The following is a 189,883-nucleotide window of genomic DNA, read 5'->3' on the forward strand; positions in this document are numbered from 1 at the left end:
CTCTGGCATGGCGGACAGGTGGTCGGCGAAACGACCTCCGGCAACTGGGGTTACCGGGTCGGCAAGTCCATTGCGCTCGGCATGTTGCGCGCCGATCTCGGCGAACCCGGCACCACGATAGAAGTCGAGATTTTCGGCGACCGGTTCAAGGCGGTCGTACAGCCGGATCAGGCGATCTGGGATGCATCGAACGAGAGGCTGAAGGCATGAGCAATACCACTTCCCTGAAGCCTGTTCCGTCCAAGGCGAGGGCCGTCATCATCGGCGGCGGCGTATCCGGCTGTTCGGTTGCCTATCACCTCGCCAAGCTCGGCTGGACCGATGTGGTGCTGCTGGAGCGCAAGCAGCTGACTTCCGGCACCACCTGGCATGCTGCCGGCCTGATCGGCCAGCTTCGTGCCAGCCAGAACATGACGCGGCTCGCGAAATATTCGCGCGATCTTTACGTGCGGCTCGAGGCGGAAACCGGCATCGGCACGGGCATGAAGCAGAACGGCTCGATCACCGTTGCGTTGACGGACGAGCGGCGCGAGGAGATCTATCGGCAGGCTTCGCTGGCGCGAGCTTTCAATGTCGATGTGCAGGAAATCGATCCGGCGCGGGTGACGGAGCTTTATCCATATCTGAACGTCTCGGATGTGAAGGCGGCGGTGCATCTGCCGCTCGACGGCCAGTGCGATCCGGCCAATATCGCGATGGCGCTGGCAAAGGGCGCCCGGCAGCATGGCGCGACGGTGATCGAAGGCGTCAAGGTCATAGATGTTCTGACCAAGGACGGCCGCGTGACGGGTGTCGTCTGCGAGCAGGCCGGCGAGCGCCATGTGATCGAGACAGAGAACGTGGTGAACGCCGCCGGCATGTGGGGGCGCAATCTCGCCGCGCAGTCCGGTGTGACAGTGCCGCTGCATGCGGCTGAGCATTTCTACATCGTCACCGAGCCGGTGCCGGGACTTGGCCAGCTTCCGGTGCTCAGGGTGCCGGACGAGCAGGCCTATTACAAGGAAGATGCCGGCAAGATGCTGCTTGGCGCCTTCGAGCTGAAGGCCAAGCCCTGGGGCATGGATGGTATTTCCGAGGATTTCTGCTTCGACCAGCTTCCCGACGATTTCGATCACTTCCAGCCGATCCTCGAAATGGCGGTGAGGCGCATGCCGATGTTGGAGACGGCCGGCATCCATACCTTCTTCTGCGGGCCGGAAAGCTTCACGCCTGACGATCGCTATTATCTCGGTGAGGCGCCGGAGCTGAAGGGATACTGGGTGGCAGCCGGCTACAACTCCATCGGCATCGTCTCGTCCGGCGGGGCCGGCATGGCGTTGGCCCAGTGGATGAACGATGGCGAGCCGCCCTTCGATCTATGGGAGGTTGATATCCGCCGTGCACAGCCTTTCCAGAAGAATCGCCTCTATCTGCAGGAGCGCGTGACCGAAACGCTCGGCCTGCTTTATGCGGACCATTTTCCCTACCGGCAGATGGCAACGGCGCGGGGCGTGCGCCGCTCGCCGATCCATGAGCACCTGAAGAAGCGCGGCGCCGTGTTCGGCGAGGTAGCCGGCTGGGAGAGGGCGAACTGGTTTGCCGGAGTGGGGCAGGAAAAGGAATATCGCTACAGCTGGAAGCGGCAGAACTGGTTCGACAACCAGCGTACCGAACACATGGCGGTGCGCGAAGGCGTCGGCCTGTTCGACATGACATCCTTTGGCAAGATCCGCGTGGAGGGCCGCGATGCGCTCGCCTTCCTGCAGCGGCTCTGCGCCAACCAGATGAACGTCGAGGCGGGCCGGATCGTCTATACGCAGATGCTCAACAGCCGGGGCGGCATCGAAAGCGACCTGACGGTGACGCGGCTTTCCGAGACTAGCTTTTTCCTCGTCGTTCCGGGCGCAACGCTCCAGCGCGACCTTGCCTGGCTGCGGAAGAACCTTCTGCCCGGCGAGTTCGTGGTGGTGACCGATGTGACTGCTGCGGAAAGCGTTCTCTGCGTCATGGGGCCGAGATCGCGTGAACTGCTCAACAAGGTGAGCCCGAGCGATTTCTCCAATGCGGCCCATCCGTTCGGTTCGGCCCGCGAGATCGAGATCGGTTATGGCCTCGCCCGCGCCCATCGCGTTACCTATGTCGGGGAACTGGGCTGGGAGCTTTACGTCTCGTCGGATCAGGCGGCGCATGTCTTCGAGACATTGGAACATGCCGGCGAAGGTCTGGGGCTGAAGCTGTGCGGTCTGCACGCGCTCGACAGTTGCCGCATCGAAAAGGCGTTCCGCCATTTCGGGCATGACATCACCGACGAAGACCATGTGCTGGAGGCGGGGCTCGGCTTTGCGGTGAAAACCGGCAAAGGCGATTTCATCGGCCGGGATGCGGTGCTGAAAAAGCAGGAAGAGGGGCTGAAGCGCCGGCTTATGCAGTTGCGCCTCATCGATCCGGAACCGCTGGTCTTTCACAACGAGGCGCTGGTCCGCGACGGACAGATCGTCGGCACCATCACGTCAGGCAATTACGGCCATTTTCTTAAAGGTGCGATCGGCCTTGGCTATGTGCCCTGCGAGGGCGAGAGCGCAGCCGACGTTCTGGCATCGAAATACGAGATCGAAATCGCCGGGGAACGGTTTGCGGCCGAGGCTTCGCTCGCACCGATGTACGATCCGAAGGCGGAACGGGTGAAGATGTGAGCGGCATATGATGCGGTCTGCCGAGTGAGAAGGAATTGCCCCTCACCCTAACCTTCTCCCCGTTTACGGGGAGAAGGTGGCGGCAGCCGGATGAGGGGCAGAGCCTGCCCCAGAACGTGAACAAATTCGAAATACGTGCGCCGGAACGCGGTCTTCCGGTCTGTTTAATGGAGATCCATTCATGCTCGCATCAGAGATCAGCAGAGTGACGGAGCCTGACCCCATCGACAGGCTCGTTTCCGCATACCGGCCGGACTATGCGCTGGAGCGGCCGTTCTATCTCGATCCCGCGATCTTCGAGCGGGATATGGAGCGGGTGTTCTTTCGCCACTGGCACTGTCTGGCGCATGAGAGCGTCATTCCCAATCCCGGCGATTTCGAGGTTTTCAAGCTTGGGTCAGAAGCGGTGATCCTGACGCGCGGGGCGGATGGCAGCGTGCATGCGCTGCTTAATCTCTGCCGTCATCGCGGAGCCGAGGTCTGCACCAAGGAGAAGGGTAACGCCAAGGCCTTCGTCTGTCCCTATCACGCCTGGACCTACGGCAATGACGGTGCGCTCAAGGCCGCGCGGCTGATGCCGAAGGACTTCGACCGGCAGGCGCATGGGCTGAAGAAGGCGCATGTGCGGGTGGTAGAGGGGCTGGTGTTCATTTCCTTTGCGAAGGAACCACTCGATTTCAGCGAGGTCGAAGCGCTGTTGCACGCGACCTGCGGTCAATATGGCTGGGCCAATGCCAGGGTCGCCCATCGGCAGAGCTATGTGATCGACGCGAACTGGAAGCTTGCGGTCGAAAACTACGTCGAGTGCTATCACTGCGGTCCGGCCCATCCGGAGTATTCCGAAACACACGCGCTGGAACAGCCGCTGCATATGATCGAGGAGCTGAACGCCGCCATGGAGGCGCGGACCTGCGCGCTCGGCATCGAGATCGGATCGGGCAACCACTGGCAGTCCTCGGCCTGCGGCAAGGAGACGATCCATGCCTTCCGCTATGCCCTCTATGACGGCGTGAAGACCGGCAGCAAGGACGGTCAGCCGCTCAGTACCCTGATGGGGCGTTTCACCGATTTCGACGGGGGCGTTACCTCGATCCATCTCGGCGGCACGAGCTTCCTCGTCTGCTACGCCGACCACGGCATGATCTACCGCTTCATCCCGAAGACGGTCGATACCTGCGAGATGGAGCTGATCTGGCTGGTCGACGGCAAGGCGGAGGCGGGCATCGACTACGACTTCGAAAAGCTCACCTGGCTCTGGCGCGTGACGACCGACGAGGACAAGGCGATCATCGAACACACCGCGCGCGGCGTGCGCTCGCATTTCTACGAACCGGGGCCGATTGCGCCGATGGAGCAGAACGAACTGCGCTACATCAACTGGTATCTAGAGGAGATCAGCCGTCCGTGACGGCGGCTGATCGCTGGCTGTTGCGCGATTTCCAGACGGTGTGCAGGAAGGCGGCGACGAACATGGCTGACATCAGGAGGACGATGGTCGGGGCAGGGGCGCTGTCGATCAGGAAGCTCAGGTAGATGCCGGCGACAGAAGCGGTGACGGCAACGGCCACGGCCGTCACCAACATCGCCTGAAACCGTCGGGTAATCAGGAAGGCGATTGCGCCCGGAGCCACCAGCATGGCGACGGAAAGGATGATGCCGACGGCCTTCAGCGCGCCGACCACCGTGAGCGATAGCACCGCCAGCAATCCGTAATGCAGCAGCCGGACGGGCAGGCCGATGGCACGGGCATGCTGCGGATCGAAGGCCTGCACCAGAAGATCCTTGCGCAGGATCACCAGGAAGATCGTCGCGGCAAGCGCGATCAGGCCGGTTTCCAGAAGATCGGACGGCAGGATGCCGAGCATGTCGCCGAATAGAATATGGTCGAGATGCACGTCGCTTTCGATCTTCACGTAAAGCACCAGGCCGAGGCCGAACATGCCGGAAAAGACGATGCCGAGGACGGTATCTTCCTTGATGCGGCTGTTTTCCTTGAGATAGCCGGTCAATAGCGCGCAGGTAAGGCCGGCGATAAAGGCGCCGATGGCAAGCGGGATTCCTGCGATATAGGCGATCACGATGCCCGGCAGCACGGCGTGGGAGACCGCATCCCCCATCAGCGACCATCCCTTCAGCACCAGCAGACAGGAGAGCAGCGCCATAGGTATGGCGATCATCAGCGTGATGACGAAGGCCGACTGCATGAAGGGAAGCTGGAAGGGCAGGATGAGAAGTTCGAGCGTGTCGTTCACCGTGTCGCCTCCATGGGGCTGGCGAGTGCTGCGCGGGCGCGGCGGCGGGCGGCCAGAAGGCCATGCTTCGGCGCGAAGACGAAGGCGGTCAGGAAGATTGCGGTTTGCAGCACGACGATGACGCCGCCGGTCGCTCCGTCGAGGAAATAGCTGATGTATGCGCCGATAAAGCTCGTAGCCGCACCAATTACGAAGGCCATGAGGATGAGGCGCTGGAAGCGGTCGGTGAGCAGGTAGGCGGTTGCGCCCGGGGTCACCACCATGGCGATCACGAGAAAGGCACCGACGGTCTGGAGGGCGGCGACAGTCGAACCGGCGAGCAGCGTGAAGAAGATCACCTTCAGCAGATCCGGCCTGAGGCCGATTGAGCGGGCGTGGTTCTCGTCGAAGAAGGCGACCATGAAGTCCTTCCACTTGGCCGTCAGGACGACGAGGCTGACGCCGCCGATGATGACCAGTTGCAGCGTATCGGCCGGCGTGATGGCGAGGATGTTGCCGAGCACGATAGTCTGGATGTTCACCGAAACGGGGGAGAGCGAGACCATGAAAAGGCCAAGGCCGAAGAAGGAGGTGAAGATCAGGCCGATAATGGCGTCTTCCTTGAGGCGGGTGCGCTGGTTGAGGAAGAGCATGGCGGCTGCCGCAAGACCACCGGAGATAAAGGCGCCGAAGGCGAAGGGCAGGCCCAGCATATAGGCGCCGGCGACACCCGGCACGATGGCATGGGAGAGCGCATCGCCGATCAGCGACCAGCCTTTCAGCATCAGGTAGGAGGAGAGAAAGCCACAGACGCCACCGACGAGCGCGCTGACGAAAATGGCGTTGCGCATATAGTCGTAGCCGAAAGGCTCGAGGAGGACCTCAATCATCGACCCTCTCCGCTTCCGGTCGTTCCGTCCGGTTTTCCGTTTCAGGGGAGCCATAGATGACGAAGGGGCGTTCGTCGTCGGTGATGACCTTGACCTGCCGGCTGTCTGCGTCGTCGTGCAGTTCGGTGCCGCCGAGCACGAAGTGGCGAAGCGCGCCGCCGAAGGCGATCTTGAGGTTCTCTTCGTTGAAAGTTTCCTCCGTCCGGCCGGATGCGATGACGGTTCCCTTGACGAAAATCGTCCGGTCGCAGAATTCCGGAACGCTGCCGAGATTGTGAGTGGAAACCAGCATGACACGGCCCTCGGCCCTCAGATCCCGCATCAGTGCGATAATCTGTTCCTCGGTGGTGACGTCGACGCCGGTGAAGGGTTCGTCGAGCAGAATCACCTGTCCTTCCTGGGCGAGCGCGCGCGCGAGGAAGACGCGCTTGCGCTGACCGCCGGAGAGTTCGCCGATCTGGCGTTTGCGGAAATCGCTCATGCCGACGCGGGCAAGCGCCTCGTCCACCATCTGATGATCGCGGCGGCCGGGAATGCGCAGGAAATTCATGTGGCCGTAGCGGCCCATCATCACCACATCTTCGACCAGTACCGGAAAGTTCCAGTCGACCTCTTCGGCCTGCGGCACATAGGCGACAAGGTTCTGGCGCAGGGCTTCGCGGACGGGCATTCCGAGCACCGAAATCTTGCCGGCTGCCAATGGTACGAAGCCCATGATGGCCTTGAAGATGGTGGACTTGCCGGCGCCATTGACGCCGACGAGTGCCGTGATTGTGCCCTTGGGAACGGCAAAGCTTGCATGGCGAAGGGCTGTGTGGCCGTTGCGGTAGGTGACGGTGATGTCTTCGGCGCGGATGCCTTCGCGATTGGCAGCCATGCCGGTACTTCCCATGATCATTGTGTGAGGCCTTTTGCTACAGTGGCGACGGTCACGCGTAGAAGGTCGATATAAGTGGGGACGGGGCCATCGGCTTCGCTGAGGGAGTCGACATAAAGCACGCCGCCATAGGCCGCGCCGGTTTCGGCGGCGACCTGACGGGCGGGCTTGTCGGACACCGTGCTCTCGCTGAAGACGACATGGATATTGTTTTCCCTGACAGCATCGACGACGGCACGCACCTGCTGGGGGGAGCCCTGGCTGTCGGCATTGATCGGCCAGAGGTAAAGTTCCTTCAGGCCGAGATCGCGGGCGAGATAGGAGAATGCGCCTTCGCTGGTGACCAGCCACCGCCTGTCGGCCGGCAGCGTGTCGATCTCGGCCTTCAGCGGGCCGATCTCCGCCTTAATCTTCTCGGAATAGGCGGCGGCATTGGCGGCGTAGGTTGCGGCATTGTCCGGGTCGGCGGCGCTCAGAGCCTTGCGGATGTTTTCGACATAGATCACCGCATTTTCCGGCGACATCCAGGCATGAGGGTTCGGCTTGCCGTCATAGGCGCCACCGGAAATGCTCATCGGCTGAATGCCATCGCTGACGACAGCGGAGGGAACGTCACCGAGATTGGCGAGGAATTTCTCGAACCAGCGTTCGAGGTTGAGCCCGTTCCACAGGACGAGGTTCGCGTCGCGGGCCTTCAGGATATCGCGGGGCGTCGGCTGGTAGTTGTGGATCTCGGCTCCCGGCTTGGTGATGCTTTCGACATCCGCCGCATCGCCTGCAACATTCTTCGCCATGTCGGCGATGACAGTGAAGGTCGTGATGACTTTGAGCCGTTCGGCCGCAGCCGCCCCTTGAGGCAGAAGGAGCAGGGCGAGCGCCGCCAGCGCGGGGAGGAAGCGTATCAACATTCAGGACTCCGAAAAGTTTTTGCGAATAATTCGCAATTAAAGGTAACGCGGAATTCCGGCTTGTCAACGCTATTGCGAATTATTTGCAATTAAGAGCGGCAGGCGCCTCGGGAATGGGAACGATAGGTGTCAATTGACGAGGATTGTTTCGCCGAGATTAAACCTTCTTCAACAACGTTGTGACAAGTATCGCCTCAGTATTGCGTAAAAGAGCGGGGCAACGCGATGTTGGGGTATTCGGCGTGAAGGGTATCGGCAAGATCCATATCTCACGCAAGCTGGTCCTCGCATTCGGCGGTGTGCTGGTGCTGTGCGGCACGACCGGAGCCACGGCCGTCTATATCGGTGCGGACAAGATCCTCGGCCCCTCCTACGCTCAATTGAACGGCCTTGCCTGCACCGAGGTGAAGACCGTCACCGTTAAGAAGAAAGACCGATTCTGGATCCGCAAGTACATTACCACCGCTGAAACCGAAGACGGCCTTGCGCGGGTCAGAACCGCGCTGCGCGTGGCGAGCGTTATTCACGACGAGATGAAGCCGGACCTGATTCAGGTGGTGGTGCTCGACACCAAGGGGCCAAAGACGGTGCCCGATATGCGCGGTCGTGCCGTGGGGGCCGATGTGCTCTTTATTTCCGATCCCTCGCGCGTGCCGGAACATGCCGGCGGTCAGATGTTTACTGCGCGCTACATCGACAAGCCGGCCAATGAAATCGGTCAGTTCTATGGCGAAAAGATCAACCTGACGGAAGACGATATCGGTCAGCTCGTTTCATTGCTCGACGACCGTACGGACTGTGTGAAGCCCGAGGTCGCGACGCCGGATGGACACGGTGCCGCTTCCGACGGGCATGGCGAGGCCAAGCCCGCCGAAGGTCATGGGGAAGCCAAGGAGGAAGGCGCGTCGTCGGGTCACGGCGAGGCGTCCGGCCATGGCGAAGCGGCCCCCGCCGAAGGTCACGGTGCGGAGGCTTCGGCCGAAGGACATGGCGAGGCTGCACCCAAAGGAACCGAAGCCACGAACAAGGGCTGGTTCGCCTCGATCAAAGGCATGATCCTCGGAGGCGACAAGGAAGAAGCTGCCGCTCCCGGTTCTGAAGACCATGCAGCCGCACCTGCCGCCGAAGGCGAGGCGGGCCATGGTGAACCCGTTACCGAACAGGCTGCAACCGAAGAAGATGCCGGGCACGGCGAAGCGAAGCCGGTGGCTGCGGAAATGCCGCACGACACGACGGCGGGCAAGCAGGCCAGCGCCCATGGAGCCGAGGTGTCTGCTCCGGGACATGAAGTTGCCGCCGCTCCGGTCGCTGCCGAAGCGACTAAGGGCTGGCTCGGCTCGGTCACTGGCATGATTTTCGGGGAGAAGGAAGTCAAGCCGCTGCCGTTCGGAGGCGCTGGCCAGAAGATCGTACCTGCCGAGCAGGCGAGCGTTCCGGCAGCGCCGGCGGAAGAAGACGGTTCGCATGGCGAGCAGGCCGGTGAGCAGGCCCATGCGCCGGCAGCGAAGTCCGAAGAAGCGAAGAAGGCCGAAGCCCCCGTGACGGATCACGGGGGTGGCGAGATGAGCACCGAGGCCGATGCGGCGGGCGCTGCGTGGCTCGCGAAGATGCGTGCCCCGGTCAAGGCTGCGACGGCTCCGGCGGAGCATGAGCCCTCCGCCGATGCGGCAAAGGCGCATGACGAACAGCCGGCTGCCGTTATCCCGGCCGAGGACAGCCTCGTGCTGCCGCCCAAGGCAAGCGACAGCAAGGATGCCGAGCAGCAGGCTGAAGCCAGTCACTGACTGATGTCGCGGAATGCCGCCCGGGTGGCATTCCTGCCATGCCATGGGCCGTGTCCGTCGCTATACGCAGTAGCCGGCTGGATCGCATAAGTCTTTGCGCTCCCTCATAACTTTTTCCCGATCTTGCGACATTGCGTCAAAATGGCCGCCCGGTATGACTTGTCCTTCGTTTGGACGAAGGGGGAGTTTTCGTGCGCTTTGCCGTTGTTTCTGCGGGCCTGTTTTTATTGTCCGCCAATCTTGCCGCCGCGAATGATCCGTTCGAGGGCAATTCGAGAGGGCGGTTGACAGTGAGGCTGGAGCTTGCCGGATCGCAGCGGGCCGATATGCCGAATGGCGTCGAATGGGCGGCAATCGATGCGAAGAGAGAAATGGCTGTCGAGTTCGGGATGGTCGACGTCGGCAATGACGGATTGCCCATCGTCTCGGGGAAGCCTGCCGGTTCTGAACTCTCGCCGGAAATGCGGGGATTGAAAGGCAGGATCGATGCCTGTGGTGGCGATCAGGCTTGCCTTGCCCATGTGATGATGGAGTTTGCTGCAGCCGGTAATGGCGGCAATGTCTTCCAGCAGATGACGGGGCAGCAGCCGGGACGATTCCAGAATTTTGCCGGCGACCGTACCGGCACCTGTGCAAGGGGAATCCTGACGGTCGTGGATACGCTGAGCGGTGTCTATATTCCGCCGCCGGAAGCGGCGCGACCCTACAGGTTTTCCCGTAATGGCAGCCGGAACCTTCCGGTCGCCGACGAGCGCCTGACCGACACGCTTTGCAGGGTCGAGATGACCATCGACAAGGCGGCGAATACGATGAGCCTTCGTCTTCCGGTTTCCCTGCCGGTTGGGGTCACGCTCGGGGTCGAGGCGTTTACCGATGAGAAGGCGGTGTCGCTTGTCGAGGGAGAGCAGTTTCTGACTGTCTACGACCAGCCGTCAGGTCGCCCTGGCGCTTGGAGTGGATCTGCCGAGATCAAGGGTCTAGGCTCGGCTTCCCACAATTCGGAGCAGGTCAGTGCACCGTTGCACGGCCGTATCGTATGGAGCTTTGCCGCCGATTAGAATGCCTGTTCCTGCAACGCTATCGGAACAAAGCCGAGACGCAGGAAGAAAAGAGGCGGCCTTCAGCCGCCTCTCTGGAACCCGGTCCGGTCCTGTCTCAGTCCTTGTTGCGGCGGGCAGGGAAGAGGATGACGTCGCGGATCGACGGCGCGTTGGTCAGCACCATGATCAGGCGGTCGACGCCGATACCGAGACCGCCGGCGGGCGGCATGCCCTGGTCCATGGCGTCGAGGAACTCGTCATCGAGCGCCTTTTCCCTCTCGCCGCGGGCGTGGGCCTGGGCAAGCTGCTCGACCATGCGGGAGCGCTGTTCTTCCGGATCGTTGAGTTCGGAGAAGGCGTTGCCGAGTTCCCAGCCGTTGACATAGGTCTCGAAGCGCTCGACGAGGCGCGGTTCGCCCGGGACTTCCTTGGCGAAGGGCGAGATGTCCTTCGGGAAGTCGATGACGTGGGCCGGCTGGATGAGATCGCCTTCGACGGTTTCCTCGAAGATGAAGGCAAGGCATTCGCCCCAGGTCGCGTCCTTCTCGATTTCGAAGCCGGCGTGACGGGCAGCGGCGCGCGCTTCCTCATCCGTCTTGATGGCGAGGAAGTCGATGCCGGTCTTTTCCTTGACGGAGCCGGGCATGGAGATGCGGCGGAACGGCCCCTTGAAGGACAGGACTTTGTCGCCATAGGGCACTTCGGTGGTGCCGTGGATGGCAGTCGCGAGGCTGGCGAACAGACGCTCTACGAGGTCCATCACGTCCTCGTAGTCGGCATAGGCCCAGTAGCACTCCATCATGGTGAATTCGGGATTGTGCCGGGTCGAGACGCCTTCGTTTCGGAAGTTGCGGTTGATCTCGAAAATCTTGTCGGCAAGGCCGGAGACCAGCGTGCGCTTGAGGAACAGTTCCGGCGCGATGCGCAGGTACATGTCCATCTTCAGCGTGTTGTGGTGGGTCTTGAAGGGTTCTGCCGTCGCGCCGCCATAGATGGTCTGCAGCATCGGGGTCTCGACTTCCATGAAGCCGTCCGTTTCCATGAAACGGCGAACGCCGGAGATGATCTTCGAGCGCTGCAGGAAGCGAAGCTTCGATTCCTCGTTGGTCAGAAGATCGAGATGACGCTTGCGGTAGCGGATTTCGATGTCGGAGACGCCGTGCCACTTTTCGGGCATCGGCAGCAGCGTCTTCGTCAGCATGGTGATTTCGCGGGCGTTGATCGACAGTTCGCCGCGCTTGGTGCGGCGCACGGTGCCGGTGACGCCGATGATGTCGCCGAGGTCGATCAGCGCCAGCATGTTGCGGGCTGCTTCCGGGGTGACGTCCTTGTGGCTGAAGATCTGGATCTTGCCCGAGGCGTCATGGATGTCCATGAACATGCCGGAATTGCGCGAGGAATAGACGCGACCGGCGACAGTCACGACGTCCTGCGTCTCGGTGTCCGGCTCCAGGGCTTCGTATTTCGCCGAAAGCTCCGCGTTGGTCATGGTGCGGTGGAAATGCGCCGGATAGACGTCGCCGATCGTTTCGCGCAGTTTCGCAAGCTTCTGGGCGCGCACTTCGGTGGCGTCGGAGGAAAGGGCGGTTTCGTTCTTCGTTTCAGACATTCATTCGTTCCTGTAACGGCCGTTCGCCGATCGAGACTTTTTTACTGCGCGCCGACCATCGAGGTCAGCACCTGCGATGCGACCTTGAGGCGCTGGCGCACGACCGAGCGGCCGAGAAGCGCCATGGAGTCGAACAGCGGAAGCGAACGCGAGCTGCCGGACACCGCGACGAAGAGCGGTGGGGTGACGACACGCAGCTTCTTGCCGAGGCGGTCGGAAATGTCGCGCAGTTCCTGCTCGATCGTCTCGACGTTCCATTCGAGGATCTTTTCGAGATCGAAGGCCACCGTGTTGACGATCTCCAGCGTTTCGGCCGGGGAGGTCTTGAGGCCGGCGAAGGAGGCAGGCGTCAGGCCTACATCGTTCGCCAGCAGGAAGCCGGCGAGCTGCGGCAATTCGCCGAGCTTGGAGATACGGCTCTGGGCAAGCTTCAGGCCTTCCGTCAGGCGATCGTTTTCCGAGGCCCATTCGAAGACGCGTGCGAGGAACTCCTCGGGCGTCAGCTTTTCGCGCATCCAGCGGCCGTTCAGCCAGTCGAGCTTCTGCACGTCGAAGATCGCGCCGGCCTTGGAAAGGTTGTCCGGGTCGAACTTTTCGGCAAGCTCGTCCATGGTCAGCATCTCTTCGCCTTCGGCAATCTGGATGAAGAACAGCCCGAGGAAGTTCATCAGGGCTTCCGGCAAGTAGCCGAGCGCCGAGTAATAGGAGATCGAGGTCGGGTTCTTGCGCTTCGACAGCTTGGACTTGTCGGCATTGCGCATCAGCGACAGGTGCATGAACTTCGGCGGCTCGAGACCGAGATACTTGTAGATCAGGATGTGCTTCGGCACCGAAGCCAGCCACTCCTCGCCGCGAGCGACGTGGGTGATCTTCATCAGGTGGTCGTCGACGACGTTCGCCATGTGATAGGTCGGCATGCCGTCGGCCTTGAGCAGGACCTGCATGTCGACGGCTTCCCACGGGATCGATACGTCGCCATAGACGCCGTCGTTGAAGTCGCAGGAACCTTCGGTCGGGATCTTCATGCGCACGACGGAGGGCTCACCGGCTTCCATGCGCTCGGTGACTTCCTCGGCCTTGAGGTTCAGGCAGTGACCGTCATACTTCGGCGGCAGGCCCTTGGCGCGCTGGGCTTCGCGCATTATTTCCAGGCGCTCTGGCGAGCAGAAGCAGCGGAAGGCATGGCCGTCGCGAACCATCTGCTCGACGAAGGGGCGGTAGATATCCTTGCGCTCGGACTGGCGGTAGGGGCCGTAGGGGCCGCCGACATCGGGGCCTTCGCTCCATTTCAGTCCCGTCCATTTGAGCGCGTCCAGCACCTTCTGCTCGAATTCCGGCGTCGAGCGGGTGGCATCGGTGTCCTCGATGCGCAGGATGAACTCGCCGCCCATCTTCTTTGCGAAGAGGTAGTTGAAGAGAGCGATATAGACGGTGCCGACATGCGGCTCGCCGGTCGGGGAAGGTGCGATGCGGACGCGAACGCCGGAAGTGCTCATGGTATCTTGCTCGTGGTGACGTGCGGATAATCGAGCGCAATGCGCAGGATCAGCGAATAAGGGAAAATTTCGGGCGGAATCCGTTAAAAGGCGTCGCCAAGCGCACCAATTGCCGTATTTTCCGCAGGCAGGCTTAGGCCATATTCAGCCGCAGGCGTCAAGGGAAACTGCGTGCGTGGCGGATCATGGCAGCCCTGCCGGCAGGGCAGGGCGACGCCGCTTCACATTTTTTTCGGTTCTTTCGGAACGAACGGCGTTTTGTCTCGTTTCATATTGCGAACGCGGGTTGCGCCAACCGGACGCGACGGTGATGGGGAACATGGAGATTTTTCCGGTTTCTCTCCGTGGCCAACGAATTGGCAGACGAGCCCCTTAATCGTCCGGCCCGCGTTCTCCCCGATCCCCTACCTGCGAGGCCTGCACCCATGGTGCGGGCCTCTTTTCTGATCTGTTTTGCCAAGAGTCTTGCCGGCGAAAACGGCGGCGCTTTCAATGCTCCATCTCTTGGTCTCCTCGCAATCCCCGACGCAAAACCGGTGCACGCCTTGGCTGGAGTTGCTCTAAGTCACAGGCCAAACGAGAAGCAGAACGGGGATGCTGACCACGACGATGAGAATGGAGAGTGGCAGGCCGAGACGAGCATAGTCGCCGAACCGGTAACCGCCGGGACCCATGACAAGCGTGTTGCATTGATGGCCGATGGGCGTGAGGAAATCGCAGCCGGCGCCGATGGCGACCGCCATCAAAAAGGCGTCCGGCCTATAGCCGAGGCCGGTCGCGAAGCTTGCGGCGATCGGCGCCATGACCAGAACGGTGGCTGCATTGTTGAGAAAAGGCGTCACGGCCATCGCCGTCACCAGAATGAGGGTCAGCGCGCCATAGGCGGGCATGCCTTCTGCCGTGCGCTCGAGCCAGCCGGCGATCACGTCGCTCGCTCCCGTCGTTTTCAGCGTCTCCGAAACCGGGATCAGGGCGCCGAGCATGACGAGGATCGGTCCATCAATGGCGCGGTAAATCTCGCTGAGAGGAATGACCTTCAGGATCACCATGGCAACCGCAGCAGCGAAGAAGGCGACCGCGACCGGCGCGAGACCGAGCGCTGTCGCCACCATGGCGACGGCAAGGATGGCAAGCGGCAGAAATGCGTTGCGCGGGGTGCCGAGCAGGATCTCGCGCTCGGCAAGCGGCAGGCAGCCGAGTTCGAGCAAAAGTCCCGGAAGCGCCTGTCTCTGGCCCTGGAGAAGGACGACGTCTCCGGAGCGCAACGTGAGCTGGCCCAGCCGCTCGCGGATGCGCTTGCCCTGCCGGCTGACCGCCAGCAGGTTGACGCCATAGGTGTTGAACAGCGAGAGGTCGCGAGCAGAAAGGCCGATGAGCGCGGAGTCACGACTGACGACTGCCTCGATCGAGGTGATTTCGCCGCTCCTGTCGCCACTGTTGATCGGTCCGCCAGAGAGGGAAAGGTTTGCCCGCGATACGATGCCGTCCAGCGCCTCGGACGGGCCTTCCAGCAGCAGCGCGTCGTTTTCCTTGAGCTTCACGTCGGGAAAGGGCGAGATGCGGGTGTGTCCGCGCAGGATCGCGGCGACGATCACCTCTCCCGCACCGAGGGAAAGAAGTTCGTTCAGGGTTTTGCCGACGAAAGGCGACTGTTTGCCGAGCGTGGCCTCTGTCGAGAAAGTTGAACTTTCGAGTGCTTCCTGCAGCGAGGGTGTCTGGTTCTCCCGTCTGGGCACAAGCCAATAGAAGAAGATCAGGAAGACGATGCCGGCCAGGGCCAGAGTGGCGCCGACCGGGGTGAAGTCGAACATGGTAAAGGGAGCGCCAGAGATTTCGGCGCGCAGCCGCGAGACGACGATGTTCGGCGAGGTGCCGATCTGGGTCATCAGGCCGCCGAGCAATGCGCCGAACGCCATCGGCATCAGGAAGATCGAAGCCTGTATGCCGGAACGGCGGGCGAACTGGAAGGCGACCGGCATCATGATCGCCAGCGCGCCGATGTTCTTGATGAAGGCGGAAAGCACCGTCACGGTCACGAGCAGGAGCAGCATCTGCCCGCGGACCGAGTTCAGTGTTGGGAAGAAGCGCTTGATGGCGGCGTCGACGATGCCGGAACGGGCGACCCCGGCGCTGACCACGAGCGCGCTGCCGACGATGACGACTATATCGTCGGAAAAACCGGAAAACGCATCCGCTGCCGGCACCAGCCCCAGGGCGACGGTGATCAGCAAGGTCGCGCAGGCAACAATGTCATATCGAAAGCGACCCCAGAGAAAAGTCGCCATCATGATGGCGATGACGGCGAATGCGAGGATCTGTTCGGTTGTCATCGGGCTCCGGAGAGGTTGCAGCGAGCAGCAGGTGGGCGTCGGGGAGGAAATGTCGCGCCCGGCCCGTTTGTTCCCAAGTCCGCTCCCTGGCCGGTCGCAAAAGAAAACGGCCCGCGACGAGGCGGGCCATTCAACGAGGGACTTGCACGGCTCAATGCAGCTTCTTTGCCGCTCGTTCCGCCTGACGCTTACGCCGGGCAAGCATGTTGAGCCCCTCGACCAGTCCGGAGAAGGCCATGGCGGCGTAGACGTAGCCCTTCGGCACATGGAAGCCCATGCCGTCGGCGATCAGGGTCGTGCCGATCATCAGCAGGAAGCCGAGCGCCAGCATGACGATCGTCGGGTTCTTTTCGATGAAGTTGGCAAGGGGCGTGGCAGCGACCAGCATGACGGTCACCGCGATGATGACGGCTGCGACCATGATCGGCAGGTGTTCCGTCATGCCCACGGCGGTGATGATGCTGTCGACGGAGAAAACGAGGTCGAGAAGCAGGATCTGGCCGATGGCGGCGGCGAAGGTGCCGTTCCTGGAAGAAGCGATGAAGTCCTCGCCCTCTTCCTGCGGATCGACATTGTGGTGAATTTCCTTGGTTGCCTTCCAGACGAGGAACAGGCCGCCGGCGATCAGAATGATGTCCTTCCATGAAAAGCCATGACCGAAAGCCTCGAAAACGGGTGCGGTCAGCTTGACGATCCAGGCGACCGTGCCAAGCAGGGCGAGACGCATGATGAGCGCAAGGCCGATACCGATGCGGCGTGCGCTTTCACGCTGCTCCGGCGGTAGCTTGTTGGTCAGGATGGAAATGAAGACGAGGTTGTCGATACCGAGGACGACCTCCATGACAACAAGGGTGATCAGGGCGATCCAGGCGGCGGGATCCTGTAGCAGAGCAGTGATTTCCTGCATGAGCTCTTTCCGGTTAGCAGTTTCGGGCCGAGGTCAACAAATGGAGTATTACCCCACAGAGAACAAGGGCGCCAAAGGCTTGCGCGGAAAAAACTTGCCGTGATGCGACGTCAGCACTTCCGATCGGGGCCGTAAGCCGACATGAAGACGTAAATCGCGCTGTCCACGACGTGCTCGACTTCCGCCTTGTCCGGGGGGGTCTGCAGTTCGTTGAACAGCTTGAGCTTGAAGTAGGTTCCGGTCGCTAGATCGATGAACTGCCGGGCGGCGAGTTCCTCATCGACGGACTTGAGAGCGCCCTCGGCCACTTTGCGACGGAGAAATTCCTCCAGAACCGTGCGGGCGTTGGCCGGAGCAGCGGACAGGAAGCGGCGACACACGCCGGGCATGCGGTCGACCACGCCGAGAACGGTACGCATGGCCGGGATCATGTCTCCGGTCAGGATCTGGCGTGCAAAAGCGAGGCCGAAGCGACGCAGGCCGTCCTCGACGTCCTGGCTGTCGGCGAGCATGTCGCGCAGGGTTTCGGTGAAACGGCCCTTTTCGCGCTCGATCAGCGCGGCGAACAGGTCTTCCTTGCTGTCGAAGTAGACGTAGATCGTGCCCTTGGAGACCCCGGCCTCGCGGGTGACGTCGTTCATGCTGGCGGCGTCGAAGCCCATTTTCATAAATACACGCTTGGCGCCATCAAGGATCTGGCCGCGCTTCACCGGGTCCTCTCCAGCGGCAAAGCGGCTGGAAGAGGGAGTGGCGGAAGCGATGTCCGTTACGGCTAGATCTGAGACCTTTTTGGGTTGGCGAGCCATGGGTGTCCGAAAATTAAGGAAATTGAACCAGAGGCGGTGCGTCGGGCTCTGTTACCACTTGATATGTGCTAAAAAAGCCTCTATGTCAATCGAACCGAACGGTTCAGTTCGATTAAGTTTATGCGAGCGAGCAATATCCATGACAGGGTCTCAGAGGACCGGCGCGGTTCGCGCCGTCGAAAGCGTTGAAGAACAGGCGCCGGTTGCCGAAGCGCCGAGGGAAGTGACGGCGGCTGTGGCTGAAGCCCCGTCCGCGGCTGCGCCCGCGAAAGAAAAGAAGCGCCGCAGTCTGGTCCTGCCGGTGGTCGTGCTTGCGCTTCTGGGTGGCGCCGGCTGGTACGGTTACCACTGGTGGACCGATGGCCGCTTCATGGTTTCGACTGAAGACGCCTATATCGAGGGCGACATCGCGATCATCGCGCCGAAGGTTTCCGGCTATATCGCTTCCGTTCCCGTCAAGGACAACCAGATCGTCAAGGCCGGCGATCCGCTGGTGGTTCTCGACGATGGTGACTATCGCATCGCCGTCAATCAGGCGGAGGCGACGCTGAAGAGCCAACACCTGACACTCGACCGCATCGACGCCCAGATCAAGGGTGGCGAGGCGGCTCTGGAGCAGGCAAAGGCGCAGAAGCAGTCATCGGTGGCAAGCCTCGATCTCGCACAGCTTTCATTCACACGCGTCAGTGGCCTGCAGGCCCAGAAGGTGGTTTCGACCGCCGATCTCGACAGCGCCAAGACCTCGCTGGAACAGGCGCAGGCCAATGTCGCGGCGTCCGATGCGAACATTGCATCGGCCGATGCCCAGATCGCCGTGCTCAAGGCGCAGCGCGCCGAGGCTGAGGCCGAGATCCGCTCGGCTGAGCTGACGCTGGAAAAGGCCCAGCGCGATCTCGACTTCACGGTCCTCAAGGCGCCCTATGACGGTGTCGTCGGCAATCTTGCCGTTCAGGTCGGTGATCTCGTTTCGACGGGCAAGCGTCTGGCGGCTCTGGTGCCGGTGCAGGACCTTTATATCGAGGCAAACTTCAAGGAGACCCAGATCGCCCATCTGGTTCCGGGTTCGAAGGTGAAAATTCACGTCGATGCCTATGGCGACAAGCCGCTCGTAGGCACCGTCAGTTCGATCGCGCCTGCATCCGGTTCGGTCTTTTCGCTGCTTCCGGCGGAAAATGCGACAGGCAACTTCACCAAGGTCGTCCAGCGCGTTCCTGTCCGTATTGCGCTTCCGGAAGATGCGCTGAAGGAAGGGCACCTGCGTGCCGGCCTGAGTGTCATCGTCGATGTCGATACGCGCACGGCCCCGGCCGGAGCGGCTGTAGCGTCAAACTGACGGCAGAAAAGGAAGCCCGGCATGGCGACTGCAGGCACGGTGACGGCGGGCGGCGGGATTGCCGCGCCTGCTGCGGATCGCATGGACCCGAAGCGTATCGTCGCATTCTTCGCGATGGTGTTCGGCATGTTCATGTCGATCCTCGACATTCAGATCGTTTCAGCCTCGCTTGCCGAGATCCAGGCCGGTCTTGGTGCCGGCTCGGACGAGGTTGCCTGGGTGCAGACTTCCTATCTGATCGCGGAAGTCATCATGATTCCGCTGTCGGGCGCACTTGCGCGCATTCTCTCGACACGCGTCCTGTTTGCCTTTTCTGCGGCCGGCTTCACCATGGCGAGCGCGCTGGCCGCGACCGCTACCAATATCGAGCAGATGATCGTCTATCGCGCGATCCAGGGTTTCATCGGCGGCGGCATGATCCCATCGGTTTTCGCTGCTGCCTTTACGATCTTCCCGCCGTCGAAGCGGGCCATCGTGTCGCCGATCATCGGTCTTGTCGCGACACTCGCGCCGACCATTGGCCCGACTATCGGCGGCTATATCAGCCATGCCATGTCGTGGCACTGGCTGTTCCTGATCAACGTCGTACCCGGCATCATCGTAACGGCCCTGACCTGGAGCCTGATCGATTTCGACAAGCCCGACCACAGCCTGTTGAAGAAGTTCGACTGGTGGGGACTGCTGACCATGGCCGTGTTCCTCGGCTCGATGGAATACGTTCTCGAAGAGGGCAACAACAAGGACTGGTTCGGTGACGAGCGTATCGTCATGGGAACCGTCGCCATGGTGATCGGTGGGGTGATCTTCTTCTACCGCGTCTTCAAGGTGGATTTCCCGGTCGTCGACCTCAGGGCGTTCGGTAACCGCAACTTCGCCTTCGGCTCGCTGTTTTCCTTCATCATGGGTGTCGGCCTCTACGGGCTGACCTATCTCTATCCGCTCTATCTCGGGCGTATCCGCGGCTATGATTCGATGATGATCGGCGAGACGATGTTTGTCTCGGGTGCGGCGATGTTCTTCACCGCTCCCGTTGCCGGTGCTCTTTCGACGAAACTCGACCCGCGCGTGATGATGATGATCGGCTTTGCGGGGTTCGCCCTTGGTACCTATCTGATGACTGGTGTCACGGCTGACTGGGATTTTTATGAACTGCTGATACCGCAGATCCTGCGCGGTTGCTCTCTCATGCTGTGCATGGTGCCGATCAACAATATCGCGCTCGGAACGCTGCCGCCGGACCGCATGAAGAACGCTTCGGGCCTGTTCAACCTGACCCGTAACCTTGGCGGTGCGGTCGGTCTGGCGATCATCAACACCATGCTGACACAACGTTCCGACGAGCATTACGCCCGGCTCTCCGAACACGTCACCTGGAGCAATCCGGAAGCGCTCGACTGGCTGTCCAGCGTTGGCGCCAACTACGACAGCTACGGTCTCGACGGCTCGCTGACGGCAATCAAGAAGCTTTCCGGCGTCGTCACCCAGCAGTCGTGGCTTCTGTCCTTCATGGACGTGTTTATGGGGCTGACGCTGCTGTTCTCCTGCCTGATTTTCCTGACGCTTCTCATCAAGAAGCCGAGTGCGGCAGCCCCCGCCGGAAGCGGCCACTAACGGGCTTTCTTTCCGATTTCATCCTATCCACCGCCGCCGGGACCGTCGCCTTCGGGCGGCGGTCCTCGTGTTTTTGGAGGAAATCTGAGGTACGTACATCAGATTTTGATTTACGTACCTCAAATGATCGGCTAGAAGTCGCGTCCGGAGGAAATGATGAAGCCGACAGTTCACGACATCGCGACCACTGCGGGCGTCAGCCTCGCCACCGTCGATCGGGTGCTGAACCGTCGGCCGGGGGTCAGCGCGCGTACTCGCGAGAAGGTCGATGCGGCGATTGCCTCGCTCGGTTTCGTGCGCGACATGGCTGCCGCCAATCTGGCGAAGGGTCGGACCTATCCGCTCGTCTTCATCCTGCCGTCCAACGACAATTCCTTCATGCGCCTGATGGAGGCCGAGGTGCGTAGCGCCATGCTGCGCTCGGCGCTCGAACGGACCGATATCCGCATTCTCGCAGTGCCCGCCTTCGATACCGCTCCCCTTGTTGCAGCGCTCGACAGGGCGGCCGGGGAGAAGCCGGCGGGCGTCGCGCTGGTCGCCGTCGATGCGCCCGAAGTCATCGCCGCCGTCGACCGGCTGGCGGATGCGGGCATCCCCGTGGTGACGCTCGTCTCCGATCTGCCGGCGTCGCGGCGCGTTCACTATGCAGGCATCGACAACATTGCCGCGGGTCGGACGGCGGCGAGCCTGCTCGGCCGTTTTGCCGGAGAAAGGGCAGGGCCGATAGCGGTTCTCGCCGGTTCGATGCTGGTGCGCGACCACCGGGAGCGTCTGGACGGTTTTCGGCAGGTGATGGCGGAGAGCTATCCGCATCTCAGGCTTCTCGATGTCGTCGAAGGACGCGACGATCCGGCGACCGTCGAACGGCTGCTTCTCGAGCTTTTCCGTGAGCATGGCGATGTGCGTGGCATCTACAGCCTCGGCGCCGGCAATCGCGGCCTCATCAAGGCGTTGCGGCAGACGGCATTCGAGCGCCTGCCGTCCGTCATCGCGCATGAATTGACGGAGACGACGCGGCTCGGGCTGACCGAAGGACTGGTCGATGCCGTTCTCAATCAGGATGCCGGCCATGAAGTGCGCAGCGCCATCCGGGTGCTGAAGGCAGAGGCCGACGGTTCCCATGTGCTGGCGGCGCAGGAACGCATCCGCATCGACATTTTCTTGAAAGATAACCTGCCGTAACGGCGGGAGATAAGGGAGGATCGCAATGTATCTGGGACTGGATCTCGGCACGTCTGGCGTCAAGGCGCTGCTGATCGACGCGGATCAGAAGATCGTCGGCTCCGCCAACGGGGCGCTCGATGTTTCGCGGCCGCATTCCGGCTGGTCGGAGCAGGAGCCTGCCGACTGGATCCGGGCGACGGAGGAGGCCATTGCCGGCCTCAAGGCCAAGCATCCGAAGGAACTGGCGGCGGTGAAAGGCATCGGGCTTTCCGGCCAGATGCATGGCGCGACGCTGGTCGACGCTTCGGACAAGGTGCTGCGTCCCTGCATTCTATGGAACGACACCCGCTCCTTCGAGGAAGCCGCTGCGCTCGACGCCGATCCGCGCTTCCGCAGCATAACCGGCAATATCGTCTTCCCCGGCTTTACCGCGCCGAAGCTCGTCTGGGTGGCGAAGCATGAACCGGACATCTTCGCCAAGGTGGCGAAGGTGCTGCTGCCCAAGGACTATCTGCGGCTCTGGCTGACCGGCGAATACATCTCTGAAATGTCGGATTCTGCCGGAACCTCCTGGCTCGATACGGGGGCGCGCAAATGGTCTTCGGAACTGCTGGAGGCGACCGGCCTCGGCGAAAACCAGATGCCGTCGCTGGTGGAAGGAACGGAGGCTGGCGGAACCCTGCGCGCCGGGCTTGCATCCGCCTGGGGCATGGGGTCGGGCGTGGTGGTGGCCGGCGGTGCGGGGGATAACGCCGCTTCCGCCTGCGGCATGGGTACGGTTTCCGAGGGGCAGGCGTTCGTCTCGCTCGGCACTTCGGGCGTGCTTTTCGCTGCCAACGGTTCCTACCTGCCGAAGCCGGAAAGCGCGGTGCATGCCTTCTGCCACGCGCTGCCCGCTACCTGGCACCAGATGGGCGTCATTCTCTCGGCCACCGATGCGCTGAACTGGCATGCAGGGGTGACGGGCAAGGGGGCGGGCGAGTTGACCGCCGAACTCGGCGAGACGCTGAAGGCACCCTCGGGCGTGACCTTCCTTCCCTATCTCTCGGGCGAACGCACGCCGCACAACGACGCGAAAATTCGCGGCGCCTTCATCGGCCTCGGCCATGAGAGCGGCCGGGCGGTGCTAACCCAGGCCGTGCTCGAAGGCGTTTCCTTTGCGATCCGCGACAATCTGGAAGCGCTGAAATCGGCAGGTACTCGGATCGGCCGGGTGACGGCGATCGGCGGCGGCTCGCGCTCTCGCTACTGGCTGGCCTCGATTGCGACGGCACTTGGTGTTCCGGTCGATATTCCGGCGGACGGCGATTTCGGCGCTGCCTTTGGCGCCGCCCGTCTCGGCTTGATTGCTGCAACCGGCGCGGACCCGCTTTCCGTCTGCACCGCACCGGAAACGGCCGAGACCATCGAGCCGGTCACGGCGCTCGGCGGGGCTTACGAGGAGGCCTACGCGCGCTACCGGGCGCTTTATCCGGCGATCAGGCCCTTGGCTCAATAATTATCCTATCGGGAGGGAAGAAACCCCTCCCCAACCCCTCCCCACAAGGGGGAGGGGCTCTGTCGCCTTCTAGGCCGCCGTTGTGGATGACGATGACGGTTCCGCCCGTTTTCTCCCCCCTTGTGGGGGAGATGCCGGCAGGCAGAGGGGGACTTGGCTTTTACATTCAACAGGAGGAAATACTCATGAGCACAGGCTTTTTCGGTGATATCCAGAAAGTGAAATACGAGGGACCGGACAGCACCAATCCGCTGGCCTATCGTTACTACAATCCCGACGAGGTGGTTCTCGGCAAGCGGCTGGAAAACCATCTGCGCTTTGCCATCGCCTATTGGCACACCTTCACTTGGCCGGGCGGCGATCCGTTCGGCGGGCAGACCTTCCAGCGCCCGTGGTTTTCCGACACCATGGAAGCGGCGAAGGTGAAGGCGGATGTCGCCTTCGAATTCTTCCAGCTGCTCGGCGTTCCGTTCTATTGCTTCCACGATGCCGACGTGCGTCCGGAAGGCCGGAATTTTGCCGAGAACACGAAGAACCTCAACGAGATCGTCGATTACTTCGCCAAGAAGCAGGCCGAGACCGGCGTCAAGCTGCTCTGGGGCACGGCAAACCTCTTCTCCAACCGTCGCTTCATGAGCGGTGCTGCGACCAATCCCGATCCGGATGTCTTCGCCTTCTCTGCCGCAACCGTGAAGACCTGCCTCGATGCCACCATGCGGCTCGGTGGCGAAAACTACGTTCTGTGGGGCGGTCGCGAGGGCTATGAGACGCTGCTCAACACCGACCTCAAGCGCGAGTTGGACCAACTCGGCCGTTTCCTCAACCTCGTCGTCGAGTACAAGCACAAGATCGGTTTCAAGGGCACCATCCTGATCGAGCCGAAGCCGCAGGAACCGACCAAGCACCAGTACGACTACGACGTCGCGACCGTTTATGCCTTCCTGCAGAAGAACGGGCTGGAGAAGGAAGTTAAGGTCAATATCGAGCAGGGCCATGCCATCCTCGCCGGCCATTCCTTCGAGCATGAACTCGCCATGGCGAACGCCTTCGGCATCTTCGGCTCGATCGACATGAACCGCAATGACTACCAGTCCGGCTGGGATACCGACCAGTTCCCGAACAACGTGCCGGAAATGGCGCTGGCCTATTACCACGTTCTCGCTGGCGGCGGTTTCACCACCGGCGGCACCAATTTCGACGCCAAGCTCCGTCGCCAGTCGCTCGATCCGGCCGATCTGCTGTACGGGCATATCGGCGGCATGGATTGCTGCGCCCGCGGCCTGAAGGCGGCGGCGAAGATGATCGAGGAGCGTGCGCTGTCGAAGCCGCTCGAGGAGCGTTATGCCGGCTGGGAAAGCCCCGAGGCCCAGAAGATGCTGCGCGGCGAATATTCGCTCGATGAGATCGCCGCCAATGTCGAAAAGGCCGATATCAATCCCGAACCGCGCTCCGGCCGCCAGGAATATCTGGAAAACGTGGTCAATCGCTACGTTTGATCGGCGTTTCTGATTTAATGCCAGGGTCGGGGCGCGAAAGTGTCCCGACCTTTTCCGTCGATAGGGCCTGCCGCATCAGCCGGGGCGATGAGTCTTGATATAGTCCACGAATGCGCGCAGCGGTGTCGGCATCAGGCGGCGTTCTGGATAGTAAAGGAAGGGGCCGGGGAAGCTGAGCCACCACGGCTCGAGCACCGGCAACAATTCGCCGCTGTCGAAATGCGGTTTCAGCCAGTCTTCGAACAGAGAAAAGATGCCCGCGCCAGATATGGCGGCGCGGATGCCGAGTTCGCTTGCGTCTCCTGCCTGCACGATCAGTTGCCCATTGGGCTCGACGACAAGCGTCTCGACATCCTTCTCAAATTCCCAAGGCATAACGGGGCGTCCGGCGAAGCGGCTGCGGATGCAGTTGTGCGCGAGCAGGTCGTGGGGATGCTGTGGATGACCGTGGGCTTCCAGATAGGCAGGAGAGGCGCCGAGGGCGTAGCGCTGCAGGCGGGGGCCGATCGGGACGGCGATCATATCCCGCGCCAGGCGTTCGTCATAACGAACGCCGGCATCGTAACCGGCTGCGATCACATCAATCAGGCTTTCCTCGGTATCGATTTCCAGCCGGATGTCGGGATAGGCTGCCAGGAAGCCGGGAACGATCGCTGGCAGCACCAATCTGGCGGCACTGGCAGGCACATTCAGCCTTAGCGTACCGGCGGCCCGGCCATCGAAACTCCTGACATGTTCCAATGCCGCACCGATTTCACCGAAGGCAGGGGCGATGCGCTCCATCAGCCCGCGCCCGGCATCGGTAGGCACGACGGCGCGTGTGGTGCGGTTGAGCAGGCGTACCCCGAGCCGGGCTTCCAAACGGCGCACTGCGTCGCTCAATGCCGAGGCGCTGGTGCTGCCCAGACGGGCGGCCTCGCGAAATCCGCCGGCGCGGGCGACCGCGAGAAAAGCGCTGACATCGCTCATTTCGGGTTCGTCGACCATCGTGCCTCCTGATGATTGTCCTGTTTTCCGGACGGCTTGTCCGGATTGCATCCCATTATCATGAAAGTGCGGGTGCCGTACATATTCGCCACCACACAAAAGGAGAAATCGACATGGCCACTCTGACAAAAGCCGGCAGCTTCGAACTGGGCAATCTCACCGTCAAACGTCTCGGTTACGGGGCCATGCAATTGGCTGGCCCCGGCGTCTTCGGTCCTCCGAAGGATCGGGCAGAGGCCATTGCCGTCCTGCGCGAGGCGGTCGAAAGCGGAGTCGACCACATCGACACCAGCGATTTCTACGGCCCGCATGTCACCAACCAGATCATTCGCGAGGCTCTGCACCCTTATGCTGACGACCTTGTCATCGTCACCAAGGTCGGCGCGGTGCGCGGTGACGATGGCTCGTGGAACCCGGCCTTTTCGAAGGAGGCTCTTATCAGGGCCGTGCACGACAATTTGACGAATCTGGGACTCGACGCGCTCGACGTCGTAAACCTGCGGGCGATGTTCGACGTGCATGGACCGGTCGAGGGCGATCTCGAAGAACCCTTGACCGTGCTTGCCGAGTTGCAGCAGCAGGGATTGGTCAAGCATATCGGCCTTTCCAACGTCACGGCCAGGCAGGTGGCGGACGGCCGCAAGATCACCGAGATCGTCTGCGTGCAGAACCAGTACAATCTTGCCCATCGCAGCGACGACGCCCTCATCGAGGAGCTGGCGACCGAAGGGACGGCCTATGTGCCGTTCTTCCCGCTTGGCGGCTTCTCGCCGTTGCAGTCCTCGACCTTGTCCGACGTGGCGGGAAGGCTGGACCTCACGCCGATGCAGGTGGCGCTCGCCTGGCTGCTGAAGCGGTCGCCGAACATCCTGTTGATCCCCGGCACCTCGTCCCGCATCCATCTGCGGCAGAATCTCGCCGTCGCCGATGTCGATCTGCCCGCGGATGCGATGGCGGAACTGGACGGGATCGGTTCGGCGGGTTGAGGTCCGCCGGGGACGGAGGCGACGGTCCTTTCTCGCGCAGGTCGAGGCTGACGGAAACGAGGGGCATCCTCCCGACCGCCGCCGTCACCCGATCGCGATGATTTCGAGCTCCTGGCCGTTCATACTCACGACATCGCCGACGGCCTTGCCGATCAAGAGCCTGGCCACCGGGGAGACATAGGAGATGGAGCCGGCCTTGGGGTCGGCTTCGTCCTCTCCGACGATGCGATAGGTCTGCACTCGGCCATCGTCGCGCTCGAAGGTGACCGTGCCGCCGAAGGCGACGATATCAGTGGAGGCAGGCGGCGGCACGAGCTGTGCGGAACGGACACGCTCCGCCAGATAGCGCAGGTCGCGCAAGGGGCCGGCGGTCTGCCTGCGCTTCTCGTTGACGTCCTCGATGCCGCTTGCCGCCTCAAAGGCTTCTCTGGCCTGCCGGAGTTGAAGTTCCAGAGCCTTCAGGCCGGCCTCCGTCACGAGGTTCGGATGAGGCGAGATCGGCCGATCCGGCAAAAGGGTTTCTGCCGCCGTTTCGGCACTCTCTTCCTTGACGAAGGCTACACTCAATCTCGAACTCCGTTCTGTGCGGCAATCTTAAACGCGCGTGGGCTTTCAGCCCGAATATCTGCGGGAGCGCACTATATGGCAAACACGGCCGGGCTGACAAATCGGTCCGCAGTGGGTGGCCGTTGGCGATCAGGTTTTCGACAGGAGCAGACGGATACCGGCGAAGCCGAAGACCATGGCAAGCGTGCCTTCGATCCATCTGCGGGATTTCCTGTAGGCGCGTCCCATGACCGCCGTTGAGAACATCAGGGCATAGCCGATAAAGACCGAAAATCCGATGACGGCACAGCCGCCGACGATGGCGGCGAGGGTGTGGGCCGGGGCATCGGGACGCAGGCCGAGGGACATGATCGCGATCCATCCGAGAATGGATTTCGGGTTGGTGAGGTGCAGCAGGAGGCCCTTGCGATAAAGTGTCGTCCATTTCGTTGCGGTATCGGTCGTCATGCGAGGGTCGCCCGATGACAGGGCGGATTTTGCCGATTTGTAGGCCAGATAGAGCAGGTAGAGGCCGCCTGCGATCTTGATGACGAAGAGGGCTTCGGCGTAGCGCGCCAGGATGGTGGAAATACCGGTGGCCGTCAGCGCCGCCCAGAACATGCTGCCGGTCAGGATACCAAGCGCCAGGGCGACGGCTGACGCCCGACCCCGATTCATGGCAACGCCCATGATGGCCATGTTGCTCGGGCCAGGACTGGCGACCGCAATCAGATATGTGAGGTAGACGAGCAGGAGATGGTGAAGATGCTCCAGATACAAGAGGCTCACTCCGATTGCGGTTTTCGCGGAAATGCGCGTGTTTTCGGAACTGTAGCGACGGACATTGATCCGCAAACAAGGCCGATCTTCGTTTATCGGATAAAAAGGCAAGTGTACCCGGGACAGGGGTTTCCGTCGATCACCTCACCTTTTGCCAGGTGCGGTCACCGATCCGCGGACGATGAGGTCCGGCATGATAAGGATTTCGCGTTTTTCGGTGAGAGGTTTGGCGAGCGTTTCGAGCAGCAGTTCCATGGCCTGTTTGCCGATTGCCGTGCGGGGCTGGCAAATGGTGGTGAGAGGCGGATTGAGAAAGGTCGCCTGCGGCACGTCGTCGAAGCCGATCACCGAGAAGTCGCGGGGCAGGTCGTAGCCGCGGGCGGAAAGTCCGTTGATGACACCGACGGCGGTGGCGTCGTTCACGCACATGAAGGCCGTGGGCAGGGTGTCGCGCATGAAAAGCTGCTCCACGGCGAGCCTGCCGCTTTCGATGGAGCCTTCGCCATCGAGCACCATGCGCTGTGCCTGCGGAATTCGGGCAGCATCAAGGGCGAGGTCGTAGCCCTTGCGCCGGCGCACATGGCCGAGCCTGGTCTTGCTGTCGCCGACGAAGGCGATGGAGCGATGGCCTGAGGCCAGCAGATATTCGGCCGCCTTGCGGGCGCCCGCCGTGTCATCGACGCCGACATAGGGAATGGAGCTGCCGAAGACAGGCTCGAAGACTGCGACGGAGGGCGGCAGGCGGGTGGTCAGTACCTGATGGCCGAAGGGCTCGTGTCCGGTGAACAGCAGCAGGCCGGCGGCCTGGCCGGAATTCAGGAATTTCAAATATTCCAGGCCGCGTTCGGGGTCGTTCTGGGTGTGGCCGATCAACACGCCGAAACCATGGGCGCGCGCCTCATTTTCAAGCCCTATCAGGATGCTGGAAAAGTTCGGGTCGCCGATGTCGGGCGCCAGAACGAGGATCATGTTGGAGCGGCCCATGCGCAGGCTGCGGGCCATGGCATTGGTCGTGTAACCGGTGATCGCAATCGCCTGATTGACCCGTTGGCGGGTGGATTTCGCCACCTTTTCCGGCGTGTGGATGGCCCGGCTGACCGTCGCGATGGAGACTTCCGCCAGACGGGCGACATCCTCGATCGTTGCGGGCTGGGAATTCGACACGGCCATGGTCCCGTTTGCGTGGGTTTTTAACGGCTTGCGGCCTTCGGCGGCATCTTGCAACCGCGAAAGCGGCGGGCAATCAAACAATCCCCAATTGAGGCATGATGTAAACCTTTACATGAATGATGTAAAGGTTTACATAGATCGTCATAAGCGGTTGAGGAGCCGTCGGGAGGATTGCATGACACTGGTTGGGGAGCAGCCGCGCACGCCCGTGCTTGCGGCCGAGCGTATCTCTAAGTCTTTTGGCGAAGTCCAGGTGCTTTTCAGCGTCGATTTCGACGTGCTGCCGGGCGAAGTTCATGCACTGGTCGGGGAAAACGGCGCGGGCAAGTCGACGCTCATCAAGATCCTCTCCGGTTTCGAAAGTCCCACATCGGGCCGCATCCTGCTCGACAGTCAGCCGGTGTCGCTGCCGGCCAACGGCGCGGCGGAAGCGCTGGGCATCGTGCTGATCCATCAGGAATTCAATCTCGCAGATCATCTGACTGTCGCCGAGAGCCTGTTTCTCGGGCGGGAAGTCACCCGCTTCGGCGTGCTCGACCGCAAGTTCATGCGCCGCGAGACGCGACGGGTGCTGGATCTGCTGGGTTCCCATATCGATGAAGACGCGCTGATCAGCTCGCTTGCCGTTGCCGACAAGCAGATGGTGGAAATCGCCAAGGCGATCAGCCGCGAGGCTCGCGTGGTGTTCATGGACGAGCCGACCGCGGTATTGTCGCGGGAAGAGACGGATATCCTCTTCGACCAGGTGCGCAAGTTGCGCGACAAGGGTACCAGCTTCGTCTTCGTGTCGCACAAGCTCGACGAGGTGATGGAGCTCACCGACCGGGTGACAGTGCTGCGCGACGGGCAGTGGATCAAGACCGCGCCGACGGCGCTGCTCGACGGCGAGTCCATCGCGCAGCTCATGGTGGGGCGTGAACTGTCGAGCCTTTATCCCTCGAAGGAAGAGCCGGATGTGGACGAGCAGATCGTTCTGTCCGTGCGGGGGCTGACGACGGGTTACGTCAAGGATGCCGGTTTCGAGTTGCGCAAGGGCGAGGTGCTTGGCTTTTCCGGTCTGATCGGTTCCGGCCGCTCGGAGCTGATGGAGGCGATTGCCGGTCTGCGCCCGCGGCTTTCCGGCGAGGTCACGCTGAAGGGCGCGTCATTGCCGCCGCATGATTTTGAAGAGGCGACCCGCCGAGGGCTCGCCTACATGACCAAGGATCGCAAGGGCAAGGGTCTGCTGCTCGGGGAAGGCATGACGCCGAACCTGACGCTGCAATCGATCGACCGGCATGTGAGGCATGGTTATCTCGATCCCGCCAGCGAGGCGAAGGCAATGGCGCGGGCGAAGCGTCGCTTCGATATTCGCGTCCGTGACGACCGGGTGAAGGTCGGGCGGATGTCGGGCGGCAACCAGCAGAAGCTCCTGCTCGCCAAGATCATGGAGACGGAGCCCGACGTCATCATCATCGACGAGCCGACCCGCGGTATCGATGTCGGCACCAAGCAGCAGATCTATCATTTCATTGCAGCGCTTGCCCGGGAAGGGCGCTCGATCATCGTCGTTTCGTCCGAGATGCCGGAGGTGATCGGGCTCTGTACTCGGGTTGCCGTGATGCGGGAAGGACGGCTGGTCGGCATGCTGGAGGGCGAGGAGATCTCCGAGCAGATGATTATGCGCTACGCCGCGGGGTTGAGGAAACAGCAGGCCGTCGGCTGAGCCTGGGTTTGAGCCGGCGGGCGGGGAAGGAAACAGGGCAGGACCGTATCGGCCGGCCGGGAGGTTGAATTGGACATGAGCATGAATACCGAAACCGATCCGCGTGCGTCCCGAGGCCGGGGCTGGCGCGATGTCGACCTCCGGGCAATCGCGCCGTTTGCGGCGCTCGCCCTGCTGCTGGTGATCGGGGCGCTGGTCAATCCGAACTTCATCGGCCTCACCAATCTCGCCAATGTCGCCACCCGTAGCGCGTTCATTGCCATCATCGCGGTCGGCGCGACCTTCGTCATTTCGTCCGGCGACCTCGATCTTTCGGTCGGTTCCATGGTCGCCTTCGTGGCGAGCCTGATGATCCTGTTCATGAATTCCGGCGCCATCGCCGATCCCGCGCTGATGCTGGCCGCAGCCGTTGCGCTCGCCGTCGTGATCGGCGGCCTCTGCGGTCTTGCCAACGGCCTCATCACCACCGTCGGACGGATCGAACCCTTCATCGCCACGCTCGGCACCATGGGCATCTATCGAGGACTGACCACCTGGCTGTCGCAGGGCGGAGCGATTACGCTCAGTTCGCCGCAGCAGCAGGCGCTCTATCGTCCGGTCTATTTCGGTTCGATCCTCGGCATTCCCGTGCCGATCCTGGTGATCCTGCTGGTGACTGCAATCGCCGCCTTCATCCTCTATCGCACGCGCTACGGCCGGCATGTGGTGGCGGTCGGCTCCAACCGCGATGTCGCCCGTTATTCCGGCATAGGCGTCGACCGGGTGCGCACCATCGCCTTCGTCATCCAGGGGCTCTGCGTCGCCATCGCTGTGCTGCTCTATGTGCCGCGCCTCGGCTCGACATCCGCGACGACGGGCATTCTCTGGGAACTGCAGGCGATCACCGCCGTCGTCGTTGGCGGTACGGCGCTCAAGGGCGGGGCGGGGCGTGTCTGGGGCACGATCTGCGGCGCCTTCATTCTCGAACTGGTCGGCAACATCATGCTGCTGTCCAATTTCATCAGCGAATACCTGATCGGCGCCATCCAGGGCTCGATCATCATCATCGCGATGCTCGTTCAGCGCTCGCTGACGCGCAAATCGTGAGGCCGCCGGGCTTTAGGGGTCGCCCGGCGCACGTCTCAAGACCCTGAACTTCGGGAGGAGAAAACATGTACAAGAAACTGATGGGTGTCGCCCTTGCCATGACAGCGATGGTCAGTCTTGCCCAGGCGCAGGAAACCAAGACAATCGGCGTTTCCATTCCGGCCGCCGACCATGGCTGGACCGCCGGCGTCGTCTACCACGCCAACCGCGTCGCCGACCTCCTGATGAAGGAGCATCCAGGACTGAAGGTGGTGGTCAAGACCTCGCCGGATCCGGCAACGCAGGCCAATGCGGTACAGGACCTCGAGGTTCAGGGCATCGACGCGCTGGTCATCCTGCCGACCGATCCGGATCCGCTGGTCAACGCCATCAAGGAAGTGAAGAGCAAGGGCACCTTCGTTTCGATCGTCGACCGCGCGCCTTCGGTCAACGACAATTCCGTGCGCGACCTCTATGTCGCCGGTAACAATCCGGCGCTCGGCGAAGTCGCCGGCCAGTACATCAAGGACAACACGCCGGATGCGGAAGTCGTGGTGATCCGTGGCCTGCCAATCCCGATCGACCAGCAGCGCCAGGACGGCTTCGACAAGGCCATTGCCGGTTCGAACGTCAAGGTTCTCGACCGCCAATTCGGCAACTGGAACCGCGACGACGCCTTCAAGGTCATGCAGGACTACCTGACGAAGTATCCGAAGATCGATGTGGTCTGGTGCCAGGACGACGACATGGCCGTCGGCGTGCTGCAGGCGATCGAGCAGGCCAAGCGCACTGACATCAAGTATGTCGTCGGCGGCGCCGGTTCGAAGGACATGATCAAGAAGGTCATGGACGGCGACAAGATGATCCCGGTCGATGTTCTCTATCCGCCGTCGATGGTGGGCACCGCCATGGAACTGACGGCTGCTGCGATCTACGACCAGGTTCCGGTTCATGGCACCTATACGCTCGATGCGACGCTGGTGACGGCAGACAACGCGAAGAACTACTACTTCCCCGATTCTCCGTTCTGAGCTTCCGGCATTTCCTATGAAAACGCTCTGCCCGAAAGATTGTCGGGCAGAGTTCGCGAGCGCCGTTGACAGGCGCGTCAGGTCCGATACTCGTTACGGTAACGTTGCAGTAGGTGTTTCAGGGGGGATAATGATGAAAACGATTAAGGGTCCGGGTATTTTTCTTGGTCAGTTTGCCGGCGATGCCGCGCCGTTCAATTCCTGGGATGCGATCACCAAATGGGCCGCCGACAAGGGCTATCTCGGCGTGCAGGTGCCGACATGGGCGGGCCAGCTGATCGATCTGAAGAAGGCAGCGGAATCGAAGGATTATTGCGACGAACTGGCCGGTATCGCCCGGCAGAACGGCGTCGAGATCACCGAACTTTCAACCCATCTTCAGGGCCAGCTCGTCGCCGTTCACCCGGCCTATGACGAGGCCTTCGACGGCTTTGCCGTGCCGGAGGTGCGGGGTAATCCCAAGGCGCGTCAGGCCTGGGCTGTGGAACAGGTGAAGTTTGCGCTCAAGGCTTCGCGCCATCTCGGTATCAAGGCGCATGCGACGTTTTCGGGCGCGCTGGCCTGGCCCTATTTCTATCCCTGGCCGCAGCGTCCAGCCGGTCTGGTGGAAACCGCTTTCGACGAACTGGCGAAGCGCTGGACGCCGATCCTCGACTATGCCGACGAACAGGGCGTGGATATCGCCTATGAAATCCATCCGGGCGAAGACCTGCATGACGGCGTGACCTTCGAGATGTTCCTCGATCGGGTGAAGAACCATCCGCGCGCCAACATGCTCTACGATCCGTCGCATTACGTGCTGCAATGCCTCGACTATCTCGACAACATCGACATCTACAAGGAACGGATCAAGATGTTCCACGTCAAGGACGCGGAATTCAACCCGACCGGCCGGCAGGGCGTTTATGGCGGCTATCAGGGCTGGGTGAACCGGGCCGGGCGCTTCCGCTCGCCGGGCGACGGTCAGGTCGATTTCGGCGCGATCTTCTCCAAGATGGCGGCGAATGATTTCGAGGGCTGGGCCGTGGTCGAATGGGAATGCGCGCTGAAACATCCGGAAGACGGCGCCCGCGAAGGGGCCGAGTTCGTCAAGGCGCACATCATCCGGGTAACGGAGCGGGCGTTCGATGATTTTGCCGCCGGCGGCACGGACGACGCCGCGAACCGCCGGATGCTGGGCTTGTGATACCGTCAGGCCGTCCGAAGGGCTGCGAGATCGCAGCCTTCGAGGGCGGCGAGGTTGCGCTCGATCCGGTCCGCCGGCCAGTTCCACCAGGCGATGTCGAGAAGGTCGGCAATCGTCTCTTCATCGAAGCGCATTCGGATCATCGAGGCTGGGTTGCCGCCGACGATAGCAAAGGGCGGGACGTCCCGCGTTACGACGGATGCCGCGGCGACGATGGCGCCGTGGCCGATGGTGACACCGGGCATGATGGTGGCATTGTGGCCGATCCAGACGTCATGGCCGACCACCGTGTCCTTGACCGGCAGGTCTTCGTATCCGTTGATCGTCTCCTGCCGGAAGATGCGGAATGGATAGGTCGTGAAGCCGGCCATGGGGTGATTGGCCGAGGATGTGATGAAGAACGCGCCGCGGGCGATCTGGACGTACCTGCCAATGACGAGCTTCTCCTTGCTGACCGGATAAAGATAAGGGGCAAGCAGGCCGGCCGTTTCTTCCGCCGGGGCGGAGTGACTGAAATAGCTGAAGTCGCCGACGTCGATCCGCGGGTGATCAATGACGTTCTTAAGGTACATGGTCTGCCGGTAGGGCGTTCCGTCGGCAAGCGTGATGGGATAGGCGAGATCGGGATTGAGAAGGGGCATGGTGTGAAGACCTGTTCGAGCATTGTCGCAAGCCGCAGGCCCCCGTCGAGGCAGGCGGCGATGGTGCTTTCGCCTCTGGCGAGGCGGATCTTCAAAAGGTCACTGTCAGGGCATCCTTCTCTTGCGCAACAATAATCTAGCGTCGGGAATACCGCAAAGCCAGCCCGTCGCCCGTAAGAATGGAAACAAAACCAAGGGAGAAACTTCATGACGATCGAAGCAGGCAAGTCGGACCCGGCAGGCGGGAAGCGCATCCGGCTCGGCATGGTGGGCGGCGGACAGGGCGCATTCATCGGCGGCGTACACCGCATGGCGGCCCGGCTGGACGATCACTTCGAACTCGTTGCGGGTGCGCTTTCCTCGACGGCGGAAAAGTCGATCGCTTCGGGGCGTGATCTCGGGCTCGATCCGGAGCGCTGCTACGGTTCGTTCGAGGAGATGGCGGAGAAGGAAGCGAAGCGGCCGGACGGGATCGAGGCTGTTTCCATCGTGACGCCGAACCACATGCATTATCCGGCGGCGAAGGCTTTTCTGGAGCGGGGTATCCATGTCATCTGCGACAAGCCGCTGACATCGAACCTCGACGACGCAAAGAAACTGAAGGCGGTGGCCGAGGCATCGAAGGCGCTGTTCATACTCACCCACAATTACACCGGTTATCCGATGGTGCGGCAGGCGCGCGCGATGGTGGCTTCCGGCGCGCTGGGCGACCTTCGCGTCGTGCAGGTCGAATATGCGCAGGACTGGCTGACGGAGGCGGTGGAGCAGACCGGCGCCAAGCAGGCCGTGTGGCGCACCGATCCCAAGCAGTCGGGCGTTGGCGGTGCGACCGGCGACATCGGCACGCATGCCTTCAACCTCGCGTCCTTCGTCACCGGTCTCACGTTGAAGAGCCTTGCTGCGGACCTCGACAGTTTCGTGGAGGGTCGCCGGGTCGACGACAACGGCCATGTGCTCCTGCGCTTCGAGGGTGGTGCCAAGGGCATGCTGTGGTGCAGCCAGGTCGCTCCGGGCAACGAAAATGCGCTGAAGCTTCGCGTCTACGGCACGAAGGGCGGCCTCGAATGGCAGCAGGAAAATCCGAACTATCTCTGGTTCACGCCGTTCGGCGAACAGAAGCGTCTGGTGACCCGTAACGGTGCGGGAGCCGGTGCGGCGGCGACCCGCGTCAGCCGCATTCCGGGCGGTCATCCGGAGGGTTATCTCGAAGCCTTCGCTACGATCTATTCGGAAGCAGCCCTTGCGATTGCCGCTTTCAAGGCAGGCAAGCCGGTCGATCCGGCCGTGGTCTATCCGACCATTGATGATGGCGTGAAGGGTGTCGCTTTCGTCGAGGCCTGCGTGGCTTCGTCGAGGACGGATGGCGCCTGGGTTTCGCTCTGACGGGCAAGGCAGCGGCGGAATGTATCCGCCGCCACGCTTTTTTGGGTTTTTATCGATCGTAACTTCTGAAACGTTGCAGAAAACGAGCCTTGCCGCTTGTACCCTGAGGCTACTTTGGTCTAAACCGCCCGCGGCCAAATTCAACGTTCCGGCGGAATTCCCGTCCATACCGTCCGGCACATCAGAAAAAAACGAGTGACCAGATGATCGATCCGAAAAGCCTTGCCGATCGCTTTCCCGGCGATTTCGTATTCGGTGTCGCCACCGCTTCCTTCCAGATCGAAGGCGCGTCGAAGGAGGATGGCCGCAAGCCGTCCATCTGGGATGCCTTCTGCAACATGCCGGGCCGCGTTTACGGCCGTCACAACGGCGATGTCGCCTGCGACCACTATCACCTGTGGGAACAGGATCTCGACATGATGAAGGAGATGGGCGTTTCGGCCTATCGCTTCTCCATCGCATGGCCGCGGATCATTCCCGAGGGTACCGGTCGCATCAATGAAGCCGGTCTCGATTTCTACGACAAGCTGGTCGACGGCCTGAAGGCACGCGGCATCAAGGCATTCGCGACGCTTTACCACTGGGACCTGCCGCTGGCGCTGATGGGCGAGGGCGGCTGGACGGCGCGCAGCACGGCTTACGCCTTCCAGCGCTATGCCAAGATCGTCATGGCGCGCCTCGGCGACCGGCTGGATTCTGTTGCGACCTTCAACGAACCCTGGTGTTCGGTCTGGCTTTCGCATCTCTACGGTATTCATGCCCCCGGCGAGAAGAATATGGATGCGGCGCTTCATGCGTTGCATTACACCAATCTCGCACACGGCCTCGGTATCGACGCCATCCGGCAGGTCGCGCCGCAGGTGCCGGCCGGTATCGTTCTCAACGCCCATGAGGTGATTGCGGCCTCCGATAGCGCGGCGGACAAGGCTGCGGCGGAACGGGCCTTCCAGTTCAACAACGGCGTGTTCTTCGATCCTATCATCAACGGCCAGTATCCGGCCGAGTTCATGTCGGCGCTTGGCGACCGCATGCCGCCGATCGAAGACGGCGACATGGCGATCATCAACCAGAAGCTCGACTGGTGGGGCCTCAACTATTACACGCCGATGCGGGTTGCCGACGATCCGACGCCGGACGCGGAGTTCCCGGCAACCATCGGTGCTCCCCCGGTTTCCAAGGTCAGGACGGATATCGGCTGGGAAGTCTATGCGCCGGCGCTGAAGTCGCTGGTTGCAGGCCTCTACAACCGCTACGAACTGCCGGTCTGTTACATCACCGAGAACGGCGCCTGCTACAACATGGGAGTCGAGAACGGTGAGGTGAATGACCAGCCACGCCTCGACTACTATGTCGAGCATATCGGTATCATCGCCGATCTCATCAAGGACGGCTTCCCGATGTCGGGTTACTTCGCCTGGAGCCTGATGGACAACTTCGAATGGGCGGAAGGCTATCGCATGCGCTTCGGCATCGTGCATGTCGACTATGATACGCAGGTACGCACCATCAAGAAGAGCGGCAAGTGGTATAGCGAACTGGCCGCGCAGTTCCCCAAGGGCAATCATCAGGCGGATTGACCAGCTGGCGCCTATCTCGTCCATTTCTTTCCAGCCGGATTGCATCGCAGTCCGGCTGGTTTTCTTTTGAGCCACCAGCTTCTTCGCTTCGGCCGGAGCTTCAGCATTTCCGTTTCTGCGTCGGCTTCATTCAAGGCGGTCCGGTTCCAGTATGGAAAGCCGGGTGTCATTTTTGACCGGACGGAATTTTCTCCTGTTGGACAAATTTTCCGGAAATGTGGGGTGCTTTGGGCAAAATATCTCTCGGCAGGTCGGAGGTGCGGAGTCATAAGCAGATCCGCTTTCCACGGTGCATGGCAGATTTGCTGCCGATTCGCTCTGGGCGGGTTTGAAAAGGTGAAGTCAAAGATGCTAGATCGGCGCCATATCGTCCGAATGTGTATGTCGCGATAGAACTATCCGGCCTGCGATCATCTTTGCCGTCGAATGACGCCTTTCACCGAAGAGACTTTCATGAAGAACCGACCCATTTCGCGCAATGCCTCAAGAGGAGGCGGCCGATGAGTGCGCTTGCCGTATCAGCCGGGCGTCCGATGGTGGCGTTCGAAGGCGTGACCAAGCATTTTGGCGGCACCAACGGACAGCCTGGTTTCACCGCGCTTGGCGGCATCGACTATGTGGTTCCGAGGGGGGCGATCACCGGCATCATCGGCCGTTCCGGCGCCGGCAAGTCGACGCTGATCCGGCTGGTCAATGGTCTGGAACTGCCGACTTTGGGCAAGGTGCTGGTCGATGGCGTCGATGTCGGCGCACTGGACGAAGCGGGCCTTCGGACCCTTCGCCGTTCGGTGGGCATGATCTTCCAGCATTTCAACCTGCTGTCGTCGCGCACCGTATACGACAACATCGCTTTGCCGCTGGAGATTGCCGGCATCGACCGAAAGGCGATCGAAGCGCGGGTGAGGCCGCTGATCGATCTCGTCGGCCTTTCGGACAAGGCGGGACGTTATCCGGCAGAGCTTTCCGGCGGGCAGAAGCAGCGCGTCGGCATTGCCCGCGCGCTTGCGACCGAGCCGAAGCTTCTGCTCTCCGACGAGGCGACCTCGGCGCTCGATCCCGAGACCACGCAATCGATCCTCGAACTGCTGAAGACCATCAATCGAGATCTCGACCTGACGGTGCTGCTCATCACCCACGAGATGGAAGTGGTGAAGACCATCGCCTCGGAAGTTGCGGTGATCGACAAGGGGCTGATCGTCGAAAGCGGCCGTACCTTCGACGTTTTCACACGGCCGCGTCATGAGACGACGCAGGCGCTGCTTTCCGCTTCGATCGGGGCCAAGTTACCCGAGTGGATCCGCTCGGACCTGAAGGCCGAACCTGCTGCGGGCGACCGTGCGCTCGTCCGGCTGATCTTCTTCGGCGAGACGGCGTTCCAGCCTCTGACCGCCCGTCTCGTTGCGGAGATCGGTCCTGACGTCAACATTCTTGCGGGCGCGATCGATGAGATCGCCGGCGAACCCTTTGGTTCGCTGGTGGTTTCCTATCCGGCCGATCCGGCGACGCTGGAGCGTGCTAACCGTTTCTACCAGCAGACCGGTCTTGCCACGGAGGTGCTCGGCTATGGCGCCTGAGATGCTCGTAAACCTGCTTCTGAAAGCCCTCTGGCAGACCCTGCAGATGGTGAGCGCCGCCGGACTGATCGGCACCGTGATCGGACTGCCCATGGGTGTCTTCCTCGCCACCAGCGGGAAGGGCGAATTGTTCGCCGCGCCGACGGTCAACCGCATCATGGGGCTGATCGTCAACGCGCTGCGTTCGACGCCGTTCATCATCCTCGTGGTGGCCATCATTCCGCTGACCCGGTTCATCACCGGCACATCGATCGGCACGATTGCCGCAATCGTGCCGCTGACGATCTCGACCATTCCGTTTATCGCCCGCCTGATCGAAGCGGCGATCCGGGAGGTGGACAAGGGGCTGATCGAGGCCGCGCGCGCCATGGGCGCCACGCCGTTCCAGATTGTCACTAAAGTGCTGCTGGCCGAGGCGCTGCCCGGCATCACGCTGGCATTGACGCTGACGCTCGTCAGCCTGATCGGCTACTCGGCCATGGTCGGCGCGGTCGGCGGCGGCGGGCTCGGCGATCTGGGCATCCGTTATGGCTACCAGCGCTTCATGCCGGAAGTGATGCTGGCGGTTGTCGTCGTGCTGATCGTGCTGGTGCAAGCTGTGCAGAGCGCCGGCGACACGCTGGCCCGGCGCTTCGACAAGCGCAGCCGAAAGAACTGAAACCTCCCTTCAGTAAACCCAAGGAGAAAACACAATGAGGAAACTGATCGTCGCCGCTGCCATCGCAGCTCTCTTTTCCGCCGGCGCTGCCCTGGCTGAAGACATCAAGGTCGGCGTGACCGCCGGCGAACACGCCCAGATCATGGAAAAGGTGAAGGAAATCGCCGCCAAGAAGGGCCTCAACATCGAGATTGTCGAGTTCTCCGACTACGTCGTTCCGAACCAGGCGCTGGCCGATGGCGACCTCAACGCCAACTCCTTCCAGCATCAGCCCTATCTCGACAACCAGATCGCTGACCGCGGTTTCGATATCGTCAGCGTCGGCACCACCATCACCACCCCGATGGGCGTCTATTCCAAGAAGGTGAAGAGCCTCGACGAACTGAAGGACGGCGCGACCGTCGGCATCCCGAACGACCCGACCAATGGCGGCCGCGCGCTGCTCGTTCTGGCTTCCAAGGGCCTGATCAAGGTTGACGAAACCAAGGGCCTGAAGGTTGGTCCTGCCGACGTGACCGAAAACCCGAAGAACATCCAGTTCGCCGAACTCGATGCCGCCCAGCTGCCGCGTTCGCTCGATGACGTCGATGCCGCCGTCATCAACACCAACTACGCCATGGAAGCCGGCCTGCACCCGAAGACCGACGCCATCGCCATCGAAGGCGAAAAGTCGCCCTACGCCAATGTTATCGCCGTCCGCACGGCCGACAAGGACGCTCCGTGGGTGAAGACGCTGGTCGAATCCTACCACGACGACAGCATCAAGGCCTTCATCAACGAAGAGTTCAAGGGCGCCCTGATCCCGGCGTTCTGATCCTCGTCAGCAATCGACAATCCGAAGAGCCCTCTCCGCAAGGAGGGGGCTTTTTCGTTTCCGCGGATGGCGATTGCATTTTGCGCTGCAACAACGGAGACTGCTTCCATTGGTTGCAATGGAGGTGACGATGGCCCGGCTTCAGCTTCCCGTATTCAATGCGCCTTTCTCAGGCGATGTTTCGCAGACGATCAATCCCTGGACATGGATCTTCAGTCCCGGCGCCGGCAGTCAGGTGGGGTTGTTCAACCTCAGCATCGATCTCGGCCCCTCGACCGACCCCGAAGTCGAAAAGGATATCCTGAGCGGGGTCGCAAGCTATGGCAAGCAGCTTGGCAGGGTGGAGGATGCGCTGCGTCTGGTGATCGAGACGCTGGAGCCGATGGTCGGTGAGCGCAAGCTGAGTGACGACAAGGCGATCATCGCCTTCAAGGCGCTGATGTATGAAATCGATAACGTCAAGGAACATCACAGCCGGGGCGGGAAGGGCAAATAGCCCTTTCCCGAGGGATCGGCGGCGTCAGCTTCCCATGTGCCGTTCGCCGCGCTTCTTGGCCAATGCGATCTGCTGCTGGCGCTGGCGATAACGGTCGCGGTCGGCTTCTGTGCGGTCGTTATAGCAGTGCGGGCAGGTGACGCCCTCCTCGAACAGCGGTGACTTCACCTCTTCCGCCGTCAGCGGATAGCGGCAGGCGTGGCAGAGCGTGTGCTCGCCTTCCTGGAGGCCGTGAGTGATCGAGACGCGCTCGTCGAAGACGAAGCAGGCGCCATCCCAGAGGCTTTCCTCCGGCGGCACTTCCTCGAGATATTTCAGGATGCCGCCCTTGAGGTGATAGACCTCGTCGAAGCCGATTTCCTTGGCGAAGGCCGTCGACTTTTCGCAGCGGATGCCGCCGGTGCAGTACATGGCGATCTTCGGCTTGTTGTGCAGGCCGGGATTGTTGCGCATCCAGTCCGGAAATTCGCGGAAGGTCTTTATGTTTGGATCGATCGCGCCTTTGAAGATGCCGATCGCCGTCTCGTAATCGTTGCGGGTGTCGATCACGATGGTCTCGGGATCCGAGATCAGGGCGTTCCAGTCCTTCGGATCGACATAGGTGCCGACGATCTTGTTGGGGTCGATGCCCTCGACGCCCATGGTGACGATCTCTTTCTTCAGCCGCACCTTCATGCGCAGGAAGGGCATCTTCGATGCACGGCTTTCCTTGTGTACGAGTTCGGCGAATTCCGGCTGGGCGTGCAGGAAGGCAAGCAGCTTCGCGATGCCCTCGTCGGTGCCGGCGACGGTGCCGTTGATACCCTCGGCCGCCAGAAGCAGCGTGCCCTTGATGCCGTTTTCGCGGCAAAGCGCAGTGAGCGGCTCGCGGAAACTTTCGTAACGCGGGAAGCGGGCGAAATGATAGAGCGCGGCGACGCAGAAGGCGCCGCCCTCTTCATGGCGAGGGGTCTGGAGATCGTCGGTCATGGCCCGGGAAATACTGCCTCAGCCGCTGCGAAGCAACGGTTTTCGCGCATTCGGCCGCACTTTGAATTTTGTCAAATTCCGAACAGTGGCAACTGGAGCGTTTCCTTTGGCTCGGAAGAGAGCGGCGTCGTGCCCGCATTCATAGCCGAAGCGATGGTTACCGCATCCTCCTCGGTTATGCGCAGGATGCCGAAGCGGAAGGCATAGCCCCAGTTTTGTTTGCCCCTGGTCAGTTCCAGCCGGTCGAGCAGGGGCCGGATCGGGGCGGGCTGCGATGCATGCCATTCGACATCACGGCGGGAGGGATGAAAACCTTCCATCACCTCCACGCGATAAGGCGGCTTTTCAAGAAGGGTGCCGATGGCGGTGAAGGCCTTGAGTGGCACTGCCTGACCGAAGATCGCGGAGGACGAATAGGTGATGACCGTCTCGCCGGGCCGGATGCGCCTGAGCGGCGCATCCTTTCCATGGCAGGCCTGCACGAAGCCGCCGGCAACGCCGCCCGCGACATGATCGGCGGAAGCTACGATGATCCAGGCCATGGCGATCAAACCGGAGGGTTGTAGAAGCGGATGCGGTGTCCATCCGGGTCGGCAAGCAGGAAGGTGCGGCCGAATTCCATATCCACGGGGGATTGCAGGACGGTATGTCCGGCGTGGCCTATTTTTGCCCAGGCTTCATCGACCGCAGCGGGGCTTGCAAGCGGAACAGCGATTTCGATCGTGCCCGCTGCGCCCGTTGGCGCAGGCTCGACGGTGTGACGCGACCACAGGCCGAGTTTGATGCCGCCGGGAAAGACGAAGATGGCGAAGGTTGGGGAGTGTTCGACCGGCTTTACGCCGAAAATGCCGGCGTAGAAGGCAACGCTCTTTTCCGGGCTGTCGACATAGAGGATGGTGAGGTTCGGTGTCATGGGGTTCTCCTTTTCGAGAGCCCGAGACTATACCGGCATGCTGTCAGAAAATGGCAGTAGGATGCTTTGTCAGTAGAGACGGTCGGCAATACCGGTCTTCTGTCGCCACTCCTTCAAGAGCTGGGTGCGGCGACGGGGATAGCGGTCTCGTCCCTGTTCCAGGATCTCCATCCTATCCGTGCGGAAGTGACGGAAGTCGTTACGCAGCGTGCACCATGCGAGAAGCACGCGGGCGCCATCGAAGAAGGCAAGAGCGAAGGGCCATATGACGCGTTCGCTGGCGCTGCCCTTGTCGTCGCGATAGGCGATCCGCAATGTCCGCTCGTCCTGCATCGCCTTGCGCAAAAGGCCGAGGTCCACCTGATCCTCAGGCGAACGAGGCTTTCCTCCTGCCAGCAGCGGGCTTGCTGCCATCTTTGCCCTCAAGTCCGCGGGAAGAACGGCATCGATCTTGGACAGCGCATCGCGGGCGGCAAGGGCGAGCTGCGGATCGGTTCGGTTGGCCACCAGTCGCATGCCGAGCACCAGCGCCTCGATCTCGTCAGCGGAAAACATCAGGGGCGGCAGCATGTAGCCCGGACGCAGAACGTAGCCAAAGCCGGGTTCGCCCTCGATTTCGGCACCTTCGGCCTGAAGTGCGGCGATATCGCGGTAGAGCGTGCGGAGAGAAATGCCGAGTTCTTCCGCCAGGGTCCGGCCGGCGACCGGGCGACGATGGCTGCGCAGGATTTGCAGAAGCGAGAGAAGGCGCGTGGAACGGGTCATCGACCGATACTAGCAGGCCTGCTGACATTTTCTGTCAGTATTTTCAGCCGGTCGCGGCTTCGATCCACAGGGCCTCGATTGCGCTCGCTTCCCGTTCCGGCCGGTCGGCGAAAACCCTTTCGGCAAGTTCCAGCGCATCGTGACGCAATTCCTGCTGCTGGCGGATGATGGCGCCGATAAGCTGGGAGACTTCCTCGCCGTCGCCGAGCATTGCCGGTTCCCGGTCGAGAAGGTCGACGAGGAGAGCAAGGTCGTGTTCGTGGCCGAGCAGTTCGACAAGACTCCTGGCCTCGGCGCGCTTTGCCCGCATGGCCGATGGCCAGATGTCCCTGAGCAGAGCAAGGTTCATCCAGTAGGCCTGTCCCGCCTTGCGCAATTCGTGGAACAGTTCGGCATGGGCTCCGCCGCGGCAGGCCTGAAGCGCCTTCTTTCCGCGCGTCAGGCTTTTCTTCCAGCCCTTGGCGATAAGACGTGCCGTCTTCCGCGGGCTTTGCGGAAAATCGATGTCCTCAATGGCCGCGATGGTCGTGTGACAGCTTTCCACGGCAGCGCGCGCCTTTTGCGGCAGGTCCGTTTCCGTCGATGCCAGCGCGTCCCGACGTTCAGTGAGCTTTTCGCGCGCATGAACAAGGGCGCGACGCTCGTCGTCGTTCAGGGCGTGGGTTTCGAGATAGCTGACAGTCTCGATGAGGGCGGTGGCATCGCGCACCAGCGACAATGTCCGTGCTGTTTGCTGCAGGCGGGCGTTTTCGGTGGCGCGGAAATCCGGTTTGTCGAGCGCAATAAGGCGGTAGAGCGACCTCACCCGCTTGAATTTCTTTCTCGCCTCGTGGACCGCCTCATGCAGCCCTTTCGGCTGTTCCTCGAAGGCGGCAATGGCCAGTTGAAGCTGTTCGACGGCGATGGAACGAACTTCCTCGCCGAAGGCACGTCCCGGCCTAATTCGATACGGCATGAACGAGCTCTGGCTTCAGACGTTCGGTCGCCAGCGCCTGGTTGGAATACCGGCGATCGCCGGTCACTTCACGTCCCACCCAATCGGGGATAACCGGGCGGTCCTCCTCCGATTTCAGTTCGACCTCGGCTATCACCAGCCCTCGATAGGCGCCTTCGAACACGTCCACTTCCCAGGTGAAACCGGCAACTTCGACGGTGTAGCGCACTTTCTCGATGACGTTGCCGACCGCGAATTCGATCATCTCGGCGGCTTCTTCCAACGGGATCGTGTATTCGAATTCATCACGCACAAGCGCGCTCGAGCCGAACTTGATGGTCAGCTTGGCCGTTTCCTCATTGCTGGTGCGAACACGGATCGAACGGTCATGATTGACCGAGAGATAGGCCTGCCGCATCGGTGTGGCGGATGTGGTCTGCGATCTCCACCCGTCATTTGCCACAAGGAACTTTCGCTCGATTTCCTTTGCCATGGACTTCTCCCGGGCTGACAACCGACGTTAAGCTAGCTTAACTTTGTCACGAGACCAAACGAATACGACGGGCGTGCGCAATTGTCTCGACAATGACATGCTGTCGGGATAATCCTCAGGCGATTTCAATCGTTTTAAGAGGTGGCATTGCCATGGGCGCGAAAACCGAAAAGCTTCTTTCCACTTTGAAACTGCAGCCGGTCGTGCCGGTTCTGATCATCGAGGATGCGGAAAGCGCGGTGCCGCTTGCCAGGGCGCTCGTTGCCGGCGGATTGAAGGCCATCGAGATCACCATGCGCACCGATGCGGCGCTCGAAGCCGTACGCCGGGTGGCCGATGAGGTCGAGGGTGCGGTGGTCGGCGCGGGCACGATCCTGAACGCCGCCCATTTCGAGGCGGCCGTTGCTGCCGGTTCGCAGTTCATCGTCAGCCCGGGCACGACGCAGGAATTGCTGGATGCCGCTCGCGGTTCCGATATCCCGCTGCTGCCGGGCGCTGCGACCGCGAGCGAAGTGATGGCCCTTCGCGAGGAAGGCTATCAGGTGCTGAAGTTCTTCCCGGCCGAGCAGGCCGGTGGCGCAGCCTATCTGAAAGCCCTGTCCTCGCCGCTGGCGGGCACGCTTTTCTGCCCGACCGGCGGCATTTCGCTCAAGAATGCCAAGGACTATCTCAGCCTTCCGAACGTCGTGTGCGTCGGTGGCTCGTGGGTCGCGCCGAAGGAACTGGTTGCTGCCGGCGACTGGGCAGGCATTACCAAGCTTGCTGCGGAAGCTGCGGCTCTCGCCGGCTGACCGGCTAGGACTCCGGAAGAAAGGTCTGGCGGCGTCTTTGTAATTTCATCATTGCCTCCCTATTTAGCTTTCGACAACGAAAGTCAGGGAGAGACCGATGTTCGATGCGAAGAAGCTGCTTGACCAATTCCTCGGTTCGCAGGTGCCGGGTGCCAACGGCAGTGTGAAGCAGAAGGCTGGAGACATCGTCCAGCTCGCCAAGGATAATCCCCTTGCGACCGGCGCGATTGCCGCCGTTCTGCTCGGCACCAAGACCGGTCGTTCCCTGGGCGGCAATGCATTGAAGCTTGGCGGCCTCGCCGCCATCGCCGGCCTCGGCTATCAGGCCTACAAGAACTATCAGGCCGGCAAGGCTCCGCAGGAGGCGGCTTCCTCCGAGCCGGAACTTCTGCCGCCGCCGGCGGATTCTCCCTTCAGTCCTGATGCGCCGGCAGCAGGCGAGGATTTCGTTCTCGCTCTCGTCCGGGCCATGATCGCCGCCGCCAAGGCGGACGGTCATATCGATACCGAAGAGCGACGCCGCATCATGGACAAGGTCCATCTGTCCGGCCTCGGCGCGGAAGCCGAAACCTTCATCGAGGCCGAGCTTTCAGCCCCGACGGATCTGGATTCGCTGGTGGCCGCTGCGAAGACCGAAGAGCAGAAGGTCGAGCTTTACACGGCATCGCGGTTGGCGATCGAGCCCGACAGCCGTGCCGAAAGGGGCTATCTCGATCTGCTGGCGGGTCGTCTCGGTCTCGCCGACGCGCTGGTTGACCACATCGAGGCAACGGTTTCGGCCGCCAAGGTCTGATCACAGGCGGTCATGCCGCATCTGGGCCGGTTGCCTTTGACGGGCGGCTGGCCTACTGCTTTGCCCTACAATGTAAAGAGGCAAGCATGCGCGATCTTTCCACATTCAAGGGCTGCCCGGCGCCGACTCCGGTGACGCTGAAGGGCCGTTTCGTCACCGTCGAGCCTTATGACAGGGAAAAACACCTGCAGGCTCTGTGGGACGGGCTGGGCGATGAGGACATCAATCCGTTGCTCACCTATTTCACCCAGCCGGAGTTTGCCGGCGTCGGGGACTTCGACGCATGGCTTTCCGGTGTGCAGTCCAAGGGCGGCTGGGTCACGCATGTCTTCCGCGACAACAAGACGGGCAATGTGGTCGGCATGGCGAGCTATATGCGGGCCGATCCGGCAAACGGCGTGGTCGAAGTGGGCGGTGTCGCCCACGGTCCGGCAATGAGCCGAACGCCGCTTGCCACGGAAGCGCATTACCTGATGGCACGCAATATCTTCGACGATCTCGGCTACCGTCGCTACGAGTGGAAGTGCCATAACGAGAACGAGCCCAGCAAGACGACGGCGAAGCGCTACGGCTTCTCCTTCGAGGGCGTTTTCCGCCAGCACATGTTGTCCAAGGGGAAGAACCGCGACACCGCATGGTTCTCGATCATCGACGGCGAGTGGCCGGTGGTGAAGGCGGCCTTCGAGGCTTGGCTTTCTCCGGAAAACTTCGATGCCGAGGGCAAGCAGATCCGCAAGCTGGAAGACATTCGCGCCGGTTTGACGGCTGGCGGTGCGGCATGAGCGGCGAAGAGCAGAGCCGTTCACCGGCGCTGGCGGCGGCAGCCGTCGTTATCGGTTTCGCACTGGTTCTTCTGGCGCTGCCGTCGGTGGTGCTGTGGATCGGTGATTACTCGCCCGTTCTCGCGACTATCGTCGGGACGATCGGCATCATGTCCTTTTTCATCGTGCTCTGGCTTCGTGCCCGCTATCAGCGAAGGCATGCTGGCGGTTCCGACAAACCTCAGCCGTGAAGCGCTGCGGCAAGCAGCACGGCTCCCAGCAGAATGACGAAAAGCGCGCCGGCGATCTCGATGGTCGTCGCGACCGTTTTTGCCGTTGCCGAGCCGGGGCCGGAGATCCGTACCGCCAGCGATTTCGCCGAGACGGCGATGATGGCCAGTGCTGACACGGTGATCGCCGTGCCGAGCGCCATGGCGAAGACGGAAAGAGCGCCGCCGAGATAAAGTCCGTTCAGAAGCGCGAAGGTCATGACCAGCAGCGCGCCGGAGCAGGGGCGAAGGCCGACCGCGACGATGGCGGACCAGGCCTCGCGCAGACGGAAATCCTGCTGCGACAGCATCTTCGGATCGGGCAGGTGGGTCATGCCGCAATCGGCGCAGACCGCGCCCGGCGAGAGCGTGGCGTGGTCGTGATCCAAGGCATCGACACGGAAGCTCAAACCGGTGGTCGTGGCCGGACCTGTCGACATGGCAGCATCGAACAGGCCGGCGCTCACGGGAGACTGTCGGGTTACCCAGATGCTCTTCAGCTTGCGCAGCAGCAGCCAGACGCCGAAGGCGATGACCATGCCGAAGCTTGCGATTTCCATGGCGTTGGTGGCAGCCGTCATGGTGATGCCGGTGCCGCGCAGGACGAAATAGGCCGCGGCCACGATTGCAATTGCCACTACGCCCTGCAGGAAGGCGGAAACGAAGGAAATCGCGATACCACGCTTCAATTCGGTTTCGTTGGCGATCATGTAGGAGGAGATCACGGCCTTGCCATGACCCGGGCCGGCCGCATGGAAAATGCCATAGGCGAAGGATAGGCCGAGCAGGGGCGTCAGGGTGGAGGGATCTTCCCGCATCGCCTTCAGCGCGCCGGTGAGTGAGCGATAGAAGGCCTGCTGGTGCTGGTTTATCCAGCCGAGCCAGCCGCCGAAGAGGCCTGTCGCCTGAAAGGATGGTTCCGCCGTGCCAATCCCGAGGGGCGAGGCCGCATGGGCGACGGACGCTACTGCCCCTATCATGGTGGCGAGCGCCAGCGATCGCAGGACAAGGCGGCGCATCAGCATGTCACCTCGAGCCGGGTCGCGAAGAGCTTGCCCATGTCGGTGCCGGCGGGATCGTTGAAGAATGCTTCCGTCAGCGACGACTGGTTCTGGGCGATCACCTCGTCCGGGTCCGGGCGGATGACCTTGTGCTTGCACTTCTGGAAACCGGTGCCTTCGACCACGATGTCGTCATCCTTGGCGAAGTCGATGGCGGTGTAGAGCGTCGGGTCATGAACGCCGAAGGACAGATTGCCCTTGATCGGCACCTTCTTCTCGGGCTTCACGACGAAGAAGACGAGGAGCTGGTGATCCTTGAAGTCGACGTGGAAGTTGTCGGGCTTGGCGACGGAGACAGGTGCCCCATCGCTGGTGATGAAGGTGAAATAGCCGTAGTCGGCGAGAGAGGTGCGGATGGTTTCCGCGATCTCATGCAATTCGCTGTGGTCCAGCTTCAGATCGGAATTCGTATCGAAGTCCATCAGCACGCTCGAGGAGAAGACATCATCGAAGCGCCAGACATTGCGCAGCTCCGAAACATTGCCGTCATCCCCGGCGATCACCTCTAGGCGAGCCTCGGCGAAGATGTGCGGGTGGGCGAAAGCCGGAAGAGGCGCCAGCGACAAAATCGCAGCCCACATCGCCAGTCTTTTTCCCATGCCTTCTTCCTCTTTCACGCGGCTCGCGACTGATTCTCTCTTGCTCGCGGATTGGGACGGAAATTAGGACTCGCCTACGCGGGTCCCATTTCATCACGCATATTTGCGGAACCAGCCGTGCAGATAGTCGACGAAGACGCGAACCTTGGCGGGCAGGTAGCGGCGGTGGGGATAGACGGCATAGATGCCGCGATCCTTAGTCAGGTATTCGTCGAACAGGGAAACGAGTTCGCCAGATGCGATATAGGGCTTGGCGATGAAGTCCGGGACCATCGCGATGCCGAGGCTGGCGCGGGCGGCGCGTAGCGTCGCCTGTGGGCTGTTGACCTCAATCGGCCCGCTGACGGCTACCGATATTTGCGAACCATCCGGCTCGACGAATTTCACGCTGTTGTGGGAGCGGGAATTGGTGTCGATGATAACGGGCACCCGAGAGAGTTCCTGCGGGTGGGTGAGGGGGCCGTACTTCGCCACGAAATCGGGCGTGGCGCAGGCATAGACGCGGAAGTCCGAGAGCTTCTTGGCGATCAGGCCCGAATCATCGAGGCGGGTGATGCGAATCGCGAGGTCGAAGCCTTCCTCGATCATATCGACGAAACGGTCGTCGGCGACGATCTCAAGCGAAAGGTCCGGGTGCTCAGTCGCAAAATCGATGAGGGACTGGCCGACATCCGCGTCGATGAAGGTTCTGGGAACCGTGACCTTCAGCTTGCCCTTCAGGTCGGTGTTGTTCTCGCGCACGAGGTCGGCAAGGTTGTCGATCTCCTTTAGGATATCGGCGGCGGTGCGGTAGTAGGTATGGCCGGCCTCGGTCAGCGAAAATTGCCGGGTTGTGCGGTTGAGCAACAGGGCGCCGAGTTCGTCTTCCAGCTCCCGTACATATTTGGAGAGAAGGGCCTTGGAGCGCCCGGTCTTGCGCGCGGCGGCCGAAAAACCCTCTGCTTCGACCACGTCGATGAAGGCGCGAATGCGGGTGAGCGTGTCCATGAAGCGGTCTTTCTCCTGATTTGTTCCGAATAGTGAACAAAACGAGAGATTGTTCAATCAATTTTCTTATGGCGGTTGCAAAAACCTCTTGATTATGACGACGAATATTCATATCTCACGGCTGCCCAAAGTCGCACGTGCCTGTGGGTGTCCGCCGACCCTCGAACTGGGATTTGTCCCTAAGGTGAGGTCATCGGTAAGGTACCTGGAACTAACCCCTCCAGTCGCTATTCCGGCCAACCGGGAAATGCGAGGACATCTTGAAGCAACGACGGTGCGGGCCTTTCTGGTTCTCTCCCGGCTTTCCATCAGCCGGGGTCACTGAAGAGGCACACCATCATTGCCGGAAGTGCGGTAGGGTTACCCCTCCAATCCATGGCAGACAAAGCGGATTCATGCTCTCGACCGAGAGGGCGTTTATCCATTGTTTCGCGCGTTGAGCGTTCGTACGGCACCAGTGTCTCCACCAACTGGATTCGTGCGATGTCTCTTCGTCCTTTGTCCTCTCGCGCCCGGCAACGGGTTCGGGATCCTTGGAACTTGTGAGGGATACACCCATGGCCACCGCTCGTATTCTCGACTTCATCAACACCCGACGTCCCGAAGGTCCCTGCCTCGTGGTTGATCTCGACGTCGTGCGCGACAATTACAGCGCCTTCCGTCACGCCCTGCCGGACAGCTCGATCTACTACGCCGTGAAGGCCAATCCGGCTCCGGAAATCCTGTCGCTGCTCGCCTCCATGGGCTCGAGCTTCGATTGCGCTTCGGTTGCCGAGATCCAGATGGCACTCGACGCCGGTGCTTCCGCCGACCGCATCTCCTTCGGCAACACGATCAAGAAGGAACGCGACATCGCGCGCGCAAACGCTCTCGGCGTCGATCTCTTTGCAGTCGACAGCCATGAGGAAGTCGAAAAGATCTCGCGCGCCGCTCCCGGCGCCCGCGTGTTCTGCCGCGTGCTGACTGATGGCGAAGGCGCCGAATGGCCGCTTTCCCGCAAGTTCGGCTGCGTTCCGCAGATGGCGGTCGACGTGCTGGTCTATGCACACCAGCTCGGCCTCGAGTCCTACGGCGTGTCCTTCCATGTCGGTTCGCAGATGACCAAGGTCGATGCCTGGGATGCCGCTCTCGGCGATGCCAAGCGCGTCTTCACCTCGCTGGCCAAGCAGGGCATTCACCTGCAGATGGTCAACATGGGCGGCGGCTTCCCGACCAAGTACCTGCGCGACATCCCGTCGGCGGAGGCCTATGGCCGCGCGATCAACGGCGCGCTGAAGAAGCACTTCGGCAACCACATCCCACGCACGATCATCGAGCCGGGCCGTGGCATGGTTGGCAATGCCGGTGTCATCAAGGCCGAGGTCGTCCTCGTCTCGAAAAAGTCGGACAACGATGCACATCGCTGGGTCTTCCTCGACATCGGCAAGTTCGGCGGTCTTGCCGAAACCATGGATGAGGCGATCCGCTACCCGATCCGCACCGCTCGCGATGCTGACGAGATGGAGCCCTGCGTGCTCGCCGGCCCGACCTGCGATTCCGCTGACGTGCTGTACGAAAAGAACATGTACCCGCTGCCGGTGTCGCTGACGATCGGCGACGAGGTCCTGATCGAAGGCACCGGCGCCTACACGACCACCTACTCGGCGGTCGCCTTCAACGGCTTCGAGCCGCTCAAGGCCTACGTTATCTGATGTCGACCGTGCCGGCGTGACCGGCACGGCAACAAAAACAACATCATCGGAAACTCTCTTGGTTCGGGAGGCCACAATGGCCGCTGTTCTTGATAGCGTGCGCGCATTCTTTGCGCCTGCACCTGCCTTTGTCATCGATGTCGAAACGCCGGCGGATGTCGTCGCGCGCGAAGCCCTGCTTGACCGCGCCATGGGCGCGGAGCGCCGCAAGAAGTCGTCGGAGAAGATCCGTCGCGGCCGTCTGCCGGCGGAAGGACTGGCCTTCGTTGCTCGTGACCGGGACGGCCATGTCGTCGGCACCGTGCGACTGTGGAATGTCGAGGCCGGTGTCGGTCGTGATGGCACCGTCATCGACGCGCTGCTGCTGGGCCCGCTCGCCGTCGATGCGGCCCATGAAGGCAAGGGCATCGGTTCGGCGTTGATGCGGGCAGCCATTCTCGAAGCCAGGAACCGCGACCATGGCGCTATCCTGCTGGTTGGCGATGCGCCTTACTATGAGCGGTTCGGCTTTTTCGCCGGCAAGACCCAGCATCTGGTCATGCCCGGCCCGTTCGCCCGTGAGCGTTTCCTGGCGCTGGAGCTCAAGGCAGACTGGCTCGATGGTGCTGCAGGCATGATCGTCGCCTCCGGCCGCAAGCTGTCGGCCCCGGCCTATCGCCGCGCGGCCTGAAATCTGAGAGACAGGCTCGCGCCACCGGCAGAGTTCGATGTGTCCGGAGGGGGCTGCTCCGGCATCTGAGCCGTTGGTCGAGTGCGAGCCTTTCATCCCGTCGCGGCGGCGGGAGCAGCGCCCCCTCCCTATCCACAGGGAGGGGGCGTTTTTCGTTGTGGCAGCCCGCTGATGTCGAGATCGGGTAACGGCCTCGTGTCTTGCTTTTAAAGCTTCGCCTAAAAATTGCCCCGTATGGGGAACAAAGTGGTACCTCGTGCTCGTTATAGCACCATGACATGTACGTCATGACCAACCGTATGATCCTGCCCGGCGCGGGACTGCGAGATAGGAGTGTACCTCTATGTTGAAGAAACTTTTGCTTGGTTCGGTTGCCGCTGCGGCGATCTCCTCAACGGCTCTTGCAGCAGATGCCGTCGTTGAGGCTCCGGCACCGCCTCCGCAAGCCGTCGAGGCCGCGCCGGTGTTCTCCTGGGCAGGTGGCTATGTCGGTGCCTTCGGCGGTTATGGCTGGGGGAACGGTGATTTCTACGATGGAGTCGGCTCTGCTTCCGACGACTTCGATGGCGGCCGGTTCGGCGGCTTCGCCGGCTGGAACTTCGATGTCGGCAGCAACATTATCGTCGGCGTCGAAGGCGACCTCAATTATGACTGGAACGAAAACAGCTACGGCGACGTGGATGTCAAGACGGGTCTGAATGGTTCGGTCCGCGGTCGTGTCGGCTACGCCATGGATCGTGCGCTGCTTTACGCAGCCGGCGGCTGGACGGCGACGAACTTCTCCGTCGATGGTCCCGGTTTCGGCGAAGACAAGATGCTGAACGGCTGGACGCTCGGCGCTGGTTTCGACTACGCCGTGACCGACCAGCTCTTCACGCGCGTCGAGTATCGCTACAACGACTATGCCGAGAAGAACATTCTCGGGGTGGACACCGACTTCAATCAGCATGTGGTGAATGTCGGTCTCGGCCTGAAGTTCTGACGGGAACATCCGTTCCGGCAAACAAAACGCCCGGCCTTCCCATCAGGAGGCCGGGCTTTTCGTTTGAGGCGGTTCAGGCCTGCGGAGGGCACGGGTTCGCCTCAGAACCGCTTCTCGTTTTCGTCTTCCAAGATCTTGATATCCTGCGAATCCGGTTCGTAAGTCTTCGTCGCGCCGTTCCAGTGATAAACCACGGAGACAGTACGGGCTTCGGAAGGCTTTTCCTGCGTATCGCAGCTTTCCTCGACCTTCTCGTCGCGCAGCGTTACCTCGACGCGAATGGCGGCCCGTCCGCCTGTCTTTTCCGGCTCCACCGAAATCACAGGTTCCTGCAGGCGGTTCAGACCGCAGTAGCGCTCCGAGAGGGTCAGGATGTCATCGACACTCTGCAGGTGGTTTGCGTCCGCCAGTACGATGCTGGTCGTCCGGTAAGTCTGGTTCGAATTCCAGTGGCTGCTTTCGCTGATGATTGCCTGCGAGCCGTCACCGAGATCGAGTACGCCCGGCTCGACCAGTCCCGTCTCGCGATCGAGGCCGACATCAACGGCGTCGAGCAATTGCGGCTCGCCGGCGGTCGTGTAGAGTGCAAGGATCGCGGGCGCCAGCGGTTCCTCGGACAACGGGCCGAAGTCGAACAGCACGGCAAGGCGCCGGTTCTCGCCGCTGCCAAACGTTACGGTTTCCACACCGTCAATCGCAAGCCCTTCGGGCCAGTCCGTTTCCAGATCAAGCCTTTTCGAAAGCTTGGCGTCGAGAGCATGTCCGGTCCAGCCCATTCCATCAGGCTGAAGATCGGTCACGAAGCTGCGCGCGAGATCGAAGAAGGTCGCCGAGGATGCGCCGGGTACGCCATCGCCAAGCCCTGCGAGTTCGGGTTCTGCCGCTTTCGTGGATGTGGGTGACATCGCCAGCAGCAACATGAAGGTAGCGGAATAGAGTGAAGCGCGCATCGGGATCGATCGTCCGGTTCAGGAGCTTGCGAGATTCTATCCGAGAATCACTCCGCCTGAAATGAGTCTTGTTGGCGGCGGACCTGGTGCCGGAAAGGCAAAAAAATACGGCGCATGCTACATTTTTATCATCCGTCAATTCTGGCTGTGGCGAAATTGTGACAGGTGCGACTTTTGCCTTTGCCGTGGGGCCGTCGACGCCCACCGCATTGATTTAGCTCAACCCGCACGATCCGAATGGGTCCATATTCGTCCGCGGCAAAAGCCTTTTATTCATAAGGAGAGATCTATGACCATGATGTGGACGAGGCGGATCAGCGCCCTTGCTGCAACCACTGCATTCCTGCTGATCGGCCAGGCGGCCAGCGCGGCGGACGTATCGCCGGTTGCCGAGCCGACGCCGGAAGCGCCCGCCGTTTCTGCGCTCAGCCCGTGGCAGATCCGCGTTCGTGGTCTCGGCGTCATCACCAACGACGAAGGCAAGGTCAATGGCGTCGCCAATTCCGACCTGTCCTACAGCGACTCGGTCATCCCGGAACTCGACATCACCTACTACTTCACCGACAATATCGCTGCTGAACTCATCCTCGGCACGACCCGCGCCAATGTTTACGGCGAAGACTCGATCAAGAGCCTCGGCAAGATCGGCAGCACCTGGCTTCTGCCCCCGACGCTGACCCTGCAGTATCACTTCACCGACTTCGGCGCCTTCAAGCCCTATGTCGGCGCAGGTATCAATTACACGATGTTCTACAGCCAGGATGCCAAGTCCGCTGACGACCTCGACATCAAGAACACCTTCGGTGCAGCCGTACAGGTCGGTTTCGACTACATGGTCAACGACCACTGGGGCTTGAACTTCGACGTGAAGAAGATCTTCCTGAAGCCCGACTTTGACGTCACCGTTGGCGGCACGGACCTCAAGGGCAGCGCCAAGCTCGATCCGTGGCTGATCGGCGCCGGTGTAACCTACCGCTTCTGATCTCCGGATCAGGAATTGCCTGAATGCGGAAAGGCCGGGGGCTTCGCCTCCGGCCTTTTCTTATTGCTATCTTGATTTTGAACTCTCCGCCCTCTTTCGAACGCGTGTCTTGACATGTGACCAATGAGTCACATATTTTCCGGTCCATGGATGATGATGTCTTCTTTGCTCTCAGCCATCCGCTGCGGCGTGAGCTGCTGGATCTCCTGAAGGAGAAGGGCGGACGGACGCTCGGCGACCTCGAAAGCCACCTCCCCGTCAGCCGGTTCGGGGTGATGAAGCATTTGAAGGTGCTCGAGGCGGCGCATCTCGTGGTGTCGCGGAAGGCCGGGCGGGAGAAGCTTCACTTCCTCAATGCCGTACCTATTCAGGAGGTCAGCGATCGCTGGATTGCCCGTTATGCGGTGCCGTTTGTCCGGACGATGGCCGACATCAAGTCGATTGCCGAGACAATGGAAAAGGAAAAAGAGATGACGAGCGAAATTCAGCCGAAGCATGTCTACGAACTCTATATCCGTGCATCCGCGGAGACCGTTTGGGAAATCATAACCACCGATGAGCAGACGCCGCTTTGGCAGCACTTCAACATGACGTCGCGGACGGACTGGCGTGCCGAGGGCGATTACGCCTGGATGATGGGCGAGCGGGTAGCGATTTGCGGAAAGATCGTCGAGATCGAACCACCGCGCCGGCTGGTTCTGACCTTCAGCGCCCAGTGGGCGCCGGATGTCGCTGCCGACAAGCCGTCGAGGGTGGTTTTTGAAATCGAACCGCTGCCAGGCAAGGCATGCAAGCTGACGCTGGTGCATGACGATTTCGGCGGCGAAACCGCGACCAGCAAGGCCGTGGTTGGCGGTTGGCCGGAGTCCCTGTCGCGGCTCAAGACGCTTGCCGAGACCGGAGTGCCCTTCATGCTCGAACGGGCTGTCTGATATTGTTCCGGCGGCGGTCGGTCATTCGGGCCGCCGCCGGGACATCAGGCTGTGATGTCGATGACGCCGCAATCGCCGGCGTCGGATGCGAAGGCAACGAGCTTGCCGTTGGCGCTCCAGCCCAGCGAGGTGATCGCTCCCTTGCCTGGGCGACGCAGCAGCGCTTCCTTGCCGTCGGCGATGCGGACGGCGAGGATCATGCCGTCGATGAAGCCGATGGCGAGCACTTCTTCCGCCGGATGGAAAGCGACCTGGCTCACCATGATGTTGGCGCGGGTGCCGAGTTCCAGCGGCGCCTTGCCCATCGGGCCGTCCTTGCCGGAGAAGGGCCAGACGATGGCCGCGGGCGCTCCTGATGAGGCTAGCCACTTGCCCTTCACCGACCACGAGAGAGACTTCACCTTCGAGGGATAGCCGGTCATGCGCATGTGACGGGCGTCGGAGGCCTTGCTGTCGAGCTTCCAGCCATGCAACGCATTTTCCTGCATGGTGGTAACGACAAAGCGGCCATCAGGCGAGAAGGTGACGCCGGTATGGGCGCCCTTCCATTCCAGATCGACCGGCGCGCCGCTGGTGCCGACCCAATGAAGGGTCACGCCGTTGTAGCGGGCGACGGCAATACGCATGCCCTTGGGGGCGAAGTCGATGCCCTCCACGGTGCGCTCTTCGGTGAAGTCCTTCGTCGTGCCATCGGCGAGGCGGACATGGGCAACCTTGCCGTAGGCATAGCCGACCGCGCCCTGCGGGCCAGCAGCGACAACGGAAATCCACTTGCGCGGGACATGGGCAAGCTCGGTGACCGAACCGTCATGGGCGATGCGCAGCACCTTGCCGTCTTCCCCGCCGGTGACGAGGGTCTGGTTGGACAAGTCCTTGACGCAGGCGAGCAGGCCCTGATGGGCTTCCGTCACCTTTTCGCCGCCGTCGAGACGATGGATCGTGCCGGCGGCGGTGGCAAAGACGGGGATGTCTCCGAGGAATACGCAGGTGACGACGTGACCTTCGAGGTCGAGAGGGGCAACCGTCGGCATCAGCCAGTCTTTCCTTCAGTCATGGTTATTGCAGAACGTGTCGCATGCTTCGGCGTCATGCCGTAGCCTCGCAGGCGTGGAAGCTCTTTTCGAGCTTTTCGCGGTCGAGATTGCGGCCGATGAAGACGAGACGGGTCTCGCGCTTCTCGCCATCCTTCCACGCACGCTGGTGATCGCCTTCGATGATCATGTGCACGCCCTGCACGACATAGCGTTCCTCGTCGCCCTTGAAGGCGATGATGCCCTTGAGGCGGAGGATGTTCGGGCCGTCGGTCTGGGTGACCTTCTGTATCCAGGGGAAGAAACGGTCAGGGTTCATTTCGCCGCCGCGCAGCGAGATGGAGGTGACCGTCACGTCATGGATCGGCGAAGGGGCGTGGTCGTGGTGATGGTGGCCATGGTCGTGATCGTGATGATGGTGGTCATGATCATGGTCGTGGTGATGATGGTGGTCGTGACCGCATTCGGGGCCGCAGACATGGTCCGGGTCGTCATGATCGAGGAAATGCGGGTCGTTTTCGAGGGCGCGCTCGAGGTTGAAGGCGCCCTGGTTCAGTACGCGGGCAAGATCGACGCCGGAACGGGTGGTTGCATAGATACGGGCCGACGGGTTGATGGCGCGGACAATGTCCTCGATGCGGTGCAGTTCGTCATGGCTGACGAGGTCCGTCTTGTTGATGACGACGACATCGGCAAACGCAATCTGGTCTTCCGCCTCGCGGCTGTCCTTCAGGCGTAGCGGCAAATGCTTGGCGTCCACCAGAGCGACGACGGCGTCGAGTTCGGTCTTGGAGCGAACATCGTCATCCATGAAAAAGGTCTGGGCGACCGGCACCGGATCGGCAAGGCCGGTGGTCTCGACGATGATGCCGTCGAAACGGCCCGGACGGCGCATCAGTCCTTCGACGACACGGATCAGGTCGCCGCGTACGGTGCAGCAGACACAACCGTTGTTCATTTCGTAGATTTCCTCGTCGGATTCCACGATGAGGTCGTTGTCGATGCCGATTTCGCCGAACTCGTTGACGATGACCGCATATTTCTTGCCGTGGTTCTCGGAAAGGATGCGGTTGAGAAGCGTCGTCTTGCCGGCGCCAAGGTAGCCGGTCAACACGGTGACGGGAATGGGTTTTGCGGCAGCTTCGGTCATGGGGTCCTCGATGAGGTGGATGGCGCGGGGTGCGCCGTAATGGTGTTACCCCATATAGGGGCTGGCTCGGACGAGTTCAAAGGCTTTGTTCAGGGGAGCGGTTTTCAACCGCGCAGACAAAAGTATCGATGTCGAAGCGGTGAACGTCCCTCAGCAGTTCGGTCAGGCCCCTCACGGCATTGGCGATCAGCTTTTCTCCCGTCTCGGCAGTGGCCGCGGCCGCATTGCCGGCAACACCTTGCCCGTTGAGATCGGACATCTTCCAGCCGAAGGCGTGCGGACCGTAGGCGCGCAGATGGCTGAACGTTTCGGCAAATCGGGTTTGCCGGGAGGGGAAGTCGCGGGCCTTCGACATGTCGACCCGTTCGGGATGGAGCGCAAGCATCACCGACGTCTCGATCAGGCCGCCATGGATATCGATCGCCTTGGCCTCCGGCGAAATGATGCCTTCCGGCACGCCGAAGCGTGTCCAGCTCGTGGCGACCGCCAGCATATCGAAGCGCACCCGTGCTTCCGTGATGACGATGGTCATCAGCGGCGAATTGCCGCCATGGGCATTCAGGAGGACGAGCTTGCGGATGCCCTTGCGGGAGAGGTCTTCGGCTGTCGCCAGCCAGCGGTTGACCGCCTCGTCGAAGGCGAGGCTTTTCGTGCCCTCGACGTCCATGTGCTCGGGCGAATAGCCGACAGGTTCTACGGGCAGGAATGTGACGGGCAGGTCCTGCGGGAGTTCGGCAATCAGCCGTTCTGCAATGCCTGCCGCGATCAGGGTGTCAGTTTCGAAAGGCAGGTGGGGGCCGTGCTGCTCGTGGGCACCGAGCGGTAGGACGGCGATCCAGTCGCGGCGTTCTTCCACAGGCGCAGTCAAGTCGTTGTCATGGAAGTGCGGTCGGGGCTTCGCCATCTGGTTTCTGTCTTCTATTTTCGTTATGGATTTCAACGCCAGAGTTTCAGCCGGCGCTAAGCAGCAAGGCCGCCATCGGGCGGTGCGGGAGGCAGAATGTCCAAAAAAGACAAGAGCGACAAGGACAAAGGCGAGAAGAAGAACAAGGGCGGCAAGAAGAAGGACGCCGGCACCGCCGGTGTGCCGCTGACCGTTCTGGTTACCCAGCTTGCCCGTACCCTGCGCACAAGGCTTTCCCACAATCTCGCCGATAGCGGCCTTTATGCCGGGCAGGACGGCGTGATGCAGCTTCTCGGGGAAGAGGACGGCATTACGCCCGGCGCGCTTGCTCAGCGGCTCGGCGTCAAGGCGCCGACCATGACGCGCACCATTGGCCGCATGGAGGCGCAGGGCTTCGTGATGCGCCGCGCCGACGACAAGGATGCACGCCTGACCAAGGTCTATCTGACGGAAGAGGGGCGCAACAGCATCGAGCGTATCGCGAGTGCGGCCGACGATTGCGAGCGCGTGGCGACGAAGGGCTTGTCCGGCAAGGAGGTGAAGGCACTGGCCCGCTTGCTGGTAACCGTGGAGGAAAATCTGCGGGGCGATCCGGAGAAACGCTGAGGGGCGGCTAAAGAATGAATTGAAATACGCGCTTAAAATCTTTAATTAAAAAATTTAAGCGTTCCGCCGGATAGCCGGCGAGGAAATTGCCAGTCACGGGGGAGGAACAGTGGCTCAGAAGGTCAAGCTTTCAACGATTGCCGAATCGCTCGGTTTGTCGACCGCAACCATATCGCTCGCCTTGCGCGACAGTCCGCTGGTTGCGGCCGATACGCGGGAAAAGATCAAGGAGCAGGCACGCACCCTCGGCTATATCTATAACCGCCGCGCAGCCAGCCTGCGAACCTCGCGCTCGGGCATCATCGGTGTCGTGGTGCATGACATCATGAACCCGTTCTACGGTGAAATCCTGAAGGCGATCGAGAGCGAGCTGGACCGTAGCCGCCATACCTTCATCCTTTCGAACCACTACGATTCCGTCGACAAGCAGCGCATGTTCATCGAAACGCTGCTGCAGCTCGGAGGCGACGGCGTCATCATGTCGCCGGCGATCGGAACGCCGCCCGAGGACGTGCGTCTCGCCGAGGACAACGGCATGCCGGCGATTTTCGTTGCCCGTTCGATGGATGGCGTCGATGTGCCGATCTATCGCGGTGACGACAGCTACGGTATTTCGCTGGCCACCAACCACCTGATCGGTCTCGGCCACCGAACCATCGCGATGATCGGCGGCACTGACCAGACCTCAACGGGCCGCGACCGCTATCAGGGCTATGTCAGCGCGCTGCGCAAGGCGGGGATCGAGGTGGATCCGAACCTGCGTATTCCCGGCCCGCGCACCAAGCAGGGCGGCTTCGAGGCGGCGGTCAACTTCCTTTCCCTGCCGCAGAAACCCACGGCGGCAGTATGCTGGAACGATCTCGTCGCCATCGGTTTGATGAACGGCATTGCCCGCGCCGGGCTGGTTCCGGGCAAGGATATCTCGGTCACCGGCTATGACGATCTGGAGGAAGCCTCCATTGCCACGCCGGCGCTGACCACAGTCTGGAATGGTCAGGCAGAAGTCGGACGGCTTGCAGCGCGCGCGCTTCTGGATAAGCTGGCGGGCAGTCATGAGCCGGACGGCATTCATCTCATCAAACCGGAAATGCGTATCCGTCAGTCGACCGGCCCCATCAAACGCTGAGACAGACAGGACAGTTCGAGCATGACCAAAGACCGTGTCGCAATCCTCGTGCCCGGCTACATCAATCCTCGCGTCATCGCCCGGCTGAACGAGTTGTTCGATATCATTGCCGTGCCCCATGGGCCGACGCTCGACATTTCCGACGAGGAAGCTGCACAGGTGCGTGGGGTTGCCGTTTCAGGGGCCCTTCCAGCGTCGTGGATTGCGCGGCTGCCGAAGCTGGAGATCATTTCCAACTTCGGCGTGGGTTATGACGGGGTGGATGTCAGTGCCGCCACGGCACGCGATATCATGGTGACGAATTCGCCGGATGTCCTCAATGACGAGGTTGCCGATACGACCGTTGCCCTGCTCATCAATACCGTGCGGCAATTGCCGCAGGCCGAAGCCTGGCTTCGTCAGGGACGGTGGGCGTCGGAAGGACATTATCCGCTGACGCCGCTTTCGCTGAAGGGAAGGCGTGTCGGGTTGCAGGGCCTTGGCCGGATCGGGATCGAGATCGCGCGTCGCCTCGAACCGTTCAAGGTGAAGATCAGCTATCATACCCGGCGGCCCCGTGCGGACGTGCCCTACACCTATCACTCCAGCCTCCTCAGCCTTGCGGAGACGGTGGATACGCTGATCTCCATCGTGCCGAAGACGCCTGAGACCACGGGCTCGATCAATGCCGAGGTTCTGAAGGCGCTCGGGCCTAATGGCGTGCTGATCAATGTGGGCCGCGGCACGACGGTCGATCAGGCAGCGCTGATTGCGGCGTTGAGGGACGGGACGATTGCGGCCGCGGGGCTGGACGTTTTCGCAAACGAGCCCAATGTGCCGCAGGAACTGATCGGCCTACCGAATGTCTCTCTCCTGCCGCACGTCGCTTCGGCTTCAATCCCGACGCGCAATGCGATGGCCGACCTCGTGGCTGATAACCTGATTTCCTGGTTCACGACGGGGAAGGCACTGACGCCGGTGCCGGAGATGCGGCAGGAATCGGCTTGATACGCTGTTGCCTCCAGCTTTCCGCAAGCTTGCGTGGGCATGATCGCAGATGAATATGCGATTTTCGGCTGGGGGCGGCGGGTGAAGGCCTATATAATCGTATTGACTGGCGGATTTTTCATTGCCGGTGTCGCGGCGGCGGCCGTCTATGGCTGGCGGCAGGATGGCGCCCGTGCGTCCGGTGCGGCTTTCGACCCGGTCGTCTCCGGCTCCATTCGCGCCAATACGAACGGCTCCATCATCGCGCCGCCGGCCGAGTTTTCGATCTCCAATACCGTGACGAAGACGACCTGCATTGCTGAGCGGGGCGGTACCCTCCAGAGCCGCAATCGCAGCTTTTCCGCGCCCCGGGAGTGCGATGACGTCTGGCCGAAACTGTCGAGCGTTCGGAGCTGGTCGCAGGACGAGGGTGGCAGTGTGACACTTGCCAATGGCTCGGGGCAGCCTGTCCTGACGCTGGCACGGAAGAAGGGGCTGGCCTACGAGGCGGTGAAGCCGGCTGGAGCCGGCGTTGCCCTGCAAATGCTGCCTGAATGATCTTTCAGAGCGTGCCTGAAAGCACGATGGCTTAGCCGCGAGCCTTCACGTAATCGCGTACGGCGTCGCCGAAGGCTTCGAAAATGGCACGGGACGGCTTGTCGCTTTCTGCCCAGTATTCCGGATGCCACTGTACGCCGATCGCGAAGCCCTTGGCGCCGATCACGGACACGGCTTCGATCGTACCGTCATCGGCGATGGCTTCGACCTGAAGGCTCGGAGCGGTCTTCGAGATCGCCTGACGATGCAGCGAATTGACCGGAATACGACCGGTGCCGAGATAACGGGCAATGCAGGAGCCTTCGGCGACGACGACATCCTGACGGATGCTGTACATCACGTCGCGGTCCGCGTGCTGGGGCTTGCGGTGGTCCCACACACCTTCCTGCTCCTGGATCTCCGTCGCCAGCGTGCCGCCGAGCGCGACGTTCAGTTCCTGAATGCCACGGCAGATCGCGAGCAGGGGAATGCCACGTTCGATGGCGCGGCGGATCATCGGCAGGGTGGTGGCGTCGCGGGCGGGATCGAAGGGGCCGTCGCTTTCCCTGAATTCGCCGCCATAGAGCGAGGGATGAACGTTGGTGGCCGAACCGGACACGAGCAGGCCGTCGACGCGATCCAGAAGGGCATCCGTATCGTTGCCGGCCTCGAAGGCGGGAATGATGAAGGACATGACATCCGCGACCTTGAGGGCTGCACGGACGTATTGATTCTGGGCCGCATGCCAAGTGGTTCCGTCGAATTCGCGAATATCGGCGGGAACGGCAATGATCGGCTTGGGCATGATGGTCTCCGGAAGGGCAGTCGGGAATTGTTGAAAGGCAGGTTGGCGGGGAAGTCAATGTCAGATTACGGCAAAATTCCGACGAAGCACTTTTCCCGACGCTGCACGAAGTCTTTCGGGGCGAAATACTTGTTGTTTTCGCAATGCAGCTTGCGACATGGATATGCGCCGAAAGGCTATTGTACTGCAGCTTGAAACGCTTTGGAAAAAATGATCATCTCGCCATTATTGCTGCCTGGAGGAGGCGCAAGAAACCAGCCGGTGGCGCAAACCATGATTGGGAGGTCATTACATGGATCGTCGTTCATTTATAAAAAAAGCAGGCGTGACGGGCGCGGGCGTTGCCGCATCAACAGTCCTTGCCGCACCTGCCATTGCACAGGAAAATCCCAAGATCACGTGGCGGCTGACGTCGTCGTTCCCGAAGTCGCTGGATACGATCTATGGCGGCGCGGTGGATATTTCCGAGCGGGTGGCGGCAGCCACTGACGGAAACTTCAACATTCAGGTCTTTGCCGCCGGCGAAATCGTGCCGGGCCTTCAGGCCGTGGACGCGGTCGCAGCCGGCACGGTCGAAGCTGCTCATACCACGTCCTATTATTTCTGGGGCAAGGAGCCTACCTTCGCCATCGGCACGGCCATCCCCTTCGGCCTCAATGCCCGTATGCAGAACGCCTGGTACTATCAGGGCAACGGCAATACGCTGATGAATGAGTTCTTTGCGACGCAGGGCCTCTACGGTCTGCCGGCCGGCAATACCGGTGTGCAGATGGGGGGCTGGTTCCGCAAGGAGATCAACACCGTCGATGACCTCAAGGGCCTGAAGATGCGTATCGCCGGTCTGGCCGGCAAGGTTCTGGAAAAGGTGGGCGTCGTGCCGCAGCAGCTTGCCGGCGGCGACATCTACCCGGCACTCGAAAAGGGCACGATCGATGCGGCCGAATTCGTCGGTCCCTATGATGACGCCAAGCTCGGCTTCCACAAGGTGGCCAAGTACTACTACTATCCGGGTTTCTGGGAAGGCGGTCCGGTCGTCCACGGCTTCTTCAATCTGGAGAAGTATAACGGCTTGCCGAAGCACTATCAGGCGATCCTCGCGGACGCGTGCGCCTATGCCAACACCAACATGACGGCAAAGTACGACACGAAGAACCCGCATGCGCTCAAGCAGCTCGTCGCCGAAGGCACGGTGCTTCGTCCCTTCAGCCAGGAGATCATGGAAGCCTGCTACCAGTCGGCGCTCGGCATCTATGCGGAACTCTCGGCACAGAGCCCGACCTTCAAGAAGGTCTACGAAGACCAGCTTGCCTTCAAGAAGGACGCCTATCTGTGGGCGCAGCTCGGTGAATACACCTTCGATACCTTCATGATGATCCAGCAGCGCGCGGGCAAGCTTTAAAGCCTGCAGTTCCGGTTAAGAAAAAGGAAGGCCCCGGACACGGCATCCGGGGCCTTTTTGTTTACCTGCTGAAAAGAAGAACAGCGCCCGCAGAGGCGCTGTTTCGTTTTTTCGTCCAGCTTACTTTATGACTGGCGGCTGGCTGAGGTCCATGGATGGCGTGCCGGTTGCCGGCGCCTGTCCGGGCAGGCCGCCATCGGAGCCGAGCGGCGGCAGACCGAAGCCGCCGGGCGCGCCGTTTCCGCCGTCGGTGCCAAGCGGCGGCAGAGACATGCCGCCGCCGGCACCGAAGCCCGGGACCTCGATCTTGACGTTGTTCAGATCCACCTGCGGTCCCTTGTCGAGCCACATGGTGACCGATTCCGGCCAGAAGATGAGGATGGCGACCAGCAGGAGCTGCATACCGACCCAGGGCAGGGCACCCATGTAGATGTCCGAGGTCTTCACGTCCCGTGAGGCTATACTTCGCAGGTAGAAGAGGGCGAAGCCGAATGGCGGGTGCATGAAGCTGGTCTGCATGTTGACGCAGAGCAGGACGCCGAACCAGATCAGGTCGATGCCGAGCGCCGAGGCGACCGGCGCCAGCATCGGCACGACGATGAAGGCGATTTCGAAGAAGTCCAGGAAGAACGCCAGAATGAAGATGAAGATGTTGACGAAGATCAGGAAGCCGACCGGGCCGCCGGGAATACCGGAAAGCATATGCTCGATCCAAAGCGAGCCGTCCATGCCCTGGAAGACCAGACTGAAGCACGTGGAGCCGATCAGGATCATCACCACCATGGAGGTGATGCCCATGGTGGAGCGCATGGCCTCCTGAATGAGGGGCCATGTCAGGCGGCGGTGCAGGGCGGCAAGCGCCATCGCGCCGACGACACCGAGCGCGCCGGCTTCCGTCGGAGTGGCGAGGCCCATGAAGATCGTGCCGAGCACGAGGAAGATGAGCACGATGGACGGCAGCATGCCGGCCAGCACTTTGCCGACCAACGCCCAGTTCAGCTCGCCGCGAACCTCTTTGGGAAGCGGAGGCATGGACTTCGGATTGAGGATCGACAGCACCAGAATGTAGAGCGTGAAGATCGTGACCTGCAGGATGGAGGGGCCGATGGCGCCGAGATACATGTCGCCAACGGATCTGCCCAGCTGGTCTGCGAGCACGACGAGAACCAGCGATGGCGGGATGACCTGTGTGATCGTACCCGAGGCGGCAATGACGCCCGTCGCCAGCCGCGGGTTGTAGCCGTAGCGCAGCATGATCGGCAGAGAAATGACGCCCATGGTGATGACGGAGGCCGCAACCGTACCCGTGATCGCGCCAAGAACCGCGCCCACCAGAATGACGGCGTAGGCCAGACCGCCAGGAATGGCGCCGAACAGCTTGCCGGTTCCCTCCAACAGGTCTTCCGCGAGGCCGCAGCGCTCGAGAATGGCTCCCATGAAGGTGAAGAAGGGAATGGCCAGCAGCAGGTCGTTGGAGATGATGCCGAAGAAGCGTAACGGCAGCGCCTGCAGGAACAGATCGCTGAAATGGCCGGTGAGGATGCCGATCACGCCGAAGAAGAGGCCGACCGCTGCAAGCGAGAAGGCGACGGGGAAACCGTAGAGCATGAAAATGACCATGCCCAAGAACATTGCCGGCGGAATGATACCGTAATCAAACAAGGCTTCTCTCCCAGACCGTTACTGCAGCGGTTTTTCGTATTTGGTGTCGATCTGGATATGGCCGGTAAGGGCCGATATGCGCTTGATCAGTTCGGAGATGCCCTGAAGGGTCAGGAGGCCGAAGCCCGAGACGATCATGAGCTTTACGGGCCAACGGATGAGGCCGCCCGCATTCGAGGAGATTTCCCCCTCGTGAAAGGACAGTGCGAAGAATGGCCAGCACAGCCAAGTCAGGTAGATGCAGGCCGGCAGCAGCAGAAAGGTGAGGCCGAAGATGTCGATCCACAGCTTGCCGCGCTCGGAGGCCGATCCATAGATCAGGTCGACGCGGACATGCTCGTTGTTGCGCAGGGTATGCGAGGCTCCGAGGATGACCACGAAGGCGAAGAGATACCACTGGATCTCCAGCCAGCCGTTGGAGCTGTAGTTGATTGCATAGCGGACGATCGCATTGCCGGCGCTGATCAGACAGCACAACAATACGAGATACTCCGCAATTTTCCCGACGAATGCACTGACGGCGTCGATAGCCCGACTGAACGATAGCAGGATGCTCATTGTCTCCCCCTCTTGCAACTCTGTCATTAGATCAAGGCCGGTTTGCGCGCAACCGGTGAACCCCAACGTTTTCAGGGCTTTTCGTCTTATGTCTATATCGAAAACGGACAGTGCCGCTGCGGGAACGAGGCCTGTCGGGAGTGTCCCGAAAGATCGCCATTCCACGATGACATTTCCTCCCTGATCCGAAGTCGCCCCAAGCCAGTGCAGCCGGTCGGTTTGCGTTGGTCGGATCTTAAGGAATTGTCCGTTGATAAATTGCGATTTGTCAATTTATCGGGCAGGTTGTGTCGTGACGAGATTGTCGATTTTGTCGCGTAAGACGACGGCTGTGATCAATAATTGGAATAGGTTGCCTTTTTCATATGTCGGAAAGCGAATTTTAAACCGTCTTGCCTAACGTCGCCCACACCAAGGAGGCCATGGATGAAGGTTCGAAGCAGGAAGGTTGTGCCGACGGACGTTTATCTGTCCTTCGTCAGCTCGCTTTTCGAAAATCGCAATACGCTGTTTACGGGGATGGTCGTCCATATCCTGACGTTCCTTGCCATCTATTCGAAAAGCGGCGATGCCTTCTATCTCGCGCTCTGCGCCGGCTTCGTCATCGTCTTCGCCAACCGCATCTACTGGTTTTCGCGTTTCGAGCAGACGGACAAGTTGCAACTGACGCGGAGCGAAATACGCCTGTGGGAGCGGCGTTATGTGCTGGGGGCCGCTTCGACGGCTGCCATTCTCGGTACCGGCAGCGGCTACGCCATCTTCGTGCTGCAGGACAGTTTCGCCGAACTGGCAGCTATTGCCGTCACAATGGCCTCGATGGTCTCTGTCGTCGGGCGTAACTACGGTTCCCGCCTCGCCGTCGATCTTCAGACGCTCGCCTGTTGCCTGCCCATGGTCATCGGCAGTCTTCTCGCCCAGGATTTCTACAAGGCGCTCCTGTCCCTTATGCTCATTCCGTTCGGTCTGACGACGAGGGCCATGGCCAATGGGGTGCGGGAATTCCTCTACGCGAACGTCATCGCATCGCAGGAAATGGAGAAGATCGCAGGGCGCTTCGACACGGCTCTTACGAACATGACCCATGGGCTTGTCATGCTCGATCCGCACAATCGCATTGAGGTCATCAACCGCAAAGCCTGCGAACTCCTGCATCTCGGCGATCGCAAGCGGCTGACGAACTGCGATCTCGACGTGGTGCTGCGCTATGGCGTTCGCCACACCTTTGTCGACGGTTCTATGCCCAGCCTGATCCAGAAACAGCTGGCCCAGTTGATCGACGGTAGTACCTCCCGCGCGGTGATGCAGTTTTCCGAAGATCTCATCCTCGAGTTCTCGGCAAGCCGGCGTCCCGAGGGGGGCGTGGTGCTTATTTTCGAGGATGTGACGGCGCGTATCCGGGCCGACCGCAAGATCCTGCACATGGTGCGTTACGATTCGCTGACCGGTCTGCCGCAGCGCGCCTATTTCTGTGATCTGGTAAAAGACAAGGTCGCGCAGCAGGAGGACTTGGGGCAGGTCGGCTTCATGGTACTCGACGTGGACGAGTTCAAACATGTCAACGACATGAAGGGCCATATAACGGGCGACCGTCTGCTGGTCGCCATCGCAAACCGGCTTCTCGAGCTTGCCGCCGGCGAGGCGATCGTCGGGCACTTCGTCGGAGACCAGTTCGTGCTGTTCTTTCCCGGCCGCGAGGGGGAGCTTGATCTCGATACGCGGATGCGTTCGATTCATGAGCGCATTGCCGGCAGCTATGAAGTCGAGGGGCTGCATATCGCGGTAACCTTCTCCGCCGGTTGCGTGATTCTCGACAGTGCCGAATTCCGGATGGAGGAGTGGCAGATCAAGGCGGATCTGGCCCTCTACGAGGCCAAATCCCGCAGCAGGGGTCGTCTTGTCTTCTTCGCGGAGGAGATGGATGCCCGCTATGTGGAGCGGCAGAGGTTGAAGACGGACCTGCGCGTGGCCGTCGATGCCGGCGACATCAGCGTCGCCTATCAGCCGATGTTCAAGCCCGATGGCTCCGCACTGGAATGCTGCGAAGCGCTTGCCCGCTGGACGCATCCCGAGAAGGGGGCGATCCCCCCGAATGTCTTCATTCAGGTGGCCGAGGAGATGGGCATCGTTTCGGAAATCACCCGTCAGGTGATCATGAAGGCCTGCCGCGACTGCATGGCATGGCCGGAGCATATTTCCGTCTCCGTCAACCTCTCGATGCAGGACCTTCGCAACGAACTCATCATCGACACCGTGACCTCTGTGCTGGCCGAAACCGGCCTTGCACCGGGGCGGCTGCATCTTGAAGTCACCGAAAGCAGTCTGATCGAGGAATTGTCGACGGTGCGGCTGATCCTCGAGCAGTTGAGGGGCTACGGCATCACCATCGCCATCGACGATTTCGGTACGGGCTTCTCCAGCCTCAGCTATCTCGACACGCTGCCGGTCGACGTGGTCAAGATCGATCGCTCCTTCGTGCGCAACATCTGCGAGGATGTGCGTCGCCTCAACCTTCTGCGCGGCATCGTCACGCTTTCACGAGGTCTCAACCTGCAGATTGTGGTCGAGGGTGTGGAGACGCGGGAGCAACTGGCGCTGCTCATCAAGTATAATTGCGCCGATCTGATACAGGGCTATGTCTATTCGACGCCCATACCTTCCAGCGAGATCGAAGAACTCAGTCGGCTTGCCGAGAGCAAGCAGTTTGAGGCCCGCACCTACGTCGCCTGACCGCTCCAATCTTCGCGCGTTCCAATTTCTGACAGTTCATGCCCGCTTGTTGGCTCGTTCGTCGCCGAAGGTCTTCGCGCGAGCATCGGCGTTTACCAATTGTTAACCTTAACAAGGAATTAACGCGGGAACCCACTAATCCTAGCAGGTGTCTGAGGGGCATTCCCCGTGATAGCTATGCTTAACAATTCGTTAATCATCAGCGAGACGGCAAGAGCATGGCGCCTTCGGAAGGGGACGGATTCGCCCAGAGATTGATGCGAATACTCGATGACATCGAGTATCGTCGCATCGAGACCGGCGAAGACATGGAAGACATTGAGCGCCTGCGCTACAAGGCCTACAAGGCAGCCGAAGTGCTGCCGGTCTCGGCCTCCAGCCTCATTGACGAGGCCGACTTCGACGATCATGCTTATGTGTTCGGGGTGTATTATTTCGAGCAGCTTGTCAGCACCATCCGCCTGCATCATGTGACGCCGGACCATCGCGTCTCGCAATCGGCAGGCGTGTTTCCCGACGCCATGGAAAACTTCCTGAACGCCGGTCTTACGCTGATCGATCCGGCGCGGTTTGCTGCCGACCCCGCCGTTGCTGCGGAGCTGCCTGTCATTCCCTATATTACGCTGCGTCCGAGCATCGTTGCCGCCGCTTACTTCAAGGCCGATCGTGTGCTGCAGCATGTGCGCCCGGCGCATGCGGCCTTCTACAAGCGCGTGTTCTATGCCGATACCGTGGTCGAGCGCCGCATGGCCGATATCTATGGTTTCGAGCTTACGCTGCTCGCCACCAACACTCACACGACCGGCGACCGGCTCCTGCAACGCTATCCGTTTTTCGATTCCGGCGTCCATGAGCGACGGTTGATGTTCGAGCGTGGCGGCGAGCCGGCGCTCGCTCCGCTGACTGTGTTGCCATCGGCCCGGTTGGTTGCGAAGGGCTTCATCGCCGGTGCGGTCGCCGGGCTGGATTATTGACGCGTGCTATCTACCGTTCGTTAGGCCCGGGGGAGGGGCCGGATTGCGCTTGCCTGCGGCATTGTGTATCTCCTTACGTGGAGGCGACGCTTAGGGAGTCTCTGTCAGGCAGATAAGCGTCGCGGGTTTTGAGAGCGCCTGGAAAGCGCTTGCACGAGGGGAGATGAAGCATGAGTGAACATCACGCGGGTCCGGTCGAAACGGGAGCGCAGATGAACTACGCCGAGCATGAGAAGACCTATGATCTTTTCATTGCCGGCACGAAGTACGGAACGGCACTTCTGGTCGCCCTGATGATCGCCATGGCAGCGGGCTTCATTGGTGGCGCCGGCTTCTTCGGTGGCCTCCTTATCTTCATCGTCCTGAGCGCTGCCGGCATCTTCCTGCTGCGCTGAACATATCCCGGTACCGAGCGCCTCGATGCTTTCAGAAGCTTCCGATCCGTTTCTCTTTCGGCTGGCGGTGTTCGCACTGGCCGTCGTTGCCGGTCTCGCGCTCGGGGCTGGGACAAAGCGCGACTTTCGCAACACGCTCGTTCTGGCTGCGGGACTTCTCGCGGCGGCGTTGGCGGCGGCCTCCGTCTATGCCACGGGCAGACTGCCGAGTGGCATGGGCCGTACGATTGCCTTTATAGCTCTTGCTCTTTCATCGGCCGGGCTTGTGTCCGGCCTTATTCTTGCCTGGCGCACCGGCCCGGGATTTTCAGCTGAAGACAAGGGTGGGCGCAATGGGTAGTGGCCTGGCCGCGGTGGCGGAGCTTGCGGCGATTGCGTTCCTCATTTTTTCCATCGGCCGTGCCAACAGGTCGCATGCGCCGGGTAAGGCCGATTTCTGGCTCGTCGGCTTTGCGCTGACACTTTGCATCATGATTGGTCTTATGGCGGCGGAGCCGACGTTCGGCGGATGGCTGATCGGGTTTCTTGCTCTTGCCGTGGGCGGTAGCCTCGGTGGTTGGCTTGCGCTGGCAACGCCTTCGAAGAAAATAGCGCAATTGCTTGCCGGCCTGCTGGCCCTGCATGGATTGGTTGCCGTTCTGCTGTCGTTTTCCGTGGTGAATACCGGGCCGCTGTTCTGGGGCGACCGTATGATCGCAACCGAGTTCGAGCGCTCGCTAGGGACTGCTGTCGCAACCCTTTTTGGTGCTGCCGCATTTGGCGGAGGCATGTCGCTGGTGTTTCGTCGGCTGAGGTTCGGCCTGTCGAGGCGGCTTCATTCGCTTGAGCCGTTCCGGCTGGTTTTGGTCGGTCTGGCCGCGATTGCGCTCGTGTTGTTTGCAGTCTGGCTGGTGCCCGGCTTCTTCCTGCTGACGGCCATGCTTTCAACCGCAACGGGGATTGTCGTGGTGCTTTCCGCCGACGACCGCAAGCTGCCTCTTGCGGCTGTCGTGCTCACAGCCTTTGGTGGGCTCGCGACGGCGGCCATAGGCTTTGCCTTTGCCAGCATTGCGCTGATTGTTGCGGGTGGCTTGGCCGGGGCGATCATGATCGCCCGTTACCGGACGATGTGCCGCGAACACTCGCTTGGCCCCTTCTGCCTTATCGTCGAATAGGACGCGGGATAGCATTCCCTCCGATGAGCGCAGGCCGCGATAAGGCCCGTACACGAATACGAAAAAAGCGCTGCGGTCGGGTTCCGCAACGCTTGTTTTTGTTTGTCATTTTCTAAACGGTCGAAGCCAGTTTCTTGATCTGTCGGGGGAGATCAGACGCCGCCGCGGGTGCGGGCGAGGCCCTGCTTGGCGGGTGCGTATTTCGGGTCAAGCTGGAGTGCGTGCGAATAGGACTTGGCAGCGCGCGCCTTGTCGCCGCGGCGCTCGTAGATCAGCGCCTGGTTGGCCCAGGATTCTGCAATCCGGTCGTTCAGCTCGATCGCGTGGTTGAAGTCGGCGAATGCGTTTTCGTCGTCGTTCAGGGCGACATAGGAGACGCCGCGACCGTTATACGGCTCAGGCGAGCTCGGCGAGAGCGAGATTGCCTTCGAGAAATCGTCGATCGCCTTGTCGTGCTGGCCGCGCACCTGATAGATCAGGCCGCGATTGTGGTAGGCGCGGCCATCCGTGGTGTCGAGCTGGATGGCGCGGTTGAAATCGCTGAAGGCCTCATCGATGCGGCCAGCCTGGCGGTAGATGTTGCCGCGGCCGATATAGGCGACGTCGTAGTTCGCATTGATCTTGAGAGCGGCGTTATAGTCCGCTGCCGCTTCGACCGGCTTGCCCATATTGCGATAGACCAGCGCGCGGTTGGCGTAAGCCTGATAGAAATTGGGGTTCAGTTGCAATGCGACATTGAAGTCGGCCAGCGCCTTGCTGAACTGGCCGGCACGGCCGTAAGCCGATCCGCGGACGTTGTAGCCTTCCGGATCGTTCGGGTTGGTGCTGATGACCTGCGAGAGCGAGGCGATATTTTCCTGCGAGCCCTGATCGCGGTCGATCTTGATCATGTCCGACGTTTCGGTCGTCTGGCACCCTGCAAGGCCAAGAGCCGTGATCATTGCAACGGCAAGGCCACCGCGCCGAAGGCTGCGGGCGGAAAGGGTTTCGAGAGACTGAGAAAGAAGCTGTGCGGTCATGACTGCCATCGTTCGGACGCACCGTCCGCATCAGATTCTTGGCGGGGCAGCACGTGGAGCTGAATATCAAAAGAGCGGCGGCGAACCCTTCGCCTCCGCCCTTAGATCATCGGAAAACGTCCAAAAAACGACCGATCAACGGCCGGGACGTGCCGCAATGAGGCCTTCGCGCTGGGCGCGCTTGCGGGCCAGCTTGCGAACGCGGCGAACGGCTTCAGCCTTTTCGCGGGCGCGCTTTTCCGAGGGCTTCTCGTAGTAATCGCGCATCTTCATTTCGCGGAAAACGCCTTCGCGCTGGAGCTTTTTCTTGAGAGCGCGGAGCGCCTGATCAACGTTGTTGTCGCGGACAAGTACCTGCACGTCTATCCCGTTCCTTAGGTTTTGAGTTGGCAATCCGCCGATATCCGAGTCGACGGAAATAGTATAGCTTCGCTCAGCCAGAAGGCCGTCGATTGGGGACGCCAATTATCAGATCACGTCATGGAAGTCCATACGGAGACTGCTAGCCCTGCGGATAAAAAAGTTTGCAGCGCTTGAGGATAAGTCGGGCGTGTCGAAAGCCGGTCGTCAATGCGTCGCAAAATGACCGTCATGACGCATATTGATTTGCGACTTGTTTGGTCCTACCCAATTGCCTGAACCTACAGGAGTTTGAGGCGAATGCGCAAATATTCGGTCTTTGCCGTAGCACGCGAGGCGCTCCGTGCCCATAAGGGCTGGGAGGCCCAGTGGGTCTCTCCCGAGCCGCGCCAGTCCTACGACGTCATCATCATCGGTGGCGGCGGCCACGGTCTCGGAGCAGCCTACTACCTTGCCAAGGAGCACGGCATCACCAATGTCGCGGTGATTGAGAAGGGTTGGCTCGGCGGCGGCAATACCGGCCGAAACACCACGATCATCCGGTCCAACTATCTCTATGAAGAAAGCATGGACATTTTCGAGCACTCGCTGAAGCTCTGGGAAGGGCTGAGCCAGGAGCTCAACTATAACGTCATGTACTCGCCGCGCGGCGTTCTGATGCTGTCGCACAATGTCCATGACATGCAGTCCTTCAAGCGCCACATCAATGCCAACAACCTCTACGGTATCGACAATGAGTGGCTGACGCCGGAGCAGGCGAGGGATTTTTGCCCGCCGCTCGACATTTCCAAGACGGCGCGCTTCCCGATCAATGGCGCGGCACTCCAGCGCCGCGGCGGCACGGCTCGTCACGATGCGGTGGCATGGGGTTATGCCCGCGCGGCTTCCGACCGTGGCGTTCACATCATTCAGAACACCGAGGTCACCGGCATCCGCCGCGGGCCGAATGGAGAGGTGACGGGCGTCGATACGACGCGCGGTTTCATCGGCGCGAAGAAGATCGGTGTTTCGGCCTCGGGTCACAACACGGTCGTCATGGGAATGGCCGGCGTGCGCGTGCCGCTGATGAGCCAACCGCTGCAGGCTCTGGTGTCCGAGCCGATGAAGCCGATCTTCCCCTGCGTGGTCATGTCCAACACGGTGCATGCCTATATCTCCCAGTCGGACAAGGGCGAGTTCGTCATCGGCGCGGGTACCGACCAGTACAATTCCTATTCGCAGACCGGCGGCCTGCAGATCATCACGCACACGCTGGATGCCATCTGCGAGCTTTTCCCGATGTTCCGTCGCGTCAAGATGATGCGCCAGTGGGGTGGCATCACCGACAACACCTCCGACCGTTCGCCGATCCAGAGCGTGACGCCGGTTCCGGGCCTCTTCGTCAATTGCGGCTGGGGTACCGGCGGCTTCAAGGCGACGCCGGGCTCGGCGAACCTCTTCGCCCATCTGATCGCCCGGGGCGAACCCCATCGCCTTGCCGCTGGCCTGACGCTCGACCGTTTCCGCACCGGCCGTCTGATCGACGAGGCGGCAGCGGCCGCCGTGGCGCACTGATTTCGAAGGATCGCCCATCATGCTGATCATCAAATGCCCATATTGCGAAGAAGAGCGCTCCGAGCTCGAGTTTCGCTCCGCCGGCGAGGCGCATATCGTCCGCCCGGCCAACATCGCCGACATCTCCGATGAGGAATTCGCCGAATTCTTCTTCTTCCGCGACAACCCGAAGGGCCTCATCTTCGAACGCTGGCGCCACATGAGCGGCTGCGGTCGCTTCTTCAACGCGGTTCGCGACACCGTCAGCGACAAGATCCACCTGACCTACAAGGCCGGTGAGCCGAAGCCGGATGTTTCCGCCTTCCTCCCGTCCGCCGACCAGAAGGGAGCGTCGAAATGAGCGGCGCCAATCGTATCGCCGGCAAGGGTCGCCTGACGCCCGCCCGCACCGCACGCTTCACCATCGACGGTCGCAGCCTGACCGCATTCGAGGGCGATACCGTCGCCTCCGCCATGCTGGCCAATGGCATGCACCTCGCCGGACGCTCGTTCAAGTATCACCGTCCGCGCGGCATTCTGACCGCCGGTCCGGAAGAGCCGAACGCGTTGCTCGACATTTCCCGTGACGCTGCCCGTCGGCAGCCGAACGTCCGCGCCACCGTGCAGGAAGTGTTCGACGGCATGAAGGTCGAGACGCAGAACCGCTGGCCGTCGCTATCGCTCGACATTGGCGAGATCAACGACTTCTTCTCGCCTTTCTTCGCAGCCGGCTTTTACTACAAGACCTTCATGTGGCCGAAGAGCTTCTGGCATTCGGTCTATGAGCCCTTTATCCGTCGCGCTGCCGGTCTCGGCGTCGCGCCGAAGGAAGAAGATCCCGATCACTATTCCACCCGTTACGTGCATTGCGACGTCCTTGTCGTCGGTGGCGGAGCGGCAGGCCTTTCTGCTGCGGTTGCCGCCGCGGAAACCGGCGCGAAGGTCATTCTCTGCGACGAGCAGCCGGAAGTCGGCGGCGCCTTCCATTACGACATCGGTGCAACCGTCGACGGCCAGAACGGCTATGACTGGGCTCAGGCGACGGCGGCGCGGCTGAAGGCCATGCCGAACGTTCAGGTCCTGACCCGTACGACCGCCTTCGGATACTACAACCACAATTTCGTCGGGCTGGTCGAGCGCGTGACCGATCATATCGCCAAGCCCTCGAAGACCGCGCCGCGAGAGCGGCTCTGGCAGGTGCGGGCGAAGAAGGTGGTTCTTGCCACCGGCTCCATCGAACGGCACATGGTCTTCGCGAACAATGACCGCCCCGGCATCATGCTGGCTTCGGCCGCCCGCACCTATCTCAACCACTACGGCGTCGCCGTCGGTGCCAAGGTCGGTGTCTATGCCGCGCACGATTCGGCCTATGAAGCTGCGATCGACCTGCGCAAGGCGGGCGTCACCATCGCTGCAATCGTCGATTGCCGCGAAAAGCCCGGCGAGAAGGTGCTGACGGAAGCCCGTTCGCTCGGCATCGAGGTGCTGACCGGTCATTATGTCGCCGACACCTCAGGTCGACTGCGCGTCCGCTCCATGTCGGTCAAGCGCAATGGCGGCGGTTCTGCCCGCAAGATCGAGGTCGATGCACTGATCGTTTCGGCCGGCTGGACGCCTTCGGTCCACCTGTTCTCGCAGTCACGCGGCAAGCTGAAGTTCGATGCGATCAACGATCGCTTCCTGCCGGACATCTACGTTCAGGACAGCATCTGCATCGGCACCTGCAACGGTGTCGACGATCTGCAGGCGATCCTCGATGAAGGCTCGGCCGCAGGCGCTGCCATGGCCAAGGCCGCAGGTGCGGCCGGTTCGGCTCCGCAGGCGCCCACCGGCGTCAATGCTTTCGGCTGGACCGGCGGTATGATCGGCGCGGCGGAAGGTGCGGGACGCGACAGCAACGTCAAGGCGTTCATCGACTTCCAGCATGACGTCTGCGCCAAGGACATCCGCCTTGCCGTTCGCGAGGGCATGCACTCGATCGAGCACATCAAGCGCTTCACCACCAACGGCATGGCGTCGGATCAGGGCAAGCTTTCCAACATGCACGGCCTTGCTATTGCTGCGGAAATGCTCGGCAAGGAAATCCCGAAGGTCGGTCTCACCACCTTCCGCGCGCCCTATACGCCGGTGACCTTCGGTACGCTGATCAACCATTCGCGTGGCGACCTGTTCGACCCCACCCGCAAGACGCCGATGCACGATCTTGAAACGTCGCTCGGCGCCGAGTTCGAGGATGTCGGCAACTGGAAGCGCGCCTGGTACTATCCGCGTCCGGGTGAAGACATGCATGCCGCGGTCAACCGCGAGTGTAAGACGGTTCGCGAGACTGCCGGCGTGTTCAACGCGACCACGCTCGGCAAGATCGAGGTCGTTGGCCCGGATGCAGCCGAGTTCCTGAACCTGATGTACACCAATGCCTGGGACACGCTGAAGCCCGGCAAATGCCGCTACGGCATCATGACCCGCGACGACGGCTTCATCTACGACGACGGCGTCGTCGGTCGCCTCGCTGAAGACCGCTTCCATGTGACGACCACGACGGGCGGTGCGCCGCGCGTGCTGAACCACATGGAAGACTATCTGCAGACCGAGTTCCCGCATCTCAAGGTGTGGCTGACGTCTGCGACCGAGCAGTGGGCGGTCATCGCCGTTCAGGGTCCGAAGGCACGCGACATCATCGCGCCCTTTGTCGAAGGCATCGACATCTCGAACGAGGCCTTCCCGCACATGAGCATTGCCGAGGGCAAGTTCTGCGGCGTGCCGACCCGTCTCTTCCGCGTGTCGTTTACCGGCGAAGTCGGTTTCGAAATCAACGTTCCGGCCGATTACGGTTCGGCCGTGTTCGAGGCGATCTGGAAGCGTGCGGAAAGCCTCGGCGCCTGCCTCTACGGTACCGAGACCATGCACGTCCTGCGTGCCGAGAAGGGCTACCTGATTGTCGGCCAGGATACCGATGGTACGGTCACGCCTGACGATGCCGGTTATGGCTGGGCTGTCTCCAAAAAGAAGAAGGATTTCGTCGGTATTCGCGGTCTGAAGCGCCCCGACCTCGTCCGGACGGGCCGCAAACAGCTCGTCGGCCTTCTGACCAAGGATCCGAAGGAAGTGCTGGAGGAGGGCGGCCAGATCGTCGCCAATCCGAACCAGCCGAAGCCGATGACCATGCTGGGTCACGTTACTTCTTCCTACTGGTCGGAAAATCTCGGCCGTTCGATTGCGCTTGCCGTCGTCGTCGACGGGCGCGCCAGGAAGGGCGAAACGCTTTACGTGCCGATGAAGGATAAGACCATCGCGGTCGAAGTGACCGACACGGTATTCTTTGACAAGGAAGGGGGACGCATCAATGGCTGATGCTACCGTCGCTGAACGCAAGACCGTTCTTTCCGGCTTCCATGGCGGTTCGCCCCTGGTCAAGCTGACGCCTGCCGAGCCTGCCGCCCGTGTCGCACTTCGTGCTGGCGCGGACGAAGTGGCGGCTCTTTCCAAGAGCCTCGGCGTCAAGCTGCCGGTCAAGCCCAAGACATCCGCCTCGGGCAAGGGGCGGCTCGCCTTCTGGCTCGGCCCGGACGAATGGCTGCTGATCGACGAGAAGGGTAACGACCTGATGGCCGATTGCGCGGCGTCGGGCGTTGCTCACTCGGCAACCGATGTCTCCCATCGCAACACGGCGATCATCGTCTCCGGCAAGGGCGCGGTGAATGCACTCAATGCCGGCTGCCCGCAGGATCTGTCGCTCGCCATCTTCCCGGTCGGTGCCGTCAGCCGCACGGTGTTCGGCAAGATCGAGATCGTGCTCTACCGGATCGACGAGGAGACCTTCCGCGTCGAGTGCTGGCGCTCGTTTGCGGAATATGCATTCGGCCTGCTGGCTGAAGCTGCCGAAGACGCGGCCTGATAAAACTGACAAACTTTCGGGCTGGCCGGGGATCTACAGGAGACCCGGCCAGCCTTTCCATTTGATCCAGCGGCCATGAAAATCGGCACGGCCGATCTCGTGTCTTTCGCCGCCCGGCCAGACCTGCAATGTGATGGCCGCGCCGTCCGGTCTGCCATCGGCTTCCAGCTGCAATCGCGCGACAGGTGCATCATCCGTGGCGCGGGAACCGGCCTCCGTGATCAGGGCTTCTCCCCGACGTTTCAGCTCTTCCGGCAGGTATTGCCAGGCAATCGTGTGATAGACGACATGAACCGCGCCGGGGCGGGAGGTCGCGAGCCGCTTTTCCAGCCATTCGATCGCATCGGTCTTTTCGACGGTGAGGCGATTTTCCACGGCGATCCCGAGCGCATGGCGGGTGCGCTCCAGACGATCGTTCTGGTCGGCCCAGATGTAGGACATCAGGCGAAGCCGGTCTTCGGGCGAGGCCGGGTCAAGCGGATTGAGATCGCATCCGGATCGTTCCGCGACATGGATTTCTGCCGGTGGAGGGGGAGGTCCCAGCCATTCCGGCTTCAGCGATACGGATGATTCCGGTCCCCAGGTGAAATCACCAAGGCGATAGGAATAACGATCCCATTGCAGGTTGAGGCCGGCGCTTGCTCCGACTTCGGACAGGACGAGCGGCTTGCCGAACAGTCGTGCAATCGTCAGGAACCCGGGCAGAAGGGCAGCCGAGCGGCGTACCTCGTTGGTTTGCGGGGCGGAACGCAGGCGTTCCAGGATGAATGCCTCGTCGCGCTTGAAGGCTGCCTTGCAGGCTTGCCACAGGGTTTCGTCGTCAACGATGTTGGGCGGATAGGTCGCGGCGATAGAGGCGTCCAAACCGGAGAGCACCAGCGCGTGAAGGGACCCCGCGAGACGCAGCGCGAGAGCATCGCCGGTGCCGGTCGGGTCGCCCTGCCAGTTCAGGATGCGTCTTCCGACCTCCGTATCGTCATCCAGCCTTTCAGCCACCAGAGTGCAGAGCCGCGCGGTGAAGGGAGAGCCGAGATCGTTGCATGCGCTTGCCTGTCGCAGGAAGGACTGAAGAACGATATCGGTCTCTGCCATTGTCAAACTCCTTCGGGACGATCCTTCGGGTCGAACTGCACGATGGTGATCCATGTGGCGGTCAGCGCCGGCTTCTTCTCTCCCTCGATCTCGATGCTGACGTCATAGGTGGTCATCACCATGCCGGCGCCACGGAAGCGGGCGTCGGATAGCACGAAGTGGCCGCGGATGCGCTTGCCGCAGCGGACCGGCGACATGAAGCGGATCTTGTCGAAGCCGTAGTTGATGCCCATCGTCTGCTCGCGGATCTTCGGCAGGCAGTCGTAGTTCATCGCTGAGAGAAGCGAAAGGGTCAGAAAACCGTGGGCGATGGTGCCGCCGAACGAGGTCTCTGCGGCCGCGCGCGCGGGATCGACATGGATGAACTGATGGTCGTTGGTCGCGCCGGCAAAGGCGTCGATCATCGTCTGGTCTACTGTGATCCAGCTCGAAAGCCCGATCTCCTCTCCGACCAGGCCGGGGATCTGCGACAGTGAAATCTCAACGGGCACGAGAACCTCATCGAATTGGCAAATCAGAATGCTTACAGCGGCTTGGCAGGCGCACTACCATGGCCTTGGAGTACATGGACAGAATAATCAGGGCTCGAGGTAAAACTCCACCGATCGCGGTTTCAAGTGGATCAAGGGGGTGCTACGGCCTGATGACAGCTTACGCCATTTCCGGCCGGCGGCGGGCTGCAGGACGAAATCCTGTGTCAAATGCGAACGATTGAAGAGGATCGCAAGGCGAACTTCCGCGTTGAGCTTCCGGTCCCAGCTGGTGAGGATCATGCCGAACGCGGCGCCATCAGGCTCCTCCCAGTCTTCAACGGTCATCGGGACGCCCCTTGCCGAGATCCAGGCGACGTCGCCGCCGCCGTTGAAGAACTCGGTCTGCGAGAATATCGAGAAGCGCTTGCGCATGGCAGACAGCGCGACCGTCGCCTCCAGCAGTTCCTCGTCCAGCCCTTCCCAGTTCAGCCAGGTCATTTCATTGTCCTGACAATAGGCGTTGTTGTTGCCGTGCTGGGTGCGGCCGAACTCGTCGCCTGCCGTCAGCATGATCGCGCCGCGGCTGGCAAAGAGGGTGGACAGAAGAGCGATAACGTCCTGCCGGCGCTGGCGGCGAACGGTGCGGTTATGGGTTTCGCCTTCCACACCATTGTTCCACGAGTAGTTCTCGTCATGGCCGTCGCGGTTGTTCTCGCCGTTCTTACCGTTGCGCTTGTGGCTGTGAGAGACGAGGTCGAACAGGGTGAAGCCGTCATGGGCGGCAATGAAGTTGACGCTGCGGGTGGTCGTTGCTCCATCCCGGGCGAATACGTCGGAAGAGCCGGCAAGTGCTGTCGCGAGCGTGCCGGTCATATGCGCATCGCCGCGCCAGTAACGCCGGATATTGTCTCGCGCGCGGTCGTTCCATTCGAGATAGGGCGGCGGGAAATTGCCGAGCTGATAACCGCCGGGACCGATGTCCCAGGGTTCGGCGATCATCACCCGATCCTCCAGAATGTCGTCCTGCAGGATCGCCTGCAGCGTTCTCGAGTTCGAATGAAAACCGCTCAGCGAGCGTCCGAGGATAGGCGCGAGATCGAAGCGGAAGCCGTCGATGCCGGCGTGAAGCACGAAATGACGCAAGGTACTGACGATCAGCTGGCGGACGTGCGGATGATCGCAGGCCAGAGTGTTGCCGGTGCCGGTGTCGTTCACCAGAACGCCTGGATTGTCGGAGAGATGGCGGTAGAAGGAGAGGTTGTCGAGTCCGCGCAGCGAAAGCGTGGTGCCGAGCCGGTCGCTCTCGCCGGTATGGTTGAAGACCAGATCGAGAATGACGCCGATCCCTGCGGCATGCAGGGCGGCGACGGTGTCGCGCAGTTCGGCGACGCCACCGGGCACGATGCGGGGATCGAGCGCCATGAAGGCGACCGGATTGTAGCCCCAGCCATTGCTCAGGCCGAGCGGCGGCAGATGCCTTTCATCGATCCAGGCGACGATCGGCATCAGTTCGATGGCATCGACACCGAGCCGTTTCAGGTGGTCGATCACCGCGGGATGGGCGAGCGCCGCGACGGTACCACGCAGGTTCTTCGGCACATCCGGATGGCGGATCGTGAAGGGCTTGACCGCGACCTCGTAGATGAAACCGCCCTTGGGCATGAGCGGCATCATCGGCCGGGCCAGCCGGTCGCGGGTGACGACCGATTTCGGAACGAGGGGAGCGGTATCGACGCCGAAGGTCGAGAGCCTGATATCGTGGATGAAGGGTCGGTCCAGCTCCTTGGCGTAAGGGTCGACGAGCAGCTTGGACGGATCGAACCACCAGCCATGGTCCGGGGCGTAATGCCCATGGGTGCGATAGCCGTAATGAGCGCCTTCCGTCACACCCTCGACATGCAGGCGATGCACGTCGGCTTCACCGCGCGTCATGGGAAGACGGCAGATTTCTCCGCCGCCATTGACGTCATAAAGGCAGAGATCGATCTGCTCGGCATGGCGGGACCAGACGGCGAAATCCGCGCCTGTGTCGGTGAGGACCACTCCGCCATGCCGGCTTTCGATCGGGTTCATGGAGCCGCCGCGATCAGGTGATGACGGTCGGCGCATCGCGACCGGTACGGCTGCTGATCTCGGCAATGCTTTCGGCTGCGGCGATCAGGTCGGCCAGGGCGGACTGCGTCTCGAGATCGTGACGGTTTGCGTCCGGCTCGTAGCGTTCGATGTAGACGCGCAGAGTCGCGCCCGAGGTGCCGGTGCCGGAGAGGCGGAAGACGATGCGGGAGCCGCCTTCGAAAAAGATGCGGATACCCTGGTTCTTGCTGACCGACTGGTCGATCGGATCGTGATAGGCGAAATCGTCGGCGGCGCTGACCACGAGGTCGCCGAACTTCGCGCCGGGCAGGGTGGCGAGCTTGGCTCGCAGGGTGTCGACCAGACCGTTGGCGGCGTCGGTGTCGACGGCTTCGTAGTCGTGGCGCGAATAGTAGTTGCGGCCATAGGTCGCCCAGTGCTGGGAAACGATGTCCTGCATGCTTTCACCGCGCACGGCGAGAATGTTGAGCCAGAGCAGAACCGCCCAGAGGCCGTCCTTCTCGCGCACATGGTTCGATCCTGTGCCGGCGCTTTCCTCGCCGCAGATCGTGACCTTGCCCGCGTCGAGCAGGTTGCCGAAGAATTTCCAGCCGGTGGGGGTCTCGTAGATGCCGATGCCGAGCTTTTCGGCCACCTTGTCGGCGGCGGCGCTGGTTGGCATCGAGCGGGCGATGCCGGCGATCCCACCGTTATAGCCGGGCGCCAGGTGGGCATTGGCCGCCAGAATGGCGAGGCTGTCCGAAGGTGTGACGAAGATGCCCTTGCCGATGATCAGGTTGCGGTCGCCGTCGCCGTCGGAGGCGGCGCCGAAATCCGGCGCGTCCTTGCCGCTCATCATCTCGTCATAGAGTTCCTTGGCATGGACAAGGTTCGGGTCCGGATGATGGCCGCCGAAATCCGGCAGGGGCGTGAAGTTGCGGACCGTGCCTTCGGGCGCGCGCAGGCGTCTCTCGATGATTTCCTTGGCATAGGGACCGGTCACGGCGCTCATGGCGTCGAACACCATGCGGAAGCCGAGGCCGAACAGGTTGCGGATGGCGGAGAAGTCGAAAAGCTCTTCCATCAGTTCGGCATAGTCGGAGACGGGATCGATCACCTGGACCTGCATGCCGCCGACTTCGAAGGCGCCGATATTGTCGAGGTCGAGATCGTCGGCAGCGACAATGCGGTAGCTGGTGATGACCTTCGAGCGGGCGAAGATCGCATCGGTGATCTTTTCCGGCGCCGGGCCGCCATTGCCGATATTGTACTTGATGCCGAAGTCTTCGGTCGGGCCACCGGGATTGTGGCTGGCGGACAGGATGATGCCTCCGAAGGCCTTGTACTTGCGGATGACGTGGGAGGCGGCGGGCGTCGAGAGAATGCCGCCCTTGCCGACCATGACCTTGCCGAAACCATTGGCGGCGGCCATCTTGATGACCTTCTGGATCACCTCGCGATTGTAGTAGCGGCCGTCGCCGCCGACAACCAGCGTCTTGCCCTGAAAGCCTTCCAGCGAATCGAAAATCGACTGGATGAAGTTCTCTGCATAATTTTCCTGCTGGAAGACCGGGACCTTCTTGCGCAGGCCCGAGGTGCCGGGCTTCTGGTCCGAGAAGGGCTTGGTGGCAACAGTCGATATCATGGACTTAATGGCCTTTCGAAACGAGGCGTTGATAAAGTTCGGCGTAGCGCTCGGCGCTGCGACCCCAGGAGACGTCGCTCTTCATACCCTGTTTCTGCAGCTGCGCCCATGCCTTGGGATCGCGATAGAGCCTCATCGTGCGCTGGATGGCGCGGCGCAGGGCATCCGCGGTCACCGGTCCGAACTGGATTCCGGTGGCGACGCCGCCGGCAAGCGCGGCTTCATTGGCGTCGACAATGGTGTCGGCGAGGCCGCCCGTACGGGCGACCACGGGCACGCAGCCGTAGCGCAGTGCATAGAGCTGGGTCAGGCCGCAAGGCTCGAAGCGGGAGGGTATCAGGATGGCGTCGGCACCGGCCTGCATGAGGTGCGAAAGCGGCTCGTCGAAACCGATGACCACGCCGATGCGATTGCGGTAGCGCGAGGCGGCGGCAAGCAGTTGCGCCTCAAGTGCGCTGTCGCCTGAGCCGAGGACGGCCAGTTTCGCGCCAGCTGAGACGATGTCTTCGATCACTTCGCCGAGCAGGTCCATGCCCTTCTGCCAGGTCAGGCGGGAAACGATGGAGAAGATCGGCCCGTCATCATCGTCGAGGCCGAAGCGGGCCGTGAGTGCCGCGCGGTTCGCCTGACGTTTCTTGAATGCGCCGGAGGCGTATTGAGTGGCGATGAGCGGATCGGTCGCGGGGTTCCAGACCTGGGCGTCGATGCCGTTGACGATGCCGTAGAGATCGACGGCGCGGTCAGCGATTATGCCCTCCAGACCGATGCCGAATTCCGGCGTCAGGATTTCCTCGGCATAGGACGGGCTGACGGTGCTGAGCGCCGAGGCGGTCGAAAGACCTGACTTCAGGTAGCTCATCGTGCCGTAATATTCGAGCGCTTCCCAATAGGCATGGGCCGGAAGACCGAGATAGGGGAAGTAGCTGGCGGAAAACTGACCCTGGAAAGCGATGTTATGAATGGTGATGAGGCTCGGCAGTTCCGGTGTCTCGGCATAACGCATGTAGACAGGAGTCAGCGCCGTCTGCCAGTCATGCACATGAACGAGATCAGGTTGCCAGCCGGGAAGCACGCCTGCCGCGATTTCCGCGCCGGCCTTGGAAAGCACGGCAAACCGTTTCCAGTTGTCGGGATAGTCGCGGGATGCCGGATCGACATAGGGGCCGCCGGAGCGTTCGAAAAGCGTGGGCGAATCGAGAACCAGAATATCGAGGCCTTCATGCTTGGCCTCGAGCAGGGTGGCATGTTCCCCGAGCAGGTCGGTAAACTCGACCCGCTTCACGGCCTTCTTGATCGCCTTCATTACTGCCGGATAGCCGGGGATGAGTGTCCGGGTATCGACATCGTGCGCCTTCAGCGCAAGCGGCAGGGCACCGGCAACATCTGCCAGGCCGCCGGTCTTGATCAACGGATAAAGCTCGGAGGCGACGGAGAGGACTTTCATCAGGCTCACATATCCAGTTTGTCGATCATCGTCTGGGTAATCAGGCAGACACCGTTCTCGGAGCGACGGAACCGACGCGCGTCGATTTCCGGATCCTCTCCCACCACCAGACCTTCGGGGATCACCACCCCGTGGTCGATGACCACATTGGTCAGTCGGGCGTGACGCCCGATCTGGACCTTGGGAAGAACCACAGCGCCTTCAAGGCGGGAATAGGAATTGGCGCGCACGCCGGTAAACAGCAGGCTCCTCAACAGTGTCGAGCCGGAGATGATGCAGTCGCCGGAGACCAGCGAGGAGATCGCGGAACCCCGACGTCCCTCGTCGTCATGGACGAATTTCGCCGGCGGCGTGATCTCGGCATAGCTCCAGATCGGCCAGGTCTTGTCGTAGAGATCAAGATCGGGAACGATGTCCGTCAGGTCGATATTGGCCTGCCAGTAGGCGTCGATCGTACCGACGTCGCGCCAGTAGGGCGCGCGCTCGAAATCGGAACGGACGCAGGAACGGGCGAACCGGTGGGCGACGGCTTTACCGTTCGAGACGATGTAGGGGATTATGTCCTTGCCGAAATCCCGGCTGGAGGTCGGATCGGCGGCATCGCGGCGCAGGACATCCATCAGGAAGCGGGTCTGGAAGACGTAGATGCCCATCGAGGCCAGCGAGAACTTTTCGTTGCCGGGAATGCCCGGCGGATCGGCCGGCTTCTCGACGAAAGCGATGATATCGTCCTTCTCGTCGACATGCATGACGCCGAAGCCGGTCGCTTCCTCGCGCGGCACTTCCAGGCAGCCGATCGTGACGTCGGCGCCGGAATCGACGTGCTGCTGGAGCATCTGCTCGTAGTCCATCTTATAGATATGGTCGCCGGCCAGGATGACCATGTATTCCGGGCCGTAGGACTCGATGATGTCAATGTTCTGGTAGACGGCGTCGGCCGTGCCTTCATACCATTGGGTCTCGGAGACGCGCTGGGAGGCGGGCAGGACGTCGAAGCTTTCGTTGCGTTCCGGGCGGAAGAAGTTCCAGCCGTGCTGCAGGTGGCGGATGAGCGAATGGGCCTTGTACTGGGTTGCGACGCCGATGCGGCGAATACCTGAGTTGAGTGCGTTCGACAGCGCGAAGTCGATGATCCGAGCCTTGCCGCCGAAATAGACCGCAGGCTTGGCACGCCGGTCCGTCAACTCCTTCAGCCGACTGCCCCGCCCTCCCGCGAGAACATAGGCCATTGCATCGCGCGCCAATGGCTGGATCCGCTTTTCCGTCATTTTGTCCTCCCGCATCAGTTTTCTTGTTCGAGCATGATGACGGCGAGCGGCGGCAGGGTGATGATTGCCGTCGCGCGACCATCGGTGCCGGCGCGGGCTTCCGCGCGGCCGCCATTGCCCTTGCCGCTGCCGCCATAGATCTCGGCATCGGTATTCAGGATCTCCCGCCAGCGGCCCGCAGCGGGCAGCGACACGGCGTAACGCTCGTGATAGACGGGCGTGAAGTTGCAGATGACCGCGATCGGTTTCTGGCCCGGCGCCTTGCGCAGCCAGCCGAAGACCGAATTGTCGTGATCGTCGACGATCAGCCATTCGAAGCCATCGCCCTCGCAGTCACGGGCGTGAAGCGCGGGTTTGGAGCGGTAGGTGAAATTGAGGTCGCGCACGAGACGACGCATACCCTCGTGAAGGGCATACTGGAGCAGGTTCCAGTCGAGCGGACGGCTTTCGCTCCATTCGCTCCACTGGGCGAATTCCTGTCCCATGAACAGCAGCTTCTTGCCGGGATAACCCCACATGAAGGCGTAGTAGCTCCTGAGATTGGCGAACTTCTGCCAATCGTCGCCCGCCATCTTGGCGATCATCGAGCCTTTCCCATGCACGACCTCGTCATGGGAAATCGGCAGCACGAAATTCTCGGAGAAGGCATAGAGAAGACCGAAGGTGATCTCCTGATGGTGGAACTTGCGGTGCACCGGCTCACGCGAGAAATAACTCAGCGTGTCGTGCATGAAGCCCATGTTCCACTTGAAGCCGAAGCCGAGGCCGCCTTCGTGGACCGGCTGCGAGACCTTGGGCCAGGAGGTGGATTCCTCCGCGATGGTCATCACGCCGGGATGGGCGCCATAGACCAGCCGGTTCAACTTCTGCAGAAAGCGCACAGCCTCGAGGTTTTCGCGCCCGCCGTACTCGTTGGGTATCCATTCGCCTTCCTTGCGGGAATAGTCGAGGTAGAGCATCGAGGCGACCGCATCGACGCGCAGGCCGTCGAGATGGAACTTCTCCGCCCAGTAGAGCGCGTTGTTTATGAGGTAGGACAGGACCTCGTTGCGGCCGAAATTGTAGATCGCCGTGTTCCAGTCGGGGTGAAAACCCTGACGCGGATCGGCATGCTCGTAAAGGGCGGTCCCATCGAACCAGCGCAGGCCATGGGCGTCGGTTGGAAAATGGGCGGGCACCCAGTCGAGAATGACGCCGATGCCGACCTTGTGGCAGCCGTTGACGAAACGGGCGAACCCTTCCGGCTCGCCGAAGCGGGCGGTGGGGGCATAAAGCCCGGTGGTCTGGTAGCCCCAGGACGGGTCGTAGGGGTGTTCGGTGATCGGCAGGAACTCGATATGGGTGAAGCCCATGTCCGAGCAATAGGGGATCAGGCGGTCTGCCAATTCGTCCCAGCTCAGGAGCGAGCCGTCGTCGCGCCGCTGCCAGGAACCGGCATGCACCTCGTAGATGCTGATCGGCTGGCGGCGCTGGTCCACGCTTGCCCAATGCGCGCGATGGGCATCGTCCTCCCACTCCTGCTCCAGTTCGGGCGCCGTGATCGAGGCATTCTTCGGGCGAAGTTCGGCTCGCCGGGCATAGGGGTCGGCTTTCAGCGGCTGCAACAGGCCGTCCTTGCCGATGATCTCAAACTTGTAGGCGGCACCGGGGCGGACATCGGGAGCAAAGATTTCCCATATGCCGGTATCCCGGCGAAGCCGCATGACGTGTCGCCGGCCATCCCATTCGTTGAAGTCACCGACAATGGAGACGCGCTCGGCGTTCGGCGCCCATACCGCGAAATGGAAGCCGTCGACCCCCTGGTGCTTCAGCGGATGGGCGCCCATCTTGTCGAACAGTCTGAGATGCGAGCCTTCGCGGACGAAGTAATCGTCCATCGGGCCGAGCACCGGGCCGAAGCTGTAGGGGTCGGTAACCGTCCATTCGGCATCGCCGCGGCAAGCGCGGTAACGGAGTGGATGGAAGCCGCCGATCGCCACAGGCCCGGAGAAAAATCCCGCCGGATCGATCTGCTGCAATTCCCCGAGGTCGGTGCCGTTGAGCGCCACTGCGGTGACGGTTTCTGCACCGGGAATGAAGCAGCGGGCGCAATACCCCTTGTCCGTCTGATGAATGCCGAGCACCGCGAAAGGATCGCCATGGGTGCCCGCGATAATGGCCGCAACCTCCGGGGCCGGAGGGATCTCCGGCTGGAGGGCATCACCGATGGTCTTCGGTGACTTGGCCATCAGGCTCTCCAGATATCGGAGTTGTACTGACGGATCGTGCGGTCGGACGAGAACCAGCCCATGCGGGCGGTGTTGCGGATGGTCTTGCCATACCAGCTCGTGGGGTCGGTCCAGATGGTGTCGACATCGCGCTGGGCCTTGGCGTAGGAATCGAAGTCTTCGGCGACCATGAACCAGTCATGCTGGTAGATGCCGTTCATCAGGGCGGAGAAGCGACCGCGGTCATCCGGCGAGAAGACGCCGGAGGCGATGGCCGAAAGCGCCTGCGACAGTTCGCGAGAGCCTTCGATAGTCGCACGCGGATTGTATCCGTCGGCGCGGGCCTTGCCGACTTCCTCCGCCGTCTTGCCGAAGATCACTATGTTCTCCTCGCCGACATGATCGCGCATTTCCACATTTGCCCCGTCAAGGGTGCCGATGGTGAGCGCACCGTTCAACGCGAACTTCATGTTGCCGGTTCCAGAAGCTTCCATGCCGGCCGTCGAAATCTGTTCGGACAGATCGGCTGCCGGCACCATGACTTCGGCGAGCGAGACGTTGTAATTCGGAATGAAGACGACCTTGAGCAGGCCGCGCACGGATGGGTCGTTGTTCACCACGCGAGCGACGTCGTTGGCGAGCTTGATGATGAGCTTGGCGTTGTGATAGCTCGGCGCCGCCTTGCCGGCAAAGAGCTTGACGCGCGGCACCCAGTCGCGTTCGGGATGGGAGCGGATCTGGTCGAACAGCGCGACCGTCTCGATGATGTTGAGAAGCTGGCGCTTGTATTCGTGGATGCGCTTGATCTGGATGTCGAACATGGCCGAGGGGTCGAGGCGGATGCCCATGCGGCTGGCGACCAGATTGGAGAGGCGCTCCTTGTTGGCGCGCTTCACGGCAGCGAATTTCTCCTGGAACGACGCATCGTCGGCAAAGGCGTCAAGCGTCGTCAGCTTGCCCGCATCATCGAGGAAATCGTCGCCGATCGCTTCGCGGACCAGCGAGGTCAGCTGCGGATTGCACTGCATCAGCCAGCGGCGCGGTGTAATGCCGTTGGTCTTGTTGTTGATGCGGTCAGGATAAAGCTTGTGAAGGTCGGCGAAAACCGTTTCCTTCATCAGTTCCGTATGCAGGGCGGAAACGCCGTTGATGCTGTGCGAGCCGATGAAGGCGAGATTGCCCATGCGCACACGCCGGTCGCCGCTTTCGTCGATCAGGGAGATGTGACGGATCTCGGTGTCGGAGAAGGACCGGTTCTTGCGTGCATCGACCAGGATCTTGGCGTTAATGGCGTAGACCAGCTGCATGTGGCGCGGCAGGAGCCGTTCGAACAGCGGAACGGGCCAGCTTTCCAGTGCTTCGGGCAGAAGCGTGTGGTTGGTATAGGAGAATGTCTTCCAGGTGATTTCCCAGGCGGTATCGAAGTCGACGCCGTGGATATCGCAGAGGAGCCGCATCAGTTCAGCGACGGAGACGGCCGGATGGGTGTCGTTGAGCTGGATCGAAACCTTGTCCGGCAATGCGGAGAGCTGATTGCCCTGCTGCAGGTGGCGGCGCAGGATGTCCTGCAGCGATGCGGAACAGAAGAAATATTCCTGGCGGAGACGCAGTTCCTGACCGGCAGCGTTTGCGTCTGCCGGATAAAGCACGCGTGTCAGTGTTTCGGCCTTGTTGCTTTCGCGCAGCGCGCCGATGTGGTCACCGGCGTTGAAGGCATCGAGGAGAATGGGATCTATCGGCTGGGCCGACCAGAGGCGAAGCGTGTTTACCCGTTCGCCGCGCCAGCCGACGACGGGCGTGTCATAGGCCGTGGCAATCATGCGCTCGCTCGGCTTCCAGACAAAGCGCATTTCCTCGTTCTGGCCGTTGACCGTCTCGACACCGCCGCCGAAGCCGATTTCATAGGAGCTTTCGCGCCGTTCGAATTCCCAGGGATTGCCGTGCGCAAGCCAGGTTTCCGGCAGTTCGACCTGCCAGCCGTCCGCCATCTGCTGGCGGAAAAGACCGTGGACGTAACGAATGCCGTAGCCGTAAGCCGGGATATCGACGGTCGCGAGCGATTCCATGAAGCAGGCGGCGAGGCGACCGAGACCACCATTGCCGAGCGCTGCATCGGGTTCAAGGCCGGCGATGACGTCGAGTTCGACGCCGAGCGATCCGAGCGCCTGGCGGATCTCGTCCATCAGTCCGAGATTGGACATGGCGTCGCGCATCAGGCGACCGATCAGGAATTCGAGGGATAGATAATAGACGCGCTTGGCGTTATCGGCATAGGTGGCGCGGGTCGATTCCATCCACTTGTCGATGATGCGATCACGCACCACGAGGATCGTCGCCGTCAGCCAGTCATGGGGCGTCGCCACCTTTGCGTCCTTGCCGATGCCGTATGTCAGTCGCTCGATGATTTCGGCGGCCAGCACTTCCGGATCGGAAACACGTGGCTTCGGCAAGGGCAGGTCCGCTTTGCTGAGGGTCTTGATCATGGTTCCGCCTAAGGTTGGAGCAGCTTTAACGGGGTGTCTCGCCGATTCTGGGAGCATCGGCGCATGGTCGATTTTTCGCAGTTTACGCACCGTTATGAAACACTTGCAACACAGGAAATCGGCAAATGCCGGATTGGCGCATGGACTATGTGTTCTTTATAAATCGCTGAATTTTCAGGATTTATGTCACTGCATGTTTTTTAAACAAAAAAGCCGTGGCGTTTGTCGCCACGGCTCTGTGTCTGGTCGCGCATTTGAGTACGCCGCTTTCAATTTGTGAGACGGGTGGTCATCTCGGACGCCTTTTTACCGATTTCCTTGAAGGCGCTGACGAGCTCATCCATGTCATCCGGCTCAAAATAATAACTTGTATCGCTGGCACAATAGTTCAATAGCGACTTACCTTTGTCGGGGGCCATGAATGCAACGGAAAAGATCTTGATGCCGTCGGTCTTGGCCTGGGCACAATAACCGCGAACCTGGCTATCGATAGATGAGTTCCAAGAGGAACCGGTTCCGGTCATTTCGCCGTCGGTCATCAGCAGGATATAACGCTCGAACTTCTTGTTGTCCTTGGCTGCCTGCGCGGTCGCTTCGGTGGCGTTCGTCGCCGTCAGCGCATCATAGGCGATTTTCATGGCGCCGGTCGCGTTGGTGCCGCCGGTTGGTACGGAAGGCAGCGCGCTGACATAGGCTGCGGCCGATGTCGTGCCCCAGGCGATCGCGGAGGGCGACTGGGTTGTGTCGTTATATGACACGGCGCCGACGCGAACGCCGGCTGAATCGGGGTCGGCATCGTGGAGTGTGGTAAAGAGGACGCCTGCGGCCGTTTTCAAGGCGTCGATTTTGCGCACGTAGCAGGGCTTCGTGGGCTTGATGTAGTTCCTCTGTCCCGACTTGACGTCCTTGTAGGCCCAATTTTCCGCAGTGTAGTTCACGCAGGATGTCTGGGTCGTGTCGACCGTATCGGTCACGAAGGACATGGAACCCGAACGGTCGAGAGCCAGATACATCGACATCGCGCTCCGTGTCTCGGAGGTGCTTTCGGCCTTACTGCTCACGGATACGCGCATGCTCTCGCGACCGAGCAAGCGGGTGAAGGCGTTCATCGGGACGTCGTAATAGCCTGATACCGTGACGTCGTAGACATTGCTGGCGCCGTTGGTGCCGGCGGTGCGCTGGACGACAGCTGTGGTCTCGTCCCCAAGTTCGTCGGACGCGCTGCTCTGGGTTTCATCGTCGGTAGCGTTGTCTGAGCCGGCCGTGTTGGCAAACTGCGCCGCCATGAATTTCCTGGCGCGTTCGATCGCTTGCTCGTCCGTCAGGGTTTCATCGCTCGCCAAGGCGGAAGCCGCCGAAAGGGCTGCGGAATCTGCCGCATCCTGAAGGGCGGACCTGACCTGTATGACCTGGGTCATGTCCATCGCCAGTCCAGCGACGGCGAGCGTCACGGGCAACAAAATCGCCGTCATCATGCCGAAATTGCCGTTCCGGTCTGATACGAACCGGCGAACAACAGTGCTTCTCTTTACGAAACCAGTCATCACCTTGATCCACTCGATGGATTACCTTGATGGCTGGATATCCGAAAAAGCTGATATTCGACTTAAGCGAAATGCTCGGATTTTAATGTTTCTCGCGGTAATCGCGGGCTAGGCGTCATTTTACCGGGATGACGTCGACCGCCTGTACCGTCTGGTGACTGCCATAGCTCTTCAGCACGCCGATGACCGGGGCCACATCCGAATAGTCACGGCCGTAAGCCACCACGACATGGTCGCTGCTGACGACGATGTTGTTGGTGGGGTCGAGCTCGATCCAGCCCATCGTCTCGCCGCACCAGACGCGGACCCAGGCGTGCATGGCGTCAGCACCCTCGAGGCGCTCCTTGCCCGGTGGCGGGATCGTGCGCAGGAAGCCGCTGACATAGCCCGCGGGTATGCCGAGGCTTCTGAGCGCAATGATCATCACGTGGGAGAAATCCTGGCAGACACCCCGCCTGAGCGCGAAGGATTCGGCCGGTGTCGAGTCTACCGTCGTGGCATCCGGGTCGTATTTGAAGTCCGAATGTATCCTCGCACAGATCGTCTCGGCGATCTGGCGTACCGTCTGACCGGGCTTGACGGCCTTGGCGGCGTAAGCGGCGATTTCCGGCACTTCGTTGAGGCGCGGGCTGGGTTTAAGGAAATGATGGGGCGATTCCGGTTCCACGGACCAGAAATCGGCAAGTTCTTCCGGCAGTTTTTCGAGGATCGGGGAGAAGTCGGCCGTGATCGCGTGCGGCTGCACCATGACGCGCGCCTGCATGCGGATATCGAGTTTCTCGTGTTGTGCCCGCAGCATGATGGAGGTTGCCGGATGCTGAAAGAAGTCGACGAAGTTGGTGGTCTCGTCGGGCTGCGGATCGATCCTGACAGCGCCTGCGACAAGCCTCTGGCGATCGGACAGGGACAGCGGCAACACGCGCAACACGTGATGGGAGCCTGAAACCGGAACTTCGTATGTATAGCCGATGTGGAGTGTGAGATCGTAGAGCATCGGACTATCCGAGATAGGTGTTGGCAAGGATGTCTGACAGTCTCTCGAGTTCGCGTTCGAGGGTGGAATAGATTTCCGGCGTCATCGTCTCCGGCGTCATCACCGCAAGGCCGGAATGCAGGCGCATCGCCTCGCGGTAGAGCGGCGACATCTGCCCGCTGACGAAGGCGTTCGGCAGCTGCTCCAGTTCGGTACGGATTTCGTTGAGTTGGAACAGAATGGATCGCGGGTTCAAGGGATCGAGCGCCAGGAGGTCGGTCACGGTCAGCTTGGCCGTGTTGACGTTGTAGCGGCGGCGATGGGTCATGACGTTGTCACCGATTTCCAGCAGCATGTCGAGCGAACCGTCGGGCGCTGCGTCGGCGCTCATATGGCCGAGGAGCCGCGTCATGTGCAGCCCGCGTTCGAGGAACCGGCCGACAGTCAGGAAGCGCCAGCCGGTGAAGCGGTACATGTTTTCATGCACGAGGCCGGCGAAGCCCGCGAGCTTACGCAAAAGGATGGTCATCGCATGCGCCGCATCGTCGCCGTGCTTGACTTTGTCGTGGAAGCGTCGCGCGGTCTTGGCAAGGTCGGTGAGCGCCAGCCATCCATCCGGTGAAAAGCGGTCGCGGATGTTGCTGGCCGAATAGACGGCGCTGTCGATGTTGCGCATCATGCTTTCCGGCACGCCGTGCTTCATGTCGACATCGAGATCGGACAGGTAGCGCGTCACATAGGCGAGAAGCGGCTGTTCGGGATCTGCCGATTCGGCGAAGCGCCCGTGCCATGCGCGCAGGATGCGCAATGCGCCTTCGGCCCGCTCGATGTAGCGGCCGAGCCAGTAGAGATTGTCGGCCGCCCGGCTCGGCAGGCTGCCCGGCATGTTGCGGGTGAAGCTTTCCTCCGCCGGGAGAAGTGAGGTGCGGTCAACAGGCTTTTCGGAAACGATCCAGACGTCGGCGGCGCTGCCGCCGGACTGCATGGCGATTGCAGAAACGTCGTCGCCGCTGCCGATCCGGGCAAAGCCGCCGGGCATGATCTGCCAGCCGTCACGGGTGCGGGCTGCATAGACCCGAAGGCTCATCGGCCTCGGCGTCAGCTTGCCGTCGACGAAAGCCGGTGTGGTCGAGAGGGTGACGACCTCCTGACCGACCAGTTTGCCCCCTTCGGCTTCGATCCGTTCCAGCATGGCCTTGCGCTGGGCCTTGGACAGGGAGGCGCCGAGCTGCGAGCGGCCGCTGTCGTCGAAGAAGGGGAGCCGCGAATAGGCGGGGCCAATCACCATGCGATCGAGGTTGCGGGCCACCTGTTCCCGTTCGGACTTCTGGCCGCACCACCATGTGGCGATGGAGGGCAGCGCCAGGTCCTCGCCGAGCAGATGATGACAGATGGTCGGCATGAAGGCGAGCAGCGCCCGCGTTTCGAGTATGCCGGAGCCGAGAGCGTTGACGAAGGTCACGGCGCCGTTGCGCAGCGCCTGCACCATGCCCGGCGTACCGATATGGGAATTCTGGTTGAGTTCCAGAGGATCGGCATAGGCGGCATCCAAACGGCGCCAAAGGACGCTGATCGGCTTCAATCCCGCGACGGTGCGCACCATAACCCGGCCATTGACGACGGCCAGATCCTCTCCTTCCAGCAGCATGATGCCGAGATAGCGGGCGATATAGGCATGCTCGAAATAGGTTTCGTTGGCTGGACCCGGAGAGAGCACCGCTATGCGGTCGTCGGCATGCTGCTTGCGGGACTGCAGCGCATCGCGGAATGCCCCGAAGAAGGAGGCAAGGCGATGGACATGCGTTTCGGCATAGATGTCGGAGAAGGCGCGGGTGGTCGCAACGCGGTTTTCCAGTGCGAAACCTGCGCCAGACGGTGCCTGGGTGCGGTCGGCCAGCACCCACCAGTTGCCGTCAGGCCCGCGACCGATCTCGAAGGAACAGAAATGCAGATAGTGCCCGCCGGCCGGCTTGATGCCTACCAAGGGGCGCAGGAATTCCGGATTTCCGGCGATCAGCTGCGGCGGGATGAAGCCTTCCTGGACCAGCCGGTTATCGTTGTAGATGTCTGAGACCACTGCTTCCAGCAGGTTGGCGCGCTGTACCAGGCCTTCGGCCAGCACCTGCCATTCCTTTTCGGCGATCAGGACAGGGATATGGGAAAAGGGCCAGGCCCGGTCGCTCGAACCGTTGGCGCCGTAGGCACGGTAGAACACGCCGGCGTCGCGCAGATAGCGGTCGGCGCGGGCAAAACGCTCGTGCAGTTCGTGCTCGGACAGCCGGTCGATGGAGTTCACGAAGCGCTGCCACACGGGACGAATGCCGCCGTTGTTATCCAGCATCTCGTCGGCTGCGCCCGGCAATGCCCGATAACTCATGCTTCGCGTCTCGCTGATTTCGTCTTCCAGCTCTTCGGCCACCGTCTGGTTCGTCATATCCTCTTTCACATGCCCTGGGGTCTTCTCAGATCCAATGTATGCGGGAATTCCGGTGCAACGGTTTCCGGCCACAAGGGATAACTGCCCGCTGTATGGCCCCAAGGCTCGAAACGTGCAAGTCGTCTCGCTTCCGCTTCGTTTCCGTTCACAGGGAAGGTGTCGTAACTGCGGCCGCCGGGATGGGCCACATGATACACACACCCACCGATGGAACGGCCGGACCACGTATCGTAAATGTCAAATGTTAGCGGTGTGTTGACCGGCAGGACGGGATGCAGCCCAGAGGCCGGCTGCCATGCCTTGTAGCGCACGCCGGCGACCGCCACGCCATTGGTTCGCGTTGGCGTCAGCGGTACGCGGCGGCCGTTGCAGGCGACTGCGAAACGCGCCGGATTGGGCGTGTCGAGCTTCACCTGCAGCCGTTCCACCGACGAATCGACGTACCGCACGGTGCCGCCGATCGCGCCCTGTTCGCCCATGACGTGCCAGGGTTCCAGTGCCTGGCGCAGTTCCAGCCGCGAATCGCCGTATTCCACTTCGCCATAGAAGGGGAAGCGGAACTCAAGCTGGGCCTCGAACCATTCCGGCTTGAAGTCGAAACCATTGTCGCGCAGGTCGGCGAGCACTTCGAGGAAATCCTGCCAGACGTAATAGGGCAGCATGAAGCGGTCGTGCAGCGCCGTACCCCAACGGACGAAATTGCCGGTGATGGGGTTCTTCCAGAAGCGGGCGATGAGCGCGCGGATGAGAAGCTGCTGGGCAAGCGACATGCGTGCATTCGGCGGCATTTCGAAGCCGCGGAACTCGACGAGGCCGAGGCGACCCGTCGGTCCATCCGGTGAAAACAGCTTGTCGATGCAGATTTCCGAGCGGTGTGTGTTGCCGGTGACGTCGATCAGCAGGTTGCGGAACAGCCGGTCTACCAGCCACGGCAGGGGCGGCAACTGGCCATTGCCCGGCATGGGGATCTGGGCGAGCGCGATTTCCAGTTCGTAGAGGCTGTCGTGGCGCGCTTCGTCTATGCGCGGCGCCTGGCTGGTCGGGCCGATGAACATGCCGGAAAACAGATAGGACAACGACGGATGGCGTTGCCAGTGCAACACAAGGCTCTTCAGCAGATCCGGCCGGCGCAGGAACGGGCTGTCGTTGGTCGTCGCGCCGCCCACGACGACGTGGTTGCCGCCGCCGGTGCCGGTGTGGCGTCCGTCGATCATGAACTTGTCGGCGCCGAGGCGCGACTGCCGCGCTTCCTCGTAGATCGCAGCGGTGGTGTCGACGCAGTCCTGCCAGTTATAGGCCGGGTGGATGTTGACCTCGATGACGCCCGGATCCGGCGCGACGCGGATGACGTTCAGCCGTTCGTCATGGGGCGGTGTGTAGCCCTCGATGTGAACGGGCAGGTTCAGCGATGCCGCTGCACGCTCGGCGGAAGCCAGAAGATCGAGATATTCTTCAAGCGCCTCGGTCGGCGGCATGAAGATGCAGATCCGGCCGTCACGGACTTCCACCGAGATCGCGGTGCGCACATGGCCGCCGATCTCCTCATAGGATTGCGGCATGCGTGTCTGTTGGCCGGCGTCCCGCTGGAAGGAATGTTCCGGCATGCCACGGCCCTTGTCGGTCGCGAAATCGGGCAGCGGTGGTTTTTCCACGGTCGGATCGACCGGGTTGATGTAGGGGTACCAGGATGGCGAGATGTATGGCAGCGAATTCAGCGGCAGACGGAAGCCGACCGGGCTGTCGCCGGGAATGAGATAGAGGCGACCGCGGCGGGTGCGCCACTTCTCGCTGACCCAGATGCGGCCTGATACGCGTGCCTGCCACGCCTGTACCGGCAGGACATAGCCTGCCGGGGTCGTCAGCCCGTTGGAGAAAACCTTGGCGATGCGGCTGCGCTCTTCCGGATCCTTGAGCTTTGAATTGGACGGATCGACGTTTTCGGGAAGGTTTGCCTCCTTGATGACCCATTCGGCGGGATCCTCGTAGGCTGCCGCCACATTCTCGGGCTCGATGTCGAGTTCGACGGCGATTGCCTGCAGAAGGCGCGAGGCGTCTTCGTGGGTGACCTTATGGTCTCGACTTTCGACGGCGATCAGGTCGGTGTTTTTCCACACCGGCAGGCCGTCTCGGCGCCAGTAGAGCGAGAAGGTCCAGCGCGGCAGGCTTTCACCGGGATACCACTTGCCCTGACCGTAATGCAGGAAACCGCCCGGGGCGAAGCGCTGCTGCAGGCGGCGGATGAGATCGTCGGCCTTCTGCCGCTTGGTCGGGCCGACAGCTGCGGTATTCCACTCCTCGGACTGGAAATCGTCGATCGAGACGAAGGTCGGCTCGCCACCCATTGTGAGCCGCACGTCGCCGGCGAGCAGCGAACGGTCTACCTTCTGGCCGAGCGCGTTGAGCGCATCCCAGCTTTCATCAGAAAAGGGCTTTGTGATGCGCGGATGCTCGGACACGCGCTTCACCTGCATGTCAAAGGCGAACTCTGTCTTGGCCTGGCCTATATACCCACCGGAGATGGGGGCGGCGTTCTTGTAGTGCGGCGTTGCCGCAAGCGGGATATGGCTTTCGCCGGTCAGCAGACCGGAGGTCGGGTCGAGACCGATCCAGCCGGCACCCGGAATATAGACTTCCGCCCAGGCATGGAGGTCGGTGAAATCCACTTCGGTGCCGGATGGGCCGTCCAGCGCCTTGAGGTCCGGTGCGAGTTGGATCAGATAACCGGATACGAAGCGTGCGGCGAGACCGAGGCGACGCAGGATCTGGACGAGCAGCCAGCTCGTGTCGCGGCACGAGCCCTTGGCGAGCGTCAGCGTCTCGTCGGGTTGCTGTACGCCGGGCTCCATACGGATCACGTAGCCGATTTCCTGCTGCAGGCGAGCGTTCAGGCCGACCACCATATCGACAGTGCCCTGATCCGGCGTCTTGTCGACGGTTTCCATGTAAGCGTCGAGTGCCGGGCAATCCGGCTCGGGCTTCATGTAGATCGCGAGGTCTTCGCGAATATCGGCAGGATACTCGAAGGGCCATTTCACCGCTTCTTCTTCGATGAAGAAGTCGAAGGGGTTGTAGACCGTCATGTCGGCGACAAGATCGACCTCGATCTTGAACTCGGTCACCGGGTCCGGAAAGACGAAGCGGGCGAGATAGTTGCCGTAGGGATCCTGCTGCAGGTTCACGAAATGATTGGCCGGGGTCACCTTCAGCGAGTGGCTGAGCACCTTGGTGCGCGAATGCGCGGCCGGTTTCAGGCGGATGATCTGCGGCCCTAGCCTCACCGGGTTGTCATATTGATAATGGGTGAGGTGATAGATGCTGGCTTTGATCGACATTCGTGCTGCTTGCCCTGTTCCCTTATCGATCCCGTTTTCCGGGTTAAAATCAATCTTGTGCAATGCAGCGGCATAAAGCAAGCAGGCCCCGGGCGCATAAGCGTCCGGGGCCTCGTGTTTTTCGCAGATGTCATGTCATTTTGACTTTTGCGGTCAACTCCGGCCGAATTCGTCGACCAGACGAATGATGTCGTCTTCGCCGAGATAGGAGCCCGTCTGGATCTCGATCATCTCGAGCTGGATCTTGCCGGGGTTGGCAAGGCGGTGCACGGAGCCCTGCGGAATGTAGATCGACTGATTCTCGTGCAGGATTGTCACCTTGTCGTCTATGGTGACTTCCGCCGTGCCGCGGACGCATACCCAGTGCTCTGCGCGATGATGATGCTTCTGCAAAGACAGCTTCTTGCCGGGATGGACGAAAAGTCGCTTCACCTGGAAGCGTTCGCCGTTGAGCACGGAGGTGTAACCGCCCCAGGGCCGGAACGAGGTCGGATGATTTTCCGTCAGATTGGCGGTTTCCTTGCGTGACGCCAGCAGTTTCACCAGATCGCCGACCTTCTGGCTTTCGTCGAGGCGTCCAACATAAACGGCGTCTTCGCTGGCAATGACGGCGACGCCGTCCATGCCCTGCACGGCGAGATGGCTGTTGCGCGACATGACCAGCGAATTGCGGGTGCCGATCACCGTCGCATTGCCGTGCACGACGTTGCCGTCGGCATCCGGCTGGCCGATCTTCCAGACGGCATCCCAGCTGCCGAGATCCGACCAGGTGATCGGGGAGGGAATGACGGCGGCATTCGGGGTCTTTTCCATCACCGCATAGTCAATCGAGATGCTCGGGCTCTTGACGAAGGCGTCCTTGTCGAGACGGGTGAAGTCCAGATCCTTGGTGGCTTTTTCTGCCGATGCCCGGGCAGCCGTCAGAACTTCCGGCGCGAATTTTTCCAGTTCCGCGAGGATCTGGCTCACGGAGAAGACGAACATGCCGGAGTTCCAGTAGAAGTTGCCGGACTCGATCATCTTCTCGGCGGCCTCGGTCTTCGGCTTCTCGACGAAGCGCTTGACGCCGAATGCGCCGTCTCCGAGGTCCTTGCCAAGTTCGATATAGCCGTAACCGGTCGCGGGTTCGGTCGGGGTGATGCCGAAGGTGACGATCCTGCCGGCATGGGCAGCCTTTGCTGCCGCCTTGACACAGTTGCGATAGGCGTCGTCGACGACGATGTCGTGGTCGGACGGCAGGATCTGGATGATGGCGTCCTCGCCATAAAGTTCGGACACCACCACTGCGGCTGCAGCGACCGCGGCGGCGGTATTGCGGGCCTCGGGTTCGAGAACGATGCCGGAAAGCTTCGAATCCAGTTCGCGCGCCTGTTCGGCGACGAGGAAGCGGAATTCCTCATTGGTAATAACCAGCGCGGGTTCGTACAGATGACCGTCCGCCACCCGAAGCAGCGTACCCTGGAACAGGGTCTTGTCGCCGACGAAACGGATGAACTGCTTCGCGGCGGCTGCGCGTGACAGCGGCCAGAGGCGCGTTCCCTTTCCGCCTGCCATGATGACGGGTACGATCTTTGAATTCATTTCTGCTTTGCCTTTCGGTTGGGCGCTTGTGGCGATGCGAAGGGCAGAGATCAGAAAGCAGTCTTTCGCCGGGGCGTGTGCCCATCAGTATCCGACTGCGACGCTCTCCCTTGCATGGATACGGTTTGTTGCATTTTTTGCCCGGTTCTCCAAGACCACAGGCTGCAAGGCTGAATGGTCCAGGGTGCAAAAACGGCCATATCCGGGCCGACGCTGGCGGGGGAAGGGGTCACTTCCGGCAAGGGTTCCTTGTCGGAATCGGTGGTTTCGTAAGCAAATGTGACGGAAACGACACGCATCGGCGGACATTTACCAGTTTTGGAGATTTCAATCCTCGCTCAAACGCTTGGCCGCGAGGTTTGTTCCGCCCCGTGAAAGAAATTGGCAGCTTTTTTTGCAATTTTCCGTTGTCGGCCAACTATCGACGGTTCCTGTCGCTAAGGCCGGGCATGGTGTTGCCGCGACGCCGCTTCCTGTGAAAAAGCCGGTCATGGGGTTTGCTGAAGAACCAGTGCTTGGCGATTTCCGTGCTCGCCAGATAGGCGAAGGTGATGCCGGTGAGGCCGACGAGTACGCCGGCAGGCAGATGCACGAAGCCGAACCACTCCGATCCGGGAAGGTAGGGTAGCGCTACGGCGAGCGCGGATACGACGAGCGTCGACAGCAAAAGCCAGCGGCCCGGCCGGCTTCGGAAGAAGGGCGCCCGGGTGCGGATGACGAGGACGGTCAATAGCTGGGTGATGAGCGATTCCACGAACCAGCCCGTCTGGAATATGGCGGCATGTTCGCCGGTCAGCGCCAGCAGGAAGCCGAAAGTCAGGAAGTCGAACAGTGTGCTGATCAGGCCGAAGACGATCATGAAGCGCTGGACATAGGCGATGTTCCAGCGTTGCGGATGCATGACCGCCGCCGGGTCGACATTATCGCCGGCGATTGCCATCGAGGGGATGTCGGCAAGAAAGTTGTTCAGCAGGATCTGCTTGGCGAGCAACGGCTGGAACGGCAGCAGGAAGGATGCGAACGACATGCTGATCATGTTGCCGAAATTGGAACTGATGGCGCAGGACACGTATTTCATCGTGTTGGCGAAGGTCCTGCGGCCGTTGTCTATGCCTTCCAGCAGCACGTCGAGGCTCTTGTCTACCAGCACCATGTCGGCCGCTTGCTGGGCGACATCGGCGGCCCCTTCGACGGAAATGCCGATATCGGCTTCATGCAGGGCGGGCGCATCGTTGATGCCGTCGCCAAGATAGCCGACCACATGGCCGCGACCGCGAAGTGCGGCGACGATACGCTGTTTCTGGTTCGGATCGATCTCGACGAAGAGGTCGGTGCGAACGGCGCGTGCCGCCAGCGCCTCGTCCGTCAGTTTCGACAGTTCCTCTCCGGTCAGGATGTGAGCCGAGGGCAGCCCTATCGTACGGGCGAGATGGGCGGCCACGAAGCGGTTGTCACCTGAAATCACCTTGACCTTGACCTCGCGCTCGGCCATCGCTGCCAGCGTTTTGGCAATGCCGTTCTTCGGCGGATCACTGAAGAGCAGGAAGCCGGCAAAGGCGAGGCCGGTTTCGTCGTCATGTCCGTAGCGCTCCCGCGACGGCGCAAAGCGACGGGTTGCGATGCCCAGCACGCGAAAGCCTTCACTGCTCCAATCGGCATAGCGCTTCGCGAGCGCTGCGCGCACCTCGTCGTCGAGTGCCTTCAGTTCACCCGCATGCATGACATGGGTCGAAACCTCCAGAATGTTCGCTAGCGCCCCCTTTGCGATCAGCAGGTCGCCATCCCCGTCTCGAACGATCACCGAGAGGCGCTTGCGGACGAAATCATAGGGAATTTCACCGATCTTGGAGGATGGGTCCGTCTGGATGGCTGCTGCGGTGGCGGCCTTGTCGATGGCACCGTCCAGCGGGTTCGCCATGCCGTTCTGCAGGCGGGCATTGAGGGTGGCGAGCCGGAGCAATCCGTCCGGGGCGCCGTCCAGCGGCCCCTCGACCCTGTCGAGGCTGACGACACCTTCGGTAAGCGTTCCGGTCTTGTCGGTGCATAGCAGGTTCATGCTGCCGAGGTTTTCGATCGAGGCCAGCCGTCGCACGATAACGCCGCCCGTGGCCATGCGGCGCGCACCGCTCGACAGCGTGAGGCTGACGATCGCGGGCAGCAGTTCGGGCGTGATACCGACGGCGATGGCAAGCGAGAAGAGCAGCGAGTCGACCAGAGGCCGTTGAAGCAGGATATTGCCGGCGAAGATCACCACCACCATGATCAGCGCGACGCGCGTCATGAGATAGCCGAACCGGCGAATGCCGCGGGCGAAATCTGTCTCCGGTGCCTCCTCCTGCAGGTGGGCGGTGATCTTGCCGAATTCGGTCTCGACCCCGGTTTCGACGACGATGGCCTCGCCCATGCCACTACGGACGGAGGCTCCCGTGAACAGCATGCTGGCGCGATTGGCCAGTGCTGTGTCAGCAGGCAGTTCACCCGGCCGTTTCTCGACCGGAAAGGTCTCGCCGGTGAGGGCCGACTGGCTGACGAAGAGATCCGTTGCCGAAATCAGGATGGCATCGGCCGGGATCAGGTCGCCGGCGGAGACGGCAACGATGTCGCCGGGTACGACCTCGGCTGCGGCTATGGAGACGAATTTTCCGTCCCGGCGCACCCGCGCCTTGAAACCGATGCGCTCCTTCAGTTTCTCGACTGCGACGGATGCGGAATACTCCTGATAAAAGCTCAGGATACAGCTTGCGAGAACGATCAGCGAGATGATGATCGCTTCGCGCCACTCCCCGACCACGATCGAAATCGCTGCGGCGGCCACGAGAATCAGCACCAGCGGGCTTTCGAACTGGGACAGAAAGATGCGCAGGGCGCTCCAGCGGTTTTCGTCTTTCAGCGAGTTGGGGCCGAAATGCCGCAGCCGTTCGGCGGCTTCCGCGCTTGTCAGACCCTGCTTTCCGGAATGAAACTGGCTGAACAGGTCATCGGGCGGTAGGCTCCAGTAAGCATTCCGATGGATGTCGCCGTTTGTTGAATTGCCGGGGGTGAGAGACATATACGGATCCGTCCGGGCGGGCTGGCTAAGAATGATGCAGGCTATTCCGGTCTTGAGATTGCCTTGCGTTGGCGAACATAGTCCATCCCTGCAACATCGTCATTGCGGACGACGAAGGAGATCGCAAAAATGAAAGCCATGGTGCTGCACGCCATCAGGCAACCGTTGCAGTTCGAGGAGAGGCCAGATCCGCTTCCCGGCGCGGACGAGATCCTTGTGCGGGTCGAGGCATGCGCCGTCTGCCGCACCGATCTGCACGTCGTCGACGGCGACCTGACGGAACCGAAGCTTCCCCTTGTTCCAGGACACGAAATCGTCGGCATCGTTGAACGCTGCGGTGATGGTGTCACGAACCTGCGGCCAGGAAGGCGGGTTGGAATACCATGGCTCGGGCACACCTGCGGATGCTGCAGCTATTGCGAGAGCGGCCGGGAAAACCTCTGCGATACGCCCGGTTTCACCGGCTACACGCGGGATGGCGGTTTTGCCAGCCATGTGGTGGCCGATGCGTCCTATGCCTTTCCGCTCGACGGCTTTTCCGATCCCGTTGCCGCCGCACCGCTGATGTGCGCCGGGCTGATCGGCTGGAGGTCGCTCAAGATGGCGGGGGATGGGCGTCGCATCGGGATCTTCGGTTTCGGAGCGGCGGCCCATATCATCGCGCAGGTCTGCGTGTATCAGGGACGGGATGTCTACGCCTTCACCCGCGAGGGTGACCATGCGGCGCAGGCCATGGCCAAGTCTCTCGGCGCTGTCTGGGCTGGAAGCTCGGACGAGACGCCGCCGAAGCAACTCGATGCGGCCATCATCTTCGCGCCGGTGGGCGCACTGGTGCCGGCCGCGCTGCGTGCCGTTGCCAAGGGCGGGCGCGTGGTGTGCGGCGGCATCCATATGAGCGATATCCCTCAGTTTCCCTATTCGATCCTCTGGGGTGAGCGGCAGATCCTTTCGGTTGCCAATCTCACCCGGGCGGATGCCGTGGAGTTCCTCGATCTTGCTCCGCACGCCGGGGTGAAGACCATCACGACGGTCTATCCGCTGGAAAGGGCGAACGAGGCACTCGACGACCTGCGCGCCGGCCGCTTTCAGGGTGCGGCGGTGCTGGTGCCGTGATCTCGATGGAGTGGTTCAGGTGATGCGCAGTGGCGCCCGGCTGCGTTCGTTGACCGCTTCGCACGCCTTTTGCAGCAGGCCGACGAACTGCTCGCGTTCGACGGCTGACAGGCCGCTCAGCAGTAGTGCCTGGGTTTCGCGGACGATCGGGCGGATTTCCGCCAGCGTCTCGCTGCCCTTGTCGGTGAGGTAAAGGGTGCGGGCACGACGGTCCTTCGGGTTGGTTTCCCGGCGCACCAGCTCCTTCTGCTCCAGTCGGTCGACCACTCCGCCGATGGTCACACGGTCATAAGCAATGTGGCTGGCGAGTGTTGCCTGATCGAGCCCGGGCGTCGCCTCGATGGCGTTCAGGGCCGCATATTGCACCGGCGTCAGATCGAAGCCCCTCTTGCCGGTTTCATCCATGAAGACGGAAACGGCCGTCTGGTTCAGTCGCCGGATCAGGTGTCCGGGCATTTCGTAGATTTCCAGCATGAAGATGCGCTCCCCCTCGCAAACAGATGCTTTTGATTGCCTTCTCTAGCGCTTATCCGATTGGTGAAAAAGGGCTCATTCCGGGTTAGAAGGCTGGTACGCCTGCCGGTGATATTTGTGACGGAGCGCGTCGGGGAGCATTGTCGCCCTGGTGCCCGTACCTGACCTTGCGGCAACCGTTCTGTGGACTTAAGCATTGATGAGACTTGCCGAAACCCGTTTCGATGCGGCGCATCGGGATCGGGCCGGCTGCGACGAGGAGAGAATGCGTTGAGCACGCTTGAGCCACTTTTCGAAATTCCCGCTACCCCTCTGATCCCGGTCAAGGGCGAGACCGGAGGATATCCTGTCCACAGGATCTTCTGCGTCGGGCGTAACTATGCCGCTCATGCGGCCGAGATGGGCGTCGAAGTCGACCGCGAGGAGCCCTTCTATTTCACCAAGCCGGCAAGCGCGATCACGCCGACAGGCTCGACCATTCCCTATCCGCCGGGAACGGAAAATTTCCACTACGAGATGGAACTGGTGATTGCCATCGGCGCTCCGGCATTTCGGGTCTCGGTGGAGGACGCGCCGAAGGCTGTTTACGGTTATGCATGCGGTCTGGACATGACCCGGCGCGACCTGCAGCAGGCTTCCCGCGTGAAGCAGCGACCATGGGACTTCGGCAAGGCCTTCGAACGGTCGGCGATCATTTCGGACATCACGCGGGCCGTGGATTTTCCGGCCATCGGCAAGCAGCGCATCTGGCTGAAGGTCGGAGACGAGGTGAAGCAGGATTCGCATCTGTCTGATATGGTCTGGTCGGTGCCGGAGATCGTCAGCCACTTGTCGCGCTTCTACCATCTTGCGCCCGGCGACCTGATCTATACGGGAACGCCGGCCGGCGTCGGCCCGGTGGTGGCGGGCGATGTCATTACCGGTGGAATCGACGGGCTGCGCGACCTCGCGCTGACAATAGGGGCCGCCGAATAAGGCTAGCCTGAAAGCGTCATTTTTATCCGCATTCATGTGTCGGGACCGTAAACATGCTACATCCTTGGAAAATGGATGGAATTCGATTCGCAGCATGGCGGAACTCGGCAAATTCGAACGCAAGTTACCCGAGGATCGGCGCCGTACGCTGATCGAGGCGACGCTTGCATGTCTCGCCCGGGAAGGTCACGCCGGGCTTTCGATTCGCAAGATCAGCAAGGAGGCCGGTATCTCGATCGGCCTCATCAATCATCACTACAGCGGCAAGGACGAACTGGTCGGCCATGCCTATGAGACGATGTCTCTTGCCCTGCTCGAAAACATCGAAACCATGGTTGCCGCAGCAGGCGATGATCCGCGGGCGAAGCTGAGCGCCTATTTCCGCGCATCGCTTTCCGCCCCCGTCATGGAGAGAAGCACGCTCCGGACCTGGGTGGTGTTCTGGGGGATGATCGAACATTCTCCGGCGATGAAGGACGTGCATGATCGCACTTATGCCGGATATCGCCGCCTGCTTTCGGCCTTGCTGAAGGATTTCTTTGCTTCGCGCGGCTGGCCGGAGCCGGATGTCAGGCTTGCGGCGATCGGTATCGTTGCTATGCTCGATGGTCTCTGGCTGGAATGGTGTCTCAATCCGGAAATCTTCACGCCGGACGAGGCGATAGGGCTTTGCGAGCGTTGGGCCGATGTGTTCCTCAATGCGTCCGCGCCCCGCGCAACATCGTGAATGCCAGGGAAATTGAACGGTCGTTAAGTTTCTCTTGTCTTGCTGCGACCGGTTTGTATCATGATCGCATTTTCAATCGGTGGATGTTGGGCGTTGTGTCCGAATAATCTCTTCCTTCCGCCGTACAATAAAGGGGAATATTCGTGAAGTCGTTGCTGCGCATTGGTCTTGCCGCATGCCTTTTCATGACATTACCTGCTTCCGCCTTCGCGATCGAACCTTTGAAAATCGGTGTCGCTGACGAGCCGTATCCGCCCTTCACCTGGAAGGAGCCTGACGGGAAATGGAAGGGCTTCGAAATCGACCTGTCGATGGCGATCTGCGCTGCGATCAAGATGCAATGCGTTACCGTGGACGCGGGGTGGGACGACCTCATCCATGCGCTGACGACGAAGAAGATCGACATGATTATGAGCTCCATGGTGATCACGGACGAGCGCAGGCAGATCATCGATTTCTCCATTCCCTATTATTCGACGGCTGCCGCCTTCATGGGGCCCAAGGGCAGTGTCCTCGTGCTGACGCGAGACGGGATGAAGGGCAAGACCATCGGCGTGCAGGGCTCAACCACGCATGCCGCCGATGTCCAGAGCAAGTTCGGTGACGTCGCCACCATTCGCACCTATCCGACGCAGGAGGAAGCGAATGACGAACTGGTGGCAAAGCGTGTCGATGTTGTGCTTGCCGACAAGGTGGCGCTGGCCGAGTTCCTGAAGGAACCGCAGTCCTCCGGGCTCGCCATCCTTGCCGACGTGCCGCCCGGCGAACGGGGTATCACCAAGGTCGGGGCTGGACTGCGCAAGGAAGACAAGGCGCTGACCGGAGAGGTCAATGCAGCGATTGCGACGCTGCTCACCAATGGCGACTATGATCGTCTGGCTAAGCCCTATTTCGATTTCGACATTTACGGGCTGCTCCGCAAGTAGCTTTCATTTCGATCCCGCAGCGTGATTTCGTCAGAAGGGAAATGCCATGTCGTCGCCGAAGACCACGTCCACCGGCAGCAGCTACGGGGTGCAGGCCCTTCCGAAGATCGCCTACGGGCGGGGAAGCTATCTCTACGATGCGAATGGCAAGCGCTATCTCGACGGATCGGGCGGGCCGGCTGTCTACTGCCTCGGACATGCGCACCCGGAGGTGACGGAGGCGGTCAAGGCGCAGCTTGACCGGGTGGCGCATGGCTACCGCTATCTCTTCACCTCGGATGCGGTGGAGGAACTGACCGAGATCATCCGCCGGAACACGGGGAGCCATTTCGGCAACATCGTCTTTGTCACCAGCGGGTCGGAAGCCGTGGAATCCTGCCTGAAGATCGCGCTGCAGTACCACACGGCACGCGGCGAGAAGAGCCGCCGCCGGTTCATTTCCCGCCGGCGTTCCTGGCATGGCAATACGCTCGGCGCTCTCTCCGTTTCGGACTTTAAGACACGGAGGGAGGCTTTCGAGGGCAGCCTGCTCGATGTTTCCTTCGTCTCCAGTGCCAACACCTACCGGTTGCCGGAGGGCGTGAATGCGGCGGGGCTGGTAACCTATCTCGCAAATGAACTCGAGGAGGAGATCCTCAAAATCGGTGCCGATAAGGTCGCGGCCTTCATCTTCGAGCCGGTGGTAGGTGCCGCCGGTGGCGTCGTGCCGGCTCCTGCGGGTTATGCCAAAGCGGTCGCGGCCGTCTGCCGTCGCCACGGTGTTCTGCTTATCAGCGACGAGGTGATGTGCGGTTCGGGCCGCACGGGCACCTGGCGGGCGCTGGCCGAAGACGGGGTGGTGCCGGATATCATGAGCATCGCCAAGGGGCTCGCCGCCGGCTACCAGCCGCTCGGCGCTGCTCTCTACAGCGATCATGTCCATGAGACGCTGATGGCGGCCCATGGCGGCGCGATGACCGGCCATACCTTTACCGGCCACACCTCCGCCTGCGCGGCGGGCGTGGCGGTCCAGAAGATCGTGACGCGGGACAATCTGCTCGACCGGGTGCTGGCGCGGGGTCCGATCCTGCAGCAGGAATTGCGCGCGGCGCTTGCCGATGTCGGCGAGGTCGGTGACGTTCGCGGGCGAGGGTTCTTCATCGGGCTGGAAATGGTTGCCGATCCTGTCAGCAAGGAGCCTTTCCCCGCTTATGCCAGCCTGCATGCCGCGATCGGTCGTCGCGCCTTCGAGGCGGGACTGATCTGCTATCCCTGTACCGGTAATGTCGGAGGGGTGGCGGGCGATACCGTCATTCTCGCGCCGCCCTATAATGCAAGCGAGGAAGAACTTAGGGAAATCGTCTCGATCCTGTCCGGGGCGATTCGGGATTCGGTTGCCGAGGCGCGGCGGGCGGTTGCGTTGAGATAGGGCTCGCCCCACATTTTTTGGGGAGGCGGACGGTTGCGAAAAGCGCTGTGCAATCAATATATTAGATTTTAATTAATAAGCGGCCGGAAATTATTACCAGAAAGTTGTTGGAATCCGCTGGTGCAGCCGAGAGGGCCGCAAGTTTCCTTTGACGAATGTCACGCCCTGCCTGATCCTCGCTATCGTCATTGGGGAAGACCGGCAGGCAGATGCGGTGGCCTGCCAGAAGCATTCAAAATGTATGTTTTAAGTCTTTAGACCGGATTGGGGGTCAGGATGGTCATGAGCTTTTTCCGCCGGGGCGACGAGCCGGCAAGAACGACAGCAGGCGGCGCATCCATCGGCGATGGACAATCCGGGGCTGCTTCCTATTCTCCAGCGCTGCAGGGGCGCAGCGAGATCGGCGACCAGACGTTCGGTTCGGTGATCGAGGAGAGCCACCTTTCGTCCGAAGAGCTGCTTTCCGGCTTCGGCTTCCTCCAGGAGCGCGTTTCCTCGTTGCTCGGGGCTCATGGCGAAGCACTGAACGAGCTTGCAGCACTTCGCGCCGAGCGGGCGCGTATCGCCTCGCTCCTCGATTATGAAAGCACGGCCCGCCGCCGGCTCGATGGCGAAAGCCAACGGGCTCTCGCCGAGGCCAAGGAGTTGCGGGCCGAGAATGTACAGCTTCGGGCGGAGACGGAAGAGTCCCGCGAGAAGCTGATCAAGCTTCAGGCGCTCTATGACGCCAACTCGCAGGATCTCGACATCGTGCAGCGGCGTCTGCATGACGTTGGCCGCGAGCTCGATGAGCGCATCGTGCAGTATGACGAAACGGCTGCGCTGCTGCGTCGCGCGCATCAGGATCTCGACCAGCGCAGCCGCGATCTGGCGATGATGCGCGAGAAGTACGAGACCGAGCGGACGCAGCATCAGGTGCTTCTCGAAACGTCGCGCCGCGAGGCCGACGCTCAGGCGCGCGAAATCGCCCGCCTCACGGAGGAACGGGGCCGGCTGAAGAGCGGGCTGGAGCATCAGGAAACGATTTCCCGCAATCTGCTTGGTGAGGTCACCGCACTCAAGCAGGAGGATTCGTTCAACCAGGAAAAGCTCAAGCGCCTGCAGTCGGAACTCGATAACCAGCAGAGCGCGATGGCTGTGGAAATGTCGCAGCTTTCGACCCGGCACGAGGCGATCAGTTCCAAGGCCGAACTGGTGGAAAAGCTGCTGGTTACCGCGCGCGGCCGCGTCAAGCTGGTCGAGGACGAGATGCAGGGCATGCGCACCGAGCTGAAGCAGACAAAGGCCGAGCTTTCGACCACGACGCTTCGCGCCGATCGTCTGGCGCAGGAACTTGCAACCGCTCGCGCCAGCACTTCGGAAAACGAAGCCGGTCGCCGCGAAATGTCGCTGCAGATCGCCGAGATGACCATGCGCCTGCGCGATGCCGAGAACGCGCGCAACAAGCGGGACCGTGACGCGGAAACGATGAAGCGTGACTTCGACCAGCGCAGCTTCGCCGATCAGGAAGAAATCCGCCAGCTGCGCAGCAGCGCGGAGGTTACGAAGGCCGAGATCCGCCAGCTTCGTTCGGAGATCGCCATTCTCACGGGACAGCTCGAATTCGCCCGCAACGACCGTCAGCAGGGGGCTCAGGCCAGCTCACTGCCCACAGCAGCTTCGGGTGTCGATAGCTGGGTTCCCGCGCCGGAACAGGCTGCCGCAAAGCCGATCATCGAGATTTCCGAGAAATCACTGCGCATGCCCAAGGCCACCGTCGACTTCTGATCGGCGTTGGCATCAAGGCCTCTCGTGACCTGGCGTCCGGGCTTTTCATGGTCTGAAGAAATAAAGCACCCGTGGCGTGTCCTTCTTGCCCGGGTGCTTTTTATTTGTCTTGGCATGCCCTTTCCGCAAAGCCGCTGGACGCGTCTGTCCGACGGGGTTCGGGTTACTGTTTCGACAATTGCACGATGAACATGGAGAAGAGTTCGGATTGGCTCGAAGCTCCGAGCTTCTGGTAGATGTTCTTCCGGTGGATCTTCACCGTACCCTCGGCGATGTTCAGCGTTTCCGCGATGGAACGGCTGGAATGGCCGCGCAAGATGAGAGAGGTGATCTCGATCTCGCGCCGGGTGAGGATTCCGTCGGCCATGACGTCGAGCGTCTCGTTGATCGGGTCCTCGGCGTTGCGTTTCGCGGCGTCGCTTCCGGCGGGCCCTCCGTCGCACCAATGTTCCTCGATGGCTGCGCGTACCACCGGTTCGATGGCCCGCATCGTGTTGAAGTCACGTCGTCCGAAGAAGGGAGCATCCCCCGGTCGGGTGAAGCTGATGACGACCGCGCCGGCGCCCGGAGGGCGGCAAACGATGCCGATCTCGTCGCGGATGCGGGTGCGGCCATAATGCTGGCGATAATATTCCGTGCTGTAGAACTGGTCCGGCGCCATCTTGCGCAGGTGGCGAACGCCGGTGATCTTCGGATCGATTGCGGCGAGATAGAACGGGTCGAGCAGGTAGGGCCCCTTGGCATAGGCGGTAATGACCGTCGCCGCCCGTTCCTCATCTAGGTTGTGGTAGAGGCAGACGGGGTTCTCTGTGCCCTGATAGGCGAACACCATGGCGATGTCGAAAGGCATTTCGTCGGCAATTGCGGTCGAAAGCTTGCGAGGCAGATCCGGCGTTCCGATAGCCCGGATGAAGCCGCCTACATTTTCATTCCATCTTGCGAATTCGTTTTTCACTATGCCTCCAGCCCTGCGGTAACGCCTTCCGCTCCGACATTTAGCCCCGTCTATCCCTAACGGGATATTTCTTGTCTTGTTTTCGGGCGGTAGCGTTCGACAAAACAATAATGGCAGGAACCTGATGCACAAGGCCCGAAACAGTTCGGTTGAGTTCGAGGCGGCCCTTTCCGAGATGGGTGCCAAGTCCGTTCACGTCGGCATGATCGACCCGGAAGGTGAATTCCGCGACAAGCTGGTCCAGGCCGACAAGGCGGTCAAGCTCGCCAAGTCCGGCTATCCTTTTTGCGAAGTGCTCTACTTCTGGGACATCGCCGAGAAGACATATGCGGAAAGCGCCTTCATCGACCGCCCGGCCGAGATCTTTACCGACACGCTGCGCCTCTATCCCTTCTCCCCGGCCTCCGCGCTCTGCATCGCGGATTTTTCCGGAGAATTCGGTGAGCGCTCGCCGCGCAACCTCTGCCTTCGTCTTCTGGACGAGGCTGACAGCATGGGCTTTTCGGTGGCTTCCGCCTTCGAATACGAGTTCTTCCTGTTTTCCGAGACGCCGGAGACGTTGAAGGCGAAGAAGTATCGCGACCTCACCAATTTCGCACAGGGCAATCGCACCTATTCGCTGCAGACCTCCGCCCTTCATGGAGAACTGCTGGACGGGTTGGCGCAGGCGATGAACGCCATGGAAATCAAGCTCGACGCCATCCACACCGAGCTTGGTCCGGGCTGTTTCGAAGTGCCGCTGACCTACGCCAAGGGCATCAAGTCCCCCGACGACGCGGTGCTCTTCAAGAATTTCGCCAAGGCCTATTTCTCCCGCAATGGGCTGACGGCAGGCTTCATGTCGAAGCTTTCCCCCGATCTGCCGGGACAGTCGGGTCATCTGCATGTCTCGATGCGCGACCGGAACGGCAACCCGGCATTCTCGGACCCGGATTCGCCGGATGGCCTCAGCCGCACTGGCCGGCATTTCGTCGGCGGCCTGCTGAAGCTGATGCCGGAGATGCTGGCGATGTGCTCGCACACGGTCAACGCCTACAAGCGGCTGGTTCCGGGCGCATGGGCGCCGACGGCCGCGAACTGGGGCGTGCAGAACCGCACCTCCGCCGTTCGCATCATCAATGACAGCCCGGAAGCGACCCGCGTGGAATTCCGCGTGCCGTCCGCCGACGCCAATCCGTATCTCGCGCTGTCCATGTGCCTGGGCGCGGGCCTCTACGGCATCCGCAACGAGATCGAGCCGCCGGCGGCAAGCGACGAGAACTTCTATCTCGCCACGCCCGAGCCGCATGCCGCCTTCCCGAGCGATCTCGGTCAGGCCGCAGACCGCCTCGACCGTAGCGTGATCGCGCGGGAGACCTTCGGCGATGCCTTCGTCGACAGTTTCGTGACCGGTCGCCGGTTCGAATACAGGGAATACCAGAAGCAGGTCAGCGAATGGGAGATCAGACGATATCTCGGCATCGTCTGAGATCCGGCGGGCCGCGACCACATTTTTGAATTTAAAAAAGAGGGAAAAGGACAATGACAAAAGGAACAGCAGACATCGGCAATTCTTTGATGGCGGGCTCAGTCTCCCGCCGGTCCGTGCTCAAGGGCATGGGCGGTCTCGGCCTTGCTGCGGCGGGCGGCGGTCTTTTCGGCATGCCACGCGGCGCGCAGGCGGCCGACAGCATCAACTACATGTGCTGGGAAGGCTATAACGCGCCGTCCATCCTCGAACCCTTCCAGAAGGAAAAGGGCGTTTCCATCTCGGTCGACCTGATCACCGACTCCGCCGGGGGCTTTGCCAAGCTCGCAGCCGGCGCGTCGAAGGATTTCGACCTCGTTTCCTCCGACAGCCCGTGGATCGCGCGCATGGGGCCTGCCGGCATTTGCCGTTATATCGACGATGCCGAGTTCGCCGACCAGTATGCGGAATTCTACCCGCAGTTCCGCGCGCCCTTCCAGCCGCTGCAGTTTGACGGCAAGACCACCGGTCTTCCGACGCGCTGGGGCTGGGTCGGCCCGACCGTCAACACCAAGTTCGACAAGCTCGAGAGCTGGTCGTCCTATGCGCCGGTATTCGACAGCGCCTACAAGGACAAGATTTGCCTGCTCGACTGGGGTGATTGGCCGATCATGCCGCTCGCTCTCTATGCCGGCGTCAATCCTTACGAGGAACTCGACCAGGCCGCGCTCGATGAAGTTCGCAAAGTGCTGCGCGCGGCGTTCAAGAACACCCGCGCCATCGTTGCCGATCTCGCGGTCGCCCAGAAGGGCCTGATCGACGGTTCGTTCCGTGCGCTGATCGGCGGCGGCACCTATTGCACCTCGTCGCTGCGTCTGCAGGGCCACGACTACATCCAGTCGATCGTTCCCGAGCCGAAGAACGGCCTGAAGCAGGGTATCATCTGGATGGAGGCGACCGGCCTCATCGAGAACGGCAAGGACAGCAAGGTCGCGGCCGACTTCCTGAAATATATCGTTTCGCCTGATGTCGCCAAGCAGCTCGCAATCACCGAAGCGACCTGCAACCTCGTGCCGAACCAGAAGGCCGAAGCGCTCTTCTCCGACGCCGAGAAGAAGGCCCTGCAGATGGACTACATGTGGACGGCCTGGGACAACAGCCAGTTCCACACCGTTGCGCCGAATGTCGATGACATGCTGGCCATCTGGCAGGAAGAGCTCGCCGCGCGCTAAGCTCTCCTGACAATTGCGACCTGCGGCAGTCCGCCGTCGCAGGTCGCATTCCATTTGCCTGGATGCACTGCTGAAACCCGGAAAAGTCCGCAGCGACTTGCTCTGCGGCATTGCACGGAAACAAGGAGATGGAGAAGCTCGGGTAACACCGTTTCACCCGCAGATGCTCCAGAGACAGGGAAGCTGAAGTTTGGCCAATCCGATCATTCACGCCGCCAACATCGTCAAGGATTACGGGACGGCGCGTGCGCTGCACGGTGTCTCGCTCTCGATTGCCGAGGGTGAGTTCGTTGCGCTCGTCGGGCCTTCCGGCTGCGGCAAGACCACGCTCCTGAAGATACTCGCAGGCTTCGAGGACCCGACCGAAGGCGCGCTCTCCATCGAGGGTCGCGACATGGCCGGAGTGCCGGCGGCCAAGCGACCGACCCGCATGGTGTTCCAGAAGCTGGCGCTCTTTCCGCACAAGACGGTGGCGGAAAATATCGGCTTTCCGCTGAAGCTTGCCAGGACGAACAAGGCCGAGATCGCGACACGGGTGCGGGCGATGCTCGACCTCATGCATCTCAAGCCGGAATATCTGAACCGCTATCCGGCCCAGCTTTCCGGTGGCGAACAGCAGCGCGTGGCGCTGGCGCGTGCGCTGGTATCGCGCCCCGGCGTGCTTCTGCTCGACGAGCCGATGAGCGCGCTTGACGCCAAGCTCAAGAAGTCGCTGCAGGCGGAACTGAAGAAGCTGCACAGGGAACTCGGAACGAGCTTCGTTCTGGTGACGCACGATCTGGAAGAGGCGATGATGCTCGCCGACCGCATCTGCGTCATGCGCGGCGGTCGCGTGGTGCAGATAGGCACGCCATCCGACATCTACTACCGTCCCGTCGAGACCTTCGTGGCCGGCTTCATCGGCGAAACGAATTTCCTGCCGGTGTCCGTGACTCGTGGCGGCGACGGATCGGCAACGATTGTGAGCCCGCTCGCTGGCAATGTTCCGGCCACGCTGGCCGAACCCAATATCTCGCCGGCCTTCTCCGGTTCCGGCGGCTCGCTGCTTGTCCGTCCGGAGACCCTGCGGCTGGTGCGGGGCGATGCCGTGGCGGGCGAGTGGCTGCTTTCCGGTATCGTCGAGGAGTATTTCATCAAGGGGTCGTCGACGCAGTATCGCGTGCGTATCGCCGGCCGGGATGCGCCGCTGATCGTCGATCTTGCCGGTTCCCTGCAATTGCCGGCCGAGGTCGGTGAGGCCGTGCAGGTGGGCTTCCAGCCGTCGCAGGCTTTCCTTCTGGCGGGGCTGGCATGAAGACACACGCCAAGACCTGGAACGATCCGGTTCTCATCGCAGCCGTTGCGCCGCTGGCGATCGTGATGGTCGTCTTCTTCATCATTCCGCTGGCCATGACCGCGGTCCTGTCCTTCCAGACGACGCAGTTCTATCGGCTCAACTGGACCTGGGATCTCAAGGTCTGGACGGAGGTCTTCTCCAAGCCGCACTACTGGACGATCATGATGCGAACGGTGGGCATGGCGCTTCTCTGCGTTGTGCTGTGCCTGCTCATCGCCTATCCGGCGGCCTATGCGCTGGCAACACGTCTCAAGGCGTACAACGCGCAGATCCAGATCCTGATCATCTTCGCCTTCCTGACGGATGCCGTGCTGAAGACCTTCGGCTGGATCCTGGTGCTGGACAAGAACGGTGTACTGAACTGGTTGCTTGCCCATCTCGGTTTCGGGCCGGAGGCGACCAACCTTCTCTTCACCGAGACGGCGACGATGATCGGCATGGTCTATAACCTCGCTGTTTATCCCGTCTTCACGATCTACCTGTCTCTGGTCAGGATCGACCGCGACCTGATGCTCGCTTCCTATGATGCCGGTGCCTCGCGTATCCGCACCTTCTTCGAGGTGACGCTGCCGCTGTCGCGTCCGGGTCTCTATTCAGGGGCGGTGCTGGTGTTCGTTCTTAGCCTCGGCGTTTTCCTCGAGCCGAAGGTTCTCGGCGGCGGCACGTCGCCGCTGGCGTCGGAACTGATCCGCCAGAGCTTCGAGACCCGCGTCAACTGGCCGCTCGGTGCTGCGCTGACGCTGGTGCTGATTGCCATCGGCGCCCTGTCCCTGATGCTGGTGCTTGCCATTCTCAAGCTGCGTCAGGTGCGCAACGTGGAGGTGCCTGCGTGATGTCGGAGTATTTCAAAAACCGGACCATCAGTGCACTGCTCATCGGCTCGATGCTGGCGCTGCTCGTTTTCCTCTATATTCCGATCGTGACGCTGGTGGTGTTTTCCTTCACGGGCAGCCGCGTGCTGACGCTGCCGATCGAGAGCCTGTCGCTGGAGTGGTATGGCGAATTGTGGAGGAAGCCGGATTTCCTGCCGGCGGTCACCAACTCGGCCGTCGTTGCGATCATCACCACGATCTTCGCAACGCTGCTCGGAACGGCCGGTGCGATCGCATGGATACGTTATCGTTTCCGGATGCAGCGGGCCTTTCAGGCGCTGACCTTCGCGCCGCTGCTGTTTCCGCAGCTGCTGCTCGGCGTGGTCATGCTGCTGTGGTTCTCTGTGCTTGGCAGCTGGCTCGGGTTCTCGACGGGACTTGCGACCGTGGTGATCGGTCATGTGGTCTACATCACGCCGTTCGCGCTGGTCGTCGTTGCGGTGCAGGTCTACGGTTTCGATGATACGCTGGAGGATGCGGCGCGCGATGCGGGAGCGACGGGATACGAGGTGTTTCGGGAGGTGACATTTCCTCTGCTTTGGCCCGGCATTCTTTCCGCAGCGACTTTCGCCTTCCTGCTGTCGTGGGGAAATTTTTACGTGTCCTACTCTCTGGCCGGAACCGCGAGAACCCTTCCGGTGTTCGTGTACAGCGGGATTGCCGTCGGTTCGTCTCCGATCTACCCGGCGCTTGCCACTTTGAACTTTCTGCCAGCTCTCGGCCTGGTTGCTTTTGCCGATGTGATGCGTCGGCGCGCGCTCAAGCGACAGCAGTTTGTCGGAGCGAGCGAATAGTACTGCGTAACCGGAGGAGACGTGCATCATGCAAGAAGCGCCTTTTTCGCATCCCGCCAACTGGAGTTTTCCGACCGCCGTGCGGTTCGGCCCGGGCCGCATAACGGAACTGGGCTCGGTGCTGGCGGAACTGGGACTGTCGCGGCCGCTGGTGGTGACCGATGACGGGCTGAAGCTTCTGCCTCCCGTCGATGCGACGCTTTCCACGCTGATTTGTGCGGGGCTGGGGCCGGGTTTCTTTACGGAGGTGAAGCCCAACCCGACCGGCACCAATGTTGAGAACGGCGTCGCCAAGCTCAGGGCGGGCGGCTACGATTGTGTCGTGGCCGTCGGCGGCGGAAGCGCGCTGGATGCCGCCAAGGCCATCGCCCTGATGGCGACGCAGGAACGGCCGATCTGGGATTTCGAGGATGTCGGCGACAACTGGCAACGAGTGGACACTTCGCGCCTCATCCCCGTCATCGCCATTCCAACGACAGCCGGCACCGGCTCCGAACTCGGACGTTCCTCGGTCATCACCGATGAGAGCGAGCATCGCAAGGTCATCATCTTCCATCCCCGCATGATGCCGGTCGCGGTCATCATGGACCCGGAGCTGACGATCGGCCTTCCCGCGCACATTACGGCAGCGACCGGCATGGATGCGCTCAGTCATTCGCTGGAGGCGCTTTCGTCTCCCGCCTTTCATCCAATGGCGGAGGGTGTCGCTCTCAATGCGCTGCGGATCATCCGGCAGTGGCTGCCGGTGGCGGTCGCCGACGGTTCGAACATCGAGGCGCGCTCGCAGATGCTCGTCGCCTCCGGCATGGGCTGCGTTGCCTTGCAGAAGGGGCTTGGTGCGGTGCATGCGCTCGCCCATCCTCTCGGCGCCCTCTACGACGCTCATCACGGGCTCCTGAACGCCGTTCTGATGCCCTATGTCGTGGAATTCAACGCGCCGGCGATTGCCGACAAGCTGGCGCTGCTGGCCCGTTTCCTGGAGTTGCCGGGCGGGGGAGCGGACGCGGTGGTCGAATGGCTGCATGCGATGCGCCGGGAGGTCGGCATCGGTGCGACACTCGGCGAGATCGGACTTGCGAACATCGACGTGGACCGCATCGCGACCATGGCTGCTGCCGATCCTTGCGCCGGCGGAAATCCGGTGCCGCTCGATGCGGAAAAGCTTGCGCTGATCCTGCGGGCTGCCATCGCCGGCTGCTTCTGATAAGGCTTCCCCGACGCGCCTGCTTTCGGCGCATCCGCCGGTGAGCGGGAGAGGGGATCAATGACGATGGATATGGATGCGGCTCTTGCCGTGAAGGAACGCGCCTGCGGCTCCTGCACGCTCTGCTGCTACCTGCCCGATATCGATGAACTCGACAAACCCGCCAACACGTTCTGTCGGCACTGTATCGCTGGAGAAGGCTGCGCCACCTATGAGAAGAGGCCTGCCACCTGTCGTGGATTCCTCTGCGCATGGATGTCGGATGCATTGCTCGACGATGCCTGGGAGCCCTCCCGCTGTCACATGATGGTTTACAGGCAGGGGAAACAGATTACCGTGCTTGTCGACCCCGAGCATCCCGAGGCGTGGCTCCGTGAGCCTTATCGGGACCGTCTACATGCGTGGGCAAGGGAGGCACGGGCGGATGGCGGTTATGTTGTCGTCTATGCGGGCGACGCGCTGTCCGTGATCGCGGGCGATTGAAGCCGGCAAGCCGTTTATGCCTCGTCATTGACGTCCTCTCTCCGTTCGGCAACTGTTCCTGCGTCGAGGCCAGCGGGGCCGTCGGCCTTCAGGGGAGAGTTTCATGAACGATGGGGTTTTTATGATGGGGTCCTTTAGTCTCTGGCATTGGCTGATTGCCATTGCCTTCTGGTTCCTGCTGTTCGGCTGGCCGATTTCCAAGATCTTGCGGAAGGCGGGCTTTTCCGGCTGGTGGGTGCTTCTGATTTTCGTGCCGCTGGCAAACCTGATCGGCTTGTGGGTGTTTGCCACCGCGCAATGGCCCAATGCACCGGGTGCACACAAGTCGTCGTCCTGAGGCGGGTCTGGCTCGTTTCGGCACACGGAAACCGTGGCCGGATAACAGGTGAGTCGTTGGGGAAAACTGAGGTCTTGAACGGAACAAGGGCTCATCGATTTTTCGGCAAGCCCTTGTTTTTAATTCGAATGGTGGGCGTGACAGGGATTGAACCTGTGACCCCTACGATGTCAACGTAGTGCTCTCCCGCTGAGCTACACGCCCATCCGATGGCGGCTTAAGACCACAAAACCCTTGGTCCCGTCAATAGGGATTTTGGAGTTTTGTGAAGACTTTTTTACAGCCGCTTCGAAACTCCTTACGCAGCAAGGAGTTTGTTGACTTCGTCGACGAGGTCGCGAAGGTGGAAAGGCTTGGAAAGGACCTTGGCGTCCTTCGGAGCCTGCGAATCGGCGTTGAGCGCGACGGCTGCGAAGCCGGTGATGAACATCACCTTGAGGTCCGGATCGAGTTCGGTGGCGCGACGCGCCAGCTCGATGCCGTCCATTTCCGGCATGACGATATCGGTCAGGAGAAGCGAGAAGGGTTCCTCGCGCAGTCTGTCATAGGCGCTTGCGCCGTTGTCGAAGGAAGAGACCTTGTAGCCCGCCTTTTCCAGTGCCTTCACGAGGAATCGGCGCATATCGTTGTCGTCTTCGGCGAGAAGGATTTTCTGACTCATTGGGGAACCGCTGATCACTGTATTTCGGTTATGGCTTTCGGCCGATTAGGGTAGGGCTTTCCCCGTAAACATCCGGTGAAGAACCTTACAACGGCTTATATCGCCATTTATGGCAGTATGGACTTCCGCATGCCCAACTGGCAACATGGTTCCACAACAAGTTTGTGACGTGGTAAAGAAGGGACAGCGTGAACGGAATGACAGACGATTGCGAGCTGTTCGAAGTCCGCGAACCCGAAACGCAGTCGATCCCCTTCGTTTACAACTCGCCCCATAGTGGCCGGCGCTATCCGCTCGAATTTCTTGACGAATCCCAACTCGACAGCCTGGCCATTCGCCGGTCAGAGGATCATTTCGTCGATGAGCTCTTCGGGGCTGCGCCCGATTTCGGCGCGCCCCTGCTGCTGGCCCATTTTCCGCGCGCCTTCGTCGATGTGAACCGCGAGCCATACGAACTCGACCCGCGAATGTTCTCCGATCCACTGCCGCCTTTTGCAAACAGCCATTCGGTGCGAGTCGCCGGAGGGCTTGGCACGATCCCGCGGATCGTCGCGGAAAACATGGAGATCTACGGGCGTCGCATGCCTGTAGCCGTCGCTCTCGAGCGGATCGAAAACATCTACAAGCCGTATCATGCGTGCCTCAGGCGCCTGATTGCCCGCACGCATGCCCGCTTCGGCTTCGGGGTGTTGATCGATTGCCATTCGATGCCCGGCAATATCCGGATCGGGGGTAACGGCATCCGCCCCGATTTCATCATCGGTGACCGCTACGGAACCAGCGCTTCGGTCGAGCTTTCCCATGCCGCTCTGCAGATGCTAGAGGATCTCGGCTTTACCGCCGTGCGCAACAAGCCATATGCCGGGGGCTTCATCACCGAGCATTACGGTCGGCCGGTCCGGGGGCTGCATGCCCTGCAGATCGAAGTGAACCGGGCGCTCTATATCGATGAGACGACGCTGCGGAAGCGAGCGGATTTTCACGCCCTTGCCGGTTCCATCGCTGTCTTCATGGGCCAGATGGCGGCCTTTGTCGCCGACTATGCCGGCACGACGGCGCTTGCTGCCGAGTAGCAGCCTTTCCCCCAGGGTTTCGGAAGACAAAAAAAACCGCGCCATTGGCGCGGCTAAGTCTAGGGAGGAAACACCCAAGGAGGGTATTTACAGTCAGAAGACTGTAGGTTGACCCTATTGGTGCAACGCACAAATGTCAAGAATAATTTGTCTTATTTTTGGGCACGTCTATTTATTGGGCTGTTTGCCCATTAAGAAAACAGGGATGGATGATGTCTTGATCACCAGAGCGCCGTTCGTCCATTCGGGCGCACAAAGGGCCCTCCAGAATCCTGAAGCCGGGCCATCGAGTTCTGCAAAAACGATTTCGATTTCCGGCCCGATGCGTCGGCTGAAATTGCGCGTGCGACGGTTTCATTTGGCGGGCCGATGTTCTAAGACGAGCGGGCCTGTTTTCTCCTTTCAGTCGGATATTTTGATGCGCCCCGATCGCGATTTCTTCTTTCGTCTCGCCGAAGCCGCCAAGGCGGAAACCCTGCCGCGGTTTCGTTCGTCGCTTTCCGTGGTCAACAAGGAGGCCGGCGGTTTCGATCCGGTGACAGAAGGCGACCAGCGGGCGGAGATCGCCATTAGAGCATTGATCGAAGCCGAGTTTCCGGACCACGGTATCCTCGGTGAAGAGCACGAGAATGTCGGTGTCGACCGCGAGAATGTCTGGGTGATCGATCCTATCGACGGTACGCGTGCCTTCATCTCCGGCGTTCCGGTCTGGGGCACGCTGATCGGTTTTCAGCAAAACGGTCGCGCCCGCATGGGCCTTATGGATCAACCTTTTACCCGCGAGCGCTATTTCGCCGATGGCGAACGCTCCTGGTATTTCGGGCCGGACGGCGAGCGCCAGATCCGCACGCGCGATTGCGGCTCGCTGGAAAACGCGATCCTGTTCACCACTTCTCCGCATCTCTTCAAGGGCTGGGAAGTCGAGCGGTTCCAGACCGTGCAGGATAAAGTCAAGCTGTTCCGCTACGGCATCGATTGTTACGCATATACCCTGCTGGCTGCCGGTCATATCGATCTGGTGATCGAGACCGTGCTGAAACCCTATGACGTTGGCGCGCTGATCCCGATCATCGAGCAGGCGGGCGGTGTCATCACCACATGGGATGGCGGGCGACCGGAAAACGGCGGCTCGATCATCGCGGCAGGTTCTCCCGCCGTGCATGCCGAGGCCATGGCGATCCTCAACGGCCGTTGAGAATCATTCCTCGATCGTTTCAGGACTTTTCTCTACTGCTTCCGCAGCTGGGGCGTCGTCTCCGCCGGGGATGAAGGCGTGGAAGGCTGCGAGCGCCTGGGCGCGATAACGGTCGCGTTCATGCAGGATCTCGTGGCGGCTGCCGGGAACCGGCACAAGTTGGCCGGCGCGGAAATACTGCGACAGCTTTTCGGGAAAGGCGAAGGGAACGATCGGATCGTTGCCGGGCGCAACGATGACGGTCGGTACCGTGATCGAGGCGAGATGCCTCGGGTTCGAGACCCTGGCAATGGTCTTCTGCGCTTCGTAGAGCCAACGCGCCGTCGGCGGGCCGAGAGCGAATTCGGGGTGAGCGGCAAAGATCGCATTGTTGCGCTGGAAGCGCTGCATATCCGAGGTCAGCGGATTGTCGTCGAAGGGTTTGAGCGGTTCGTCCGCCGTCAGGCACATGCGGCCGAAGCCGGTTAAGCTCATCAAGGCCGAAAGACGATGAATGTTTTTCGGGGAAAGCTTCTGTCCTCCCAATCCTACGAAAGGCGACATCAGCACCATACGGTCGATGCGGTTCGCAAGGCGCGGCGCGGCGGAAAGCGCGACCAGTCCGCCGGTCGAATGCGCGAGCAGGAAGAATGGCAGGCGCGTATCCGGAAGCACGATCTGTTCGAGAAAGATGTCGAGATCACGGATATAGTCCGAGAAGCGATGGACATGCCCCTTGCGGCTGTCCTTCAGCAGGCGCTGCGATCCGCCCTGGCCGCGAAAGTCATAGGTCGCCACCCAGAGGCCGGCGGCGTTCAGGTCGCGGATGGTCTCGAAGTATTTCTCGATCGTTTCGTTGCGGCCGTGAAGAAGGACGACGGTGCCCCGGGCGGGCAGTTCTGAACGGAAAATAGCATAGCGCAGCATGACTCCGCGATGGCCCTTGAAGAAGCCGGCGACCGGTTCTCCGGGAATGGGATTGCCTGGAGTGGCGTATAGGGGGGTGGCGTGTAGGATCCCGTCCATGCTCGCATCTGCCGAATCGTCAGCGGGCGCACTCGCCCCATATGCGATTGGGATAGGATGAAGGCCGTGTGAGGTCAAAGAAAAAAGCCGGAACCGCTTTGGTAAGGCCAGGCGGTTCCGGCAAAACTCGACCGGAGAGGAAGGGACTATGTTCTCCGGCCATCGGTCTAGAGACATCCGATAATGCCGTTCTAGATTCTCGGGGCTGAATGGGGACTGAAACGGCTGTTCATCCGCCCTTCACCTTTGTCTTCAAGCGCTTGCCGCGGCGAGGGCTTGAATTGGCTGGAGGTCCTTCCCATCTCATGGATGCGGTCGCCGGAAAGGGGCCGCGTCCGTTCCGGCACGGCCAGCAAGGGGTGCCGGATGAGAAAATCGCTATCCGTCGCTTCCCAAGGAGGACACCATGCGTCACGTTGATTTTTCCCCGCTCTACCGTTCCACCGTCGGTTTCGATCGTCTGTTCACGATGCTTGACAGCCTCGGCCAGCCCGAGCAGGCCCAGAGCTACCCGCCCTACAATATCGAGCGTACCGGTGAGAACACCTACCGCATCACCATGGCCGTTGCCGGTTTCGATGAGACCGAGCTTTCCATCGAGGCCCATGCCCATGTGCTCACCGTGAAAGGTGAAAAGGCCGAAGAGGACAAGGCCGAAACGACTGAATTCCTCTATCGCGGCATTGCCAAGCGCGCCTTCGAGCGCCGCTTCCAGCTCGCCGATCACGTGGAAGTCACCGCCGCTTCGCTGAAGAACGGCCTGTTGCACATCGATCTCCTGCGCAACATTCCCGAAGCCATGAAGCCGCGCCGTATCTCGATTACCGCTGAGGCTAACGCCCAGCCCAAGGCCATCGAGGCGCATATCAACTAAGGTCCGCCAGCCCCGTAAATTTTCAAAGCCCCGCTTCATCGAGCGGGGCTTTTCTGTTTGATCGGTATTTCCGTTAAGCCTTCGCAGTTACGGCAGCACGCCTGTCCTTATGGGCAGCATAGCGCTGGGCGATGACGGCGCAGGCCATGAGCTGGATCTGGTGGAAAAGCATGAGCGGCAGGACGATGGCGCCGATGCTCTGGCCGGCGAATATCGCATTGGCCATCGGCACGCCGCTGGCGAGGCTCTTCTTCGAACCACAGAAGGTGATGGCGATCTCGTCTTCGCGGGAGAAGCCGAGGAGGCGGCTGCCATGCATGGTTATGGTCAGCGCAATCGCCAGCAGCAGCATGTCGAGCACGATGACGACGGCGATATCGGTGGCGGAGAAGGTGTGCCAGAGCCCTTCGGAGACGGCCTCGCTGAAGGCGAGGTAGACCACCATCAGGATGGAGCCGCGATCGACCGGTGCGAGGATCTGCTTGCGGGCGCGGATCCACTTGCCGATCCAGGGCTCCAGCAGCTGGCCGGCAACGAAGGGAACGAGCAGCTGCAGCAGGATCTTCTCCAGCGAATCCAGCGAGAAGCCGCTATTGCCCGTGGCGGACATCGTCAGGCCAACGAGCAGAGGCGTGAAGAACATGCCGAGAAGGCTCGATGCCGAGGCGGCGCAGACGGCTGCCGAAACATTGCCGCCCGCCATGGAAGTAAAGGCAATCGACGACTGGACGGTGGAGGGCAGCAGGCAGAGGAAGAGTATGCCCCCATAGAGCGAGGGATTGAGCAGGCTCTCGGGAATGAGACCGGCGGCAAGACCGAGCAGTGGAAACAGCACGAAGGTGGTGCAGAGGATCGCCAGATGCAGCCGCCAGTGCAACAGGCCCGCAAGCACGACGTCGCGGGAAAGGCGGGCGCCATGCAGGAAGAAGAGAAGGCCGATCGCAATGTTGGTGGCGATGCCGAAATAGTCCGCCGCCTTGCCGCTGATCGGCAAAATGGATGCAAGCAGCACCGTGCAGACAAGCATGATGGTAAAGCGGTCGGGCAGAAAGCGCTTCATTTCCTGTTCCTGTATCTAACCTTAGCCAAGTGGGCTTTACTCATGGGTTATCCTGAAGCAGGATGCAAACACTAACAGTTATCTCGATTTGTGATGACATGCTCAATCTTCATCATCTCACCAGTTTCGTCATGCTGCATCAGGCCGGCAGTTTCACGCTGGCTGCGGAGCGGCTAGGCATCGGCCAGTCGACCATCAGCCAGCATATCCAGCGGCTGGAAAAGTCGCTGGGACGGCAGCTTGTTGCGCGCGATACCCACCGCGTCAGTCTGACGACAGAAGGGGAAGCGCTGCTCGGCTATGCCCGCGGCATGCTGGAAATCAACGGTAAGGTGACGGCGCTTTTCGGCGAAAGCCGGCTTAGGGGCCGGTTGCGCTTCGGGATCTCCGAGGATGTGGTGGCAAACCGCCTGAGCGGAATTCTCGAGGATTTCGTTCGGCTGCATCCGCTGGTCGATCTGGAGCTGACGGTGGCGCTGAGCGCCGTCCTTAACCAGATGCAGGAGGCGGGTGAACTCGATCTGGTTCTCGCCAAGCGCCGGCTGGACGAGCAGCATGGCAAGCTGCTCTATCGCGAGCCGCTGGTCTGGCTGGCGCGCGATCCGGAGTTCGTGCTGTCGCGTAGCGAGTTCCTGCCGCTGATCGCGTTCCCGCCACCAAGCATTACCCGCAAGGTGGCGCAGGAGGCGCTGGACGGAGCGGGAATCGCCTGGCGGGTGGTCTGCACCTGCGGCAGCCTCAGCGGTCTGACCGCCGCCGCCCGCGCCGGCATGGGCGTGCTGGTGCAGCCGCGCAGCATGGCGCCTTCGGGTCTCCGGGAGGTCATGGAGGGCGACCTGCCGCCGCTGGAGGATGTCGAGTTCGTGCTGGTGCCGCGTCGCGGTGCGGATCAGGCCCTTGTCGAAGCGTTGTCGAGCCAGATCCGCTCCCGTATCATGCCGCCGTCGCGCGAGGCCTGATCAGGCCCCGGTGCAGATGTCGAGGAAGCGATCGACGTCCTCGTTGGTGGTGGCGAAGCTGGTGACGAGGCGAGCCAGCACTTCGTTTTCCGAAACGAGATGCGGCATGTCGCGGGGAACCAGCCAGTCATAGAACTTGGCGCCCTTGGCCTTCGCTTCCTCTGCGAGCGCCTTGTCGAAGACCGCGAACACCTCATTGCTCTGGGTTTCCCAGGCAAGGCGAGCGCGATTGCCGGTCTTCAGCGTGGAGCGCAGCCGATCGGCCATGGCGTTGGCGTGGCCGGCAAGTTCCAGCCAGAGGCCGTCTTCCAGATAGGCTTCGAACTGGGCGGAAACGAAGCGGGTCTTGGAGAAAAGCTGGGCGGAGCGCTTGCGGATATAGGGCATTTCCTCGGCCATATCGGGATCGAAGAAGATGATTGCCTCGGCGCACCAGCAGCCGTTCTTGGTGCCGCCGAAGGAAAGGATGTCGACGCCGCGTTTCCAGGTCATTTCAGCCGGCGTGGCGTCGAGGGCGACCAGCGCGTTGGCGAAGCGCGCGCCGTCCATATGCACAGGCAGCTTCTTTGATTTCGCGATCGCGCTGACTTCGCCGATCTCATCGAGCGTATATATGGTGCCGGATTCCGTGGCCTGGGTGAGGGTGACGGCCATAGGCCGGCCCTGATGGACGGAGGGAACGTCGAAGCGGTGGACGTGACCACGAAGCGCCTCCGCATCCATCTTGCCGTTCTCGCCTTCGACCGGATAGAGTCGGCAGGCGCTCGTCAGATATTCAGGTGCGCCACCCTCGTCGGCATTCACATGGGCGTCGAAGTGACAGAAGGTGACGCCGCCGGGGCGCGCGACGCTCGCGAGCGCCAGCGAATTGGCCGCGGTGCCCGTGCCGACAAAGAAGACCGCGACCTCCCGTTCGAAAAGCTCGTTGAAGCGGGCTTCGATCCGCTTGTCGAGGTCGCTCGAACCATAAGCCGCGGCATAACCGGCTGCCTCGCGGGTCAGGCTTTCGGCTATTTTGGGGTGGGCGCCAGCCCAGTTGTCGGAGGCAAAAAACATGTCACACTTTCCAATGACTGGTTGGGGGCAGGGAGGGGTGTCGCCGAGATTAGGCATTTCGCAAACGCGATCAATCCATTCAGCGTCGAAACATGTCGCATCCCTCAAGAGCGCAAGAAAATGGGCCGCATTTGATTCGGTCGCGAAATTTAATTTCGTTAGCCGTCGCATCGTGGCAATTTAGCATCCGGAGGGGCGTTAATTTTTCGCTGCACTCTCTTGCGCTGGTATATGGTTTCTGTCATAGAAAAGTAGAAAATAGGTCAGAACAATTGACCTAATTGGAAGTTTTTGAGCCGGGTCGGTTCGCTTGTCATGCTGGTGAGAGCTATTCTTGCCAGACTGGAGCGACCGCACCGGCCTTCGCGCCAGCGGTTCTGGCGGATTCGCCCGTATGTCCGGGCTTGATGGAGGGAAGGCAATGACTGAGATGACGCCATCCGAAGAGAACGTGAAGCCCCTTGGCGATGTCGCCGAGAAGCAGACCGGCCGAACGGCCGTTTACGGTCTTCCCGCCAAGCAGGGTCTCTACGATCCGATGAACGAGCACGATGCCTGCGGCGTTGGCTTCATCGCCCATATGAAGGGTGAGAAGTCGCACCAGATCGTCAAGGACGGCCTGTTCATCCTGGAAAACCTCACCCACCGCGGCGCTGTCGGCGCCGATCCGCTGATGGGCGACGGTGCCGGCATTCTCGTGCAGATCCCGGACCGCTTCTTCCGCGAGGAAATGGCGAAGCAGGGCATCACCCTGCCGAAATCAGGTGAATACGCCGTCGGTCACTTCTTCTTCCCGCAGGACGAAGAACAGATCGCGCATTTCAAGAAGGTCATCGCCGAAGTCTGTCATGACGAGGGGCAGAACCTGATCGGCTATCGCGATGTACCGGTCGACAACTCCTCGCTGTCGAAGGCGCCCCACATCGCTGCCACCGAGCCGCGCCATATCCAGGTGTTCATCGGCGCAGGTCAGGACGCAGCAACCCACGAACAGTTCGAACGTCGCCTGTTCCTGCTGCGCAAGGTCATCTCGAACCGCATCTATGACGAGTTCGGCGGGCAGGATACCGGCTTCTATCCGGTATCGCTGTCTTCCTCGACCATCGTCTACAAGGGCATGTTCCTGGCGTTCCAGGTTGGCGCCTACTACAAGGATCTTTCCGATCCGCGCTTCGAGTCGGCTGTCGCCCTTGTGCACCAGCGCTTCTCGACCAACACCTTCCCGTCGTGGAAGCTGGCGCATCCCTACCGCATGGTCGCCCATAACGGCGAAATCAACACACTGCGCAGCAACGTCAACTGGATGGCCGCCCGTCAGGCTTCTGTCTCGTCGCCGCTGTTCGGCGCCGACATCTCCAAGCTGTGGCCGATCTCTTACGAAGGGCAGTCGGATACCGCCTGTTTCGATAATGCGCTCGAATTCCTGCAGCGTGGCGGCTATTCGCTGGCTCATGCGGTGATGATGCTGATCCCGGAGGCCTGGGCCGGCAACCAGCTGATGAGCCGCGAGCGCAAGGCTTTCTACGAATACCACGCCGCCCTGATGGAGCCGTGGGACGGACCGGCTGCGGTCTGTTTCACCGACGGTACCCAGATCGGTGCTACGCTCGACCGTAACGGCCTGCGTCCGGCCCGCTACCTCGTCACCGACGACGACCGCGTGATCCTCGCTTCCGAAGCCGGCACCCTGCCGGTGCCGGAAGAGCGCATCGTCAAGAAGTGGCGTCTGCAGCCGGGCAAGATGCTGCTCATCGACATGAACAAGGGGCGGATCATTTCCGACGAGGAAGTGAAGTCCGACCTCGCCAACAGCCATCCGTATCGCGAATGGCTCGACCGCACCCAGCTCATCCTCGAAGAGCTGAAGCCGGTGGAGCCGCGCGCGCTGCGTCGCGACGTTTCGCTGCTCGACCGCCAGCAGGCCTTCGGCTACACGCAGGAAGATACCAAGCTCCTGATGTCGCCGATGGCGACGACCGGTCAGGAAGCGATCGGCTCGATGGGCACCGATACGCCGATCTCGGCAATGTCGGCGAAGTCGAAGCTGCTCTACACTTATTTCAAGCAGAACTTCGCGCAGGTCACCAACCCGCCGATCGACCCGATCCGCGAAGAGCTGGTCATGAGCCTCGTGTCCTTCATCGGTCCGCGGCCGAACCTGCTCGACCATGAAGGTGCCGCACATGCCAAGCGTCTGGAAGTTCGCCAGCCGATCCTGACCAATGGCGATCTGGAAAAGATCCGTTCGATCGGTCACACCGAAGACCGCTTCGACACCAAGACGCTCGACTTCACCTATGATGCCGATCGCGGCGCCGAAAGCATGCCGGAAATGCTCGATCGCCTGTGCGAGCGTGCAGAGGCTGCGGTCAAGGGCGGCTACAACATCATCGTGCTGTCCGACCGCCAGATCGGTCCGGATCGTATCGCGATCCCGGCGCTGCTGGCGACCGCTGCCGTCCACCATCACCTGATCCGCAAGGGGCTTCGCACCTCGGTCGGTCTCGTTGTGGAATCGGGCGAGCCGCGCGAAGTGCATCACTTCTGCTGTCTCGCCGGTTACGGCGCGGAAGCGATCAACCCGTATCTCGCCTTCGACACGCTGCTCGACATGCACAAGCATGGCGAGTTCCCGAAGGAAGTCTCGGAAGACGAAGTCGTCTATCGCTACATCAAGGCTGTCGGCAAGGGTATCCTGAAGGTCATGTCCAAGATGGGCATCTCGACCTACCAGTCCTATTGCGGTGGTCAGATCTTCGATGCCGTTGGCCTGTCGTCGGATCTTGTCGAGAAGTATTTCTTCGGTACCGCAACGACTATCGAGGGTATCGGCCTCACCGAGATTGCCGAGGAGACCGTGGCCCGCCATCGTGCAGCCTTCGGCCGCGATCCGGTTCTCGCCAACACGCTCGCCATCGGCGGCGAATATGCCTACCGCATGCGTGGCGAGAACCACGCCTGGAGCCCGGATTCGATTGCAGCCCTGCAGCATGCCGTGCGCGGCAACAGCCAGGATCGCTACCGCGAATTCGCCAAGCTGGTGAACGAAAGCTCGCTCCGGATGAATACCATCCGTGGTCTGTTCAACCTCAAGTCCGCGGAAGCTCTCGGTCGCAAGCCGATCCCGCTGGAAGAGGTCGAGCCCGCAGCCGATATCGTCAAGCGTTTCTCGACCGGTGCCATGTCCTTCGGCTCGATCAGCCGCGAGGCGCATTCGACTCTTGCCATCGCCATGAACAAGATCGGCGGTAAGTCGAACACGGGTGAGGGCGGCGAGGAAGCCGACCGTTATCTGCCGCTCTACGACGGTTCGGCAAACCCGGAACGTTCCGCCATCAAGCAGGTAGCCTCGGGCCGCTTCGGCGTGACCACCGAATACCTAGTCAATGCCGACATGCTGCAGATCAAGGTCGCGCAGGGCGCCAAGCCCGGTGAAGGCGGTCAGCTGCCCGGCCACAAGGTCGACGCGACGATCGCCAAGACCCGTCACTCGACGCCGGGTGTCGGTCTCATTTCGCCGCCGCCGCACCATGACATCTATTCGATCGAGGACCTGGCGCAGCTGATCTTCGACCTGAAGAACGTCAACCCGACTGCCGATGTCTCGGTGAAGCTCGTGTCCGAAGTGGGCGTCGGTACGGTTGCTGCGGGCGTTGCCAAGGCGCGTGCGGACCATATCACCGTCTCGGGCTTCGACGGCGGCACCGGCGCTTCGCCGCTGACCTCGCTGAAGCATGCCGGCAGCCCCTGGGAAATCGGCCTTGCCGAGACCCAGCAGACGCTGGTGCTCAACGGCCTTCGATCACGCGTGGCGCTTCAGGTCGATGGTGGCCTTAAGACCGGTCGCGACGTCATCATCGGTGCGCTGCTCGGTGCCGACGAATTCGGCTTCGCCACGGCGCCGCTGATCGCCGCCGGCTGCATCATGATGCGCAAGTGCCACCTGAATACCTGCCCGGTCGGCGTTGCGACCCAGGATCCGGTTCTGCGCAAGCGCTTCAAGGGTACCCCGGAACACGTCATCAACTACTTCTTCTTCGTTGCCGAAGAAGTACGCGAAATCCTCGCTTCGCTGGGCGTTGCCAGGCTTGACGAGATCATCGGTGCTTCGGAACTCCTTGAAAAGGATGAGATGCTGGCGCACTGGAAGGCCAAGGGTCTCGACTTCAGCAAGATCTTCCACAAGGTCGAGGCTCCGAAGGATGCGACCTACTGGACGACCCGCCAGAAGCACCCGATCGACGACGTGCTCGACCGCAAGCTGATCGAAAAGGCCATGCCGGCTCTCGAAAGCAAGCAGCCTGTCGTGTTCGACGTCGACATCAAGAACGTCGACCGTTCGGCCGGTGCCATGCTGTCGGGCGAGCTTGCCAAGCGTCACGGTCACAAGGGCCTCAAGGACGACACCATCCATGTCACGCTGAACGGTACGGCCGGCCAGTCTTTCGGCGCCTTCCTTGCCCGAGGCATCACCTTCGATCTCGTCGGCGATGGCAACGACTATGTCGGCAAGGGTCTGTCGGGGGGCCGCATCATCGTGCGTCCGCCGGAAAACACGCGGATCGTCGCCGAGAACTCGATCATCGTCGGCAACACGGTGCTTTACGGCGCCATCGCCGGCGAGTGCTACTTCCGTGGCGTGGCAGGCGAGCGTTTCGCTGTGCGTAACTCCGGCGCTGTCGCCGTTGTCGAAGGCGTGGGCGACCACGGCTGCGAATACATGACCGGCGGCGTCGTCGTCGTGCTCGGCGGAACGGGCCGCAACTTCGCGGCCGGCATGTCGGGCGGTGTCGCCTACGTGCTGGACGAGAGCGGCGATTTCGCTTCCCGCTGCAACATGGCGATGGTTGAACTCGAGCCGGTTCCGGAAGAGGACGACATGCTGGAGAAGCTGCACCACCACGGCGGCGACCTTATGCACAAGGGGCTGGTCGACGTGTCGGGCGACATGACCCGTCACGACGAGGAGCGGCTTTACCAGCTGATCTCCAACCACCTGCACTACACGGGCTCGGCCCGTGCCAAGGAAGTGCTCGACCATTGGGCCGAGTTCCGTCCGAAGTTCCGCAAGGTCATGCCGGTCGAGTACCGTCGCGCCCTTGAGGAAATGGAGCGCATGCGCATGGGAGTGGCAGCCGAGTGATTTGCCACCACCGGCATCCCGGATATCCGGGGTGCCGCCGCCCACGGCTTGGCCGTGCAGTATCAAGCTCAGTTTAGCAGGACGAAAAAATGGGCAAGGTTACAGGTTTCATGGAAATCGATCGGCAGGTGGCCAAGTATCAGCCCGCCTCCGACCGTATCCGCCACTTCCGCGAATTCACCATTCCGATGTCGGATGCGGAGGTCACCAAGCAGGCCGCGCGCTGCATGGATTGCGGTATTCCCTATTGCCACGGTCCGACGGGCTGCCCGGTTCACAACCAGATCCCGGACTGGAACGACCTCGTCTACAACAACAAGTGGGAAGAGGCGATCCGCAACCTCCACTCCACCAACAACTTCCCGGAATTCACCGGTCGCGTCTGTCCGGCGCCCTGCGAGGAAGCCTGCACGCTAAACCTCGAGGACATGCCGGTCGCCATCAAGACCGTCGAACAGGCGATTGCCGACAAGGCCTATGAACTGGGCTTCATCGTGCCGCAGCCGGCGACGGTTCACACCGGCAAGAAGGTTGCGATCATCGGTTCGGGTCCGTCCGGTCTTGCCGCCGCCCAGCAACTCGGTCGCGCCGGCCACGAAGTTCATGTCTACGAGCGCGAATCCAAGGCCGGCGGCCTGCTGCGTTACGGTATTCCGGACTTCAAGATGGAGAAGAACTTCATCGACCGCCGCGTCGAGCAGATGAAGGGCGAGAACGTCACCTTCCATTGCGGCGTCAATGTCGGAGTCGACGTCAAAGTCGAGAAGCTGCTGTCGGACTACGATGCCGTGCTTTATTGCGGCGGTTCGGAAACCCCGCGCGAAGCCGGTATTCCCGGCGTCGACCTGCACGGTGTCTATGACGCCATGCCCTATCTGGTTCAGCAGAACCGTCGCGTCGGCCGCGAGAACATCGATTCGACCGGCTGGCCGTCCGATCCGATCCTCGCCGGCGGCAAGCATGTCGTCGTCGTCGGCGGTGGCGATACGGCTTCCGACTGCGTCGGCACCGCGTTCCGCCAGGGCGCGGTAAAGGTTACCCAGCTCGACATTCGCCCGCGTCCGCCGGAGAAGGAAGACAAGCTTGCCGTCTGGCCGTTCTGGGCTACCCGCATGCGCACCTCGTCCTCGCAGGCTGAAGGCGCTATCCGCGAATTCCAAGTTGCTACCCTTGAGTTCGTCGGTGAAGACGGTGTGCTGACCGGCGTGAAGTGCTGCCAGGTGGATGATCGCCGCAAGCCGATTGCCGGCACGGAGTTCATCATCAAGGCGGATCTCGGCTTCATCGCCATCGGCTTCTCCGGCCCGTTCAGGGACAGCGTGCTGAAGGAACTCGACGGCAAGCTGAACCTCAACGTCGACAGCCGCGGTTCGACCAATGTCATTGCCAACACCAATGACTACAAGACCTCGGTCGATAAGCTCTGGACGGCCGGCGACGTGCGTCGCGGCCAGTCGCTGGTGGTCTGGGCCATCCGCGAGGGACGCCAGGCCGCCCGCGCCATCGACGAAGCGCTGATGGGATCGAGCGTCCTGCCGCGCTAATTGTCAGAGAATATGGAATGAATGAGGGCTGCGGTGACGCGGCCCTCTTTCGTCTACGGTGCCGTCGAACCTGTCGGCGGAATGCGCAGGTCGTCCACGCGTCCAGCGGGGGGCGGTGGCAGGACGCCGTTCCTGACCAGTTGCTCGCGGGGAGAGGGAATGCCGGCGACTGGCAGTGGGGTTGCACCGAGCAGCTCGCTGGAGCCATCGAGTTCCGGATCGAAGAGGTCGATCGGCTGAGTCCTCACGAGGTTCTGCGTTTCTGCCGGGGGCAGTTCAAGGAGAACGGGCAGGTTGCTGGAGTCGAGCCTCACGAGATCCGGGCTCGTCATGTCGCCCAGACGGCGGCGGGCCGCCTTTTCGACATAGAAGGCCAGCTTGCGCTTGCCGGAGGCGGTGAGGCCTATGCCGTCGGTGCCGCGCAGTCGCACCTGCTGGCCGTTTATATCCGAACCGGTTACGATGAAGCGGCCGTCCTGATCGACGAAGCCATCCCAGACATCGACGAACTCGGCGCCGATCTTCTCGGCGGCGGCGCGATAGACACCGTTGAGTGTCAGTGCATCAGCCGTCATGTTCTGAGGACGGAAGGCCGGAAGACCGACCCAGATCAGCGGCAACTGGCGCTGCTTGACGGTGTTGCCGAGAACGGCGATGCGCCGTTCGTATTCCTTGAACCATGCGTCGGTGCGGAAATCCAGCTTGGCCGACGCCGTTTCGATCTGCTGGCGGTCGTTGGCGCCGATTTCGATGACGACAAGGGCTGGCTTCACCTCGTCGAGGATGGCCGGAAGCTGGCTGTGCCAGTCATAATAATCGTCGCGGACAAGCCCGGATGAGCCGTTGCTGCGTTTCTCGATCGCGACACCCGGTGAGGCAGCAAAAGCATCCTTCAAACCATCCGCGAGCCCATCGGCCATGAAGTCGCCGATCACGAGGACCTTGCGCGCATCTTCAAGCTTTGCCGCAGGTGGTGGCGGAGCAGGGGCGGAGGTGGTCGTAATGGTGGTGATGCTGGTAGACGTCGGCTTCTTGCGGGCGCGGGGAGGCTTCGTCTGCTTGCGAGGCATGGGCGGGGGTTCCACATACCGTGGCTCCCTCGTGCCGAACAGCAGGTCGAGCAAATTTCGCCGCTCGCCATATTGCTGGGCGCTAGCCATTTCGGCGACCATCGAGAAGCACGCGACCAGAGACAGGGCGAGGACGATCTTCCTCTGCCGGGTCTTCGTTTGCTGGTTTGTCCCGCGCATTCCTTTGGTCGCCTCTTGCCTGCCTCACCGTCATCGCGAGATGCTTCGATATGTGAAACGCGTCGCGACGGTTGTCAATTCCGCAAGGCGTCAAGCAATACCTTCGACGGCTGTCCGTCCACCGACATGCCGAGCCGAGACTGGATCGCCTCGATCGCTGCCTTGGAGCCTGAGCCGAAATTGCCGTCGATCTTGCCGTCGTAATAGCCCAGCGCCTGCATGCGCGTCTGTAGCTCGAACTTTTCCTTGATGTCGAGCGTGTTGTGCGGGCGCGGCCATGCCTGCTGCATGCCGCCGTAGCCGGCGATCTCGTCGGCCAGCATGCCGACTGCCAGCGCATAGGAATCGGCTGCGTTGTAGCGCTTGATGACGAAGAAATTCTTGGTCATCAGGAAGCCAGGGCCGTTCGGGCCGCCGGGCATCTTCAATTCCGCGCGCTCCGCACCGTTCCTGAAACCCTTGCCGCTCGGTCGGGTAAAGCCGAGGGCCGCCCACTGGGCCAGCGTCTTGGTCTTGCCGGCATGGGCAGCGCCACCGGCGGGAACGACGATTTCGTAACCCCAAGTCTTGCCTGCCTGCCAGTCGTTCTTCTGCAGCAGGTTGGCGGAGGTGGCGAGCGCATCGGGAACGGAATGCCAGATGTCCTTCTTGCCGTTACCGTCCGCATCGATCGCGTAGAGAAGGTAGCTCGACGGAATAAACTGTGTATGACCCATGGCGCCGGCCCAGGATCCCATCAGGCCCTTGGAGGTCACGTCGCCGTTCTGCAGCATCTTGAGGGCCGCGATCAGCTGTTTCTGTGCATATTTGGAACGCTTGGGATCGGCATAGGCAAGCGTCGCCAGCGCACGTGGGACGTGATGAAGCCTTTCCGGCGTCTCGAGGGCTGCGCCGTAGTTCGATTCCATCGACCAGATCGCCAGAAGGATGTTCTTGTCTACACCGAAATGGCGTTCGAGGGCGGCGAGCGTCGGGCCGTACTTGGCAGCCATCTCGCGGCCGATCTTCACGGTATAGGGGTTCACGCGCGAATCGACGTAGTCCCAGATCTGCGACTTGAACTCCGGCTGATAGCGGGCCTTTTCGAGAACGAAATCATCGGGTTCGCTGACGCCGGCGAAAGCCTGGTTATAGGTCTTCTGGCTGATTCCGTTCTGGGCCGCCGTGGCATAGAAGCCATTGATCCACTTCTTGAAGCCGGCGTCGGCACGGGCTTCCACCGGCATCAGACCGGTGAGGATCGAAAAGGCAAGGGCGCCGAAAAGCTTGCGACTGGTCCTGTTCATTGGGCATCTCCCCGTCGAATTTACGGTTCGCTTTCAAGCCGCAGCTGCGGCTGTTCACCCTAGGTTAATGCTATAGCGTCAACAAATTCTTTACCATCGACCGCTTGTCGAGGGTAGCCTTTGCGAAACGGTAGTAAAGATATACTAGTTGGCAAGGGCGTAATGAAGGCGCCTGTAAATTATCCTCCAGGAGGAATGTGTGGTTCAACGAAATAAACTCCGCAAAGCTGTTTTCCCCGTCGCTGGTCTGGGCACGCGTTTCCTTCCCGCGACCAAGGCCGTTCCGAAAGAAATGCTGACCGTTGTCGATAAACCGGTCATTCAATACGTTGTCGATGAAGCGGTTGAAGCAGGAATCGAGCATTTCGTCTTCATCACCGGTCGCGGAAAGGGCGTTATCGAAGACTATTTCGATATCCAGTTCGAACTGGAACAGACCCTGAAGAGCCGCAACAAGAATGCCGAGCTGACGCTGCTTTCCGGCCTGCTTCCCAAGGCGGGTACGGCGAGCTTCACCCGTCAGCAGGAGCCGCTGGGTCTCGGTCACGCCGTCTGGTGCGCCCGTGACATCGTCGGCAACGATCCCTTTGCCCTGCTTCTGCCCGACATGATCATGCGCGGCGAAAAGGGGTGCATGAAGGGCATGGTCGAGCTTTACGAAAAGACCGGTGGCAACGTCATCGCCGTTGAGGAATGCGCTCCCGAGCAGGCCCATAAATACGGCATCGTCGGCGTCGGCGAAATGCTCGAAGGCGGTTTCCGAATTACCGAGATGGTCGAAAAGCCGGCCAAGGGAACTGCACCCTCCAACTTCTTCATCAACGGCCGCTATATCCTGCAACCCGAGATCTTCGCGATCCTCGAAACCCAGGAACGCGGCGCCGGCAATGAAATCCAGCTGACCGACGGCATGCTGAAGCTTGCCAAGGAACAGGCGTTTGCCGGTTATCACTTCAAGGGCGACACCTTTGACTGCGGCGCCAAGGATGGCTTCATCCTCGCCAACGTTGCCTTTGCACTCGATCGTGCGGACATCCGCCCGACCGTCGAAGAGCCGCTCAAGGCTCTCCTTGCGGCCCTCAAGTAAGAGGGCCGTCAGCGCTTGGCGGTCAGGCCGACCATGGCGCGCATCACATTGCTATCTGCGGCGGACTTGTATTCGGTTCTTTCGTAACTGAGGTCCGCCGTCAGATCGAGGTAGCGGTTCACATTCCAGGTCAGCCCGGCGCCGGTGGCATAGGTCACCGTGTCGGGCGGAGCCGTGTCATCCTGATATTCGGTCCAGCGTGATGAGCCTGACAGGCGTGCAACGAGGTTGCTGCGCAAGCGATGCTCGACCTCGGCCGTCAGGGCATAGATGACCGAACCGCTGAGACCGGCGGTGGTCGAGGGATCGATGGTGGTGGTCAGGCCTAGGTTCACGTCGGTGCCCTGCTGCGGCGACCAGTAGACGTTGCCATCGATGGTCATCGCGCCGATTTCCTTCAGGCGATTGTCGTCGAACTGCTGCTGACGGTAACCCAGTCCGATTTCACCCCTCAGCTTTTCACCGAAATCGGCCGAGATGCCTGCCTTGGCCGCATAGAAATCACCCGAGCGGCGGTAACCATCCGAGTCCTCTTTATCGTCATATGCGACGTGGCCGACGGAGACTTCCGTGAACGGGGTGAGCGCCGGCGAAAGCTCGTAGCCGATACGGCCACGCAGCGAGCCCGAGAGACGGTTGCGGTCGCTCAGCGAAACCTTGGAGCCGTCGGAGAGTTCCGCATCGGAATACTGCCAGCGCTCGAGATCGGCGCCGACGGTGCCGCGCAGCTTGCCGAAATCGTGCTCGACCGAAAGCCCGCCATTATACATATGCACACCGGACTGCACGGCCGCGCCCGAAATGGCGTTCGGATCGTTGGTGTCCTCGCGGCTAAAGGAATAGCCCCCGGTAATATGGGCGATGGTGTCGCGGGAGATATCGAGCCGCAGGTCGGCATTGAGGTTTGCGCTCGGTTTCGTCGCGCTATCGCCGGAAAAATTCCTTTGCCAGTAGCCTTCGCCGCCGATTGTCAGTTCATGACGCGACCAGTCGGAGGTGAGGCTGCCTTTCAGGCCGGTTTCCATGTAATTTCGGGTGTCCTTGCCCTCACCGTCCCTAGTGGTCTCGCTGCCGAAGCGCTGGATGAGGGAGGGGCGCAGCACCATGGTGCCGAGACGAACACCATCCGTTTCCGCTGCCTCGCGCCGGATGCGCTGGGAAGTGGCATCGTCCAGCGTCGTCTCGCGCAGGTTCATGCGGCCGAAATCGTCATCCGGCGCGGTGAGGTTCGCATCGGAGAGAACCGGCGTCGCGGTGCTGCCGGTGGCGAGGGGATCGGTTGCCGTTGCGTCTGCGCCGGTCGTGGTTATCGCCTGCGTTCCGGCCGTCGCTGTGGTGGATTGCGCGGTCGTCGATGAGGCGCTGCTACCTGCCATGCTCGCCGGGGGCTGCAGGACCGTCTGGGCCAGCGATGGCGATGCAAAGCCGAATACGCTCGCCAGCAGGACGCCGGCGAGGCGGCGGGTCCTGCGGCAACGGTCGTGAGCCGTTCCGGTCTCTGAATTCTCTACCATCGGGTTATTGCTCGAAGCTTGAATGCTTACCCAAACGTAAAGTCATGTGGTTAATGTTTGGTTGCCATGCTGTCTGCAGCATCGGTCGGGTGGCTAACGGCCGCAGCGTCGGCGTGTGGACAGTGCGGAGCAAAAGCAGTATGGGACTGCCATGATAAAGCGCGCTGTCAATCTCGTCGAAGCCGGTGCAGTCGAATCGGCTCTCAGGGTCGTCACGACCGAACGCAATGCTCTGGAGGCGCTGGAAGCGGCCCTGACCAATGGCCTTGCCGGTCCCTTCTGTAATGCCGTCAACATCATAGGCGGCATTACCGGCCGGGTGATCGTGACCGGCGTCGGAAAGAGCGGCCATATCGGCACGAAGATCGCCGCGACCTTCGCTTCGACCGGCACGCCTGCCTTCTTCGTCCATCCTGCCGAGGCCAATCATGGCGATCTCGGCATGATTGGCCGCGACGATGCGATCCTTGCGATGTCATGGGGCGGCGAGAGCCAGGAGTTGCAGGGCATCCTCAATTATTCCCGCCGCTTCTCCATTCCGCTGATCGCAATGACGGCGGGAGAGAGCTCGACGCTTGCCCGCGAAGCGGATGTCGTGCTGTTGCTGCCGAAGGTTCAGGAAGCCTGTCCGCACGGGCTTGCGCCCACTTCATCTACGGTCATGCAGCTTGCCATGGGCGATGCGATCGCGATCTCCCTGCTCGAAGCTCGTGGCTTCACGCCGAGCGACTTCCGCATCTTCCACCCCGGCGGCAAGCTGGGGGCCAGCCTTACCCATGTGCGCGATATCATGCACACGGGTGACCGGCTGCCGCTGGTCAAGCACGGCACGCCGATGCCGGAGGCGATCGTCACCCTGTCGCACAAGCATTTCGGCTGCGTTGCCGTTCTGGATGATGACGGCAAGCTCTGCGGTATCGTCACCGAGGGCGACATGGCGCGCAATCTGACGCGTAACCTTGCGGAACTCTGCGTCGATGACGTGATGACCCGCACGCCGAAGACCATCAAGCCGACCACGCTTGCGACCTCGGCACTTGCCACGCTCAACGAGAACAGCATCGGCGCGCTGATCGTTGTCGATGAAGACAACCGGCCGATCGGTCTCGTTCATTTCCACGATCTCTTGCGGATCGGGGTTGCCTGAGCGATAGAGCATTTTCGGCGAAACGGAAGCGCCAGCAATGCTCTATCTCTTTGTCTCGACGTAATTCCTGACGTAAAACGGCTTACACTTTTGCTGGAATTGTTCCTGACAATCAGGCTTTTTCCACCGTCAGGTCGCGGCCGTTACCCGCGATGACCTTCACTTTGGTGCCGGCCGGCAGGTCCGGTCCCTGCACAGACCAGTGGGTATCGTCCAGCCTGATCCGCCCGCGCCCTTCGGTGATGGGCTCGGCCAGCGTTGCTGTGCGTCCGACGAGGCTTGCGGTGCGCTGATTGAGCATCGGCTCGTCGGTGACGACGTGGCCGGTGCCGAGAAGACGGCGGCCAAGCAGGGTGGAGGCGACCGCGAGGACGGAAAACAGCACCAGTTGAACCTGCCAGGTCCAGAGCGAGACCTCCCACAGAACCAGCGACAGGGCTCCGGTGATCAGTGCCGCAATGCCGATCCAGACGAGGAAGACGCCCGGCACGAGGAGCTCCGCAGCCAGCAGAACGAGGCCGAGCAGCCACCAACTCCAGGGACCGAGTTCGATGATCATGCGGCTCAGCATGGCTCAGCCCTCCGTGTTCTGACCGAAGGGGTTCACCGGCGGCGTCGAGCGGGTGACCGGTGCGGCGGGGCGCGGACGCGGTGCCGGAGCGGGTGTCGCGGCATCGCCGAAGACTTCCCGCGCAATCGCGCCGATACCGCCCAGCGAGCCGATCAGGCTGGAGGCTTCCATTGGCATCAGCACGATCTTGGCGTTGGAAGCCGTGCCGATCGCGGCCATGGCTTCCGTGTATTTCTGGGCGACGAAATAGTTGATGGCATTGACGTCGCCGGCCGCGATCGCGTCTGAGACGAAGCGTGTCGCCTTGGCTTCGGCTTCCGCCAGACGCTCGCGGGCCTCGGCCTCGCGGTATGCCGCCTCGCGCTGGCCTTCGGCCTGAAGGATCGCCGATTGCTTGGCGCCCTCGGCGCGCAGGATCTGGGCGTTTCGGAAGCCCTCGGCTTCCAGCACCTGAGCGCGCTTCTCGCGCTCGGCTTTCATCTGGCGGGCCATGGCGTCGACCAGATCCTTCGGCGGCTGGATGTCCTTGATTTCGACGCGGGTGACCTTGATGCCCCAGGGCCCGACGGCTTCGTCGACCACCTTCAGCAGCCGGTCGTTGATCGCCTCGCGGTTCGACAGCAACTCGTCGAGATCCATGGACCCCATGACCGAACGGATGTTGGTCATGGTGAGGTTCAGGATGGCATTCTGGAGGTCTGCGACCTGATAGGCCGCCTGCGCCGCATTCAGGATCTGGTAGAAGGCAACGGCATCGGCCGAGACGCTGGCATTGTCCTTGGTGATGACTTCCTGGGTCGGGACATCAAGCACCTGCTCCATCACGTTCATCTTTGCGCCGATGCGTTCGATGAAGGGAATGATGAGGTTGAGGCCGGGCTCGAGTGTGCGGGTATAGCGGCCAAAGCGCTCGATGGTGTAGCGGAAGCCCTGCGGTACCGTCTTGATCCCCGCGAAGAGAACGAGAATAACCAGTACGACAAGCGCGATAACGACGATATCGGGACCTGCGAACCCCATGATGTGCCCTCCTGTTTCCGAACGCGTTCTTTATAGTGTGCTTCGGTGTCTTTCTAACATCGGATGACGGCGTTTCCATTGCAAGGTCAGGGCCGCGGAGGGTGCGATCATTTCGGCTGGCCCTGATCGGCTCAGACCCAGCCCTGCAGTTCCCGACGGACGACCTTCTCCAATACGCTCATGCCTTCGGGAGTGTCGTTCAGGCAGGGAATGTGCACGAATTTTTCGCCGCCATTGTGATGGAAGATCTCGCCTGCCTCACCGGCGATTTCCTCAAGCGTTTCGAGGCAGTCGGACACAAAGCCCGGGTTCATGATGGCGACGCGCTTCACGCCCTCCTTGCCGAGCTTTTCCATGGTCTTGTCGGTATAGGGTTGCAGCCATTCCTCCGGTCCGAAACGGGACTGGAAGGTGATCATGAAGTCTTTCTCCGAGCGCCCGAGCCGCTCGCGCAGCAGGCGACCGGTCTTCATGCAGTGGCAGTAATAGGGGTCGCCCTGCCGGAAATAGGATTGTGGGATGCCGTGGAACGAGGTGATCAGGAGTTCCGGCTCCCAGTCGAGCGTTGCCAGCTTCTTCTCGACCGATACCGCGAGAGCGTCGATATAGGCGGGGTCATCGTGATAGGGAGGCACGGTGCGCAGGGCCGGCTGCCAGCGCATCTTCATCAGGTGTTCGAAAGCCTTGTCGTTGACGGTTGCCGTGGTCGACGCCGCATATTGCGGATAGAGCGGGAAGAGCAGGATTTTCTCGCAGCCGGCGGCATGCAGCGCATCGATCTTCGAGGCGATGGAAGGCTGGCCGTAGCGCATTCCCCATTCGACGACGACGTTGGGCAGGTCCTTCAGCGCGGCCGACATCAGTTCTGCCTGGCTGCGTGTGTAGGTCCGCAGATAGCTTTCGTCCCTGTCCTTGTTCCAGATCGCCTCATAGGCCTTGCCGACCTTCTGCGGGCGGGTGTTGAGCACGATGCCGAACAGGATCGGATACCATTTCCACGGCGACCATTCGATGACGCGTTTGTCCGTCAGGAACTCCCTCAAATAGCGACGCATCGAGGTGTAGTCGGTGCCATCGGGTGTTCCAAGATTGACGAGAAGTACGCCTACCTTGCCGAAACGGACGGGCGGATGATTGGAAGGCAGGTGGGAAATATCTGCGGTCATGTCGTGGTTCCTGCTGGTTGCACCGGATGCAATACGAATGCGAACGGCGCCAGGATCAGTTCTTAAAAGCAAAAACCGGCCCGGGGAAGCCCGGACCGGTTCCGTTCATGCGGCAAACTGCCCTTGCTTACTTGGCCGGCAGCTGCAGTTCCTTGCCCACACCGATGATGTTGGGGTTCTTCAGCGCATTGGCTTCGGCGATCTTCTTCCACATCATGCCGTCGCCATAGGTTGCGGCCGCGATCTTCCACAGGCTGTCGCCCGAAACCACCTTGTAGACGGTGGCTGCAGCCGTTGCCGCGGCCGAGGCCGGAGCAGCGGTTTCCGCAGTTGCTGCCGGTCCGGCAGGAGCAGCCGGTTCCGTTACAGTCGCTTCGACAGCCGCCGAAGAAGCGACTTCGGTGATGCGGCCGTCGGTATAGGGCTTGTAGGGAGCGTTCTTGGCGAGGTAGTCGGCGACCACCGTTTCGAGGCCGGGACCGAAGTCATAGGCGTTCTGGCCGGCTGTCGCGAAGATCTTGTAGCCGTCGCCGCCGGCGCGCATGTAGTTGTTTGTGGCGACGCCGTAGAGCTTTTCGGGGTCCAGCGGCACGAAGGCGTCGCCTTCCTTCACCTCGACGGAGACGACGCGCTTGCCGGGCTCCTGCGACTTGTCGAAGGAATATTTCAGGCCGGAGACCTGCGGGAAGCGGCCGGCGCCGTCCTGGATCTGGCTGAGGCCGTTTTCAAGCGCCGCGACGATATCGGACCCCTTGAGCCGGAAAGTGGCGAGCGTGTTCTGGAAAGGCAGGACGGTCAGCACTTCGCCCATGGAGACCGTGCCGGCATCGATCGATGCACGCAGGCCGCCGCCGTTCTGGATCGCGATGGTGATGCCCTGATCCTTGACGCGGTCGACCATGGCGTCGGCCACGAGGTTGCCCATCGTGCATTCCTTGACGCGGCAGACTTCGCGGGAACCCTCGATCATCTCGGCGGTCTCGCCGATTTCCTTCTTCTTCAGCTCCTCGATCGGGCCGGCGAGTTCGGCGACCTTGGCGGTGTAGCCGGCATCGGGGGTGACGGACGCATCGAGCAGGATGGGAGCGCCTTCCGCGGACTTTACTGCGCCGGCGTCATCGAAGACGACCTTCAGGTCGCCGAGATATTTCGAATAGGCATAGGCCGTGACGATCGGCACTTCCTTGCCAGACGGGTTCTTGACCAGTGTCGGATAGGGGCCGACGGCCTTCTCATCGGTGCTGGAAAGCAGGGTGTGGCTGTGGCCGCCGACGATGACGTCGATACCGTCAACCGCTGCAGCGATGCGCTGGTCCACCGTGTAGCCGACGTGGGAGAGCAGCACGATCTTGTTGACGCCCTGTGCCTCGATCTCCTTCACGGCTTCCTTCAGGTAACCAATGGGTTCTGCAAAGAGGATGCTGTCGCCGGGCGAGGAGGTCTCGTCCGTGTCGGTGGCGAGAACGCCAACGACCGCAACCTTCTCCGAACCGAATTCCTTGATGATATAGGGCTTGAACTTGTCAGCCACCGGCGAGTCCAGACCCGCGAGCGTGTTGCCGGAGATCATCGGGAATTTCAGGGCCTCGATGAATTTGGCAAGCTCTTCCGGACCGTCGTCGAATTCGTGGTTGCCGATTTCAATGGCGTCGAAGCCGATGCCGTTCATGAATTCGGCGATCGGAGCGCTCTTGTAGGTGGTGTAGAACAGCGAGCCCTGGAACTGGTCGCCGGCATCCAGCGTCAGGATGTTCTTGCCGGCCAGTTCATTGCGGCGGGTATCGATCGCACTCTTCATGCGGGCGATGCCGCCGAAGCACTCGTTCTTGCCTGCCTCTTCCGTGGAGCAGGTGGAATCGAACTTGTTGATCGCTTCGATGCGTGAATGGAAATCGTTGATATGCAGGATATTCAGCTCGAAATCGGCAAAGGCGCCGGTGGCCGAGATCGCGAGCGCGGATGCGCTCAAGAGGCCGAACCGAAGGTGTCTCAACATCGCTTTTCTCCTGTTTTCGTAAATCGACAAACGCATGCTACTCCGCAATCCTGTAGGTTTTTTCGTGCCTTGGAGCCGGGCGGATGTTTTCATCAAGTGGATGCGACTGCAAGAGAAAATGCTCGTCGCGGAAGTGGGCAAAAATGGAAAAACCGACCGGCACGGGTGCCGGCCGGTCTTATCCGGAAATCGTAATGTTCGGGTAGTCCCGCTCTCAGCTGCGGCGGGTGAGCGAGAACTGACCGCCAGAGTCCGAGGTGCAGTTGAGCTGGGTCGGGGTGACCAGCGCGCAATTGACCTTGGACTGGGTGTTGCGCACATGCGAGGTCATGTTGATCTCGACGAGGCGATCCGAAACCGACGTGTAGGTGCCGGATGCCAGAAGCTGGTTGGTGTCGGTGGTCCGCGTGGCGAAGGTGCCGCCCTGGAATGTCGAGATGATGCCGTTCGGATCCGACCATGCTCCTTCGACAGTCGGCGCCTGGTTGTTAACCACGGGCAGCGGCCGTGGGCCACTCGAATAGCAGGCTGAAAGCGTCGTTGCGCAGGCCAGCAATGCCACCACGGTTGTCTTCTTCATCGTTGTCTCCAGCATAAATTTCAGCGACTCTCGGCGTGGGAACCGGAAGACGTATTTTGCCGAACCATGCCGCGAAGACATGGTGAAAGCAAGGCCGGAGGCCTGGTTGAAGCGCTTTATTCCGGGGTGTTTGCCCATGTCGGGTTCCCGAAAAAGCAGAAGCCCGCCGCGATGGCGACGGGCTTCTTTCTTCATTTCTGGACTGCGGCTCAGCGAACCAGAATGTTCTTGAACTGCCAGGGATCCTTCTCGTCGATGTCTTCGGGGAAGAGGCCCGGGCGACCTGCGAGCGGGGTCCAGTCGGTGTAGTGTCCTTCGACCGGGCCGAGATAGGGCGACTGCACTTCGAGGCAGCGCTTGTAGTCCATTTCGTCGGCTTCGACGATGCCGGCCTTCGGGTTTTCAAGAGCCCAGACCATGCCGGCGAGAACAGCGGAGCTGACCTGCAGGCCGGTGGCGTTCTGGTAAGGTGCGATACGGCGGGTTTCCTCGAGCGAGAGGCGCGAGCCGTACCAGTAGGCATTCTTGTCGTGGCCGTAGAGCAGCACGCCGAGTTCATCAAGGCCTTCGACCAGTTCGTTCTCGTCCAGGACGTGCAGGACCGGCTGCGCGGTGCCGCCGTTGCCGAACATTTCGTGCAGGGAGAGTACGGCGTCGTTGGCCGGATGATAGGCATAGTGGCAGGTCGGACGATAGACGACTTCGCCATCCTTCTCGACCGTGAAGTAGTCGGCAATCGAGATCGACTCGTTATGGGTGACGAGGAAACCGTATTGCGGGCCGGGGGTCGGGCACCAGGTGCGCACGCGGGTGTTGGCGCCCGGCTGCTCCAGATAGATTGCGGCCTTGCAGCCCTTCTTGTGCTTCTTGGCGTTCTTCGGCATCCAGTTTTCGTGGGTGCCCCAGCCGAGTTCTGCCGGCTGCAGACCTTCGGAAATGAAGCCTTCCACCGACCAGGTGTTCCAGAAGACGTTGAGTGGCTTCGGGTTCTTGGTGAGCTGGGTGTCGCGTTCGGCGATGTGAATACCCTTGACGCCGACCTTCTTCATCAGCTTTGCCCAGCCGTCGCGGTCGTCGGCAGACGGCTCATCGAACTTCACGCCGAGTTCATGAGCGACGTTGACGAGAGCCTGCTTGACGAACCAGGAGACCATGCCGGGGTTTGCGCCGCAGGTGGAAACCGCGGTGGTGCCTCCCGGGTTTTTCCGCTTCTCTGCGCGCGCAGTTTCGCGCAGCGCATAGTTGGTGCGGTCGGAGTTCTTGAGGTTCTTGTCGAAGTAGAAGCCGAGCCAGGGCTCGACGACGGTGTCGATGTAGAGCACGTCGAGCTTGCGGCAGAGCTTCATCAGATCGACCGAACCGGTATCGACGGAAAGGTTTACGCAGAAGCCCTGGCCTCCGCCTGCGGTGAGCAGGGGCTTCAGCAGCTCCTTGTAGTTGTCCTTGGTAACATGGGCCTGGATGTGCTTGACGCCATGCTTAGCCAGCAGTTCGGCCTCGTCGTTGCGGGGATCGATGACCACCATCCGGCTCTTGTCGAACTTGAAGTGGCGTTCGATCAGGGGCAGTGTTCCGCGGCCGATCGAGCCGAAGCCGATCATGACGATCGGGCCGGTGATCTCACCGTAAACCGGATAGGCTTCTGTGGTCATTTGGTTCTCCTTGGGTGCAGCTTTGGTGCAGCGATCGGGCTTTCCGACATTCGCGCTCTAGATCATAGATTTCAGACATAATAAAGGGCGCTCACCGATCGGTAACGCCTGTTTATGACGGTTGTTTTGCGGATTCATGGCGTCGTCCTCGACGGAAATGATCCGCACACGCTCCATGTCCGCGATACCGCAGCCTTTCAGGCTTCCGATGCGACCTTCTGCCTCGCGACATCGAGCAGACAGTCGACCAGTTCCCGGCGCTTTTCCGCAAGGCCCTTGTAGTTCACCTGATCCTCCTCGAGCGCTTCGAGCTGGGCGGCCATCGAAGCTGCGAGGCGCGCGCCGTCAGGCGCTTCCATGATCGCCTTCAATGGGTCGAGATATATGCGGACGGTAAACAGCAGATCGCCAGTCTGCGGCAGCCGCCGGAGCACCTGACGCTCGATGCGGATGATGGCATTGGCTGCGGCGACGCCCGGCGAGTTCGGCTCGATCGCCGTCTTCTCGGGACGGGGATGGTAAAGCGCGTAGCGCCAGTTGACCGACCAGTTGTAGCGCTTGACCGGCTGGTTCATATCCAGCTTGTCGAACATGCGGTTGATGAGGGTGGCGTTGCGGGTGCCGCCCTGAAAGCCCGGAACGCCGGCATGGATCTGGTCCATCGGTTTCATGAACTTTTCCGGCAGCGACCATGAGGAAGGAAAGGCGAGGTGGGCGGCCACAAGCGTCCAGCCGTCTTCCTTCCGGCGCAGGATGAGGAGATCGTCCTGAACGAGCGACCCGGCGCGCAGCAGCGGGGGCCTCGTTTCATCGGAAAGATCGACCGAATGGCCGGCCATTTCGACAATGTCGCCACGGCGGCTGTAAATGCCGGCATGACGGGTCGTTACGTGCTCCGTGAGCAGGGCAAGCGTCTCTCGCTGGGCATCGAGCGATTCAGGCGCCGCAAGGAAGATATTGTCGAAATGGGTTTTCTCCAGCGCCTTCTTTTCCGCGAGAAAGGTCGCGAGATCGCCGTCGGGTTCGATCCAGTCGTTCAGGTCAATGGGGGTGAGGCCAATGGAGAAGGGCTTGGAGGAGCCGTCATAAGGCGTATAGGCGGGGGGTGTGTGGGTGGGGATCATCTTCAGTTTCGGCGGGCGAGAGGAAGATGCAGTCTCTCCTCAACCCTGAAGCTTTTCAAGTCCGTTGGCGACACGGGTGAGGGCGACCTCGACAATATCGTAGTCGGCGATCCCGTGGAGGGTGAAAGGATCGGCCGCGACGAAGGCCTCGATTGCTGCGCGCTCTCCAACCGCGAGCACAACGCCGCCGGTGCGGGGAACCTTGCGGCCGGAGGCGAGGAACATGCCGCTGTCATAGCCTTCCTTCACCCAAGCCATATGCGGTTCCATATAGCGGTCGGCTTCCTCATTCGACTTCTTGTAGGTGAGGGAAAGAATGAACATCAGGCGTCACTTTCAACGAGTTCGGCGCGGATCAGGCCACGCAGGGAATTTCCGACGAAGAGCTTGCGGAACTTCAGGTCCTCCGGCTTCAGCACCTCGCTCCGCGCCTTGCGTTGGCGAATGAGTTCCGCCCTCAGCACACCGGGCAGCAGGCCGCTCAACAGGGCGGGGGTGACGAGTTGGCCGTCCTCGGCTTCGGCAAAGAGGTTGGTGATGGTGCCTTCGCAGACTTCGCCGCGTTCATTGAGAAGGAGCACCTCGTCGGCCTCTTCCTTTTTGAAGGTGGCGCGTGCCTCTTCATAGGGTTCGCGGCGCGAGGTTTTGTGGCGATAGAGCGCGTCGTCTGATTTCAGGCGGTTGGGCGCGATCCTGAGTTTCCAGACGGTCTCTTCCGCCACTGGCTCGAAGGGCGAAGTGGTGATCTCGATCTTGCCGCGAAAGCTCATCGTCAGCCGGACCCGCAGCGGCGCGTCGCCGCCCACTTCGGCGTTAAGCTTGCCGGCGGCATCCTGTGGCTGGCGAAAACCCAGCGCGTCGGCGGAGCGGCAGAGCCGGCGCAGGTGCTGGTCAAGCCGCACGAAACCTTCATCCGGTTGCCAGCGTATCGTCTCGATCAGCGAGAAATCCATTGGTCCCCTACCGCAAAGCGCGCCTTGAGCAGACATTCCTCATATTCGGCCTCGGCTTTCGAATCGAAAACGATGCCGCCGCCGACATTGAAGACGGCGCGGTGGTCGTTGAAAAGTGCCAGAGTGCGGATGGCCACCGAAAAACGCATCGGTCCCGCCGGATCGCAATAACCGATGGCACCGCAATAGACGTCCCGCGGACCCGCTTCCAGTTCGTGAAGAATGCGCATCGCCCACATTTTCGGAGCGCCGGTGATCGATCCGCAGGGAAAGAGTGCGCGAAAGATCTCGGGCAGGCCAATGTCGGGCAGCAGCTTCGCCCTGACATGGCTGACCATCTGATGCACGGTCGGATAGGTCTCGATGTCGAAGAGTTTCGGCACCGACAGCGTGCCGACCTCGCTAATGACGGAGATGTCGTTGCGAAGCAGATCGACGATCATCCGGTTCTCGGCCTGCGTCTTCTCGTCGGCGAGCATGGCGGCGATGATCGCCTCGTCCTCTTCCGATGATTTGCCACGCGGGGCCGTGCCCTTCATCGGGTGGGTCTCGATCCAGCCATCGCGGTCTGTCGAGAAGAAGAGTTCGGGCGAGCGCGACAGGATGACCGGACCACCGAGATCGATGAGCGCGCCGTAATGGACCGGCTGCCGGGCGACGAGCGACCAGAAGGCGGCGCGGGCGCTGCCGGACCAGCTTGCCGTCACCGGCATGGTGAGATTGGCCTGATAACAGTCGCCCCGTCGGATATGCCGGTGCAGTCTGTCGAAGCGCTCGCGATAGGTTTCGAAATCCCAGGCGGCGTGTGGATCGGTCAGGAAGGGTTCTGCTGCCCGTTCTTCCGGCGCGGATGCCAATGGATGATCGGGATCTTCAGGGGCGTCGAAGATACCGATTGAAAGAAGCGGCGTTTCCCTGTCGTCAACGATCAGCGGGCGGAGCTTTTCCTCGAAGACATAACCTGCCTCATAGGAGACGTAGCCGGCGAGCCATCTGCCGGCCCGGCGTGCTTCTTCCAGTCTGGCGAGGGCGGGCAACACGTCTTCGGCTTTCCGCGCGGTGACGATCTCGCGCGGTTCGGCGAACAGCAGGCTTGTTCCGCGACGGTCATCGCGGAACAGCGCATAGGCGGAATGGTCAGCCATGGGGCTGGGCGTTCTCCGGTTCAGGACGCCTTATCAAGCGCCTCCAGCTCGTCGATCAGCCCTTCTATCATCGACAGGCCCTTGGCCCAGAACGACGGATCGGTGGCATCGAGGCCGAAAGGTGCGAGAAGTTCGGAGTGATGCTTGGTGCCGCCGGCCTTCAGAAGCTCGAAATACTTCTGCTGGAAACCCTGCTCGGCCTGCCGGTAGACGGCATAGAGAGAGTTCACCAGGCAATCGCCGAAGGCATAGGCATAGACGTAGAAGGGCGAGTGGATGAAGTGGGGGATATAGGCCCACCAGCTCTCGTATCCTTCGGAAATCCGGATGGCAGGACCGAGGCTTTCCGACTGGACGGAGAGCCACAGCTCGCCGATCTTCTCGGCCGTCAGTTCGCCTTCCTTGCGGGCGGTATGAACCTTTCGCTCGAATTCGTAAAAGGCGATCTGGCGCACGACCGTATTGATCATGTCCTCGACCTTCTGGGCGAGCATGGCCTTGCGTTCGCGCTTGTCGGTGGTGCGGTCGAGCAGCGCCCGGAAGGTCAGCATCTCCCCGAAGACGGAGGCTGTCTCCGCAAGCGTCAGCGGCGTCTGGCACATCAGCGCGCCCTGCGCTCCGGCGAGTACCTGATGAACGCCGTGGCCGAGTTCATGGGCGAGCGTCATGACGTCGCGCGGCTTGCCGAGATAGTTGAGCAACACGTAGGGGTGGGCGGAGGGAACCGTCGGATGGGCGAAGGCGCCGGGCGCCTTGCCGGGACGCGCGGGCGCGTCGATCCAGCCGCCGTCGAAGAAGCGGGAGGCGATCTCGGCCATCTCGGGCGCGAAGCTGCCATAGGCGGAAAGCACGGTTTCTTTCGCTTCGGTCCAGGGTATCAGTCTGTCAGGGGTTTCCTTGAGCGGCGCGTTGCGGTCCCAGTAGTTCATCTGGTCCATGCCGAGCCACTTCGCCTTCATCGCATAATAGCGATGGGAGAGGCGGGGATAGGCTTCGCGCACGGCAGCCGCCAGCGCATCCACCACTTCGCGCTCGACGCGGTTCGAAAGATGGCGGGCATCGGCGATGTCCTCGAAACCGCGCCAGCGGTCGGAGATTTCCTTGTCCTTGGCCAGCGTGTTGGTGACCAGCACGAAGATGCGGATATTGTCGCGGAAGGTTTGCGACAGGGCTTCGGCCGCGCTTTTGCGGACCGCGGGGTCGGCGTCCTGCAGCATGGTGAGCGTCGGTTCGAGCGTCTGTTCCTTGTCGCCGACCTTGAAGCGCAGCGAGGCGAGCGTTTCATCGAACAGGCGGTTGAAGGCAGCGGCCCCCGTCATCGACTTTTCGAGGAAGAGCTGTTCGATGCGGTCATCGAGCTGGAAGGGCTTGTCCTTGCGCAGATCGACGATCCACGGACGATAATGGGCGAGCGCCGGATCGCGATCCATGGCGGCATCGACCGCCTCATCTTCAAGGCGGTTGAGTTCCAGCGCGAAGAAAAGCAGGCGGGAGGAGATGTCGGTGAGTTTGGCCTGAACGTCACCGAAGAACTTGCCGTTTTCGATATTGGTCATGTCGGAATAATAGGTGAGGCCGGCATAGGAGGCGACGCGACCGAGGAGGTCCTCCAACGCATCCATCTGCGTAAGGGCCGCTGCAAGGCTGTCGCTGCCCGTGGCGTTCAGGGCCGTCGCGAGATTGCCCTTCCACTTCGTTTCGAAAGCCAACGCATCCTTCGCAGCCTTTTCCAGATCGCCCACGAAAGCATCCGAGGTCCTGGACGGATAGAGGTCTTCCAGCCGCCAGACCGGAAGTTCACCGAGCTTTCGGGTTTCCGTGAGCGTCGACTGGGTTTCTGCCGGTGCGCGTGCGGGGGTGAAGTCTCTCGGCATGGCGGATCTTCCTGTTGGTTGCGTGTCGGTGAGGAGATGTAGTCAGTCCGGATGGGCGGAGCAAGCCGAACGATCGGTTCGTTGAGCGAGAGCGGCGGTAACGTCTTGTGCGCTTTGCTAAAATGCGAGCTTTTCTCAAAACAGGATCTTCAGTCCTTTCTGACAGTCTGCGCTGAAGCATGACACTTCGGGTGCATGACGCACCAGATGAAACTCAGAATGATTCCGGGAGCCATACATTGAACGCGCATATCCTCGTTATCGATGAAGATCCGGCGCAGCGCCGCTCACTCAAAGCCGGGATCGAGGCGCACGGCCATGTAGTTCACATCGCCGAAAGCGACCACGAAGGGCTGAACATCTTTCGCAAGCATCGCGACGAGATCAACGTCATTCTTGTGGATCTGAGCGATCCGTCCCGCGCCGGTGCCGGTTTCATCAATGCGCTTGGTGACCTGCATCACGTCGCTCCCGTGATCGTGCAGACGGCCGAAGGTTCGATGCAGCACGCAATCGAGGCGATGCGTGTGGGCGCGTTCGAATTCCTGGTGAAACCGTGTTCGACCGAGCGGGTTGTAGGGGCTATCGAAAGCGCCCTGAAATTTGGACGCTACGGTTCTGAAGGTCGTCCGGTTCGCCGTGCCCGCTCGGGTGCGGTCGGTTTCAGCGACATCATCGCAGCAAGTGCCGCCATGGCGCGGGCGGTCGAACTCGGACGTCGGGCCAGCCAGTCGATGATCCCGATCATGCTGGAAGGCGAGGCGGGCGTCGGCAAGGAGATGCTTGCGCGTGCCATCCATGGCGCCAGCGAGCGTGCGGGCCGGAGCTTCGTGTCCTTCAATTGCGCCGCTATTCCTCATGGGTTGATGGATGCACAACTGTTTGGCGCGGAGGGCGCTTCGCTCTCCGGCTCCGGTGAACGCCAAGCCGGCAAGTTTGCCGAGGCCGATGGCGGTACGCTGTTCATCGAGGAAATCAGCGAACTGCCGCAGCATCTGCAGGTCAAGCTGCTCGGCGCGGTGCAGTCGGGCGAGATCGAGTCTTCCGGCGGCCGCAAGCCGCGCAAGGTCAATGTCCGGCTGATCCTTGCGACCAACAAGGATCTGATCGAGGAGGTCAAGTCCGGCCGTTTCCGCGAGGATCTCTATTACCGGCTGAACGTCTTTCCGATCACGATCCCGGCGCTGCGTCGCCGCAGGGAGGATATCCCGCATCTGGTTCGGGCCTTCATCGAGCGCTTCTCTTCGGAGCAGCGTCTCGCGAAGCCGCTTTCGATAGATGCGACCACTCTCGCCATGCTGACGAGCTTCGACTGGCCGGGCAATGTCCGGCAGCTAGAGAATGCCGTCTTCCGCGCCGTCGTGCTTTCCGATGGAGGTCTGCTGACCGAGCAGTCCTTCCCGCAGGTTCTCGCTCAGGTGTCGGAAGGACGCGAAAGCGGCCTTGCCGCCGTCATGCAGCGTTCGCCGCTTGAGGAGAGGCCGGTCGCAGCAGCGGTTGCTTCGGCTCACGCGGTTGCCGAGGAGATCGTCGCCAGAAGAAACGAAGTGGCGATATCTGCTGCCACCGCAGCCCCGCCCGACAACGTCATCGTCAGCACTGACGAGGCGGGCAACGTTCGCAAGCTTGCGGATGTGGAAGAGGAACTGATTCGGTTCGCGCTGAAATTCTACCGTGGCCAGATGAGCCAGGTGGCGCGCAAGCTCGGGATCGGTCGATCGACGCTTTATCGCAAGCTCAAGGATTACGGCATCGATCCTGACGATCCGCAAAAACACGCCGCTTGAACCGCCGAAAAAGGCCCAATCGTTAACGGTTGGGTAAAGAACTTCCCTTACGAACAGTGAATGACTTGTTAGACAATCGTTCACTATATATGGATTGCTTGTGCATCTGTGGCAGATTTGCCATGGTGTTACCGCATTTGACATCCATGTGAGTTGGCGTGGGACGTAGTCTTTCGGACGGGGATAGAATTGCAGAATCCGCATGAAACAAGCGCGCCTGTTGAAAGAATAGGGCGCAGCCATCGGGCTGCACGCGTGCGTTCAGCCGCCCAATTGTGCTTCACCGTCCTTGCTGTCCTTATTGTCAGCACCTTCATGCTGTTCGGTGCCTCCTCTTCCGCCCATGCCGAAACCCGTACACTGAAGATCCATTTTGTCCACACCGGCGAAAAGGCTGCCATCACCTTCAAGCGCAACGGTCGCTATGATGCGAACGGCCTGAAGCAGCTCAACGTCATTCTGCGCGACTGGCGTCGCAACCAGCCGACCAAGATGGATCCGCGCCTGTTTGACCTCGTATGGGAGGTCTATCGGCGCGCCGGTGCTTCGGGCTACATCAACGTCGTTTCAGGTTATCGTTCGCCGGAAACCAATTCCATGCTCCGGTCCCGTTCCAAGGGTGTCGCCAAGGAAAGCCAGCATATGCGCGGCACGGCGATGGATTTCTATATCCCGGGCGTACAGCTCAAGACGCTGCGTGAAATCGGTATGAAGATGCAGGTCGGCGGCGTCGGTTACTATCCGAATTCCGGCTCGCCGTTCGTGCACATGGACGTGGCCTCCGTTCGCGCATGGCCGCGCATGTCGCGTCAGGATCTCGTCCGCCTCTTCCCTGACGGCAAGACGCTGCACATTCCGGCCGATGGCAAGCCGTTGCCGGGTTACCAGCAGGCGCTAGCCGATTACAAGCAGCGCGTCAGCTCCAACCAGGTCATCGTTGCGGATGCCAAACCCGGCAAGCGCAAGAGCTTCCTGGCCGCTCTCTTCGGAGGTGGTGGCGACGAGGACGAGGAAGAGGACGTCGGAGTACCGGCCGAACGGCCCTCCGTTGCACCTCAGCCCGTCGTGACGGCGGCGGAGCCGACGATGGTTGCCACTGCCACTCCTCCTCCGGGCATTGCTCCGGCTCAGCAGGTGCTGACTGCCGCACCGCCTGAAAACCAGCTGGCCCTCAATGCGCCGGTGCCACAATCGAGGCCGTCGCTGAAGCAGGCAGATACCAGCCTTGCCGTGGCGCTCTATTCGTCGAACCGCAGCGCTGCAGAGGACGCCTTGTCCAAGGTCGCAGCCGGCGCGCCGACCAATGGCGATGAATTTGCCGACCTGCAGTCGATGAAGGTTCCGGTTCCGACCCTGCTCGGTAATCGTGGGGCCCAGCCTGCCGGCGTGATGACTGCGTCGATCGATCCGAACATGGTCGACGACAGCCATATCCCGCTGCCGACGGCCCGGCCGACGGTTGCCGAGGCTCTGCTCGCCAGCGCCGATGCGGAACCCGAGGCGGATGTCGATGAAGTCGAACAGGCCATCCTGTCGCCGGAAGCTGCCGCCGCTCTTGAGCAGAGCAACGCGCAGGACAGCATGCCGACGCCGGCTGAACGTCCTGCTGAAGCCGAGTTGACCGCAGCCCCCGTTGCGGTGGTTCCGACCCCGCAACCGGCGCCGACCACCGCAGATAAGTCAGCGCCTGTCGCTCCGGCTGCGATCCAGCCCAAGCCGGCCGCGCCGAAGGCTGCGCCGACGCAGGTTGCTTCGATCGACCAGAAGCCTGCGACGCGTGCAGTCGATTTCGGCGATACCTTCGTCTTTGTCGCTCCGGAGCCGGACGAAAGCGGCGTGAAAGCCGGTCTGCCCGCCAAGGGTGGCCGTCCGAGCCAGGTCGAGGCAGAGCAGGCCCGCATGGCGATGACCGGTGGTACGAAGCTCACCAAGAACATGATTGCCCAGTGGGCGCTGAACAAGGATCGCTTCGAAAACGTCGCAAAGCCGGTCAAGGCGCCGCGCATCGTCAGCCGTTCGCTGACCGCGCCCGCGACGGTGTATCCGGTCGGCTTCCAGCAGGGCGCGACGACCGTGGACCCGAACCGCTTCGGCGCTCCCTGATCCGGACATATTTTCCGTCCTTCACCGACAAGAAAAAACCCGCCGGACATTCCGGCGGGTTTTTTGATGTTTCGTGCTGTCTCGAGGCTCAGCCTTCCGGCGGGCTCTCGATCATGCCGAGGGCATGCAGGTAGGTGTCGAGGATCAGGTCCTCCTCCATGCGTTCCTGCTCGTCCTTCTTGCGCAGCGCGATGACCTTCTTGAGGATCTTGGTGTCGAAGCCCATGGACTTGGCTTCGCCGTAGACGTCCTTGATGTCGTCGGCGATGGTCTTCTTTTCTTCTTCCAGGCGCTCGATGCGCTCGACAAAGGCGCGGAGTTGGTCGCGGGCGACGCCGTGGGCATCAGACATTGATAATCTCCTTGATATCTCGGAATTCGTTCGTGGGGGCTGACCTGCCGCGAAGCCGTGGCCGCGTCAAGACCTAAAGCGCATTGCGGTCGATGGGATTTGCTCTGAAGGCCTCGATCTGAGGGGCTGGACACCCGTCTTCGCAAAGCCGTCGATGCTGTGGGCTGACGGCTTTCCGCTTACTCCTTCGGCTTGTTGCGCTCGAAATCGGCTTTCTGCGCCTCGCTGGCTTCCTTCTGGTGAAGGGCTTTCCATTCTTCGTAGGGCATGCCGTAAATGAGCTCACGGGATTCGTCCCTGGTCACTTCGAGACCGGCCTTGTCGGCGGCCTCAAGATACCAGTTGGACAGGCAATTGCGACAAAATCCCGCCAGGTTCATCATGTCGATGTTCTGGACATCGCTGCGTTCCCGCAGGTGGGCGACGAGGCGGCGCAATACTGCCGCTTCCAGTTCGATCTGCTGTTGTTCGTCTGGCTTGCTCATTGCTTATTTCCTGTCTCCGAAGCGCGCCGTGATCCCTCGGGATCACGGCTTGCGCTCTATCTCTGCATTCTATCTCTTGCCGTCGCCGTGAAAACGCCAATCGGCTTCCCATGGCGACCCAAGACGGGGGCGACCCTAGACGGGGTAGGGGCCGGTGCGCGATACATGCACCTCATAGGCATGCAGCGCGGGGTCTGCATTGAGTGCCTCGAAGATCGGCGCCAGACGGGTGGCCCAGGCTTCAACACCTTCCTCGCTGCCGATCAGGTCTTGACGGACTTCGAGAAGCGCGTGGGGAATGCCCGTCATCATGCAATGCCGGTACATGGTATCGCCTCTGAGCGCACCGTCATAGGGCTCGTTGTCGCCGACCAGTATGTCGCCCGGCTGGCGGAGCCTGTCGATCAGCGCCCCTGCGGCTCGCCGGTCGCTATCCCACAGTACCGCGGCATGCCAAGGGCGGGGCACGTCCTTCCAGAAAGGCGTGAACGAATGGAGCGACAGCACCAGCGGCGCTTTGCCGGATGCTTTTGCCACTTCCGCAATCGTGTGGCTCACTGCCTCGTGATAGGGGCGGTGATAGGTGGCGATGCGCTCGTTCCATTCCTCTTCGGTGATCGGATGATTACCCGGAATGATCGCGCCGTCCGAGATCTTCATGATGAGGGTCGGATCGTCCTCGCCGCGGTTCGGATCAATCAGCAGGCGGGAGAAGCAACTCATTACCGCCGGTACGCCGAGCATGGAAGCGAGCCGGCGCGTCAGCGCCTCGATGCCGATGTCGTAGGCAATGTGGCGCAAGAAGGCGGATTGCGGAAGGCCGAGCCGGCCATACTTTTCCGGTACGCGGTTTGTCGCGTGGTCGCCGAGCAGAACCAAAGCCCTGTCATATTGGCCGGATATGATTTCAAACGGATTGAAGTCTTGCATGACGCGCTGCCGGAAAAGGAGTGACGGGCTTGATGACATGGGGGAAAGGCGAGCGCAAGCTTTCGTCTCGGTCACGTTTGTGCCAAGATCCGTCCCGATGGTTCAGGCCACAATTACAATCGATTAGAGTTGCGTTGACATTCTTGGTGCATCATCGCAAGAAGGCTGTCGACGCACAAAGATGGAGTTCCGGCGGAAACCGTGCTGAAGCAAATTCAATCTCCTCTGGCCGGCAAGGCCAAGCGTCATTTGCGCCCCCTCCTGATCGCCGGCGCACTTCTCTCACCTATGTTCGCGGCGGGTGCCGCACATGCGGAATTCCGGGTCTGTAACGGAACGCAGAACCTTGTTGGCGTAGCGATCGGGTATCGCGCCGAAGAGGGTTGGATCACCGAGGGCTGGTGGCAGGTGCCGGCATCGACATGCGCAACCCTCATCGAGGGCGAGCTGCAGTCTCGCTACTATTATCTCTATGCTGAAGACGCTGCCCGTGGCGGCCGCTGGACCGGTGACATCAACATGTGTGTCGCCGAAAACGAGTTCAAGATCGTTGGTGTGAAGGATTGCTTCGCCCGCGGCTACCAGCAGATGGGCTTCAAGGAATACGACACAGGCCGACAGGGCAGTTGGATGGTCCAGCTTTCCGATACGCCGGGTACACCACAGGAAAGCCAGAACTGATGAAGCGTAACCGCAAAGTGAAGATCCTTGCCACGCTGGGCCCGGCATCGTCCGATGAGGCGATGATCCGAAAGCTTCATGAGGCGGGTGCAGATCTTTTCCGCATCAACATGAGCCATGCGAGCCATGATGTGATGCGCGGCCTCATAGCCAAGATCCGCTCCGTCGAAGCGGCCTGTGGCCGGCCGATCGGCATTTTGTGCGACCTTCAGGGACCCAAGCTGCGCGTCGGCAAGTTTGCCGCGACCACCGTTGAGCTGGTTCCTGGCCAGACCTTTACACTCGACAACAAGGACGAGCCAGGCGACAACACCCGCGTCTACCTTCCCCATCCGGAAATCCTCGAATCCGTCAAGCCGGGCCATCGTCTGCTGATCGATGACGGCAAGCTGCATCTGCGCGCCGAAAAGTGCGACGGCAAGAGCATCGTGACCACCGTCATCTCCGGCACCAAGATTTCCGACCGCAAGGGCGTGAGCCTGCCGGACACCCTGCTGGCGACCGGCGTTCTGACCGACAAGGACCGCGCCGATCTCGATGCCGTTCTGGCGACCGGCGAAGCCGACTGGGTGGCGCTTTCCTTCATCCAGCGCCCCGAAGACCTTGCCGAAGTGCGCAAGGTTGCGCGGGGCCGCGTCGGCCTGATGTCCAAGATCGAAAAGCCGCAGGCCATCGAGCGTATCGATGAGATCATCGAGCTTTCTGACGCCCTGATGGTGGCCCGTGGCGACCTTGGCGTGGAAATGCCGCTGGAAGCCGTTCCAGGTCTGCAGAAGCAGCTGATCCGCGCCTGCCGCCGTGCTGGCAAGCCTGTGGTCGTTGCCACCCAGATGCTGGAATCGATGATTTCCGCTCCGGTGCCGACGCGCGCCGAAGTCTCCGACGTCGCGACCGCAGTTTTCGAAGGCGCCGATGCGATCATGCTGTCGGCGGAATCTGCCTCCGGCCAGTATCCGGTCGAAGCTGTTGCCACCATGGCTTCTATCGCCTCTACGATCGAACGCGAGCCGCATTATCCGGGCATCATCTATGCCCAGCGCGCTCAGCCGGAAGCAACCGGAGCGGATGCGATCTCGCTCGCCGCGCGCCAGATCGCCGAGACTCTCAAACTGCAGGCGATCGTCTGCTACACCTCGTCCGGCAATACGGGGCTACGCGCCTCTCGCGAGCGGCCGGAAGTGCCGATCCTGGCGCTGTCCCCGGTCATTCAGACCGCACGCCGCCTGTCGGTTGTCTGGGGTCTGCACTGTGTGGTCTCTGAGGAACCGACCGACCTCGACGATATGGTCAATCGTGCCTGCCGTATTGTCGTTGAGGAAGAGTTCGGCAAGCCCGGCGACCGCGTCATCATCTCCGCCGGCGTGCCGCTCGGCACGCCCGGTTCCACGAACATGCTGCGCATTGCCTATATTGGTCCCGACGGCCTTTCGGGCATCTGACCGGTTCTGAAGCGTAATAATGAAAAAGCCGCCTCATGGCGGCTTTTTCATGCCCGGTTTAGGGGAAAGGGTCCGCGCCCTATGTGCGGCTGCCGGCGAGCTTTTCTTCGAGTTTGTTGACGAGGTTCTGGGCGTCGCGGTCGGCCGGGTAGATGTCGAGGTAGCGTTCCCATGCCTTGAGCGCCATCTCCTCGCTGCCACGCTCGCTGAGGATCGCTGCGAGGCCTGCCAGAGCGCCGAAGTGCCGGGGCTCCAGAGACAGGACATGATTGATGTCGGAAACCGATTTCCGGTAATTGCCCATGGTGTAGTTCAGCGTGGCCCTGAGGTTCCATGCGCCGACGAAGTCGGGTTTCAGAACGATGGCCTGATCGATGAAGTCGAGGGCGGCGGGATTACGCTTCTCGGAAATGGCGGTGTTCGCCCACTGCATCAGGAGATTGACGGTAGGACTGCCGGAATCATTCCATGTGCCCATGATCTCGGCAGAGATGCGGTTGGCCGCTTCCGGGTTGCGCTCCCGCTTCAGGCTGGTCAGCAACTGGTCAATGGTGCGGGCGGCATCGGTCTGCTCGCCGGCAATCGCCGCGTGCTGTTCTGCATCCTGTGCAGACGCCTGGCCTGTGGCAAGCACGACCGAAACTATCGCCACAAGGGGCGCGACGAAGAACAGTCGATGAAAACGAAAGCGGCGCATAACGGTCAGAATAAACCGCTTGCGCCAGCTTTCATATTCAAATCTTTGCTATCAACAGTCTCCGGCGAAACCGCCGGAAACGATCTGCAAATCCGCCATCGCCCAAGGGCGATGGAAAGCCTCAGCCCTGACGAGCCTTGAAGCGCGGGTTCTGCTTGTTGATGATGTATACGCGGCCCTTGCGGCGAACCAGACGGTTGTCGCGATGACGGGCCTTGAGCGCTTTCAGCGAGTTCTTGATCTTCATTTTTCTGGTCCGCAACTGTTGCCGGGGAATGTCACATTCGCCCGCTGTCTCTTAACAATCAAAAGCGCGCCGCGGGGCGCGCTCCTAAAGGGTTGGTGGCAAATACTCCGACCTGACCCCTCGTGTCAACCGGTTCCCCGGCTTTCCGCGCCAGATACCGGCAATTTTGGCGATTCTTCAAGGCCTGATTGGAGACAATTCCGTAACATGCCCCATCTTTCTTCCGGGGCGGGCTTCTGTCTTGCCATAAAGGTGGACGAATACGTCGGGCCTGGCGAGCCAGGCGGGCACAGCCTCGATGTCGTCGCCGATGAGATTGGTCATCACGCAATCGGAATGGCGAGCCGGACTGCCAAGCGGCAGCGAGGCAATCGCGCGGATGTGCTGCTCGAACTGGGAGACGACGCAGGCGGCTTCCGTCCAGTGTCCGGAATTGTGGACGCGCGGGGCGATTTCGTTGGCGATCAGGCTGCCGTCCGCGAGCACGAAGAACTCCATGCCGACGACGCCGACATAGTCGAGGGCTGCCAGCAGGGCGCTTGCGGCTTCGCGTGCGGCGTCTGCCGTTGCCGTCCCGATTCGGGCGGGCAGGGTGGAGGTATCCAGAATGCCGTTGCGATGAACGTTCTCGGCCGGATCGTAGCAGGCGACCACGCCATCGGTGCCGCGTGCCGCAATGATCGAGATCTCGCGCTCGAAAGGCACGAAGCTCTCGAGGATCAGCGGAACGTTGCCGAGGTCGGCGAAAGCGCCTGCCGGGCTGTCGGCGGAAGTACGGAAGACGCGCTGTCCCTTGCCGTCATAGCCGAGGCGGCGGGTCTTCAGGACGCCGGCGCCGCCGAAGTCGACAAGGGCCGCTTCAAGCTGTTCCTGGCTGTCGACGGCATGGTAGCGGGCGGTCGGGATGCCGCATCCATTGAGGAAGCGCTTTTCCGTCAGGCGGTCCTGCGCGACTTCCAGCGCCTTCGGCGGCGGGAAAACCGGTACGCTGCGGGCAAGGATCTCAGCGGCCTCGACGGGCACGTTTTCGAATTCGTAGGTGACGATCTCGCAGGCGGCGGCAAGTTCAGCAAGGGCGTCCGGATCGTTGTAAGGAGCGACAATCTGGCTGTTGGCCAGTTGCGCTGCCGGACAGTCGGCCTGCGGCTCCAGAATCACGGTGCGGAAATTGAGGCGCGCCGCAGCCATGGCCAGCATGCGGCCGAGCTGGCCGCCGCCGATGATGCCGATCGTTCTGGCGGTCATGGCGTGTCGTCCAGCGGGTATTCTGCAACTGCGTCGGTCTGGCGCTCGCGCCATTCGTCGAGCCGCTCGGCGAGGTCGTCGTCGTAGAGGGCGAGGACAGCTGCGGCCAGAAGTGCTGCATTGACCGCACCGGCCTTGCCGATGGCAAGCGTGCCGACCGGAATGCCTGCCGGCATCTGCACGATCGAAAGCAGGCTGTCCTGACCGGAAAGAGCCCTCGACTGGACCGGTACGCCGAAGACCGGAAGAGGGGTCATGGCGGCGGTCATGCCCGGAAGATGGGCGGCACCGCCAGCGCCGGCGATGATGACCTTGAAGCCTTCGTCGCGGGCGCCCTTGGCAAAGGCCACCAGCCGGTCGGGCGTGCGATGCGCTGAAATGATGCGGGCCTCATAGTCGACGCCGAGGATCTCGAGCGTATCGGCGGCGTTCTTCATGGTCTCCCAGTCTGACTGGCTTCCCATGATGATGGCGACAGGCGGGCGCTCTTCAGGCATCGGGTCTCCTTGCAGGCCGTTCACGCGATAATGTCAGGGATAATCTGGTCTTCCAGCTTGGTCATCCTGTCCTTGATGACCAGCTTCTTCTTCTTCATGCGCTGGATACGCAGGGCCTCGCAACCCGTCTCGATCATCGCGTTGATGGCAGCGTCATAATCCTCATGCTCCTGCCGGAGCCGCGCCAGCGCCAGCCGGATGTCGGCCTGTTCCTGATCGGGCATTGTCCTGTCCCCACTCTCGCTCTTTACGCCTTCGTTTGTGAGGCGCACCGAAGATTCCCGCAAGCTCCTATCATCAAATACCGGTAACGGGAAGTTATCCTTCTCTGCGTTTTTGCAGTGCCGAAATGGCAATTTCGCCTTCGACAAGTCGCAATCTTCATGTCACATTACTTTTGCAAAGCCTGAAACTCCAGCGATAGAGGGCTGGAAGTAGGCGAAAGGAAGGACGCATCAAATGACCATACAGGCTCATCTTGAATCGCTCGAAAAGAAGCATGGCGCGCTTGAGGAGAAGCTCCATCACGCTCTTGTCTCTCCCTCCAAGAATGACCATCACATTGCCGAACTGAAGCGGCTCAAGTTGCGTATCAAAGACGAAATGGAACGCCTGAGAGCGTCCACGCGACATTAACCAATAGAAAGGCTGCGCCGGCCGGGGATCGCCATGAAGAGCTGGTCCCGCCCGATGTGAAGAGTAAGTAGCCAACTCCCAAGCGGAACCTCGGAAATCAGAGCGATTTCCGGGGTTCTTGTTTTTCGGAAAGGAAGATGGAGGGTGATGCCGGCCGTGACGACTGCGGCTTTCAGGACCAGAACTGATCGAGCCAGAGGTTGAGCTTGTCGAAGCCGTGACGGTTGACCGAGTAGATGCGTTTCGTGCCCTCGGAGGTCACGGTGACCAGTTCGCAATCGAGAAGCGCCTTGAGGTGCTGGGAGACGGCGGGGCGGCTGATCGGCAGACCGTTCGCGAGATCGCTGACCGTTTTCGGCGCGCGCCGCAATTCCTCGAGCAGGTAACGCCTGTTCGGATCGGCAATCGCTGAAAAGGGGTCCGTGGTCGACATGAAGGCAGGTTACGTCAATCGGCCGTGCGCGGCAAGCGAGCGTGTGCATTGCAACCTGCGGTCTGGCGCGGCGCCGGACGTCGCCAGCTGGGCCTTGTCGGTATCGGCCATTACGGGGAGGGACTTAAAGACGATGCCGGTATCGTTTGTTTCTGTTGATCCTTCTGCTAGACCCGTCTATCGGATTTGCTTGAACAAAAGAGAGGGGGGAGCTGCCGTTACAGGCCATCCTCCCGGAACGGATCGCGCCCCATGACCAAGACCGAAGACCGCTGCCGCCTCGTCCTGATCGTTCCCGATATCGCCGATGCCGAGGAAAAGGCCCGGATCGTCGGCGATGCGCTGAAGGGCGGCGACGTCGCTTCCGTTATCCTGCCGCAATACGGCCTTGATGATACGGCTTTCCAGTGCCATGCCGAACTGCTCGTCCCTGTCATTCAGGATGCAGGCGCTGCTGCACTGATTGCCGACAACAGCCGGGTTGCCGGCCGGGCAAAGGCCGATGGGCTTCACATCAGCGGTAATGTGGCGGCGCTGGCGGAGGCCGTGGAAAAGCACGTTCCGAAGATGATCGTCGGCGGTGGCAATGCGATGGACCGCCATCATGCACTTGAGATCGGCGAGGTGCAGCCCGATTACGTGTTTTTCGGCCGCCTCGATGGAGACATCAAGCCGGAGGCGCATTCGAAGAACCTCGCGCTCGGCGAATGGTGGTCGTCGATGATCGATATTCCCTGCATCGTGATGGGAGGAACTGATCCGTCTTCGGCAATCGTCGTTGCAGCCACGGGTGTCGAATTCGTGGCGCTGCGGGAGGCCGTTTTCGCCGATCCGGCGCAGGCTGCGACCATTATTGCCCAGGTCAACGCCGAACTTGACGAAAAAGCGCCACGGTTTGAAGATTGATACGCAATATGCGCACTCGTCTTCTTCGTTTTCCAGCTCTTCTCGCCATGCTCGCCGCAGGCACCGTCTGCATGCCGTCCGTCGTTTCGGCGCAGCAGGCTGCTGACCAGCCGGTGATGCGGCCGTTGACGCCGTCCGACACCGGTTCGCTCGATCGCGGTCCCCGGCCGTCGCCTGAGCCGGAGAAGGGTAAAGGCGATGCGGACGGCAAGGCCGAAGCCGAAGACGATCCGCAGGGGCTCAACATTTTTGCCCGCATGGGCGCGCCGCTGCCGGACGCGCCGGCGGAAAAGGATTTCAAGGGCACCGTCGATGAGGCTTACGGGGCCTATCAGCGCGGACTGTTCACGACGGCTGTCGACAAGGCCTTGCCGCGCGCGCAGCTCGGCGATCCAGCGGCACAGACACTGCTGGCCGAATTGATGGGGCGCGGGCTTGGCGTGAAGAAGGACACCAAGGGCGCTGCCTTCTGGTATGGCCAGGCGGCGCAGGGCGGCGACCCTCCGGCAATGTTCAAATATGCCCTGCTGCTGATGGAGGGCAAGGACGTCCCCCACGACAAGGCCAAGGCCGACGAATACATGCGCAAGGCGGCTGATGCCGGCAACAGCTCGGCGCAGTTCAATTGGGCGCAGATTCTGGTTTCGGACAATCCCGGCGTGAAAGGCCTGACGCTCGCTCTTCCCTATTACGAGAAGGCGGCCGAGCAGGGCGTCGCCGATGCGCAGTATGCGGTCGCGCAGATCTACAGCGTGCTGAAAGACCTGCCGCAGGAAAAGAAGGCGAAGGCGCGTGACTGGCTGGGCCGCGCGGCAAGGGCCGGTTTCGATACCGCCCAGTTGGATATGGGCATCTGGCTGGTCAATGGCATCGGCGGTCCGCGCGATTACGAGCGAGGCTTCCGCTGGCTTGCAATCTCGGCCAGGCGCGGGAACGCCGTGGCGCAGAACAGGCTTTCGCACCTCTATATCAATGCGCTCGGCACGAAGCCCGATCCAATCGAGGCGGCGAAGTGGTATGTCCTTTCCCGGCGCGCGGGCCTCAAGGATCCGGCGCTTGAGGACTTCTATCTCGGCCTGACGGACGAGGAGCAGAAGAAGGCGATCGACGCGGCGAACAAGTTCCGTCGTGGATAGTCAGTCTCCAATGGAACTGGGGAGGCAGGTTTGGACAATGTCGAGCTCTTCGAGCGGCTGGGGCTGGCGGTTGCCATAGGGGCCGCTGTCGGCGTCGAACGGCACTGGCGAGAGCGTGACGAACCGGAAGGCGCCCGAGCCGCGGGTATCCGCACCTTCACCATGATCGGCATGACGGGCGGTGTCGCCGGATTGCTGGAGCGCAGCCTGACCGTCGGGACCGCCTATACCGGTTTCGTCATCGTCGGTTTTCTGATCGTCGTTGCCATTGTCATGGCGATTTTCGAACTGCGTCAGGCCATTGCCGAGCAATCCTACAGCGTGACATCGGTCATTGCCGCCATCCTCACATTCGGGCTCGGGGCGCTCGCGGTCACCGGCGACATGGTGCTAGCATCTGCCGGCGGTGTGTCGCTGGTCGCGATCCTGGCCAGCCGCGAGTTTCTACACAGCGCCATCCGAAAGCTTAAATGGATCGAATTGCGCTCGGCGATCATCCTGCTGACGATGACTTTCGTGCTTCTGCCCATCCTGCCTACCACTCCGGTCGGACCCTATGGGGGTGTCGTGCCGCGCAGCGTCGTGCTGCTGGCGATCATGCTCGCCTCGATCTCATTCGTTGGCTACATTACGGTCCGCATGCTCGGCGCATCGCTCGGCGACCTGATCGGCGGGGCGATCGGCGGTCTCGTCTCGTCGACGGGAGCCACGGTCGAATTCGCAAGGCGGAGCCGGGAACCAGAGGGCGCAGATACTTCGGATGTCGTCTCGCTGGCTGCCGGCGCGGTTGCAGCGGGCGCCGTGTCGCTCCTGCGCACGGTCTTTCTTATCGGTGCGCTCGCCGTAAGCTTGCTGCCGTACCTCCTCGTTCCGCTCTTGCTTGCGACCGTCGTCATGGCCGGCTACGCGATATTTCTCGCCCGCCGACAGCAGAGCGCTTCCGGTGAGCGACCCCTCGGCAACCCGTTCGAGTTGCTGGCCGTCGCCAAGATGGCGGCGCTGCTCACGATCGTTGCCTTTATCGCCAGGGCGGCAACCGCGTATTTCGGCAGTGCCGGCCTCATGGCTGCATCGGCGATTTCGGCTCTTGCCGACGTGGATGCGGTTGCCGTGACAGTCGCGGGCATGCTGCCATCCCTCGATATAGTGACGGCGGGACGGGCAGTCGGCGTTGCCGTGGTGACCAACATGGTGGCGAAGGCGGTCTATGCCTTTGCCTTCGGCCGACGGAATTTCGCGATGCATATTCTCGTCGCCACAGTCCTTGCCGTAGTTGCCGGTCTGGTCGCGGAGCGGCTGCAGGCGATGGCGTGACGCGGTTCTTGGCGTCGGTTTAGCCCAAGCCCCTTGAATTTCGGCCGCATTTGTGGTCTTGAACCGGCCAACTGCCGCCGCGAGCAATCGCGCGCTTCTGCCGCCGTCATCCGGCGCCACATCGCTTTTCAAGGATATCGTTCAATGGCTCGTTCTGCTCTTCTCAATGTCATGGTTCAGGCTGCCCTGAAGGCGGGCAAATCCCTGTCGCGCGACTTCGGTGAAGTACAGAACCTGCAGGTCTCCGTTAAGGGCCCGAGCGACTTCGTTTCACAGGCCGACCTCAAGGCTGAAAAGCTGGTTCGCGACGAGCTGCTGAAGGCTCGCCCGACCTATGGTTTCCTCGGCGAGGAAAGCGAAGAGATCAAGGGTACCGATGGCGCTCACCGCTGGATCGTCGATCCGCTGGATGGCACCACCAACTTCCTGCACGGCATTCCGCAGTTCGCCGTTTCCATCGCGCTCGAGCGCAATGGCGAGATCGTCGCCGGCGTCATCTTCAATCCGGCGACCGACGAACTCTACACCTCTGAAAAGGGTGGCGGCGCATTCCTCAACGATCGTCGTATTCGCGTGGCCGCCCGCAAGGTTCTGTCCGACAGTGTCGTCGGTTGTGGCATTCCGCATCTCGGCCGCGGTTCGCATGGCAAGTTCCTCGTCGAGCTTCGTCATGTGATGGGCGAAGTGGCCGGCGTCCGCCGCATGGGTGCCGCGGCGCTCGACCTCGCCTATGTCGCTGCCGGCCGTCTCGACGGCTTCTGGGAAGCCGGCCTTTCGCCCTGGGACATGGCTGCCGGCCTTCTGATGATCCGAGAAGCCGGTGGCTTCGTCAGCGACATGCATGGTGGTACCGAGATGTTCGACACCGGCACCGTGGTCGCCGGCAACGAATACATCCGCAAGGAACTGATTGAAGTTATCGCCCGTCCGGTGCCGAAGAACTGATCTGTTCCTTCGCAGTTTCCGCGGCTTCAATTCGTCTCAATCTTCCGCTAGCTTCGCAGTGCGAGATTCCCGGAGGCTGAGGAAGACATGGCGAAAGTGAAGCTGGCGGACCTGGAGGCGGCGGAGACCGGGGGAGGGGACGACGGTCACAAGCTGTCCAGCCCGATGCCGTTTTTCAGCACCATGGTGATCTTCCTGATCATCGTCGGGTTTATCGCCGCCATTCTATACCGGCAGGCTCATGCGGCCTTCGTTACCAATCCCGGCCTGAACAGCCTCATTCTCGGCGTTCTGGCGGTGGGTATCATTCTCGTCTTCACGCATGTGCTGGCGCTTCGGCCGGAGGTACGCTGGTTCAATTCATTTCGCGCTGCCGGCGGCATGGAGAAGGTCGGGCGCGAGCCGCGGCTGCTCGCCCCCATGCGCGCCCTTATCGGTCGTCGCCGGTCGGTGGCGATTTCCACCACAGCGCTGCGCTCCATTCTCGATTCGATCGCCACGCGTCTTGATGAGTCGCGCGACACATCGCGCTACCTGATCGGTCTTCTCGTCTTTCTCGGCCTGCTCGGCACGTTCTGGGGCCTGCTTGGCACCATCGGCTCGATCACGACCGTGATCCAGTCGCTCGACCCGTCCGGCTCCGGTGATAGCAACGATGTGCTTCAATCGCTGAAGAGCGGCCTTACCGCGCCGCTTTCCGGCATGGGCACGGCGTTCTCGTCCTCGCTGCTCGGTCTCTCCGGTTCACTCATTCTCGGTTTTCTCGACCTGCAGGCCGGTCGCGCGCAGAACCGGTTCTATACCGAACTGGAAAACTGGCTGTCATCCATGACGGATGTCGATTCCGATCGGGTGGCTTCCTTCGCCAACGGCAGCGGGCTGCAATCGGAAGAACTTTCGCGTCTTGTCGACCAACTGGCGAAGATTGCTGACCGGGAGGGCATTGCAGATGGCGACAAGTCGCTAACGGCCATCGCGGGCCTTGCCGAAGGCATACAGGGGCTGGTCAAGAACATGCGCAACGAGCAGCAGATGCTGCGCGACTGGATCGAGGCGCAGCAGGACGAGTCCCGCGCCATGCGCAAGACGCTGGACAAGCTGAACGAGAAGATCGGCGGGGGCAAGTAACATGGCGCTCGCCCGCAACCGCCGCCGCGAACGGGGCGTCGATTACTGGCCGGGCTTCGTCGACGCGCTATCGACGCTGCTTCTGGCGATCATGTTCCTGCTCACGGTTTTCGTGGTCGCTCAGTTTATCCTCAGCCGGGAAATCTCCGGCCGCGACGAGGTACTGAACCGGCTGAACAGCCAGATTGCCGAACTCACACAGCTGCTGGCTCTTGAAAAGAGCGGCAAGCAGGATCTGGAAGACACGCTCGCTTCGCTGCAAACCTCCCTATCCGCTTCGGAAAGCGAGCGGACGCGCCTGCAGCAGTTGCTTGATAGCGGTGCGGGAGCATCGGATGTCGCCAACCAGAAGGTTGGCCGTCTCACGCAAGACCTTCTGCAGGAAAAGCAGGTCAGTGAACGGGCCATGAGCCAGATCGAGCTGTTGAACCAGCAGATCGCCGCACTCCGGGCACAGATCGCCGCCGTCGAGGAAGCCTTGCAGGCATCGGAGGCGCGGGACCAGAACTCGCAGGCCAAGATCGCCGATCTCGGCCGTCGCCTGAACGTCGCCCTTGCGCAGCGGGTGCAGGAACTCAACCGTTATCGTTCCGACTTCTTTGGCCGGCTGCGTGAAATCCTGTCTGATCGCGAGAACATCCGTATCGTCGGCGACCGGTTCGTTTTCCAGTCGGAAGTGCTGTTTCCTTCGGGCAGCAACGAGCTCAATCCCGCGGGCGCAGGGGAGATGGACAAGCTTGCTGCCGCGCTGCTCGATCTTGCCCGCGAGATCCCGCCGGAGATCAATTGGGTGCTGCGCGTCGATGGGCATACAGATAATGTGCCGCTCACCGGGGCTGGCCGTTATGCCGACAACTGGGAGCTTTCGGCGGCACGTGCGATCTCGGTGGTCAAATATCTGATCTCCAAGGGTGTGCCCTCCAACCGGTTGGTTGCGGCCGGCTTTGGCGAATACCAACCCATTGCCGAAGGCGACAGCCCCGAGGCCCGCGCGCAGAACCGTCGCATCGAACTCAAGCTCACCGAGCGTTGAATAGCCTGCGGCGCAAGATCGCGCGGCAGCTAGCGACATACTCCTGAAATAGACCCGCCGCACAATGAGGCAGGCGTAAGCAGTCCGTTGTGCCTCGTTATCTGTTCGTTTCAAAACCAATTCCCCCAAAGTTCGCAGGTTGTGCAAATCTTTACGTGCCCGTAAGGGTAAGGTCACGGAAGCGATCGGGGAGGATTGCGCTGATGGACTGTGATATACTGGTGGTCGGAGCCGGCCTTTCCGGCCTCGTCGCGGCGGCTGAGGCGGCGGATCGCGGCCTCAGGGTCTGCGTGATCGACCAGGAGGGAGAGCAGAACCTTGGCGGCCAGGCCTTCTGGTCGCTCGGCGGCCTATTTTTCATCGACAGTCCCGAACAGCGGCGGATGGGCATCCGTGACACCATCGATCTGGCACGACAGGACTGGCTGGGCTCTGCCGGTTTCGATCGTCCCGAAGACTACTGGCCCCGCCACTGGGCTGATGCCTATCTGGACTTTGCCGCGGGGGAAAAACGCTCTTGGTTGCATCAGCAGGGCATGCGCTGGTTTCCGGTGGTCGGCTGGGCGGAACGTGGCGGATCGCGCGCGGACGGGCACGGCAATTCGGTTCCGCGCTTTCATATCACCTGGGGAACGGGGCCTGCTGTTCTTGCGCCATTCATTCGCCGCGTACGGGAGGCCGAAGGGAAGGGGCTCCTGTCCTTCCGGTTCCGGCATCAGGTGGACCAACTGGTCGTCACCAACGGTGCGGTCACCGGCGCTCGTGGCACCGTGCTTGCCGCCGACACGGCCCCGCGGGGCGCTGCGACCTCACGGTTTCCCGAGAGCGAATTCGAGATCGCTGCCGGGGCGGTCATCGTCGCTTCCGGTGGCATTGGTGGCAACCACGATCTGGTGCGCAAGAACTGGCCGGTCGAGCGCCTTGGCCCTGCGCCGAAATTCATGGTGGCAGGCGTTCCGCAATATGTCGATGGACGGATGATCGCCATCACACAGGCTGCGGGCGGCGATGTCATCAATGGCGACCGCATGTGGCATTACACCGAAGGTCTTCGCAACTTCGATCCGATCTGGCCTAACCATGGCATCCGTATCCTGCCGGGTCCCTCGTCCTTCTGGTGCGATGCAGACGGCAACCGTTTCGATGCGCCTGCCATGCCCGGCTTCGATACGCTGGCGACGCTGAAGGCGATCCGGGCGCGGGGAGACGAATACAGCTGGTTCATCCTCAACAAGGCGATCATCAAGCGTGAATTCGCCCTGTCCGGTTCGGAACAGAACCCGGACCTGACGGGAAAAAACATCCGGCTTCTGCTCAAGCGCCTCGGCCGTAACCCGCCCGGGCCGGTGCAGGCCTTCATGGACAAGGGCGAGGATTTCGTCGTGCGCGATACGCTCGAGGATCTGGTTGCCGGGATGAACGAACTCAGCGGCGAACACCGGCTCGGCATTCATCATATCCGGGCGCAGATCGAGGCGCGCGACCGGCAGGTGAATAACGCTTTCGGCAAGGATGCACAGATAACGGCCATTCGTGGCGCCCGCCGCTTCCTCGGCGACCGGCTGATGCGGACAGCCAAGCCGCACCGGTTGCTCGCCTCCAGCGCCGGGCCGCTGATCGGCGTGCGTCTCCACATTCTGACGCGCAAGACGCTGGGCGGACTGCACACGGATCTCTCGGCCCGCGTGCTCGACGCGACCAACAGGCCTGTGCCAGGGCTGTATGCCGCAGGCGAGGTGTCAGGCTTTGGCGGTGGCGGCGTGCACGGTTACAACGCGCTGGAAGGCACGTTCCTCGGTGGTTGCCTGTTCTCGGGGCGAGTCGCCGGCCGTTCGGTCGGCGCCTGAGATGCTATCCTACTTGGCTGCGGCGGAGAATTCCGCCGCGCCGTTTTCGAACTGCAGGCGAGCGAGCTTGGCGTAGAGGCCGCCGTGCTGGATCAGGCTCTGATGGGTGCCTTCCTCGACGATCCGTCCGTCATCCAGAACCAGAATGCGGTCGGCCTTGAGGATGGTTGCAAGGCGGTGGGCGATGACGATGGTGGTGCGGTCACGCATCAGCCCGTCGAGTGCTTTCTGCACAAGGGTCTCGCTCTCTGCATCCAGTGCCGATGTCGCCTCGTCGAGAAGAAGGACAGGGGCGTCGCGCAGCAGGGCGCGGGCGATGGCTATTCGCTGGCGCTGGCCGCCGGAAAGCGTGATACCGCGTTCGCCGACTTCCGTGTCGAAGCCACGCTCCAGCCGCTTGATGAACTCGCTTGCCTGGGCCGCCTCTGCTGCTGCCTCCACCATTTCGCGGGTCGCATGCGGCGAGCCGAATGCGATGTTCTCGTGGATCGAGGTGGCGAAGATGGTCACGTCCTGTGGCACCATGGCCATGCGATCGCGCAAGGCGTGAGGGTTGACGTCGCGAAGGTCGAGGCCATCGAGACGGACAGCGCCGCGTGCCGGATCGTAGAAGCGCAGAAGCAGCGAGAAGACCGTGCTCTTGCCCGCGCCGGAGGGGCCGACAATGGCGACCGTCTCCCCTGCATCCACCTTGAAGGAGAGGCCCTTGAGAGCGGATTTTCCGGGGTGCGAGGGATAGGCGAAGTGGACATCCTCGAACGCGACCTGTCCGAGTGGCGGCTGGGGCAGAGCGAGTGGATTGGCGGGAGCCGTAATGGCGGGGCGTTCCTGCAACAGTTCGGTCAGGCGCTCGGCGGCACCGGAGGCCTGAGAGAGTTCGCCCCAGATTTCCGAGAGCGTGCCCATCGAGCCCGCGGCGATCACGGAATAGAGCAGGAACTGGCCGAGCGTGCCGGCAGAGAGAGTTCCTGCGAGAACGCTTTGCGCGCCGAACCAGAGAACGGCGACGACGCTACCGAAGACGAGCGAGATGGCGATGCCGGTCAGTAGCGCGCGCGACTTGATGGCGGAACGGGCGGCTTCATAGGCCTCCTCGACGGCCAGGTCGTAGCGTCTGGTGGCGGTTTCCTCGGCGTTGAACGCCTGAACCGTGCGGGCTGCGGCTATGGTTTCCGACGCGAAGGCGGATGTGCTGGCCAGCCGGTCCTGCGCCTCGCGGGAGCGCTTGCGCACCGAGCGGCCGAATGCGACCAGCGGAAAGACGATGATGGGGATCGCGATGAGCACAAGTACGGAGAGCCGGGGGCTCGTGTAGATCATCATGCCCATCGCGCCCAGACAGAGGATGGAGTTGCGCAGCGCCTGCGAGGCGGTGGCGCCGACGGCTGACTTGATCTGAGTGGTGTCTGCCGTCAGGCGCGAGACGATTTCGCCGGACTGGTTGACGTCGAAGAAGGAGGGGGAGAGCGTTGCCACATGGGCGAAGACTTCCCGACGCAGATCCGAGACGATGCGCTCGCCGATCGTGATGACGTAGTAGTAGCGCATGCCGCTTGCCACCGCGAGAACGATGGCCATGATGATCAGCATGCCGAAATAGTTGTTGATGAAGCCGCTGTCGGCCGACTCGAAGCCGTGGTCGACCATGCGGCGAACGGCGAGCGGCAGCGCCAGCGTGGTTGCGGCGGCGAGGCACAGGAAGAAAAGCGCGCCTACGACCAGCGAACGGTAGCGGGAAAGATAGGGCAGGAGGCGCGACAGGGGCTGCAGGGAGCGGCGCTTCTTTGGTGCGGTTTCGTCTATTGCTGACACTTCACTCTTCTCCAACGCGCGCGAGAGCGCTTTCGCGCCATGGCTCTTGTTATCCTCGCGCCCTTCATGTATAGGCACCGCATCGAATTGGGAAGCCGTGGCCTAATCGGACTGCGGCTTCATTTATTGAATAGGACCGCACGGCGCAATTGCGTCAAATGGACCTCCGGCACAGCAGGAAGAAAGTTATGAAGGCTGACATCCATCCCGACTACCACACCATCAAAGTGGTCATGACCGATGGCACCGAATACGAAACCCGTTCGACCTGGGGTTCGGAAGGCGCTGTCATGAATCTCGAAATCGATCCGAAGTCCCATCCGGCCTGGACCGGCGGCAACCAGCAGCTCATGGACCGCGGCGGCCGTCTCTCGAAGTTCAACAAGCGTTTCGGCGGCCTCGGCCTCTGATCGACACTTCGATCGCATGTTTCGAAAAGCCCGGTTTGTCCGGGCTTTTTTTGTGCCTGCAATTTGACACTGAGAGGTTCTTGGTTGGCGTGTGGGCAAAGAAAAGCCCGGCGATGCGCTTGGCATGGCCGGGCAAGCATTTGCTGCGGTGGATGAGTATCGGCGTCAGTTGCTGTTGAAAGCGGTGCGCAGCAGGTTGAGCTGAGCCTGGACGCTGTTTTCATTGTCAGGCACGATCGGAGCATCCGACGGGCGATAGATTTCGCGGTCGAGCAGCGCGATGCGGTTCTGCAAACGGAGCGAGCGCTCGACCAGATCGCGGAAGGCTTCCGGCAGGTCGTTCCAGCCCGGCGCGTTGCGATCGACGTTGAAGCCGTCGAGGCGCACCTTGCTCTTTTCCGAGAGAACCTGATCGCGGCTCATTTCACCGTTGTTGACGGCGCGCTGGAGCAGGAGCCAGGAAGCCATCTGCATCAGGCGGGTGGTAAGGCGCATGGATTCGGCTGCGTAGAGGACGGAGGCCATGCGCGGCAGAACCTTTGCGGCTGCGCGGCCGGAGCCGTCGAGGTAGGCAGCGGTTTCTTCGACCAGTCCCATGCCCTCGGCATAAGTCGCCTTGAACTGCGACGATGCGGCGGCACGGCCCGCAAAGCTCACGGTATTCAATCCGAGTTCAGACATCGATTCACCCCTGATTTACGCATCACTTTTTTATCATGAACGGAGGTAAGACTTACTTTGTCGCCGCCGTCTTTCATGACGCTAAGATGCTATTATTACCGCAAACCCGCAAGCCGTTTCTTAAAGAAGGGTTAATTCCCACAATTTTGCGTAAATGGGACGGCACGGAAAAGAAGAGCCGCAAGTGCGGCTCTCAAGGTAAAACAGGGAGAAAAATCAGACGAATTCGCCATGTGGAGAAATGGCCTGAATCCAGAAGATCCGGATGGGAATACAATCGCGCAAAATGATTAATCAAAGGTTAATTTCAAGCTGAAACTTTGAAATTTCCCGTCCTGGAACAGAAGTGAGGTAAAAGCCGGAAAATTATACTTTGGGGCGAAAGAAACTGTCTGCCGCACGCTTGCTGTCGTCCTTGCGGGCGATTTCCGCCTCGATGCGGGCGATCTCCTCGCGCAGGACTGCGATTCGGGCGCGCAGTTCCTCCGCGGATATGGAGGAGAGGTCGCTTCCGATCTCGTGGGTGACGGATTTCTTCGGGCGTTCCTCATCGAATGTCATGCGTTTGCCTCCTTCGGCGGTGGGTTGCCACCGGTCTCTTCAGACTCCTGCAACGGGGCGGCGCGCGGATCGAGCGTCAGGCTTTCCGGCGTGCTCATCGGCGAAACCGTGACCGGAATATTGGGTACGTTCTCGCGATCGGCAACCGGAACCGGCGCTCTCAGGCGGCTGCGGTGGATCGCATAGGCGGTGAGCAGGACATGGGCGACGGCCGTTACCGCAAACAGGGCGTAAGGGCCGAGCTGCGTCATCACCGGGCCGCCGATGGTCGGGCCGATGATGGTGCCGATGCCGTAGAGCAGGAGCAAGCCGCCGGAAACCTTCACGAAGTCATCGGTGGAGGCGAAGTCGTTGGCGTGTGCCACGGCGATGGGATAGAGCGAGTTCGCTGCCGCACCGTAGAGCGCCACAAAGACAATCATCATGATCGGGTCGGCAGGCTGGAAGACGACAAGCACGAGGGCGGCCAGCGCTGCCATGCCGGACAGGGCCGCGAGCACGTAGCGACGGTCGGTCCGGTCGGATGCCTTGCCGGAGGGAAACTGCATGACCGCGCCAAGAAAAATGGTGATCGACAGCATGGCCGCGATGGCGCTCGGGGACAGGCCTGCCCGGGCGCCGAACACGGCACCCAGTGTACCGTAGGCGCCATTGGCGATACCGATCAGCAGAATACCGACGAAGGAGACCGGCGAATTGCGGTAGAGGGTCGGCAGATCGAGCTTGATTGACTTGAGCGGCTGCGGGGTCGCTGCCGTCGAAATGGTGGTCGGCAGCACGGCCACACAATAGAGCATGCCGCAGATCATGAACAGAATGGTGGTCGATGGATCGAAGACGCCGACCAGCATCTGGCCACCGACAACGCCGATCAGCGTGATGGAAATGTAGAAGGAGAAGATCGTTCCGCGCGTCTCGTTGGTGGCGCGTTCGTTCAGCCAGCTTTCGATGATCATCGACGTACCGGCCGTGCAGAAGCCGGTGACCGCGCGCAGGGCCACCCACCAGTAATCGTCCACGACGATGCCGGTCAGCAGCGCGATCAGCGAAATCAGCGAGACGAAGGCGGAGAACGCCCTGATGTGGCCGACCCGCATGACAAGCTTCGGCGCGATGAAGCAGCCAAGTACGAAGCCGGTGGCCCAGGAGGTTCCGAGGAAGCCGAGAATTTCGTTCGAATAACCTTCTTCCGCTCCGCGCACGGGCAGCAGCAGGCCGTGCAGGCCATTGCCGAGGAAGAGGAAGAGGGTGCCCATGAGAAGGGCCATGACAGGCAGGAGATTTCGTCGCATGGCGTCTCTGTCGGTCGGTTATGCTTCTGGTCTGAAGGAAGGTCTCTAACGTTGCAGTCTAGTGCAAGGTCCCTAGCGATATCTGAACGATATAGTGCTTGCCGGAGAAATTTCTGGCGGGCAAAAGTGTCGTCGTTGTGGCCGTGCCGGAATCGGCACCACGAAAGGTTGCCTGATATCATGACCAAGCTCATCGCTATCCTGCTGATGCTCGCCATGGTGATTCAGGTCATCAAGCCGCTCGGGCTTCCGGGCCTGCGCCTGCGCAAGGATTTCTGGAAGATCGCGGTGCTTGCCTTCGCGATCTGGACGGTCACGCTGCTTATCCGCCCCTGAACGGCTCAGATCGAAATCGAGCCGCGCATGACCTCGACACAGCCGCCGGTGACGCGGACGTGTTCCATGACGCCTTCGCGGCTTTCGATATCGAGGTGGATCAGGCTACGACGTCCCATTTCCACACCTTGTTCGATGAGCAGGTGCCGGTGGCCTGAGGCCTTTGACAGGAAGGCGAGATAGGCGCCGAGTGCGGCCGAGGCGCTGCCGGTCGCCGGATCTTCCGGCACATTGTCCAGAGGCGCGAACATCCGGGCGCGGATGTGGTCCTCGCCGACATGGGTATAAAGGAAGGTGGAGCAATCGCTTCTCTCATGCGGAAAGGCGTGCTTCAGCTTTCTGACGGCATCGATGTTTGGCCCTGCGCGACCAAGCGCATCGAGGCTTGCGATCTCGGCGATGATGAATTTCAGGCCGACCGAGACGAAACTCGGCCGGTGGCTGGTGGTGGCAATATCGTCTGCCTGCAGCGATACGCATGGGGCAAGCGCCGCAGCCTCGACGGCGGAACCCACGACAAGAGGTCCCGGCGCACGGATGGTGGCGCCGATCACCGTTTCGCCGGCCTTCGTCAGGGCAATCTCGACGAGGCCTGCTTTCTCCTCGAAACGCATGACGCTGCCGGTGGGCCTGCCGAAAACTTCTCCCTGCTGGCCGAGCACGAAGGCCGTGCCGACATTCGGATGACCGGCGAAGGGGATCTCCATGGTCGGCGTGAAGATCCTCACTTCGGCCGTGTTGGCTTCATCGCGCGGCGGTAGCACGAAGGTGCTTTCGGAATAGCCGAACTCGGTGGCGATCTGCTGCATTTCCACTTCGGTCAGGTCGCGCGCATCCGGCACGACCGCCAGCGGATTGCCGGAAAAGCGCGTGTCGGTGAAGACATCGACGGTGACGAAGGGGATGGAACGCATGATCTCTCCGTTTTCAGCTGCCGCTTGTTGAATCTCTTAGCCCGCGGCCTGGCTTCGGTACTGCCATTCCGGGATCGGGAAGACCCGGTCGTAGGCCCAATTGAAGGCAAAGGCATAGACCATGTAAAAGAGCGAGAAGGAAACGTCCATCACTACGGCATGCCAGAAGCCGACATCGAGGTACCAGGCGATGAGGGGAGCAAGGACGATGAGCAGGCCCGCTTCGAACAGGGCCGCATGCAGAATGCGGACCGCGATGTTCTTGGCTGTGGTGCCGGCCAGCTGCTGCATCGCATGGTCGAAGCCGATGTTGTAGACGTAGTTCCACAGCATCGCGATGGTAGCGCTGGCGACGCTGATAACACCGATTTCCTGTAACGGCAGGGAATAGACCCAGGCGCCGAGTGGCGTGATGATGCCGAGGGCGATGAGTTCGAAGCTGATGGCGTGGCGGATTCTGTCGCCGGTCGAGCGCATTTTAGTCTCCCGCAAAGGGTATGTCGGGTCGTCCCGGCGAGATGCCCATTATGGGGAGAGGTCGTCCTCCGCTGCACCGAATATAGTTTCCCGATCCGGGAAGGCAAGCGCTGCCATGCCAGAACGAAAAAACCCCGCCTCGCGGCAGGGCTTTGAAGATCGTCGTAAAAGATGCCGATCAGGCCTTGTTCACGCTTGCGGCGTAGATCTGATCGATCGTTCCGGCCAGGCTCGCGTTGAACTCTGCGTCGCTCATTGAGACGCGCAGGTTCTCTGCCAGGGCACGCGAGAAGCTCGCGATCATGCCGTGGTTATGGCTGAGTTTTTCGCAGGCTTCGACAGTGCTGTAGCCGCCGGAAAGGGCGACGACGCGGACGACCGACTTGTGCGCAACGAGAGGAGCGTAGAAATCGGCGACCGTCGGGATCGTCAGCTTCAGCATCACGGCTTCGCCTGCCGGAAGCTTGTCGAGCTGTCCGGCGATCTCGTCGCGAAGAATGGCTTCGGCCTCAACCTTGGTCGGGCTCTTGATGGAGACTTCAGGCTCGACGATCGGCACTAGGCCCTGACCGATGATCTGACGTGCCACCTCGAACTGCTGCTTGACGACGGCGGCGATCCCTGCCTTGTCGGCATGAGCGATTACCGAGCGCATCTTGGTGCCGAAAATTCCCTTTTCGCGGCCGCGGATCAGGAGAGCGTCCAGATCGGGCATCGGCTTCATCACCTGAACGCCGTTTTCTTCAGCTGCGAGGCCCTTGTCGATCTTGAGGAAGGGTACAACGCCGCGCTTTTCCCAGAGATAGGAGGGAACGTCCTGACCGTCGACGTCGCCGTCCATGGTCCGCTCGAACAGAATGGCGCCGATGACCTTGTCGCCTGAAAAGGCGGGCGCGCTCATGATGCGGACGCGCATGGCATGCACCAGGCGGAACATTTCCTCGTCACCCTGGTAGTCGGATTCGGAAACGCCGTAGAGACGCAAAGCTCCGGGTGTTGAACCGCCGCTCTGATCCAGCGCCGCAATGAAACCCGGCGCCGAGCTGATCTTGTTCAACATCTTCGCGTCCACCATACTTCACTCCTATCCCTAAAAATGGCGCGTCACGCGCTCACGTAAGTTCTGTGATTTCACGACCAATCGGCAATGCCGGATTGATCAATCACCGGATGATATCTTCGAGACATCCAGTCATTCTCAGTCTCTCAAAACCAAGATGACTCCGGCGATAACAGAACTTCCACGACAGGAAAATGGCAGCCTAACCTACTGAAACGATTGAAATCACTTCAATCGTTTTAAAATTCAATAAAAAATACTTAAAGTTAACGGCGGCAGATTCAAAAATCTGCCGCCTTCGATCCTGCGCTTATTTGGAGACGGAGAGAACCGCCACGCCGGGCAGTTCCTTGCCTTCCATCCATTCGAGGAAGGCGCCGCCTGCCGTCGAGACGTAGCTGAAATCGTCGGCCACGCCTGCGTGATTGAGCGCCGAAACCGTGTCACCGCCGCCTGCAACGGAGACGAGCTTGCCGGCGCGGGTCTCTTCGGCGGCATGCTTCGCGGCCGAAACCGTCGCCGCATCGAAGGGGCTGATTTCGAAGGCGCCGAGCGGGCCGTTCCAGACCAGCGTGGAAGCCTTGGAGATCCATGCGTTGATGGCTTCAACGGACTTCGGACCGACATCGAGCACCATGGCATCGGACGGGATGGCCTTGATGTCGACCGTCTCGTTGGCCGCGCCTGCCTTGAATTCGCGGGCGACGACGCCGTCTTCCGGCAGGACGATGGCGCAGCCAGCTTCCTTGGCCGTGGCGAGGATCTCTCTGGCGGTCTCTGCGAGGTCATGTTCGCAGAGCGACTTGCCGACATCGATGCCCTGCGCGGCGAGGAAGGTGTTGGCCATGCCGCCGCCGATCACCAGCGCGTCGACCTTCTTCACGAGGTTGGAGAGGAGGTCGATCTTGGTGGACACCTTGGCGCCGCCGACGATGGCGACGACGGGGCGGGCCGGATTGCCGAGGCCCTTTTCAAGCGCCTCGAGTTCGGCCTGCATGGTGCGGCCGGCAAAGGCTGGCATGTGGTGGGCAAGGCCCTCGGTGGAGGCGTGGGCGCGGTGGGCGGCCGAGAAAGCGTCGTTGACGAAGATATCGCCATTCTTTGCCAGTTCGGCTGTGAACTCCGGCGTGTTCTTTTCCTCGCCCTTGTGGAAGCGGGTGTTTTCCAGAAGCAGGATGTCGCCGTTTTCCATCTTTGCGATGGCGTCCGCTGCGACCGGCCCGATGCAGTCGGCGGCAAAGGTGACCTTCTGGTCGAGCACTTCTTCCACTGCGGGAGCGATCAGCGAGAGGGATTGGTCGGCGACGGGTTCACCTTTCGGGCGGCCGAAATGGGCGAGCAGGATGACCTTGGCGCCTTTCTTCGACAGTTCCTTGATCGTCGGAGCAACGCGCTCGATGCGGGTGGTGTCACTGACCTTGCCGTCGGTGACGGGAACGTTGAGGTCGACACGGACAAGAACGCGCTTGCCCGCGATATCGGTGAGATCGTCGAGAGTCTTGAAAGCCGGCATGATGATACCCGTCGTTTTGCTGTTAACTGGGCTGACGGGCCGGACATTTACATCGCTCGCCAAACGACGCAAGGCGATCAGTTATTATTTTCGCCCTGCGCCGCAATGGCCCGCTCCGCGCGTTTCTTGCGAAGATAGTCGCGGAGAGCGTGTGCCAGTTCACGGATATTCAAGAAGATAGGCAGGTTGGTGGCGGGAGCCACCGGCTCCAGCGAAACGCCGACCGAGGCAATATGTCCCGATTCGTCGAGGTCGCGCACGATCAGAACGATGGTTCCGAGGCGCACACGGTCGGCATATTCGCCGCTGCCGCCGAGTCGCTGCGCGATGAGTTCGGCGACGGTCTTCTGGCGTTCGGCTGCATTGATCAGCAGGGGACCATAGGCCTGATCGAGATCCTCGACGCGGGTTGTGGGCGAAATTGCGAAGGTGCCGAAGAACTCGCTGTCATCCTCCGCCACAGGAGCCTTGCTGGCGAACAGGCGGTCCAGCAGCTTGGAATAACCGGGGGCGATGAAGAGATAGACCTGATCGTTTTCGCGCAGGCGACCGGCATACTGGTAGCGCATGGACTTGCCGTCGCGGATGACGAGGGAGGGGGAGGCCCAGCGGGGGATGCGCTCGCCGCGCAGCACCGGGCTGTCGGCCACCACACGGTAGGCCAGCAACTCGTGGTTGGCGGCACCCGGCAGGTCTAGTTCCAGTTTGTCGATGGCGCCGAGGCGCTTGGGGACGATGAGGCCGAGCTTGCGGGCGACGGGCTTGATGGTCCAACCCTGTAGCAACAGCGAGATCATCACCACGATGAAAGCCGTGTTGAAATAGAGTTGGCCGTCCTCAAGATTGCCGAGAATGGGCAGAATGGCGAGCAAGATCGAGACTGCGCCGCGCAGACCGACCCAGGCGATGAAGCCGGTTTCTCTTTGTGTGTAGTCATAAGGAAGCAGGCAGATCCAGACCGCCAGAGGGCGCGCCACGAACACCAGAAAGAGGCCGAGCAGCACGGCCGGCAGCAGGATCGCCGGAAACTGCGATGGGCTGGCGAGCAGGCCGAGCACGAGGAACATGACGATCTGTGCAAGCCATGTCAGCCCGTCCTGAAAACGAGCGATCGAGGCGCGTGCGGGGATCTTCTGGCTGCCGGCATAGATGCCCGCGACATAAACGGCGAGAAAGCCGCTGCCGCCGACGGCACCGGTATAGGAGAAGACCAGCAGGGCGAGCGCAAGCATGAAGATCGGGGCAAGCCCCCGTTCCACCTTGAGGCGCCTCAAGACGAAAACGATGATGGCGCCGCCAATCAGTCCGAGTGCAAGGCCCAATCCCATCTGCTCGATGAATAGCCTGGCCAGTTCGAGATCGAAGCCGGAAGCTCCCTTGCCGGTGGAGAGCAATTGCACCAGCGCCATGGTGAGGAAGATCGCCATGGGGTCGTTGGTGCCGGATTCGACTTCCAGCGTGGAGCGGACCTTGTCGCGGATGTTGATACCGCCGATGCGCAGCAGGAAGAACACCGCGGCCGCGTCCGTCGAGGCGACGATAGAGCCGAGCAGCATGCCTTCCATGAAAGAGAAACCCAGCAAAAGCTGGGCAACAAGACCGAACAACGTGGCCGTCAAAAGAACGCCGACCGTTGCGAGCGTCAATGACGGCATGGCCGAAAGTTTGAAGGATTGCAGCGACGTTCCGAAGCCGGAATCGAAGAGAATGATCGCAAGCGCGATCGAGCCCAGCACGTAGGCAAGACTGTTGTTGGAAAACTGGATGCCCAGACCGTCGGTGCCTGTCAGCAGGCCGATCACGAGGAAGAGCAGGAGGAGCGGAGCGCCGAAGCGGAAGGCGATCAGACTGGAAAAGGCGGCCAGCAGGACAAGAGCGGTTGCCACCAGCGTTATGGCATAGAATTCGTCCAACCCCGCAATCCCCTCTTACATGCAACGCCAAGTCCCTGCAGTGCACACAATAGTCCCGTGCGCGCCGCCGGACAGTAGTCGCAGCAACGTTTCGCAGTCGTGACGGGCACGACAACGGTGCAATGGGACGATCAGGCAGAACTGCCAGAAGACGAGAACCAAGTTATCATCTTCAATCATGATGAGAGTAGGGCGAAATCTGAAAAACATAAAGGCGGATCGGTGATCCGATCCGCCCTTTTCATGATGCGATATGGTCGCCGGTTCAGATGAACTTGGCGAAGGCAACCGAGGTGTCGGCCATGCGGTTCGAGAAGCCCCACTCGTTGTCGTACCAGCTCAGGACGCGGACGAAGTTGCCTTCGAGAACCTTGGTCTGGTCGATCGCGAAGATCGAGGAGTGGCTATCGTGGTTGAAGTCGCGCGAGACCAGCGGCTCTTCGGTGTAGCCGAGGATGCCCTTCAGGGCGCCATTGGAGGCAGCCTTGATGGCTTCGTTGATTTCTTCCTTCGTGGTGTTCTTCTTGGCGACGAACTTGAAGTCGACAACCGAGACGTTCGGGGTCGGAACGCGGATCGAGGTGCCGTCGAGCTTGCCCTTGAGGTGTGGCAGCACGAGGCCAACGGCCTTGGCAGCGCCGGTCGAGGTCGGGATCATCGAGAGAGCCGCAGCGCGAGCGCGGTACAGGTCCTTGTGCATCGTGTCCAGCGTCGGCTGGTCGCCGGTGTAGGAGTGGATCGTGGTCATGAAGCCGTGGTCGATGCCGACTGCGTCGTCCAGAACCTTGACCACCGGAACCAGGCAGTTCGTGGTGCAGGATGCGTTGGAGATGACCAGGTGGTCCTTGGTCAGCTGGTCGTGGTTGACGCCGAAGACGACGGTCAGGTCGGCGCCATCGGCCGGAGCCGAGACGATGACGCGCTTGGCGCCGGCGGTCAGGTGAGCGGCGGCCTTGTCGCGGGCGGTGAAGATGCCGGTGCATTCCAGCGCGATGTCAACGCCGAGTTCGCCATGGGGCAGGGTTGCCGGATCCTTAATCGCCGTGACCTTGATCGGCTTGCCGCCGGCAACGGTGATGGTGTCGCCATCGACCTTCACATCGGCCGGGAACTTGCCGTGGATGGAATCGTAGCGCAGCAGATGGGCGTTGGTTTCGACCGGGCCGAGGTCGTTGATGGCCACGACTTCGATGTCGGTACGACCCGACTCGACGATGGCGCGCAGTACGTTACGGCCGATGCGGCCGAAACCGTTGATGGCAACTTTCACAGTCATTGCGTAGACTCCCGCTTTTGAAAAGAGCTTCGGATTATGATGCGTAAGGGCGCCCTTGAGCGCCCTTAGTCAATTGGAACTTTAGGCGAGCTTTGCCTCGGCTGCGGTAACGACCGCCTCCGGGGTGATGCCGAAATGCTGGTAGAGTTCCTTGTAGGGGCCGGATGCGCCGAAGGACTTCATGCCGATGAAGATGCCATCGGAACCGATGATGCTATCCCAGCCCTGGCGGATGGCGGCTTCGACGCCGATCTTGACCGGTGCGTTGCCGATGATCGCCTTGCGATAGGCTTCCGGCTGCTCGAAGAACAACTCGAAACACGGCACCGAAACGACACGTGCCGGAACGCCCTTGGCGGCAAGGGCTGCCTGCGCCTTCAGCGCTATCTCGACTTCCGAACCGGAAGCGAAGATCGAGACCTTGGCGTCGCTGGCGGAAACCAGTTCGTAGGCGCCGTAGGCGCTGAGGTTCTTTTCTTCGTATTCGGTACGGGCTGCGATGAGGTTCTGACGGGTCAGAGCGAGGCCGGACGGACGGTGCTTGTTCTCAAGAGCCACCTGCCAGCATTCCGCCGTCTCAGTGGCGTCGGCCGGACGGAACATCAGGAGGTTCGGGATGGCGCGCAATGCTGCCATCTGTTCGACCGGCTGATGGGTCGGGCCGTCTTCGCCAAGACCGATGGAATCATGGGTCAGGACGTGGATGACGCGGATGCCCATCAGTGCGGCAAGGCGGATCGACGGACGGCAATAGTCCGAGAAGATCAGGAAGCCGCCGGAATAAGGGATCAGGCCGCCATGCAGCGCGATGCCGTTCATGGCAGCGGCCATGCCGTGTTCGCGGATGCCGTAGTGGATGTAGCGGCCGGAGAAGTCGTCAGGGGTGATCGACTTGGTCTGGCTGGTCTTGGTGTTGTTCGAGCCGGTCAGGTCGGCCGAGCCGCCGACGGTTTCGGTCAGCACGCCGTTGATGACTTCAAGCGCATCCTCGGAAGCCTTGCGGGTCGCGACGGTCGGTTTGGTTTCAGCGAGCTTCTTCTTGTAGGCGTCGATGGCGCCGTCGAAGCTGCCCGGCAGGTCGCCGGCAAAGCGGCGGGTAAACTCGGCGCGCTTTTCTGCGTCCGAGCTTGCCAGACGCTCTTCCCAGTCCTTGCGGGTCTTGGTGGAGCGCAGGCCGGCGAGGCGCCATGCGTCGAGCACGTCAGCAGGAACGACGAAGGGTTCCTCTTCCCAGCCGAGCGCCTTGCGGGCGGCAGCGATTTCCTCGGCGCCGAGCGGCGAGCCGTGAACCTTGTGGGTGCCGGCCTTGTTCGGGGCGCCGAAACCGATCACCGTCTTGCAGGCGATCATGGTCGGCTTGTCGGACTTGCGGGCGGTTTCGAGCGCTGCGGCGATCTCTTCCGGATTGTGGCCGTCAACGGCGAGCGTGTTCCAGCCGGAGGCGCGGAAGCGGGCGTGCTGGTCGGTCGAATCGGCGAGCGAAATCGCACCGTCGATCGAGATGCCGTTGTTGTCCCAGAGCACGATCAGCTTGTTGAGCTTCAGGTGGCCGGCAAGCGAAATCGCTTCCTGGCTGATGCCTTCCATCAGGCAGCCGTCGCCGACCAGCGCATAGGTGTGGTGGCTCTGCAGGTCGGGGCCGAATTCGGTGGACAGCTTCTTTTCGGCTATCGCCATGCCGACGGCATTGGCAATGCCCTGGCCGAGCGGGCCGGTCGTTGTCTCAATACCGGTAGCGTGGCCGTATTCCGGATGGCCGGCGGTCTTGGCGCCCATCTGGCGGAACTGCTTGATGTCCTCGATGGTCATGTCCTCGTAGCCGGTCAGATAGAGCAGCGCGTAGAGGAGCATCGAGCCATGGCCGGCCGACAGGACGAAACGGTCGCGGTCGGGCCACAGCGGGTTCTTGGGGTCAAAGCTCAGAAAGCGGGTGAAGAGCACGGTCGCGACATCGGCACATCCCATGGGCATGCCGGGATGTCCGGAATTGGCCTTTTCCACTGCGTCCATGGCAAGGAATCGGATCGCATTTGCCATCCGGTTATGTTTGTCGGGAGAAATCATGGCTGTTCCGCTTGTTCCGGGTCTTGGGAAACGGCCCGCGCATCCACGCGGTCGTTTGAAAGCGGCTGATCCTTAGCAGGTGAATCGCGCAAGTCAACAAATGCCCGGTATTCTGGCGTTTAACGTGGCAAAAAACACGTTTCTGCCTCTTTTCTATGCGCTGCACTATATCGGCTCATCGATGGCTGCGAAGAGATGGCTATGTCCCGTTCGTCCACAAGATAGGCCGTGTTGCCATGAGGGCTCTTTATTGACGGGTGGCAATCCCGCCGCATACTGTCCGCCTTCAATTCAGCGTGTCTTTGATGGCGATTCGGGTCACCTTTTCTGGAAAGCAGGGGCTTCAGGGAATGCCGACGGAAAATTCGTTCGACATAGCGCTCGGCGCCCTTCGGCAGGCGATCTCCGGTCTTGAGAACGCCATCGACATGCGTATCGAGGCGCAGAGGGACAACAGCGAGGTCGCCAGCGAGGTCAAGCGGGTGCATGCCGACCGCGCGCGGCTTGCCCAGGAGCTGGATCAGTCCGAATTCCGGGCCAACCGGCTGGAAGAGGTCAATCGCGAGGTTTCGCGTCGGCTGGTGACAGCCATGGAAACCATTCGGGCGGTTCTCGACAGGTAGGCCCGCCTGCCTGAATTCATTGAAATACAAAGCCGGCGCCAGAGCGCCATTTGGGAAGACTGATGGCACAGGTGACTGTAACGATCGACGGCAAAGCCTATCGCATGGCCTGCGACGAGGGGCAGGAAGATCATCTGATCGACCTTGCCACCCAGTTCGACCGTTATGTCAATCATCTGAAGACGCAGTTCGGCGAGATCGGGGATCTCCGGGTGACTGTCATGGCCGGTATCATGATCATGGACGAACTGTCCGAACTCAACCGTCGTATTGCTGCGCTCGAAGGCGAGGTCGCGACCTTCCGCTCCGGTCAGGATGCTGCGATGACGGGTGCACGCCAGCGAGAGGAGATGCTGACCCAGGTGGTCGGTGAACTCACCGAACGGCTGAACGGCATAACCCGCAAGCTCACCGCGCGCCCTTCGGTGGGAACGTAAGTCGTCCGGTTTGAAATTTCCGGATATGCTGCCGGGAGGCTCTGGCGGACGCCGTCGTTTCATCCTATATTGAAGTTGCGGTCTGCGGCTCTCGACAGGAACACACAATCCCTGGGGCCATACCCGATCCAAAGGGAGCTGTCCCTGACCCGGCCCGTGGGCTTGGTCATATGGCGCCCACCTACGTTTGTAGGCACCCAGGATCGTAACTCTCCATCGGCTCCGTGGATCGCACTTCCCTTTCACACAGGCTTATTGTTAAGGCGCTGACTAGTGCGTCCATTTGGACGCACAAAGGACGCTCTAACATCTTGAATCTACGCATCGAGCTTTCCGAAAATCGATTCCGATTTTCGGGCCGATGCGCTAGGCCCAATCGACATTCAGGATTCCCAAATCGCTTGAAGCCTGATTCATAGGACACCGTGTTTTGATCACGGAGGTCTCTGGATGGCAGCCAGTCGATATGAATTGAGCGATGTTCAGTGGGCGA

Annotated in this window: 167 protein-coding genes, 1 tRNA gene, 1 other RNA gene and 1 pseudogene (1 of these 170 only partly in view); 83 read left to right on the plus strand and 87 right to left on the minus strand. The window is 61.3% G+C overall.

Annotated features, from left to right (window positions below; all coding sequences use genetic code 11):
* The 3 genes from NBH21_RS16530 to NBH21_RS16540 all read left to right on the plus strand — a co-directional run.
* Positions 1–210, plus strand: the final stretch of a protein-coding gene (locus NBH21_RS16530; RefSeq protein ID WP_250915343.1) for a GcvT family protein. It extends 2,241 nt beyond the left edge of the window; only the last 210 of its 2,451 coding nucleotides appear in the window; the start codon falls outside the window, past its left edge; its stop codon occupies positions 208–210.
* Positions 207–2,672: a GcvT family protein gene (locus tag NBH21_RS16535; protein WP_250915344.1), complete on the plus strand. Its 2,466-nt coding sequence runs from the start codon at positions 207–209 to the stop codon at positions 2,670–2,672. Before NBH21_RS16530 ends, NBH21_RS16535 begins: the two co-directional genes overlap by 4 nt.
* Positions 2,673–2,853: 181 nt before the next feature.
* Positions 2,854–4,080 (plus strand): aromatic ring-hydroxylating oxygenase subunit alpha, encoded by a 1,227-nt coding sequence (locus NBH21_RS16540; protein ID WP_250915345.1) that lies wholly within the window; start codon positions 2,854–2,856, stop codon positions 4,078–4,080.
* Here NBH21_RS16540 and NBH21_RS16545 read toward each other — a convergent pair.
* The 4 genes from NBH21_RS16545 to NBH21_RS16560 are packed head-to-tail and all read right to left on the minus strand — an operon-like array spanning position 4,067 to position 7,578.
* Complete coding sequence (locus NBH21_RS16545) at positions 4,067–4,924, minus strand: metal ABC transporter permease (protein WP_342452015.1); 858 nt, start codon at positions 4,922–4,924, stop codon at positions 4,067–4,069. The genes NBH21_RS16540 and NBH21_RS16545 overlap by 14 nt on opposite strands.
* Complete coding sequence (locus tag NBH21_RS16550) at positions 4,921–5,793, minus strand: metal ABC transporter permease (RefSeq protein WP_250915346.1); 873 nt, start codon at positions 5,791–5,793, stop codon at positions 4,921–4,923. Before NBH21_RS16550 ends, NBH21_RS16545 begins: the two co-directional genes overlap by 4 nt.
* Positions 5,786–6,670, minus strand: coding sequence for a manganese/iron ABC transporter ATP-binding protein (locus NBH21_RS16555; RefSeq protein WP_250915347.1), 885 nt, complete (start codon positions 6,668–6,670; stop codon positions 5,786–5,788). The genes NBH21_RS16550 and NBH21_RS16555 overlap by 8 nt, the downstream gene beginning before the upstream one ends.
* Before the next feature lie 17 nt (positions 6,671–6,687).
* Entirely contained in the window at positions 6,688–7,578 is an 891-nt protein-coding gene (locus NBH21_RS16560) for a metal ABC transporter substrate-binding protein (protein WP_250915348.1), read from the minus strand.
* Positions 7,579–7,820: 242 nt separating this feature from the next.
* Between NBH21_RS16560 and NBH21_RS16565 the strand changes: the two genes are divergently transcribed.
* Positions 7,821–9,362 carry a putative sodium/potassium/calcium exchanger gene (locus NBH21_RS16565; protein ID WP_250915349.1) on the plus strand — a complete coding sequence of 514 codons (1,542 nt, stop codon included), beginning with the start codon at positions 7,821–7,823 and terminating at the stop codon, positions 9,360–9,362.
* A gap of 191 nt (positions 9,363–9,553) precedes the next feature.
* On the plus strand, positions 9,554–10,420 hold the full coding sequence (locus NBH21_RS16570) for a hypothetical protein (protein ID WP_250915350.1): 867 nt from the start codon (positions 9,554–9,556) through the stop codon (positions 10,418–10,420).
* A 97-nt stretch (positions 10,421–10,517) separates the two neighbouring features.
* Here NBH21_RS16570 and lysS read toward each other — a convergent pair whose 3' ends face one another.
* From lysS to NBH21_RS16595, 5 genes are all read right to left on the minus strand, one after another.
* A complete protein-coding gene (gene lysS / locus NBH21_RS16575; RefSeq protein WP_250915351.1) occupies positions 10,518–12,011 on the minus strand; it encodes a lysine--tRNA ligase in 1,494 nt (497 codons plus the stop codon).
* Positions 12,012–12,052: 41 nt separating this feature from the next.
* Positions 12,053–13,507: a glutamate--tRNA ligase gene (gene gltX / locus NBH21_RS16580; RefSeq protein WP_250915352.1), complete on the minus strand. Its 1,455-nt coding sequence runs from the start codon at positions 13,505–13,507 to the stop codon at positions 12,053–12,055.
* A 560-nt stretch (positions 13,508–14,067) separates the two neighbouring features.
* Entirely contained in the window at positions 14,068–15,837 is a 1,770-nt protein-coding gene (locus tag NBH21_RS16585) for an SLC13 family permease (protein ID WP_250915353.1), read from the minus strand.
* Positions 15,838–15,988: 151 nt separating this feature from the next.
* Positions 15,989–16,744 carry a TerC family protein gene (locus NBH21_RS16590; protein WP_250915354.1) on the minus strand — a complete coding sequence of 252 codons (756 nt, stop codon included), beginning with the start codon at positions 16,742–16,744 and terminating at the stop codon, positions 15,989–15,991.
* Positions 16,745–16,854: 110 nt separating this feature from the next.
* The gene (locus NBH21_RS16595) at positions 16,855–17,550 is read right to left on the minus strand and encodes a TetR/AcrR family transcriptional regulator (RefSeq protein WP_250915355.1); all 696 of its coding nucleotides are present in this window, start codon (positions 17,548–17,550) and stop codon (positions 16,855–16,857) included.
* Between the two features lie 139 nt (positions 17,551–17,689).
* Here NBH21_RS16595 and NBH21_RS16600 point away from each other — a divergent pair, with 139 nt between their 5' ends.
* The 5 genes from NBH21_RS16600 (at position 17,690) to xylA (ending at position 24,652) form a co-directional block, all read left to right on the plus strand.
* Entirely contained in the window at positions 17,690–18,883 is a 1,194-nt protein-coding gene (locus NBH21_RS16600) for an HlyD family secretion protein (protein ID WP_250915356.1), read from the plus strand.
* A 21-nt stretch (positions 18,884–18,904) separates the two neighbouring features.
* Positions 18,905–20,494: a DHA2 family efflux MFS transporter permease subunit gene (locus NBH21_RS16605; protein WP_250915357.1), complete on the plus strand. Its 1,590-nt coding sequence runs from the start codon at positions 18,905–18,907 to the stop codon at positions 20,492–20,494.
* 156 nt (positions 20,495–20,650) lie between these two features.
* Entirely contained in the window at positions 20,651–21,676 is a 1,026-nt protein-coding gene (locus NBH21_RS16610) for a LacI family DNA-binding transcriptional regulator (protein ID WP_250915358.1), read from the plus strand.
* Positions 21,677–21,701: 25 nt separating this feature from the next.
* Entirely contained in the window at positions 21,702–23,156 is a 1,455-nt protein-coding gene (xylB, locus tag NBH21_RS16615) for a xylulokinase (RefSeq protein WP_250915359.1), read from the plus strand.
* Between the two features lie 185 nt (positions 23,157–23,341).
* Positions 23,342–24,652: a xylose isomerase gene (gene xylA, locus NBH21_RS16620; RefSeq protein ID WP_250915360.1), complete on the plus strand. Its 1,311-nt coding sequence runs from the start codon at positions 23,342–23,344 to the stop codon at positions 24,650–24,652.
* A 75-nt stretch (positions 24,653–24,727) separates the two neighbouring features.
* Here the strand turns inward: xylA and NBH21_RS16625 are convergent, their stop codons facing one another.
* Positions 24,728–25,639, minus strand: coding sequence for a LysR family transcriptional regulator (locus NBH21_RS16625; protein WP_250915361.1), 912 nt, complete (start codon positions 25,637–25,639; stop codon positions 24,728–24,730).
* Positions 25,640–25,752: 113 nt separating this feature from the next.
* Between NBH21_RS16625 and NBH21_RS16630 the strand changes: the two genes are divergently transcribed.
* Complete coding sequence (locus NBH21_RS16630) at positions 25,753–26,625, plus strand: aldo/keto reductase family oxidoreductase (protein WP_250915362.1); 873 nt, start codon at positions 25,753–25,755, stop codon at positions 26,623–26,625.
* Between the two features lie 84 nt (positions 26,626–26,709).
* Here NBH21_RS16630 and greA read toward each other — a convergent pair whose 3' ends face one another.
* The 3 genes from greA to NBH21_RS16645 all read right to left on the minus strand — a co-directional run bounded on the left by greA (position 26,710) and on the right by NBH21_RS16645 (position 29,115).
* Positions 26,710–27,192, minus strand: coding sequence for a transcription elongation factor GreA (gene greA, locus NBH21_RS16635; RefSeq protein ID WP_250915363.1), 483 nt, complete (start codon positions 27,190–27,192; stop codon positions 26,710–26,712).
* A 129-nt stretch (positions 27,193–27,321) separates the two neighbouring features.
* The gene (locus tag NBH21_RS16640) at positions 27,322–27,951 is read right to left on the minus strand and encodes a LysE family translocator (protein WP_250915364.1); all 630 of its coding nucleotides are present in this window, start codon (positions 27,949–27,951) and stop codon (positions 27,322–27,324) included.
* A gap of 144 nt (positions 27,952–28,095) precedes the next feature.
* The gene (locus NBH21_RS16645) at positions 28,096–29,115 is read right to left on the minus strand and encodes a LacI family DNA-binding transcriptional regulator (protein ID WP_250915365.1); all 1,020 of its coding nucleotides are present in this window, start codon (positions 29,113–29,115) and stop codon (positions 28,096–28,098) included.
* A gap of 181 nt (positions 29,116–29,296) precedes the next feature.
* Here NBH21_RS16645 and NBH21_RS16650 point away from each other — a divergent pair, with 181 nt between their 5' ends.
* The 4 genes from NBH21_RS16650 (at position 29,297) to NBH21_RS16665 (ending at position 34,108) form a co-directional block, all read left to right on the plus strand.
* Positions 29,297–30,826: a sugar ABC transporter ATP-binding protein gene (locus tag NBH21_RS16650; protein WP_250915366.1), complete on the plus strand. Its 1,530-nt coding sequence runs from the start codon at positions 29,297–29,299 to the stop codon at positions 30,824–30,826.
* A gap of 75 nt (positions 30,827–30,901) precedes the next feature.
* On the plus strand, positions 30,902–31,912 hold the full coding sequence (locus NBH21_RS16655) for an ABC transporter permease (RefSeq protein ID WP_250915367.1): 1,011 nt from the start codon (positions 30,902–30,904) through the stop codon (positions 31,910–31,912).
* Positions 31,913–31,977: 65 nt separating this feature from the next.
* Positions 31,978–32,922, plus strand: a complete 945-nt coding sequence (locus tag NBH21_RS16660; protein ID WP_250915368.1) for a substrate-binding domain-containing protein — start codon at positions 31,978–31,980, stop codon at positions 32,920–32,922.
* A gap of 133 nt (positions 32,923–33,055) precedes the next feature.
* On the plus strand, positions 33,056–34,108 hold the full coding sequence (locus NBH21_RS16665; RefSeq protein WP_250915505.1) for a sugar phosphate isomerase/epimerase family protein: 1,053 nt from the start codon (positions 33,056–33,058) through the stop codon (positions 34,106–34,108).
* Positions 34,109–34,113: 5 nt separating this feature from the next.
* Here NBH21_RS16665 and NBH21_RS16670 read toward each other — a convergent pair whose 3' ends face one another.
* Positions 34,114–34,749 (minus strand): CatB-related O-acetyltransferase, encoded by a 636-nt coding sequence (locus NBH21_RS16670; protein ID WP_250915369.1) that lies wholly within the window; start codon positions 34,747–34,749, stop codon positions 34,114–34,116.
* 207 nt (positions 34,750–34,956) lie between these two features.
* On the opposite strand from NBH21_RS16670, the gene NBH21_RS16675 reads away from it, so the two are divergent.
* From NBH21_RS16675 to NBH21_RS16700, 6 genes are all read left to right on the plus strand, one after another.
* Positions 34,957–36,132, plus strand: coding sequence for a Gfo/Idh/MocA family protein (locus tag NBH21_RS16675; RefSeq protein ID WP_250915370.1), 1,176 nt, complete (start codon positions 34,957–34,959; stop codon positions 36,130–36,132).
* A 203-nt stretch (positions 36,133–36,335) separates the two neighbouring features.
* A complete protein-coding gene (locus NBH21_RS16680) occupies positions 36,336–37,709 on the plus strand; it encodes a GH1 family beta-glucosidase (RefSeq protein WP_250915371.1) in 1,374 nt (457 codons plus the stop codon).
* 533 nt (positions 37,710–38,242) lie between these two features.
* On the plus strand, positions 38,243–39,283 hold the full coding sequence (locus NBH21_RS16685; protein WP_250915506.1) for a methionine ABC transporter ATP-binding protein: 1,041 nt from the start codon (positions 38,243–38,245) through the stop codon (positions 39,281–39,283).
* A complete protein-coding gene (locus NBH21_RS16690; RefSeq protein ID WP_250915372.1) occupies positions 39,273–39,941 on the plus strand; it encodes a methionine ABC transporter permease in 669 nt (222 codons plus the stop codon). The genes NBH21_RS16685 and NBH21_RS16690 overlap by 11 nt, the downstream gene beginning before the upstream one ends.
* 34 nt (positions 39,942–39,975) lie before the next feature.
* Positions 39,976–40,755 (plus strand): MetQ/NlpA family ABC transporter substrate-binding protein, encoded by a 780-nt coding sequence (locus tag NBH21_RS16695; protein WP_099058879.1) that lies wholly within the window; start codon positions 39,976–39,978, stop codon positions 40,753–40,755.
* A gap of 130 nt (positions 40,756–40,885) precedes the next feature.
* A complete protein-coding gene (locus tag NBH21_RS16700; RefSeq protein ID WP_250915373.1) occupies positions 40,886–41,251 on the plus strand; it encodes a hypothetical protein in 366 nt (121 codons plus the stop codon).
* 24 nt (positions 41,252–41,275) lie between these two features.
* On the opposite strand, the gene trhO is transcribed toward NBH21_RS16700, so the two are convergent.
* The 6 genes from trhO to NBH21_RS16730 all read right to left on the minus strand — a co-directional run bounded on the left by trhO (position 41,276) and on the right by NBH21_RS16730 (position 45,325).
* Positions 41,276–42,220 carry an oxygen-dependent tRNA uridine(34) hydroxylase TrhO gene (trhO, locus tag NBH21_RS16705; protein ID WP_250915374.1) on the minus strand — a complete coding sequence of 315 codons (945 nt, stop codon included), beginning with the start codon at positions 42,218–42,220 and terminating at the stop codon, positions 41,276–41,278.
* Positions 42,221–42,291: 71 nt separating this feature from the next.
* Positions 42,292–42,762: an EVE domain-containing protein gene (locus NBH21_RS16710; RefSeq protein ID WP_250915375.1), complete on the minus strand. Its 471-nt coding sequence runs from the start codon at positions 42,760–42,762 to the stop codon at positions 42,292–42,294.
* A gap of 5 nt (positions 42,763–42,767) precedes the next feature.
* A complete protein-coding gene (locus tag NBH21_RS16715) occupies positions 42,768–43,133 on the minus strand; it encodes a VOC family protein (RefSeq protein ID WP_250915376.1) in 366 nt (121 codons plus the stop codon).
* A 69-nt stretch (positions 43,134–43,202) separates the two neighbouring features.
* The gene (locus NBH21_RS16720; protein WP_250915377.1) at positions 43,203–43,898 is read right to left on the minus strand and encodes a helix-turn-helix transcriptional regulator; all 696 of its coding nucleotides are present in this window, start codon (positions 43,896–43,898) and stop codon (positions 43,203–43,205) included.
* 43 nt (positions 43,899–43,941) lie between these two features.
* Positions 43,942–44,853, minus strand: coding sequence for a CHAD domain-containing protein (locus tag NBH21_RS16725; RefSeq protein WP_250915378.1), 912 nt, complete (start codon positions 44,851–44,853; stop codon positions 43,942–43,944).
* Positions 44,837–45,325, minus strand: coding sequence for a CYTH domain-containing protein (locus NBH21_RS16730; protein ID WP_250915379.1), 489 nt, complete (start codon positions 45,323–45,325; stop codon positions 44,837–44,839). Before NBH21_RS16730 ends, NBH21_RS16725 begins: the two co-directional genes overlap by 17 nt.
* A 152-nt stretch (positions 45,326–45,477) precedes the next feature.
* On the opposite strand from NBH21_RS16730, the gene NBH21_RS16735 reads away from it, so the two are divergent.
* From NBH21_RS16735 to NBH21_RS16750, 4 genes are all read left to right on the plus strand, one after another.
* Entirely contained in the window at positions 45,478–46,116 is a 639-nt protein-coding gene (locus NBH21_RS16735) for a 2-dehydro-3-deoxy-phosphogluconate aldolase (protein WP_250915380.1), read from the plus strand.
* Positions 46,117–46,213: 97 nt separating this feature from the next.
* On the plus strand, positions 46,214–46,909 hold the full coding sequence (locus tag NBH21_RS16740; protein ID WP_250915381.1) for a tellurite resistance TerB family protein: 696 nt from the start codon (positions 46,214–46,216) through the stop codon (positions 46,907–46,909).
* Between the two features lie 86 nt (positions 46,910–46,995).
* Complete coding sequence (locus NBH21_RS16745) at positions 46,996–47,691, plus strand: GNAT family N-acetyltransferase (protein ID WP_250915382.1); 696 nt, start codon at positions 46,996–46,998, stop codon at positions 47,689–47,691.
* Complete coding sequence (locus NBH21_RS16750; protein ID WP_250915383.1) at positions 47,688–47,921, plus strand: hypothetical protein; 234 nt, start codon at positions 47,688–47,690, stop codon at positions 47,919–47,921. The genes NBH21_RS16745 and NBH21_RS16750 overlap by 4 nt, the downstream gene beginning before the upstream one ends.
* Here NBH21_RS16750 and NBH21_RS16755 read toward each other — a convergent pair.
* From NBH21_RS16755 to NBH21_RS16765, 3 genes are all read right to left on the minus strand, one after another.
* Entirely contained in the window at positions 47,912–48,964 is a 1,053-nt protein-coding gene (locus tag NBH21_RS16755; protein ID WP_250915384.1) for a nickel/cobalt transporter, read from the minus strand. The two genes, NBH21_RS16750 and NBH21_RS16755, sit on opposite strands and share 10 nt — an antisense overlap.
* The gene (locus tag NBH21_RS16760; protein ID WP_250915385.1) at positions 48,958–49,599 is read right to left on the minus strand and encodes a DUF1007 family protein; all 642 of its coding nucleotides are present in this window, start codon (positions 49,597–49,599) and stop codon (positions 48,958–48,960) included. Before NBH21_RS16760 ends, NBH21_RS16755 begins: the two co-directional genes overlap by 7 nt.
* A 93-nt stretch (positions 49,600–49,692) precedes the next feature.
* Complete coding sequence (locus tag NBH21_RS16765; protein ID WP_250915386.1) at positions 49,693–50,586, minus strand: LysR family transcriptional regulator; 894 nt, start codon at positions 50,584–50,586, stop codon at positions 49,693–49,695.
* Between the two features lie 557 nt (positions 50,587–51,143).
* On the opposite strand from NBH21_RS16765, the gene odc2 reads away from it, so the two are divergent.
* From odc2 to NBH21_RS16780, 3 genes are all read left to right on the plus strand, one after another.
* Positions 51,144–52,277 carry an ornithine/lysine decarboxylase gene (gene odc2, locus NBH21_RS16770; protein ID WP_099058865.1) on the plus strand — a complete coding sequence of 378 codons (1,134 nt, stop codon included), beginning with the start codon at positions 51,144–51,146 and terminating at the stop codon, positions 52,275–52,277.
* A 76-nt stretch (positions 52,278–52,353) separates the two neighbouring features.
* The gene (locus NBH21_RS16775) at positions 52,354–52,947 is read left to right on the plus strand and encodes a GNAT family N-acetyltransferase (protein ID WP_250915387.1); all 594 of its coding nucleotides are present in this window, start codon (positions 52,354–52,356) and stop codon (positions 52,945–52,947) included.
* 343 nt (positions 52,948–53,290) lie between these two features.
* On the plus strand, positions 53,291–53,929 hold the full coding sequence (locus NBH21_RS16780; protein ID WP_250915388.1) for an outer membrane protein: 639 nt from the start codon (positions 53,291–53,293) through the stop codon (positions 53,927–53,929).
* A gap of 101 nt (positions 53,930–54,030) precedes the next feature.
* On the opposite strand, the gene NBH21_RS16785 is transcribed toward NBH21_RS16780, so the two are convergent.
* Positions 54,031–54,879 (minus strand): hypothetical protein, encoded by an 849-nt coding sequence (locus NBH21_RS16785; RefSeq protein WP_250915389.1) that lies wholly within the window; start codon positions 54,877–54,879, stop codon positions 54,031–54,033.
* Between the two features lie 298 nt (positions 54,880–55,177).
* Between NBH21_RS16785 and NBH21_RS16790 the strand changes: the two genes are divergently transcribed.
* Both NBH21_RS16790 and NBH21_RS16795 read left to right on the plus strand, forming a co-directional pair.
* On the plus strand, positions 55,178–55,861 hold the full coding sequence (locus tag NBH21_RS16790; RefSeq protein WP_250915507.1) for an OmpW/AlkL family protein: 684 nt from the start codon (positions 55,178–55,180) through the stop codon (positions 55,859–55,861).
* A 146-nt stretch (positions 55,862–56,007) separates the two neighbouring features.
* Positions 56,008–56,793, plus strand: a complete 786-nt coding sequence (locus tag NBH21_RS16795; RefSeq protein WP_250915390.1) for an ArsR/SmtB family transcription factor — start codon at positions 56,008–56,010, stop codon at positions 56,791–56,793.
* A 44-nt stretch (positions 56,794–56,837) separates the two neighbouring features.
* On the opposite strand, the gene NBH21_RS16800 is transcribed toward NBH21_RS16795, so the two are convergent.
* From NBH21_RS16800 to NBH21_RS16810, 3 genes are all read right to left on the minus strand, one after another.
* On the minus strand, positions 56,838–57,824 hold the full coding sequence (locus NBH21_RS16800; RefSeq protein ID WP_250915391.1) for a WD40 repeat domain-containing protein: 987 nt from the start codon (positions 57,822–57,824) through the stop codon (positions 56,838–56,840).
* A gap of 55 nt (positions 57,825–57,879) precedes the next feature.
* Positions 57,880–58,974 (minus strand): CobW family GTP-binding protein, encoded by a 1,095-nt coding sequence (locus tag NBH21_RS16805; protein WP_250915392.1) that lies wholly within the window; start codon positions 58,972–58,974, stop codon positions 57,880–57,882.
* A 76-nt stretch (positions 58,975–59,050) separates the two neighbouring features.
* On the minus strand, positions 59,051–59,878 hold the full coding sequence (locus NBH21_RS16810) for a creatininase family protein (RefSeq protein WP_250915393.1): 828 nt from the start codon (positions 59,876–59,878) through the stop codon (positions 59,051–59,053).
* Positions 59,879–59,974: 96 nt separating this feature from the next.
* Between NBH21_RS16810 and NBH21_RS16815 the strand changes: the two genes are divergently transcribed.
* The 4 genes from NBH21_RS16815 (at position 59,975) to NBH21_RS16830 (ending at position 63,134) form a co-directional block, all read left to right on the plus strand.
* Entirely contained in the window at positions 59,975–60,484 is a 510-nt protein-coding gene (locus tag NBH21_RS16815) for a MarR family winged helix-turn-helix transcriptional regulator (protein WP_250915394.1), read from the plus strand.
* A 109-nt stretch (positions 60,485–60,593) separates the two neighbouring features.
* Complete coding sequence (locus NBH21_RS16820; protein ID WP_250915395.1) at positions 60,594–61,610, plus strand: LacI family DNA-binding transcriptional regulator; 1,017 nt, start codon at positions 60,594–60,596, stop codon at positions 61,608–61,610.
* A gap of 21 nt (positions 61,611–61,631) precedes the next feature.
* Positions 61,632–62,597 carry a 2-hydroxyacid dehydrogenase gene (locus tag NBH21_RS16825; RefSeq protein WP_250915396.1) on the plus strand — a complete coding sequence of 322 codons (966 nt, stop codon included), beginning with the start codon at positions 61,632–61,634 and terminating at the stop codon, positions 62,595–62,597.
* A 39-nt stretch (positions 62,598–62,636) separates the two neighbouring features.
* A complete protein-coding gene (locus tag NBH21_RS16830) occupies positions 62,637–63,134 on the plus strand; it encodes an AprI/Inh family metalloprotease inhibitor (RefSeq protein ID WP_250915508.1) in 498 nt (165 codons plus the stop codon).
* A 31-nt stretch (positions 63,135–63,165) separates the two neighbouring features.
* Here NBH21_RS16830 and NBH21_RS16835 read toward each other — a convergent pair whose 3' ends face one another.
* On the minus strand, positions 63,166–63,918 hold the full coding sequence (locus NBH21_RS16835; RefSeq protein ID WP_250915397.1) for a gamma-glutamyl-gamma-aminobutyrate hydrolase family protein: 753 nt from the start codon (positions 63,916–63,918) through the stop codon (positions 63,166–63,168).
* Between the two features lie 292 nt (positions 63,919–64,210).
* Between NBH21_RS16835 and NBH21_RS16840 the strand changes: the two genes are divergently transcribed.
* Entirely contained in the window at positions 64,211–65,317 is a 1,107-nt protein-coding gene (locus NBH21_RS16840) for a TRAP transporter substrate-binding protein (RefSeq protein ID WP_250915398.1), read from the plus strand.
* 120 nt (positions 65,318–65,437) lie between these two features.
* Here the strand turns inward: NBH21_RS16840 and NBH21_RS16845 are convergent, their stop codons facing one another.
* Together NBH21_RS16845 and NBH21_RS16850 are read right to left on the minus strand one after the other, a co-directional pair.
* Positions 65,438–66,979, minus strand: a complete 1,542-nt coding sequence (locus tag NBH21_RS16845; RefSeq protein WP_250915399.1) for a TRAP transporter large permease — start codon at positions 66,977–66,979, stop codon at positions 65,438–65,440.
* An 18-nt stretch (positions 66,980–66,997) separates the two neighbouring features.
* Positions 66,998–67,537: a TRAP transporter small permease subunit gene (locus NBH21_RS16850; RefSeq protein ID WP_250915400.1), complete on the minus strand. Its 540-nt coding sequence runs from the start codon at positions 67,535–67,537 to the stop codon at positions 66,998–67,000.
* A gap of 426 nt (positions 67,538–67,963) precedes the next feature.
* Here NBH21_RS16850 and NBH21_RS16855 point away from each other — a divergent pair, with 426 nt between their 5' ends.
* The 5 genes from NBH21_RS16855 (at position 67,964) to NBH21_RS16875 (ending at position 72,787) form a co-directional block, all read left to right on the plus strand.
* Positions 67,964–70,264 carry a putative bifunctional diguanylate cyclase/phosphodiesterase gene (locus tag NBH21_RS16855; protein WP_250915401.1) on the plus strand — a complete coding sequence of 767 codons (2,301 nt, stop codon included), beginning with the start codon at positions 67,964–67,966 and terminating at the stop codon, positions 70,262–70,264.
* Between the two features lie 257 nt (positions 70,265–70,521).
* Positions 70,522–71,238: an N-acyl amino acid synthase FeeM domain-containing protein gene (locus NBH21_RS16860; protein WP_250915402.1), complete on the plus strand. Its 717-nt coding sequence runs from the start codon at positions 70,522–70,524 to the stop codon at positions 71,236–71,238.
* A 170-nt stretch (positions 71,239–71,408) separates the two neighbouring features.
* A complete protein-coding gene (locus NBH21_RS16865) occupies positions 71,409–71,633 on the plus strand; it encodes an aa3-type cytochrome c oxidase subunit IV (RefSeq protein WP_250915403.1) in 225 nt (74 codons plus the stop codon).
* A 25-nt stretch (positions 71,634–71,658) separates the two neighbouring features.
* Positions 71,659–71,973, plus strand: coding sequence for a hypothetical protein (locus NBH21_RS16870; protein ID WP_250915404.1), 315 nt, complete (start codon positions 71,659–71,661; stop codon positions 71,971–71,973).
* Positions 71,966–72,787 (plus strand): NAD(P)(+) transhydrogenase (Re/Si-specific) subunit beta, encoded by an 822-nt coding sequence (locus NBH21_RS16875; protein ID WP_250915405.1) that lies wholly within the window; start codon positions 71,966–71,968, stop codon positions 72,785–72,787. The genes NBH21_RS16870 and NBH21_RS16875 overlap by 8 nt, the downstream gene beginning before the upstream one ends.
* Before the next feature lie 152 nt (positions 72,788–72,939).
* Here the strand turns inward: NBH21_RS16875 and NBH21_RS16880 are convergent, their stop codons facing one another.
* Both NBH21_RS16880 and rpsU read right to left on the minus strand, forming a co-directional pair.
* Complete coding sequence (locus NBH21_RS16880) at positions 72,940–73,728, minus strand: tetratricopeptide repeat protein (protein ID WP_250915509.1); 789 nt, start codon at positions 73,726–73,728, stop codon at positions 72,940–72,942.
* A gap of 213 nt (positions 73,729–73,941) precedes the next feature.
* Positions 73,942–74,166 carry a 30S ribosomal protein S21 gene (gene rpsU, locus NBH21_RS16885; RefSeq protein WP_250915406.1) on the minus strand — a complete coding sequence of 75 codons (225 nt, stop codon included), beginning with the start codon at positions 74,164–74,166 and terminating at the stop codon, positions 73,942–73,944.
* A gap of 300 nt (positions 74,167–74,466) precedes the next feature.
* On the opposite strand from rpsU, the gene NBH21_RS16890 reads away from it, so the two are divergent.
* Genes NBH21_RS16890 through NBH21_RS16905 form a run of 4 tightly spaced genes read left to right on the plus strand, consistent with a single transcriptional unit; the run spans position 74,467 to position 79,594 of the window.
* Positions 74,467–75,720: a sarcosine oxidase subunit beta family protein gene (locus tag NBH21_RS16890; protein WP_250915407.1), complete on the plus strand. Its 1,254-nt coding sequence runs from the start codon at positions 74,467–74,469 to the stop codon at positions 75,718–75,720.
* Between the two features lie 19 nt (positions 75,721–75,739).
* Positions 75,740–76,060: a sarcosine oxidase subunit delta family protein gene (locus tag NBH21_RS16895; RefSeq protein ID WP_099058842.1), complete on the plus strand. Its 321-nt coding sequence runs from the start codon at positions 75,740–75,742 to the stop codon at positions 76,058–76,060.
* The gene (locus NBH21_RS16900; RefSeq protein ID WP_250915408.1) at positions 76,057–79,050 is read left to right on the plus strand and encodes a sarcosine oxidase subunit alpha; all 2,994 of its coding nucleotides are present in this window, start codon (positions 76,057–76,059) and stop codon (positions 79,048–79,050) included. The genes NBH21_RS16895 and NBH21_RS16900 overlap by 4 nt, the downstream gene beginning before the upstream one ends.
* Entirely contained in the window at positions 79,043–79,594 is a 552-nt protein-coding gene (locus NBH21_RS16905; protein WP_250915409.1) for a sarcosine oxidase subunit gamma, read from the plus strand. Before NBH21_RS16900 ends, NBH21_RS16905 begins: the two co-directional genes overlap by 8 nt.
* A 33-nt stretch (positions 79,595–79,627) precedes the next feature.
* On the opposite strand, the gene NBH21_RS16910 is transcribed toward NBH21_RS16905, so the two are convergent.
* From NBH21_RS16910 to mgtA, 14 genes are all read right to left on the minus strand, one after another.
* Positions 79,628–80,686, minus strand: coding sequence for a DUF2332 domain-containing protein (locus NBH21_RS16910; protein ID WP_250915410.1), 1,059 nt, complete (start codon positions 80,684–80,686; stop codon positions 79,628–79,630).
* A 2-nt stretch (positions 80,687–80,688) separates the two neighbouring features.
* Positions 80,689–81,177 (minus strand): MaoC family dehydratase, encoded by a 489-nt coding sequence (locus NBH21_RS16915; RefSeq protein WP_250915411.1) that lies wholly within the window; start codon positions 81,175–81,177, stop codon positions 80,689–80,691.
* Between the two features lie 87 nt (positions 81,178–81,264).
* A complete protein-coding gene (glgX, locus tag NBH21_RS16920; protein ID WP_250915412.1) occupies positions 81,265–83,232 on the minus strand; it encodes a glycogen debranching protein GlgX in 1,968 nt (655 codons plus the stop codon).
* A gap of 13 nt (positions 83,233–83,245) precedes the next feature.
* Positions 83,246–84,877, minus strand: a complete 1,632-nt coding sequence (locus tag NBH21_RS16925) for an alpha-D-glucose phosphate-specific phosphoglucomutase (protein ID WP_250915413.1) — start codon at positions 84,875–84,877, stop codon at positions 83,246–83,248.
* A 4-nt stretch (positions 84,878–84,881) separates the two neighbouring features.
* A complete protein-coding gene (gene glgA / locus NBH21_RS16930; protein WP_250915414.1) occupies positions 84,882–86,321 on the minus strand; it encodes a glycogen synthase GlgA in 1,440 nt (479 codons plus the stop codon).
* A gap of 5 nt (positions 86,322–86,326) precedes the next feature.
* Positions 86,327–87,589, minus strand: coding sequence for a glucose-1-phosphate adenylyltransferase (glgC, locus tag NBH21_RS16935; RefSeq protein WP_250915415.1), 1,263 nt, complete (start codon positions 87,587–87,589; stop codon positions 86,327–86,329).
* 14 nt (positions 87,590–87,603) lie between these two features.
* Positions 87,604–89,817 (minus strand): 1,4-alpha-glucan branching protein GlgB, encoded by a 2,214-nt coding sequence (gene glgB, locus NBH21_RS16940; RefSeq protein ID WP_250915416.1) that lies wholly within the window; start codon positions 89,815–89,817, stop codon positions 87,604–87,606.
* On the minus strand, positions 89,817–92,276 hold the full coding sequence (locus tag NBH21_RS16945; protein ID WP_250915510.1) for a glycogen/starch/alpha-glucan phosphorylase: 2,460 nt from the start codon (positions 92,274–92,276) through the stop codon (positions 89,817–89,819). The genes glgB and NBH21_RS16945 overlap by 1 nt, the downstream gene beginning before the upstream one ends.
* Positions 92,277–92,548: 272 nt before the next feature.
* Entirely contained in the window at positions 92,549–93,823 is a 1,275-nt protein-coding gene (locus NBH21_RS16950; RefSeq protein WP_250915417.1) for a TadE/TadG family type IV pilus assembly protein, read from the minus strand.
* 115 nt (positions 93,824–93,938) lie between these two features.
* Positions 93,939–94,817 (minus strand): transglutaminase family protein, encoded by an 879-nt coding sequence (locus NBH21_RS16955; RefSeq protein ID WP_250915418.1) that lies wholly within the window; start codon positions 94,815–94,817, stop codon positions 93,939–93,941.
* Positions 94,818–94,821: 4 nt separating this feature from the next.
* Entirely contained in the window at positions 94,822–97,230 is a 2,409-nt protein-coding gene (locus NBH21_RS16960) for a circularly permuted type 2 ATP-grasp protein (protein ID WP_425340437.1), read from the minus strand.
* Between the two features lie 8 nt (positions 97,231–97,238).
* Positions 97,239–100,565 carry a transglutaminase family protein gene (locus tag NBH21_RS16965; protein ID WP_250915419.1) on the minus strand — a complete coding sequence of 1,109 codons (3,327 nt, stop codon included), beginning with the start codon at positions 100,563–100,565 and terminating at the stop codon, positions 97,239–97,241.
* Positions 100,566–100,718: 153 nt separating this feature from the next.
* A complete protein-coding gene (locus NBH21_RS16970) occupies positions 100,719–102,146 on the minus strand; it encodes a mannose-1-phosphate guanylyltransferase/mannose-6-phosphate isomerase (RefSeq protein ID WP_250915420.1) in 1,428 nt (475 codons plus the stop codon).
* Positions 102,147–102,564: 418 nt separating this feature from the next.
* A complete protein-coding gene (gene mgtA, locus NBH21_RS16975) occupies positions 102,565–105,195 on the minus strand; it encodes a magnesium-translocating P-type ATPase (RefSeq protein ID WP_250915421.1) in 2,631 nt (876 codons plus the stop codon).
* Positions 105,196–105,324: 129 nt separating this feature from the next.
* On the opposite strand from mgtA, the gene NBH21_RS16980 reads away from it, so the two are divergent.
* Positions 105,325–106,308, plus strand: coding sequence for a zinc-dependent alcohol dehydrogenase family protein (locus NBH21_RS16980; protein ID WP_250915422.1), 984 nt, complete (start codon positions 105,325–105,327; stop codon positions 106,306–106,308).
* A gap of 15 nt (positions 106,309–106,323) precedes the next feature.
* On the opposite strand, the gene NBH21_RS16985 is transcribed toward NBH21_RS16980, so the two are convergent.
* Positions 106,324–106,782: a MarR family winged helix-turn-helix transcriptional regulator gene (locus NBH21_RS16985; RefSeq protein WP_250915423.1), complete on the minus strand. Its 459-nt coding sequence runs from the start codon at positions 106,780–106,782 to the stop codon at positions 106,324–106,326.
* A 270-nt stretch (positions 106,783–107,052) separates the two neighbouring features.
* Here NBH21_RS16985 and NBH21_RS16990 point away from each other — a divergent pair, with 270 nt between their 5' ends.
* The 5 genes from NBH21_RS16990 to NBH21_RS17010 all read left to right on the plus strand — a co-directional run bounded on the left by NBH21_RS16990 (position 107,053) and on the right by NBH21_RS17010 (position 112,585).
* Positions 107,053–107,757, plus strand: a complete 705-nt coding sequence (locus NBH21_RS16990) for a fumarylacetoacetate hydrolase family protein (RefSeq protein WP_250915424.1) — start codon at positions 107,053–107,055, stop codon at positions 107,755–107,757.
* A 94-nt stretch (positions 107,758–107,851) separates the two neighbouring features.
* Positions 107,852–108,484: a TetR family transcriptional regulator C-terminal domain-containing protein gene (locus tag NBH21_RS16995; RefSeq protein ID WP_250915425.1), complete on the plus strand. Its 633-nt coding sequence runs from the start codon at positions 107,852–107,854 to the stop codon at positions 108,482–108,484.
* Positions 108,485–108,669: 185 nt separating this feature from the next.
* A complete protein-coding gene (locus NBH21_RS17000) occupies positions 108,670–109,410 on the plus strand; it encodes a transporter substrate-binding domain-containing protein (protein ID WP_252759577.1) in 741 nt (246 codons plus the stop codon).
* A 46-nt stretch (positions 109,411–109,456) separates the two neighbouring features.
* A complete protein-coding gene (locus NBH21_RS17005) occupies positions 109,457–110,818 on the plus strand; it encodes an aspartate aminotransferase family protein (RefSeq protein WP_250915427.1) in 1,362 nt (453 codons plus the stop codon).
* Between the two features lie 282 nt (positions 110,819–111,100).
* Complete coding sequence (locus NBH21_RS17010; protein WP_250915428.1) at positions 111,101–112,585, plus strand: coiled-coil domain-containing protein; 1,485 nt, start codon at positions 111,101–111,103, stop codon at positions 112,583–112,585.
* A gap of 163 nt (positions 112,586–112,748) precedes the next feature.
* Here NBH21_RS17010 and NBH21_RS26165 read toward each other — a convergent pair whose 3' ends face one another.
* A complete protein-coding gene (locus NBH21_RS26165) occupies positions 112,749–113,540 on the minus strand; it encodes a helix-turn-helix transcriptional regulator (protein ID WP_250915429.1) in 792 nt (263 codons plus the stop codon).
* Between the two features lie 124 nt (positions 113,541–113,664).
* Between NBH21_RS26165 and NBH21_RS17020 the strand changes: the two genes are divergently transcribed.
* The 8 genes from NBH21_RS17020 (at position 113,665) to NBH21_RS17055 (ending at position 121,245) form a co-directional block, all read left to right on the plus strand.
* Entirely contained in the window at positions 113,665–115,008 is a 1,344-nt protein-coding gene (locus NBH21_RS17020; RefSeq protein ID WP_250915430.1) for a glutamine synthetase family protein, read from the plus strand.
* Between the two features lie 53 nt (positions 115,009–115,061).
* Entirely contained in the window at positions 115,062–116,219 is a 1,158-nt protein-coding gene (locus tag NBH21_RS17025) for an ABC transporter substrate-binding protein (RefSeq protein WP_250915431.1), read from the plus strand.
* A gap of 190 nt (positions 116,220–116,409) precedes the next feature.
* A complete protein-coding gene (locus tag NBH21_RS17030; RefSeq protein ID WP_250915432.1) occupies positions 116,410–117,513 on the plus strand; it encodes an ABC transporter ATP-binding protein in 1,104 nt (367 codons plus the stop codon).
* Positions 117,510–118,388: an ABC transporter permease gene (locus NBH21_RS17035; RefSeq protein ID WP_250915433.1), complete on the plus strand. Its 879-nt coding sequence runs from the start codon at positions 117,510–117,512 to the stop codon at positions 118,386–118,388. Before NBH21_RS17030 ends, NBH21_RS17035 begins: the two co-directional genes overlap by 4 nt.
* Entirely contained in the window at positions 118,388–119,221 is an 834-nt protein-coding gene (locus tag NBH21_RS17040; RefSeq protein ID WP_250915434.1) for an ABC transporter permease, read from the plus strand. Before NBH21_RS17035 ends, NBH21_RS17040 begins: the two co-directional genes overlap by 1 nt.
* Before the next feature lie 28 nt (positions 119,222–119,249).
* Positions 119,250–120,425 (plus strand): iron-containing alcohol dehydrogenase, encoded by a 1,176-nt coding sequence (locus NBH21_RS17045; RefSeq protein ID WP_250915435.1) that lies wholly within the window; start codon positions 119,250–119,252, stop codon positions 120,423–120,425.
* Positions 120,426–120,485: 60 nt separating this feature from the next.
* Positions 120,486–120,908: a beta/alpha barrel domain-containing protein gene (locus NBH21_RS17050; protein ID WP_250915436.1), complete on the plus strand. Its 423-nt coding sequence runs from the start codon at positions 120,486–120,488 to the stop codon at positions 120,906–120,908.
* 103 nt (positions 120,909–121,011) lie between these two features.
* Complete coding sequence (locus NBH21_RS17055; RefSeq protein WP_250915437.1) at positions 121,012–121,245, plus strand: Sec-independent protein translocase family protein; 234 nt, start codon at positions 121,012–121,014, stop codon at positions 121,243–121,245.
* Positions 121,246–121,374: 129 nt separating this feature from the next.
* Here the strand turns inward: NBH21_RS17055 and NBH21_RS17060 are convergent.
* Positions 121,375–121,449 (minus strand) — tRNA-Val (locus NBH21_RS17060).
* 94 nt (positions 121,450–121,543) lie between these two features.
* Positions 121,544–121,906 carry a cell cycle two-component system response regulator CpdR gene (gene cpdR / locus NBH21_RS17065; RefSeq protein WP_099058814.1) on the minus strand — a complete coding sequence of 121 codons (363 nt, stop codon included), beginning with the start codon at positions 121,904–121,906 and terminating at the stop codon, positions 121,544–121,546.
* A 197-nt stretch (positions 121,907–122,103) separates the two neighbouring features.
* Here cpdR and NBH21_RS17070 point away from each other — a divergent pair, with 197 nt between their 5' ends.
* Together NBH21_RS17070 and hisN are read left to right on the plus strand one after the other, a co-directional pair.
* A complete protein-coding gene (locus NBH21_RS17070; RefSeq protein ID WP_250915512.1) occupies positions 122,104–122,979 on the plus strand; it encodes an N-formylglutamate amidohydrolase in 876 nt (291 codons plus the stop codon).
* Between the two features lie 418 nt (positions 122,980–123,397).
* Positions 123,398–124,174 carry a histidinol-phosphatase gene (hisN, locus tag NBH21_RS17075; protein ID WP_250915438.1) on the plus strand — a complete coding sequence of 259 codons (777 nt, stop codon included), beginning with the start codon at positions 123,398–123,400 and terminating at the stop codon, positions 124,172–124,174.
* 3 nt (positions 124,175–124,177) lie between these two features.
* Here the strand turns inward: hisN and NBH21_RS17080 are convergent, their stop codons facing one another.
* Positions 124,178–125,179, minus strand: a complete 1,002-nt coding sequence (locus tag NBH21_RS17080) for an alpha/beta fold hydrolase (protein WP_250915439.1) — start codon at positions 125,177–125,179, stop codon at positions 124,178–124,180.
* A gap of 406 nt (positions 125,180–125,585) precedes the next feature.
* On the opposite strand from NBH21_RS17080, the gene NBH21_RS17085 reads away from it, so the two are divergent.
* Positions 125,586–126,053 carry an Hsp20 family protein gene (locus NBH21_RS17085; RefSeq protein WP_250915440.1) on the plus strand — a complete coding sequence of 156 codons (468 nt, stop codon included), beginning with the start codon at positions 125,586–125,588 and terminating at the stop codon, positions 126,051–126,053.
* Positions 126,054–126,126: 73 nt separating this feature from the next.
* On the opposite strand, the gene NBH21_RS17090 is transcribed toward NBH21_RS17085, so the two are convergent.
* Positions 126,127–127,113: a bile acid:sodium symporter family protein gene (locus NBH21_RS17090; protein WP_250915441.1), complete on the minus strand. Its 987-nt coding sequence runs from the start codon at positions 127,111–127,113 to the stop codon at positions 126,127–126,129.
* Positions 127,114–127,211: 98 nt separating this feature from the next.
* On the opposite strand from NBH21_RS17090, the gene NBH21_RS17095 reads away from it, so the two are divergent.
* On the plus strand, positions 127,212–128,072 hold the full coding sequence (locus tag NBH21_RS17095) for a LysR substrate-binding domain-containing protein (protein ID WP_250915442.1): 861 nt from the start codon (positions 127,212–127,214) through the stop codon (positions 128,070–128,072).
* Here NBH21_RS17095 and NBH21_RS17100 read toward each other — a convergent pair whose 3' ends face one another.
* Positions 128,073–129,128: a threonine aldolase family protein gene (locus NBH21_RS17100; protein ID WP_250915443.1), complete on the minus strand. Its 1,056-nt coding sequence runs from the start codon at positions 129,126–129,128 to the stop codon at positions 128,073–128,075. It abuts the gene before it with no gap.
* Positions 129,129–129,630: 502 nt separating this feature from the next.
* Between NBH21_RS17100 and gltB the strand changes: the two are divergent.
* A pseudogene (gltB, locus tag NBH21_RS17105) lies at positions 129,631–134,271 on the plus strand (glutamate synthase large subunit); the annotation flags it as partial.
* Between the two features lie 89 nt (positions 134,272–134,360).
* The gene (locus NBH21_RS17110; RefSeq protein ID WP_250915445.1) at positions 134,361–135,815 is read left to right on the plus strand and encodes a glutamate synthase subunit beta; all 1,455 of its coding nucleotides are present in this window, start codon (positions 134,361–134,363) and stop codon (positions 135,813–135,815) included.
* Positions 135,816–135,868: 53 nt separating this feature from the next.
* On the opposite strand, the gene NBH21_RS17115 is transcribed toward NBH21_RS17110, so the two are convergent.
* Together NBH21_RS17115 and NBH21_RS17120 are read right to left on the minus strand one after the other, a co-directional pair.
* Positions 135,869–137,065, minus strand: coding sequence for an SGNH/GDSL hydrolase family protein (locus NBH21_RS17115; RefSeq protein WP_250915446.1), 1,197 nt, complete (start codon positions 137,063–137,065; stop codon positions 135,869–135,871).
* A gap of 74 nt (positions 137,066–137,139) precedes the next feature.
* Positions 137,140–138,351, minus strand: a complete 1,212-nt coding sequence (locus tag NBH21_RS17120) for a lytic murein transglycosylase (protein WP_250915447.1) — start codon at positions 138,349–138,351, stop codon at positions 137,140–137,142.
* 199 nt (positions 138,352–138,550) lie between these two features.
* On the opposite strand from NBH21_RS17120, the gene galU reads away from it, so the two are divergent.
* The gene (gene galU, locus NBH21_RS17125; RefSeq protein ID WP_250915448.1) at positions 138,551–139,438 is read left to right on the plus strand and encodes a UTP--glucose-1-phosphate uridylyltransferase GalU; all 888 of its coding nucleotides are present in this window, start codon (positions 138,551–138,553) and stop codon (positions 139,436–139,438) included.
* A gap of 8 nt (positions 139,439–139,446) precedes the next feature.
* Here galU and NBH21_RS17130 read toward each other — a convergent pair whose 3' ends face one another.
* On the minus strand, positions 139,447–140,952 hold the full coding sequence (locus tag NBH21_RS17130; protein ID WP_250915449.1) for an outer membrane beta-barrel protein: 1,506 nt from the start codon (positions 140,950–140,952) through the stop codon (positions 139,447–139,449).
* Between the two features lie 151 nt (positions 140,953–141,103).
* On the opposite strand from NBH21_RS17130, the gene NBH21_RS17135 reads away from it, so the two are divergent.
* The gene (locus NBH21_RS17135; protein ID WP_250915450.1) at positions 141,104–142,099 is read left to right on the plus strand and encodes a KpsF/GutQ family sugar-phosphate isomerase; all 996 of its coding nucleotides are present in this window, start codon (positions 141,104–141,106) and stop codon (positions 142,097–142,099) included.
* 112 nt (positions 142,100–142,211) lie between these two features.
* Here NBH21_RS17135 and NBH21_RS17140 read toward each other — a convergent pair whose 3' ends face one another.
* The 11 genes from NBH21_RS17140 to NBH21_RS17190 form a co-directional block, all read right to left on the minus strand.
* Complete coding sequence (locus tag NBH21_RS17140) at positions 142,212–142,670, minus strand: NfeD family protein (protein ID WP_250915451.1); 459 nt, start codon at positions 142,668–142,670, stop codon at positions 142,212–142,214.
* A gap of 3 nt (positions 142,671–142,673) precedes the next feature.
* Positions 142,674–143,690, minus strand: a complete 1,017-nt coding sequence (locus tag NBH21_RS17145) for an SPFH domain-containing protein (RefSeq protein ID WP_250915452.1) — start codon at positions 143,688–143,690, stop codon at positions 142,674–142,676.
* A 131-nt stretch (positions 143,691–143,821) separates the two neighbouring features.
* Positions 143,822–144,856: a ferrochelatase gene (hemH, locus tag NBH21_RS17150; protein WP_250915453.1), complete on the minus strand. Its 1,035-nt coding sequence runs from the start codon at positions 144,854–144,856 to the stop codon at positions 143,822–143,824.
* 127 nt (positions 144,857–144,983) lie between these two features.
* Complete coding sequence (locus NBH21_RS17155) at positions 144,984–146,852, minus strand: 5'-nucleotidase C-terminal domain-containing protein (protein WP_250915454.1); 1,869 nt, start codon at positions 146,850–146,852, stop codon at positions 144,984–144,986.
* Between the two features lie 214 nt (positions 146,853–147,066).
* On the minus strand, positions 147,067–147,432 hold the full coding sequence (gene omp10, locus NBH21_RS17160; RefSeq protein WP_250915455.1) for an outer membrane lipoprotein Omp10: 366 nt from the start codon (positions 147,430–147,432) through the stop codon (positions 147,067–147,069).
* Positions 147,433–147,641: 209 nt separating this feature from the next.
* Positions 147,642–149,084, minus strand: a complete 1,443-nt coding sequence (locus NBH21_RS17165) for a homospermidine synthase (protein WP_250915456.1) — start codon at positions 149,082–149,084, stop codon at positions 147,642–147,644.
* 197 nt (positions 149,085–149,281) lie between these two features.
* Positions 149,282–150,208, minus strand: a complete 927-nt coding sequence (locus NBH21_RS17170; RefSeq protein WP_250915457.1) for a heme-dependent oxidative N-demethylase family protein — start codon at positions 150,206–150,208, stop codon at positions 149,282–149,284.
* 39 nt (positions 150,209–150,247) lie between these two features.
* Positions 150,248–150,532: a YciI family protein gene (locus NBH21_RS17175; RefSeq protein ID WP_250915458.1), complete on the minus strand. Its 285-nt coding sequence runs from the start codon at positions 150,530–150,532 to the stop codon at positions 150,248–150,250.
* A complete protein-coding gene (locus NBH21_RS17180) occupies positions 150,532–151,161 on the minus strand; it encodes an aminotransferase class IV family protein (RefSeq protein ID WP_250915459.1) in 630 nt (209 codons plus the stop codon). The genes NBH21_RS17175 and NBH21_RS17180 overlap by 1 nt, the downstream gene beginning before the upstream one ends.
* On the minus strand, positions 151,146–152,306 hold the full coding sequence (locus tag NBH21_RS17185) for an aminodeoxychorismate synthase component I (protein WP_250915460.1): 1,161 nt from the start codon (positions 152,304–152,306) through the stop codon (positions 151,146–151,148). The genes NBH21_RS17180 and NBH21_RS17185 overlap by 16 nt, the downstream gene beginning before the upstream one ends.
* A 20-nt stretch (positions 152,307–152,326) precedes the next feature.
* On the minus strand, positions 152,327–154,180 hold the full coding sequence (locus NBH21_RS17190) for a M3 family oligoendopeptidase (protein WP_250915461.1): 1,854 nt from the start codon (positions 154,178–154,180) through the stop codon (positions 152,327–152,329).
* A 239-nt stretch (positions 154,181–154,419) separates the two neighbouring features.
* Here NBH21_RS17190 and NBH21_RS17195 point away from each other — a divergent pair, with 239 nt between their 5' ends.
* Together NBH21_RS17195 and mepK are read left to right on the plus strand one after the other, a co-directional pair.
* Positions 154,420–155,967 carry a sigma-54-dependent transcriptional regulator gene (locus NBH21_RS17195; RefSeq protein WP_250915462.1) on the plus strand — a complete coding sequence of 516 codons (1,548 nt, stop codon included), beginning with the start codon at positions 154,420–154,422 and terminating at the stop codon, positions 155,965–155,967.
* Positions 155,968–156,222: 255 nt separating this feature from the next.
* Positions 156,223–158,070, plus strand: coding sequence for a peptidoglycan L,D-endopeptidase MepK (gene mepK, locus NBH21_RS17200; protein WP_250915463.1), 1,848 nt, complete (start codon positions 156,223–156,225; stop codon positions 158,068–158,070).
* A gap of 88 nt (positions 158,071–158,158) precedes the next feature.
* Here mepK and NBH21_RS17205 read toward each other — a convergent pair whose 3' ends face one another.
* The 3 genes from NBH21_RS17205 to NBH21_RS17215 form a co-directional block, all read right to left on the minus strand.
* A complete protein-coding gene (locus NBH21_RS17205; protein ID WP_099058787.1) occupies positions 158,159–158,422 on the minus strand; it encodes a DUF2312 domain-containing protein in 264 nt (87 codons plus the stop codon).
* 179 nt (positions 158,423–158,601) lie between these two features.
* Positions 158,602–158,907: a DUF1244 domain-containing protein gene (locus tag NBH21_RS17210; protein WP_250915464.1), complete on the minus strand. Its 306-nt coding sequence runs from the start codon at positions 158,905–158,907 to the stop codon at positions 158,602–158,604.
* Positions 158,908–159,042: 135 nt separating this feature from the next.
* Positions 159,043–159,837 (minus strand): N-formylglutamate amidohydrolase, encoded by a 795-nt coding sequence (locus NBH21_RS17215; protein WP_250915465.1) that lies wholly within the window; start codon positions 159,835–159,837, stop codon positions 159,043–159,045.
* Positions 159,838–160,125: 288 nt separating this feature from the next.
* Here NBH21_RS17215 and NBH21_RS17220 point away from each other — a divergent pair, with 288 nt between their 5' ends.
* Together NBH21_RS17220 and pyk are read left to right on the plus strand one after the other, a co-directional pair.
* A complete protein-coding gene (locus NBH21_RS17220) occupies positions 160,126–160,518 on the plus strand; it encodes a DUF1036 domain-containing protein (RefSeq protein ID WP_099060122.1) in 393 nt (130 codons plus the stop codon).
* Entirely contained in the window at positions 160,518–161,957 is a 1,440-nt protein-coding gene (gene pyk / locus NBH21_RS17225) for a pyruvate kinase (protein ID WP_163900771.1), read from the plus strand. Before NBH21_RS17220 ends, pyk begins: the two co-directional genes overlap by 1 nt.
* Before the next feature lie 79 nt (positions 161,958–162,036).
* Here pyk and NBH21_RS17230 read toward each other — a convergent pair whose 3' ends face one another.
* From NBH21_RS17230 to NBH21_RS17250, 5 genes are all read right to left on the minus strand, one after another.
* The gene (locus NBH21_RS17230; RefSeq protein WP_250915466.1) at positions 162,037–162,654 is read right to left on the minus strand and encodes a tetratricopeptide repeat protein; all 618 of its coding nucleotides are present in this window, start codon (positions 162,652–162,654) and stop codon (positions 162,037–162,039) included.
* A 121-nt stretch (positions 162,655–162,775) separates the two neighbouring features.
* Complete coding sequence (gene ykgO, locus NBH21_RS17235; protein WP_003497670.1) at positions 162,776–162,901, minus strand: type B 50S ribosomal protein L36; 126 nt, start codon at positions 162,899–162,901, stop codon at positions 162,776–162,778.
* Between the two features lie 177 nt (positions 162,902–163,078).
* Positions 163,079–164,146: a 5-(carboxyamino)imidazole ribonucleotide synthase gene (locus tag NBH21_RS17240; protein WP_250915467.1), complete on the minus strand. Its 1,068-nt coding sequence runs from the start codon at positions 164,144–164,146 to the stop codon at positions 163,079–163,081.
* Entirely contained in the window at positions 164,143–164,643 is a 501-nt protein-coding gene (gene purE, locus NBH21_RS17245; protein ID WP_250915468.1) for a 5-(carboxyamino)imidazole ribonucleotide mutase, read from the minus strand. The genes NBH21_RS17240 and purE overlap by 4 nt, the downstream gene beginning before the upstream one ends.
* A 20-nt stretch (positions 164,644–164,663) precedes the next feature.
* The gene (locus NBH21_RS17250) at positions 164,664–164,867 is read right to left on the minus strand and encodes a YdcH family protein (protein WP_250915469.1); all 204 of its coding nucleotides are present in this window, start codon (positions 164,865–164,867) and stop codon (positions 164,664–164,666) included.
* A 235-nt stretch (positions 164,868–165,102) separates the two neighbouring features.
* Here NBH21_RS17250 and NBH21_RS17255 point away from each other — a divergent pair, with 235 nt between their 5' ends.
* A complete protein-coding gene (locus tag NBH21_RS17255; protein WP_099058780.1) occupies positions 165,103–165,279 on the plus strand; it encodes a YdcH family protein in 177 nt (58 codons plus the stop codon).
* 172 nt (positions 165,280–165,451) lie between these two features.
* Here the strand turns inward: NBH21_RS17255 and NBH21_RS17260 are convergent, their stop codons facing one another.
* Entirely contained in the window at positions 165,452–165,712 is a 261-nt protein-coding gene (locus NBH21_RS17260) for an ArsR/SmtB family transcription factor (protein WP_250915470.1), read from the minus strand.
* A gap of 252 nt (positions 165,713–165,964) precedes the next feature.
* Here NBH21_RS17260 and NBH21_RS17265 point away from each other — a divergent pair, with 252 nt between their 5' ends.
* From NBH21_RS17265 to NBH21_RS17295, 7 genes are all read left to right on the plus strand, one after another.
* Positions 165,965–166,618 (plus strand): thiamine phosphate synthase, encoded by a 654-nt coding sequence (locus NBH21_RS17265; protein WP_250915471.1) that lies wholly within the window; start codon positions 165,965–165,967, stop codon positions 166,616–166,618.
* 8 nt (positions 166,619–166,626) lie between these two features.
* A complete protein-coding gene (locus NBH21_RS17270; RefSeq protein WP_425340438.1) occupies positions 166,627–167,754 on the plus strand; it encodes a tetratricopeptide repeat protein in 1,128 nt (375 codons plus the stop codon).
* Positions 167,755–167,784: 30 nt separating this feature from the next.
* Complete coding sequence (locus tag NBH21_RS17275) at positions 167,785–169,068, plus strand: MgtC/SapB family protein (RefSeq protein ID WP_250915472.1); 1,284 nt, start codon at positions 167,785–167,787, stop codon at positions 169,066–169,068.
* Positions 169,069–169,212: 144 nt separating this feature from the next.
* Complete coding sequence (locus NBH21_RS17280) at positions 169,213–170,013, plus strand: inositol monophosphatase family protein (protein WP_250915473.1); 801 nt, start codon at positions 169,213–169,215, stop codon at positions 170,011–170,013.
* An 87-nt stretch (positions 170,014–170,100) separates the two neighbouring features.
* Positions 170,101–171,141: a flagellar motor protein MotA gene (locus NBH21_RS17285; protein WP_250915474.1), complete on the plus strand. Its 1,041-nt coding sequence runs from the start codon at positions 170,101–170,103 to the stop codon at positions 171,139–171,141.
* A 1-nt stretch (position 171,142) separates the two neighbouring features.
* Positions 171,143–172,174: a peptidoglycan -binding protein gene (locus tag NBH21_RS17290; protein WP_250915475.1), complete on the plus strand. Its 1,032-nt coding sequence runs from the start codon at positions 171,143–171,145 to the stop codon at positions 172,172–172,174.
* A gap of 203 nt (positions 172,175–172,377) precedes the next feature.
* On the plus strand, positions 172,378–174,021 hold the full coding sequence (locus NBH21_RS17295) for an FAD-binding dehydrogenase (RefSeq protein WP_425340439.1): 1,644 nt from the start codon (positions 172,378–172,380) through the stop codon (positions 174,019–174,021).
* Positions 174,022–174,030: 9 nt separating this feature from the next.
* Here the strand turns inward: NBH21_RS17295 and NBH21_RS17300 are convergent, their stop codons facing one another.
* Complete coding sequence (locus NBH21_RS17300; RefSeq protein ID WP_250915476.1) at positions 174,031–175,833, minus strand: ABC transporter transmembrane domain-containing protein; 1,803 nt, start codon at positions 175,831–175,833, stop codon at positions 174,031–174,033.
* A gap of 188 nt (positions 175,834–176,021) precedes the next feature.
* On the opposite strand from NBH21_RS17300, the gene rpmE reads away from it, so the two are divergent.
* Complete coding sequence (rpmE, locus tag NBH21_RS17305; RefSeq protein WP_099058772.1) at positions 176,022–176,243, plus strand: 50S ribosomal protein L31; 222 nt, start codon at positions 176,022–176,024, stop codon at positions 176,241–176,243.
* Positions 176,244–176,408: 165 nt separating this feature from the next.
* Here the strand turns inward: rpmE and rcdA are convergent, their stop codons facing one another.
* The 3 genes from rcdA to NBH21_RS17320 all read right to left on the minus strand — a co-directional run bounded on the left by rcdA (position 176,409) and on the right by NBH21_RS17320 (position 178,777).
* Entirely contained in the window at positions 176,409–176,924 is a 516-nt protein-coding gene (gene rcdA, locus NBH21_RS17310; protein WP_250915477.1) for a protease adaptor protein RcdA, read from the minus strand.
* A gap of 366 nt (positions 176,925–177,290) precedes the next feature.
* A complete protein-coding gene (locus NBH21_RS17315) occupies positions 177,291–177,485 on the minus strand; it encodes a DUF1192 domain-containing protein (protein ID WP_250915478.1) in 195 nt (64 codons plus the stop codon).
* Positions 177,482–178,777 carry an MFS transporter gene (locus NBH21_RS17320; protein ID WP_250915479.1) on the minus strand — a complete coding sequence of 432 codons (1,296 nt, stop codon included), beginning with the start codon at positions 178,775–178,777 and terminating at the stop codon, positions 177,482–177,484. The genes NBH21_RS17315 and NBH21_RS17320 overlap by 4 nt, the downstream gene beginning before the upstream one ends.
* A 180-nt stretch (positions 178,778–178,957) precedes the next feature.
* Between NBH21_RS17320 and NBH21_RS17325 the strand changes: the two genes are divergently transcribed.
* Positions 178,958–179,113: a hypothetical protein gene (locus NBH21_RS17325; RefSeq protein ID WP_250915480.1), complete on the plus strand. Its 156-nt coding sequence runs from the start codon at positions 178,958–178,960 to the stop codon at positions 179,111–179,113.
* A 5-nt stretch (positions 179,114–179,118) separates the two neighbouring features.
* Here the strand turns inward: NBH21_RS17325 and NBH21_RS17330 are convergent, their stop codons facing one another.
* From NBH21_RS17330 to tkt, 7 genes are all read right to left on the minus strand, one after another.
* Positions 179,119–180,027 carry a PhzF family phenazine biosynthesis protein gene (locus NBH21_RS17330; RefSeq protein WP_250915481.1) on the minus strand — a complete coding sequence of 303 codons (909 nt, stop codon included), beginning with the start codon at positions 180,025–180,027 and terminating at the stop codon, positions 179,119–179,121.
* Positions 180,028–180,063: 36 nt separating this feature from the next.
* The gene (locus NBH21_RS17335; protein WP_250915482.1) at positions 180,064–180,504 is read right to left on the minus strand and encodes a PACE efflux transporter; all 441 of its coding nucleotides are present in this window, start codon (positions 180,502–180,504) and stop codon (positions 180,064–180,066) included.
* Positions 180,505–180,682: 178 nt separating this feature from the next.
* The gene (locus NBH21_RS17340) at positions 180,683–181,579 is read right to left on the minus strand and encodes a fructose bisphosphate aldolase (protein ID WP_250915483.1); all 897 of its coding nucleotides are present in this window, start codon (positions 181,577–181,579) and stop codon (positions 180,683–180,685) included.
* A gap of 295 nt (positions 181,580–181,874) precedes the next feature.
* A complete protein-coding gene (locus NBH21_RS17345; RefSeq protein WP_250915484.1) occupies positions 181,875–183,077 on the minus strand; it encodes a phosphoglycerate kinase in 1,203 nt (400 codons plus the stop codon).
* Positions 183,078–183,154: 77 nt separating this feature from the next.
* Positions 183,155–184,990, minus strand: coding sequence for a potassium/proton antiporter (locus NBH21_RS17350; RefSeq protein WP_250915485.1), 1,836 nt, complete (start codon positions 184,988–184,990; stop codon positions 183,155–183,157).
* A gap of 265 nt (positions 184,991–185,255) precedes the next feature.
* Positions 185,256–186,266, minus strand: a complete 1,011-nt coding sequence (gene gap / locus NBH21_RS17355; RefSeq protein WP_099058763.1) for a type I glyceraldehyde-3-phosphate dehydrogenase — start codon at positions 186,264–186,266, stop codon at positions 185,256–185,258.
* Between the two features lie 81 nt (positions 186,267–186,347).
* Positions 186,348–188,330, minus strand: a complete 1,983-nt coding sequence (tkt, locus tag NBH21_RS17360; RefSeq protein ID WP_250915486.1) for a transketolase — start codon at positions 188,328–188,330, stop codon at positions 186,348–186,350.
* A gap of 350 nt (positions 188,331–188,680) precedes the next feature.
* Between tkt and NBH21_RS17365 the strand changes: the two genes are divergently transcribed.
* From NBH21_RS17365 to ssrS, 3 genes are all read left to right on the plus strand, one after another.
* A complete protein-coding gene (locus tag NBH21_RS17365) occupies positions 188,681–188,953 on the plus strand; it encodes a DUF4164 domain-containing protein (RefSeq protein WP_163900726.1) in 273 nt (90 codons plus the stop codon).
* 62 nt (positions 188,954–189,015) lie between these two features.
* Complete coding sequence (locus tag NBH21_RS17370; protein WP_250915487.1) at positions 189,016–189,390, plus strand: cell division protein ZapA; 375 nt, start codon at positions 189,016–189,018, stop codon at positions 189,388–189,390.
* 76 nt (positions 189,391–189,466) lie between these two features.
* A non-coding RNA gene (ssrS, locus tag NBH21_RS17375) (6S RNA) lies at positions 189,467–189,625 on the plus strand.
* Positions 189,626–189,883 lie beyond the last annotated feature (258 nt).

It is taken from the genome of Ciceribacter sichuanensis, from assembly GCF_024055605.1.
GTDB classification, from domain to species: Bacteria; Pseudomonadota; Alphaproteobacteria; order Rhizobiales; family Rhizobiaceae; genus Allorhizobium; species Allorhizobium sichuanense.

Excerpts from the sequence above, each read along its gene's own strand:
- NBH21_RS17210 (WP_250915464.1), bottom strand. The coding sequence starts at position 158,907 with ATGAGCAAGCCAGACGAACAACAGCAGATCGAACTGGAAGCGGCAGTA.
- NBH21_RS17025 (WP_250915431.1), top strand. The coding sequence starts at position 115,062 with ATGACAAAAGGAACAGCAGACATCGGCAATTCTTTGATGGCGGGCTCA.
- NBH21_RS17095 (WP_250915442.1), top strand. The coding sequence starts at position 127,212 with ATGCTCAATCTTCATCATCTCACCAGTTTCGTCATGCTGCATCAGGCC.
- mgtA (WP_250915421.1), bottom strand. The coding sequence starts at position 105,195 with ATGTCTCTCACCCCCGGCAATTCAACAAACGGCGACATCCATCGGAAT.
- NBH21_RS16980 (WP_250915422.1), top strand. The coding sequence starts at position 105,325 with ATGAAAGCCATGGTGCTGCACGCCATCAGGCAACCGTTGCAGTTCGAG.
- NBH21_RS17120 (WP_250915447.1), bottom strand. The coding sequence starts at position 138,351 with ATGAACAGGACCAGTCGCAAGCTTTTCGGCGCCCTTGCCTTTTCGATC.
- NBH21_RS16910 (WP_250915410.1), bottom strand. The coding sequence starts at position 80,686 with ATGGCAGAGACCGATATCGTTCTTCAGTCCTTCCTGCGACAGGCAAGC.
- NBH21_RS16830 (WP_250915508.1), top strand. The coding sequence starts at position 62,637 with ATGATCGCAGATGAATATGCGATTTTCGGCTGGGGGCGGCGGGTGAAG.
- glgB (WP_250915416.1), bottom strand. The coding sequence starts at position 89,817 with ATGGCCAAGTCACCGAAGACCATCGGTGATGCCCTCCAGCCGGAGATC.
- NBH21_RS17365 (WP_163900726.1), top strand. The coding sequence starts at position 188,681 with ATGCCGACGGAAAATTCGTTCGACATAGCGCTCGGCGCCCTTCGGCAG.
- ykgO (WP_003497670.1), bottom strand. The coding sequence starts at position 162,901 with ATGAAGATCAAGAACTCGCTGAAAGCGCTCAAGGCCCGTCATCGCGAC.
- NBH21_RS16745 (WP_250915382.1), top strand. The coding sequence starts at position 46,996 with ATGCGCGATCTTTCCACATTCAAGGGCTGCCCGGCGCCGACTCCGGTG.
- NBH21_RS16695 (WP_099058879.1), top strand. The coding sequence starts at position 39,976 with ATGAGGAAACTGATCGTCGCCGCTGCCATCGCAGCTCTCTTTTCCGCC.
- NBH21_RS16630 (WP_250915362.1), top strand. The coding sequence starts at position 25,753 with ATGGCCACTCTGACAAAAGCCGGCAGCTTCGAACTGGGCAATCTCACC.
- lysS (WP_250915351.1), bottom strand. The coding sequence starts at position 12,011 with ATGTCTGAAACGAAGAACGAAACCGCCCTTTCCTCCGACGCCACCGAA.
- NBH21_RS16550 (WP_250915346.1), bottom strand. The coding sequence starts at position 5,793 with ATGATTGAGGTCCTCCTCGAGCCTTTCGGCTACGACTATATGCGCAAC.
- NBH21_RS16555 (WP_250915347.1), bottom strand. The coding sequence starts at position 6,670 with ATGGCTGCCAATCGCGAAGGCATCCGCGCCGAAGACATCACCGTCACC.
- NBH21_RS16725 (WP_250915378.1), bottom strand. The coding sequence starts at position 44,853 with ATGCCGTATCGAATTAGGCCGGGACGTGCCTTCGGCGAGGAAGTTCGT.
- trhO (WP_250915374.1), bottom strand. The coding sequence starts at position 42,220 with ATGACCGACGATCTCCAGACCCCTCGCCATGAAGAGGGCGGCGCCTTC.
- NBH21_RS16905 (WP_250915409.1), top strand. The coding sequence starts at position 79,043 with ATGGCTGATGCTACCGTCGCTGAACGCAAGACCGTTCTTTCCGGCTTC.
- NBH21_RS16735 (WP_250915380.1), top strand. The coding sequence starts at position 45,478 with ATGGGCGCGAAAACCGAAAAGCTTCTTTCCACTTTGAAACTGCAGCCG.
- NBH21_RS16730 (WP_250915379.1), bottom strand. The coding sequence starts at position 45,325 with ATGGCAAAGGAAATCGAGCGAAAGTTCCTTGTGGCAAATGACGGGTGG.
- NBH21_RS16720 (WP_250915377.1), bottom strand. The coding sequence starts at position 43,898 with ATGACCCGTTCCACGCGCCTTCTCTCGCTTCTGCAAATCCTGCGCAGC.
- NBH21_RS16650 (WP_250915366.1), top strand. The coding sequence starts at position 29,297 with ATGACACTGGTTGGGGAGCAGCCGCGCACGCCCGTGCTTGCGGCCGAG.
- NBH21_RS17345 (WP_250915484.1), bottom strand. The coding sequence starts at position 183,077 with ATGCCGGCTTTCAAGACTCTCGACGATCTCACCGATATCGCGGGCAAG.
- NBH21_RS16950 (WP_250915417.1), bottom strand. The coding sequence starts at position 93,823 with ATGACTGGTTTCGTAAAGAGAAGCACTGTTGTTCGCCGGTTCGTATCA.
- purE (WP_250915468.1), bottom strand. The coding sequence starts at position 164,643 with ATGCCTGAAGAGCGCCCGCCTGTCGCCATCATCATGGGAAGCCAGTCA.
- NBH21_RS17230 (WP_250915466.1), bottom strand. The coding sequence starts at position 162,654 with ATGCGCCGCTTTCGTTTTCATCGACTGTTCTTCGTCGCGCCCCTTGTG.
- NBH21_RS17280 (WP_250915473.1), top strand. The coding sequence starts at position 169,213 with ATGGCTCGTTCTGCTCTTCTCAATGTCATGGTTCAGGCTGCCCTGAAG.
- NBH21_RS16750 (WP_250915383.1), top strand. The coding sequence starts at position 47,688 with ATGAGCGGCGAAGAGCAGAGCCGTTCACCGGCGCTGGCGGCGGCAGCC.
- NBH21_RS16800 (WP_250915391.1), bottom strand. The coding sequence starts at position 57,824 with ATGCCGACGGTTGCCCCTCTCGACCTCGAAGGTCACGTCGTCACCTGC.
- hemH (WP_250915453.1), bottom strand. The coding sequence starts at position 144,856 with ATGACCGCAGATATTTCCCACCTGCCTTCCAATCATCCGCCCGTCCGT.
- NBH21_RS16700 (WP_250915373.1), top strand. The coding sequence starts at position 40,886 with ATGGCCCGGCTTCAGCTTCCCGTATTCAATGCGCCTTTCTCAGGCGAT.
- NBH21_RS16805 (WP_250915392.1), bottom strand. The coding sequence starts at position 58,974 with ATGACCGAAGCTGCCGCAAAACCCATTCCCGTCACCGTGTTGACCGGC.
- NBH21_RS16755 (WP_250915384.1), bottom strand. The coding sequence starts at position 48,964 with ATGCTGATGCGCCGCCTTGTCCTGCGATCGCTGGCGCTCGCCACCATG.
- NBH21_RS17140 (WP_250915451.1), bottom strand. The coding sequence starts at position 142,670 with ATGCTGAGCCGCATGATCATCGAACTCGGTCCCTGGAGTTGGTGGCTG.
- NBH21_RS16690 (WP_250915372.1), top strand. The coding sequence starts at position 39,273 with ATGGCGCCTGAGATGCTCGTAAACCTGCTTCTGAAAGCCCTCTGGCAG.
- omp10 (WP_250915455.1), bottom strand. The coding sequence starts at position 147,432 with ATGAAGAAGACAACCGTGGTGGCATTGCTGGCCTGCGCAACGACGCTT.
- NBH21_RS17185 (WP_250915460.1), bottom strand. The coding sequence starts at position 152,306 with ATGGCTGACCATTCCGCCTATGCGCTGTTCCGCGATGACCGTCGCGGA.
- NBH21_RS17035 (WP_250915433.1), top strand. The coding sequence starts at position 117,510 with ATGAAGACACACGCCAAGACCTGGAACGATCCGGTTCTCATCGCAGCC.
- NBH21_RS17055 (WP_250915437.1), top strand. The coding sequence starts at position 121,012 with ATGAACGATGGGGTTTTTATGATGGGGTCCTTTAGTCTCTGGCATTGG.
- NBH21_RS16865 (WP_250915403.1), top strand. The coding sequence starts at position 71,409 with ATGAGTGAACATCACGCGGGTCCGGTCGAAACGGGAGCGCAGATGAAC.
- glgX (WP_250915412.1), bottom strand. The coding sequence starts at position 83,232 with ATGAACCCGATCGAAAGCCGGCATGGCGGAGTGGTCCTCACCGACACA.
- NBH21_RS16665 (WP_250915505.1), top strand. The coding sequence starts at position 33,056 with ATGAAAACGATTAAGGGTCCGGGTATTTTTCTTGGTCAGTTTGCCGGC.
- NBH21_RS16995 (WP_250915425.1), top strand. The coding sequence starts at position 107,852 with ATGGCGGAACTCGGCAAATTCGAACGCAAGTTACCCGAGGATCGGCGC.
- NBH21_RS17115 (WP_250915446.1), bottom strand. The coding sequence starts at position 137,065 with ATGCGCGGGACAAACCAGCAAACGAAGACCCGGCAGAGGAAGATCGTC.
- NBH21_RS16985 (WP_250915423.1), bottom strand. The coding sequence starts at position 106,782 with ATGCTGGAAATCTACGAAATGCCCGGACACCTGATCCGGCGACTGAAC.
- NBH21_RS16810 (WP_250915393.1), bottom strand. The coding sequence starts at position 59,878 with ATGGCGAAGCCCCGACCGCACTTCCATGACAACGACTTGACTGCGCCT.
- NBH21_RS17070 (WP_250915512.1), top strand. The coding sequence starts at position 122,104 with ATGACAGACGATTGCGAGCTGTTCGAAGTCCGCGAACCCGAAACGCAG.
- NBH21_RS16775 (WP_250915387.1), top strand. The coding sequence starts at position 52,354 with ATGGCCGCTGTTCTTGATAGCGTGCGCGCATTCTTTGCGCCTGCACCT.
- NBH21_RS17180 (WP_250915459.1), bottom strand. The coding sequence starts at position 151,161 with ATGGATTTCTCGCTGATCGAGACGATACGCTGGCAACCGGATGAAGGT.
- NBH21_RS16625 (WP_250915361.1), bottom strand. The coding sequence starts at position 25,639 with ATGGTCGACGAACCCGAAATGAGCGATGTCAGCGCTTTTCTCGCGGTC.
- NBH21_RS17370 (WP_250915487.1), top strand. The coding sequence starts at position 189,016 with ATGGCACAGGTGACTGTAACGATCGACGGCAAAGCCTATCGCATGGCC.
- NBH21_RS16875 (WP_250915405.1), top strand. The coding sequence starts at position 71,966 with ATGGGTAGTGGCCTGGCCGCGGTGGCGGAGCTTGCGGCGATTGCGTTC.
- rpmE (WP_099058772.1), top strand. The coding sequence starts at position 176,022 with ATGAAGGCTGACATCCATCCCGACTACCACACCATCAAAGTGGTCATG.
- NBH21_RS17130 (WP_250915449.1), bottom strand. The coding sequence starts at position 140,952 with ATGGTAGAGAATTCAGAGACCGGAACGGCTCACGACCGTTGCCGCAGG.
- gltX (WP_250915352.1), bottom strand. The coding sequence starts at position 13,507 with ATGAGCACTTCCGGCGTTCGCGTCCGCATCGCACCTTCCCCGACCGGC.
- NBH21_RS17265 (WP_250915471.1), top strand. The coding sequence starts at position 165,965 with ATGACCAAGACCGAAGACCGCTGCCGCCTCGTCCTGATCGTTCCCGAT.
- NBH21_RS17135 (WP_250915450.1), top strand. The coding sequence starts at position 141,104 with ATGATAAAGCGCGCTGTCAATCTCGTCGAAGCCGGTGCAGTCGAATCG.
- NBH21_RS16970 (WP_250915420.1), bottom strand. The coding sequence starts at position 102,146 with ATGAATTCAAAGATCGTACCCGTCATCATGGCAGGCGGAAAGGGAACG.
- NBH21_RS16890 (WP_250915407.1), top strand. The coding sequence starts at position 74,467 with ATGCGCAAATATTCGGTCTTTGCCGTAGCACGCGAGGCGCTCCGTGCC.
- NBH21_RS17325 (WP_250915480.1), top strand. The coding sequence starts at position 178,958 with ATGACCAAGCTCATCGCTATCCTGCTGATGCTCGCCATGGTGATTCAG.
- NBH21_RS16925 (WP_250915413.1), bottom strand. The coding sequence starts at position 84,877 with ATGATATCGACTGTTGCCACCAAGCCCTTCTCGGACCAGAAGCCCGGC.
- NBH21_RS16855 (WP_250915401.1), top strand. The coding sequence starts at position 67,964 with ATGAAGGTTCGAAGCAGGAAGGTTGTGCCGACGGACGTTTATCTGTCC.
- NBH21_RS17010 (WP_250915428.1), top strand. The coding sequence starts at position 111,101 with ATGAGCTTTTTCCGCCGGGGCGACGAGCCGGCAAGAACGACAGCAGGC.
- NBH21_RS17045 (WP_250915435.1), top strand. The coding sequence starts at position 119,250 with ATGCAAGAAGCGCCTTTTTCGCATCCCGCCAACTGGAGTTTTCCGACC.
- NBH21_RS17340 (WP_250915483.1), bottom strand. The coding sequence starts at position 181,579 with ATGGTGGACGCGAAGATGTTGAACAAGATCAGCTCGGCGCCGGGTTTC.
- NBH21_RS16535 (WP_250915344.1), top strand. The coding sequence starts at position 207 with ATGAGCAATACCACTTCCCTGAAGCCTGTTCCGTCCAAGGCGAGGGCC.
- NBH21_RS17085 (WP_250915440.1), top strand. The coding sequence starts at position 125,586 with ATGCGTCACGTTGATTTTTCCCCGCTCTACCGTTCCACCGTCGGTTTC.
- rcdA (WP_250915477.1), bottom strand. The coding sequence starts at position 176,924 with ATGTCTGAACTCGGATTGAATACCGTGAGCTTTGCGGGCCGTGCCGCC.
- NBH21_RS16815 (WP_250915394.1), top strand. The coding sequence starts at position 59,975 with ATGTCCAAAAAAGACAAGAGCGACAAGGACAAAGGCGAGAAGAAGAAC.
- NBH21_RS17260 (WP_250915470.1), bottom strand. The coding sequence starts at position 165,712 with ATGTCGACCACGGACCCCTTTTCAGCGATTGCCGATCCGAACAGGCGT.
- NBH21_RS16680 (WP_250915371.1), top strand. The coding sequence starts at position 36,336 with ATGATCGATCCGAAAAGCCTTGCCGATCGCTTTCCCGGCGATTTCGTA.
- NBH21_RS17270 (WP_425340438.1), top strand. The coding sequence starts at position 166,627 with ATGCGCACTCGTCTTCTTCGTTTTCCAGCTCTTCTCGCCATGCTCGCC.
- NBH21_RS16960 (WP_425340437.1), bottom strand. The coding sequence starts at position 97,230 with ATGACGAACCAGACGGTGGCCGAAGAGCTGGAAGACGAAATCAGCGAG.
- NBH21_RS17220 (WP_099060122.1), top strand. The coding sequence starts at position 160,126 with ATGTTCGCGGCGGGTGCCGCACATGCGGAATTCCGGGTCTGTAACGGA.
- NBH21_RS16595 (WP_250915355.1), bottom strand. The coding sequence starts at position 17,550 with ATGGCTCGCCAACCCAAAAAGGTCTCAGATCTAGCCGTAACGGACATC.
- NBH21_RS16895 (WP_099058842.1), top strand. The coding sequence starts at position 75,740 with ATGCTGATCATCAAATGCCCATATTGCGAAGAAGAGCGCTCCGAGCTC.
- odc2 (WP_099058865.1), top strand. The coding sequence starts at position 51,144 with ATGGCCACCGCTCGTATTCTCGACTTCATCAACACCCGACGTCCCGAA.
- NBH21_RS17000 (WP_252759577.1), top strand. The coding sequence starts at position 108,670 with ATGACATTACCTGCTTCCGCCTTCGCGATCGAACCTTTGAAAATCGGT.
- NBH21_RS16825 (WP_250915396.1), top strand. The coding sequence starts at position 61,632 with ATGACCAAAGACCGTGTCGCAATCCTCGTGCCCGGCTACATCAATCCT.
- NBH21_RS16610 (WP_250915358.1), top strand. The coding sequence starts at position 20,651 with ATGAAGCCGACAGTTCACGACATCGCGACCACTGCGGGCGTCAGCCTC.
- xylB (WP_250915359.1), top strand. The coding sequence starts at position 21,702 with ATGTATCTGGGACTGGATCTCGGCACGTCTGGCGTCAAGGCGCTGCTG.
- glgA (WP_250915414.1), bottom strand. The coding sequence starts at position 86,321 with ATGAAAGTCCTCTCCGTCGCCTCCGAGCTTTATCCGTTGATCAAGACC.
- NBH21_RS16605 (WP_250915357.1), top strand. The coding sequence starts at position 18,905 with ATGGCGACTGCAGGCACGGTGACGGCGGGCGGCGGGATTGCCGCGCCT.
- NBH21_RS17250 (WP_250915469.1), bottom strand. The coding sequence starts at position 164,867 with ATGCCCGATCAGGAACAGGCCGACATCCGGCTGGCGCTGGCGCGGCTC.
- NBH21_RS17145 (WP_250915452.1), bottom strand. The coding sequence starts at position 143,690 with ATGGGGTTCGCAGGTCCCGATATCGTCGTTATCGCGCTTGTCGTACTG.
- NBH21_RS16760 (WP_250915385.1), bottom strand. The coding sequence starts at position 49,599 with ATGGGAAAAAGACTGGCGATGTGGGCTGCGATTTTGTCGCTGGCGCCT.
- NBH21_RS16880 (WP_250915509.1), bottom strand. The coding sequence starts at position 73,728 with ATGATCACGGCTCTTGGCCTTGCAGGGTGCCAGACGACCGAAACGTCG.
- NBH21_RS17110 (WP_250915445.1), top strand. The coding sequence starts at position 134,361 with ATGGGCAAGGTTACAGGTTTCATGGAAATCGATCGGCAGGTGGCCAAG.
- NBH21_RS17175 (WP_250915458.1), bottom strand. The coding sequence starts at position 150,532 with ATGTTCATTCTTTCCCTCACCTACAAGAAGTCGAATGAGGAAGCCGAC.
- NBH21_RS17050 (WP_250915436.1), top strand. The coding sequence starts at position 120,486 with ATGACGATGGATATGGATGCGGCTCTTGCCGTGAAGGAACGCGCCTGC.
- NBH21_RS16840 (WP_250915398.1), top strand. The coding sequence starts at position 64,211 with ATGGATCGTCGTTCATTTATAAAAAAAGCAGGCGTGACGGGCGCGGGC.
- NBH21_RS16675 (WP_250915370.1), top strand. The coding sequence starts at position 34,957 with ATGACGATCGAAGCAGGCAAGTCGGACCCGGCAGGCGGGAAGCGCATC.
- NBH21_RS16670 (WP_250915369.1), bottom strand. The coding sequence starts at position 34,749 with ATGCCCCTTCTCAATCCCGATCTCGCCTATCCCATCACGCTTGCCGAC.
- NBH21_RS17090 (WP_250915441.1), bottom strand. The coding sequence starts at position 127,113 with ATGAAGCGCTTTCTGCCCGACCGCTTTACCATCATGCTTGTCTGCACG.
- NBH21_RS16740 (WP_250915381.1), top strand. The coding sequence starts at position 46,214 with ATGTTCGATGCGAAGAAGCTGCTTGACCAATTCCTCGGTTCGCAGGTG.
- NBH21_RS17315 (WP_250915478.1), bottom strand. The coding sequence starts at position 177,485 with ATGACATTCGATGAGGAACGCCCGAAGAAATCCGTCACCCACGAGATC.
- NBH21_RS17215 (WP_250915465.1), bottom strand. The coding sequence starts at position 159,837 with ATGCAAGACTTCAATCCGTTTGAAATCATATCCGGCCAATATGACAGG.
- NBH21_RS16955 (WP_250915418.1), bottom strand. The coding sequence starts at position 94,817 with ATGCTCTACGATCTCACACTCCACATCGGCTATACATACGAAGTTCCG.
- NBH21_RS16660 (WP_250915368.1), top strand. The coding sequence starts at position 31,978 with ATGTACAAGAAACTGATGGGTGTCGCCCTTGCCATGACAGCGATGGTC.
- NBH21_RS17255 (WP_099058780.1), top strand. The coding sequence starts at position 165,103 with ATGACCATACAGGCTCATCTTGAATCGCTCGAAAAGAAGCATGGCGCG.
- NBH21_RS17320 (WP_250915479.1), bottom strand. The coding sequence starts at position 178,777 with ATGCGACGAAATCTCCTGCCTGTCATGGCCCTTCTCATGGGCACCCTC.
- NBH21_RS16715 (WP_250915376.1), bottom strand. The coding sequence starts at position 43,133 with ATGACACCGAACCTCACCATCCTCTATGTCGACAGCCCGGAAAAGAGC.
- tkt (WP_250915486.1), bottom strand. The coding sequence starts at position 188,330 with ATGATTTCTCCCGACAAACATAACCGGATGGCAAATGCGATCCGATTC.
- hisN (WP_250915438.1), top strand. The coding sequence starts at position 123,398 with ATGCGCCCCGATCGCGATTTCTTCTTTCGTCTCGCCGAAGCCGCCAAG.
- NBH21_RS16870 (WP_250915404.1), top strand. The coding sequence starts at position 71,659 with ATGCTTTCAGAAGCTTCCGATCCGTTTCTCTTTCGGCTGGCGGTGTTC.
- NBH21_RS16860 (WP_250915402.1), top strand. The coding sequence starts at position 70,522 with ATGCGAATACTCGATGACATCGAGTATCGTCGCATCGAGACCGGCGAA.
- NBH21_RS17170 (WP_250915457.1), bottom strand. The coding sequence starts at position 150,208 with ATGATCCCCACCCACACACCCCCCGCCTATACGCCTTATGACGGCTCC.
- NBH21_RS16965 (WP_250915419.1), bottom strand. The coding sequence starts at position 100,565 with ATGTCGATCAAAGCCAGCATCTATCACCTCACCCATTATCAATATGAC.
- NBH21_RS17100 (WP_250915443.1), bottom strand. The coding sequence starts at position 129,128 with ATGTTTTTTGCCTCCGACAACTGGGCTGGCGCCCACCCCAAAATAGCC.
- NBH21_RS17005 (WP_250915427.1), top strand. The coding sequence starts at position 109,457 with ATGTCGTCGCCGAAGACCACGTCCACCGGCAGCAGCTACGGGGTGCAG.
- NBH21_RS16710 (WP_250915375.1), bottom strand. The coding sequence starts at position 42,762 with ATGGCCTGGATCATCGTAGCTTCCGCCGATCATGTCGCGGGCGGCGTT.
- gap (WP_099058763.1), bottom strand. The coding sequence starts at position 186,266 with ATGACTGTGAAAGTTGCCATCAACGGTTTCGGCCGCATCGGCCGTAAC.
- glgC (WP_250915415.1), bottom strand. The coding sequence starts at position 87,589 with ATGACGGAAAAGCGGATCCAGCCATTGGCGCGCGATGCAATGGCCTAT.
- NBH21_RS17165 (WP_250915456.1), bottom strand. The coding sequence starts at position 149,084 with ATGACCACAGAAGCCTATCCGGTTTACGGTGAGATCACCGGCCCGATC.
- NBH21_RS16540 (WP_250915345.1), top strand. The coding sequence starts at position 2,854 with ATGCTCGCATCAGAGATCAGCAGAGTGACGGAGCCTGACCCCATCGAC.
- NBH21_RS17330 (WP_250915481.1), bottom strand. The coding sequence starts at position 180,027 with ATGCGTTCCATCCCCTTCGTCACCGTCGATGTCTTCACCGACACGCGC.
- NBH21_RS17155 (WP_250915454.1), bottom strand. The coding sequence starts at position 146,852 with ATGTTGAGACACCTTCGGTTCGGCCTCTTGAGCGCATCCGCGCTCGCG.
- NBH21_RS17205 (WP_099058787.1), bottom strand. The coding sequence starts at position 158,422 with ATGTCTGATGCCCACGGCGTCGCCCGCGACCAACTCCGCGCCTTTGTC.
- NBH21_RS16785 (WP_250915389.1), bottom strand. The coding sequence starts at position 54,879 with ATGCGCGCTTCACTCTATTCCGCTACCTTCATGTTGCTGCTGGCGATG.
- cpdR (WP_099058814.1), bottom strand. The coding sequence starts at position 121,906 with ATGAGTCAGAAAATCCTTCTCGCCGAAGACGACAACGATATGCGCCGA.
- NBH21_RS17080 (WP_250915439.1), bottom strand. The coding sequence starts at position 125,179 with ATGGACGGGATCCTACACGCCACCCCCCTATACGCCACTCCAGGCAAT.
- NBH21_RS17335 (WP_250915482.1), bottom strand. The coding sequence starts at position 180,504 with ATGCGCTCGACCGGCGACAGAATCCGCCACGCCATCAGCTTCGAACTC.
- NBH21_RS16765 (WP_250915386.1), bottom strand. The coding sequence starts at position 50,586 with ATGGACACGCTCACCCGCATTCGCGCCTTCATCGACGTGGTCGAAGCA.
- NBH21_RS16560 (WP_250915348.1), bottom strand. The coding sequence starts at position 7,578 with ATGTTGATACGCTTCCTCCCCGCGCTGGCGGCGCTCGCCCTGCTCCTT.
- NBH21_RS17295 (WP_425340439.1), top strand. The coding sequence starts at position 172,378 with ATGGACTGTGATATACTGGTGGTCGGAGCCGGCCTTTCCGGCCTCGTC.
- NBH21_RS16600 (WP_250915356.1), top strand. The coding sequence starts at position 17,690 with ATGACAGGGTCTCAGAGGACCGGCGCGGTTCGCGCCGTCGAAAGCGTT.
- pyk (WP_163900771.1), top strand. The coding sequence starts at position 160,518 with ATGAAGCGTAACCGCAAAGTGAAGATCCTTGCCACGCTGGGCCCGGCA.
- NBH21_RS17285 (WP_250915474.1), top strand. The coding sequence starts at position 170,101 with ATGGCGAAAGTGAAGCTGGCGGACCTGGAGGCGGCGGAGACCGGGGGA.
- NBH21_RS16685 (WP_250915506.1), top strand. The coding sequence starts at position 38,243 with ATGGTGGCGTTCGAAGGCGTGACCAAGCATTTTGGCGGCACCAACGGA.
- NBH21_RS17240 (WP_250915467.1), bottom strand. The coding sequence starts at position 164,146 with ATGACCGCCAGAACGATCGGCATCATCGGCGGCGGCCAGCTCGGCCGC.
- NBH21_RS17190 (WP_250915461.1), bottom strand. The coding sequence starts at position 154,180 with ATGCCGAGAGACTTCACCCCCGCACGCGCACCGGCAGAAACCCAGTCG.
- NBH21_RS16585 (WP_250915353.1), bottom strand. The coding sequence starts at position 15,837 with ATGACAACCGAACAGATCCTCGCATTCGCCGTCATCGCCATCATGATG.
- NBH21_RS16795 (WP_250915390.1), top strand. The coding sequence starts at position 56,008 with ATGGATGATGATGTCTTCTTTGCTCTCAGCCATCCGCTGCGGCGTGAG.
- NBH21_RS16590 (WP_250915354.1), bottom strand. The coding sequence starts at position 16,744 with ATGCAGGAAATCACTGCTCTGCTACAGGATCCCGCCGCCTGGATCGCC.
- NBH21_RS17040 (WP_250915434.1), top strand. The coding sequence starts at position 118,388 with ATGTCGGAGTATTTCAAAAACCGGACCATCAGTGCACTGCTCATCGGC.
- NBH21_RS17020 (WP_250915430.1), top strand. The coding sequence starts at position 113,665 with ATGCACAAGGCCCGAAACAGTTCGGTTGAGTTCGAGGCGGCCCTTTCC.
- NBH21_RS16790 (WP_250915507.1), top strand. The coding sequence starts at position 55,178 with ATGTGGACGAGGCGGATCAGCGCCCTTGCTGCAACCACTGCATTCCTG.
- NBH21_RS16780 (WP_250915388.1), top strand. The coding sequence starts at position 53,291 with ATGTTGAAGAAACTTTTGCTTGGTTCGGTTGCCGCTGCGGCGATCTCC.
- NBH21_RS16900 (WP_250915408.1), top strand. The coding sequence starts at position 76,057 with ATGAGCGGCGCCAATCGTATCGCCGGCAAGGGTCGCCTGACGCCCGCC.
- NBH21_RS16850 (WP_250915400.1), bottom strand. The coding sequence starts at position 67,537 with ATGAGCATCCTGCTATCGTTCAGTCGGGCTATCGACGCCGTCAGTGCA.
- NBH21_RS16655 (WP_250915367.1), top strand. The coding sequence starts at position 30,902 with ATGAGCATGAATACCGAAACCGATCCGCGTGCGTCCCGAGGCCGGGGC.
- NBH21_RS17290 (WP_250915475.1), top strand. The coding sequence starts at position 171,143 with ATGGCGCTCGCCCGCAACCGCCGCCGCGAACGGGGCGTCGATTACTGG.
- xylA (WP_250915360.1), top strand. The coding sequence starts at position 23,342 with ATGAGCACAGGCTTTTTCGGTGATATCCAGAAAGTGAAATACGAGGGA.
- NBH21_RS16835 (WP_250915397.1), bottom strand. The coding sequence starts at position 63,918 with ATGCCCAAGCCGATCATTGCCGTTCCCGCCGATATTCGCGAATTCGAC.